This is a genomic window from Pseudonocardia sp. DSM 110487, assembly GCF_019468565.1.
Classification (GTDB): domain Bacteria; phylum Actinomycetota; class Actinomycetes; order Mycobacteriales; family Pseudonocardiaceae; genus Pseudonocardia.
Map to the genome: position 1 here is coordinate 2325216 of NZ_CP080521.1, position 230686 is coordinate 2555901.

The following is a 230686-nucleotide window of genomic DNA, read 5'->3' on the forward strand; positions in this document are numbered from 1 at the left end:
TCTTCCCGCACATGAGCGTCACCGAGAACGTGGCGTTCGGGCTGCGGATGCGGAAGGTCGCGCGGGCGGAGCGCGCCCGGCGCGTGCGGGAGGCGCTCGACCTGGTGGGGCTCGGCGACCTCGGCGATCGGCGGCCCGCGCAGCTGTCGGGCGGGCAGCAGCAGCGGGTGGCGCTGGCCCGCGCCGTGGTGCTGCGCCCCGACGTCCTGCTGCTCGACGAACCGCTGTCCAACCTGGACGCCCGGCTGCGGGTGCAGCTGCGCGACGAGCTCGCCCGCGTGCAGCGCGAGACCGGGCTCACCACCCTGCTCGTCACCCACGACCAGGAGGAGGCGCTCGCCGTCGCCGACCGGATCGTGCTGTTGCAGGGCGGCCGGATCGCCCAGGAGGGCAGCCCGCGCGCGGTATTCGAGCGGCCGCGGTCGCGGTTCGTGGCGGAGTTCCTCGGCTACGAGAACGTGTTCGAGCTGCCAGGGCGCGGGCTCGTCGCGGTCCGCCCCGAGCACGTCGAGGTCGTGCCCGCGGACGATCCGACGCCACCTCATGCCGAGGCGCTGGCCGGCACGCTCGTCGCCACCACGTACCGCGGCACCTACAGCACCGCCACCGCCGTCGTCCCCCTGCCCGGCGGCGACGTGCGGCTGCAGGGTGTCAGCGGGAGCCCGGAGCCGGCACCCGGCTCGGCGGTCCGGGTGGTCCTGCCCGAGGCCGCGATCGTCGCGCTCACCCCCGATCCCGAGGAGTCCGAATGATCAAGACGAGGGTCGCGCTCGCGGCCGCGGCGGCGCTGCTCGTCGCCGGCTGTGCAGGTGGCGGGGAAGGCGACACCGGCGGGTCCGGCGAGCTGGTCGTCTCCGGGTTCAGCTTCGGCGCCGAGGAGTTCGAGAAGACGGTGATCGCTCCGTTCGAGGAGCAGACCGGCATCCAGGTCACCTTCGACTCAGGGTCCAACTCCGACCGGTACAACCAGCTGCTGGTCAACCGCGCCCGCCCGGACGTCGACGTCATGCTGATCTCGGATCTGTTCGCCGCCGACGGCGAACGGGAAGGCCTGTTCTCCGAGATCGATCCGGCCGCCGTGCCGAACCGGGCCAACACGTTCGACTTCGTGCAGACCAGCGGCAGCTACGGCGTCCCGTACACGTTCACGCTGCTCGGCATGCTCTACAGCACGCAGGCGTTCCCGGACGCGCCCCCGACCGTCGAGTCGTTGTGGGACCCGCGGTTCGCGGGGAAGATCGCCGTACCGGACATCTCCGCCACCGCGGGAGTGCCGTTCCTGATGGCCGTGGCCGAGACGTTCGGCAGCGGGCCGCAGGACGTCGAGACCGCGTTCGCCAAGCTCGCCGAGCTCAAGCCCAACGTGCTGCAGTTCTACAGCAGCACCACCGAGCTGCTCAGTCTGCTCCAGCGGGGCGAGGTCGTCGCCGCGCCTGGGCTTGACCTGTTCGCCTACGACCCGGTCGAGGCGGGCAGCCCGCTCTCGTGGGCGCCGCTCGACCACGGCAAGCTGCTCTCCTACAACAAGGCCGAGGTCGTCGCCGGCAGCCCCAACCCGGAGGCCGCCGCGAAGTTCATCGACTACCTGCTCTCGCCGCAGGTGCAGACGGGCAACGCCACGGCGTTCTCGGACAAGCCGGTCAACCGCGACGCCACCCTGCCGCCGGTGATCGCGCAGGTGTCCGGGGGAGCGGCGAGCGACCCCGCTGCCGCCGGATTCGCCCCGCTCGACCTCGCGTTCGTCGGCGCCCACCGCGCGGCGTGGATCGACGAGTTCGCCCGGCGGGTGTCCGGATAATGCGAGAGCCGATCCCGGTCGTGATCGACTGCGATCCCGGGGTGGACGACGCGATCGCACTGCTGCTTGCGTTCCGCTCGCCCGAGCTGGAGGTCCTCGGCGTCACGACCGTGGCCGGCAACGCGGGCGTCGACGTGGTCACCGCCAACGCCGCAGCCGTCCTGGATCTCGCGGGCGCGCCCACCGATCTCCCGCTGGCCCGCGGTGCGGCCGGACCGCTGCGGGGCGGCCGGCGCGTGCCCGACGAGCCGATCCACGGGATCGGTGCGCTGGGCGGGGTCACGCTGCAGGCGAGCGCACGCCGCGTCGAGGCGGGTGCGCCGGAGCTGATCGCGCGGCTCGCCCTCGACCGACCGGGCGAGGTCGTGCTCGTCGCGATCGGCCCGCTGACGAACGTTGCGCGGCTGGTCACCGAACACCCGGACGCCGCGGCCGCGCTGCGCGGGATCGTGCACATGGGCGGCGCCGCGTTCGTGCCGGGCAACATCACTCCGGCCGCCGAGTTCAACACGTTCTGCGACCCCGAGGCCGCCCGGGCCGTGCTGACCTCAGGTCTGCCGGTCCGGGTGGTCCCGCTCGACGTCACGCGCCGCGCCGCGTTCCCCGGACGGCTGAGCGACCGGCTCGCTGCCTCGTCCGATGTGCGAACGGCCACGGCCGGGGCCATGCTGCGGGGCCTCACCGACCGGCACGAGGCGCGGCACGGGAAGCGGCTCTGCTACGTGCACGACGCCACCGCACTGGCCGCGGTGATCGATCCGGCGCCGTTCGGCTGGCACCGGCACGCGGTCGACGTCGAGTGCGCGGGTGAGCTCACCCGGGGTGCGCTCGTGGTGGACGTGTACGGCCGGACGCGCGGGCCGGCCACCGTCGACGTCGCGCTCGAACTGGAGCCCGCGGCGATCGAGGCGCTGCTGCTGGACGCGCTGGAGGGGAGTCGATGATCGAGGGCACGCTGCTGCTGGCAGGCGGCTCGGTGATCTCGGTGCACACGGGGGAGACCTTCCGGGCCGATGTGCTCCTCGCGGGTGACCGCATCAGGGCGGTCCTGGCTCCTGGCACGGCCGAGCTGGCGGCGCCGGAGACCGTGGACGTCACCGGCCGGCTCGTCGTACCCGGCTACATCGACGCGCACATGCATGTGGAGAGCTCGCTGGTCACGCCGGTGGAGTTCGAGGCGCTGACGCTCCCGCTCGGCACCACCACCGTGCTGGCCGACCCGCACGAGATCGTCAACGTTGCCGGCCGCGAGGCGATGGCGTGGATGATCGAGCAGGGCAGGGGGCTGCGGCAGGACATCCGGTGGGCGGTGCCGTCGTGCGTCCCGTCGCTGCACGGTTTCGAGACCGCGGGCGCCGACCTGGATGCCGCCGACATCGCGGAGATGCTCGGCTGGGAGGGCGTCACCACGCTGGGCGAGGTGATGGACTACCGGGCGGTGATCTCCCGCGATGCGCGCACCACCGCGATCATCGACGCCGCGAAGGATGCGGGCGTGCGCCTCGACGGGCACTGCCCGCACATCAGCGGCGCCGACCTGAACGAGTACCTCTGGGCCGGGATCGACTCCGACCACACCAAGAACTCGGCCGCGGTCACCGTCGAGAAGGCCCGGCTGGGCATGGTGATGATGCTGCAGGAGAAGTGCCTGAGCGATGAGCTCGTGTCGGCACTGCTCGCGCTGCCGGTGCTCCCGGACTTCTGCCTGGTCAGCGACGACGTCGCGCCCGACGCCGTGCTCGACCGCGGCCATCTCGACCACCTCGCGGCGGTCGCGCTGGCCTGCGGCATGCCGCCGCTGGTGGTGCTGCGTGCGCTCACCCTGCACCCCGCCCGGCGGCTCGGGCTCGACGACCGGGGCGTCGTCGCCCCCGGTCGCCGCGCCGACCTCGTGGTGCTGCGCGACCTGACCTCGTTCACGCCGGAGCTGGTGATCTGTCGCGGGCGTCCGGTCGAAGCGGGGGCAGAGCGTCCCCGCGTCGACAACCCGTTCGGCGAGTCGGTGCACGTCCCCGCCGACCTCACCGGTCTCGCCACCTGGCGGGCGGACCTGCCCGACGGCGACCACACGTTCCGCGCCCTGCGGGTCAACCCCACCGACACCTACACCGCGCCCGACGAGATCGTGCTGCCGGTGCGGGACGGGGTGGTCGGCTGGGAGGGGCGCTGCGCCGTGGTCACCGTCCTGGAGCGGCACAGCGGCGCGGGTACGGGGCAGACCGCGCCGGTGCTCGGATTCGACCTCGAGCCGGGGGCGTTCGCCACTACGTACGCCCACGACAGCCACAACCTCACTGTGATCGCCACATCGGCGGTCGCACTGGAGGAGGCGGCGACCCGGGTTGTCGCGCTCGGCGGGGGCATCAGCGTGGTGCGCGACGGTGCCCACCCGGTGGACCTGCCGCTGCCCGTCGGTGGCGTCATGTCGACCCGGCCCGGTGCCGACGTCGCCGCGGGCGCACGGGCGGTCCGGGCGGCGGTGCAGGAGTGGGGCTGGCGGCACGCGAACCCGTTCATGAGCCTGACGACCCTCGCGCTGCCGGTCTCGCCGCAGGTGAAGATCACCGACAGGGGCCTCGTCCGCGTGGTGCGGCGGGACTGGGAACCGGCGGTGCTGGACGCCGTATAGCTATCGCCACCAGGCCTCGACCGGCGCGATCGGGGCGGTGATGTCCATGTGGCGCTCCAGCAGCCGCAACGACCGTCGCGTGTCCGGATGATTCGGGCCCAGGACGGACAGCTGGTCGTCGATCACGAGCGCGAGGAGCGCCATCGCCCGCATCCGCTGCCCCCTGTGGAGCAGCACGTGGGCCAGGGTGGAGGTCCAGCGGAGCGTGAGCGGGTCGTTCGGCCCGGCCATCTTCTCCAGCTCCTCGACGTAGAGCTGCAGATCTATGGAGGCGTCGCGGAATCGGTGCGCCTTGATGGCCCTGCAGGCCCGCTTCATAATCCAGAAGTTCGTGACCCACTCCGACGCGGCGCCGACCAGGGCGAGCCCGACCACCACGGCGAGCCAGAACGCCGTCTCCCGCATCCACTCCGGGGTGGCATCGACACCCCCGACCAGGACCGCGATACCAACACCCGCCGTGTACAGCACCACCGCGGCAACGCCGATCACGACGGCTGGTGGCAGCGGCAAGGGCCTCCGGCGTCGAAACCGGTTCATGGTCTTCTGTCCTCCCGAGGATGCATCCGACACACCAGGTAGGACCGAAGAAGGAGCGCAACGGTTGGGGTGGTGCGGGCGCCGCCCCCCGGTGTCCAGCGTGGTCGAAGGGACCGACGGGTTCGGTCGCGCCGGTGCGCTTCGGCGGCGAGTTGTCCACCTCGGGGTTCGGCCATCCACAGGTTCGCGCGAACCCCGCTCGACGCACCGGATCGCTCGTAGCGTCGATCGCGTGACGCTCCCCGCTCGCTCGCCGATCCCTGATCTCGATCCGCCGCGGCCACCCGACCTGCGACTGGTGCCCGCCGCGCTCGCGGTGTGGGCCGTCGTGCTGCTGGGCATCGGGCTCGGGCCGATCGCAGGCGTGGCGATGCTGATCGGATGCGTGCTGCTCGTCGGGGTCACGGTGGTGCGGCGCCGTGGAGCACCCTGGGTCCTCGCCGCAGGTGGCTGTGCGGGGGCTGCCGCGCTCGTCGTCACCGCGCACGCGTTGCTGGTCGATCGGCACCCGCTGCGCGCTCCCGCGGAACGAGGCGCCGCCGCGGCCATGCGGGTGGTCGTCGCCGACGACCCGCGGCCGATCCGGACCGCCGGCTACGGGGCGCAGCCAGGGCGGGCGGGCCAGGTGGTCGTGCCGGCGGCGCTGGAACGGGCGGAGGTCGGCGCCGACGCGTGGGCCGTGGGCGGCCGGGTCCTGCTGATCGCGCCCGCCGACGAATGGTCGGTGCTGCTCCCCGGCCAGGCCGCCACCGCTCACGGGCTGCTCGCCCCGGCCGGGCGCAGCGACCTCACGGTCGCGGTGCTGCGGGTCCGCGGCCCGCCGGGGGAGGTCGAGCCGCCGCCGTGGTGGCAGCACGCGGCGGGCGGGCTGCGGGCCGGGCTGCGGGAAGCTGCGCAGGTGCTGCCGCCCGCGCAGGGTGGGCTGCTGCCGGGCCTGGCCGTGGGAGACACGAGCCTGCTCACCGCGGAAGTCGAGGCCGACTTCCGGGCGGCTGGGCTCAGCCACCTTCTCGCGGTGTCCGGGGCGAATCTCGCGATCGTGGCCGGTGCGGTCCTCGCGTTGCTACGCGTGCTGCGGGCCGATCCCCGGCTCTCCGCCGCCGTCAGCGCGGCCGCCGTGCTCGGGTTCGTGGTGCTCGCGCGGCCGTCGCCGAGCGTCGTGCGCGCCGCGGCGATGGCTGCCGTCGTGCTACTCGCGCTGGCGATCGGGCGGGGGCGGTCCGCGCTGCCCGCGTTGGCGGCGGCGGTGATGGTGTTGCTGCTGGCCGATCCGGCGCTCGCCGTCGATCCCGGATTCGCGCTCTCGGTGCTCGCCACCGCCGCGCTCGTGTTGCTCGCGCCGGGCTGGTCCGCCGCACTGCAGCGGCGCGGTGTGCCGCGGTGGGGCGCGGAGGCGCTCGCCGTGCCGGCGGCGGCGTTCCTCGCCACCGCTCCGTTGGTCGCGGGGCTGAACGCGCAGGTGAGCCCGGTCGCGGTGGTCGCCAACCTGCTCGCCGTGCCGGCCGTCGCACCGGCCACGGTGCTGGGCGTGCTTGCCGCGGTGCTCTCGCCACTCGCCGCGTTGCCGGCGCAGGTGTGCGCGTGGGCGGCCGGGCCGGCCCTCTGGTGGCTGGTGCTGGTGGCCGACCGGTCAGCGGCCGTGCCGGGTGCGGTGCTCGACTGGCCGGGTGGGCTACCGGGCGCCGCGCTGCTGGGCCTGCTGGTGCTGGGGCTGCTGTGGTTCGGCCGGTCGCCTCGGTGGCAGGCACTGCTCGTCGCCGTCGCGCTCGGGTTCGCGCTCGTGCTGGTGCCCACGCGCATCGTGCCACCGGGATGGCCGCCTCCTGGATGGGCGGTAGTCGCCTGCGACGTCGGCCAGGGCGACGCCGTCGTGCTCGCCACGGGCCGTCCCGGCTGGGTGGTGCTGGTCGACGCCGGCCCCGACCCCGGCCCGGTCGACGCCTGTCTCGACAGGCTCGGCGTGCAGGGGATCTCGCTGGTCGTGCTCAGCCACCTGCACGCCGACCACGTCGGTGGCCTCGCGGGCGCGCTGCGCGATCGCACGGCCGGGGTCGTCGGGGTCGGCCCGGTGCGTGAGCCGGGGTGGGCGCTGCGGGACGTCGCAGGCACGGCAGCAGACGCGGGCGTGCCCCTCGTGGCACTCGCCGCCGGCAACCGGCTGGAATGGCCTGCGCTCACCCTCGAGGTGATCGGCCCACAGCACCCCGCCGCGTTCGTCGACGGCGACGACGGCACGGCCGTCAACGACGGGTCGCTGGTGCTGCGCGCCCGCACCCCCGCGGGCTCCGTGCTGCTCACCGGCGACGTGGAGCTCGCCGCGCAGGCCGACCTCCTCGCGTCCGGCGCCGACCTGCGCGCCGACGTCCTGAAGATGCCGCACCACGGCAGCCGCTACACATCGGTGGCGTTCCTGAACGCGGTGGCCCCGCGGGCGGTGCTGGTGAGCGTCGGCGCCGGCAACCGCTACCGGCATCCCGATCCCGGTCTCGTCGGCGGTCTCGAGCGGGCCGGCGCCACGGTCCGCCGCACCGACCTCGCCGGCGACGTCGCTGTGGTCGGCGGCTCAGCCGACCTCGAGCTCGCGTCCCGCGGCTCACCGCTCCCAGCTCCGCGATGAGGACGGCCGGGGGCGGGTCCCTTGGCTGTTGAGGAAGCTGGCCGGCATGATTCACGGCGCCCCGATCGCCTCGAACCGGATGTGGGCGACGTCCTTCCGGGCGCGCCAGTAGCGCACGGTGTGGCCGAGACGGCCGGTCCCCATCTGCCGTGCACAAAATGAACAAAACGGTGACGTCAGTCACAGGCTCCGCAAAGGTTTGATCTGCACTGAGGCCGCACGAAGGACACCGCCGGTGAACCGGCCGGCGGGTACGCCGCAACGGCTCGGCGAAGTCGGCCCGATCGGGACGGATCGTCGACGTGCGAGGCGGACGCGGGCTGACGACCTTCGTCGGTACCGCCGTCAGCGCAACCCTACGAGTTGTAGGCCCACGGTTGGACACCTCCGCCCTGGGATCCTGCACCCATAGCCTGCAGGTTCCATTTGCGAAGCAGGAACATCAAGGAGCCGCATGTCCCTCTCTCCTCGTGGGCGCATCTCTGCCCTTGTGGCTGTCGCTGGCGTGGCTTTCGGATTGATGGCCACGCCGGCCTGCACTGCAGCAAACCCTGCACGCGTCGTGGAGACGGAGACCGGTGCCATCCGAGGGGCGTCCACACAGATCCCTGCAACGTCACTCGACGCCGAGGTCTTCCTCGGCATCCCCTATGCGGCGCCTCCGGAGGGCGCCTTGCGGTGGGAGCCTCCGACGCGGGCGGAATCCTGGCGGGAAGTGCGCGATGGCACCGTCGCGCCTCCCATCTGCCCGCAGGGCACCACTGGCACCGAAAACTGCCTGTACCTGAATCTGTATCGGCCTACCCACACCGCACGCGCCGCATCGCTGCCGGTCATGGTGTACGCCCATGGAGGCAACAACACGGGCGGGAGTGCCAACGGCTTCGATGGTGGGCGGATCGCCGCCGTCAACGGCGTCATCGTCGTCACCTTCAACTATCGGCTCGGCGCCCTTGGCTTCTTGGATCATCCGGCCATTGCCAAGGAATCCTCCACGGGGCAGGCAGGCAACTACGGCCTCATGGACTCCAAGGCGGCGCTCGAGTGGGTCCAGCGCAACATCACCGCGTTCGGCGGCGACCCGACCAAGGTGACGTTGGCCTCCCAGTCGTCCGGGGCGACGAACACCTGCCAATTGCTTGCCGACCCCACGACCAAAGGGCTGTACAGCGCCGCCATCTTGAGCAGCGATGACTGCCTCCACGACGTCGACACCCCGAGTCAGGCCCTTGCCCGCGCGGAGGATCTGGCCAAGAAGGTGGGATGCACCGAGTCGGCGAAGGTGGCGGAGTGCCTGCGGTCGAAGACGCCGGCCGAACTCACCGCGGCGGGAGGCAACTGGAGCCCTGTAGCCACACGGCCGGCCAACGAGAAGATCGCAGCGGGTGACTGGAACCGTGTCCCGATCATGCTCGGCAGCACCCGGAACGAGGGCCGGTCAGCCGGGACGGCCTTCACCACATTCACCGCTGCCGACTACAGGGCCTGGGTCACACGACTCGTTGGCCCCGACAACGCCGATGCCGTGTTGAAGGTCTACCCGGTCGACAAGTACAGCGGAGCGTATGCGATCCCCTACGTGATCGGCGACCTCATCACCGACAGCGGAATGCGAGGCCTGGGCGGCTGCACGAACGCTACTCTGGCAAAGAGCTTCGCGTCACAGACACCGACCTACTACTACCAGTTCGACGATCCGAACGTGCCGGCACCGAGCATTCTCGACGGCTACGAGTTCCTCGCATCGCACGGATACGACCTGGCGTACTGGTTCCCGGACAGCCGCGAGAATGTCTCTTCCCGCTTCACACCGGCGCAGTGGCAACTGTCCGACGAGGTGATCACGTATTGGGGCGAATTCACCAAGACCCACCACCCTTCTGGTCAGGGTCAGGCATCCTGGCCTCGGCTGACCGACACCATGATGACGCTCCAGCCGGGCGGCAGCCGTCTCAGTCCGATAGGCGACTTCATGGCGGAGCACGCATGTTCGTTCTGGTCGACCATGCCGCTCATTCTCGATCGCGGTGAAGTCTGAACCGCACACAATGGTTCAGCGGGGCACATAGGCCCGGGGCGATATGCCTTTCCAGCGTTTGAACGCGGTGGTGAAGGCCGGCGTGGCGGCATAGCCGAGGCGGCTGCCGATCTCTCCGACACTCAGCGCTCTGGTGGCCAGCAGTTCCTCGGCCAGGTGTTCGCGGACTTCATCGGCCAGCGCGCGGTAGGAGGTGCCTTCGGCGGTCAGGCGCCGCCGCAAGGAGCGGGAGCTCATGTGCAGCTCGGCGGCCACTGTCTCGATGTTGGGCATGGCCCCGGGCTGGGCCACCATGCGATCGCGCACTTTGCCGGCGATGCCGGCCCGGGCCCGCCGGTCTGCCAGCAGCCGGCGGCACTGGGCTTCGGTGACCGCTGCGGTGTGGGCATCGGCCTGCGGCAAGGCACGGTCGAGCAGCTCGGCGAGGACGATGGCGGCGTTGCCGGCGGCGTCGAAGGTCGGCCGCACGCCGAACGCCTTCACATACGGTGCGGTCGCAGCGGGTGCGGGGTGGCGGAAGTGCACCCCGATGACGGCGCTCGGGTCCGACAAGAGCTGGCGGGCCAGGTGGACGGCCGAGGCCAGTTCGCGTTCCACCAGGAAGCGGCGGACATCGGAGGGCAGGTGTGAGCCGTCGAGCACCAGTTTCATCCCGTTGTCCTGCTCGATGGCGGACATCCGGGTGAAAGCGAAGGTCAGGTTCACGAACCGCAGGCCGACGGCGATCGCGGTGCGCAGGGTGGGGCTGCTGGACAGCGCGAAGCCCCAGATGCCGTGCGTGGTCAGGTGGTAACGCATCCCTGCCTCGATGCCCAACGGCACGTCCTCGCCAACGGCTGTGAGCAGGTTGCGGATGATCTGCAGCTCCTGGTGGGCGGTCACGACGGTCCGGGGGTCACCGAGTGCGTCCGGGACCAGGCGGGTTCCACGCAAGCTGACATCCCGCGGCACTCCGTACTCCATGCCCAGTCCGGTCAGCACCAGTGCGCTGGCGGGTGGGCGAGGCAGATCCCAATCGGTCATCGACGCCTCCTTGAGCCTGTCCGGAAATGTTAAATCCTTGGCCACGGAGCGGCTCCCATGAACCGCCGGCGGTCTTTAGCGTCGAGGTCCTGGCAGCAGCCGACGGCCCCGTGGGTCCAAGGAGTGCAGCAATGAAGCGACACCGGATCTCCGGCAGTGGCGGGGTGAGGCTCCACGCCCGCGAATGGGGCGAGCCGGATGCGCCCACCGTGGTGCTCGTCCATGGCTACCCCGACACCTGCGAGGTCTGGAACCCACTGCTGCCGTACCTGACCGACCGCTACCACGTGGTGGCCTACGACGTGCGGGGGGCCGGTCGCTCCGAGCCGGGCTGGTCCTACGGCGGCTACGAACTCGGCCGGCTGGTCGGCGATCTCAAGGCCGTGCTGGACATCACCGCCCCGGGCAAGAAGGTGCACCTGGTCGGCCACGACTGGGGAGCCATCCAGGGCTGGGAAGCCGTCACCGGCACCCGCATCGCCCGCCGATTCGCTTCCTACACCGCCTTCGGCGCCCCGTGCCTGGACCATGCCTCCCGGTGGATCCGCAACAGCCTGAGCCGCCCCAACCCGCGCCGGCTGGCCACCCTGGCCGGCCAGGCGACCCGCTCCTGGTACATCTGCACCTTCCACCTGCCCGGGATCGTCCCGCTGGCGTGGCTGTCCAGGGCCGGACGGGCCTGGTTCGGCCTGATGCGCCGCCGCGAGGGCATCCGCCCCAGCCCCGAGTACGCCGGCCCGAATGCCGGAGACGCCAAGCGCGGTATGTGGATGTACCGGGCCAACTTCACTCACAAGCTGCTGCACCCCGGCGAGGGGCGTACCGAGGTCCCGGTGCAGATGATCATCGGCGGCCATGACCTGTGCGTGGCCCCGAGGATGTACGAGGAGACCGCCTCCCGGTTGCCCGACCTGTGGCGGCGGGACCTGCCCGAGGCCGGGCACTGGATCCAGCTGACCCACCCCGAGCGGCTGGCCGCCTGGATCACCGAGCTGGTCGAGGTCACCGAGGATCGCGCCCAGCGCGAGCAGGCCCATGCGCCGCCGAAGAAGCCGCGTCACGGCACGTTCCACCCGCTGCGCGTCGCGGAGATCGAGCGGTTGACCGCCGACAGTGTGGCGGTCACCTTCGCCGTGCCCGAGACGCTGCGTGCGGCCTACCGGTTCACCCAGGGCCAGCACATCACCGTCCAGACCGACCTGGGGGGCGAGGGCGTGCGCCGCAACTACTCGATCTGCGAACCGGTGAGCTCCGGTCGACTGCGCATCGGTATCAAGCTCCTGCCGGGCGGGACGTTCTCCACCTACGCGATGGAGCAGCTGCAGGTCGGGGACGTGCTGGAGATCATGACGCCCACCGGGCGGCTCTTCACCGAACTGGATCCGGCCAATGCCAAACACTACGTGGGCATCGCCGGCGGCTCGGGCATCACCCCGATCCTGTCCATCCTGGCCACGGTGCTCGAGGAGGAGGAAAAAAGCCGGTGCACGCTGATGTACGGCAACCGGACCTGGGATTCGATCATGTTCCGGGACGAGCTGGCCGCACTCCAGCGCCGCTACCCTGACCGGCTGCGTATCCGGCACTTCCTCAGCGACGAGCCGGCCGACAGCCCGATCCTCGCCGACCGGGAAGTGGCCGCCGGGCAGCTGACCCCCGAGCGCCTGGCCGGCTTGTTCGAGGAGTTCGTGCCGCCGAAGGACGCCGACGAGTGGTTCCTGTGCGGGCCGCAGCCGATGGCCCTGCCCGCCCGCGACACCCTGCTGGCCCACGGGGCCGATTCCACGCACGTGCACCTGGAGCTGTTCGTCGCCGGGTCCACCCGCCAGCCCGGGGTGGAAGAACCCACGGCCCCCGCAGGGGCGACGCCCAGCGAGGTCACCGTGATCCTCGACGAGGAGGAGACCGCGTTCCCGCTGGTGCCCGGTACGGAGACGATCCTGGATGCGGCGATGCGCATCCGCGGCGACATGCCGTACTCCTGCCTGGCCGCAGCATGCGCCACCTGCCGAGCCAAGGTCTGCAGCGGCAGCGTGGAGATGGCGGCCAACCACGCCCTGGACGACGACGAGATCGCCGAAGGCTACGTGCTGACCTGCCAAGCGCGGCCGACCACTCCCACCGTCGTCGTGAACTACGACCTGTGACATTCCCGCGTCGGTCGCTGACCCACCCCTGGAGACACTCCCATGAACCCGCCTGAAGACGCCCCGGTCCCCACCTCGCCGGCTGAGGACCACGCCGCGGTTGCCACCGTGCGCCAGGTCAGCTTCGACTGGTCGAACACCCCGCTGCACTGGGTCAAGGCCGACGATCCGTTCCCCGGCCACCTGATCAACGTGTTCCACATGCTGCTGCCCCCGCTGGAGCGCTGGTTCATCCACGACTTCCGGCAGATCCTGCCCCGGATCACCGACGAGCTGCTCCGCGAGCAGGTCCGCGCCTTCATGGGCCAAGAAGGCGTGCATGCCGTGGCCCACACCACCGCCTTGGACCACCTGCAGGCCCAAGGGATGGACTGCACGACCTACATGCAGCGCGCCGAGCACGTCTTCAGCCAGATCCTCAGCGACGACACCGCTCCGCGCGCCTTGCGCAACCGGTGGCTGGAGGCCCGGATCGCCGCCATCGCAGGTCTCGAGCACTTCACCGCGGTGCTGGGCCAATGGCTCCTGGATGCCGAGGAGCTGGATGCGGTCGGGGCCGATCCGGTCATGCTGGACCTGCTGCGCTGGCACGGCGCGGAAGAAGTCGAACACCGTGCGGTGGCCTTCGACACCTACCAGCACATCTCCGGCAACTACCCGCTCCGCCAGACCGTCATGATGACGCTGGTTTTCCCGAGCTTGATGAGGCTGCTGATCGACGGCGCGGCGTTCTTGATGCTGGCCGACCCCACCGTGGACGAGCCGACCAAACGCCGCTACCGCGGCAGGCTGCGTGACGTGCAGGTGCTGCGCGAGTGGCGCCGGATCGCCACCCAAGGGCTGCTGCCACGTCCGAAGTTGCTCTTCGGGGCCATCCCGGAGTTCCTCAACCCCAAGTACCACCCGATCGAGCACGGCTCCACCGCCCAGGCACTGGCGTATCTGGCGAGCTCGCCGGCGGCCCGGGCTATCAACGGCCCGCCGGTCGAGCCCAAGGAGATTCATGAGCCGTAAGGCCGTCTTCATCAGCGGGGCCGCCCGCGGCATCGGCCGCGCCACCGCCGAGCGCTTCGCCTCCGCCGGCTATTTCGTCGGCCTGTACGACATCGACGCCGATGGCGCCGCCCACGCCGCCAAGGAGATCGCCGCCACCGGCGAGGACACCACCACCTCCGGCGCACTGGACGTGGCCGACCCCGCCGCCTGGCGGGCCCGCCTCGAGCAGTTCTGGTCCGCATCCGGCGGGCGGCTCGACGTGCTGGTCAACAACGCCGGCATCCTCACCACCGGCGACTTCGCCGAGGTGCCCCTGGTCCGGCATACCGCCATCGTGGAGGTCAACTTCAGAGGCATGCTCAACGGCTGCCACACCGCCTTCCCGTACCTGAAGCGCACCCCGGGCGCGGTCGTGGTCAACGTGTGCTCGGCCAGCGCCATGTACGGCGTACCGGGCCTGGCCACCTATTCGGCAACCAAGGCTGCGGTCCGCTCCATGACCGAGGCCCTGGACCTGGAATGGTCCCGTCAGGGCATCCGGGTGTGCGATGTTCTGCCGACCTTCGTGGCCACCGACATGGGTGCGGTGTCCATGCCCGGCACCCGCATCAAACGGCTCTCGGGCAGCCTGACGGCCGAGCAGGTGGCCAAGGCCGTGTTCGCCGCGGCCGAGCATCGGCCCCGACTGCCTCACCCCCACCGCATCGTCGGCCGCCGAACCCAGGCCACCGCAGTGGTCAACCGGCTGGTCCCCTCCTGGGTGACCCGCGAGATGTTCAACAGACTCTCCCGCTGACCTGCATCCGCCCCCGAGTACCGGGCAACATCTCGATCAGGAGACCCTCGATGGCCGCGACCCCCACCGCCGCGCGCAAGCGGCTCAACCCCCTGCCCACTGCACCCCTCGTCGCCCCTCCGGCCCAGGCCCGCCCGCTGGCCATCCCCGTCCCGGATGTCGTCGAGCTGGGCGCGCCGATCACCACCTTGGAGCGCATCCACAACACCGAGGGCGGCCCCGGTGCGGCCCTGCGGATCGCCCGCACCGCCGCGGCCGACTTCAGACGTGAGTTCTCCGCCACCGGCACCCCCGCGCACGTGTCTACCCACGATCTGGTCACGCTGCCGTACCCGACCAAGTTCGGGCTGTGGCGCGCTCCGGCGTCCCCCTCGCCGTTCTTGTTCATCACCAACCGGTTGGTGATCGTGCGCTGGACCGACTCCGACGGCCGACGCCGGACCCTGTTGTGGGAGCCCAGCGACACCGAGCTGGATGGCAACACCCCCTACTTCGCCGCACTGGCGGCCCGCACCCCCAAACCGCTGCTGGGCACCATGGTCCACTTCAAGGCAACGGTGCTCGAGCGCCTCGCGGAGGTGGGCATCGATGCGGCCGAGGTGGACTATGTGGCCTTCGACCACCTGCACACCCAGGACGTGCGCCACTTGATCGGCACCACCGAGCCGCAGGCCGACATCTCGCCGGACGCGCCGGTGCCGGCCTGGCTGCCGAAGGCCAAGCTGGTGGTGCAGCGCACCGAACTGGAGGCCATGCGGGACCTGCACCCGCTGCAGCGGCCGTGGTATCAGCCGGAGACCTACGTCGATCTGGACCCCGAGCGGATCCTGGCCATTGACGGCGACCGGCTGCTGGCCCCCGGGGTGGCCATCATCCGCACCCCTGGGCACGCCACCGGCAACCAGACCCTGGTCCTCAACACCGACACCGGGGTGTGGGCGCTGTCGGAGAACATGATCGCCACCGAGTGCCTCACGCCGGAGCACAGCAAGATCCCCGGCGTGAAGGGCTGGGCCGGCACCTGGGGCCAAGAGGTGATCATCAACGCCAACGTGCTGGAGACCACAGCGGCGCAGTACAACTCCTGCGTGGTGGAGAAGACCCTGGTCGACCGCTCCGAGCGGGACAGCCGGTTCATGCAGTTCTTCCCCACCAGCGAGCTGACCGCCCGGCCGGTGCTCAGCCCTGGGACCAGCCCGACCTTCGTCCACGGCAGCCTGCGCCACGGCGCGTGATGCGCATCTTCATCTCCGGCAGGGGCGGGTCCACTTCGCATGTCGTCGAGTGCGACGCGCCGCGGGTGTTGGCGTGGGCGGTGGTGAACCCGGACGGAAGCGGCGTCGACACGCTGAGTTCTCTCAGGTCGGCCTGGCTCCGGGCCGGGTCAGGGGGACCACGCGATGGTCCCCGAAGGTGACCATCGCGTGCACCGGTGTGGCGCTGGCGCGCATGAGCGCCGCGACGCCCCGGCGGCCCTGCCGGCGGGCGAGCTCCGACCCCGCGCTGATCATCAGGGCGGTGAGGGCCGGCATCGGACGCCCGAAGAGCGTGATCTCCCTGATGTGTGCCTCGTCGTCGAGCCGCAGCAGTTGCGCCTCCTCGAACGGCTGGGATCCCACCCGCGCTCGGTAGACCAGCACGTACGTGTCGCCCTGGCCGGTCTCGGTGTGGAAGCGGATGTCCTCGACCGCGGTGAACGCCGAGGCCAGGAAGTCGCGCAGCTGGTCAGGTCCCTCGAAGCGGAACTGCTCGGTGAGCGGCGAGCTGAGCACGACGTCCTGGCTCAGGCACGCGACCGCGGCGTCGACGTCACCGCCTTCCCCGGCGGCGCGCCAGCGGGCGACGGTCGTGGCGGCGGAGTGTGAGGTGTCCAGCACGGGCTCTCCCGGTACGAACGGTGCGTTGGGGTTGTGGGTCGGGCGAGTGTCAGCCGGCGAGCTGGTTGAGCTTGCGGATCTGACTGTCGAAGGCCCAGGCGGGAACGAAGCGGCGCAGTGTGCTGGCGCGTCCGGCCAGGGTGCCGGCGGTGTAGCGCAGCTTCGGCTTCGGGGCCGTCGCCGCCGTGACGATCACCTTGGCGACGATGGCGGGGTCGTCGCCGTTCTTGATCGCGGCCGCCATCACGCGGCCGAAGATCTGGCGCTGCTGCGCGTACACCTGCAGCGGAGTGTCGGGCTGCGTGCTGTTGGCCTCGAAACCGGTCCTCGTGTAAGCGGGTTCGACGAGCAGTGCCCGGATGCCGTACTGGCGGACCTCGTGGTCCAGGGACTGGGAGTAGCCCTCGATCGCGTGTTTGGAGGCGCCGTAGACGGCCATGTAGGGCGCGGGGATGAATCCCTGTACGGACGAGAGGTTGATGATGCGCCCGCGTCCCCGGGCGCGCATGTGCGGCAGGACCTCCTTCACCATGCGCATGACTCCGAAGACGTTGATGTCGAAGACCGCTTGGGCCTGCGCGAGGGAGGTTTCCTCGGCCGCGCCGATCGAGCCGATGCCGGCGTTGTTGACCAGGACGTCGATCCGCCCGAACCGCTCGATCACCTGCTGGACTGCGGCGGTGGCCGAGGTGTCACTGGCCACGTCGAGGTCGAGGAACGTCACCTCGTCCAGCGGGGTGACGCGCGAGGTGTCGCGGCTGGTGCCGACCACGTCGAAACCGGCTTCGACCAGCGCGAGCGCGGCTTCCCTCCCGATGCCGGAAGACGCGCCTGTCACGAGTGCCACCGGGCGGGTCGTCGGCATCATGATCTCCAGAAGTGGTGTGTTGTGATTTCCTACTGACTGGCCGTACCGTAGACCAGTGAGTTGGAAATGACAACACACCGGGTTAGGGTGAGGTGATGACCGATCCCGACCCGCGCCCCGGCATCCGGATGGCCGAGCAGCCCCTGGGGGTTCGTCCCTGCTCACTCGCCGGCGCTCTGGAGGTCCTCGGCGAGCGGTGGTCGCTCCTGGCCCTGCGCGAGATCGGCTACGGCGTGCACCGCTTCGCCCGTATCGCCGGCTACACCGGGGTGTCCCGCGACATCCTCGCCGACCGGCTCCGCAAGCTGGAGGCTGCCGGCGTCGTCGAACGCCGGCTGTACAGCGAACACCCGCCCCGCCACGAGTACCACTTCACCGAGGCAGGCCGGGAACTGTTCCCGGTCATGCTCGCTCTGTCCCTGTGGGGCGACAGGTGGGCGGTGGACACCCCGGCCCTCACCCGCCGGCATTCCTGCGGCCAGCCGCTCCAAGTCGACCTGCTCTGCCACCACTGCGGCCGGCCGGTCACTCGCGACAGCGTCCACGCCGAACCTGCCGACGCCTGACCGGCGGCTCCGGCGGCCGGTTTGGAGCAGTTCCTGCCCCGAGCGAGAAGATGATGACCGAACGCAGACGGCGACGCAGGCCGCGGCGCAATGGCCCCGGTCGGGGTTGCCGGGGCGGGGCGGCGAGTACTCCGCGAGGGCCGAGAGCGCCACCGCCGAGAACGAGTCCAGCGGCGTCCGAACCGGGACCACCGCCGTCGTCGCCGCGGTCTGGCGTGAGCTTTTCGGGGTGCCACGGGTCGACCCCGACGACGACTTCTTCGCCCTGGGCGGGCATTCGATGCTCGCGGTCCGGATGTCGTCCCGATTGCGGACCGAGCTGGGGCTGCGTGTTCCGGTGCGCACGATCATGGAGAACCCGACGGTGGACGGCCTCTCCCAGCTGCTGGCCGAGGCCGTCGAGTCCGCCACCGATTCGGACAGCAGCTGAACTCACGAAGCAGTCCCGCCGTTCGGGAAGGCCGGCAACGCGAGGGCGGTGTGGGCCGGCCGTCCGGTTTCCGGTGGCAGGGTGGTGAGGCCGCGGAGCCGCTCGTTGCGTTGCGCGATGGCCTCGGCGGTGACCGGGAAGAGCGCCGCGCTGCCCTCGCCGATCTGCGCCTGGTTCAGCTCGACGAATCCGCGGGTGTCGCGTTCGTAATCGGATACTCGCCCCCGCGCACTCCGGGAGCTTTCTCCACCACCGTCACCGCGAACCCGTACCGGTGCAGCCAGTGCGCCAAGGCCGGGCCGGCGATGCTCGCGCCGGATACCAGGACCGTGCCCTTCGTCGCTGTTGCCATGTTCCTCCTCAACTCCTCGACTCCGAGCGGACCGACGGCGATCCGCGCACCAACTTGACGGCCAGCACCGCGGCGGCCGCGAACGCGACGGCGGCGATCACGATGCAGCCGAAGACGCCCGCGGCGGTGTTCACCGTGTCGCCGTCGACGACGGCGGTGGTGGACGTGAGTACCGCCGCACCCACGAAGTTCAGGACCACCGAACCGATCGCGATCACGACCATCACCAGGCCGGCCACGACGCCCTGCCGGTCGGGGCCCGCCAGGCTGCCCGCCATGTTGAAGCCGGCTGTCCCGAGCGCTCCGACCGTGAGACCCAGCAGGAACGCGGACCCGAGCGCGGCGGGCAGCTGGGAGGCCCCGAGGAACATCCCGAGGATGCCCGCCAGCCCGAGCAGCACGGCACCGGCCAGCGTCACGGCCGGCCCGATGCGCGCCGCGAGCAGACCGGACAGCGGGCCCCCGAGAGTGACGCCGATCGCGGGCAGGGCGAGCAACAGCGCCACCGATCCCTGGTCGGCGAGCCCGTAGCCGAGCTGCTGGCCCGCCGAGACGTCGGCGATGAGCGGGATGAGCTGCAGCACGCTCTGGTAGGAACCGGCGGCGAGGAAGAGGACGAGGAGCGTCAGCACCAGCGGTAGGCCGAGGTTCCGGACGTCGATCAGGGGTTCAGGTTTGCGGCTCGACACCAGGAACCACCGGGCCAGTGCCGCGGCGCCTGCGACGAGGAGCGCCAGCGGACCGACCGCGAGCCAGCCGAACTCCGACCCGAGGCTGATGTAGCTCAGCACCCCGGCCAGCCCGCTGCCGAGGAGCAGCGCGCCTGCGACATCGATCCGGCCCGGCGTCCTGACCCGGGATTCGGGGATGACGAGGACCACGCAGACCGCCATCGCGACCGCGACGACGGCCGCGACCACGAACAGGACCTGGAAGCCGAACTCCGCGGCCAGCCGCTCGACGAGGAACCTGGAAGCGATGTTGAGCACTGCGGAACCGGAGGTCACGACGCCCACGACGACCATCGCGGTGCGGTCCGCGAACACGTCACGCACGATCGCGACGGCGAGAAACATGGCGGCGACGGCCGCGCCCTGCAACAGGCGTCCCGGCACGAACACCCAGATGCTGGGGGCAACGGCGCACACGACGGCGCCCGCGCCGCTGACGAGCAACGTCAGCACGAGCACCTTGCGCTTGCCGTGGACGTCGGCGCTCTTTCCCAGCAGCGGTGCCCACATCACTCCCGCCAGCATCGCGCTGGCGTTGAGCCACGCCGCCTGATCGGTCGCGAAGTGGTCGAGCATCTCCGGGAGCACGAGCAGCGGGGCGGTGATCGCCGAGTCGACCATGAAGTTCACCAGGGCCAGGACGGCGACCAAGCCGACGAGACGCCCGTTCCATCCCGCGTGCAGTCCGGCACCGGTGCCGCCGGTTCTGCTCTCCTGCATGAAGGGCTCCTCACTGCGGCGGGCACTGAAATTGAAACTACACCGTGCAGTGTGGAAACACTGAGAATATGATGAGGGCGTGGCGACTCCGAGATCGGCCTGGCAGACACCGGGCCGGCGGCGGCGGGCCGAGACCAAGCGGGCAGCCATCCTCGACGCGGCCGAGGAGCTGTTCGTCTCCTCCGGATACGAGCTCACCAGCGTCGATGCCATCGCGGCGCGGGCCGCGGTGTCCAAACGCACCGTCTACGACCACTTCGGTGACAAGCAGTCCCTCTTTCGGAGCGTCGTCGAACGCGTCGACGACGCCTTGCTCGCGACCGTGCGCACAGCAACCCAGCAGGAGCTCACCGACGGGCGGGATCTGCGCGACGCCCTGCTCGCCTTCGTACAGCGGCTGACGACGGAAGCCGTCCCGTCGTCGACCTACGCGACCTTCCGGTGCCTGAATGCCCAAGCGGCGTCGGCGCCACGACTGCCGGACAGGTCGAGCGAGGAGCCCGAACGGATCCTGGAGGAGCGGTTCGCGCAGCTCGCGGCGGACGGCGAGCTCAAGGTGAGCGATCCGCGCCGTGCCGTGCAGCACTTCGTCGCCCTGACCATGCGCCTCGTCATCGATGCGATCGACCAGGATCCGGCGGGCGCTGTCAGCAGGTCGGAGATCCAGGAGATCATCACCGACGGCGTCGACGCGTTCCTCCGTGCCTACCGCTGAGCGATCAGGGCAGGCCCGGCTGCCGGCACGGTCACCACGTGAGAACGAGTTCCTCGACGCCGTGTACGGCAGTCAGGCGCCGGAAGGAGATGTCCTTCGGGTCGTTCGCCAGGCGAAGGTTCGGGAAGGATTCGAACAGCGCCGACAGGGCAACGCGCATCTCCATCCGGGCCAAGGGTGCGCCGATGCAGTGGTGGATCCCATGGCCGAAGGCGACGTGCGACGTCGGCTTGCGTTCGACGTCGAAGCTGTCGGGGGAGTCGACGAGCGATGGGTCCCGGTTGGCCATCGGCAAGGACGCCACGACCTGATCGCCGACGGCCATCGGCTGTCCGCCGACGATGGTGTCTTCCCGAACCGTTCGGGGGATACCTGAGTGCAGTGGCGTGAGGAAGCGGAGCAGCTCCTCGACGGTGCCGTCGATGCGATCGGGATCGTCGAGGAACTTCGCGAGCTGCGCCGGGTTCTCGAGCAGGAGCGCGGCGGCTGCGCCCAGTGTGTTCGCCGTCGTCTCGTGGCCGGCGATGAGCAGGAGCAGCGCGATGCCGACGAGCTCGTCGTTGCTGATGTCAGCATCGTGTTCCCGGATCAGCATCCCGATGAGGTTGTCGCCGGGCACCCGTCGGTGTTCTGCGATGAGGTCGGACATGTAGGAGCGCAGGTCGAGGAACGCCTCGTTCCGCTCCTCCGGGGACACGTTCACTTGCAGCTGAACCGCCGACAGGTGCTGGAACTTCTGCCGATCGGAGTACGGCACACCCAGCAACTCGCAGATCACCAGTGACGGTATCGGGAGCGCGAACTTCTGGACGAGGTCCACCGGCGGACCTTCCTCCTCCATGGCCTTGATCATCTCATCGACGATGGATCGCACCCGGGGCTCCAACGCGCGAATGCGGCGCAGGGTGAACTCCGGGGTCAGCATCCGACGGAGGCGAGTGTGTTCGGGCGGATCCTGGCCGACCATGAACGACGCCGCGTCCACGACTGGTGGCGCTGCTCTGCCGGCACCATCATTCGCCGACGGGGCTGCGGTCGATCTGCCTGCGCTGCTGAACCGGTGCGAGTCGCCGAGCACGAGGCGCACGTCCTCGTAGCGGGTCACCAGCCACGCGGGGTTGCCGGTCGCGGTCTGGATCCGCGTCGGTCGCTCTTCCGCTGCGTGTTCGACGAGGGTGCGGCCGGGGCCGTAGCGGTGTCGTTCCATGTTGACGGGCTCGGGTCGGTTCGTGGCTGCCACGGAACTCCAAATCATCGGGATCGACTTCGTCATGTGGTTCTTTTCACGCGGTAGATCATTGCTGCGGCAGTGAGTGCCAACACGGCGCAGACCAGGTAGTAGAACGTGTAGCCACCGAGTGGCGTCGCCGCTCCGAACGCGATGATCACGGGCGCGGTCGCGGGCGCGATCGACTGTGGCAGAGACGCGGCAGCGTTCAGCAGGCCGAGATCCTTCGCGGTTTCGTCGGTGTCCGGGAGCACGTCCGTCGCCAGTGCGAGTGCCACGGAGAAGAAGGACCCGGCACCGACACCGATGATCGCGTGGGAGATCAGCACCGTGGTGATGTTCGGGGCAGTTGCGAGCAATGCCAGGCCGATGGCGATGATGATTCCGGCCAGCGCGACGAACAGTCGGCGCTTGCGGAATCTGTCAGAGAGGAAACCCCCGGCCAGGCTGGAGACGATCATCGTGGCGAAAGTGATGGCGTTCGCGAGGAGGATCGTCGCGAGCGCAGCCTGCTCGTCGAAGCCGAACCGGTCTCTGAGGTAGTACGGGAGGTAGCTGGCGATGCTTCCGTAGCCGAACATGACGACAAAATGCGCCGCCCAGGTCCAGGCGAAGTCGGGATGCTTGGCCGGATTGAACACGAACGAGCCGAAGATCTGCCGAAGGCTCAGGCCGGTCGATGGCTTCTCGGGCAGAACGTGATCTTTGAGGGTGAAGACGAACCAGACGGTCAGTACGCTTCCGATGACCGCCGGCACGATGAAGCGCAACGCATCGTCATCGAGGAAGTTCACGATCGTGACACCGACGAGGACGCCGACAGGCGTCGCGGCGCCGATCATGCCGGACGCCAGGCCGCGATGGTGGCGAGGGACATGTTCGGGCAGGGTCGCGCTGGCGGCGGCCAAGGCTGCGTTGCTTGCACCCTGGACGACGCACCATGCGAGGAGGACGACCCATACCGATGTTGCGATGCCGACCACCCAGAGGCCGGCCAGTGTCACGACGGCTCCGCCGAGGATCCAGGGGCGGCGCATCCCCCAGGCCGAGGTCGTGCGATCGGACAGCCGTCCGGCGAGCGGGCTGACGATGAGGCCGACCATTGCTCCGACACTGATGACGAGCGCCAAATTCGCGGTCGCGTCCTCGGGGGAATCCGAGATGTGATCGATCTTGAATGCGAGGGTGACGACGAGCGGCGTCGTGGTCGCGAGGAAGACGCCGAGATTGGCAGCGGAGAGAGCTGCGATGAAACCGCGTGGACCCTTCTGGGTAGAGGTGCGAGATTCCGCGAACTCGGTCACGGTGGTGGACGGTGGCGATGCTGTCATGTCATCCTGTTGCTCGAATGCCGAATAGTCGTGAAGATGCGCCAGTGTGTGGCACTCGACTCAGGGAGCAGCGGGTCGAACCGGAGGGCTACTTTCGGGCAACTCCCATGCGCCGCCTCTGTCCTCCGACGCGAATCGCGCGGCGATATCGGGGATGTGCAGCGATGTGGCCAGGCCCGACACGGTGAGAAAGGCATTGATCGCCAGTCGGCTCTTGGGCAGGCCCAGTGCCAGCAGCCGTGGTTTCACCTCGGCCTGGATCTTGTCGACGAACGGCCGGAGAACGACGTCGTAGTTCTTGAACGCCGTCGGCAGGTCGTCGGGGTGCCTAGCGATCTCGCCGGCCAGGACGTACGCGCCGACCAGGCCACCGGAGACTCCCATGCCGCTGTAGGGGGAAGCGCAGTGCGCAGCGTCCCCGGCCAGGACCACCCGGCCCTTGGACCAGGTGTCGGTGCGGACCTGCAGGACCTCCTGGGAGTAGAAGCTGGCGGTCGTCTGCATCCCTTCGATGAACCGCTCGGTCTGCCAGCCCGCGTCCCGGAACTTCTCGGCCCAGAACATCTTCTGGGTCTCGACAGGCTCCCGGTGCACGGCTGAGGCCTCCGCGGAGGCCTCCCTCAGCACGAAGTACACCTGCGTCTCGGTCGGGTTGTGGCTCCTGCGCATGATCTGCCGGCCACCCGGGGCGAGATAGGTGTCCCGGATGTTGCTGTCCGACGCGATGCGCGGAACGAACCAGTACGACATGTGCATACCGACGCGCCAGTAGGGCTCGGGCGCGCCATCGGGCAGGACGGCGCGGCGGATGCGCGACCCTTGTCCGTCCGTCCCGACCAAGAGGTCGTACTCGTCGGACGAGCCGTCCGAGAGATGGGCGACGACCTTCTCCTCGTCCTGCTCGATGCGTTCCACGCTGACGCCGAAGACGTACTCGACGTCGTCCTTGGTCGCGTCGTTGAGGATGCGCACCAGATCTCCGCGCATGATCTCGTACTCGGAGGTGAGGGTCTGGCGGCCGCGGCCCGAGGTGTTGGCCATGATCGTCGCTCGCGGCTTGCCGCGCTCGTTGACGAAGGCGACTCCCGCCTCGTCGACGAGCTTGGCCCTGACCGCGTCGAGCAGTCCCATCCGCTTCAGCGCCTCGATGCCCTGACCGCGGAGGTCGACCTGGGCGCCCGTGGCGCGCAGCGCCGGGAAGCGTTCGACGACGAGCACGCGATGACCGCTCCGCGCGAGCCAGTAGGCCAGCGCCTGCCCTGCGATCCCGGCGCCGCAGACGAGGACCTTGACGGGGCGAGTTCTCGCTCCGGCTTTCATGACGAAGGCTCCAACCTATCGGTGATAGAGAACCCAAGAGTTGCCTATCGGTGATAGGCTGTCAAGGTGCCCAGACCTCCGAAACTCGACCGTGCGACCGTCGTCGGCGAAGCGCTCGATCTGCTCGACGAGGTCGGCCTCAGTGCCGTGAGCACGCGGGCACTGGCGAAGCGGCTCGGCGTCGAGCAGCCGTCGCTGTACTGGCACTTCCGCAAGAAGGAGGACCTGCTGGGCGCGATGGCCGAGGCCGCGATGGCCCCGCACTCGGAGGCACCGCTGCCCACCTCCGCCGACGACTGGCGCGCATGGTTCCTGGAGAACACGCGCAGCTTCCGGCGGACGCTGTTGCTGCGCCGCGATGGCGCACGGCTCCACGCCGGGTCGTTCCCCGGCGAGGCAGATCTCGCCAGGCTCGCCGCGAAGATGGCGTTCCTGACCGCGTCCGGTGTACCGGAGCGCGCCGCCCAGATGGCGATGCTGACCGCGAGCCGATTCACCGTCGGCAGCGTCCTGGAGGAGCAGAGCGATATGGGTCAGGCCCCCGGCGCCGACCGGATGCCCGACGTCCCACAGATCGACCACCAGTCGGCGTTCGAGGCCGGCATGGCGCTCATCCTGTCCGGGCTGGTGCAACAGGTCGAGCGGCAGCGGTGTGCCGTTCGACGGCTCGTGTGATTCCGACCGCGGTCGCGTGCAGCTGGGGCACCAGGCGTGCCACGTGCAGCCGGTTGATGGGGAGCGTTGCCGAGATCGCGGCGTAGACCTCGCTGTCCGACCCGCGGACGGGCACGGCGATGCTCCCGTAGCCGACCAGTGTCTCCTCCCGCTCGACCGAGTAGCCCTTCTTCCGGAACTCGGCCAACTGAACCTTCAGCTCACTCGGAGATGCCGCGCTTCGGGCGGTCGGGCGCGCAAGGCCGGTTTTCTCGAGCCGATCGAGCACCGCGGCGGATTCGGGGCGCACCGCGAGGAGGATCTTGCCCGTTGCCGTGCAGGTCGCCGGCAGCCGTCCGCCGACTTCCGAGTGGGTGCGCACGTTCGCTTCGCCGGCCACCTTCTCCACGTAGAGCACGTGGCCACCTTCGAGCACCGCGAGGTGGATGGCGGCCCGAGTGGCTGCGAAGAGGTCGACGAGCAAGGGGCGGGAGACCTTGCGCAGAACGGCCGAGACGGGCACGCGCTGCCCGAGCTCGAAGACCTTGATGCCGAGCTGGTACTGGTCGCCGACGCGCTCGAGCAGCCCCCACTGCACCAGCTCCTGTGCCAGCCGGTGGGCCGACGCCTTGGGTACGCCCGACCTGTGACTGAGCTCGGTCAGCCGAAGCCGGAACGCGCCGGCCCCGAAGGCACCGAGAAGGAGCTGGGCCTTGCCGAGGACGGACTTCGGGCAGCCGGGTTCGGGACTGTCGACGGCGAGCGAAGTCATGCGGGGACCTCTCGATGACTGTGGTGGGCTCACCGCATTGTGTGCTCGGGCCGGGTCAGCGCTGCGCGGGATTCCGTTAATCTCAGGGAACAGTTCGCGGTTCTGCTCAGCGGACCGAAGACTTCGGGCGCGGCCGGTCCGGGACCTAGCGTCGGAGCATGCCCGAACACACCTCGCCGCCGCCGCGGGTTCTCGACCTCACCGACGGACTCGCCTTCCAGGGGGCGCGCCTGCTGGTCGGCATCGGAGCCGATGTCGCGCGGGTCGACCCGGGTGAGGAGCTCGACGCCGCGGCCCGCATCCACTGGCACGCCGGCAAGCGGTGGGTGCGGCTGACGGGCGAGCGCGTGCTCGACGAGCTCGCGGCAGGGGCCGACGTCGTGCTGGAGAGCGGCCCGGTGGCCGCGCTGCGGGGCGTGCGCGCGGACGGCACGTCCCGCTGGCCCCACGCGGTGCACGTCGTCGTCACCCCGTTCGGGCTGACCGGACCGCACCGCGACTGGCTGGCCGACGACCTCGTCCTCGCCTCAGCCGGCGGGATGACGTGGCTCGGCGGACGCGCCGACGGTCCGCCGAAGCCGCCGCCGCGCGAGCAGGCCGTCCAGGTCGCGGGCACGCATGCGGCCATCGCCGCGCTGCTCGGTGTGGTCGCCCGCGACCGGAGAGGAGCGGGCCAACTCATCGACATCTCTGGCCAGGAGGCCGTGGCCGCCACCCTCGAGACGGGCGCGATCGCCTGGATCCACGCCGGCCGGTTCCCGGTCCGCAACGGTGGGGTCTTCGAGCACGTCGCGCACCGGATCTTCGCCGCGTCGGACGGGTTCGTGGCCGGCGGCTACTCCGGCAGCAACCGGATGTGGACCGACCTACTGGCGTGGATGGCCGAGGAGGGCGAGGCCGCCGACCTGGTCGACGAGAAGTGGAGCGATCCGGTCGTGCGCTGGCAGGGCCGGCCGTACGTCGACGAGGTCGTCACCCGGTTCGTCGCCAAGCGCGGCGCGGGGGCCGTCGCCGAGGAGGGCCGGGCGCGCGCCTTGCCGTGGGCCGAGGTCGTTCCACCGGCGCAGCTCACGGAGAACCCGCAGCTGCGCGACCGGCAGTTCTTCGTCTCGGTGGCGGGTGACGACCTGCCCGGTGTCGTCGAGGACGCCGGTTTCCCGTGGGAGGCGCCACGTGTGCCGCGTCCGGTGCGCTTGCACGCGCTGCACGAGACACCCGCCGGTCGGGCGTGGACGCACACCGAGCCGCGTGGGCGACGACCACGGCCGTCCGGTGCTCGCCCCCTCGACGGCGTCCGCGTGCTGGACCTGACCTGGGTGCTGGCCGGCCCGTACGTGACCAAGCAGCTCGCGGAGCACGGTGCGGAGATCGTCAAGATCGAGTCGAGGCACCGGCAGGACCCGACACGGTTCTCGCCGTCGATGCGGCTGCGGGAGAACGCGGGTCCGGACGACAGCGCGTACTTCCTCAACTTCAACCGCGGCAAGCGGAGCGTCGCGCTGAACCTGCGGACGGACGAGGGCGCGCGGCTGCTGCGCGAGCTCGTGCCGCACTGCGACGTGGTGGTCGAGAACTTCAGCCCGGGCGTGCTGGCGAAGTGGGGGATGGACTACGCGTCCCTGCGGGAGCTCAACCCGGACGTCGTCCTCGTGTCGATGGCGGGCGTCGGGCAGACCGGGCCGTGGCGGAACGCCGTGACGTTCGCGGACACGCTCGCGGCGATGTCCGGGCTCTCCAGCGAGACGCGAGACCCGGGCGGGTCGCCCCAGGGCCTCACGTTCGGGCTCGGCGACATGGTCGCGGGGAACGCCGCCGTCCTCGCGACGCTGACCCTGCTCGCCGACCAGCGCGGCGGGCACGTCGACCTCTCGCAGCTGGAGGCCATGGCCGCATCGATCGGGCCCGCCGTCGCCGAGGCGGCCTTCCCGCCCGTGGGGGCGGACCACCGCACGCCGGAGCACCCGAACCGCTCGGTCCGGGCCGTGCCGCACGGGGTGTACCCGGCCGCGGGCGAGGACCGATGGGTCGCGATCGCCGTCCTGGACGACGCCCAGTGGCGCGCGCTCGTCGGGGTCACCGGCGGACTCGGTGTCCCCGCCGCCGCAGACCTGGCCGCCCGCCGCGCGGCCGAGGACGCGATCGACGCCGCGCTCGCCGGGTGGACGGCGCAGCGCGACCCCGTCGCGGCGGCCGCTGCCCTGCAAGCGGCCGGCGTGCCGGCCGCGCTGGTCGCCACCGGCCAGGACCTGGTGGACCGGGACGAGCACCTCGCGGCGCGCGGCTTCTACCCGGTGCTCGAGCACCCGATCGCGGGCCCGGTGCGGCACGAGGGGATCGTCGCGCGGCTGGGCGCGACGCCCGGGGCGCTCACCTCTCCCGCGCCGCTGCTCGGCCAGGACACCACAGCCGTGCTGACCGAACTGTTGGGGCTCGACGAGACCGAGCTGGCCGCGCTCGCCGCCGCCGGTGTGACCGAATGAGGAAGCAATGAGGAAGCGATGACCGTACTTCGGATCACCCGTGACGGGAGCGTGGCCACGGTCCGGATCGACCGGCCCCCGGCCAACGCCGTGGATCCCGCGATGATCGAGGAGTTCCTCGTCGTGCTGCCGCCGCTGGCCGCCGACCCGGAGGTGCGCTGCATCGTGATCACCGGGACCGGCCGGTTCTTCGTGGCAGGCGCGGACATCGCCGTCATGCGCGACCTGTCCGAGGAGAACCAGGCCGCGATGCGCCGGTGGATCGAGGTGCAGCGGGCGATCGAGCTCGCGCCCAAGCCGGTGATCGCCGGAATGAACGGGCACGCGCTTGGCGGGGGCGCGGAGCTGTCGCTCGCCTGCGACCTGCGGATCCTGTCGAGCGCCGCGAGCTTCGGCTTCCCGGAGATCGCCCTGGGCCTCTTCCCCGGTGCGGGCGGCAGCCAGCGTCTTCCCCGGCTCGTCGGGCCTCACCTGGCGAAGCGCCTGATGATCGAGGGGGAGCGGCTCACGCCCCAGCGGGCCCTCGACCTCGGCCTCGTCGACCGGGTGGTCGACGCCGCCGAGTTCGACTCCGTGCTCGCCGCCGAGGCGCACCGCCTCGCCGCGAAGCCGACGGCCGCGATCGGCGTGCTCAAGCGGGTCGTCGACGAGGGGTGGGGGCTCCCGATCGAGGACGCGCTGCTCTGCGAGGAGAAGGGCGTGCAGGCGCTCACCCGCACCGCCGATGCGGCGGAGGGCCTGCAGGCGTTCCTCGACAGACGCGAGGCCCGTTTCATCGGTCACTGAGGAGCCCGCGCGTCGCCGGCGGCTAGGTCATCAGCCGTGGCTTGCGATGAGTTCGAGCTGCACGCCGTCCGGGTCGCAAAATGTCACCAGCGACACCGGAAATCCTTCCATGTCATACACGCCGGAGTTGCGGACGTCCTGGCTGTGCAGATGTGCCACCCACGCATGCAGTGCCTCAACGGATGCGACCGCGAAGGACAGGTGGTCGAGGCCCGTCCGGGTCGCGTCGAAACGGTCTCCGGGATTCGCGGGATGGTGATCGAGGCCCAGGGTGAACGACGAGTCGGGCGGGCCGAGCACGATCGTGTAGCCGCCCGCGTCGCTTCGGAAGTGCCGTACCTGGAACTGGCGTCGGATGCCGAGTACTCGCTCGTACCAGACGGCGCTCGTCTCCAGGTTGGTGACCGTGATGCCGACATGGTGAATCGCGGTGAGTGCCGGTTGCACTGCTGGATCTTCGGTCGGCCTTGCTTCGGCGGTCGTCATGTCGATCCTCCTCGGGCTCGTACCGGCGGGACTTCTCATGCGGCCGGGCTGAGCCCGGCGACGATCGCGTCGAACGCTGCCTGGTCGGGCGGGTCGAACGGCGCGCCGGCGGGAACCGACCCGATGATCTTGATGAACTGGTCGATCGACCGGCCCGATGCGGCCGGCAGGTGGGAGCTGAAGACGGCTGTGGGTCGGAGCCGGGCGACCTCGCCGACCGCCACCTGGAAGCGCTCGTGATCGACGAGGTGGGTCCATGGCGAATCGAAGGCCGCCCAGCCGGCCATTCCGCCGACGAGGTCCGCCTCGGGCACGTCCGCGCAGTCCTGCGGGACGGACGGCAGGATCGCGCCGAAGGCGTCGACCGTGAACAGCGCACCGGTTCTGTCGTCGAGCAGTCCGGTCGACATGGGATTGTCGTACAGCGGTGGCCGCAGACCACGAAGGTGCCTGTCACCCACATCGATTCGGTCGCCTGGTCGGAGCGCGGTCACCCGGTCCAACGGCACCGGCCACCAGGTGGCCATGCGCAGTGCACCGAGACCGTGCGTTGCCAGTCGTGCCGCCGGCGCCAGCGACATGATCCGCTCGAGGTTGCCCGTGTGGTCGGCGTCGTCATGCGTCAACCAGATCCATCGAATCTCGGCCGGGTCGATGATCGACCGCACCGCGTGCTCGAACTCCTCGGCGTCGATGGCGAGACCGGTGTCCACGAGGACCGGTTGGGCGGCCAAGATGAGGTACGTGTTGACGACGAGCTCACCCACGCCCGGGAGCGGCAGGGTCGTCGGCAGGACGTAGACGTCGTCGGTGGCCCGGTAGACAGGGTCCATGTCCGTTCCCTCCTCGTACGGCACTACCGGCGCCTCGCGTCGGTCGTCGTAGGCCGGTCGTCCTGGATGGCGGACGAGATCTCAAGCCCGTGGTGCTTGGCGCTGCAAGCCATGATCGGAGTGGTGCCCGGGCCCCGTCATCGGGCAGACCCCCATATTTAGGTCATCCCGTCCCCACATGGTGGCGGGCCGCATAGGCGACCAACTCGGATCGACCCCCGACGCCCACCTTTGCGGCCAGGTTGGCGATGTGGCGCTCGACGGTCTTCGGAGAGAGATAGAGGCGAGCCGCGATCTCCCTGGTGGAGCGGCCCTCGGCGAGGAATGCCAGCACCTCCGCCTCCCTCGGGGTCACCCCCACGGTCGCCATCGTCGCCGGCAGGTCCGGGGCCGGGCGGCGGCGCCGCGGCACCGGCGCACCGGCCTGGCGGAGCAGCGATCGGCACGCCGAGGCCACCGCGGGCGGCCCGGACGGATCGAAGAAGGCCAGCGCCTCGGCCAGCCATCGCGTCGGGTCTCCCCAGCCGTCGGTGATGGCCGCCTCGGCCACCAATCGGCGGGCGTGGTGGCGGTACCAGTCGCACGGGGCGAGGTCGGCGTCAGCCCGGATGAAGGCCCCCTCGGCCGCCGCTACCTGACCTTGCCGGCCGAGGGTCACGGCCCGGGCATGGCCCACCCATCCTCGGATCAGCCAGTACGTCGTCAGTCCCGACGCCTCGACCTCGGCCACCGCCGCCTCCCCATCGCCGGCATCCAGGGCGTGGACGAGGGCCCACAAGCCCCGGCATGGCGCGGTGACCGGCGTGCCCCGCAACAGCGCCATGCCGGCGTCCAGCTCGGCCAGCGCCCGGGCGCGGTCCTCGCGGACGATCCACAGCAGCGCCCGGGCCATGAGCAGAGCCACCCCTCGGACCTCGGGGTGGCCGCCCGAGGCGGCGACGGCCTTGTCGATGGCCGCCTCCATCTCGGCCCGCTGATCCATCAGGGCGTGACCCACCGCTTGCAGGACGAACCCCACTCCTTCGACGAGGGGAAGCCGCAGCCGCCCTGCCTCCGTGGCGCAGGACCGACCGGCGTCCAGGGCCCCTTCCGACTCGGCATGGTTGGTGAACCACGCGGCCATCTGGAGGCTGAGCGTGGCCGCGGTGGCCAGCGCACCCACGTCGAGCGCTGCCCTGCGGGCCTGGGCGAGCCGATCGAGCGGGCCGCCGCCCAGCAGGTCGATGGTGCCCAGCTCGTGGAGGGCCCGCACCCGCCACAGCGTCAGGCCGTGCTGCTCGGCCAGTGCCAAGGCAGCCGAGAAGGCCCGCGCCGCCGAGGTGAGGTCACGCAGGCGTTCCCGTTGGCCCAAGACCGCGAGGGCCTCGCAGGCCAGCTCGTAGCGCCGACCTGACTCGGACATGGTCAACGCCCTCTCGGCGAGCGCCGCGGCGTCGTCGAGGCGGCCCTCGCCGAGCGCCACCTGAGCGGCCAGGACCTCGAACTCGCCGGCGCCACCGCCTGCCGCGAGCTCTCGGGCGTGGTGAAGCCGATCCAGGGCGCCCGCCCAATCGGCCGACACGATGGCCGTGCGAGCCAGCCACAGGTGCACCTGCGCCCGGCGCGCCGGCGGGGCCGCCAGTGCCGCCAGCCGGGAAAGCAGGCGCCGGCCGACCTCGCCCACCCGCTCGGCGTTGCCGGCCTTGACGAGCACCTCGCAGAGCACCTCGTCGATCTCGACAGCCAGTTGCCGGTTGTCGCCGACCAGCCGCCCGGCCCGCTCCAGGTTCGCCTCGGCGCTGGCCAGCGCTCCGCGCGCGAACGCCCGCCGCCCGGACTCGAGGTGCAACCGGGCCGCCCGGGCCGGCTCGTCAGCCTGGTCAGCGAGATCGGCCGCCAGCTCGCACCACTCCCCGGGCAGGCCGGGATGAGCGGCCTCGACAGCACGAAGAGCGCGCGCGGCAATGGTTGCTCGCTCCGGCGGAACGAGCTCCGCGAGGATGGCGTCGCGAGTCAGCGCATGGCGGAACCGGAAGCGGTGCCCGGGATCGGCGGCCTCCACGGACAGCAGCTGGGCGTCGACGGCCCGGTGGAGGCGATCGACCACCGCGGCGTCGTCCTGGCCGCTCATGCCCGCCAGCAGGCGCCAGTCGAAGCTTCGGCCGAGCAGCGCCGCCGCACCGAGAAGGTCCCGCGTGTCCGACGATGCTCCGAGACGTCGCCGCACGGTCTCGGCAAACGTGGCAGGGATCGCCAGCCCTGGTGAGCGGTCGAGGACCCAGCCGTCGGCCGTCTCGTACAACTCGTGGGCCTGGACCATCGCTGCCAGCAGCTCCTCGACGAGGAAAGGCAGTCCATCGGCCCTCGCCACCACGACCTCGGCAACCTCGCGGGGGACGACCGAAGCCTGCAGGCAGCCCGCAGCCACCGACACGACCTCCTCGTCGCTGAGGCTCCGGAGCTCCACCATGGTTGCGGAGCGCCGGGCAACGAGGTCGCGGACGCGCGACAGAGCCCTGCTGGGTTCGTCGCTGCGAAGCGAGACCACGCAGAGGACCGGTTCCCCCGCGATGTTGTCGGCGAGATACTCGACGACCTCGACAGTCTCGGCGTCGGCCCATTGGAGATCCTCGAGCACGAGCACGCAGCCAGCACCGCGGCCCAGAGTGGCGAGCAGCCTGATCACGGCTTCCCCCAGCACCACGAGCGACTCCTCCCCGGGTGCCTCGCCATGCAGACGCCACTCCGGGATGAGTCGGCCGAGGATGGGCAGGAACGGTGCGAGCTCCGGAACGTGCGGCGGTCCCGACCTGCGAAGGTGTGAGAACAGTGCCTCCGCGACGGCCCGGAAGGGGATCGGGCTGTCGCGCTCGACCGCCCGGCCGGTCAGCACGCGCGCTCCCCGACGAACGCCCTCCTCGGCGACCTCCCGCAACAGCCGCGACTTTCCAACCCCGGCCTCGCCGGCGACCACCCGTGTCGCGCCAAGGCCGTCGGCCAGGCGATCGAGGGCGCGTCGTAGCTCCTGCCACTCCTGGTCGCGGCCGACAAGTACGGGGCACAGCAGCTCCCGCATCAGACCAGCATGCCACCAGGTGTAGAGCGCATCGCGACGGATCAGAGTGCGGTGACCAGCGGCGTGTCGACTCCCAGGTCGCCGACGGACGCCGCTCCACCCGGATCGCCGAGCGGCGCGTCCCGCCCCGGCAGCGGCGTGGCGAAGAAGTCGATCGAGTCGGCGATGAAGACCGCCTTCTGCTCGTCCTTGCGTCCGGTCCGGTCGACGAAGATCGCGTCGACCGGGCACTCCGGTTCGCAGGCTCCGCACTCGATGCACTCGTTGGCGTTGATGTAGCTCTTGCGCTCGCCGACGTAGATGCAGTCGACGGGGCAGACGTCGAGGCAGGCGCGGTCGGTGACGTCGACGCAGTTGGCGCCGATGACGTAGGACATGGTGCTAGCTCCTCTCCGTGGAGTGGCCGGGGAAGAGCGTCAGCTCCGGGTCCAGCTCCACTGCGGCGTTGTTGACGGCGGTTGCGACCTCGCCGAACCCGACGGACATAAGCCGGACCTTGCCCGGGTAGTCGGTGACATCGCCCGCGGCGAAGACCCGGTGCACCGTCGTGCGCATCCGGGTGTCGACGACGATGGAGCGGCGGTTCAGCTCCAGGCCCCACTCGGCCAGCGGTCCGAGGTTGCTGACGAAGCCCAGCGCCGCCACCACGCTGTCGACCTCCAGCACGCGGTGCTCGGCCTCGCCGCGCACGCGGACGTGCGCCTCGCGGAGCAGCTCGTCACCGAGCAGGGCCTCGACCTCGGCGTCGGTGATGACGGTGGCGCCGCACTCGTGAACGGCCCGGACGCTCGCCGCGTGGGCGCGGAAGCCACCGCGGCGGTGTACGAGGGTGACCGAGCGGGCGATCGGGTGCAGGGCGAGCGCCCAGTCGACGGCGCTGTCGCCGCCGCCCACGACGAGCACGTCCTGGCCGTCGTGGGCGGCCGGGTCCGGCACGAAGTAGGAGAGGCCGCGCCCGAGGAACTCCTCGCCCGCGGGGAGCGGGCGCGGCGTGAACGTGCCGGTGCCCGCGGTCAGGACGACCGCGCCGGCATCGACGACGGTGCCGTCCGCCAGCGACACCTGCGGGCGACCGTCCGGGGAGTGCGCGAGCGCGGTGGCCTGGCTGCCCAGCAGGTACCGCGGACCGAACGCGTCGGCCTGCTCCTTCAGCGCGGCGACGACGTCCCGGCCGCGTGACCCGGGGATGCCCGCGATGTCCCGGATCTCCTTCTCCGGGTAGAGCGCGGCGATCTGCCCGCCCGCCTGCGGCAGGGCATCGACGATCACGGTGCGCAGGCCGCGGAACCCCGCGCAGTAGGCGCCGTAGAGACCGGTGGGGCCGGCGCCGACGATCAGGATGTCCGTGTTCATGCTCGCGGGCACGGCCGACCTCCGGTGGATGGTGGGGAAGGGAAGAAGACGAGCTCCCCGGCGCCGGGGGCGTTCCGGACGGTAGGTGCGCCCCCAGGGTGTGTCCCGCCCGCCGGACCGCTCAGCGAAACCGGGACCGGATTCCCGGGCGCGGTTCGGTCAGCGGAACCGTGACCTTGGAGGGCCCGCCGGCCGGTGTTGGACTGGCTTCATGAATGCGAATGGCGGAGCGACCGACACGAAGGCAGCGGCCGCCCCACGCCGCCGGCCGCGGCGCGCCGGCAAGCTCCCCGGACGCCAGGACTGGTCGAGCTGGCCCCATTACCAGGCCGCTGCCGCCGGTTTCCGCGGCTACTGGTACCCGGTCTGCTACGGGTCACAGCTCACCGGGAAGCCGAAGCAGATCACGCTGCTCGGCGAGAAGATCGTGCTGATCCGCGACGGTGTCAAGAACATGGGCACGGCGTACGCGTTGAAGGACCGGTGCCCGCATCGCGGGGTGCCGTTGAGCGAGGGCAACCAGCAGTTCCCCGGCACGATCTCGTGCCCGTACCACGGCTGGACGTTCGACCTCGCGACGGGCGAGCTGAAGGCGGTCATCACCGACGGCCCCGAGAGCCCGATCTGCGGAAAGGTCACCCAGCCCACCTACGAGGTCGAGGAACGACTCGGCATGGTGTGGGTCTTCGTCGGCGACGGCGAGGACGCGCCGCCCATCGACGAGCAGCTCCCCGAGGAGCTGGTCGGCAACGCTGCGGTGGTCGGGTCGCGGATCCAGCCCCGCGTGGGGAACTGGCGGTTCGCCTGCGAGAACGGCTACGACGAGGGCCACGCCAAGTACCTGCACCGCACGTCGCTCTGGCGGGTGTTCAAGGCCATGCCCGTGTGGAACGAGACCCGCATTGTCCAGCGGGGGCGCTGGATCTACCGCGTGCAGGACAAGCAGTACTGGACCGCGGAGTTCCCCGGTCTCGGCAAGTGGGACAACCAGTCCTGGTTCAAGCTCAAGCCGCCGAAGCAGACCAGCAACATCGGCAACACCGGCAGCCACCGCGAGGTCAACCCGGTGATCGCCGCCCAGGAGTTCCCCGGGTTCGCGTCGGTGAGCATGCCGGGGATCCTGCGGATCGCGTACCCGACGTTCATCCACTACGAGTTCTACGTCCCGGTGGACGCCGAGAACCACCTGTACGTGGGTGTGATGGCGGATTTCCGGAAGGGGTTGCGGACCCTGCCCTTCTACCTGAAGTACCTCGGATTCGTCCGGTGGCTGTTCCACGGCCAGTTCTCCGCGCAGGACAAGTGGATGGTCGAGGTGACCGACGCCCCGCCGGAGCGGCTGTACCGGCCGGACGAGTCGCTGCTCAAATGGCGCAAGCTCGCCGAGGACGTCACCGAGGAACGGACCGAACGGCTCAAGGCCGACGGGTTCGAGCCCGCAGGCCCGCCCGTCGAGAGCTGAGGACACATGGCGCGCATCGTGCTCGGAGTGGGTGCCTCCCACTCCACCCTGATGAACACGCACTGGGACCACGTCGTGCACACCGACCGCGCGGAGCGGTTCCGGGACGCGCTGGCCGAAGCCCGCGACGCGGTCGCCGGCGCTCGGCCGGACGTGGCGATCATCGTCGGGTCCAACCACTTCCGCGGGTTCTGGCTGGACATGATCCCGGCGTTCACGCTCGGCGTCGGAGAGGTGATCGGGGCGGGCGAGGCGGGCACACCCAAAGGTCCGCAACGCAGCGATCCCGGCTTCGCGCAGGCGCTCGCGGGTGAGCTGATCGAGCGCGGAACCGAGGTGGCCATCTCGGCCCGGCTGCAGATCGACCACGGGCAGACCCACGCGATCCAGTACCTCCTGCGCGACCTCGACGTTCCCGTCGTCCCACTGGTGATCAACGTGTTCGCCGCCCCGCTGCCCAGGGTCGACCGCTGCCTGCAGCTGGGCCGCAACCTCGCCGCGGCCGTCGAGGCGATCCCCGAGGACCTCCGGGTCGTCGTGATCGCGTCGGGCGGGCTGTCGCACCAGCTGCCGTGGCCCGCCGACTGGCGGGACCCGCAGAACACGGACGAGGAGTTCCTCGTCGAGGCCTGGCTGAACGGTCGCGGCGAGTGGGAGCGCTACGACAAGCGGCGGCGGGAGATCATCACCGCGGCCCGCCCGACGATCTTCGAGGACTTCGACGAGGCGTTCCTGGCCGATCTCGAGGCGGGAAAGCTGGAGCGCTACGCGACCTACTCCTCCGACGACATCGAGGGGCTCGCCGGCAACGGCGGCCAGGAGCTGCGGACCTGGCTGACCATGGCCGCGGCCATGGGCTTCGCGCCCGGGCGCCGCCTGGCGTACGCGGCGATGCCGGAGTGGCTGACCGGCATGGGGGTCGGTTTGATCGAACCCGCGACGGAGCGCGAGCCGTGATCGCGCCGACCGGCACGGCCGTCGCCGAGGAGGCCGTCGTCGACCGGCTGCTCGCCGCGATCAGCGAGGACCGGCTGCGCGCCGCCGCCCGCGCCGTCACCGGGATCCCGAGCCCCACCGGACGGGAGGCGCCGCTGGCGCGCTTCCTGGCCGACCGGCTCGCCGCGGCCGGGTTCGCGGCGACCGCGCAGCACATCGACGAGTTCCAGGCCAACGCCGTGGGCAGGCTGCGCGGCAGCGGTGGCGGCGAGGACCTGATGCTCTACGCGCCGATCGACACCCTCACCACGGGCGAGGAGGCGATCGACGTGCCGTGGATCGGGGAGCGCCTCCGTCCCGACATGCTGCCGGTGGCGCGCGACGAGGGCGCGTTCGTCTCCGGGCTCGGCGCGAGCAACCCGAAGGGGCACGCGGCCTGCATCCTTGTGCTGGCGGAGGCGCTCGGTGAGGTCCGGCCGGAGCTCGCGGGCGACGTCGTCGTCGCGTTCGGGGCCGGCGGGATGCCGACCAACGCCGTCAACGCCCCCGGCTACCCGCAGCGGGCCAACACCGGCCAGGGCGTCGGCTGCTCGTTCCTGCTGGAGCGGGGCTGGTACACCGACCACGCCGTGATCGCGAAGCCAGGCGATCTCGTGGCGCACGAGGAGGTCGGACTGGCCTGGTTCGAGGTGACCGTCCTCGGCGTCCACACCTACGTCGGCAGCCGGCACCGGATGCCCTACCGCAACCCGATCGTCACGGCCGCCGAGGTCGTCACCCGGCTCGAGCGGTGGCTGGCCGACTACCCGGTCCGGCACCGCACGCCCACGGCAGCGCCGCAGGGTGTGATCGGGTCGATCGCGGGCGGCTGGGAGCGGATGCTCGCGGTGACCCCGGCGCTCTGCCGGCTGCGGCTCGACATCCGCGTCGCGCCCGGGACGACACCGCTGCAGGTCAAGCGGGAGCTCGCGGGCTTCGTCGAGGAGCTGGGCCGGGACCTGGACGTCGATCTCGGTGTCGAGATGGTGCTGGCCGTCCCGGCGACGCACACGCCGCCCGACGCCCCGATCGTGCAGCGGACGGTTGCGGCCTGGGAGCAGACCAACGGCCGCCCCCACGAGCCGATCCCCGACAACAGCGGCGCCACCGACGCGAACATCCTGCGGGCGCGCGGCATCCCGACCGCGCGGGTCGGGATGCCGAAGGTGACGTCGGAGAGGTTCGCCGTCGATTTCGCACGCGGGATGAACACCGTCGACGTGCGTGCAATGCGCCGCCTCTGCGAGGTGCTGGCGCGTACGACGATCGCCACCACACGAGAGGAATCCTGATGGCGCCCCCACCGGAGAGCCGCTACGCGGACGGCGGCGGCGTCCGCTACCACTACCACGATCTCGGGAGCGGTCCCGACACCGTTTTCCTGCACGGTGGCGGCCCCGGCTGCACGGCGTGGAGCGACTTCGGGCCGGTCGCCCCGCTCTTCGCGGCCGACCGCCGCTGCCTGCTCGTGGACATCCACCAGTACGGCAAGTCCGAGAAGTCGCGCATCGACGGTCCGATGTGGGACCACCACGCGGCCACGACCGTCGCGCTCATGGACACGCTCGGGGTGGAGCGCGCGGACTTCGTCTGCAACTCGTGGGGCGGCACGATCGCGCTCAACCTGGCGGCGAAGTACCCGGACCGCGCGCGTTCGTTGGTCGTCACCGGGAGCATGCCGGTCTTCTACGGTCCGCTCGCCCCGCTGCCAGAGGGCGGTCGCCGCGGCCGCAACGCCCGCGACGTCTACTACGGCGGCGAGGGCCCCACGCGCGAGAAGATGCGCGAGCTGATCACCCGGCTCGAGTGGTACGACACCGGCGCGCTGCCCGAGGAGACCCTGGACCTGCGTTACGAGCAGAGCCTCGACCCCGGTGAGCGCGCGCTGGCCGGGATGTCGGACTCGCCGCGGGGGGAGTGGCAGGACCTGACCGCGGAGCTGGGGCGCATCGAGGCCCCTGTCCTGTTCGTCTGGGGCATGCAGGACGCGTTCCTGACGCCCGACTACCCGCTGATGCTGGCCCGGATGGTCCCGCGCGGAAACCTGTACGTGATGGACCACGCCTCTCACCACCTGCAGGAGGAGCGCCCGCAGGCCTACTACTCGGTGGTCTCGGGCTTCCTGGACTCGCTGCCGGCAGGCGGCGTGCCGGCAGGCTCGCTCGCAGGGCTTGGAGCCCGATGAAGGTGCGCCCGATGAAGATCCGCAGGCCGCTGGTCGTGCTGGCACTGGTGGGCGCCGTGTTCGCGGTGCGCAAGCTCGCCGCGCACAGCAACACACAGGTCCACCGCATCAACCAGAAGTAAGGACTCCCCGTGAGCATCTGGACCGAACTCAGCCCGATTCCGTTCCGCGTCGAGTACGTCGACGCCGCAGGCGTCCCCACCCGGGCGCTGCGCGCAGGCAACCCCGACGCGGAGTCGGTGGTGTTCCTGCACGGCACGAGCGGACACCTGGAGGTGTTCACCCGCAACGTCGTGGCGCACGCCGAGTACGACGTGCACGCGATCGACATGCTCGGCCACGGCTACACCGGCAAGCCGGACCGCCCGTACGAGATCGCGGACTACGTCCAGCACCTGGTCGACTACTTCGACGCGGTCGGGATCGCGCGGGCGCACATCGTCGGCGAGTCGCTCGGCGGCTGGGTCGGCGCCCGGACCGCCGCCACACACCCCGAGCGCGTCCAGAGCCTGCAGCTGCTCTGCGCGGGCGGGACCGTGGCCAACCCCGCCGTCATGGAGCGGATCAAGACCAGCACCCGCAACGCTGTCACCACCGACGACGTCGAGCTGACCCGTCAGCGGCTGCGGCTGTTGATGGCCGACCCGGAGGACGCCACCGAGGAGCTGGTCGAGGTCCGGCACGCGATCTACCACGCCCCGGACTTCGTGGCCAATGTCGACAACCTGCTGTCGCTGCAGGACATGGAGCGCCGCACGCGCAACCTGCTCACGCCGGAGGAGCTCGCCCGGATCACGCAGCCGACGCTGATCGTGTGGGGTCGGGAGAACCCGTTCGGCGAGGTGCCGGAGGCGTCCGCGATGCACGAGAACATCCCCGGCTCGCAGCTGGAGCTGTTCGAGCGGTGCGGGCACTGGCCGCAGCACGAGCAGGCCGAGCTCTACAACCCGATCAGCCTGGAGTTCCTCCGGAAGGCCGGGCGCTGATGCGGGCCGCGCGCTTCCACGCGTGGGGTGGGGCGCCGGTCCTCGACGAGGTTCCGCCGCCGACTCGCGCCGACGGCGAGGTACTGGTGACGGTCGACGCCGCCGCCGTCGCCCACCTCGACCTGACCATCGCGGGCGGCGACTTCGGGATGAAGCCCCAGCTGCCCTACATCGGCGGCGTCGAGGGGGCAGGGGTCGTCGCGGAGGCCGCCGGTGGTCTGGAACCGGGTACGCAGGTCATGCTTCGCGGGGGTGGGCTCGGGATGCTGCGCGACGGGACGTGGACCGAGCGGGTGAGCGTGCCAGCGAAGGCGGTGACCCCGCTCGCCGAGCCGCTTCCTCCCGAGGTCGCCGCGACGTTCTTCGTCCCCGCCACCACCGCCTACGTCGCACTCCACGACGTCGCGCGGCTGCAGCCGGGGGAGGAGGTCGTGGTCGTCGGTGCCGCGGGCGCGGTCGGGGCGATGGTGGTGCAGCAAGCCCTCGCCGCCGGGGCGACCGTGATCGGCGTGGTCGGGCGCAGCGACCAGCTGGACCTGGTGCCGGCCGGGGTCGAGGCGGTGGACGGCTCCTCGGACGAGTCGGTCGCGCAGCTCGCCAAGGCGCGCTCCGCGACCTTGCTCGTCGACACGCTCGGCGGCGAAGGGCTGGTCGGGCGCAGCCGGTGGGTCCGGAAGGGTGGGCGGGCCGTGGTGATCGGCTACGTCACCGGCACGAGCGTGACGATCGACCTGCCCTCCTGGCTGCTCGACGACGTGGCCCTCCTGCCCGTCAACATGATCCGGCAGGAGCGCCGAGCCCGCGAGGTGGCAGGCGAGCTCGTGCGCCGGCTCGCGGCCGGCGAGCTGGAGGTCGCGGTCCAGCCCTACGACCTGGCCGACACGAGGACGGCGATCGAGGACCTGCGGGCGGGCCGGGTGGCGGGGCGCGCGGTCGTACTCCCGTGAACTGCGGTCCACTCAGCGGACCGTGTCCGTTCCCCGGACCGGGTCTACTGGGCGACCCTGATCCGATGACGATGACGTCTGCCGCCCGCCAGGACCAGCCCGACACCGAAGCGAAGAGCGTCCTGGCGAAAGTGCAGCGCATCCTCGAGGCGTTCGGGCCCGACGACGAGCACCTGAGCTTGACCGAGATCGCCCGCCGGACGGGGCTCGCCAAGGCATCGGTCCATCGCCTCGCGCAGGAGCTCTTGCAGTGGGGCCTGCTCGAACGGCGTGGCTCGAGCTACTGGCTCGGCATGCGCCTGTTCGAGATCGGCCAGCGCGTGCCGCGCCAGCGGATCCTGCGCGACGCCGCCCGCCCGTACATGGAGGACCTCCACCACGCCACCAACGAGACCGTCCACCTGGCCGTGCTCGACGGGCTGGAGGTGCTCTACCTCGAGAAGGTCTCCGGGCACGGGCGGGTGCCATCCCGCGTTGCCGGCCGGATGCCGCTGCACTGCACGGCGACCGGCAAGGTGCTGCTCGCCTTCGGACCGCAGCGGCTCGTCGACGAGGTGCTGGCGAGCCCGCTGCGACGGCTCACCCCGTACACGGTCGCGGCGCCCGGGCTCCTCCTGCAGGAGCTGGCGAGGGCCCGCGAGCTCGGCTACGCCGTGGAGAACGAGCAGACGCGGGCCGGCTTCATGAGCGTGGCGATTCCGCTGACCGGCACGACGGGCGTGGTCACCGGGGCACTGTCCGTCACGGCACCGGTGTACCGGGCGGAAGTGCAGCAGTTCGCGGGGCTGCTGAACATGGTCGGGCGGCGGATCATGAAGTCGGTGGCGGCGCTGAGCCAGGGGTAGATGATCGAAGTGTCGGCGCGTCTTCGGCGAGATGAGGGTGTTGCCGAATCCGGTTGGGCCGTGTTGTGGGCTCGGTGGTTGGAACGGTGGCGCCCTTGGACCAGGCCTTCGGTGGCGCCGCGCAGTGTGCGGGGCCGCTCCTCACGCCTCAAGGGCGCTTCGCGATCGCTTCGCGATCGCTGCGCGACCCTTGACCCGTGCACCGGTTCTCGGCCCACGCAGCCGGTCGACGGGTCGCGTGCCCCGACACGGGGTGCGCGAGCCGACACCGGGTGCGCCAGGACGTCACGGACCTTGTGAGACCGGCCTGCTGGCGACGCCGGCCCCGCTCCTTCAGGGATGACTCCGAGGGGCGGCCCCGCACAATGCGCGGCGCCTTCAGGAGGCCCCGGCCGACAGCCGTGGGGCGGGACGCCGGGGCCTGGTCAGCGGTCTGTGCCTCTTGATCGCTGCTGACCTTGCGGGACGGGCACCCACACGCCTGATTCGGCAACACCCTCAGATCTGGCCGGTTCGGCGCCGAATTTCTGATCATGTCGACGGATTTGCCGAAACGGCCACGCGGAGCGTCCCCGACGCGTGATCCTTCCCGACATGGCCCCTCACTCCGCCGTCCTCGCGCCGCTGGCCCGGCAGGACGGCCGGATCTCGCCGAAACGCACCAGAGGTTTGGTCATGCCTCAAGAACGGAGGAACTCGCCGACCGCGGCCGCGAACTGCTCCGGCCGGTGGTCCACGGCCGGCACCCCGGTGTCCGGCAGCACCGCGCTGCGGGCTCCGGGGATCGCCGCCGCGATCCGGGGCAGGTCGGGCAGGGAGAACGTGTCGAGCTCGCCGCAGAGCGCGAGTGTCGGGGCCCGCACGAGGCCGATGCGCTCCTCCATGCGGTAGCGGTTCACCGCGCGGTGGCCCTCCTCGACCCGGTCGAGCACGGCGAGGGCGTCGCGCACGAGGCGGTCGAGCAGGTCGGGCCGGTCGGGCGGGTAGAAGCCGGCGCGGTTGGCCCACAGCTGCGCGAGGTGCGAGCCGTCCTCGGCGGGCACCACGTGGTCGATCGGCGGCCGGGACGTGGCGACCCGCTGCCGGCGTACAGCGTCGACGAACGGGGTAGCGGAGAGCACCAGGCCGTGCACCCGCTCCGGCGCGGCGGCCGCGACCTCGACCGCGATCACGCCGCCGGTGTGGTGCCCCACGACGGCGACGCTGTCGAGGCCAAGCGCGTCGCACAGGTCGACGACCCCGGCGGCGAACAGCTCGATCGTCCACGCGTCGGTCGGCCGGGCGGACGCCCCGAAGCCGAGGGTGTCCATGGCGATGGCCCGGTGGTTCGTGCCGAGCAGCGGCAGGACGTCGCGGTACTCGTCCCACGACCGCGGCGTCTGGTGCAGCAGCACCACCGGATCACCGGTGCCGTGCTCGACGTAGTGGACCTGGCCGCGGCGGGTGTCGGCGAACCCGTGCCGCAGACTGCTCACCGGAAAGCCGGGACGGTGGGCGCCTGGCCCATGAGGACGGCGCCCGCGGCGTCGTAGATCGCCGGGCTGAGGATCGCGTGTTCCTGCGGTACGAGGGCGTCGTTCAGCAGGGCGGGCAACGGGTGGTCCTGGCGGATGGCCGCGGTGCCGGAGAGCGAGACGACCTGGTGGACCACCTGTGAGGCCGTCCGCGCGAGGTGGGCCGCGGAGAGCCGCAGGTGGGCGCTCTGCACATCGCGCACCTCGCCGCCGTCGACGAGCGCCTGCCAGGCCTCGTCGGTGACCTCGTAGAAGTAGGCGCGCGCCGACCGCAACGTGGCCTCGGCCTCGGCGATACCGGCGCGGTAGTAGGCACGGTCGGCGAGCTTCGGGGCGCCGGTGATGCTCGCCCGGCCGCTGCCGACCTCACGCGGTCGCCGTGCCGAGCGCGGTGGCCGGCTGGGCGGATTCACCCTCGGTGTCCCGGATGGGCATGAGGACGGCGGCGATGAACGACACGGCCGCCATCCCGGCCATGTACCAGGCGATGCCCGCCCAGCTACCCGTGCGGCCCAGGATCGAGGTGGCGATAGCGGGCGCGAAGGCGTTGCCGGCGATCGTGCCGATCGTGAACCCGAGGGACATGCCGCTGTACCGCAGGGCGGGTGGGAACACCTGCGAGAAGTAGGCGGGGAACATGGCGTAGTTGGCCGAGTACGGCAGGAACAGCAGCACGAAGCCGAGCAGCATCAGCCCGTACTGGCGGGTGTCGAGCAGCGCGAACCACGCGAAGGGGAGGACCACCATGCCGGCTGCGCCGGCGAGGAACACCGTGCGGACCCCGATCCGGTCGGCGATCGGCCCGAAGAGCGGCGGGAACACGAGGGTCGCCACGACCGCGGGGAGCAGCACCGCCAGCATGGCGCTGTTGGTCAGCTGCAGCGCCTCTCGGCCGTAGGCCAGCGAGAAGACGGTCGTCATCGTGACGACGACACCTGCGCCGACCGTGCCGAGTGCCACCAGGATCACCCGCTGCCAGTCCGAGCGGAGCACGTCGAGGATCGGCAGGCGGCGCACCTCGCCGCTGTCCTGCACGGCGACGAACGCCGGGCTCTCGGCGAGCGTGACACGGGCGGCGACGCCGACGACGACCAGCACCGCGCTGATCAGGAACGGGATCCGCCAGCCCCAGCTCAGCAGCGCGTCCTCGGGCAGCTGCAGCACCGCGAGGAACGCGAGGTTCGAGGTCAGCGTGCCGACGCCTGCGCCGGTGTTGAGCAACGAGCCGACGAGGCCGCGGCGCCGCTCCGGGGTGTGCTCGACGGTCATCAGCACGGCCCCGCCGTACTCACCGCCGAGCGAGAGGCCTTGCACGATCCGCAGTGTGACCAGCAGGACGGGCGCCAGCACCCCGACGGTCGCGTAGGTGGGAAGCAGGCCGATCGCGAACGTCGAGGCGCCCATCATCGTGAGCGTCACGACCAGCATCGACTTGCGCCCGAGCCGGTCGCCGAAGTGCCCGAAGACGATCGCCCCGAGCGGGCGGGCGACGTAGCCGACGCCGAACGTCGAGAGCGAGATGAGGGTGCCGACCAGCGGGTCGAAAGCGGGGAAGAAGAGCCGGGCGAAGATCAGTGACGATGCCAGCCCGTAGATGAAGAAGTCGTAGAACTCGATGACCGTGCCGAGCCAGCTGGCGAGCACGGCCTTGACGGGGGTGCGCTGTGGATGCGTGGTGGTCATGGTTCCTCCGGAACCGCTGTCCGAGACCGACGCCGGGTGGCCACCCGGCGTCGGAAGAGTGGCCGTACCGTGTACGGTCCGCCGCACGGGGTCAAGGAGTCCGGTCCGGTGGCCGGAACGAGCCGTCAGGCGCGGACGTGCTGCAGGGTGCGGAGGGTGCCGTCGATGTAGGCCTCGAGGCCCGCGTCGAACTGCTCGTCGGACGGCAGGTCGGAGATGTCCCCGGCGAGTTCCACGACGTGCGGGAACTCGTCGATGGGCAGGGCCGCATAGAAGTGCGTGCGCTGGCGGCGTTCCTCGGCGCTCGCCGCCCGGCCGCTGCGGCCCCAGGGGCGGGGCTTCTGGTAGCTCGCGAAGCCGATCGCGTACGTCAGGAGGAAGCCGTAGCACCGCGCCGCCTGCGGGCCCGGGATCCCGGCGTCCACGAGGCGCGCCAGTACGGCCTCCATCGCTCCGCGCAGCGCGGCGCGGCTGCTCGTGACACGGGTCGCGAAGAGCCGCATGACCGACGGGTGCTCGCGCATCAGCGCCAGGAAGGCGTGACCGACGGTCCGCAGCGCGTCGGCGGGCCCGGCGTCCGGCTCGGGTGGCAGCCGCATCCGGCCGAGCACGTGGTCGGCCATGCCGTCGAGGATCTCGTCCTTGCTGCGGAAGTAGCTGTAGAGCGACATCGTGCCGACGCCCAGGTCGGCCGCGAGCCGGCGCACCGTGAGCCGGTCGATGTCGCCCTCCGCATCGGAGATGCGCAGCGCGGCCTCGATGATCCGGTCGGCCGAGAGCGCGGTCTCGCGCCCCGACCGCCTCGACTCCCTGGCCATCGGACCCCCTTGTGTCAGACCGTACCGTACGTCGTACGAGGAAGTGCTGACTCGAGGCTCGGCCTGCGCATCCCGCCCTGCGCCCCGGTGCCGGAGGTCGCCGCCTTCGCCCGGGAGTTCTGTCTCTACGGCACGCCGGCCGAGATCGTCGACCGGCTGACGACCGTGCGCGCGGCCGGAGCCGATGCGGTGTTACTGCAGCACGTCGGGTCCTACGACCTGCCGCGTGCCCTGCTGACCGAGGTCTCCGAAAGCGTGCTCCCGCTGCTTCGCGTCTCCCGGTGACCCGAGCCCGCCAACACCGAGGGGTGCAGGCCGGCGCCTCGCCCTCGCTGGTGTCGGGAGCCGCGCACTATTGCTGCAGGATCGGCGGCGAACCCTGGGTGGCGCATTCCGGCGGGGCGCTTGTCGCGGGTCGCCGCCGGTTCAGGCGATGTCAACGGAGCGAAGTGCGCGGGATATGCCCAGCGCGGCGGTGCGCACCGCGGGGGCGAGGCGGTGGGTGTGGAGGCGGTTGGCCCATCCGGTGATGGACAGGGCTGCGATGGCGTGGCCGTCGGTGTCGAGCACGGGGGCGGCGACGCAGGCGATCCCGCGCGTGGATTCCTCATGCTCCTCGGCGATGCCGTGGCGGCGGATGGTGTCGAGCTCGGCGCGCAGCAGGCCGGGGGCAATCACGGTGCGGGGGGTGCGGCGTTCGAGGCCCGCGGCGACGACGGCGGCGAGGCGCTCGGGTGGGCCGAAGGCGAGCAGGGCCTTCCCGACGCCGGTGCAGTAGGCGGGCATGCGTCCGCCGAGGCGGGACGGGATGTCGGGGCTGCCGCTGACGGTGAGTTTCTGGACGTAGACGACGTCGGTGCCGTCGAGGACGGCGAGGTGGACGGTCTCGCGGGTGGCCTCGAACAGGTCGGCGAGGAACGGTGCGGCGACGTCGAGGAGGTCGCGCTGGCGGGGCACGAGCTGGCCGAGCTCGAACAGGCGCAGGCCCAGACGCCAGGTGCCGGTGTCCGTGCGCTCGACGACGCCCCACTCGGAGAGCTCGCCGAGGAGGCGGTGGGCGGTGGGCTTGGCGATCGCGGTGCGGCGGCACAGCTCGGCGAGGCTGAGCTCGCCGTCGCCTGGGCGGAACGCGGTGAGCAGTGTGAACGCCCGCCCGACCATCGACAGCGTCGCACCGTTCCGCTGTACGGAATGCACGGCTCCATCCTGGCGGGGTGGCGGTGCGAGAGTCCAGCCATGACATCGGGCATGACATCAGCGAGCACGATCGACGCCGGGGTGCGCGCGGCGGAGGAGCGGTTGCGGCAGGCCCAGCGCACGCGGGTGCCCTGCCCGCCGGTGCGCGGCCTGCTGCCGGACACCTCGGTGGGCACCGGGTACGCGGTGCAGGAGCTGCTCACCCGCGGCCGGGTCGCGGACGGCGGGCGGATCGCCGGTCGCAAGATCGGCCTCACATCGCCCGCGGTGCAGGCCCAGCTGGGGGTGGACCAGCCCGACTTCGGGGTGCTGTTCGCCGACATGGCCTGTCCGCAGGACCGGCCGATCGACCGCGACCGCCTGCTGCAGCCGCGGATCGAGGCCGAGATCGCGTTCGTCCTCGCCGCCGATCTCGACGGTGACGTGGATGCCGCGGGCGCGCGTGCGGCGGTGGGTGAGGTGGTGCCTGCGCTGGAGATCGTCGACAGCCGCATCGCGGGGTGGGACATCACGTTCGTCGACACGGTCGCGGACAACGCATCCAGCGGCCTCTACGTCCTCGGTGACAGCGCGGGGCCGCTGGGCGATCGGGACCTGACCGCGGTCGAGATGACCATGACCCGGGCAGACGGGAGCGTGGCGAGCACCGGGTCGGGCGCGGCGTGCCTCGGGGACCCGGTCAACGCGCTGGTGTGGCTGGCCCGCACCGCGGCCGAGCTGGGCGAGCCGCTGCGCGCGGGCGAGGTCGTGCTGTCCGGGGCGCTCGGCCCGATGGTGCCGGTCACGCCGGGTGACGCGTTCACCGCGGAGCTGTCCGGCCTGGGCACGGTCCGGGCGAGCTTCACGTGAGCCGGACCAAGGTGGCGATCATCGGGTCGGGCAACATCGGCTCGGACCTGATGCTGAAGGTGATCCGGTTGTCGCAGACCCTGGAGATGGGCGCGATGGTCGGTATCGACCCCGACTCGGACGGGCTGGCCCGGGCGCGCAGGCTGGGCATCCCGACCACCGCCGGGGGCGTCGACGGGCTGGTTGCGCTGCCGGGTTTCGGCGAGATCGGGATCGTGTTCGACGCGACCTCGGCGAAGGCGCACGTGGCCAACGCGGCGACGCTCGAGTCGTACGGGAAGGTCCTGGTGGACCTGACCCCGGCGGCGATCGGGCCGTTCGTGGTGCCGGCGGTGAACCTGGGCGCGCACGCCGGCGCGCGCAACGTGAACATGGTGACCTGCGGTGGGCAGGCCACCATCCCGGTGGTTGCGGCGGTGTCCCGGGTGGCGCGGGTGCGCTACGCGGAGATCGTCGCCTCGATCGCGTCGAGGTCGGCGGGCCCGGGGACGCGAGCGAACATCGACGAGTTCACCGAGACCACCGCGCGGGCCATCGAAGCCGTCGGGGGAGCGGATCGCGGCAAGGCGATCATCGTGCTGAACCCGGCCGAGCCGCCGATGATCATGCGGGACACGGTGCTGTGCCTGGTCGACGGCGGCGAGCCGGACGCGATTCGCGCGAGCGTGGAGGGCATGGTCGCCGAGGTCGCCCGCTACGTGCCCGGCTACCGGCTCAAGCAGGCAGTGCAGGTCACACCGATCCCGCCGGACGAGCCGCTCGACACCTTGATCGGCCCTGGCACACCGCGGCCGGCGTGGCAGGTGACGGTGTTCCTCGAGGTCGAGGGCGCCGCCCACTACCTGCCGGCCTACGCCGGGAACCTCGACATCATGACCTCGGCGGCGCTGCGCACCGGTGAGCTGCTCGCCGCCCGACCCGTGGAGGCAGTGCTGTGACGAGGCTCTACATCCAGGATGTGACCCTGCGGGACGGGATGCACGCCATCCGCCACCGCTTGCGGCCCGACCAGGTCCGCGCCATCGCATCGGCGCTGGACGCGGCCGGGGTGGATGCGATCGAGGTCTCCCACGGCGATGGGCTCGCCGGGGCGAGCTTGACCTACGGGCCGGGCAGTAACACCGACTGGGAATGGATCGCCGCGGCCGCCGAGGTGGTTCAGAAGGCGCGCCTGACCACGTTGCTGCTGCCGGGCGTCGGCACGGTCGCCGATCTGCGCCGGGCCCATGACCTCGGGGTGGGGTCGGTGCGGATCGCCACCCATTGCACCGAGGCGGACATCGCCGCGCAGCACATCGCGACCGCCCGCGAGTTGGGCATGGACGTGGCCGGGTTCCTCATGCTGTCGCACATGGCGCCGCCTGCCGAGCTGGCGAAGCAGGCCAAGGTGATGGAGGAGGCCGGGGCGCACTGCGTGTACGTCACCGACTCCGGTGGCCGGTTGACCATGGCCGATGTGCGGGACCGCGTGCGCGCCTACCGCGACGTGCTCGACCCCGGCACGCAGATCGGCATCCACGCCCACGAGAACCTGTCGCTGTCGGTGGCGAACTCCGTCGTGGCCGTCGAGGAGGGCGTCACCCGCGTCGACGCCTCGCTGGCCGGGCAGGGCGCCGGTGCGGGGAACTGCCCGATCGAGGCGTTCGTCGCGGTGGCGAACCTGCACGGCTGGGAGCACGGGAGCGATCTGTTCGCCCTGCAGGACGCCGCCGACGACCTCGCCCGGCCGCTGCAGGACCGTCCGGTCCGGGTCGACCGCGAGACCCTCACCCTCGGCTACGCCGGCGTCTACTCCAGCTTCCTGCGCCACGCCGAACGCGCCGCGGCCGAACACGGCCTCGACACCCGCGCCATCCTGCTCGAGGTCGGACGCCGCCGCCTCGTCGGCGGCCAGGAAGACATGATCGTCGACATTGCGCTCGACCTCGCCAAGCCGTGACCGCCGTTTGAGCGGTGCGAGCCCTGCGAAAGTGGGTCAGAGCCTCCCTACGAGGCTGCTTCGGCTTCGGTGTGCAGGATCCGCCAGCACAGATAGATGCAGACGCCCGCCGCCGGCGCGCCCAGCAGGGTGCTGGCGATGGCAAGTGCGGTCACCTGCTCGGCCAGGTACAGCGGCAGCAGCACTGCGGTCTCGATGAGGCCTTTCAGGAGGAGTATCGCCGTGCACACCTGGTAGCGCCGGCGCCGGGCCCTATCCCGTCGCCAACTCAGCCGTTCACCGCGTGCCGCCCCGACCGCCAACCCGACCATCGGCCATCGCACCAGAATGGACACGAGTGACACGGCCGACAAACCGACGGCGGTCACCACGTCCACGAAGTAGAAGTCGACCGCGTACCCCGTGTTGCCGGCCCACAGCGTGGACAGCCCGACGATGACGAGCCCGATCAGCGCCGACCAGTACTTCCGGTCGGTGCACACGCGGACCACCGCGAACACCGCCACCGCCCCGACCGCGATCAAGGCGGACGGCACCACCTGATCGGTCAGGAGGTAGCCGACGAGGAACACCGTTTTCGACGCAACCGCCTCAGCGACCGTGCGCCAGCCGCCCAGCGCCTCGAACCAGGACAGCGACCTCCGGGTCATGATGGTGAAGCTCATGCGCCCGCCTCCGCCGTGCCGATACCGACCGGTTCGGCCGCTGCGCCGTCGCGGGGCTCCCGCGGCATGACGCGGCCGCCGAGGTCGGCGTGCGGGTTGCTGTCCCGGCGCATCGCGTCCTCGGCGGCGCCGATCGCGGCGAGCAGGCTCTGCTCGCCCCGTTCCGCCCGAACCAGCGCGTCCCGAAGGCGGTGCGCGTCCTGCATCGCCAGGTTTCCGCCGAACCCCGGGGCCAGGTGGATGGCGTCGCCGATCACGGTCACCGGACCGACCGGCCATTTCGGCACTGGCGGGATCACCCCGACGCGGATGGCGACCGTGACGTCCGGCCAAGCCTGCTCGACGACCGTCCGCAACGTCGGGTGCAGGTCCGCGGCGAGCTCCGTGGCGAGGGACCACACGTTGGCCGGCGCTTCGACGGTCCCGAGCTGCTCCTGCGTCACCGCCATCGCCCACATCACGTAGTTCTCCGCGCTGTCGACCACGCCGGCCGGCATGGCGGGCAGCCACCGTCTTCGCGCCGCCGTCGGCGGCTCGGCGAACCGGTGTATTCCCATGGCGACGGTCGTGTCGCCGACCTGTGCGGCAGCAGGGCTGTGGCCGATCAGCTCCGGCAGCCCGGTAGCGGCCACGGCGCGTAGCGGTGTGGCACCCATCAGCATGGGCCGGCCCGAGTCGACCACCCGCGCGTGCGGTAGGTACTGGCGGCGAACCGTCGAACCGACCCCGTCGGCACCGACCAGCACGTCCGCGATGTCTGTGGTGCCGTCGGAGAACCAGGCCCGCACGGTTCCGTCTGAGCACAGCTCGAACCGGGTGAGCGCCGCGCCGAACCGCACGGTGTCCTCCAGCCCGGTCAGCAACACCGCACGCAGCAGCCTCCGGCTGGCCTGCCGACCGGGCCGGACCCGGGTGCCATCGGCCGGCCTCGAGCCGACGATCGCGAGCTCGCCGTCGACCTCGGACAGGAGAAGGGTTCGGTTCCGCGGCCCGCCCAAGGTCGCTTCGGCCATCGCCCTGTGGCCCGGCGGCAGGCACGCGCGCAGGGCTGCCGTCCCCCTCTCATCGAGGTGCAGGCTGACGCCCTGTGGGCGGCCGTGTGCGCCGTCGCGCTCGTACACCGCGACGTCGATTCCCGACCGGCGCAGCCCTTGGGCCAGCGTCAAACCGCCGAGCCCGGCGCCCGCCACGATCACTCGCATCCCGTACCTCTTTCTTCATCGCTGATGAAGTTCACGGTAGCGCGGGTTCGCGTGAATCTCCACCAGATGATGAAGAATGAGCGGATAGACTCCATCGACCATGACCGACACCAGACCAGCGGGTCGCCCTGGACGTTGGCGATCCGGCGCGGAGAGCAGGCAGCGAATCCTGGAAGCGGCCCGCGCGCTGTTCCGCGAGCACGGCTACGCCGGCACCACGGTGCGTGCGGTCGCCGCCGAGGCACGGGTCGACCCGGCGATGGTCTTCTACTTCTTCGGCAGCAAGCAGGGGCTGTTCGGTGCGGCGGTCGAGATGGCGCCCGCCCTCCCCGAGACCATCGAGTCGATCTTCGTTGGCGGCCTCGACGGGATCGGCGAGCGCATGGTCCGCACGCTCCTGGAGAAGATGGACAGGTCAGAGCACGCCTCGCTCGCGATCATCACCCGGTCGGCGCCCACCCACGACCAGTCGGAGGCGCTGGTGCGCGAGTACGTCCATCGGGAGATCATCGACCGGCTCGCGGAGATGCTCGACGCCCCGGACGCGGGGCTGCGGGCGGGCATGGTGGCCGTGCAGCTCCTCGGCCTCGCGGCGGCGCGGTACGTGGTGCGGATCGAGCCGATCGTCTCCGCGTCGGTCGACGAGCTGGCGAGCCGGTTCGGTCCGCTCGTGCAGCGGTGCCTGACCGGGTAGGTCGTCGGGTCGGCCCCCGTTGGTCGAGCAGCCCAGGCGCCCCGCGGAACGTGTCGAGCCCTGTCCGCGAGAGCCGGAGTCGGCCGGTCTCGACACCGGCTCGCCTGAGCTCGCCCTGCCCCGCGTAGATCACCTGGCGGAGGCTGGAGTGGTCACGGGTCCGTGCGTCGGGATGCTCGGTGAGGTTCTTGAGGATCGTCGGCACTGCGAAGAGGTTGGTCACCTGCTCGCGCTCGGCAACGTCGACGTGATCTCACCCGGGCTCCACTCCCGCGTGGCGTACGCGGCAGGAGTGAGGCCGGTGCGGCTGCGGAAGAAACGACCGAAGTTGGCGGCATCGGTGAAGCCCAGATGGGCTGCGACGGCATCGGCCGTCCAACCCGCGAGGCCGAGCAGGCGTCGGGCTTCGAGGAGCCGACGTTCGTCGATCATCTGCCGCGCTCCGGTGCCGGCGGCGGCTCGGGTGGCACGGGTGAGGGTGCGTACCGAGTAGCCGAGCAGCCGGGCGTAGTCCTCCACGTGGTGCAGCTCGCGGAAATGCAGTTCCAGCGCATCCAGGAACTTCCGGTGGACCTTGGTGCGCCGGTCGTCGCCCGATGGGGCGGCGGTGTCCAGGCTGTGGGCGAGGCGGAGCAGCAGGGCCTCCAGCAGGCTGCGCCGCAGGGCGTGGTGGAGGGCCAGGGGCCGACGCCCCAGTGCGCGGTGCTCGTCGAGGAGCTGGAAGGCGGTGCGTTCGGCCCAGGGGGAGTCGTCGGGGTGCGGGGTCAGGACGGCGGATGCGTTATGGGCGGTGACGCCGGCGAGCAGGCGGGCGGTGTCAGCCGGCAGGACATCCGGCTCGAACAGGATGAAGGGGCCGCGAGCGGTACCGGGCGGGTGCCAGCACTGCGTACGGCCGGGGCGCACCCACAGCCACTGACCGGGGGCGACGGTGCGGGTGACGTGGTCGACATCGTGGTACAGCACGCCGGACGTCACGAGAATCATGTAGTGGAAGGTGGCCCGGCCGGGGCGGGCAGGGTTCCACGGCCAATCGTCGTGGTGGGCGTGGAAGTGCGGCGGCACCTCCACCGTCGGCCTGTCCGCCGCCACCCTCGCCAAGGACATGGGTGCGACCGTCCTGTCGACCACCCGAAACCCGGCAAGAACCGACTGGCTGTGCGAACGCGGCGTCGACCACCCCATCGTCGACACGGGACACATCGCTGACACCGTCCGTACCGTCGTCCCCGACGGCGTCGACAGCGCGCTGGAACTGGTCGGGATGGCGACGCTACGAGACACCCTGGACTCGGTCCGCCGGCACGGCACCGGGTGCTTCGCCGGCGCACTCGGCGGGAAGTGGACCGTCAAGGACTTCTCACCCTTCGGATACATCCCCTTCGGTGTCCGCCTCACCACCTACGGCGGCGGCGCCGACGACCTTCCGGCCGAGGTATTCGCGAAACAACTCGACGCGATCTCGCAAGGACGCCTCACCGCAATCATCGGGGGCGTCTACCACGGGCTGGACCAGGTACGGCAGGCGCAGGCCAACCTGGAAGCCGGTGACGCCCCGGGCAAGCATGTGGTCATTCTCGATTGACCCTGGTCTCGATTGCGGTCTGCGCGGTCCTCGGGTCAGTGAGCGTTCCTTTGCCACGGCGCAAGCGCCACCGCTGGCGTCGGCGGTTGTCAGACCTTCTCGACACGGAACACGGCGATCCGGTCCGCCGCCGCGGCCACCGCATCAGGTGTGGGTGCCTCGGCCAGCCCGTTGGTCACGTAGCGCCGTGCCGCGCTGGCCGGCTGGGTTTCCACGACCTCGCGCAGCAGTGGGCGACGCTCGTCCACCGGCACTTCGGTCAAGCGCACGGTGGAGCTGCGCCGACCCCGCGTCAACGTGACCGTCTCGGCGGCTCGCGCGTTGGCAACCCACGCGGCGTTCGGGAACGCCTGGACGATGTAGCGGCCGCCTGCCAGTGGAAGTACGGCGATCGGGAAGGTGCGCGGTTGCCCGGTGCGTCGCCCGGCGACGGTGAGCAGCTGCATCGGGCCGAACGCGATGCCGATCCGCTGGAGGCCGGTGATCACCTTGTTGATCCTCTTGACCATCCGTCGGTAGTTCTGTGCCTTCTGGGTGTCCTGTGTCATGAGATCGAACGTATCACAGATAATATGGATCTCGTACTAGTTGATGCTTCTGGCCTGCGCGGTCAGCTGAGCTCTGTGGTGGCGTCCTCGCCTGCGCGGGTTGCGCGGGTCAGGAAGTCGGCGATCGTTTCCAGCTCGGCGTCGGTGTATCGGTCGCAGATCTCGTCCATCGCGGTGCTCATCCCGGAGTAGAGCCGAAACAGTTCGCCCATGCGGTCGCGCATGGCTCTGACGGTCACGGCGCGGCGATCGGTGGCCTCCGGATCGCGTTCGCGGATGATCCACCCCCCGCGTTGAAGCCGGTCCAGGATGCCGGTCATCGTTGCGGGGTGCAGTCCGGCCCGCCGGGCGAGCTCGGTGGGGCCGAGGGGACCGTCACGGGCGATGAGCTCGAGGCAGTCCAGGTCGATGTCCTTCAGTTCCAGGCGCGTGACGACCCGGTGATTGAGCAAGGACAGCTGGTTGCGTAGATCGCGGAGTGACGCCTTGATCTCCGTGGCTAGTCGCCTGTGCCGACGGATTGCGTCTCGGTCGCCCGGCGCCGCCATTCCCATATGATATGATCTCCGTAGCATCTGGACTGCGATGAGACTAACAGGCGGGTGCGTCGATGCGAGGACTCGCGGCTACTCACCCTCCATCTCACGCTTGAGCGTCTCCCGGTCAGCCGGCCGCGAGGTGGTCGAGCAGGTCGGCGACAAGGCCTGCAGCATCCGTGCCGCCCTTGCCCTCCGGTGCGAGGTGGCCCGCCGTCTCCAGGTCGGCTGCGCCGTGGGCGACGGCCTGCAACAGGGCGGCCAGGCGCTCCGGCGGGCCCGCGGGCAGGGCGCCGCGCTCCTGGGCGGCCCGGACGACGCCCAGTAGCTGGTCCATCGCCGCGTTCGCGGCCCGGGCGAGCTCGTCGGACCCGGTGCTCCACGGCCCGAAGATCAGCCTGAACCGCCGCGGGTAGGCGAGGGCCCACCGCGCGTATCCCCCGAACACCGCACGCAGCGCGACCTCTGGTGGCGTGTCGGGAGCGAGCCCGCCCACGAGGGTGTCCCGCATGCGCAGCAGTTCCCGCGCGGCGATGGCGGCGAGGAGCGCTTCTTTGCTGGCGAAGTGTTTGTAAGGCGCATTATGGGAGACGCCGGCGCGGCGCCCGACCTCGCGCAACGTCACGGCCTCGACCCCGCCGGAGTCGAGCAGCGCCTCGGCGGCGTCGAGCAGTGCGTCGCGCGTTCCTGGCGGCATTCGCGCACCCTACCGTCGGTTGACGGCGTCAATCAGAGGCTGCTTCGCAGCCTGGCGGAAGCCTGTCGCGGCCGCCGAACGCGGTTGGTCGTGGCGGCCGACTGTCGGCAAATGTCCGGTTGACACTGTCCACCTCCATGGCTAGGTTGACGACGTCAACCTCGGTTTGGTCCGGGGCGGCCCGCTCGACGCACCGGGTGGAGTCGTCGATTCAGAGCACGCCCTCGGATCCGTGCAACCAATTCAGGTGGTATATCCGTGTATTCGTGGTTGGGCCGCTTCGCCTATGTGCGCAGGCGCCTACTCCTCATTGCGGCCGCTCTGTTCGTGGTGCTCGCAGGCGCCTGGGGCAGCGGGGTCTTCGGCGCGATGATCACCGATGGGTTGGGCCCTCCGGACGCGGAGTCCGAGCGCGCAACCGCGCTGCTGGAGGACCACTTCGGGCATCAGCCCGGCGACCGGGACGCGGCGGCGGTCTACACCGACCCCACCGGCGAGCTGACGGTTGACGACCCGGCCTTCCAACAGGCGGTGACGGCGGCGCTCGCCCGGCTACCGGAGTCCGAGGTCCTCTCCTGGACCAGCTACTGGACCCCGGAGCTCACCGCGTCCGAGCGCGCCGAGTACGTCTCCGAGGACCGGTCCTCGACGATCGCCCTGATCACCCTGCAGGGTGCGGACAACCCCGAGCGCCTCGAGTCGTACCGCGAGATCGAGGACATGGCCCGCGCCGACGACGGCAGGCTGGATACCTACATCGCGGGCCAGTCCACCAGCGTCTACCACCTCCAGCAGGCGGCCCAGGAAAGCCTGGCCACCGCCCAGCTGATCTCGCTGCCGATCCTGCTGGTCCTGCTCCTGATCGTCTTCAGAAGCCTGGTGGCCGCCGCCATCCCCGTCGCCATGGGGATCCTGGCGATCCTCGGCTCGCTCGCGCTGCTGCGCTGCCTGACCTACGTCACCGACATCTCGATCTTCGCCCTGGAGATCACCACGCTGCTCGGCCTCGGCCTCGCCATCGACTACGGGCTTTTCACCGTCACCCGATTCCGCGACGAACTGGACCGCCGCCACGGCGACGTGAGCGGGGCGCTGGTGGCAACGATGAACACGGCAGGCCACACGGTCGCCTTCTCCGGCCTGGTCGTCATCATCGGACTCTGCGGGCTGCTGTTCTTCCCGCAGCCGATCTCCCACTCGTTCGGCTGGGCCGGCATCACGGTGGTCGGGTTCAACATTCTCGCCGCGCTCGTGGTGCTGCCCGCCACGCTGGCGGCGCTCGGCCCCCGGATCAACGCGGCGAGCCCTCGCTGGCTGCGTCGCCGGCCCGGCACCGTCACCCGGGAGGACCGCGCCTGGGCCGCGCTGGCCCGCTCCGTCACCCGGCGGCCCGTGCCGTGGCTGGCCGGCGGCCTGCTGACGCTCGTGGCCGCAGCGGCCCCGCTGCTCTCACTTGCGCCGGGCCAGACCAACCACCGTGTCCTGCCCGAGGACAACGAGGCCCAGGTCGTTCCCAGGATCCTGGACGAGGAGTTCGCCGCGGGCCACGCGGCCGAAAGCGGGTTCAACATCGCCATCTCCGGCCCGGTGCAGCAGCAGGCACTGGCGGACTACCTGCAAACCGTGGACGGCTTGGAAGGGGCGTACGATCCCGCCGTCCATCGCGCCGACGACGAGCTGACCTGGGTGATCGTTGACACCCGGGGTGAGGTCGACGACGCGGTCAACCTGGAGTTGGTGCGGGGCATCCGGGCACTCGACGCCCCGGCAGGCGCGGACGAGGTCCTCGTCGGAGGCGGCCCTGCGGTCGGCCTCGACAACAACGAGGCGACGACCGACTCACTGCCATGGGCACTCATCTTCGTCGGCCTGTCGACCCTGCTCCTGCTCTTCGTCTGCTTCCGGTCGGTGCTCGTGCCGCTCAAGGCCGTCGTCGTCGCCTTCCTCTCACTGGGAGCCTCGCTCGGCCTGATCATCTGGGGATTCCAGGAGGGCGGCTTCCAGGGCCTGCTGGACTTCCACCTGGTGGGAACGACCGACGTGTGGGGATTGGCGGTCATCGTCACCATCGCCTTCGGTCTGGTCACCGACTACGAGATGTTCCTGGTGAGCCGCATCCACGAGGAGTACCGGGCAACCGGCGACAACCGGCGCGCCATCCGCGTGGGCCTGCAGAGCACCGGTTCCGTCATCACCCGGGCCGGACTGCTCATGGTCGTCGTGCTCGCCGCGATGGGCTTCACCGCCACGTCGCTGTTCGTAATGACCATCGGAATCGGACTGACCCTGTCTGTGGTGATCGACGCCACCGTCGTCCGCTCGATCATCGTTCCTGCGGCAATGCAACTGCTCGGCCGAGCGAACTGGTGGCCGGGCCGGCCACGGACGTCGAGTCGACATCCGAGCCTCTCCGACGCGTTGCGGCCCGCCCCGCAGACCGAGGCCACGACCGAACCGCTCAGCCACTTCTGACGACGGGCCGGCACGGCCATAACGAGGGAAATCGCTCCGGGGACAAGGACCACCGAACTGCCCTTGCCGGCGGCTGAGATCGCAGGGATCTCGGTCGCCAGGCGAAACCTGGAGGTGCTGCGTCCGCTCCTGCGCCGTGCTCGCCGCGAGCGGCGTCACCAAGATGTCATTTTGGAGCAACGCACCTGCCACCCAGGAGGTGCTCGCCGTACGCCGGACGTAGGCACCCTCCACGTTGCCCTCGCTGGGATCGGCCGGTTGCTGACGACGTCGCAACGGGAGAGCGGCGGGGCGTGGTGTGGCTCGGGTCCGCCCGGCAGGTCGCTCGCCTCAGGCGCGACGTGTGTCGAGATTCGGTGCCTTGGATGTTCGCGTGCCCGTTCGTGGCCGTGCGTCCCTCTTGGTTCTGCAGTCCTCTTCCGCGCGCAGCGGCGAACTTCCTGGAGCTTTCGTCATGGGTCAGGTGTCAGTCCGTGAGGGTGAGGCCATCGCTCTCACCTTCCGCTCCGACGTCGATGCCGTGCGCCTCAGACTCTCACCGGTCGACTGGCTGTGGCAGGCGGTGCGCTGGGGGTGCACGCTCGCCGGCACTGTCGTGCTCCTCTGGATCGGGGCGGCCTTTCTGACGGCGGCCCCCGCGGCCGCGGCTCCGGCGGTGCATGTTGCGGCTGTCCAACAGGGCCTGGTGAAGGGAGGCAGCATCAGGCCGGCCGGCGGCGGAGACGGCGACTCGGGTTCGGACGGCGGGGAATCCGGCTCGGAGAAGTCCGACAAGGGCTCGGAGAAGTCCGACAAGAAGGAGTCGAGCAAGAAGGAGTCCGACAAGAAGGACTCGAGCAAGAAGGAGTCCAGCAAGAAGGAGTCCAGCAAGAAGGAGTCCAGTAAGAAGGAGTCCAGTAAGAAGGAATCCGAGGACAAGAAGGACTCGGACGACAAGAAGTCCAAGGACAAGAAGCCCGACAAGAAGTCGGACGATCGCAAGGATGATAAGTCCGGGTCCAAGAAGGAGTCCCGGGAGCGCGAGTCGGGCGACTCGGAGGAGAGCAAGGAGAAGAGCTCTCGGAACGCTCGAACCGCCTCGGAGGATGGCGACACTTCGGACGAGCGCCGGGAGGGTCGGCAGTCCGAGGACCGTTCTTCGGACGAGGACCGCGAGCATCGGAGTGAACGGGCAACGCGTCAGGAGAAGGACGGAGAGGAGTCCCGTCGAGAGGCAGGCGACCGCGACGCGGACCGGGAGTCGACCACCCGCACGAGCGCTCCTGAATCGGACGGCACCGAGGACGACGATGCCTCGAACCGGAGCGCCGAGAGCCGGGATTCGGCGGACCAGGACACTGCGAATCGGGACAAGGCTGAGCCGGAGAACACCAGCCAGGACCGTTCGCGGCGTACTGACGAAAAGAGCGACGGTGCGTCTGATCGGGCGCGGGACTCCGACGCGGAGGACTCCGAACGCGCCGAAGCGGGCGAGCGGGTCGCGGAGATCGTCCGGGATGTTCGCGACGGGATCGTGGACCGGGGCGACAGCGACGACCGTGACGAGAGCCGGGATCGTGAGCGTCGCGGCGACCGGTCGCCCGGAGCCGCTGACGAGGATGCCGACGAGACCGCGGATCCGAGCGTTGCCGAGGTGCGGCGCGGCGCCGGCGAGCGTGGGACTGCCCGCGATCCCGACGAGGACGACAGCGGTGCCGCCGAGGACGAGGTCGAGCTCAGACAGCGGGCCGGCGAGAGTTCGGTCGACGAAGACAGCGAGGAAGAGCGGCCACGCGCGGCGATCGCGGAACGCCGGCAGACCAGCGACCGCGAGGAGCGGGACGGGCGGGACTCCCGGGAGGAGTCGTGGGCGGACCTCGCCGAGGACCTGACGGGCGGGCGCTCCGAGCGTGACGGCCAGGGTTCGGCGCGGTCGCGGTTGCGCGACGACGACGAGTCCGAGGGCGCCGGCGCGGTACGGGAGGCCGTGCGGGAACGGATCAGCGAAGCCGTTGCGGAGCATGGCGAGGAGCGCGATCACGACTCGGACGCTGCCCGGGAGAAGGCGGACCGGGATGAACGGCGTGGCGACCGGGACGACGTGCGGCGCCTCGCTCGGCAGGCCGGCGATCTCATACGTGAGGTGGCGGACGGGGACGAGGACGTCGAGGGCGCCCTGACCGACCTGGTGGACGAAGCGTCCGACAGCGCAGGGCATGCCGTCGAACGTGCGGACGCGTCCGAGAAGAAGCCCCGCAGGACCGCGGATGCCCGCGGCCCTCCGGCCGACGACACCTCACTGAGCGTGCTGCGGTCGTCGAGGTCCGACGACGCGGACGAGGACTCCGATGAGGACGACGATCGGGAGCGCTCCGACGACGAGTACGAGGACTCGGAGGAGCAGACCGAGCGCGTGCTCGAAGGCCGGCTCGAGGTCGACAAGAGCGAGGAGCGGCTCGAGAAGACGGAGAAGGACGTCGCATCGGGCAAGGCGACGCGGGCGGACTACGACAAGCAGGCCGCTGAGCACGAGAAGCTGGAACAGGACTACGAGTCCGAGCGGGCGAAAGTGTCGACCGAGCGGGCGGAGCTGGTCGACGATGTCGTCGACGGACAGCGGGAGCTGTCGGAGCGCGAGCGGGAGCTCGAGGCCGAGGAGAAACAGGTCGCCTCGGGCGAGGTCACCGAGAAGGCGCACAAGAAGAACGTCGCGAAGCACGAGAAGCAGCGAGACGAGGTGTACGAGGCCACCGACGAGCTGATGGACGCCACCGGGCACGACCCGGACGCGGTGTCCGAGGACGACCTGGACGGGGAAGGCTCGGTCTCGGGCTGCGGGTCCAGCGGAGCGTTCGTCGAGTGTGGTGCCGCGACCGAGGACGCCGACGGCGACCGCGACTCGGATCGGTGCGTGGGGCTGTCCGCCTACGGGTGCGGTGCGTCGTCCAGATCAGGGGACAACGAAGCGTCGGCATCGTGTGACTCGTCCGGGAGCTGTGAGAGCGGAGCATCCAGCCGCGGCGAGGACGGCACCGCGACGCAGGCGTCGGCCCGCTGCAGCGGGGAGTGCGAACAGCGTTCGCGCGCGGCACCCGACCGATCATCGGCCGAATGTGAGAGCAGCGGGTCGTGCGAGAGCAACAGCTCCGGAAGCAGGCGTGACGAGAGCGCTGCCCGGATGGCGAGTACCAGCGGTGAAGACCGCACCACCGGCGGCGTGGGCAGCGGATCGGCGCGATGCGACGGCGGCTGTGCGGTGTCGAGTTCGGTGGAGCTGGACGAGGCCGATGACGTCCGGGCCGAGGCCGAGGTGGACTGCGGCGCGCCGTCGTGCTCCGGGAGCGGGACGACCGCGACGAGCGGGTCCGCGAGCGGCGTGTCCGCCGCGGCGAGCCGGGACAGCAGCGCCACGGCGTCGTGTGAGGTGCGCGGCGGCGCGTGCGGGGCGGAGAGCCGCACCGGGATCGAGTCCCCGATCGAGGAATCGGAGATCGAGGCCGGGTCGGAGCGGCTCGAGGTGCTGTCGGACGGCGATGCGCTGGTGACCAGCTCGGCGGCGACGAGCGTCGACTGCGCAGGCGGGGCCGGCTGCACGGGCCGGGGCACGACGAGCACGAGCGCAGAGGCGGCGAGCGGGACGGGCGTCCAGCGGCTCGGCGAGGGCTCGTCCAGCTGTGAGGTCACCGCCGGCAGCTGCGAGGCCGACAGCCACGCCGTCGCGGACAACGCCGCCGAGAACCTGGCGGACGGGCCGACCGCGACCGGCACCAACGCGACCGGTGCCCACTCGACCGGTACCGCGTCGGCGAGCGCCGTCGTCGACTGCGCCGGCGTCGTCGGGTGTGGCGGCAGCGGCTCCAGCGCCACCCGAGGCAAGGGCGTCGGGGCGACCGACGGCGCGCCTGCCCCGGTGCGTGAGACCACCGGTACGTCGAGCTGCAATGCCAACGCCACCGGCTGCGTGTCGGACTCCACCTCGCGGGTCAGCAACAACCACGAGCCGACGGCCGCCGACGGCTGGCTGGCCGCCCGCAACGCCGAGTCCTCCGCCCGCAGTGCGGCGGCCCGCGTCAACTCGGCTCAGAGCACCGATCCGCAGGCTCCGGCCCCCGCCGGGGAGACGGAGAAGACCACCACGACCGGTGACACCGGCCCGTTGATCGCGTGGAGCGAGGCGCACGCGCGGGTCGCCTGCCAGAGCGCCGACTGCTCCGGCCAGGCCAGCAGTGCCACGACCGGCTCCGCGTCCGGCGACGTTCCGTACCGCGACAGCGTGGGCACGACGTCCTGTGCAACCCACGGCGTCGGTGGTAGTTGCGCCGCGGACACGAACACGCTGGTGGAGAACCGGTCCGAGCCGGTGATGACCGCGCACGGGCCGGTGCAGGTCTCCGGGCCGGTCAGCGTCTCGCGTTCCAGTGCGCGTAGCAGCTGCCCTGTCGGCTCCATCTCGTGCGGCGGCAAGGCGGCCAGCGAGACGAACGCGATCGACCTCGGAGTGAGTGAGCGCCGGCGGGGCTCGAACAGCACGGCGGCCTGCACGGTCGCCGGCGGTGGTGGCTGCACCGGCGAGACGACCTCCCAGGCGTCCAGCGCTCCGGAGTTCGTCACCTACGACGCGGTCACGGAGCAGCCCGCTGCCGAGCAGCCGCGTAGCGGTCCGTCCGGCAACTCCCAGACCAGCGCGGTCCTCCTCGGATGCGGCATCGGGTGCACCGGCACGGTCAAGGAAGAGATGAACAACGGCGTCGGCAACGTCGGCGACGGCAACAACGGTGACTACAACGTCGGTCTTCTGAACCAGGGCGACCACAACGTCGGTGACCGCAACATCGGCAGCCACAACAAGGGTGACCTCAACCTCGGCGATCACAACACGGGTGATGAGAACGTCGGGACCCACAACGTCGGCAACCGCAACGTCGGCCACCGCAATCGGGGCGACCTGAACCGGGGCACCGGCAACAAGGGCGACCGCAACGTCGGAAGCGGGAACACCGGCACCGGCAACGTCGGCGATCGCAACAGAGGTGACCGAAATCGAGGAAGCGGTAACACCGGCAATGACAACACCGGCAGCGGGAACGTCGGCAACGCCAACCGGGGCAACAACAACAACGGCAACAACAACCAAGGTCACGGAAACCGTGGCAACAACAACCAGGGCAACCGCAACATCGGCGACAACAACCGCGGTAGCGGCAACCGCGGAAACAGCAACCGGGGCAACGGGAACACCGGGAGCCTGAATGTCGGCAACGGCAATATCGGCAGCCGGAACCGGGGCGACGGCAATCGGGGCAACGGCAACATCGGCAGCTTCAACGTCGGTGACGGGAACCTCGGGAGCTACAACCGCGGCAGCCACAACGTCGGCAACTCGAACACGGGGAGCCGCAACCGGGGTAACGGCAACGTCGGGAGCTACAACCGGGGCAACGGCAACGTCGGGAACTCGAACGTCGGCAGCTACAACCGGGGCAACGGCAACATCGGCAATTCGAACGTCGGCGACTACAACCGCGGCGACGGGAACGTCGGAAACCACAACCGCGGGAACTACAACGTCGGCAATTCGAACGTCGGCAACCACAACCGCGGCGACAACAACGTAGGCAACTATAACGTCGGTGACCGGAACATCGGCGATCGGAACATCGGGAACGACAACCGGGGCAGCGACAACCGCGGCAACGGCAACGTGGGTGACCGGAATGTTGGTGACCGGAACGTCGGGAATGACAACCGGGGTAACGACAACGTCGGTGATCGGAACGTCGGTGACCGGAACCGGGGTGACGACAACCGCGGTAACGACAACGTGGGTGACCGGAATATTGGTGACCGGAACGTCGGGAACGATAACCGGGGTAACGACAACGTCGGTGACCGGAACGTCGGTGACCGGAACCGGGGTAACGACAACCGGGGCAATGACAACGTCGGTGACCGGAATGTGGGTGATCGGAACCGGGGTGACGACAACCGCGGTAACGACAACGTGGGCGACCGGAATATTGGTGACCGGAACGTCGGGAACGATAACCGGGGTAACGACAACGTCGGTGACCGGAACGTCGGTGACCGGAACCGGGGCAACGACAACCGGGGCAATGACAACGTCGGTGACCGGAACGTCGGGGATCGGAACCGGGGTAACGACAACCGCGGTAACGACAACGTGGGCGACCGGAATATTGGTGACCGGAACGTCGGGAACGATAACCGGGGTAACGACAACGTCGGTGACCGGAACGTCGGTGACCGGAACCGGGGTAACGACAACCGGGGCAATGACAACGTCGGTGACCGGAACGTCGGTGACCGGAACCAGGGTAACGACAACCGGGGTAACGACAACGTCGGCGATCGCAACGTCGGCGATCGGAACCTCGGCAACGACAACCGCGGTAACGACAACACCGGCGACCGGAACGTCGGTGACCGGAACGTCGGGAACGACAATCAGGGCAACGACAACCTGGGTGATCGCAACGTCGGTGACCGGAACCAGGGCAACGACAACCGGGGCAACGACAACACCGGCGACCGGAACGTCGGCGACCGGAACGTCGGGAACGACAACCAGGGCAACGACAACGCCGGAAACGGGAACATCGGCGACCGGAACCAGGGCAACGGGCTGCGCGGCAACGACCAGCGGCAGGGCTGGGATCCCGGCGCCGCGCCGACCGTCACGGGTGTCGGCATCGACCTCGCCAACAACTACTACCGCGGGATCGGCACCTACAACGATGCGGCGACCCGGCACGAACGGGCCGCGGCGCGGGCGAGCACGCCGGAGGCCGCTGCCCGGCACCGGAGGCTCGCGGACTACTACCGGCAGGCGTCGAGCCAGCTGAGGGACATCACCCAGCGTCGGTTGCCGAGGGGCATCCACGGTCACATCCCCGAAGGCGCGCAGCGGTTCAGTGCGCGCACCGCCGCCGACGGGATCAACCGGGTGACCCAGCCGGACGGCAGCCGGGGGATGGGCGACAGCCGGTTCAAGGAGACCGTGCGTCGGGGGCTGACCAAGGTCACCGGAGCGAGCACGATCATCGGCGTGGGGATCGACGTCGCCTCGGGCATCTCGAGGGGTGAGGATCCGGCGTACGCGGTCGGCCGGGCCGGCTCGACTGCGATCGTCGGCGCGGCCGCGGGTGCCGCGACGCAGGCGGCGATCGTCGCGGCCGGGGCGGCGGCCACCGTCCCGGTCGCTGGATGGGCGGTAGCGGGCGGGATCATAGTGGGTGTCGGTGTCTCGATGCTGTTCGCCAACACCAACATCGACAACAAGATCGGGGAGGCTGCCGAGGGCGCGTGGAACGGGGTCAAGTCGGCGGGTCGCGCGGTCGGCGACTTCGTCGGCGGTTTGTTCTAGCGAGTGGAGGTGACGATGTCAGCCGGGCTGCTGCCCCCCGCACCGGACTCGTCCGGGCAACCGAGGCCGCCCACCGCACCTCGCGTCGACGGCCCGTGGCTGGGTGAGCGCTACCGGCTGAAGGTCGCTCACCACCAGGTCGGCGACCGGCTGTTCGTCTCCTCCACCGGGCAGGGGGCTCCGCTGCTGGAGAGCGTCGCGGCCCGCCCGCCGAGAGGTGGGCGGACTGCCGCGCTGGGCACGGTGTACGCCGTCCTGCCGGTCACCGTCGTGATCGCGGTCGTCGTGTGGATCACCGCAGAGGACCGGACGGCCGCGTACCTGATGTCGGCTGTCGTCGTCGCCGCTGTCGCCCTGCTCTTCTTCCTGCGCAACGCCTCCCGTTCCACCGTCGTGTTGCGGGCGGGCGCTCATGCTGTCGCCGAGGTGGACATCGACGGCGCCGGGACCGATCTACCGCTCTACGAGCTGCGCTCGATCAGCGTCGCTGACTCGCCGCGTGGGTTGGCGCTGCGGCTCGTCGGGCCGAACAAGCAGCGACTCACCCTCCCGTGCGGGCTGCTGGAGGCCAACCAGCAGCTCTGGGACCTGGTGTACAACGGCATCCGACACTCGGTGGTCGGTGGTGCCGAGATCGACGCTCGCACGAGGGAGCTACTTCGGTTGCCGTCCAGCGACCCCGGGTAGCGGTTTCGTGGCGCGTCGCGCCACGAGAACCGTCATGGTCGCAGCGACCCGTCTCCAGCGCGCGGGGGTCCACCAGGCCGGTGCGGGGTGCGCGCCGCCCCGTCGGCGACCGCAGCCAGCCCGGCCCGGTCCCGGATCCGGATCCGGCCCCGATGCAGCGATACCAGCCCGTGCTGGGCGAGCTCGCCGAGCACGGTCGTGGTGCGCTCGCGGGTCGCGCCGATCAACCCGGCCAGCTGGCCGTGGGTGAGCCGGACCGTTTCGGCGTCCGCCCCTGGAGGGACCGGGGCGGCCAGCACGCACAGCCGGTGCGCCACCCGCTCCAGGACCGACTTGCACGCCATATCGGCGAGCCGATCCTCCAGATCAGCGATCCGGGCGCCCAACTGCTCGGCGATCCGGGTGGCGATCCGTGCATCGGACAGCAGCATGTGACGCACGTCCGCCCGGCTCATCAGGCACAGGTCGCCGCCATCGAGCGCCTCCGCCCATGTGCCTCGCATCTTCAGGCCGAGCATGTCCATCTCGCCGAATATCGCGCCCGGTCCCGGCAGCGCGGTGGTCACGGCGTGGCCATCGGCGGCCGTCCGGAACAGCCGGAACCGGCCCCTCTTGACGATGAACAGCACGCTCACCGGCCGCGTCGGGTCGTAGACGATCTCGCCGGGCGGCACCGTGCGCATCGGCGCCGCCTCGGCCATTGCCGCCATCTCCCGGCGCGACAGGTCGCGGAACAGCGCCACCTCCGACAGGCAGAAATGGTCGTCGTCCATGTCGCCCACCCCGTCCGCTCGGCGGGCATACGCCCTCACAGCGCCGCCCCGTCCAGTGTGGCGGGCAAATCCTCCACCGTCGGGTTGCCCGGCGATACCACTGGCCGTTCAGGTCACGCCCGGACCGCGCGGCGGCGCAGCGGCGCCAGCACACCCGCGACGATCAGGCCGTAGAGGAGGTGGCCCAGCAGGCTCGTCATCGTTGCGCCCGAGAACATGAACAGCGGCATGCCCAGCATTGCCGGCATGATCAGCAGTGGGCCGATCAGCCACAACACGATCCCGTACACCGCGCCCGCGCCCACCAACGCGCCGGTCCCGAGGGTCGTGGGCACGATCAGCGCGAACAGCACGCCGTAGAACGCTGAGATGACCAGGTGCACCAGCCAGCCGACCGCGGTGCTGGACGAGCCGACCAGCATCGCGATCATCGGCATCATCCCCATCATCGCCATCAACGCGCCGAACACGATCCCGCCGGCCAGCCCGGACACGATCCCCTGCCAGATCCGAGTCACGAGTGCGCTCGACCCCACGCTCGTCGTCATGGCCGCCTCCGGATCCCGGCCCGCCCGTCGCGGGCCACCAGTCGTGAGGGTGACCCGGCCAGCGAGGGACATCGGTAATCCAGTTCACACAACGACGACCGCTCACCGATCCGGACGACGAGTACCGCGTCCGGCAGAAGGCATCCGGTGGGATTCAGTCCGGCCGGGGGCGCAGCCGGAGCTGGTCGCGGACGGAACGCTCAACCAGGATCCCGACGAAGTTCTGAACCGGCGCCCGCGCCAACGCCGCGGCCGCCTCCGTGACTGCCGAATGCACGAGCTGCTCGTCGATACCCGCGGAAACGGCGTCATGGACCAGCCGCTCCCGCACCTCGTGCAGCTGTCCTTCACCGGCGGCGGCTGGTTCCGGTTGCTGAGCAGGCGAAGCCGCTTGATCACCAGGGGCTGTCGTCGCGGCGTCTCGGGCTCTGCCTGCTTCGTCCATCTCCACCGTCCCGTGGTTGGGAACCGACGCAGCCACCGTAGGGGCTGATCCCTATCGCTGCTGGGGACGGCGCGGGGTGGTGGATCCTCGCGAGCAGGCTCCCGCCGTATGTGGGCCGCGGTCGGGTGCGTGCTGGTTCGCAGGCTGCGGCTCAGGCGACGGTCGCGGAAGCCATCGGTGCCTGCTGGGCGCGCGGACGGTCGGCACGCTGCCCTGTGCGCACGCAGAACTCGTTGCCCTCCGGGTCGGCCAGCACCACCCAGGGGCAGTCCGGGGCGTCGGCGACGATGCGGCCGCCGAGCTGCACGAGCCGTTCCACCTCCTCCTCGGGTGCCTTCCCGGCCGGGACGACGACATCGACGTGCATCCGGTTCCTCGCGGCCTCAGCCTCGTCCACCTGCCGGAAGAGCAGTTGTGGGCGGCCGAACGCCGGGATCGCACCGTCGAGCTCGACGCATTCCAGCCCGAGCGTGTCCCGCCATCGTCGGACGACCTGGTATTCGAGGGCGGCAGCCCAGAAGGCGCTCACCGTGTCAACGTCCTTGCAGCCCACCACGACTGCGAACACCCGACATGCCATTCGCTGCTCGTACCCCACACGGGTCGATTCATGCGGGGTAAGGGCTTCACCCGGAGGCGATGGTTCCCGGGTCCTCCAGATCACCCAGGCCGGAGTCGCCACGGTCGGCGGCCGGGCCTCGCGCCGCGTGGACGTCGTCCGGGTAGCCGGGCGGTGTCCGCTCCGCTCCGGTGCGGGGTCGCCGGTGTCGTCGGTCGGCCCGTCGACGCCGAGGTCACCGGTCGGAGCGCATGATCTGCAGTATCGGTTGTCCATGGTTGCGACAACGACCGTCTGCACCCGATACCGGCAGGTCAGCGTGGTGATCAAGGGCTGATGGTCGTGATCGGAGATCATCTAGCGACCATTTCGCCTTGATCGCCGAATTGTCCCTGGGATGGCGGCTTGATCAGTAGTTCGGCGCGTTCCCGGGTCATTTTCGCCCGTTCTCGCGCCGAAGCCTCGATCATGCCCGCCTGAACCGCCTCCGGTGGCGCCGCGCGCCCCGAGGGGCAGGCCCTTGGCCTGCCCGCGTCGTCTGCCTGAGGGGTCGCAGAGGCTCGCGAGTCAAGGGTTGCGAAGCGATCGCGAAGCGACGCGGAGCGCCCTTGAGTCGTGAGGGGCGGCCCCGCACACTGCGCGGCGCCACCGGAGGCCTTGCGGCCTGACGGCTTGCGGAGGGCCCGGCGCCATCGGAGGCCTGCGGCCTGGCGGCTTGATGAGGGCGGTGGTCACCGCACCAGTGGTGCGGCTCGACCCAGCCCTTCTAACGGCGGAGTTCGTACCCCCGATCGGAGCTGCTGAACCGTATCCGGCGCGGTCACGGTCTGTCGTGATGGATCCTTGGGCCTCGTGTCGCGGGAAGAGTTCCTCCACGATCCGGGCGCGCCGCGCGCGGAGCTGGTGTCACCATCGGTGTTCGCCGCCGTACGTGACGACCGCGGGTGGTTGTTGCTGGTGCGCCGGGTGGACAACGGAAACTGGGAGCTGCCCGGCGGTCAGGTGGATGTTGGCGACACGGTCGTCGGTGCGCTGCAGCGCGAAGTCGCCGAGGAGGCCGGCATCGTCATCGATGTTCTCGGTGTCTGCGGGGTCTACACCGACCCCGGTTACGTGATCCGGTCGGTGGCCGGACGGGTCCGCCAACCGTTCACGGTGTGCTTCCATGCCGCGCCCGCGTCCGGAACCACGGATCCCCGGCCGGACCATGTGGAGACCAGCGACGCGGCGTGGATCGATCCCGCCCGGCTCGACACCCTTCCGGTGCACTCCGCGATGCGGCTCTGGATCGACGACGCCCTTGCCCGGTGGTCGGGGCGCATCGGCGTCAAGTCCGAAGGTCTGTCCACGTAGGCGCGCTGTGCCGGAGCTGCGATCGCCGTGGGTGGTGGGTGGTCTCGATACGGGCCGGCGCTGGGGCGCCGGCCCTACTCGACAACCGGGAGACGCCGCCCGCCGCGTGGTTCAGACGCGGTGAAGGACACCTTCGCCAGTTCTTCTGAGACGCGCCAGATGCGCGCGGCGTCCTCCGTGCTGCGGAGCGGGCGGTAGAACTGCTGCTCGGCGGGAGCGCCGCTGAGATTCCCGAACCCGTCCGGCCCGTACAGCCGGCCGCCCCGGGCGTCGGGGGAGGTCGCGGCGTACAGGGCGGGAAGCAGCGCGGTCTCGACCGTCCCCATGACACCCCAGCGCGACAGCGTGCGGATCAGGCGGATCTGGGGGGCGGCCTGGGCGCGTCCCATCTCGGGTTGGGCGGCGAGCAGGTTCGTCGGGGCGACCCCGGGGTGGGAGAGGTTGCTGGTGATGCCCCAGCCGCCTGCCCGGCTGCGCCGGTCGAGTTCGAGGCCGAACAGCCCGAACGCGACCTTCGACTGGCCGTAGGCGCGGCGGGGACGGTACGAGCGTTCCCAGTTCAGGTCGTCCCAGTTGATGGTGCCCGCTCTCGCCGCGACGCTGATCTGCGAGGTCACGCGGGCGTGCCCGGCGCGGAGCATGGGCAGCAGGTGGGCGACGAGGGCGACGTGGCCGAGGTGGTTCGTGCCGAACTGCAGCTCGAACCCGTCGGCGGTGGTCTGTCGGTCCGGGGGGTCCATGACGCCGGCGTTGTTGATCAGGATGTGGATCGGCCTGCCCTCGTCGCGCAGGGTCTGGCCGAGCGCTGCGACCGAGGCGAGCGAGGACAGGTCGAGCTCGCGCAGCGACACCTGCGCTCCGGGGATCTGGTCGGCGATCCTGCCGATCGCGGCATGTCCCTTGCGCGGGTTGCGCACGGGCAGGACCAGTTCGGCTCCGGCGGCGGCAAGCCTGGTGGCGAGGCCGAGACCGACGCCGTCGCTGGCTCCGGTGACGACGACGCGCTTCCCTGACAGGTCGGGGACGGTGATGTCGGGTGGGGTGCGTGGCATGACGGTGCTCCAGGTGTCGTCGTCGGTGTGGTTACTCGGCAGGGGTGACCGCGGCCGACCGGCGGGCGGCGCGGCGGGCGGCGGCGACGGTGAAGGCGGCCAACGCGAAGGGCACCGGGATGACGGCGACCTCGACGACGGCCAGGGCTGCCAGCTGCTCCGTGACGTAGAGCACCACGCGGAGGACGAAGTTGACGAAGCAGATGCCGGCCGCGACCCATGTGGTGGTGGCGTAGACGCGCCGCAGCGGGGCGTGCTGACGCCAGTCGCGGGGCCCGCCGGCCAGGCGGTTGAGCACGATTCCCGTCAGCGGCCGGCCGATGAGCGCCGAGCCGGCGAAGAGCAGCGTCCACCCGGCGGGGAGCAGGGTGGGGACGAGGAAGAAGCCCCGGGCTTCCCCGGTGAGGGCGGCGACCAGCGCGCACACGGCGGCGATGACGAGGCCGATCAGTGCCGCCCTCGGGGATTCCCGGCGCGCGAGGCGCACCCCGAACGCCACCGGAGCGGACACCGCGAGGGCGATGAACGCCCACGTCAGCCCGCCGAGGGCGTTGGCGATGACGAACGCAACGGTGGGAGCGGCGGCGACGACGATCCCGGTCCAGCCCCCCGACCTCTCCAGGGCATGGCGGGCGGCCCCGGCGAGGCTCGCCGGCTCGTTCTCGACATAGAGCTCGCGCGAGGGCGAGGTGGCCGTCTCGTTCGTCATGTAGTGCTCCTCCGGTGAGTGGGCGGGTGCCATCGACGGTTCCTCGTCGCCGGGAGGACAACCAGGACCTCCCGATCCGTGGCTGACCGCGGCCACCGGCTGTAGTAAGGACGCAGCACCGATGACCAGGAGGCAGGCCATGATCGACCGGGCCGGACTGGGGGCCTTCCTGCGCCACCGCCGGGAGTCACTGCAGCCCGAGGACGTCGGCCTCCCACGTGGGCGGCGGCGCAGGACCAGCGGGCTGCGGCGCGAAGAAGTCGCCTCCCTCTGCCACATGTCGGCCGACTACTACGCGCGACTCGAGCGGGAACGCGGGCCCCAGCCCTCCGAGCAGATGATCGCCTCGATCGCCCAGGGCCTGCACCTCTCGCTCGACGAACGCGACCACCTGTTCCGCCTCGCCGGGCACCACCCACGCACACGGGGCGCGGACAGCGAGCACATCAGCCCCGGCCTGCTGCGCATCCTCGACCGCCTCGACGACACACCCGCGGAGATCGTCAGCGAACTCGGCGAGACGCTGCGCCAGAGCTCGCTGAGCGTCGCCCTCACCGGTGACACCACCGGACACACCGGACCCGCACGCAGCATCGGCTATCGCTGGTTCACCGACCCCGCCGCCCGGAAGCTGTACCCGCCCGAGGACCACCCGTTCCTCTCCCGGATGTACGCCGCGGGCTTGCGCGGGATCGTCACCTTGCGCGGGCCCGGTTCCCGCGCCGCGTATCTCGCCGACCTCCTCCTCGCGCAGAGCGAGGAGTTCCGGCGCGTGTGGGACGACCAGGAGATCGGCATCCGACCCAACGACACCAAACGCCTGATCCACCCCGAGGTCGGTGCGCTGGAACTGAACTGCCAGCGACTGCTCGACCCGCAGCAATCGCACGCCCTGCTCGTCTACACCGCTGTGCCGGGCAGCGAGAGCTATGACAAGTTGCGGCTGCTCTCGGTCATCGGGAGCCAGCCGGTCGGTTCGGACCTGCGGGACGAGGCGGCCCCGGGGCGGCCGGCGGGATGGTGATCCCGCGACCCGATCAGTCGCGCCGGTGGCACATGCCGTGCCAGAGCAGGTCGGTGAGCGCCTCGGCCTGCCCGCGCCAGTCGTCGTGGGGGTCGAGGTAGAACAGCCCGCCCAGCCCGCGCTGCACGGTCTCCGGTTCCAGATCGGCGCGGATGGTGCCCGCCTCGACGTTGGCCGCCAGCAAGGTGGCTACCGCGCCGGTGATGGCGTCGTAGGCCTTGCCGGTGACGTCCGCGTGGGAGCTCGGGGCGGCGCGCAGGGCTTCGGCGAGGCCGCGCTTGGTCATCATGTACCGGGCGAGGTGGTCGGTGATCCACACCCGGAACGCCTCCTCGGGGGACCGGTCGCGCAGCAGGGTGGGGACGACGTCGACGAGGTGCTGCACCTCGCGCCGGTAGACCGCCAGTATGAGCGCCTCCGGCGTGGGGAAGTGCCGATACACGGTGCCGACCCCGACCCCTGCGGCCTTGGCGATGGCGTTGAACGAGAGCTCGCCCGAGCCGGTCAGCGACTCGGCCGCCGCGATGAGGATGCGCTCGTTGTTGCGTCGCGTGTCCGCACGCCTCGGGCTTACCGATCCCGTCGTCACCGTCGTCACCTCCCGGCTGGTCCCGCTGAACGGTAATCCACGCACGGGTCGTGAGGACATTGCCGATCGGATAAATATCCGCTACGGTGCCTGGCATGGACCGGATTTTCATCCGGTTCCATCGTACGAGCTCGACGAGCCACCACCACAACGACGGGAAGAAGTCCCGTGGACATCTCACTCGAAGTCAATGGCAGGACCGAGACCCTCGACGTCGAACCCGGCGTCACGCTGCTCGACGCGCTGCGCGAGCGGCTGGACGTCACCGGTCCCAAGAAGGGCTGCGACCGCGGCCAGTGCGGCGCATGCACGGTGCACGTGGGCGGGCGGCCGGTGCTGTCGTGCCTGACACTCGCGGCAACCGTGCGGGAGCCGGTGACCACCGTGGACGGGCTCGCCACCGATGGCGAGCTGCACCCGGTGCAGCAGGCGTTCGTCGACCAGGACGCGCTGCAGTGCGGGTTCTGCACGTCCGGCCAGATCATGTCGGCCGTCGCAGCGGTCGAGCAGGACGTGGCGGACGTGCGGGAGTTCATGTCCGGCAACATCTGCCGGTGCGCCGCCTACCCGCACATCGTGGCGGCGATCGACCAGGTGAGGCGGGCCGATGCGTCCGTTTGAGCTGACCGCCCCCGCGACCGTCGAGGACGCACTCGCCGAACCGGGCACCTTCCTCGCAGGCGGCACCACCCTCGTCGACCTGATGAAGCTCAACGTGCTGACGCCGCAGCACGTGCTGGACATCAACGCGCTGCCCCTGCGTGGCATCGACACCAGCGACGGCCTGCGCCTCGGCGCGCTGGAGCGGATGAGCGACATCGCCCGGCACCCCGGGGTGTACCCCGCCGTGTCGCAGGCCCTGTTGCTGAGCGCGTCGCAGCAACTGCGCAACATGGCCAGCATCGGCGGGAACCTGCTGCAGCGCACCCGGTGCACCTACTTCCGCGACGTCGCGATGCCTTGCAACAGGAGGGAACCGGGCAGCGGCTGCCCGGCCCGCTCTGGCGCCAACCGGATGCACGCCGTACTGGGCACGAGCGACTCGTGCGTGGCGACGCACGCCAGCGACGTCGCGGTCGCCCTCGTCGCGCTGGACGCCCACGTCACCCTGGCCGGCGCCGACGGAACCCGGACGGTGAAGCTCGCCGACTTCTACCGGCTGCCCGGCGACACGCCGGAGGTGGAGAACGACCTGCGGCCCGGTGAGCTCATCACCGAGGTCGTCGTGCCGCGGCTCGACTTGGCGGCCAACTCCACCTACGTCAAGGTGCGCGACCGCCAGTCGTACGAGTTCGCGCTGTGCTCCGCCGCGGTCGCGCTGGACGTGCGCGACTCCCGCATCGTCGACGCGCGGATCGCCGTCGGCGGGGTGGCGACGGTGCCGTGGCGCCTGCACGGGGTGGAAGCGGCCTTGCGCGGCGCACTGGTGACCGAGGCGAACTTCGAAGCTGCCGCGGCCGTCGCGACCGAAGGGGCCACATCGCTGTCCGGGAATGCCTTCAAGCTGACGCTGCTGCGGCGGACGATCGTCAGGGCGCTGCTGGAGCTGACCGAAGGGAGTGCCGCATGACCAGCCGGATCGACGGTCCGCTGAAGGTCACCGGCCGCGCGCGGTACGGGCTGGACCACAACTTCCCAGGCATGCTCTACGGCTACGTCGTCACCAGCACGATCGCGAACGGCGAGGTCGTCGCGATGGACGTGACCGCAGCCAAGAGCGCTCCGGGCGTGGTGGCCGTCTACTCGCCGTACGACCCGCTGACGTTGCGCAGGCCGAACAGCCCGATGCTGGGCGAGACGTGGGTGCCGCTGCAGGACCGGGACGTCGCCTACTACGGACAGCCCATCGGCTTCGTCGTGGCGGAGACGTACGAGCAGGCCCGCGACGCGGCGATGCTCGTCGAGGTCTCCTACGACGAGCGACCCGCCCGCACGTCGCTGGCCGACAACCTCGACCTGGCGGAGGACGGGCCGCCCGCCATGGACGGCGCCCCGCCCACGCACACGGTGCTCGCCCCGGGTGTGGCATCCATCGAGGAGGCCCTGACCGCGAGCCCGGTCGTGGTCGAGGGCACCTACTCCACGGCCGCCCAGAACCACGCGGCGATGGAGCCGCACTCAGCGGTGGCGGTCTGGGACGAGGACGGCCTGCGGATCTACAGCGGCAACCAGGGGGCGAGCTTCCACCAGGAGGACATGGCGGCCGCGCTCGAGGTGGAGCGGTCGGCGGTGCACACGATCAACCCGTTCGTGGGCGGCGCGTTCGGCGGGAAGGGCAGCACGTCGGCCCCGGCGCTCTTGGCGGCTGCCGCGTCCCGGGTCCTCGGCCGGCCGGTCAAGGCGGCACTGAGCCGGGAGCAGGTCTTCACCGCGACCGCGAACCGCGCGGAGACGCTGCAGCAGATCGCGCTGGGCGCCGACCGGGACGGAACGCTGATCGCGGTGCGCCACGACTCGTGGTGCAGCGCGGCGACCGACCTGTCGTTCGTGGAGCAGACCTCGCACGCCACGTCCAAGGAGTGGTACCGCACGCCGAACCTGGCCATCACGCAGAAGGTGGTGCCGCTGAACATCCCGCGCACCACGTTCATGCGTGCGCCCGGCGAGGCGCCGGGGTCGTTCGCGCTGGAGAGCGCGATGGACGAGCTGGCCGTCGCGCTGGACATGGACCCGATCGAGCTGCGGCTGCGCAACGGCTCGATCGGACCGGTCGGCAGCGACCTGCAGTGGTCGAGCAAGTACCTCGAGGACTGCTACCGGATCGGCGCCGAGCGCTTCGGCTGGTCCCGCCGCTCTGCCATCGGCCGAGCGGAGGGCGACTGGCTGGTCGGGATGGGCATGGCGACGGCGGTCTTCCCGGCCCTGCGGTTCCCGGCCACGACCGAGATCACGCTGCGGTCCGACGACACGGCGGTGATCTCGGTCGGCGGCGCTGACCCGGGAACCGGGCTGCTGACCGTGATGGCGCTGATCGGTGGTGAGTCGCTGGACATCCCAACGGAGCGGATCACGCCCCGGCTGGGACTCTCGGCGTACCCGCCCGGCGGCCTGTCCGGCGGGTCCACCGCCACGGCCAGCGTGGGGTCGGCGATCATGATCGCCGCGTCAGCGGTGATCGGGGACCTGCAGGCGCTTGCGAGTGCGCCGGGCGCGCCGTTCGCGGGCCAGGACGTGACCTACGCCGACGGGCGGGTGCTGGGTGGCGGCCGGTCGATGACGTTCGGGGAGCTGCTGACCGCGCTCGGCCGCGGGTCGATCTCGGCCAGCGGCTCGTCGGCACCGGGGGAGGAGCTGACCAAGCACTCGTTCGCCTCGTTCGGCGCCCAGTTCTGCGAGGTCCGGGTGCACAGGTGGACGCGTGAGGCTCGCGTGTCCCGCATGCTCGGCGTGTTCGACGCCGGCCGGATCATCAACGAGAAGGCCGCCCGCAGCCAGCTGATGGGCGGCATGATCTGGGGCGTCTCCGCGGCGCTGCACGAGGGGCTGGAGATCGAGGAGAACGGCAGGCTCGCCAACGGTGACCTGGCCGGGTACCTCCTCCCGGTCAACGCCGACATCCCCGAGGTCGACGTGCACTTCGTGCAGCACCCGGACACGTTGCACAACCCGGTGGGCGCGAGGGGCGTCGGCGAGATCGGCACGGTCGGTATGGCCGCGGCCGTCGCCAACGCCATCCGCAACGCGACCGGTATCCGCGTCCGGCACATCCCGATCACGATCGAGGACCTGCTGGACTGACGCCGCGCCCCCGGTGGGCCTGGCCCACCGGGGACCGGCTCCGCGAGGAGACGCGGGGACGGCCTCAGAGTCCGCGCGCCGCCAGTGCCTCGCGCACCGCCTTGCTGGTGGACGGCACGGTGGCCGACGGGCCGATGTGGCCGGACACGGCGTCGAGGGTCTTGAGGCCGTCGCCGGTGATCAGGAGGACGGTCTCGGCGTCCGGGTCGAGCCTGCCCGACTCGATCAGCTTCTTGGCCGTGGCCACGGTGACCCCGCCCGCCGTCTCCGCGAACACGCCCTCGGTGCGGGCGAGCAGCCGGATGCCCTCCACGACCTCCTCGTCGCTGACGTGTGCCACCGCCCCGCCGGTGCGGCGCACGGTGTCGAGGACGTACGGGCCGTCGGCCGGATTGCCGATGGCCAGCGAGCGGGCGATCGTGTCGGGGCGCACCGGCTGCACGACGTCGTGGCCGTCCTCGAAGGCCTTCGCCACCGGCGAGCAGCCCGTGGCCTGGGCGCCGAACACCCGGTACGGGGTGGGCTCCACCAGGCCGAGCGTGCCGAGCTCCGTGAAGCCCTTGTCCACCTTGGTCAGCTGCGAGCCGGACGCCACGGGCACCACGATCTGCTCGGGCAGCCGCCAGCCGAGCTGCTCGGCCACCTCGTAGCCGAGGGTCTTCGAGCCCTCGGCGTAGTAGGGCCGCACGTTGACGTTGACGAACGCCCAGTCCTCGTGCTCGGCGGCGAGCTCCGTGGCGAGCCGGTTGACGTCGTCGTAGTTGCCGTCGACGGCGAGGAGGGTGCCGTCGTAGACGGCGGTGGTGAGCACCTTGGCCTGCTCGAGGGAGCTGGGGATCAGCACCACCGAGTCCCAACCGGCGCGGGCGGCCGCCGCGGCCACGGCGTTGGCCAGGTTCCCGGTGGACGGGCAGCACAGCACGGTGAAGCCGAGCTCACGGGCGGCGGCCAGCGCCACCGCCACCACCCGGTCCTTGAAGGAGTGGGTGGGGTTGCCGGTGTCGTCCTTGACCCACAGCGAGCGCACGCCCAGCGCGGCGGCGAGCCGGTCGGCCTTGATCAGCCGGGTGAGGCCGGGCTCGGTGTTGGGGTGGGACTGCACGTTCGTGGGCACGGGGAGCAGGTGGCGGTAGCGCCAGATGGACTTGGGACCCGCCGCGATCGACTCGCGGGTGACGGAACCGAACTCGTAGGCCACCTCGAGCGGGCCGAAGCATTCCGGGCAGGCGAACTCGGCGGCGAGGGGGATCTGGTGGCCGCATTCCCGACAGGACAGCGCGCGGGCGGGTCCGAGGTCGAAGGCGGTGGTGGTGGCGCTGCCAGCAGCCAGGGTCATGAGAGGACTCCTCATCTTTCCCGCACCGTGCGGGTCGGAATTGGCACCGTGTTCGAGCGCGAAGACTGCGCATCGCCGGTTGCCGGGGCTTCGTCGGGCCGTTCCCTCTGCCCCTCTGGATGAGCCATATGCGGTTGTGCCCAACACGTTACGACACGATCACCGCGGCCCCCAAGCTCGTCCCGTGATCTGGGAGCCGGGTCACGCGATGTCGGGGCCGTGCGCGAGCATGGACGCATGGCCGCGCCCGCCCCGATCCGCCTCGTCGTCGGCGAGGAGGAACTGCTCATCGAGCGGGCGATCGAGCAGGTGGTGGCCGAGGTCCGTGCGGGCGACCCCACGGCCGAGCTGCGCCGGGTGCGCGCCTCCGAACTCACCCCCGCCGACCTGGCCGAGAGCCTGAGCCCGTCGCTCTTCGCCGAGGGGAGGGTGCTCGTCCTGCTCGCGGCGCAGGAGGTCGGCAAGGAGCTGGCCACGGCGATCGTCGAGCAGTCGGCCGACCCCGCCGAGGGCATCGTCCTCGTGGTCGTCCACTCGGGCGGGGCGCGCAACAAGGCTCTCGTCGACGCCCTGCGGAAGGCCGGTGCCCCCGTCACCACCTGCAACAAGATCACGAGGATGGACGAGCGGTCTGACTTCGTGCGCGCCGAGGCCCGCCGCGTCGGCGGCAAGATCACGGGCGACGCGATCGGTGCGCTGCTCGAGGCGGTGGGGTCGGATCTGCGGGAGCTGGCCTCGGCCACCAGCCAGCTGGTGGCCGACACCGGCGGTTCGGTCGACGAGCGCGCGGTGCGTCGCTACCACCGCGGCCGGGCCGAGGCCACGGGGTTCGCGGTGGCCGACAAGGTCGTGGCGGGCGACCGCGCCGGGGCGATCGAGGCGCTGCGCTGGGCGCAGCTGCTCGGCACGCCGTCGGTGCTGATCGCCGACGCGCTGGCCGACGCGCTCCGCACGCTCGCGAAGGTCGGCTCGGCGGGCCGCGGCGATCCCAACCGGCTGGCCGGCACCCTCGGCATGCCACCCTGGAAGATCCGCAAGGCCCAGCAGGCGGTGCGCGGATGGGGCCCGGAGGCCATCGCGGAGGCGTTCGCGGCGGCGGCCGAGGTCAACGCCGACGTCAAGGGCGCGGCGGCCGACCCGGACTACGCGCTGGAACGAGCGGTCCTGCGCATCCTGGCAGCCCGGTCCCGCCGCTAGGGGAGCACTAGATACGCAGTTCGACCGTGGTGGCGCCGGCCGCGGTGCGGAACACCTCCAGGTCCGCCTCGGCCGCACGTAGCTGGGCTGCCGACAGTGGGACGAACGGCTCGACCCTCACTGTGAGCCGGTCATTGCGCGTTCTCGCCCGCCACACGCCGACGATCTCGCCATCCACCCAGACGATCCCGGGATTCGCGACGGCCTGCCAGATCTTGCGACGACGATCGGCGTCCGGCGCCAGCAGCTCGCGGTCGGCGAGCTCGGTGAGCGGGTCGTAGGGCGGCAGCAGCCGGATCCCACGGGCCGGCGGGGCGTCGGCGAGCCGGTCGACGTCGTCGGCGGGCACCCAGAGCTTTGCGTCCGCGACCCGCACCGGTCGCAGTTCGCCCGCCACGCGGTCCCACCACCGCCGGGCGGCGGCCGGGCGCAAGCCCAGCCAGGTGGCGAGGTGCGCCGGCTTCGCCGGGCCGAACGCCGCGAGGAACCGCCGCACCAGCTCGGCGCGGCTCTCGTCCGTGGCGGCCCGCGTTTCGTCGCCGGACCGGACGTAGCGGAACTGGCTCGCGAGCGCGAGGTCGACCTGCACCGTGAGGCCGGCGTGCAGCGTGGCGAGCCGGAAGAGCATGTCGTGTACGTGCGCCGCGCCGCAGCTCTCGCACCAGGGCGCCAGCCGGGGGTCGACGGCAGGGCTGATCGCCCCGCTCAGCTCGCCCTTGGTCCGCGGTGTGCCGTCGGCCATCACCGTGGCCATCGCGGCGGCGACCTCGTCGAGCGCCGCGGCGAACGTGATCCCGGCCTCGGCGAGCTCGTCGCCGAACGTCGCCATGGTCTGGCGTGCCCAGTCCCGTCCGTCGGCGACGTGCAGTGCTCCGCGGAGCAGGGCGAGATCGTCGGCCCGGTGCAGGTGCAGTGCGCCGCGCACACCGTGGACGAGCGCGAGACCGGTCTGCGGCCGGTGCGGTCCGGTCCTCAGGGTCAGCGAGGGGAGGGCGCTGCGGCCCGGTGGGTAGTCCTGCAAACCCACACCGAGGACGACGTCACCGGTGCCGGGCGCGACGAGGTCGTGGGCGACCGCGCGGTGAGCGAGCACGCGGTGCCGGTCGACGGCCGGTGCGGGCATGGACCGCAAGCTACGGCCCGTGCCCGACGTTCTCAGCCGTTACCGCTGGTGCGGCCCTTCTTGAACCAGGCACCGACCTTGTCGCCCAGGAGAGCGCCGCCGATACCGGCGAGGACAGCGGGGAGCAACGCGAGCAGGTCAACGAGCATCGGGGGAAATCTCCTCATGTCGGACGGGCGAGGGGAGCCACGTGCCCGCCGGCGAACCTCCACTCTCAGGGAGAGCCGCTGGGGCTGTCGACCGCGATGTAGGCCATCTCACGTTTGGGACGGCGCGGCGGTCGCAACCACGCGGTGAGCGGCGAGGGCGGTCGCGGCGAAGGATGACCGTGCACCCGCCGAGCGACGACACCACCCGGGCGACGCCGGCGACCCTGGTCGCCGGCACTGGGTAGCGTGCGGGTGCAGGTCCACTGACTCCGAGGGGAAGCGATGACCGTGCCAGAGGCGAAGAGCCGCATCGGTGTGACGGGACTGGCCGTGATGGGGGCGAACCTGGCCCGCAACATCGCGCGGCGGGGCACGCCAATCGCCGTCCACAACCGCACCGCGGCTCGCACGCGGGAGTTCATGGAGGCCTACGGCTCGGAGGGCGCGTTCACGGCGGCCGAGACCGTCGAGGACTTCGTCGCCGCGCTGGAGCGGCCGCGGCGGATCATCGTGATGGTGAAGGCGGGCGCTCCCGTCGATGCCGTGATCGAGGAGCTGGCGCCGTTGCTCGACGAGGGCGACATCATCATCGACGCCGGCAACTCGCATTTCCCCGACACCAAACGGCGCACCGATGAGTGCGCCGCGCGGGGCCTGCGCTTCATGGGCGTCGGCGTCTCCGGTGGCGAGGAGGGCGCGCTGCTCGGGCCGAGCATCATGCCCGGTGGCGACCCGGCCGCGTACGCCGAGGTCGAGGAGATCTTCAGGAGCATCGCCGCGCAGGTGGACGGCACGCCGTGCTGCGTGCACGTCGGACCGGACGGCGCGGGCCACTACGTCAAGATGGTCCACAACGGCATCGAGTACGCCGACATCCAGCTCATCGCCGAGGCGTACGACCTGCTCACGCACGTCGCGGGCCTCGACGCGCCGGCCATCGGCAACATCTTCGAGGAGTGGAACTCGGGCGACCTGGAGTCGTTCCTCATCGAGATCACGGCCGAGGTGCTGCAGAAGACGGACGCCGGCACCGGCCGCCCGCTCGTGGACGTCATCCTCGACGAGGCCGAGCAGAAGGGCACCGGGCGCTGGACGGCGATCGACGCGCTCGACCTCGGCGTCCCGCTCACCGGCATCACCGAGGCCGTGTTCGCGCGCACCCTCTCGTCGCTGAAGGGCGAGCGGAAGGCGGCCGCGGGCACCCTCGGCGGTCCGGTGCCCGGAGCGGGCGAGGACCGGGCCGACCTGGTCGACGACATCCGGCAGGCCCTCTACGCCAGCAAGGTGGTGGCGTACGCGCAGGGCTTCGCGCAGATGCGCGCGGCGTCGGCGGCCAACGACTGGAACCTCGACCTGGGCGCGATGGCCACCATCTGGCGGGGCGGCTGCATCATCCGCGCGCAGTTCCTCAACCGCATCCGGGACGCCTACGCCGAACACGGCGACGTCGAGAACCTGCTGATGGTGCCGTACTTCACCGACGCCGTGGCCAAGGCGCAGGACGCGTGGCGCCGCGTGGTGATCACGGCGACGCAGCAGGGCGTCGCGATCCCGGCGTTCGCGAGCTCGCTGTCCTACTACGACGGCTACCGGCGCGAGCGCGGCCCCGCCAACCTGATCCAGGGCCTGCGGGACTTCTTCGGCGCCCACACCTACCGGCGGATCGACACCGAGGGCGTGTTCCACACCCGCTGGGCCCAGGACGGCACCGAGGTTCGCACGGACGCCTGAACCACCCCCTGTCCGGTGGTCTCGATACGCGCCGGCCCTGGCGGGCCGGCGCTACTCGACCACCGGGCAGCTCTAGCCGCGGCGGCCTGCTTCGAGTGGGCCCGGCATCGTGATCCCGTACTCGCGGATCTTGCGGTAGATCGTGGCGCGGGACGAGCCGAGCAGGCGGGCGGCCTCGACCTTGTTGCCGTCGGTGTCGAGCAGCGCCTCGATGATGGCGTCGCACTCGATCGCCTCGAGCGGGGTGAGCACCCGCCGCGTGGTGATCCGGCACTCCGGCGGCAGGTCGCGCGCCTCCACCACACCGGAACGCCGCTTGGCCACGACCTTGCGCAACACCTGGTGCAGCTGCTCCACGTTGCCCGGCCACCGGCTGCGCATGAGCACGTGCATGGCCTCGGGGGAGCAGGTGAGCGCGCCGTGGGCGAGGCGGGTGAGCAGGTGCGGCACCAGCTCGGCCACGTCCTCGATGTGGTGGCGCAGCGGCGGCACCTCGACGGTGCGGGGGAAGCAGGTCAGCAGGCCCGCGAGGTCGGGGCCGCGTCCGCCGGGGTCGCGCGTGAGCGTGGCCACCACCCACGGCCGGTCGATCCCCGTGGCCTCGCGGTAGGGCTCGAGCGCGTCGGCGAGCGCGGCGACGCCGGCGGCCGGCAGCCGGTCGAGGTGGGCGATGACGAGGGTCCCGCCGTGCTCCAGCTCGCCCGCCACCTCGCCGATCCACTGCGGCCCGTATGCGTCGGCGTCGAGTACGCGGAGGTGGCCCGCGGGGGTGCGGTTCTGGTGCGTGGCGCGGGCGAGCGTGGCCTTGCCGACCCCCTGCTCGCCCTCCACGATGAGCCACTCCCTGGCCTGGAAGTGCCGGTCGACGGCTTGCCCACACTTCTTCCACGCGGTGCTGGACCCGACCGCGGTGGGTAGCGACACGGCGTACGACGATGCGGTGATGCTCCGCTCCGCCGGGCTCATCTGGGCGACGAGCTGCACCTGCAACACCCCGCCGGTCACGCCACCCTCGCTGAAACTCGGCCGGCAGTGCACCCGCGCCATGTGCCCGCTGGGGAGGTCGACCACCAGCCGGTGCTCGCGCCCGGCGCCGAGGGCCTCCACCGCCTCTGCGAGCAGCGCCGCCTGGTCCCGCGCGTCGAACAGCTCGCGCGCCCGGTCGTTCATCATCAACAGGTCCGCGCCGATCGCGAAGACGGCGCCTCGCCCGCGCCGGCAGGCCCTGAGGTAGTCCTGCAGCAGCAGGTGCTCCCGCCGCCCGGAGTGCTCGAGCACGGCCTCCTCGATCCGGCGCCCGATCGAGGCGACGGCGGCGGCCATCATCCCTCCGGCGTTGCGGCGCCAGCAGGTGAGGTCGATGACGCCCAGCACGCGACCGGTGTTGGGGTGCCGGACTGGGATGCCCGCGCATGCCAGGTCCTCGAGGTGCTCGACGTAGTGCTCGTGCCCGAACACCTGCGCAGGCCCGCCGCCCTCGAGTGCGCTGCCGATGCCGTTGGTGCCGACGTAGCGCTCCGCATAGCTGAAGCCGGGCCTCAGCAGCACCCGGTCGAGGTGCGACTCGAGGCTCGTGTCCGCGGTGCGCCGGTCGAGGACCACGCCGTCGGCGTCGCAGAGGATCACGCTCACCGGCTCGGTGGCGAACTGGTCGGAGACCTCGGACAGCACCGGCTTCGCGGCGCGGGCGAGCAGGCTCTCCGGGTCGACGTCGTCGTAGGGCAGCTCGATGTGGTCGGCGGGGACGTGCCACGCGACGGACCGGGTCCAGGACGCGAGGATCGGCTCCCGGACCACGCCGGACGTGACGGGCTCCTTCGAGAGGAACGACTCGCGGGCGCGCGCGAGCTCATCTGCCGCCGGCCCGGCCGGGGCCCGTGGTCCGTCTTCCGTTCGCGCGGCCAACAGGCCTCCTCGGAGCGTCGGCGATCCGTCAGCGGACCCAGCGTAGGTGGATGGACGCTGTGGCACACGTCTCATATTGAGACCGCGTACGGAGGCCGCACGGGGTGTGATCGGCGCCACGAGCTCCTCGACACCCGCGCCGTCGACGACTCGCCGCCAACCCACCACCCCAGGAGGAGATGACGTGAGTCGGCAGAGTCTGGCGAAGGCTCACCAGAAGATCCAGGAACTCGCCTGGGAGCCGCTGTACCACGAGCCGTACATGAAGTACGGCACGGACTACACGTTCCGGAAGGCCGCGAAGAAGGACCCGCTGAAGCAGATCCTGCGGTCCTACTTCCCCATGGAGGAGGAGAAGGACCACCGCGTTTACGGCGCACAGGACGGCGCGATCCGCGGCAACATGTTCCGCCAGGTGCAGGAGCGCTGGCTGGAGTGGCAGAAGCTGTTCCTGTCGATCATCCCGCTGCCGGAGATCTCCGCGGCGCGGTCGATGCCGATGCTGTTCCACACGGTGCCGAACCCGGAGCTGCACAACGGGCAGGCGATCCAGATGATCGACGAGGTCCGGCACTCGACGATCCAGCAGAACCTCAAGCGCCTGTACATGAACAACTACATCGACCCGGCCGGCTTCAACAACAGCCTGCGCGGATTCCAGGGCGACTACTGCGGCACCATCGGCCGCCAGTTCGCCGAGGGGTTCATCACGGGTGACGCGATCACCGCGGCGAGCATCTACCTGACGATCGTCGCCGAGACCGCCTTCACCAACACGTTGTTCGTCGCGATGCCGGCCGAGGCGGCCGCGAACGGCGACTACCTGCTGCCCACGGTGTTCCACTCGGTGCAGTCCGACGAGTCGCGCCACATCTCCAACGGCTACGCCACCCTGCTGATGGCGCTGTCCGACGAGGAGAACCACCAGCTGCTCGAGCGCGACCTGCGCTACGCGTGGTGGAACAACCACCGGGTGGTGGACGCCGCGATCGGCACGTTCATCGAGTACGGCACGAAGGACCGCCGCAAGGACCGCGAGTCCTACGCGGAGATGTGGCGCCGGTGGATCTACGACGACTACTACCGGTCCTACCTCGTGCCGCTGGAGAAGTACGGGCTCACGATCCCGCACGACCTCGTCGAGGAGTCCTGGAACCAGATCTGGAACAAGGGCTACGTCCACGAGGTGGCGCAGTTCTTCGCCACCGGGTGGCTCGCCAACTACTGGCGGATCGACGGCATGACCGACGAGGACTTCGAGTGGTTCGAGCACAAGTACCCGGGCTGGTACGACAGGTACGGGAAGTGGTGGGAGAACTACAGCCGGCTCGCCACCCCGAACGGGCACAACCCGATCGTGGCCGAGAACGTCGACTACGTGTACCCGCACCGGTGCTGGACCTGCATGGTGCCGTGCCTCGTCCGTGAGGACATGGTCATGGACCAGGTCGACGGCCAGTGGCGCACGTACTGCCACGAGATGTGCCACTGGACCGACAAGGTGGCGTTCCGGCCGACCTACGAGGGGCGCGAGACCCCGAACATGGGCCGGCTCGTCGGGCACCGCGAGTGGGAGACGCTCTACCACGGCTGGAACTGGGCCGACGTCGTCAAGGACATGGGCTTCGTGCGCGACGACGGGAAGACCATGACCGCGCAACCACATCTCGATCTCGACCCCAAGAAGATGTGGACGCTCGACCACATGCGTCGGCTGCCCAACCTGCAGAGCCCGAACGTGCTGCTCAACGAGATGAGCGACGCCGAGCGCCAGGCGTTCGCGGCCGACTACGTCCGCCAGGGACCCGCTGGGCGGCCCGCCCCAACCGACGCCTGAGCGCGGGTCAGGCGAAGGGGGAGGGCCGGCCGCACCGGCCTTCCCCCTGCCGAACCTGCCCTCTTCCCCGACCTTGGAGACACGTTGGGCGAGAAGCACGTCGTCCGGTTCGAGCCGGTCGGCATCGAGATCGAGGTCGACGAGGACCAGACCATCCTCCGCGCGGCCGCCGAGCAGGGCGTCCAGCTCATGCACGGCTGCAAGGAAGGGCAGTGCGCGGCGTGCAAGTCGTTCGTGCTCGAGGGCGAGGACATCGAGCTGGACCGCTACTCGACGTTCGCGTTGCCCGACTACGAGAAGGAGGAGGGGCAGACGCTGCTCTGCCGGGCGCACCCGTTCGAGGACCTGACCATCGAGCTCCTCAACTACGACGAGGAGATCATCCGTTCCGGGCTGCCGTTGCGGCGCGGCACGGTCGAGGTCGTGGCGATCGACGCCGTCACCCACGACATGCGGCACATGGTCGTCAGGCTCGTCGAGCCCGAGGAGATCAAGTTCTTCCCGGGCCAGTACATGGACTTCCAGGTGCCCGGCACGCGGGAGAGCCGGTCGTTCTCGATGGCGAACACGCCCAACCGGGACGGCCGCTTCGAGTTCGTCGTGAAGGTCTACCCGGACGGGCTGTTCTCCGAGCTGCTGGCCACCCGGCTGCAGGTGGGGGACCGGCTGGAGGTGGAGGCGCCGTTCGGCACCTTCACGCTGCGCGAGAGCCGCACGTCCGACCTGGTCTTCATCGGCGGCGGGGCCGGAATGGCCCCCATGCTCGGGCTCCTGCGTTCGATGGCAGAGCGCGGAATCGAGCGCAAGGTCGCCTTCTACTACGGAGCGCGGGGCGCACGCGACCTGTGCTTCGAGAAGGAGCTCGTCGGGTTGCAGGAGCAGCTGACCGGCCTCACCTACGTGCCGGCGCTGTCCGAACCGTCCGCCGACGACGAGTGGGCGGGGGAGACCGGTCTGATCACCGACGTCGTCGCTCGCCACGAGTCCGACATGGCAGGCAAGGACGCGTACGTCTGCGGCCCCCCGCCGATGGTCGACGCGGCGATCGCGGTGCTCACCCGGCTCGGCTGCACTGCCGAACACATCTTCTACGACAAGTTCACGACCACCGGTGATCCGGAGGACAGCAAATGACCACCACAGAACGCAGCGTTCCCAAACCCGTCTTCACCGACGCCGAGGCCGGGGCGCGCGAGTTCCCCGACTCATCGGCGAGCGCCCGGCGCTACAACTACTTCACACCCGCCAAGCGCAAGCAGACGCACTACGAGGACGTCACCGTCGAGGTGCAGCCTGACCCGCGCCACTACCTCACCCAGGGCTGGATCTACGGCTTCGCCGACGGCGAGACCGGCTACCCGCTGCACTGGACGAAGCTCAAGGCCTGGGGCGTCGACCGGCCGGAGCCGCAGCGCGGTCCCGGCACCGGCGGCCTGCCCGTCGAGAACTGGCCTGCCCATGGATGGCACGAGTTCCGCGACCCCAACGAGGAGTGGGAACAGACCATCTACCGGTACAACGCCAACGTCGTACGGCAGTTGAACCAGAACATCGAGAACGCGCGCAATGCGAAGTCGTTCGAGCAGTGGTCGACCAACTGGGTGCGGTTCGTCGAACGCCACGTCGGCGCCTGGATGCACATCGAGCACGTGCTGGGCCTCTACGTGTTCGCCGCCAACGAGCGTTCCGCGCCGACCAACATGCACAACACGGCGCTGGCCGTGAACAGCGCGCACAAGATCCGGTTCGCGCAGGACCTCGCGCTCTACAACCTCACGCTGACCGAGGAGATCGAGGGCTTCGACGGCACCGCGCACCTCGACGCGTGGAACTCCGACGCCGAGTGGCAGGGCGTCCGGAAGGTGTGCGAGGCGCTCACCGCGATCGAGGACGACTGGGGCGAGGCCCTCCTCGCGGCGAACATCGTGTTCGAGCCGCTGCTCGGGGAGCTCTTCCGCAGCCACCTGGTGATGCAGTCCGCGTCCGGCCACGGCGACTTCGTGACGCCGACCGTCATGGGGGCCGGCGAGTACGACTTCGCCCAGCGCGACCTGCGCTGGACCGTCGCCTGCCTCGCGCCGCTCACCCAGGACCGGGAGTTCGCCGAGCACAACAAGTCGCTCATGCAGGGCTGGCTGTCGCACTGGGTGCCGCAGGCCCTCGAAGCTGCCCGGCAGCTGCAGCCGCTGTGGTCGCAGCCCGACGCCAAGCCGCCGCGGTTCGAGGACAGCCTCGACCGGGCCAAGAACCGGTTCGCCGGGATCTGCCGCGATCTCGGTCTCGACACCCCCGAGGAGCTGAAGCAGTGACCACAACCGCCGCGAGCCGCTTCGAGTCCAACAGCACCGCCTCGAACATGTGCGGCTTCACGCTCATGAACAGCCAGGTCGGCGTGCTCATCGCCCACGTGCTCGAGCGGCTGGACAACGTCAAGGTCACGCACCTGCCCTCGATGATCCGCGTCGACGGCCATGGCCGGTTCGACGTCGTCTACGCCGACGTCGACGAGGAGGCAGGCGAGGAGGAGGGCTGGTTCAACGCGGCCGAGTTCGAGGAGGCGATGTCCACCCACTACGGCCGGATGGTCCACCTCGACGACCGCACGATCATGTTCGCCAATCCCGAAGACGCAGCTGAATATCTGGACTTCGATCTGAAGCCAGTCTCCTAGAGGTCGTGAGCGGATACGCGCGTCATAGCGCGCGTATCCACTCACAACCCTCGTTGATCCGCACCCGCGCGGCAGACCGACGTTTCCGCACATCCAGGAGGACCAGAACATGGCGAAGGAACTGCGATTCGGAGAGGAGGGCCGGCGGTTGCTCCAGGCCGGCGTCGACCAGTTGGCCGAGGCCGTCAAGAGCACGCTCGGGCCCAAGGGCCGCAACGTCATCCTGGAGAAGATCACGGGGTCGCCCGAGGTCACGAACGACGGCGTGACGATCGCGCGGGAGATCCACCTGCGCGACCCGTTCGAGAACATGGGCGCGCAGCTGGTGAAGGAAGCGGCGGTCAAGACGAACGACACCGTCGGCGACGGCACCACCACGGCGATCGTGCTCGCCCAGGCGATCGTCCGGCAGGGCATGACGGCGATCGCGGCGGGCGGCAACCCGGTGCTCGTCAAGCGCGGCATCGACATCGGAGTGCGGCGCATCGTCGAGCACCTGCAGCGGGTGACCCACCCGGTCTCCACCGAGCAGGACTACGCCCGGGTGGCGTCGATCTCCGCGAACGACGACGAGGAGATCGGCCGGATCGTCGGGCGGGCATTGCACACCGTCGGCGAGGACGGCGTCGTCACCGTGGAGGACGTCCCGCAGCACGGCGTGAGCGTCGGGTTCGTCGAGGACTTCGCGTTCGACAACGGCTACGTGACGCCGTACATGGTCACCGACCCCGGCCGGCTCGAGGCGATCGTCGACGACCCGTACCTGCTGTTCACGGCGGAGAAGGTCAAGGACGTCCAGTCCCTCATGCCGGTGCTCGACAAGATCATGCGTGGTGAGCGGCGCCCGCTCGTGCTCGTCGCCGAGACCGTCGAGGGCACGGCGCTGCAGATGCTCGTGCACAACCACGTGAACCGCACGTTCCAGGCGGTGGCGATCAGGGCGCCCGGCTTCGGCGAGAAGCGCATCCACCTGCTCGAGGACATGGCGGCGCTCTGCGGCGGCAAGGTGCACAGCAGGAGTTCCGCGTTCGCCCTCGAACAGATGACCACCGAGCACCTCGGGCGGGCCTCGCAGGTGCGAGTCACCAGCGACAGCACCACGATCATCGGCGGCGGCGGGGACCGGGCGGCCCTCGAACTACGGCTCACGCAGTTGCGGGCCGAGCTGGCCCGCGCGACGTTCGGCAGCGACGAGGACTTCCTGTCCGAGCGCATCGCGCGGCTGTCGGGCAAGGCCGCGGTGATCGGCGTGGGCGCGCCCACCAACGCCGAGGCCAAGGAGATCCGCCACCGCGTCGACGACTCCCTGCAGGCCACGCGCGCGGCCATCGCCGAGGGCATCGTCGCGGGCGGCGGCGTCGCGCTGCTGCATGCCGAGCCCGCGCTCGACGACCTGGACGTCGGCGGTGACTACCGGATCGGCGTCGAGATCGTGCGCGCAGCCCTGACCGAGCCGGTGCACCTCATCGCCTCCAACGCCGGCTACGACGGCGACGACGTCGTCAAGCAAGTCACCGCACTGGGTGTTGACGAAGGGTTCGACGCGTTGGAAGGTCGCTTCGGCGACCTGGTCGAGTTGGGTGTGATCGACCCGCTGCGGGTGGTGCGTTCCGCGCTGCAGAACGGCGCGTCCGTGGCCGGCCTGATCCTCACCACCAACTCGCTGGTGGCCGAGGAGGTGACCCCGTGGAACAAGTCGCTGATGACCGAGTTCGGGCCGCTCGACGAGGGGATCCCGCAGCCATCGCCGGACTCGAGCACCCCGCAGTCCCTTGGCCTCGGCCCGTCGATCGGTTGAGGAAGGGGACGAGATGAAAGCCGTACGTGTGCACGACTACCACACCGACCCGAAGATCGACGACATCGAGGAGCCGCGACTGCAGGGCCCGCTCGACGTGATCGTGAAGATCGGCGGGGCCGGCGTGTGCCGAACCGACCTGCACATCCTGGAAGGCCAGTGGGCCGCCGCGATGGCACCGCAGCTGCCGTACGTGATCGGGCACGAGAACGCAGGCTGGGTGCACGCCGTCGGCGACGGGGTGACCAACGTGGCGGTGGGGGACACGGTGATCCTGCACCCGCAGCCGAGCTGTGGGTTGTGCCTGGCCTGTCGGCGGGGCAACGACATGCACTGTTCGAACGCGTTCTTCCCCGGCCTGTCGGACAACGACGGGGGGATGGCCGAGTACCTGCGCACCACCGCCAGGGCCTGCGTGAAGCTGGACCCTGCGACCAACCCGGCCGACGTGGCGGCCCTGGCCGATGCCGGGATCACCGCCTATCACGCGGTGCGCAAGGCGGTGCCGGTGCTGTGGCCGGGCACCACCGCGGTGGTGCAGGGCGCGGGCGGCTTGGGGCACATCGGGATCCAGTGCCTGGCCGCGTTGACCGCCACCCGGATCGTGGTGGTCGACAAGAACCCGGCCGCACTCGAACTCGCCAAGGAGATCGGGGCGGACGAGACGGTGGTGGCCGACGGCTCCCACGTGGACGCGGTGAAGGACCTGACCGGCGGTGAGGGCGCGACGGTCGTGTTCGACTTCGTGGCCGAGCAGGGCGCGGAGAACCAGGCGTGGGCGATGGTCGCGCCGGACGGATTCCAGTACGTGATCGGTTACGGCGGACAGTTCTCGGCGCCGACGCTGGATTTCGTAGCCGGGGAGAAGAACGTGATCGGCAACATCGTCGGCACCTACACCGACCTGGCCGAGCTGATGGTGCTGGCGCAGGCCGGGAAGGTCACCCTGCACACGAAGCAGTACCCGCTGGATGCGGCGCTGGACGCGCTGCACGACCTCGACGCCGGCCGGGTCCGCGGCCGAGCCATTCTCGTTCCCTGACGCGAAAGGTCCCACCACGATGTACGAGAAGGACGGCGAGAAGTACTTCATCGTCGATTCACACAGCCATTTCTGGGACGCCAGCCGGGAGAACTGGAAGCCGGGCGCCGAGCAGTACGCGAAGGGCTGGATCGACTGCTTCTACGGCTACCACCAGCTCGGCCCGCCCGAGACCCACTGGGACTACGAGCACTACCTCAAGGTCACGCCCGATGACTTCGAGCGCGACATGTTCATCGAGGGCCACGTCGACCACGCGATCTTCCAGTCGACCTACCTCAAGGAGTGGTACACCGACGGCTTCAACACCATCGAGCGGAACGCGCAGCTGCTGGATCGCTTCGGCGACCGCCTGATCGTCAACGGCCGCTTCGACCCACGCGACGGCGACGCCGGGCTGAAGGAGCTGGAGGCGGACGCCGAGAAGTACGGGCTGAAGGGCGTCAAGCTCTACACCGCCGAATGGAACCACGGGTCACGCGGCTACAAGCTGTCCGACCCGGAGGCCTACCGGTTCCTCGCCCGCGCGCAGGAGCTGGGCATCAAGAACATCCACGTCCACAAGGGCCCGACGATCTGGCCGCTGGACAAGGACGCGTTCGACGTGGCCGACGTCGACCACGCGGCCACCGACTTCCCGGAGCTGAACTTCATCGTCGAGCACGTCGGGCTGCCGCGCATCGAGGACTTCTGCTTCATGGCGGTGCAGGAGCCCAACGTCTACGCGGGGCTGTCGGTCGTGATCGGTGGCCTGATGCACGCCCGGCCGAAGTTCTTCGCCAAGGTCATGGGCGAGCTGCTCTTCTGGGTCGGCGAGGACCGGATGACCTTCGGCGGCGACTACAACATCTGGGTGCCCAAGTGGCAGGTCGAGGGCTTCGTCGACTGGCAGATGCCCGACGACGACGCGTTCACCGACTACCCGCGGCTCACGACGGCCTCCAAGAAGAAGATTCTCGGGCTGAACGCCGCGAAGCTCTACGACATCCCGGTCCCACCCGAGTGCGAGCTGCAGACAACGGCCGGGGCACAGGACCGGCCGGGCGAGCAGCTGCTCACCGAGGCCGCGGCGGCCGGCACGCCGTGACCGCACTCGCCGCCGCGGTGTGGGCGGCGCTGGGCACGGTGCACGACCCCGAACTCGACGAGCCCATCACCGAGCTCGAGTTCGTGTCGTCGTGCACCGTGTCCGACGACGGGGTCGCGGCCGTCCGCCTGCGCCTGCCCACGTTCTTCTGCGCGCCCAACTTCGCGTGGCTCATGGTCGCCGACGCCCACGACGCCGTGACCGCCGTCCCTGGGGTCACCCGCGCCGACATCGTGCTGGACGATCACTTCACCGCAACCACCATCAACGAGGGCGTCGCCGCGAGGGCCGGGTTCGTCGCGGCGTTCCCGGGGGAGGCGCAGTCCGAGCTGGAGGAGTTGCGCGCGGTGTTCCTGCGCAAGGCCGCACTGGCCGGGCAGGACCGGATCGCCCGGCCCCTCGTCGACGCGGGCGCCGCGCCGGAGGACCTGGCCGCCACCCGGCTCGGCGACCTGCGGCCGTCACCGGACCTCGACCGGCTCCGGCAGCGGCGCGCCGCGGTCGGCCTGCCCCACGGCCCGGACGCTCCGCTGCTGCTGCATCCGGACGGCGCACCGGTGACCGCCGACCAGGTGCCATTGCACCTGCGCCGGGCCCGGCTCACCCGCGTCGGCATCGAGGCCAACGGCCACACCTGCCGCGACCTGCTGGCCGCTCGCTACCCCGAGGAGGTGGCCTCGTCGTGACCACCGCGAGCCGTGAGACCTACAACCCCTGGACGGTGGTGAACGTGGTGTTCGACCACCTCGCGGCGGCGGGCCTGCACCCGGTGCTCGGCGAGACGGGCGATCCCGCTGAGCCGGCGGCAGCGCTGCTGCGGGCACTGGGCGTCGAGCCGGGACGCGACGACGAGGGTCCCGCCGCGCCGGCGATGCAGGCCCACCTCGCCGAGCTCCGGGCCCGGATGTTCCCAGAGGTGCGACCGTGAGCGCGCCTCCCGCGTCCGTGCGCGAGCTCGACATGCCGAGCGCCACCGAGCTCGCCGGACTGGCCGCCGTGTTCGAGGACCTGCAGTACGCGCTGCGCTGCTGCGAGCACCTCGTGTCCCAGCTGGGCCGCCGCGACCCCGATTCCGTGCTGGTCGAGGCGCTGTGGACCGGTGCCCTGCTCGCCTACGTCCGCTGCTTCTCGCCACGCGGCGCCGTGCTCACCGCCGCCGACCTCGACGAGCTCGAGAACGGGGGCGAGTTCCGGCGGCTGCACGAGGTGCTGCTGCAGCTGCGCGACCACCTCGCGTCCCGGCACGTGAACCCGCGGGAAGCGTTCACCATCGGGGCGGCGCAGTCGAACGACGGCACCCCCACCGGGATCGCCGTCGTGTCCAGCCCACGCCCGCTGGTCGAGGAGCCGACGGTGCGCATGCTGGGGCGGCTCGCCTACCTCCTCGCGGGCCGGGTGGACGCGGGGATGCAGGAGCGGCAGCGCGAGGTACTGGGCGAAGCCGCGGCGCTGCCGCCTGCGAAGCTGGCCGCGTTGCCGCTGGTACACCTCACGGGCCACTGATGCGACTTGCGGCCCTTCGCTTCACACACCCAGCGCCCGCTTCACACAAGGCCCGCCCTGTGTGAAGAAGGGGCTGGGTGTGTGAAGTCCCCTCTAGCCTTGCAGGCATGGTGGGTGAGGGCGAACGGGTCGCTGCGCTGCTCGGGCTCGAGCCACTGCCCGACGAGGGCGGCCTGTTCCGGCGCACGCACATCGACGCGCACTCGTCGGCGATCTACTTCCTGCTGATCGCGCCCGACTTCTCGGCGATGCACCGGCTCACGGCCACCGAGACCTACCACTGGTACGCGGGCGCGCCGCTGCGGCTGTTGCTCCTCGGCGGTGACGGGCAGGTGTCCGAGCCGGTGCTCGGCCCGGACGTCGCTGCCGGTCAGCGGCCCCAGATCGTGGTGCCCGCCGGAACCTGGCAGGGATCCAGTTCCACGGGCGAGTGGACGCTCGTCGGCACGACCACGGCCCCACCTTTCGACTGGGAGGGGTTCGAGCTGGGCGAGCGGGCCGTGCTCACCACCGGCTACCCCGCCGCCGCGGAGCGGATCGCTGCTCTCACCCGCTAGCGGGCCACTGTTCGGGGATTGGCCGTGGCGGCCAGGCGCGCGGCCGGTGATCCTCCATGCATGACAAGCCGCCCGTTCGCCCAGGTCGACGTCTTCTCCGCGGTCCCGTACCGGGGCAACCCGGTCGCGGTCGTGCTCGACGGCGACGGCCTCACGACCGAGCAGATGCAGCGCGTGGCGAACTGGACGAACCTGTCGGAGACGACCTTCGTCGTCCCTCCGACCAGCCCGGCCGCCGACTACCGCGTCCGCATCTTCACTCCCTCGGAGGAGCTTCCGTTCGCGGGCCACCCGACGATCGGCACCTGCCACGCGTGGCTCGCTTCCACGTCCCACGGGAGCGACACGATCGTCCAGGAGTGCGAGGCCGGGCTGATCACGCTCCGGCGCACCGGCGACCGGCTCGCGTTCGCCGCCCCGCCCCTGCTGCGGGACGAGCCGGTCGACGACGAGCTGCAGGCGCGCATCGCGCGCATCCTGGGCATCGACCGGTCCGCTGTCCGGGACACCCGCTGGGTCGACAACGGCCCGGGCTGGGTCGCCGCCCTCCTCGACGACGCGAAGACCGTGCTCGCGGTCACCCCGGACGCCGAGGAGCTCAAGCTCGGGATCGTCGGCCCGTATCCGGCGGGGTCCCCGGAGGCCGTCGAGGTCAGGGCGTTCTTCCCGGCCGATCGCAGCAGTGTGGAGGACCCGGTGACCGGCAGCCTCAACGCGGGTCTCGCGCTGTGGCTGCTGCGGACCGGCCGCCTCCAGACTCCCTATGTCGCTTCCCAGGGCACGGCGCTGGGCCGGGCGGGCCGGGTGCACATCGACCAGGACGCCGACGGCACGGTCTGGGTCGGCGGCGACGCGGTGACGTGTGTGCGGGGCGAGATCGAGATCTGACCTCACCCCTCGCCCGCGGGCGCGAGGTGCGCTAAGAACGATCGTATGGTCCTCGCCTACGTCGTCGGGACGTTCGACACCAAGGGTGCCGAACTGGGTTACGCCGCCGAGCGCGTGCGTGCGGCGGGGGCTGAGGTCGTCACCGTCGACGTGTCCACCCAGGTGCGGGGCGCGCCTGCGGACGTATCCGCCGACGAGGTGGCTGGCCACCATCCCGACGGCGCGGCCGCGGTGTTCACCGGCGACCGCGGCACCGCCGTCGCCGCGATGGCGTTGGCCTTGGAGCGATTCCTGCTGAGCCGGTCCGACGTCGGCGGGGTGCTCGGGCTGGGCGGTTCCGGCGGCACCGCGCTGATCACGCCGGCGATGCGGGCGGTGCCGGTCGGCGTCGGAAAGATCATGGTGTCGACGGTGGCCTCCGGGAACGTCGCGCCCTACGTCGACGCGTCCGACATCGCGATGTGGTACTCGGTCACCGACGTCGCCGGCCTCAACCGCATCTCCCGCCGCGTGATCGGCAACGCCGCCCACGCGCTCGCGGGCATCGTCGCCCACGAGGTCCCCGCCGCCGCCGACCGGCCAGCGGTAGGGCTCACGATGTTCGGCGTCACCACCCCGTGCGTCACCGCCGTCACCAACCGGCTCGGCGGCACCGTCGACCCGCTGGTCTTCCACGCCACCGGCACCGGCGGCCGGGCGATGGAGAAGCTCGTCGACGACGGCCTCGTCGGCTCGGTCATGGACATCACCACCACGGAGGTCTGCGACCTGCTCGTCGGCGGGGTCTTCCCGGCCACCGACGACCGCCTCGGCGCGATCGCGCGCACCGGCGTGCCGTACGTCGGCACCTGCGGCGCTCTCGACATGGTGAACTTCGGCGCGAGCTCCACGGTGCCGCCGCGGTTCGCCGACCGCACGTTCTACGAGCACAATCCCCAGGTCACGCTGATGCGCACCACTCCGGAGGAGAACGTTGCGATCGCGCGGTTCCTCGCGGTCGGGCTGAACGCGTGCGAGGGGCCGGTGCGGTTCCTGCTGCCCACCGGCGGGGTGTCCGCGCTGGACGCGCCAGGCCAGGCGTTCTGGGACCCGGAGGCGGACGAGGCGCTCTTCGCCACGCTCGAAGCCGAGGTGCGACAGACCGACACGCGGCGGGTTGAGCGCGTGGCCCACCACATCAACGACCCCGAGTTCGCCGACGCGCTGGTGGACGCGTGGCGTGAGGTGCAGAAATGAAATTTGCTCGTGCCGAGCTCGTCGAGAAGTTCCAGGACATGGCCCGGCGCGGCGAGCCGATCGTCGGCGGTGGCGCGGGCACCGGCCTGTCGGCCAAGTGCGAGGAGGCCGGCGGCATCGACCTCATCGTCATCTACAACTCCGGCCGCTACCGGATGGCCGGCCGCGGCTCTCTCGCCGGCCTGCTCGCCTACGGCAACGCCAACGAGATCGTGGTGGAGATGGCCGCCGAGGTGCTGCCGGTCGTCCGCCACACCCCGGTGCTGGCCGGCGTCAACGGCACCGACCCGTTCATGATCACCGACCGGTTCCTGCGCGAGCTCGCCGACCTCGGCTTCGCCGGCATCCAGAACTTCCCGACCGTCGGCCTGATCGACGGGGTCTTCCGGGCCAACCTTGAGGAGACCGGCATGGGCTACGGACTGGAGGTCGACCTGGTCGCGGCCGCCCGCGAGGCCGACCTGCTCACCACGCCGTACGTCTTCTCAGCGGACGACGCCCGCGCCATGACCCGGGCCGGTGCCGACATCATCGTCTGCCACATGGGCCTGACGACCGGTGGTTCGATCGGCGCGGAGACCGCGAAGTCGCTCGACGACTGCGTGGCACTGGTCGACGAGTGGGCCGCCGCGGCCCGTGAGGTCCGCGACGACGTGCTGGTGCTCTGCCACGGCGGCCCGATCGCGATGCCCGACGACGCGGCCCACGTGCTGGAGCGCACGAAGAACTGCCACGGCTTCTACGGCGCCTCGTCGATGGAACGGCTGCCCACCGAGAAGGCCCTCACCGAACAGACCCGCGCCTTCAAGACCCGTCTCACCCGATAGGAGACCCATGCCCCGCGCCTACGCCAGTGGTGTCGTGCCCGCGTCTGCCGACGCCGTCTGGTCCCACATCCGTGACTTCAACAGCCTCCCCGCCTGGCACCCGGCGATCACGGCCAGCGAGCTGACCTCGGGTGCGGGGGCTGAGGTCGGTGCGCTGCGGAGGCTCACCCTCGGCGACGGCGGCATCGTCGTCGAACGGCTGCTGGTCCTGGACGACCCCGACCGAAGCGTCACCTACGAGTTCGTGGAGAACCCGTTCGGCGCCCGCCGCTACACCGCCACGCTGCGGGTGGCTCCGGTGACGGCCACCGGGGAGGCGTTCGTCGAGTGGTGGGCGGAGTTCGACGCGGAGGCGGCCGACGAGAAGGGGCTGACCGACTTCTTCGCCGATGCGGTCTACGGCGGCGGCATCGCGGCGCTGGGTGAGCTGTTCGCCGCGAAGGGCTGAGGTCGGCCGGACGGACCCCACATCCGAGCGGCGAGCGGCCACAGCGCGACCATCGCCGCGGCCGCCTGGACGTACCCCTGGACGACGAACAGCGGCACGAAGCGGCTGACCGCGAGTACGACGAGAGCGACGACGACCAGGCGGGTCACCCCCGGGCTCAGGATGCCGTGGCCGGTGATCCCCTTGGCGACGCCCAGCACCCCCACCGCGAACACGAGGGCCCCGATCGTCAGCACGGCGAGGAACCACGGCTGAAGGGCGCGCTGCGCCGCCTCAGGGTCACCGCCTGCGGCCACCGCGGCCAGCGGAGCGAACTCCATCCCGGGCAGCATCGTGTAGAGCATGCTGCCGATCACGATGAACGGCAGTCCGAGAGCGCTCCACCGGTCGTCGCAGCGCTCGCGGAGGAAACCGCGGACAGCGATGAAGGCGAGCACGACCGCACCGGAGGCGACTCCCGCCGCGAGATGTGCCAGGCCCCACCGCGTCGGGTCCTCGGCAACGGCCTCGGCGATGGCCGGGGCATTGGGCAGCCGACCGTGGAGGTGCGGGTGCCACACGAACGCGGCCAGCAACACCAGCGGCGCCAGCGCCGTGGCGACCGCTCGGGCGCGGGATGTCGTCGGTTCTGTCATGTTGATCAGTGCTCCTCCCACGCCCGCGTGTGCCGGGTAAGGGTCACCGTCCCGCGGCAGCGTCCGCATCGGCTGAATTGCCCATACCGACTGCTCTGCCCGGGTGGGTAGTTCCCTGCAGGAAGGGCCTACACGAGGTCGTGCTCGTAGGCGAAGGCGGTGGCCGCCGCCCGCGAGGAGACGCCGAGCTTGGCGAACATGTTGCTCACGTGCCGGGCGACCGTCCTGTCGCTGATCACGAGGTCGTCGGCGATGTCCCGGTTCGTCGCGCCCGTCGCGACCAGGCGAAGCACCTCGATCTCCCGGGGGGTCAAGCCGCATGCGCCGGAGGGCGCGGCACGACCCGTGAGCGCTCGCACCTGATCGAGCGCGGGCGCGGCGCCCAGCTGCTCGAAGATCCGGCGCGCGGCGTCCAGCTCCAGCTCGGCGGTGTCGTGGTCGCCCAGCTGGCGGCACGCCCGCGCCACCTGCAGCCGGACCCGTGCCGTCTCGTAGACCGCGTCGAGCTCGTGCCATGCGACCCACGCCCGGCGCAGGGCGCGGTTGGCGCGGCCCGCGTCACCGTCGGCGAGCAGCACGCATCCACGGGCGTATCCGACCACCGCGCGCAGGTACGGCGTGTCGAACGCCGCGACGACGTCGTCCAGCTCGGCCACCGCCATCCGGGCGTCCTCGTTGGCCCCGGCTGCGAGCGTGATCTCGACATACGCGGACAGCACCCTGGAACGCTCCACCACGCCCTCGGCCTCCAGCACGGTCCGCTGGATGGCGGCGACCGCGTCCTCGAGCCTGCCCTGCGCAAGCCGGAGCAGCGCCAGCCCCGGTTGCACGGGGTGTCCGCGGGTGCTGGCTTCGCGGTAGCACTCCTCGGCCCGGACGAACTCGCCGCGCAACCGCAGCAGCTCGGCCTGCTGGTACAGCGCCATGCCCAGCACCGGGTCGGGCGGGTCGGACAGGTGGGCGCACGCCTGCCGGACCTCCTCGAGGGCGTCGGCCCACTCGCCGCGCAGCGTCATGATCTCCGAGCGGTGCACGAGGCACTGGCCTCTGAAGGGCTTGAGGCCCTGCTGGGTGGCGCACCAGCGGCTCAGCGCCGCGGTCCACTCCTGCACGCGACGTACGTCGAACATCTGCCTGCAGGTGAGGATCATGGCGCAGTAGACGATCCCGGCGGCGACCGCCGACACCTCGCCGGTCGTCACCGCCACCATCGCCTCGTCCAGCATCGCCATGCCTTGCGCCGCTCGACCCTGCGCGACCAGCGACTGGCCCTGTCCCAGCCGGCCGAGCGCCTCGAGATCGGCGTCGCCGAACCGGTCGGCTGTCTCGGTGATCTCGACGAATGTGCGGTACGCGGACTCGGCGTCGCCGCCGCCCAGCGCCTGCAGCGCGGCGGGGAGGCGCAGGTATCCCTGTTCCACGCAGTCGAGCTCGCCGTCTTCCAGGATGTGCCGCGCCCGCGCCAGCCAGCCGCCACCCCGGGCGTGCTCACCGCGCAGGAGGAGCGTCAGCCCGAGCCAGAACGCACACCGGACGGCAGGTGCCTTCTCGCCTCGGTCCAGGAACGCGTGATGCGCTCGCTCCCATGTCGCGTCGGCCGTTTCGCGGTGACCGATGAGGTGGGCTGCCGTCGCCAGCCTGTCGAGGTCCTCCGCATCGAGTGCTTCGCGCCGGTCGGCGTCCGACAGGTGCTGGTACGCGTCTCGCCAGGCCCGCCGGAGGTGGGCTTCGCGGCCCCGCATCACGGCGTCATCGGCCGACGGCGCCTGCGCCATCTGCCGCAATCTACCGGTTGATCCCGTTCGGCACGAGCGCTGCGGTGCCGCCGAGGTCTGTGATCGAATAGCCGCGTGGACGCTGCTGCGGCGCGGATCGGGAAGCTGCTGCCCGGCCTGGCCGGCCGCGGCGTGCTGCTGGCCGCTCCGGCGGACGCCGAACACGTGCGGCGGATGCTGGTCGACGGCGGCTACGCGGTGGCGGAAGCGCAGGGGGACGCAACCGGGATGCGGGAGGCGCAGGCGGCGATCGCGCGGGCGTTGCGGCTGCCGCCGACGGCGGGGCGCAACCTCGACGCCCTGGTCGACTCGTTGCGGGACCTGGCCACCTGGTGGCCGGATGACGAGCGGGTCGCACTGCTCTGGCCGGGAGCGGAGCGGCTGGTGGAGGCGGATCTGCCCGGCTTCCTCACCTTGACCGAGATCCTCCGCGCCGCCACCGACGACCTGTGGCGCGGGGGAACGCCCGGCGACCGGCTGTTCGAGACGGTCGCCTTCGTGCGTCGCCACGGTGTGCGGGAGCTGGGGGAGGCGTCCGCATGATCAGGCGAGTGCTCGGCCTGCTGCTCGCCGCGTTCGCGCTGGCCGGCTGCCAGGCGGCGCCGAGCCCGGCGCCGCCCGCCAGCAGCCCGGCCGCCGCCGTGACGGACGCAGTCCCGGACTGCACCGAGGAACTGCCGCCCGAGGCGCACGAGGTGATCGCGGACATCGAGGCGGGCGGGCCGTACGAGTACCCGCGCAACGACGGCGTGACGTTCGGCAACCGCGAAGGCCTGCTGCCCGACGAGGAACGCGGCTACTACCGCGAGTTCACGGTCGAGACGCCCGGGCTGAACCACCGGGGCGCCCGCCGGATCGTCACCGGTGGGCCGGATGAGCGCGACCCCGAACACTGGTACTACACCGACGACCACTATGAGAGCTTCTGCGAGTTCCTCCCCGACGGCAGGTGAGACATGGATTCCCGACGGCTCGTGGTCGTCCGGCACGCGAAGTCGGCGTGGCCGGACGACGTTCCCGACGAGCAACGGCCGCTGAACCCGCGTGGCCGCCGCGACGCGCCGGTCGCGGGGCGTTGGATCCGCGAGCGCGTCGAACGGGTCGACGCCGTCGTCTGCTCGCCCGCCACGCGCACCCGCCAGACGTGGGCGCTGATCGCGCCTGAGCTGGGCGACGCGCCGGCTCCGGTCTTCGACGAGCGGGTGTACGCGGCGACGGTCGAGACGCTGCTCGCCGTGGTGCGCGGGATCTCCGCCGATGCCGGGTCGATGCTGCTGGTGGGGCACAACCCAGGGGTGTCCGACCTGGTCTTCTCCCTGACCGGTGAGCACGTGGAGCTGAAGACGTCCGCGATCGCGGTCCTCGACGTCACCGGCTCGTGGGCGGACGCGGCCCCGGGTCGTGTGAGACTGGTCGAGCACGCGACACCGCGTGGGTCCTGACCGCGAATTGGGCAGGGGCTACCGATGTCCGCGGAGGATGCGCCGACGAGAGTCTGGCCATGACCTCGACCAACACGCGGTACGCGCTCCGGCTCGATCCGGGAGAGCGAGATCGCTACCGGATGATGGCCGCCGCGGCACTCGAGGCGGAGGGCGCGGAGTGGGCCCGCGCGGGGATCGGACCCGGTGCGTCGGTGGCCGACATCGGGTGTGGGCCGGGTGCCGTCCTGCGGTTGCTCGCCGACGCGGTCGGTCCGGACGGGCAGGCGGTCGGTGTGGACGGCGCCACGGAGGCGGTCGAGGCGGCCCTCGCCGAGGTCGGGGAGCTGCCGCAGGCATCGGTGCGGCTCGGCGACGCCGCGGCGACCGGCCTGCCCGCCGCCGCGTTCGACGTCGTGATGTGCCGGCACGTGCTGGCCCACAACGGAGGCCGCGAAGCGCAGATCGTCGGGCACCTCGCCGAGCTGGCCCGGCCGGGTGGCGCGGTCTACCTCGTCGACGTCGACCACACCATGCTGTGGATGTCGCCACCGGATCCCGATGTGGCGGACCTGCACGGCAGGTACCTCGAATACCAGACCGGGCGTGGCAACGACCTGCAGGTAGGCCGGTCGCTCGGAGAGTTGCTCGAGGGTGCCGGTCTCACGGTCGATGCGTTCCGGGTGGCCGGACCGATCATCCGCGCACCAGCCGGTGTCCGCTCCCCGGCGTGGGCCGCGCGCGGTGAGCTGAGGGAATCCGGTCTCGCGACGGACGCGGACGTCACGCGCTGGGACGAGGCGTTCCGGCGGATGGACGCGCTCGCGCAGCGCCCGTGGGCATGCGTGACGACGGTGTCGGCCGTGGGGCGGAAGTCCTGATCCCCGAAGCCCCGCCGATACCTGCACGTCAGTCCGCGAGCCAGCCGTAGGCCGTCTGCCGCGAGATGCCGAGTGCCTTGGCCATGGCGCTGATCTCCAGCCCCTGCTGCTTACCTGCGGACAGGAGCTCCCGCTGGCGGCCGCGGAGCTCGTCGATGCGCTCCGCGACCTCTCGCATCTGCTCGAGCAGCGCTTCGGCCTCCGGGCCGGTGCCGGCCCGGCTGCGCCCGACACCCGGCCGCGGGTAACGCCGAACCTCGTCGGCGTCCCACTGTTTGCGGCCCTGCTCGTCGGGCTCGGGGAGCGGCTGTGGCGCCTGGCCGCGCGAGACGTAACCGAGCCACGTCCCCGCCTTCACGTCCCACGCGGCGGCGCACTCGGCGCTCGTCCAACGCTCCGTCACCAGATGCGCACCCGCTCATCCGGTGCGCGGTGGAGCGCGTCGCCCTCCCGCACGTCGAACGCCTCGTGGAAGGCGTCGAGGTTCGAGACGACGGCGTTGCAGCGCAAGTCGGGCGGTGAGTGCGGGTCGACGGCGAGCCGCCGGATCGCCTCGGCCTCGCGGGTGACGATCCGCCACACCTGCGCCCACCCGATGAGCACCCGCTGCAGCCCGGTGAAGCCGTCGATCACCGGCGCCTCCGCGCCGTCCAGCGCGATCTTGTAGGCCTTGATCGCGATCGTCAGCCCGCCGAGGTCGCCGATGTTCTCCCCGACGGTGAGCGCGCCGTTGACCTTGTGGTCCGGCAGCCCCGCGGGGGAGAGCGCGCTGAACTGGTCGATCAGCGCCTTGGCGCGGCGTTCGAACTCGGCGCGGTCGCCCGGCTCCCACCAGTCGATCATGTTGCCGTCGCCGTCGTACTTGGAGCCCTGGTCGTCGAAGCCGTGCCCGATCTCGTGGCCGATGACGGCGCCGATCCCGCCGTAGTTCGCCGCATCGTCGGCCGCCACGTCGAAGAACGGCGGCTGCAGGATCGCGGCCGGGAACACGACCTCGTTCATCCGGGGGTGGTAGTAGGCGTTGACGGTCTGCGGCGTCATCAGCCACTCGTCGCGGTCCACCGGCCGGCCGATCTTGGCGAGCTGGAAGTCGGTGAACCAGGCACCGGACCGCAGCGCGTTGCCGAGCAGGTCGTCGGCCCTGATCTCGAGGGTCGAGTAGTCCTTCCACTTCTCCGGATAGCCGATCTTCGAACCGAACTTCGCCAGCTTCGCGAGCGCCCGCTCGCGCGTGGCGGGGCTCATCCAGTCCAGCTCGCTGATGCTCTGCCGGTAGGCCTCGACGAGGTTCGCGACGAGCTCGACCATCCGCTCCTTCGCCGCGGCGGGGAAGTGCCGCTCGACGTAGAGCTTGCCGACCGCCTCCCCGAGCGCCCCCTGGACGACGCCGACGCCGCGCTTCCACCGCTCCCGCAGCTGCGGCGTGCCGGACAGGGTGCGGCCGTGGAAGTCGAAGTCCTCCTCGACGATCGCCTCGGTGAGGTAGTCGGCGCACGCGGATGCCGTGTGGATCGCGAGCCATTCCTGCCACTGCGACAGCGGCCGCTCCGCCCACAGCTTCGCGGCGGCGGCGACGAAGCTCGGCTGCCGGACGATGATCTCGTCGAAGGCGCCGTCCGGCGCCCCGAAGGCGGCGAGCCACGGCTCCCAGTCGAACTCCGGCGCGTTCTGCCGCAGCGCGGGCAGCGTCATGAGCGTGTAGGTCTTCTCGGCGTCGCGGTTGGTGACGCGGTCCCACGAGACGGCCGCGAGCGCGGTCTCGAGGTCCATCACGCGCTCCGCGAGCCCGGCCGGGTCGGGCAACCCGACGAGCTCGGCGAGGCGCGCGAGGTGCGCGACGTACGCCGCGCGGATCTCGGCGTAGGCGTCCTCGCGGTAGTAGGACTCGTCGGGCAGCCCCAGCCCGGACTGCTCGAGCTGCACCAGGTAGCGCGTGGCGTTCTTGGGGTCGGTGGCGACGAACGTGCCGAACAGCGCCGTGCGGGCCTCCCGCTGGCGGCGGCCCAGCACCGCGGCGAGCCCGGCGCTGTCCTCGGCGGCCGAGACCTCGTCGAGCAGCGGCTTCAGCGGTGCGGTCCCGAGCGCCTCGATCCGCTCGACGTCCATGAACGACGCGTACAGGTCCGCGATCTTCTTGGCGTCGGCGCCCGGCTCCCCGGCCGCTTCCTCGATGATCGCCCGCACGTCCTCCTCGGCCTTGTCGTACAGCGCGCGGAACGCGCCGTCCTGCGCGCGGTCGTCGGGGATGACGTGCGTGCGCAGCCACTGGCCGTTGACGTGGGAGAACAGGTCGTCCTGTGGACGGATGGCGGGATCGACCCAGCGCAGGTCGAGCCCCGAGCGGATTGCCGAGGTCGTCACGGCTCCCCATCATGCCCGTGTTCTGATGGGGAGGATGAACATCGATCGGGTCTCAGGCGTGTTGCTCGGCGTCGCGGTGGGCGACGCGCTGGGCGTTCCGTACGAGTACGGGAGCAGACCCCTTCCCGGGCCGGGCGAGCAGGCCCGCATGCTCGGTGGCGGGCTCGGCGGGTACGCGCCGGGGCAGTGGAGCGACGACACCGAGATGACGAGCGTGATCGCGCGGGTCGCGGCCCGGTTCACCGACCTGCGCGACGAGACCGCGCTCGACGCCGTCGCCGCAGGCTTCCTCGGCTGGCACGCCGCCGGCCCGGCGGACATCGGTGTGCAGACCAGCACCGTGCTCGGGGCGCTGCGGGGCATCCAGGAGTCGGGCGCGGCCTCCCGCATGCGCGTACAGGCCGCTGAGGTTCACGTCGTGACGGGCCGGAGCGCCGGCAACGGCTCGCTGATGCGTACCGCGCCCGTCGCGCTCGCGCACCTTGGCTCCCCGGCGGCGATCACTCGGGCTGCTCGCGCGGTGAGCAGCCTGACCCACCACGACCCTCAGGCAGGCGAGGCCTGCGCCCTCTGGTCCCTGGCGATCGACCATGCCGTCCGCACCGGTGAGATCGACGCGCGGGTCGGACTCGACCAGGTCGGTCCCGAGTGGGCGGGCCGGCTCGACGAGGCGGAGCAGGCTCCGCCCGAGAAGTTCTCGGGGGCGAACGGCTGGGTGGTCGCCGCGCTCCAAGGCGCCTGGTCGGCGATCGTGCACACGAGTGGCCTTGTGGACGGGCTGCAGGCCACGGTGAAGGCCGGTGGGGACACCGACACCGTCGCGGCGATCGCGGGCGGGCTGCTCGGCGCGGGGCACGGCGCGAGCGCGGTGCCCGACGAGTGGCGGGCGGCGGTGCACGGCTGGCCGGGGCTGCGGGGCGACGACCTCACGGCCCTGGCCATGGACATCGTGCACCGGCATGATCCCGGGAGTGATCACTGATCTCCGCGGCTACCTGCCGATCGTGGCGGTGGCGCTGGCCGTCGTGGGCGTGACGAGCTGCAGCGCCGCCCCTGGTCCCGCCCAGCAGGCCTTCGACCAGCGCTACCCGGGATTCGACGCCGTGACCTGGGAGCGGCAGCCCTACGGCTGGGAGGCCGCCTTCGGCGGCGACGACGGCGCGTACGAGGCGGAGTTCGACTTCTCAGGACAGTGGCTGGAGACGGAGGTCGAGGTCGTGGACGCGGCGGGCTTCCCAGCCGCCGTGCGCCAGGCGGTGCAGGCCACGACCCGCGGCGCCCACGTCGACAAGTGGGAGATCGAGATCACCCCGGCGGGAGAGTTCTACGAGGTCGAGGTCCTCGGTTCGGACGGCGAGTACTACTTCGACGCCGCCGGACGGCGGGCGGAGAACCGGTACGAGGACGCCTGAGCCCGCTATTGCGGCTGGTAGGCGTGGATCGTCGTCGAGCGTGATGGCGTATCCCGGAATGGGAGCAGGGTCCGCTCATGCATTGCCCACCCGTCCCTGCCGGACCGGATGGCGGTGCTGCCGGGTCGGTGCGTTGATCGTGCCGGTGTCCGCCCGGGACACGTGAGCAACCAGCTCCGTCCGCGAACGGAGGCCGAGCTTGCGGTAGACGGTGGAGAGGTGGCGTTCCACTGATTTGCGCGACAGGAAGAGCGCGGCCGCCACTTCGGGATTGCTCAGCCCTTTCACGACGGCGAGCGAGACCTGCAGCTCCTGGGCGGTGAGGTCGTCCAGCCCGGCCGTTCGGGGCGCATCGCCGGCCAGTACGGGCGTGCCGGCGATCGTCAGAGCCGCGCGCGCCTGCTCGACCCAGGGGGTAGCGCGCAGACGCTCGAAGGTGTCGAGCGCCTCGGTGATGTGCTCGCGCGCACGCCTGGGTTGCCGGCGGCGGCGGCGCAACAGACTGTTGCCCCAGCAGAGCTGGGTGCGGGCCCGGTCGAAGGCGATGTCGACTCGGTCGTGGTGGCGGATCGCTTCGGCGAAGTGCTCGTCCGCCGCATCCCCCGCTGTGAGGAGTGCCCGGCAGCGGTAGGCGACGGCGGCCGGCCAGGCCAGACCGGTGCCGGCGGCCTGGCGGTCGAGGTCGGCGAGCCTGCGCAGCGCCTCGTCGCGACGGTCGGTGCGGACGAGGGCCTCGATGTGGTCGGCCGCCCACGGCACCGTCAGCGGGTTCCCCAAGCCCGTTCCGTCGACCTGCTCGGCGACCCGGTCGAGCCAATGCACGGCAGCGTTGAAGTCCGACCTGCCGAGCTCGTAGCGGCCACGGATCGCATCGGCGTAGACGGGGATGCAGTCCACGCCACCGGGCCTGCCGAGATCTGTGGCCGTCGCTGCGGTCGCCGGTGCGGCCGGGTCGCCGCGGTTCGCCTGGATCCAGCCGAGCCGGGTCAGTGCGAAGGCCTCGGCGCCGGCTTGCTCGAGTTCCCGGCCGAGCCGGATGGACTCGGCTGCATCGGCCGCTGCGAGCGTCCACGAGCCGGTCCAGTAGCCGAGCTCGCTGCGATGAGCGAACACATTGGGCAGGGCTGCCGGCGCGCCCGCGGCCCGCGCGGCCTCCACGATCCGGTCGATCAGCTCGCCGGCCTGCTCGAACCGCTCCCCCCAGGTGTACGACTGCGCCGCGTGGCAGAGCGCCGGCAACCCCAACAGGTCCTCGTGTGGCATGAGGTCGAGGACGCCGTGGTCGAGGATGTCGAGGCCGGCGGCCACCTCCCCGCTGAGGATCATGACGTCCGGGACCACGGGCCATGGCAGCCGATGCGTACGCATCTCGTCGATGCTCACCAGCTGCACCGCCCGGGCGGCGGCCCGTGCCGCGTCGAGCGGACGTCCGCCCATGACCTCGAGCAGCGCCCGGTCCAGCAGAATCGCCGCGGCCCGAACCGGGTCGATGTCCTCGATGTGCGGCACGGCGTCGGCGAACACCGCACGAGCGTCGCCGAGACGCCCCGACCACATGGCCGCGCGGGCGTACTCGGCCCGCGCGTCGGCACGCAGGGCGGCACTGTCCGTCGCCGTGTACGCGGCACGGGCCCACGCTTCGCCCAGGTCCAGCCGGCCGGCGACGTGGGCGTCGGCGGCGGCCTCCAGCATGCGCCTCGCCCGCTGTTCGCCGGGCTCGGACAGCTCGGCGGCCCGCCACAGTGTGCGTGCGGCGGTCAGGTGGCCGCCGGCGCGCCGGGCTCGATCGGCCGCGTGGTGCAGGCCGGCGGCGACCGTCTCGTCCGGTGCCCGTGCCCCGGCAGCCCGGTAGAGGATCCTGACGTCCGGGGCCGCGGTGGCCGCGAGCGCGTCGAAGGCACCGGCCTTGGCGGTCGGCGATGCGGCGTCGACGATGGCGGAGCGCAGTAGTGGGTGGCTGAACTCCACGTATCCACCATCGAGGCGGACGAGGCCGGCGGCAGCGCCGTGCTCGAGGCCGTCGGGTGCACCGCCGGCAGCGATCACCGCGCGCTCGATCGTGGCCAGGTCGGCGTCGACGGAGATCGCGGCGACCAGCAGCGCGTGGCGGGTGGAGGGATCGAGGCGGGCGATCCTGCTGGACAGCAGCCCGAGGAGGGCGCGCCCCACAGCGCGTGGCTCGGGCAGCGGTGACCTGCCGCGCAGCTGGGCCGCCGACAGCTCCGACACCAGTTCCCGAACCGCGAGCGGATTGCCGTCGGCGGCGACCGTGAGCTCGGCCGCCACCCGCGGATCGATGCCCACCTCGCTGGTGAGCGCCATCAGCAGGACGCGGCTCTCCGCCGTGGACAACCGCTCCAGCTCCATGACCGGCAGCGCGGCGAAGCACTCCTCGACGCCCGGCTCGTGGGTGCGGACGGTCATCAGGAACAGCGCGGGATGCTCGGCGAGCCGCCGGGCGACGAAGGCGAACGCGTCGCGGGACGTCGGATCGAGCCAGTGTGCGTCGTCGACGGCGATGAGCAGTGGCTGCTCCTCCGCGACCAGCGTGATCAGGCTGTGCAGAGCGGTGCAGATCGAGTAGATGCCGGTCACCGGCGGCTGGTCCGCGAAGCCCAGCACCGCGCGCAGGGTCGCGGCCTGTGCCGCGGGCAGCAGCTCCACCGCATCGACGAACGCCCCGATCAGCTCACCCAGCCCCGAGCACGCGAGCTCGACCTCCGACTCCACGCCGCGGACGGCGACCACAAGGCACCCCTGCGCACGCTCGGTCGCGTCGAACACCAGCGCGGACTTCCCGATCCCCGGCTCCCCGCGCACCAGGAGCGCACCGCCGCGCCCCGCATGGGCCCGCCTGACCAGCTCGGCGATGCGGGCCCGCTCCACGGACCGCCCGACGAGAGTTCCGCTCCGGACGTCGAGTTCGGCGGCGAGGGTCAGATGCCGACGGCCGGGCCCGCGTTCGGTCATCGTTGTCGGCTCCTCGCAGGTCAGAGCACTTCGGCGAGCAGCGACGCCGCGCGGCCGGTGCCGTCGGTGGGCACCGGGAGGTAGGTGACGTCGCGGTCGATCTCGGTGGCGATGGCCGCGGCCAGCGACTCGGGTGAGACCTGTTCACGACGAGGACGATGCTAGGGAGCGCGGGCGCGGCCCACATCCGTAGTGACCACCTATTTCCCGCCGAGGACGCCGGCTCCAGCGCGATAGTGTCCCCCGCCGGAAGTCCGTCGACCGGCACACCCAGCGAGAACCTGGATCCACCGACCCACCCAACGGACTTCCAGCGGGGGACACTGGTGGCCCTGACGGCGGGCGGCTGTCCGCCGGCCGGTGGGCCCGCTGATCAGAGCCGAGCCTCGTAGACCATGTTGAACGGCGTCTGCGCGGCCATCCGGAAGCTGCGGAACCCCGCGTCGAGTGCCAGCTGCCTGATCGGCTCGGCGCCGGCCTGTGCGCCCAACGAGTACCCGCCGGTCTGGGAGAGAGCGTTCGGCACGCACAGGAACGTCGAGAACGAGTAGTACGCCCGGCCCACCGGATTCAGGTTCTCCGCCACGCTCTCGCCCGCACTCGGCTCGACGATCATCCACGTTCCCTGCGGCGTCAACGACTCCCGGATGTGCCGGGCGGCCAGCCGCGGATCGCCCATGTCGTGCAGGCAGTCGAACGTCGTCACCAGGTCGAACGGGCCGCCACCGAAGTTCTGCGCCGCCGCCACGTCGAACCGCACCCGGTCGCCCACCCCGGCGTCCTCGGCACGCGCGACAGCCTGGCCGACCGATCCGGCGTGATAGTCCGAGCCGACGAACACCGAGCGCGGGAACTCCCGCGCCATCAGGACGGTGGACGCGCCGTGACCGCAGCCGACGTCGGCGACCCGCGCCCCGGCATGCAGCCGGTCCACGACGCCCTCCAGCGCAGGCAGCCACTCCGTCAGCAGGTTGCCGACGTACCCCGGCCGGAAGAACTGCTCGCATCCGTCGAACACGTCGTCGTCGTGTTCGTGCCAGCCGAGCCCGGCTCCGCTGCGGAACGCCTCGGTGATCCGCGACTCCGCGCGCAACGCACCGAGCGCCATCAGGAATGCACCGGGGAGATACACCGGTCCGTCCGGGTTGGTGAGCGCGAACTCCTGCTCCTCGGACATCGAGTACGTCTCCGTCGCGAGGTCCACGGTGACGTACCCGCCCGCGGCCTGGCCGCGCAGCCATTCCGTGAGGTATCGCGGGTGGCAACCGGTCCGGTCGGCGAGCTCTCCTGCCGTCGCAGGCTTCTCGGCCAGCGCGCGGTACAGCCCGAGGCGGTGCCCCACCACGGCGCTGCCGGCGTGCATCGTCGCTCCCATATCGCCGACGAACGCGTTCAGCAACTCGGTCAACCGCGCGTCGTCCACAGCCATGTCTCTTCTCCTCGGTGTCCGAACTCGGGATCGTCGAGGGCACGGTTCAGCGCCATACGTGATCACGCCGGCACGATGTGCGGCCCCCTCGCCCAGCCATGACATCCCGCCCTGCCCGCGCGGGATAGCGAGAACTCCCTCGGGTTCGCTCGCGTCCGAGTGTCGGTGGCCGGGCGTACCGTCCGGGCGGTGGCGTACGACGAGGAGCTCGCGGAGCGGATCCGGGATGTTCTGTCCGGCGAGAGAGGTCTTGCCGAGCAGAGGATGTTCGGCGGGCTGGCGTTCCTGCTGGGTGGCAACATGGCGGTCTGTGCCAGCCGCGAGGGCGGGATCCTGGTGCGAATCGATCCCACGGAGCGCGATCACCTGCTGGCGTCCACCGCGGCGTTCCCGGCGGTGATGGGTGGCCGCACCATGAAGGGGTTCCTCCGGGTCGAGGCCGACGATGTCCGCACCGATGGTCAGCTCTCCACCTGGGTGCGGCGTGGCGCCGCCTACGCGCGCACGTTGCCCGCGAAGTAGCCGCAGGCCCGGGTGGCCTACGCCGCCGGGGGTACGTCAGCCTGCGGTGAGGTCGGCGAGTACGCGTTCCTCCTCGACGGCATGACCGGTGCTCCGCAGTTGTGGACATCGGTGTCCGGTGATCACCGGACACCGATGACGGGTTCTGCCTGCATACGATGCCGTCCTGGACATGAACCCGATCCACGCTGGCGCCACGCCGTCCCGGCGTCGGCTGCTGCTCGGCCTGGCTGCCGCGGCGGTGGTGGGGGCTGGAACGGCGGGCTGTGCACAGCACCGGCAGCGCTGGGTCCACGGCCTGGGAGGCCCGGTCGGTCTTGTGCCGGGCGACGGAGTCGTCTTCGCCTCGGGTGCGGACGATACCGGCAGGGTGTCGGCGATCGACGTCCGCAACGGCGAGACCCGGTGGACCTACGACCTGAGAGGGGCCCGGGGCCACCTCGTCACCGTCGACGACCTCGTGATCGTGGGCGACCGATACGGCGTCCACGCCCTGGACGCCGTCGACGGCACCCGGCGCTGGATGCGCGAGGAGGCGTGGGCGGTCGGGGCAGGCGAGGGGATCGCGCTATGCGGCCGGAGGCCCGCCCTCAACGCATTCGTGCTGACCGCCGTCGACGCCGCCAGCGGGGAAGAACGCTGGACAGTCCCGCTAGGCGGTAGCTCCTACACCCCCGTGGCCATCGCCGCCGGCCGGGTGCACCTCGGTGTGTACGACCTTCTGCGCACGCTAGACGCGGTCACCGGCGCGACAGTGTGGGAGCAGCCGCTGCGTGACTCGACGAGATCGGCGGGGATAACCGTCGGCGGCCCGGTCGTGTGCTGCGCCGAGGAGGCCCAGAGCGGGGTGTCCCTCGAAGATCGGGTGAAGTTCGGTTCCGTCTCCCAGGTCGGGTTCGACGCGGCCACCGGCCGGCAACTGTGGCGCCGCCCGGACGAGGGTGAATGGACCACCGCACATGCCGGCACCCACTACATCTGCGCGGGCTCCACGTCTGTGGTCGCATGGGATGCGGCCACCGGCGGGACGCGCTGGACGGCCTACTCGCTCGACATGACGCCGGACGCCGCTCCCGTCGTGACGGGCGATTCCTGCTACGTCGCCAGCTCCTGGGTCTCCAGGGACCGCATCTATCGCGACGTCCTCGAGATGCACCTCACCGTCGTCGCCCTCGCGGCCGACACAGGGAAACCACGCTGGTCCGCCGAAACGGACCTCGGCCCTTACCCCGGGAACGGCGACGAGGATGGTTCTCTGGCGCTCACGGTCGTCGGCGATACCGTGGTGGTCGGCGCGCCCACGGGAACAGTCGTGGGAATCGCCTGATGTTGCAGCGGTCAGGCGGGCACGAGGTCCGGCCGGGGTCTTCGTCTGGGTTGTCGGTCGGGGTCGATCCAGGCCGGTGGGATGAATTCCGGGAGCCCGTCGCGGAGGCGGACGATCCAGTCGCTGTGATGCACCAGGCGGTGGCAGGCCTTGCAGAGCATGACGCAGTTGCCGAGCTCGGTCTCCCCACCGATCTCCCACGGGATCACGTGGTGTACCTCGCACCAGGAGGGCGGCCGCAGCGGGCGCAGCCGCGGTCGCGGGCGGCCACGGCGCGGCGGAGCCCGTCGGGCACGGTGCGTTTCGCCCGGCCGACGTCGAGCGGTTGACCGGCGCCGTTCATCACGATCGGGACGACGGCGGCGTCGCAGGCCAGCAGGCGCAGCGACTCGGGCGAGAGGCGGCCGCCGAAATCGAGCATGGCGGCGCGGGCGCGACCTTCCAGGTCCTCGAGCCCGATGATCACGTTGAGGTGTGGGCGGCGGCCGCCCGACTCGGGGACCTCGCCGTGATCGAGCACGTATCCGCAGACCTCGGCGAGCGCTTCGGCCTGGCGTTGGGCGGCGCCGCGCTGGTCGTCACCGGTGCGGGGCGCGGCCATGGTGTCGATCAGGGTGGCGATGGCGTCGTGGAGGGCGTCGTCGTCGAACCGGCCCTTCAGCGATCCGCCCGGTCGGCCGCGGTGCGGCAGCAGGTGGAGCTCGTTGACCGGGGCCGGTGGGCGGTCGTCGGGTTCGGGGCCGTCGGCGTCGAGCTTGTCGATCAGGTCGGTGCCCCAGGACTGCAGCTGGGTCGGCGTGTACTGGGCGGTCTTCTCGGCGAGCACGGCCTCGGCGCCCGCCCACACCTCGGGGGACAGCCGGTGCGCGGCCGGGGAGTCGAGCAGCTTCGCGATCACCTCGACGTGCCGTAGGCGGGCGTGTCCGGAGGCGAACGCGGCCGCGGTGGCGGCGAGTCGGGGCGGGTGTTCGGTGCCGTCGAGCCCGATCCGCGGGCAGACGCTGTCGGCGGCGTGCACGCGGCGGCGGGCTTCGAACGTTTCCCAGCCGAGCAGATCGCTCAGCGCTGCCGCGGCGGACTTGTAGCCGCGTTCGGCGAACGCGCCGCGGCGCTGCAGCACCGACACGGTGGACGCGGTGAGGCGGTCCAGGCGCCGGGACAGGCCTTCGCAGACGGTGAGCACCGACAGCAACTCGGCGTCGGTGGCGCCGGTCCCGGCTGCCCGGGCCAGCGCGTCGACCGCCTCGGTGAGGAGGCGGTGCGCAGTGGCGACCGAGCCGACGGGCATGAAGCCGATTCTACTCGAACTAATGTTCGATCAGTGTCACTTGTCGCAGGTAGCGGACCTTTCGGCGCCGTGGTTCGCTACTCAGATGGACCTCGTCTATCGCGTCACCGAGATCGTCGGCAGCAGCTCGAACAGCGTGGACGAGGCGATCCGACACGGGATCGGCAGAGCCACCCAGACGCTGCGCAACGTCGACTGGTTCGAGGTCACCGAGATCCGAGGGGCGGTGCAGGACGACCAGCTGACCCATTTCCAGGTCGGCATGAAGGTCGGGTTCCGGCTCGAGGAGGGGTGAGCGGCGGGGGACGGCGGCTCAGCTCCCCGGACTCGGTTCCGACACGATGCCGACGCGGGGCGAGCGCGCCCAGAGCACCCCGACGGCGACCGCGAGCGTCACCACGGCGGCGAGCAGGCCGGCCACGCCGCTGCCGGTGACGCCGAGCAGGACGTAGCCCACGGCCGACGCGGCGGCTGCGACCAGCGCGAACGGTAGCTGCGTCGTCACGTGCTCGACGAGCTGGATGCCGGAGCCGATCGAGGACAGGATCGTCGTGTCCGACAGCGGCGACGTGTGGTCGCCGAAGATCGCGCCCGCGAGCACGGCACCGAACATCGGCAGGAGCAGCGCGGGGTCGAGGGCCACGGCGACCTCGCCTGCGATCGGCAGCAGCAGTCCGAACGTCCCGAACGTGCTGCCGATCGAGAACGAGATGAACGAGGCCAGTACGAACAGCAGGACCGGCAGCAGGGCGAGCGGCAGCGCGGCGTCGACGATCCCGGCCAGGTACTCCCCGATGCCGAGCTCGGAGATCACGCCTGCGGTGACCCAGGCGAGGAACAGCACCACGGCGGCCACCAGCATCGACCGCAGGCCCGCGACCGCGGCCCGGCCCACGAGGGCGGCCGGCGTCCTGCGCATCAGTAGCGTCGTGGTCGAGAGCAGGCACGCGGTGACCACGCCGACGAGCAGCGAGACGATGACGTCGGTGTTGGCGAGGACCTCCATGGGGGTGATCGGTCCCTCGGTGTTCGCGATGCCGAGCCACACGGCGCAGACCACGGTGACGCCGGTGAGCACCAGCACCGGCCAGAGCAGGTCGCCGACCCGGCCGTCGCCGCGCGCCTCCAGCGTGCGGTCGGTCTCGCCCGGCACCGGCCCGCGCGAGTGGTCGACGAGCAACCCGTCCTCGACGGCCGCGTTCTCGTGCCGCCGCATCGGCCCGAACGAGAGGCTGAGGACTGCGGTCGCGATCGCGAGGAGCAGCGCCGTGATCGCGTACAGGTTCATCGGTACCGACTGCAGGAACGCCTCGTAGCCGGTGATGCCGGTGATGCCGTTGGCGTCGAGGATCCCCGTCATCGTCGCGGCGATGAACGCCGCCCAGCCCGAGATCGGCACCAGGATGATGACGGGCGCCGCGGTGGAGTCGACGAGGTAGGACAGCTTGGCGCGGGAGATGCGGTGCTGGTCGGTGATCGGCCGGCTGATGTTGCCCCCGACCAGGCTGCTGAAGGCATCGTCGAAGAAGATCACGATTCCCAGTACGACCGGGACCAGCTGCGCCTGCACCCGCGTCCTGACCCTCGTGATCACCCACGCCGCGAAGGCCACGAGGCCGCCGGAGACGTAGATGAGCGACGTCAGTACGCCCAGGAGCAGCACGACGCCGAGGATGTAGACCTCCTCGGCCACCTCTCCGTCGTCGACGACGAGCCCACCCGCGACCTCGAGCACGAAGGCGCCCGCGGCGAGGACGTTCCCCTGGGCGTAGAGCAGGGCGCCGAGGACGATGCCGAGCGCCAGTGAGATCAGGATCCGGCGGGTGGCGATCGCGCACACGATCGTGACGAGCGGCGGGAGCAGGGAGAGCAGCGACGGTTCCACGGCGACTCCTCGTCGTTGGGGAGTGGTCCGATGGTTAGCCAGAAGACCTGCCGGGTCAAGGTTGGGGCGGTCGTCGGAGCGGGGTAGGCGCGTTCGGTACCCTCCCCGGCCGTGGTGCCGTGGCTGGACCGCGGGTCTCTGGGGAATCCCGCTGGTTCAACGATGGTCCTGCTGCCTGACAAAGGAGTCGGCTATGTCCATCGCCACCAGCTCCCGAATGGCAGTGGTTGCCACGGCAGCCGTGCTCGCGGCCGGGTGTTCCTCGGGCTCGGAACCGGCGGCCGGCGGGACGGGAACGTGCCCAGAGGTCGTCGCGGCGGCCGACGCCGCTGTCGCCAAGGCCCTCGACGTCGATGCTGCCTGGACCGGCCCCACGACGGGCCCGGCCGCCGCGGCCGACATGGCGATCATCTTCGTCGCTCAGACGATGGCAAACCCGGGCGTCGCGGGTGTGGCGGCGGGAGTCGAGGAAGCCGCGGGGGCGATCGGCTGGGACGTGCGGGTCATCGACGGCCATGGCGACTCGGCCGGCATCGCCGCTGCGATGGGGCAGGCGGTCGCGCTCGACCCCGACGGCATCGTCATCGGCGGATTCGACCCCGTGTCGGTGAGTGCCCAGGTGGACAACGCCGTTACGGCGGACATCCCGCTGGTCGGCTGGCATGCGACGGCCGATCCAGGACCGAGCGAGTGGCCGAAGCTGTTCACCAATGTCACAACCAGGGTCGAGGACGTCGCGATGATCAGCGCCCAGTACGTCATCGGCAAGTCAGGGGGCACTGCCGGTGTGGTCGTCTTCACCGACGACTCGATCACCTTCGCCGCCGACAAAGCGGACATGATCGAGCTCAACCTGGCGGAATGTTCCAGCGTCAAGGTCCTCGACATCCAGGACATACCGATCCCTGACGCCCGAGCCCGGACGCCAGAGGCGTTCTCCTCGCTGGTGTACAGGCTGGGTGACGAGTGGACCTACTCCATCGCGATCAACGACCTCTACTTCGACAACGCCGCGCCGGCGCTGCGCGCTGCGGGGAGGTCCGGTGATGGCGCCCCCTTCAACATCGGTGCCGGTGATGGTTCCCGTGCGGCGTTCCAGCGGATCGGCGCCGGCCAGTTCCAGTCCGCCACCGTTCCCGAACCCCTGCGCGAGCAGGGTTGGCAGATCGTTGACGAGTTCAACCGAGCCTTCAACGGTCAGCCGGCCAGCCGTTATGTCGCGCCGATCCACGTCACCGACCGCTCGAACATTGCGGGAATGACCGAGTGGGACCCGCAGAACGGCTACCGCGACGTCTACCGCCGAATGTGGGGTTCCGGCGGCTGAGCAGTCGATGCTCAGGCGGATACGGCGCGGCGTTCGACGTTCAGGTCGGCACGGTCGGCCGCCGCCCGACCCGCCTGCCAGCCCTCCCCGTTGCTGATCGACACCGATTTCCGCACAGTGCGGCTGTACATCTCCTGGAAGGTCTCGTCGACCACCCGTGAACGGTCGGTCAGCACGGGGAGCAGCCGATCGTTCGCCTGTGGGTCGACGGCGTGCGATGCGGCTTCTTCCAGCCGCTCCCCGATGCGGGTGGCGTACGAGACGAGGAACGCCTGCCGGAAGGACCGCGTGCGCGATGTGCCGGTGCGGCTGATCCGGCTGCCCTCGGCGACCATCGCCCGCGTGGCCTGTACCAGCAGCGACGTGGCCAGCAGTTCGGTGATGTCCAGGTCGAGCGGGTCGCCGACGAGGGCGACGAATCCGAGGTCGGCGTGAAACACCGACTTGCAGCGGTTGGCCGCGGCGATGGCGGCCACCAGGTGCGACTTCGCGTCGACGTAAGGGCTGTCGAGCCAGAGCCGGGTGGATGTGGCCGTCTGCGGCTGGTGCTCGTCGGCGTCCAGCAGCGCACGTTCGAAGGCGTGCCGGTTCATCAGCTCCTGCGCCTTGGCCGAGAGCGCCTCGGCCTCCGCCGGGAACTGGGTGGACTCGGCCTTGGCGAGCAGCGCGCGAACCCGCGAGAGGATCTTCTGGTCCACGCCTGCCGCCGCCGTGGTGGCGCGGCGGGCGGTGGTGCCGGGTGGCGGCAGGATCCGGGGCAGTCTCGGCAGCTCCACGAGCTGGGCGAGCAGGGTGATCGTCGCCAGGAGGGCCTGTTCGACGGTCAGTGCGTTGCGTCGCGCCCACTGCTGCAGGTGCGGCCGGTCCCGCTCCCACCAGATGTCGGCCTCGAGCTGCCGGACCTGCGCGGCCCAGCGCTCGTGGACCATCTGCTCCGCGTGCTGGGCGGTGTCGGCCGCGATCGTGTCGACGAGCAGGCTCGTGATCGTCGGGTCGGCGCGTCGTCGGGTGATCTCCCAGAGATCGGTGGGGAGCCAGCCGCCTTGCCACATGAACCCGAGCGTCCGGAGGAGCACCAAGCCCGCGGCCGCGCCGACCGCGTGCGGGTCGCGCGCGAAGTGGCCTCCGGCCAGCTCGGACGCGCAGGCCGATGCCTCGGCGGGGTCGCCGGTGCGAGCGGCGTCCAGCAGCGCGCGGCCGAGCAGTTCGACGGGCGGGACCGCGCCGGGATGGTCGCCGCACGTGCAGCCCGGTCCGTGCGGGCCGACGCCGAAGTCGGACCGCGGCGGGTTGGCGCCACGCTGCTGCCGGGCGCGCTTCTTCGCCGCACGCTTCTCGCGGTTCCGCTTGCCCATGTGTGCTCCCCCTCACCCGTCGGCGCGGCCGAGAGTAGGGGGCGGGTCCGACAGGACCGAACCGGCTCGCCGCGTTCGCGCGCATGAGCCGAGGTATCGGTTGGCCGTTGCTGTGGCGGAGGGTGTTGCCGAATCAGGTGTGGTTTGCAGCGGTCAAGGGGGCGATTTCTCGGAGAGGGCGCCGCGACCGCGCTCCGGGTTGTCGGTGGGACCTGCTGGCGGCGCCGCGCATCGTGCGGGGCCGCCCCTCTCGGGCCGATCACGGGAGCCCTCGCCCCGCCGATGGCCACTTCACACACCCAGTGGTTGCTTCACACAGGGCCGGCTTTGTGTGAAGTCCGTGCTGGGTGTGTGAAGTCGGCTGTGGCGGCGCCACGGGCTGGTGTGATCGGCAGTTCGGCGTGTTCCCGTGTCCTTTTCGCCCGTTTTTGTTCCGAGGCGTCGATCATGTGCGGTCGGACCGGCCTTCGGTGGCGCCGCGCGTCTGAAGGGCAGGCCCCGGCCTGCCCGCGTTGTGCCCCGCACGATGCGCGGCGCCACCGAAGGCCCTGGTCAAAGAGGAGACACCGAAGGCCCTGGCACGCGCGCGACCACACTTCCCGTTGCCCGGACACCTCACCGAAGGCGGCGTGACCGGATTCGGCAACAACCTCGGACGCAGCCATGGACACCCGGAAGTTCGGATCATGCCGGGCCCCGGTAGGCCCCGCGGAGCGGCTGCCGCGACGTCTACCGCCGGATCTGGGGACGCCGAGGAGTTCGCCGTAGCCTTGCGACCGTGAGTGGAGCCGCGGTCGGTGTGGCACCCCGCAGCAGCTCTGCACTGATGGTGGTGCTGACGGGACCGCCCGATGTCCGGCTGCTCGCCCGTACCCGCGCCGACCTCGTGGGCGGCGACCTGCCGGCGCAGGCCTACCACGCCGCCGCGGACCTTCCCTTGCCGGAGGCCGAGCAGCTCGTGCGGCGGTGGGCCGACGAGGCGACGGCTTCGGTCCGCACGTCCCTTGCGGAGGTCAGCGGGGTCGTGGCCGTCGGGATCGCAGCGGTCGTCCGGCAGGTGCCTTCCCTCGACGTCGTCCTGCGCTCGCACCCGCTTCTGCACATGGCGGAGGGCCAGCTCTCGCGCGAGGTGATCGCCGAGGCGGCCGCGCAGCTCGGGCTGCGGGTGCACTACCTCGATCCGAAGGGCAGGCACGACCCGGCGGCGGTGGAGCGGACGGTCGCGCTGGGTCGTGCCGCGGGCCCGCCGTGGCGCAAGGAGCACCGCATGGCCGCGCTCGCGGCGCTCGGTGCCCTCGGAGTCAGCTCACCTCGATGAAACGCCGCAACGCGTCGGCGGCCGCCGCCGTCTGCGGTCCCGGGGTGGCCGGGAGCGGCCTGCCGTCGATCGCGGACACCGGCTGGACCTCGCGCGTGGTCGACGCGAGGAACGCCTCCTCCACCTCGATGAGCTGGTCGCAGTGCAGCACCCGCTCCGTCGCCCCGGTGAGCGCGATGACGTGGCGCCGCGTGATCGAGTCGAGGATGTGCTCGGCCAGCGGCGGGGTGTGCAGGCCGCCGTCGAGCACGTAGAAGAACGCCGATGTCGGGGCCTCGAGCACGCGACCGTGCGGCGTCACGAGGAGCGCCTCGTCGGCACCTGCCTCGCGCGCGAGCCGGGACGCCAGCATGTTCGCGGCGTAGGACAGCGACTTGACCGCGTCCAGCACCCGCGTCGGCGCGAACCGGATCGTCGCGAGCGTCATGGCGGGCACCCGGTCCGGCAGTGGGCCGACCACGGCCACCCGCCGCCCGCCACGCGTGATCAGCAGCCGGAGCGCGCCGTCGACTGCTCCGACGCGCGCGAGCAGCGCGTCGACCTCGGCCAGCGCGGCGTCCAGGTCGAACTCCAGGCGGACGTTCGCCGCCGACCGCCTCAGGCGCGCGATGTGCTCGTCCCACGCGAACGGGCGCCCCGCGTAGAGCCGGGCGACCTCGAACACGCCGTCCCCGCGAAGGAGGCCGTCGTCGGTGACCGGGATCGTCATCTCGTCTGCCGGGCCGATGGTGCCGTCGACCGATGCCAGCTCGTCCACGGCGGGAAGCCTACGGATGATCGGCGATCACTTGCAGCTCAGCAGCAGCGCCCGGCTGCGGGCGCGCTCTTCGCTCGAGCCGAATGTGGCGCCCACGAACTCGTCGACGCCCGCGTTGCGCATCTCCTCGATCCGTTCCGCCACCTCGGACTCGGTGCCGATGAGCGCGGCGTTCTCCGGCCCTGCCCAGCCCTCGCGGTCGAGCATCGCGCGGTACGAGGGCAGCTTCCCGTAGATCGCGTAGTCGGCCGCGGCCTGCGCGCGGGCGGCCGCGGCGTCGTCGGTGACGCAGATCGGAAGTGCGCTGACGACCTCGACCACTCGCTCGCCTGCCGCCTCGCGCAGGGTCGGGCGGACGTGCTCGGCGACGGTGCGCGGCCCCGTCATCCACGTGACGGTGCCGGCCGTGCGCCTGCCCGCGAGCTTCAGCATCTGCGGGCCGAGAGCGGCGATGTAGACGGGTGGCGTCGGCGCGCCGGGGATCCGGAGGCCGCCGCGCGTGGACGTGAACTCGCCGGTGGCGTCGGCAGGCTCACCGGCGAGCAGCGGGAGCAGCCCGTCGAGGAACTCCGACATCCGCCGCACCGGTCGGTCCCAGGAGACGCCCCATGTGTTCTCGGCGACGACCTTGTGGCTCAGCCCGAGGCCGAGTAGAAGCCGCCCGCCGGAGATCAGGTTGACGGTCAGTGCGCGCTGCGCCAGCTGCATCGGGTGCTGCACCTGGATCGGCAGCACGCCGGTGGCGACCTCGATCCCGTCGACCTCGCGGGTGGCCACCGCCATGGCCGTGAGGAGATCGGGTTCGTGCGGCAGCTGCGCGGTCCACAGCCGCGTGAAGCCCTCGTCGCGTATGCGGCGGAGGTACTCGACGTACCCGTCCACAGGGGAGCGGCCACCCCCGTCGCCGATGAATCCGAACACGCTGATCCGCATGCCGCTCACTCTGCCACCCGGCTGGCCGCACCCGAGCAACCTCCCTCATAGGTGGCGCGGCGCCTCCTCCTTGCTCACGTGGGTGTCTCGTCCCGATTGGATGCTCGTCCCGCCTCGGACTGTCGCCCGCTGCGTGACGGAGCCGACGGCAAGCGAGGTCGGAGAGGGGTGCGCTGCGACGACGTGACCCACCGCCCGGACCAACTCCGGATCCGAGCGAAGAAGCGCCCGCAACGTCCCACGCCATTCGGCCTCGAGATCGTCCACACCCCGCCCCAGGTCGATCCGCCGCGTCGGCTCACGATGGCACAGCGGCGTGGCACCGCGGGGTCGTTCGAGAAGATCGCTGGCGGGTTGGAGGCCGCGGCACGGGCGCCGGAGCGGATGGCGGAGCTCGTGCCACCCTCGCCGTGAGCTGTCAGCGCGCCCCGAGCGCCGTCCACTGGTCGACGAGGGTGTCGAGCACGGAGTCGTATCCCTGGAACCCGTACGAGCCCACCGACTCCTGCGAGTTGATCTTCACGACGCGACCGGCGCGCACGGCAGGCAACGTCGGCCAGAGCGGTGAGCCCTCCAGCTCGGCGAGCGCGGTCTCGCCCGCGGGGCCGGTGTTGTGCATGACGACGATCGTGTCCCCGGTGACCTGGCCGAGGTTCTCCGGGCTGATCAGCACGTGCTCGTCCCCGTACGGCTCCCCGGTGGTCGACGCGATGTCCGGCACGAGCCGTCCGCCCGCTTCGGCCAGCCAGCGGGCAACGGACGACCCGGTCGGCTGGTAGACGCGGAACTGCTGGCCGCCGATGCCCAGCACCACCGACACGTTCCCGATCTCGCCGATCTCCCGCAGACGCGTGGCGCGGCGCTCGTCGAATGCCCTGATCACGGCTTCGGCCTCGGCATCGCGGCCGAGCGCCGCCGCGATCGCGCGGAGGCTGACCGCGGCGTCGGTGAAGTCGACGTCGACGGCCACCGTGGGCGCGATCGCCGACAGCGCCGCGTACTTCTCGTCGATGCCGCCGGTCCAGCCGATCACGAGGTCGGGCCGCATGGCGGCGACCGCTTCGAGGTTCGGGTCGTCGGCGTTGCCCGCGACCGGCAGGATCGCCACGTCCCGCGCCTGCTCGGCCACCAGCGGCGGGAACGGCGTGCCGATGATGCTCTCGTAGGTGAGGGCGGCCACCGGTGTGACACCGAGCGCGAGCAGGTGGGGGAGCGCGGCCCGGCGGTCGAGCGCCACCACCCGCGCCGGCGCCAGCGGCACCTCGGTCGTGCCGAGCGGGTGCTGGACGGTCCGGGTCGCCGGAGCGGCCGGCCGGTCCGCGGTGGTGCAGGCGGGCAGCAGGCCGGCCGCGGCCAGGATGGCGAGGAACTCCCGGCGGGTGGCATCGAGCACGGTCGAGGGCATGGCGGGAGATTAAGTAAGGCTGACCTTGCTTGTCGAGTCGGTCCGTCGTCGACCCCAGGCGACGAAGAGAGCGAGCGCCGCGAGCAGGACGTTGAACGGTGTGTCGGTGGCCTCTCCGCGGGAGAGGTGGAAGACGACGGCGCCCACCTGCAGCGCGGCGCACCCGAGCGCCGCGAGAAGGGTCAGCCCGGGCGCGATCCGAGTGACCGCGGGCAGGAGGATGCCGATACCGCCGAGGAGGTCGAGCACCGCCGTGGCGTGGAGGAACGGTGCGGGAACCTCACCCGCCCACGGGATCATGGCGGCGAGCTGCGGGATCGGAGTGAGCAGCTTCCACAGACCGGTTCCCGTGAAGACGAGGAACAGCAGGATCTGGACGGCCCACAGGACGACCCGCAAGGGTCGGGACGCGGTTTTCACACCGACCACTGCACCGCGGAGCGTCCGCCGCGCGCCAACACCTCTTCCGCTCATCCGATACCGCGCCGGTATCCTCGCTGGTGATGGACCTACGGCTGCTGCGCTACTTCGTGGCTGTCGTCGAGGAACGCCACATCGGGCGTGCCGCCGTCCGCCTCCACATGACCCAGCCGCCGTTGAGCAGGGCCGTCAAGCAACTGGAGACAGAACTCGGCACCCTGCTCCTGCATCGCTCGGCCGCCGGGGTCACCCCCACTGCCGCCGGCGCCGCGCTCTACGACGAAGCGCGCACGCTGCTCGCGCAGGCCGACCAGCTCCGCGTCCGCGTCGCCGCGGCCGGCGGCCCCGCGACCATCACGATCGGCACCCTCGCCGACAGCGCCGAGCAGGCCGGGACCCGCCTCGCCGCCGCGTTCCACGAACGCCACCCTGGCGTCGACGTTCGCATCCGGGAAGCAGGCTTCACCGACCCGACCACCGGCTTGCGGGCCGGCCTGGTCGAGGTCGCCCTCACCCGCGCCCCGTTCGACGACGCCGGGATCAGCACCGTCGTGTTGCGCACCGACCCCGTCGGGGTGGTCCTGCGCGCGGACGACCCGCTCGCCCGCCGGGACGCCGTGCGCCTGGGCGATCTCGCCGATCGCCGCTGGTTCCGGCTGCCGGACGGAACCGATCCCATCTGGCACACCTACTGGAACGGCGGCGAGCTCCGCGGCGATGGTCCCGTGGTGCGCACCGTCCACGAGTGCATGCAGGCCGTCCTCTGGAGCGGCACGGTCGGGCTGATGCCGCTCGGGCACACGCTGCCCGATGGGCTCACGGCCGTTCCGCTGCTCGACATGCCACCGAGCCGCCTCGTCGTCGCGTGGAACGAGGCGGACACCAGCCCGCTCGTCCGCTCGTTCGTCCAACTCGCCGCGACCCTCTACCGTCCCTGATCAGCGGTGCGGCGGGATGTTGTGGTTGCGGTGGAAGACGTTCTCCGGGTCGTAGGCCGTCTTGACCTCGGTGGAACCCGCGGGCGCAGGGCGTCGTCCATGCAGTCATGCCGAACCGTTCGATTGGATACCTGTCGCTCCTCGTCGGCGTCGCCGCTGCCGCGCTGACGCCGGCGGCCGCCGGCGGCGCGATGCCCTGCCCCGTGCCGACGGACGACCCCGCGAGATACGAGGGAGCGCACTCCCCGTTCCGCTGTCACTCCGCATTCACTGACGTGAACGGGCTGGTGGTCATCCTCCGGGAAGGGCGGCCCGCTGCCGCCGGCCCGGGTCCGTTCGGGCGCCAACACGCCGCGACCGACCGCGGTGTCGGCGCCGAAGTGATCGCGCGGGTGGTGAGCACCGCCCGGCCGACCGAGGGGCTGCAGCGCAGGCTGCACTACGTCGAGGAGATCCGGGAGGGCGCGGAGGCGGCGGAGGTTTGGGTGGTGGTCGATCGCGCGCCGTCGCGGCAGGCGCCGGATACGCGGCCGTTCGGGGTGATCACGGCGTTCTGCAGGAGCCCAGGAGGCGGCGTGCCGGAGATAGTGCCCCTCGTGGATGACCGACAGATCGGATTGACGTGCTTCCCCGATGGGCCCGCGTCGCGTCGGGGGAGCGGCAGGTGGGGCTACGAGCACGGGGACTGGTCCAACCGCATCCACTCGTTCGGGCTGACAACCTGCTCGCGGAAAAGCACACGATCCCCGGGTACACCTCGAACACAGCGTCACCCGCTGCTCGGTCGGCCTCGTAGTTGTCCTTGCCACCCAACCAGTAGTTGTGAACGCGGGCGGAATGGGGCACGTCAAAAATTGAGCCGTTCGGCAAGGTCGGGGTTCGGTCCTTGCTCTGCCTCAGCCACGCTGGTCCTCCCTGGGAGAATGTCGTCTGGCCCGCCCGAAGGCCGGCTGGACACCTAGGTTCTCACGCTGGCTGAACCCGCACGCCTGTTCGCCCGAACGCACGAATGGCACCCCGTCATGGACGAGAGCGCCGTTCGTGCGGTGCGCTGAGCGCGAGGTCAGGCCACGCTGACCTTGGCGCCGGCGTATGGACGTCCGAGGGCACCGCGTGCGCGCGCTCAACGGCGCAACAGACCAGGTGCTGGTGCTTCCGGTGTACGACCGCGACCCGGCCCAGCGGCTCAGGGGCCACGAGAGACGTGCTCGGAGGGAGTCAGCCGGGTTTCGCAACCACGCGATAGCCCTCATCAGCGAGCCACGCCCTGGCCCTGCCACGTTGGCGTTCGTCGGCGAAGACGTGCCACCTCCCGAACTCCTCCGGCGACCCGGAGAGGACGTCCTTGAACCGGCGGAAGGCACCGCGCCCCCGAATCGCGTCGCTCAAGCGCTCGGCGAGACGGGCATCGGACAGTGTGTCGATGAAACGCTCCATATCGCCGTAACCGCCCCTCGAACCTTCGCACCAGACGTGCAGCCACCGGTCCGGGTCCTGCTCCTCGTCGTCCGGCTCCTGACCGATCTCGACGAGGTACTCGAAGGTGAAGTCCGGAAGCACGTCACCATTGCGCAGATCGATCCGGCCGTCGCCCGACGTCGGGTCGCCTTCCAGCACCATGGCGAGCTCCTCGAGGTCGACGGCCAGCGGGCGCAGCATCGGTGTCGGAATCGTCCCGAGGCGGGATTCGAGCTGGTCGGCGAGTTCGTGGTCGCCCGTCCAGCCGCGGTCGCGCAGCCGGGCGGCCACGGCTGCGGCTACCTCGGCGGCGCCGTCCACCTTGTCGGTCAGGGCGGTGACCAGGCCGTCCCCGATCATCTGCAGAGGGTCGCCGTCGTCGAGGGCGCCTTCGGCCCGCACCAGTGCGACGAGCTGCGCGCCGTCGTGCTGGTGGATGGCGGCCCGCAGCTGAGCCATGTCGAACATCGGCGGAACCGTAGCCGCTCGGTGGGCACACGCCACAGAGGCTCGACGTTCGTGCCAGGCCGGCTCCCGGACGAATGGCGAGACGTGCTCGACAACTCGGCTCCGTGCAGTACCCGAACGGATGATCACGTGCTCCCGTCGAGCAGGTCCGACAGCACGGCCTCCTCGTGCACGGCGACACCGTGGTGGCGCATCGCCGCGCCCAGCTCAGGGTCCCAAGCCGGCTCCACCGGAGCACCGACGAGCGGGAGCGTGGCGCCTACGAGCCCGCGCTCGTAGTCGGCGGCCGACATCCGCCACGGTGCCACCCCGGCCTCGGCGATCAGACGGTTGGCGATCGCGATGCCCGGCCAGTCGAAGTCCCCGTGGTAGCGCAGCTCGGCGCCCCGCAGCGCGGCGAGCACGTCGACGACGACGAGCGCGGGCTGGCCGCTCGTGCACACGACGGGCATCTGGCCGCCCTGCTCGGCCACCGCCTCCAGGACGCGCGGGTTCTCGCAGACCAGGACGACTTCCGGTACCTGCAGCGTGCAGCGGCGGAGGTCCCACGCGGTGAGGTGCACCGGGTCGCCGGCATCGGCGGCGAGGTCGAGCCGGGCGGCGACGGATCCGCTGTGGCCGCGCAGGCCCAAGGTGAGGCAGGTGGCCGACACGAGGTCGACCCGGACACCGGAGCGCTCCCACAGGTCCCGGCGGGCGGACGTGGTGGTGGGCACCGGTTCCCCGGCCTGGACGGCCAGGGCGCGGAGCACCAGCGCGGCGGCCGTCGTACCGTCGTCCAGCGCGTGTGCGTGTCCGCCCGCGGCCACGGCCAGCTCGGTGCGCGACAGCCCGGGCCCGGGCAGGCGGGCCAGCGCCGCGGCCGCGGTGCGGACGGCGGCCGTCGCATCCGTCGCGCGGGCCAGCACCCCGGACCGGCGGACGTCCTGGATCCACACCTGGAGCCATGGCTCGCCCGCGAGCAGTGCGCGGGCCAGCTCGATGGGGGCCTCCCGCTGTGCGGCATTCCGGGCACGTTCGCCGGGCCGGTCCCGCAACGGGGTGCCGGTGGCGTGCTCGACAACCGCGACCAGCCCACCGACCCCGGACCGCGCCACGAGATCGGCGTCGAGTGCGGCGAGATCGACGCTGACCCGGTCGCGGGTGACGCCCCGCCCGAGCAGCCCGGCGACGGCGTGGCGCTCCTCGCGGCTGAGACCGCCCAGCACGACGCGCCCTTCGACGCGCAGGCCCCTTGCCTCGAGCCGCTCGCGCAACACCTCCCAGACCCGTCGCAGCCCGGGATCGTCGAGCCAGCCCGCACTCATCCGACCGCGTGCAGCCGCTGGCCGTCCCAGGTGTGGCGGTACTGGGCGATCCCGCGCTCGTTCGGGTCCCGCAGCGCCTCGTAGATGGCGAGCGAGGGCACGGTGTCGTGGTCGCCCCACAGCCGCTCGCTGGTGACGACGAAGTCCAGGTCGAGCTGCACGAGCAGGCCGAACAGCAGCGGGTGGGTGCGGATGTCGATCTTCGGAAAGGCGTCGTCGAGCAGTACGAACCGGGGCGAGTGCGGGGCGGCGCCGGCGAGCGAGCTGAAGTGCGCCGCCGCGGCGGCGAACAGTGGCAGGTAGCAGACGACCTTCTGCTCGCCCTGCGAGAGCGGCGAGCGCCGGTGGAGGTCGTGCCAGGTGCCGGCCGTCTCCGGGCGGGTGTAGCGGATGCGGAAGGCGAACCAGCGGCGGTAGTCCAGCGCGCGGGTGAGGTGCTCGGTGTAGGAGTCCTCGGGGGCGTCGGCGCGGGACGCCTCGATCAGCCGGTGCAGCGCATCGCGTAGCTCGCGGCGCTCGCCGGGCAGCAGCGCCCCGACCGGCCGGCCGAGCAGCTCGACGGCGCGGCGGGCGTCGGCGGACACGTCCTCGCGCAGGTTCCACCGCAGCTGTACCTGGATGCCCTGGCTGGTGCTGACCCCGCGCAGCTGGTTGTTCATCTCGGTGACCAGCTCCTCGGCCTCGAGTCTTCTGGAGCGCAACGACTCGCCGAGATCGCCGAGGATGTGCTCCTCGAACAGCCGCCGCTCCCGCTCCGTGAGCAGGTCGGCGTCGCGGGCGACGGCGGCGGCAAGGCGCTGCGCCAGCGCGCCGATGGGATGCTCGCCCGCGTCGTCGCGGCCGATCACGGCGAGCGCGACGCCCTCGTCGACCACCCGCGGATCGACGTCGCCTGCCGGCCCGCTGGCCGCCTCCTGCCAGGCCGCGAAGACGGCCGTGGTGGTGCCCGAGCGGGCGGGCGCGGGCAGCCCGGCGAAGCGGCGGGCAATGGCGAGGACCGACGCCGGGACCGGGCTGCCCGCGGTGAATCCGCGGGCGAGGCCGATGGCCGCGTCGGTGGGCTCGACAGCCCGCTCGTCGTCGGGCTGGTGGTCACCCGAGTCGAGCAGGCCGGGCACGTCGGCGAGGGCGGCGAATGCCGCGACCGCATCCGCCAGTACGGGTTCGTGCTCGGCGAGCCGATCCACCGCGTCACGGGACGCCTGCTCGGCCGCGCCGCCCGCGGTGAGCAGTTGGTCGATGCGCGCGCCGAGCTCGCCCTCGCGGCGCCGCAGCTCGGCGTCGCGCTTCTCGGCGAGCTCGATGCGGCGGCGGATCTCCCGCAGCGGAGCATCGACGGTGGCCTCCAGCTCGTCGGCCGCGGCTCGCGCCTCCGCGGCCCGACCGTCGGCCTCCTCCGCCTCGCGCGCCGTCTCCTCCGCCTCGCCGAGCAACGTCTCCCAGGCGGCCGCGTCGTCGGCCCAACGGCGCAACCGGGCGGCCAGTGCACCACCACGCTCCAGGTGAGCGGCGAGCGCGGTGTCGAGTGCCCGCAGTGCCTCCCGGCGGGAGGCGAGCGGCCCCGCCTCGGCGGGTAGGTCGTGTCGGACCGCGATCTCGTGCAGCTCACGACGCTTGCCGGTCTCGACCGAACGGGCGCGGGTGGCCGCGTCCTCGGCCTCGGTGGCGATCCGCTCGGCCCGCTCGGTGGTGCGCGTGCGCTCCTCCAGCAGGGTCCACGCCGCGATCAGCTCGTCGGTCGGCGGTGCGGCGGCGAGCCACTCCTCGACGGCGCGCGCCGAGTCGGCCGCCACCTGTTCGGCCGCCGCGGCCGTCTCCCGGGCCTCGGTGTGCACGGCGATCAGCGCGTCGAGCTCGGCGAGCCGCCGCGCCCGTTCGGCCGCTCGCGCGGTGGCGCCGATGTACTGGGCCACCGGTTTGGTCGCGCGGCCGGTGAGCGGCCCCAGCCGCCAGCTTCCGTCCAGCGCGACGGCCGCGGTCTCGGCCGGTTTCGGTGCGAGCGCGACCCGAGCCAGTACGCCCGCGACGACACCGGCGGTGACCGGACCGGACACGGGAGGGTCGGGGACCAGCACGTCCCCGAGCGACCGCCCGACGACCGCGGGCCCGGCGGGCAGCACCGTGTCGTTGCGGTCCGCGTCGAGCACGGCCCCGTCGGCCCGCACCCAGGCGTCGAGCAGGCCGGACGCCTCCAGCGCCGCCTCCACTCCGGCCCGCTGCGCGTCCTCGAGACCATCGACGAAGTCGATCAGGCGCCACAGCGGCGCTCCGTCGGCGCCGTCCCGCGGGGAGCGCGCCCATGTGGGCTCGGCCGGCGCGGGGTCGGCCTCGGCCAGGATCGCGGCGCGCCGGCGACCGGCCTCGTCGAGTGCGCGCTCGGCCGCCGTGCGGTTTGCGGCGGCGGTGGCCCGCTCCGCGCGCAGTCGTTCGAGGACCGGCTCGGCCGCCGCCCGTGCGATGGCCGGGACGGCGGCAACAGCTTCGGCCGTCAGCTCGCCGGGCAGCTCGAAGCCGACGGCCCTCGGTGCCGCCCGCCAGCCGTCAAGGGCGGCGGAGTAGGCCCACTCGGCACGCTCTGCGGTGCCGCGGGCGTCGGCGAGCCGTCCGCGCTCGGCCTCGGCCTGCTGCTCGGCCTTGGCCGCGTCCTCCTCGGCGCGTTCCCGGTCGGCGGCCGCCTTGTCGAACGCGGCGAGCGCCTCCTCGACGACCTGCACGGCGGCGCGCAGCTCGCCGAGCACCGGCCGCGCGGCGTCGACCGACGCCTTGTGCCGATCGACCGCCTCGACCACCGCGGCGGCGTCGGCCGCCGCGGAAAGCCGGGGCTCCTGGAGCCCTGGGGCGATCGCGAGCGCGGCGCGGGCGCCCACCCGGGACAGCTCGGTGGCGTGCCCGCCGGCGGTGCCCGAGAACCCCCGCAGGTCCTGGCCCAGCTGACCGGCGTCGGTGCGAACCCGGGTGCCCGCCTGCCCGGCGCGGCGCTGTGCCGAAGCCGCGGCCTCCGCGGCGCGCTGCGCGGCCTGCTGATGTTCCCCGGCGAGCGTCCGGCGGGCGGCCAGCTCGCGTTCGGTGCGCATCAGCGGGTCGGCGTGCAGCTCGGCGAGCCGGGCGCTGATCTCCGACCGCTCCCGCCCGGCTTCGGACCGCTCCCGCCTGGCCGACTCCCGCTCCGTGACGATCTCCGACAGCGCCGCGGCACACCGCTCGACCTCGCGGACCCGCCGGGTGCGCTCGGTGTGCGCGCCGGTGACCTCGGACCCGCGGGCCCGCAGTACCTCGCGGGCGTAGTCGGCGTACACCCTGGCGAACGCCGCTACCCCTTCCGCGCTGCGTCGCTGCCGGTCGAGCTGCTCGCCGAACGCCGCGAGCTCGTCGAACGTGTCGCCGGCCGAGCGGACGGCGTCGTCGTCGATCTGCGGGAGCGCCTGGACGAGCTGCTCGGCGAGGCGGGCCGGCTCGATGTCCTCGCCGACCTGCGGCTGGCGCAGCCAGTAGAGCAGCCGCAGCAGCTCGTCGTACTGCAACGGTTCGAGCCCGAACAGCGTGCGGCCGACGTGCTGCTTGTACGCCCGCGGCGAGTCGAAGAAGTGCCCACCGCGCTCCTCGACCGCCGCCCGCAGCCGCTCACGGGCCAGCGGGCCGGCGTCGTCCTCCAGCTCCAGGTCGACGCCGATCCGGCCGGGCAGGGTGAAGTACCAGGCCACCGCTTGGCGGGCGGACTGCGACGCCCGCACCCCGATGCCGCAGGTGAACGACTCGCTCGCGTTGGCGAACTCGACCCACAGGTACCCGGCCCGGTTCTGCCCGGAGTAGCCGTCGAGCATGAGCCACAGCAGGCTCGTGTGGTGGCGCCCGGACGCGGTCATGCGGGCCTTGTCGCCGTCGAGGACGAACGGCAGCAGCATCTCGAGCGTCTTCGACTTCCCGGCGCCGTTCGAGCCACGCAGCAGCAGCCTGCCGCCTGCGAACTCGAAGACCTGGTCGTCGTACTGCCACACGTTCAGCACGCCCGCGCGGGAGAGCCGGAACCGGTCGGTCATGCCTCCTCCTCGAACCGCGCCTGATCGGCCAGCGTCGCCGATACGGCGTAGCGGGCCGCGGCGGCGTGGACCAGCCACCCGCCGTCGGGCTCGACGCGCACCAGCCCGAAGTCGACCAGCACCTGCCGGGCCTCGGCGACGGCGGCCTCGGCGTTCTCCCGGTGCTCCCGCTTGAGCCCCGCACCCCAGTCGGCCATGACGTCCGCCGACGCCGACGCGACCAACTCCGGGCCGGCCCGACGCCACACCCGCTCGGGCGCGGCGACTTCGCGCGCGCTCGGCCGGAGCCGGGCGACCAGTGCGGCGAGCAGCAGCAACGCCAGGTGACGGCCGGAACCGCCGGCCGGGAACTCGACGTCGGTGAGCTCGCCGCTCGGGTCGATCGCGACCGCGCCCTCGGCGCGGAGCTCGACCTGCAGGCCGAGCCGGTCGGCGAACCACTCGCGCTCCCGGTTGCGGCCGCGCCGCCACCACTCGGCCTGCTCCTCGGTGAGCGTGTCGGCCGACAGGACCGGCGACTCGACGAGCCGGCGGCGCACCGCGACGCGGGCCCCACCGGCCGCGGACGGGAGCGCGGCGCGGTCGATCAGGTCGTCCGGCCCGTCGGCGCCGGCGAGGACGGCGGAGACGAGCAACCCGAGCCGGTCGCGGCGGACGTCGAGCAGCGAGGCGGTGCGCTGGTCGGCCCAGTGCTCCAGGTCGCCATCGCGCTCGTGCAGCACCCCGAGGTCGACCAGCGCCGACAGCGCCGCGTAGAGGGCGCGTCGGTCGGCGATGGCGTCGAGGTCGACGTCCAGGCCCGCGTCGACGGCCGCCGAACGCACCTGCGCCACCAGCTCGTCGACCAGCATCTGCGACTTCCCGCGGCCGAGCGCGGCCACCGTGAGGCAGAGCAGCGCGTACATGCGCGGCGTGAACGGCTTGCCACCGCGGCGGCGCAGCGGGCGGGTGGCGTCGCGCCCGAGGCCGGTCTTGAACAGCCGCGCAGCGCCCGGGTCGACGACGAGCCGATAGCCGAAGCCGTCGGCGAACAGCCGCTCCAGCTCCCCGCGGTGGCGGCGGACGAGCCGCAGGTCGTCTGCGCCCGGGCCGTCGGCGTGCAGCAGGGGAGTGCGCAGCAGGGCGCGAGCAGCGCGTTGGCGTTCTGCGACCGCCTGGACGTCCTCGGCCGGTGCCGGCCGTTCGATGCGACTCATACCAGCTCCTCGCTGGCGCTCGTCGCGGGCATTCGCCCAAGACGCTGTATCGATGATTCGCTCGCAAGCTCGCTCATCCCGTTTCCCGCTGCTGGTACTCGGCCTCTCGGACGGTGAGCGCGAGGTCGTGGAGCTCGAGCCGCCCGGCCGGGCTGACGATCGTGGTGCCCGCGCCGGGGGCGCGGCAGACCGTCAGCTCCCAGCCGCCCAGGTCGGCGCGCGCGACCTCGCCCGCGGCGAGTGGGCGGCCCCGTTCGACCAGCGCCCGGGAGTAGAGGCCGAGCAGCACGGCGCGGGCCTCGTCGGAGAGCCGGACGGTGCCGAGCTGCCCGGCGTGCGCCCGGATCTCGGCCAGCGCCGCGGCCCGGCGTTCCTCCGCGCGTTCCCGCTCGGCGATCCGGGCCGCCTTCGCCGCCGCGTAGTCCTCGCGTCGACCCGCCCGTCCGCGGACGGCGCGCGCGCCGGTGCGGCGGAGGGCGACCGGGACGTCGGCGACCGGGGTGCGCCACCAGGATGCCGTGGGCGGGATCGGGTCGGCGTCGTCGTCGGCGACGAAGGCGAGATGGCGGCACGAGTAGAGGCCGAAGGCGGCGGCCCACAGGGCGTGCGCCGTGTCGTCGTCGGCCTCGGCGAACCACCGGGCCAAGGTGAGGAGGTCGGCGTAGCGGCTCTGTTCCCGGCCGCCGGTGGCGATGCGGCGCAGGTTGACCAGCAGCGCCCGCATCGCGTCGGTGGCCAGGCGGCGGACGCCGGCGGCGTCGGAGTCGCGTCCGGCGCCCCCGATGAACCACGCGTGCAGGCTCGCCCAGTCGGCCGGGTCCAGCCCGGCGCTGCGCCGCGCCACCTCCCCGTCGACGCCGCGGAGCCGCTGCCCGGCGTTGGCCCGCGCGCACAGGGCCGGCACGTTCGACTCGACCCGCCCCAGCACGTCGGCGATCTGCGGCATGTGCCGGGCGATCTCGTCGACGAAGCGCTGCAGGTAGTCCAGCAACGCCGTCTTGAACACCGCGAACTCGGCCCGGTCGAGGTCGTAGCGGACCAGCACCTGCGACAGGTACGTGTAGAAGTCGCGGGTGGAGGAGACCAGGCGCTCGAACTGGGCGAACACGGTGCCGATGTCGCGGGCGAGCGTCTCCGGGTCGGCCGCCTCGATCGCCTCCCCGTCGAGCGCGGCCAGCGCGGTGAGCCCGTGCAGGATGCCGCCGAGCATCTCGGTGGACACCTCCCGGGCCGACTCGGTGTGCCCCAGCAGCTCCTCGACGAACCGGTGCACCAGCTCGCCGCGCTGGGTGAGCTGGTAGCGGGCCCGGTTCTGCAGGTACTCCCGCAGGCTCCGCGCTTCGGTCTCCCGCGGGCTGCGCGCGAGGTTGCCGTGCTCGACGAGGTAGGACAGCCGGTCGTCGACGGTCTCCCGGTCGACCTCGATGCCCAGCTCGGCGAGGCGCTCGGCGACCTCCGATGCGGACTGGTCGGACAACAGCCCGCTGATCTCCCCGGTGAACGTGCGCATGATCGCCACATACGTGGCCGACTCCTCGCCGGTGGCGTAGCGCAGCGCCTCGAGCCGGACCCGCTCGGCGTGCGTGAGGGAGGCACCCGGGGTCATGGCGGCGAGGTTAGCGAGGGGTGCCGACAGGATCGGGTTTGCACCTGCAACCGAGTTCCGCCGTTTCGCCGCGGGAAGCGCCTGGCTCCGCTGATCATGCGCGCATGGCGACCTACGCCTACGACCCCAGCACCCACCACCTCGTCGCCGTGTGGGACACCGGCATCGGAGCCACCGCCCGAACGGTCGCGCGCGTGAACCCCACGACGAACGAGACTGTCGGCCTGCACCTGGCCAGGGCCCTGACCCGGATGTCGGAGGCGGTCTGGCTGAGCTACGTCCGTCCGGAGATCTGCGACCTGCCGGTGGCCGACGCGCTCCAGGCGATGCGCCGCCCGCACCTGCCGGAGGCCGGACCTGCTGCGCGTGGAGCCGCACCCGGTGGTGGAGAGCGCGCACCGCATCGGGCGGGAGCTGCGTGAGGTGGGAAGCGCCGGCGTCAGCCGGGCTGTCATCGCAGATGTCGAGGAGGAGATCACCGCCGCCGGGAAAGCCGAACGCGGCGACCTCACGGGCCGCGCGCGGCAGGCCGTGATGCTCACCCGCGTCACGCCGTCACCGGCACAGATCGCCGTCGCCGACCGGCTGCCGCACGACGTGCCGATGGGCAGCCCCCGGCTCTACACGGAGGTCGAGCCGTCGGCCGCCGCCGTGGCCGCGATCCACTGGTTCCTGGCAGCGGTCACCGTGATGGAGCGCCTTGCCGAGACCACCGCCGAGGACGCCGTCGACCAGGCCGAGCAGGTCGAGTACTTCGATTCGGCGGTGGCACGCACCGTGCTGCGGATGGCGTCGTCCGAGCGGCCGGACCGGACGCCGCTGGGAATCGCGCAGGAGCTGCTGCAGATGGCGGTGCTGGCGTCGCGCGGGATGCTCCTCGCGGCGAGCGAGCCGGTGCCTGACGAGCCGTGCTTCACCGCCCTCGACCCGTCCCGTCCCGCGCGCTGCCTGCTCGACGGGCTCGTCGGCGGGATCCAGGCGCTGGCGGCGCTGCACGCCACGTACCTGGACCCCGAGCTCGACCCGTCGTGCGACGAGGTGGAGTGGATGGAGCTGGCCCGCAAGCACTTCGACGTGGCGGTCCGGGAGGAGGCGGCGGCGCGGGGGCCGGAGCGGATGGCCGAGCTCGTGGTGTCGTCGGCGTGAGCCGGGGCCCTGACCCGAATCAGGACGGCTCGGCCTCGAAGCTCGGCCAGTCGTACTCGATGTCCTTGACGTCCCGGTACGGCGGCCGACGCCCACCTCGCCGTGACGGGCAAGACGGCCGTCGAGGCGCTGCTCGCCGACCGGGACGAGGTGATCCGAACGCCTTCGGCTGAGGGTGGCACGCACTCAGGCGAGTTGCTGGAGGGCGCTCAATGTGCCTGCCGTCTCCCCAGCCGTGCCTTCGTCTCCTCGACGTCCATGCCGTGCAGCCGTAGCAGGTTCTCGCCGAGGATCTTGCGCTTGGCCTGGTCGGTGAGCTGCGGGTAGCCGTAGCCCTCGCACAGATCCTGCGGTATCTGGAAGTCCATGAACGCCCGCAGCGCCCACTGCGGCCGCCAGATCGGAGCCTCCGAGCCGTAGATGATCTTGTCCTCGCCGCACCAGAAGAGCAGCTTGCCGAGCGTCTCGGCGAATGCCCGCGGCGCCCGGTCGATGAAGTTGATCGTCGCGGCGATCGAGGCGTACAGGTTCGGGTGCCGGATGAGCTGCCAGCACACCTCGTCGATGAACGGCAGCCCGACGTGGAAGATCACGAAGTTGATGTCGGGGAAGTTCGCGGCGGCCCCGTCCATGTCCCAGGTCTGGGTCGCCTCGATCGGCTGTGGACCCAGCGGGAGGCCCTTGTGCACGCCGATCAGGTTGATCCCCAGCTCCTGTGCCTTCTCGAAGACGGGGAACGCGACGCGCGGGTCGTCCATCCGCCAGGGGAACGGCGAGCCGTAGTCGTAGCGCACGTTGTAGAACTTGAACGCCTTGGCATCGAACTCGCCGACCTGCCGCTCCATGAGGTCGAGCGCCCTGCGGCCCTCGAGCGGGTTCACCGAGCCCCAGAAGATGGTCCGGTCAGGGTCGCGGAAGGCGAGCTCCGCGCACTCCTCCCACGGCGACAGGCCGTCGCGGAACAGGTCGGTGAGAGGGAGTGGCATCGCGACGAGCATGTCGGTGTCGGAGCGGTCGAAGACCATGCGGTGGACGTCGCCCGGGGTCCAGGCCCTGAGGAAGTCGTCGGCGGCGAGCTTGGGCTCGTCATCCGGGGTCAGGGCCTGGTGGAAGGCGTAGACGTGGTTGGCGAACATCTCGCCCGCCCGGCCGATGGTGTTCTTGGCACTGAAGTTGAACAGGTGCGCGACCCCGTCGAAGACGAAAGCGTCGCCGATCATCTGCTGGCCTCCTGGGCGGCGATGTAGGCGTCCCGGTCCGGAACGGCGGTCGGGTCGGGCAGCAGGCGGAGCTTGCGGGCGGCGGATGCCGAGAGCCGGTCGGTCGTCCACGCCTCGTCCCAGACGACCTTTGCCTCAGCGCTCTCGACGCCGGAGTGCGCAACGATCGCGTCCTCGACGTCGCTGAGCACTCGGGACGCGAACGGGCACCATCCGGACGTGAGCACCAGCTCGATGCGGGCGTGCCGCTCGTTGACGGTGACCGCCCGGAGCAGCCCCATGTCGACCACCGAGATCCCCTTCTCCCGGCAGCAGGGGTCGTAGACGTCGGACAGCGCGCGGACGGCCCAGACCGGCGCATCCGGAGGGGTGGCCATCCCGTAATCCTGTGACCCGGGGCACAGCCCTCGAAAGGGGTCGGGTTTCAGATGGTGACGACGAAGGTCAGGCGACCCTCAGTTGCTGCCCACCAGGGCGAACGCGCGCGACACGCGGCCCGCCCCGGCCTGCAGGGCGCCCACCCAGTGTTCGCGGTCCGGGTACCGCGGCGGGACGACGATGCCCAGGGCGCCGGCGCCCGTGGCGGTGACGAACGGTACGGCGAGGCAGGCGACGCCGAGCGCGTACTCCTCGTCGTCGACGGCCACCGCACCGGGCGGTGGGAGCCGCAGCTTCCGGGGATCGACGACCGTGCGCGGGGTGAGGTCGTGCAGCGGATGGCGGGACAGGTAGTCGAGCCGCTCGGTCGCCGGCAGCTGGCCGAGGATGCACTTGCCCAGCGCGGTGGCGTGCGCCGCGTCGTGCAACCCGACCCACAGGTCGATCCGCGGGGACTTGGGGCTGTCCACGACATCGATGATGACGACCTCACCGTCGACGTGCCGGGCGACGTAGACCGCGCCGCCGATCTTGTCGCGCAGCCATTCCAACGCCGGGCGGGCCTGCGCCACGCCGCGCGCTGCCCGGCCCTGCCCGCGGATGACGTCGAGGCGGTGGCCGAGTACGTAGGTCCCGTCGTCGAGGCGCTGCAGCCAGCCCTCGTGGGTGCACGTGCGCAGCAGGTGGTAGGCCGTGGCGAGGGGGAGGCCCGCGGCCCGCGCGACCTCCTTCGCGGACGCCCGCCCCTCGCGCTCAGCAACGACCTCGATCACCCGCAGCGCACGCTGCACCGACTGGATGAGCGTCGGCCCGCCGCGCTGATGCTCCGAGTCGGAGATCGGCCCGGACCCTCGTCCAACCATCGGCTCTGCCATCCCCTCGCCCCATCGCGGTGGATTCCTCCAGCCTCCCAGAACGGGTTGGCAGGGGGAAGGCGTCGGCGTCGAGGTGCTTCGGCGGGTGCGGGGAGAGGAGTAACCAACGCGACGACTCGGCGCACGCCGAGGTCACGCAGCCGCCGTGCGCGTGCGGACACATCGGTGAGCAGCTGGACGACCGTCGCCGGCACCTCGTGTACGGCCCGTTCGTCAAGGAACGCCGCGCAAGGGGGGCGACGTCGACGACATCGCCCGCCTGACCTCCGGGACGTTCTACGCCGTGAGTGACCGGGGTGCGGTTCGACAAGGTCCGGATGCCGATGTGCCTGAGCCACCACCCGTCCAGCGCCCTGACCGAGGAGGAGGTGCTCCGGCGGGCGAAAGGGGAGTCGGACCGATGACTTTCGGCGGCGTGGCCGGTCTACACGGAGGACCCGTACGCGTAACCCGCCAGGAGGTCCGCTCATGAGCCTGCCCGAGATCGTGTCACGCAAGGAGTGGCTGGACGCCCGCAAGCAGCTACTGGTGAAGGAGAAGGAGGCCACGCGAGCCCGGGACGCGCTGAACACGGAGCGCCGGATGCTGCCGATGGTCGAGATCGACAAGGCGTACGCCTTCACCGGCCCGAGCGGCCCGGCCACGCTTCAGGACCTGTTCGAGGGGCGCCGTCAGCTCATCGTCCAGCACATGATGTTCGGCCCCGACTGGGAGGACGGGTGCCCCAGCTGCACCGCAGGGATCGACGAGATCGCGCCCGGGCTGCTCGCCCACCTGCACGTCCGGGACACCACGTTCGCGGTCGTCGCGCGAGCGCCGATCGAGAAGATCGAGCGGTACAAGGCCAAGCGTGGCTGGACGCTGCCGATGTACTCCTCGTACGGCAGCGACTTCAACTACGACTTCCACGTCACCTTGGACGAGTCGGTCGCACCGATGGAGTTCAACTACCGCACCCCCGAGGAGCACGCGCAAGCGGGCACCTCGTACTACGTGGAAGGTGATCAGCCGCTCGAACTGCCCGGCTTCAGCTGCTTCCTGCGCGACGACGACCGGGTGTTCCACACCTACTCGGTCTTCGCCCGCGGTGGCGAGATGCTCGGCGGCTCCTACGCCTTCCTGGACATGACGGCCCTGGGCCGGCAGGAGGAGTGGGAGGAGCCGAAAGGCAGGGCGGACCATGCCCGGGCCGCCATCCCGGACTTCGCCACCTGATCGACGTCACCGGCGAGCCGGCTCACGAGCGAGCGCCCGGCGTTCCTCCAGCCGTGCGGCGATGCTGGGCAGCAGTCCGCGCGGCATGAAGAGCAGGACCAGGACGAGCAGGAGTGCGTAGACCGCGTAGGAGAGCACGCTGGGGGCGTACGGCGGCATGCCCGGCATCGTTCCCAGCGCGTTCAGCGCCTGCACGAGGAGCGTGACGAGGGTGGCCCCCACGACCGGCCCCCACACCGTGCCGAGCCCGCCCACCACGGCCATGACGACGAACTCGATCGAGATCAGAACCGGGAACGAGCCCGGCGAGATGTAGCCGAGGTAGAAGGCGTAGATCCCGCCGGCGAGCCCGGCATAGGCGGCCGAGAGGCTGAAGGCGGCGAGCTTGTAGCGGCCCACCGGGACGCCGGCCGACTTGGCGGCGATCTCCGTGGAGGCGAGGGCGCGCAGCCCGCGCCCCGGCCGGGACCTGATGACGTTGCGGGCGAGGAGCAGCGCGAGCGCGGCGGCCACCCACGTGACGTAGGCGTAGGCGAGCGAGCTGGTGAGCGTCGCGTCGCCGACGCCGAGCTGTGGGATGCCGCGCAGGCCGATGTCCCCGCCAGTGAACTCGAACTGGCCGACCAGCGAGAGCAGGATGAGCTGCACGGCCAGGGTGGCGAAGGCGAGGTAGTGGCCGCGCAGCCGCAGCAGCGGTATGCCGACGGCGGCGGCCACCGCGGCGGCGAACACCGGCGCCGCGGCCAGACCGAGCAGCGGGGGGAGGCCACCCACGGCCATCAGGCCCGCGGTGTAGGCGCCGATGGCGTAGAAGGCGCCCTGGCCGAGGGAAACCTGCCCTGCATACCCCATCAGCAGCGACAGCCCCGTGGTGACGATGATCGCCAGCCCCAGCAGGATGTAGATGGTGAGCTGGGACCTGCTCATCAGGAGCGGTACGGCGCACGAGCCCGCCGCGACGGCGCCGGCCACGGTGTAGCCGAACTTCGGTCGGGTCACGCCTCCTCCAGAACGCTGCGGCGGCTGGCCTGCCAGACCATGAGCGCCAGCATGATGGTGAGCGCGACCTCGGTCTGGAACGCCGAGTTGATGTAGCCGGCGACGAAGGACTGGGCCACGCCGAGGACGAGCCCGCCAACGAGCGCCATCCCGGGCCGCATGAGCCCGCCGAAGATGGCCGCGGCGAACCCGTTGATCGCCAGCGAGACGTCGGAGTCGAAAGTGACTGCCTGCAGCGGGGTGACGAGGACGCCGGCCAGGCCACCCAGGACACCGCCGAGGGCGAAGGCGATCAGGCCCATCCGGGTGACGTCGATGCCGACGAGCCGGGCGGAGTGCGGGTTGCTCGCGCACGCGGCGAGCCCCTTGCCGAGGTAGGTGCGGCCGAAGAACAGCTCCAGCAACGCGAACGTGACGAGCGCGACGACGATGACGAGGAAGTACTGCTGCTGGATGCGGGCCCCCGCGATCGTCAACGCGCCGGGGAGGCCGGGGAACGACACCGGCTGGTCGCCCCAGATGACGATCTCGACCGCGTAGGCGAAGATCGCGACGCCAAGGGTGATGACGAGGGAGGCCAGCGGCGGTGTCCCCGGCTTGCCGATCGCGATGACACCGACCACGAGCCCGATGACTCCGGCGAGGGCGACGGCGGCGACCTCCGCAACGCCGTGCGGAAGGCCGCCGGTGAGCAGGGAGGCTGTCGTCAACCCCGCGACCACGGGGAAGGCACCCTGCGCGAAGTTCACCACCCGGGTGACGCGGTGGATGACGACGAACCCGCTCCCCACGAGGGCGAACGCGCAGCCGAGCGCGAGCCCGGAGATCAGGTACTGGACGAATGCGCTCACGTGGCCGGCTCACCGTTCTCGGTGACGGGGCCGCCGAGGTACGCGCGTTGGACCGCCGCGCTGTTCGCCAGGTCCGAGCAGCTGCCGTCGGCGACGATGCGCCCCGCCTCGATGATGTAGGCGCGCTCGCAGACGTCGAAGGCCAGCCGGGCGTTCTGCTCGACCAGCAGGACGGCCATGCCGCGCTCCTCGTTGAGCGTGCGCAGGTGCTCGACGAGGTCGGCCACGACGAGCGGCGCGAGGCCCAGCGAGAGCTCGTCGACGGCGAGGATGTCCGGATCCGACATCAGCGCCCGCCCGACGGCCACCATCTGCTGCTCTCCCCCGGACAGGGTGTCGGCGCGGCGGTGGCGCAACCGGTCCAGGTCGGGGAACAGCCGGTAGACCCGGCCCGGATCGCGGTCGCCGGAGCGCCAGGCCCCGAGCCGCACGTTGTCCTCGACGGTGAGGTCACCGAAGAGCTGCCGCCCCTCGGGTACTTGGGCCAGCCGTCCCTCGATGCGCATCCGACCGGCAGCGGGTCTCAGGATCCCGGACAGCGTGTTCAGCAGCGTGCTCTTGCCCGCGCCGTTCGGCCCGACCAGCGCCACCATCTCCCGCGGCCCGAGCCGCAGGCTCACCCCGTCCAGCGCGGTCGCCGCGCCGTAGCGGACGACGAGGTCGTCCACCTCAAGCATCGGCGGACGCCTCGCCGAGGTACGCGGCGATCACCCGCTCGTCACGGCGGATCTCCGCGGGCGGGCCGTTCGCGATGACCTCACCGAGATCGAGCACGGTGATCCGGTCGGCAAGCCCGGTGACGAACGCGACGTCGTGCTCCACGAGCATCATGGTGAGTCCCTCCCGGTGCAGCTGCCTGACGAGTGCGGCGAGCTGTCCACGCTCCTCGGCGCGCAGCCCCGAGGCCGGCTCGTCCAGCAGCAACAGCTTCGGCTGCGCGCACAGGGCGCGCGCGATCTGCAGCCGCCGCTGTTGCCCGAGCGGCAGCGACTCGGCGTAGCGGTCGGCCCACGGGGTGAGACCCACCCGATCGATCGCCTCTCCCGCCCGCGCCCGGATCCGGGGCTCCTCCCGCCAGTACGGGGGAAGTCGCAGCGCGCCCGAGAAGAAGCCGTGCCGCGTCCACGTGTGGGCGCCGACCATGGCGTTCTCGAGGACGGTCATCCCGTGGAAGGTGCGAGCTCCCTGGAAGACGATGGAGATCCCGAGTGTCGCCCGTCGGTGGGGTGGCATGCGGTCGATGCGCCGGCCGCGGTAGGCGATGCTGCCGTGGTCGGCGCGCAGATGCCCGGTGATCAGGTTGAACAGCGTCGACTTGCCGGCGCCGTTCGGCCCGATGACGCCGCGCAGCTCGCCCTCCCCGATCGACAGGCTGACGTCACGCACGGCGAACACGCCTCCGAACGAGCGGGAGACCTGGTCGGTTTCGAGCATCGAACCGGGATCAGCCGAAATTGGTCATCAACTCCTGCCGCGCCCACTCCGTCGGCACGAACTCGCCGTTCTGGACCGTGACCACCGAGATGTTCTCGGGTACCAGAGCGTGGTGCTTGTCCGGCCCGAACTCCACCCTGCCCGAGGGGGTGACCATCGTCAGACCCTCCATCGCCGACCGGATCGCGTCCGCCTCCGTGCTGCCCGCCTTCTCGATCGCCGCGGCGAGCGTCCGCATCGCGGTGTACGCGTCGAAGGCGAACTGCGGCGGGTAGTAGCCGTGCTGCTCCTGGAAGGGGACGGCCATCTCCAGCACGGTGTTCTTGAGTTCGGACTCGGGCAGGTGGGGCCCGATGGCGCCGGCGACGCAGTCGAGGATGACCCCGTTGGCCGCCGGGCCCGCAGGCTCCGTGTAGAGCGTGCTGCACTCGGCGCCGGTCATGACCAGCGACATGCCGAGGTCGGCCTCGGCGAACTGCTTGGTGATGACCACCGCGGGCGCCCCGGTGACCCACACCATGAGAGCGTCGGCGCCGGACTCGCGGACGTGGGTGAAGAGCGCACTGAAATCGCCCGTACCCGTCTCGAAGGTCTCGTCGGCCACGAACTCCACCCCGTAGGGCGCGGCCAGCTCCTTGATCTTGGTGTAGCCGGTGACCGCGTACGCGCTCTGCGTGTCGTGGGCGAGCGCGATCCTCGTCATGCCCTCCGCCCGGAAGTGCTGCAGGTGCCGCTCGGCGACCTGGCTGGCCAGCGGCGGCGTCATGAACGCGTACTCGCGGATGGGTTCCACCTGCTGATCCGAGGCCGACGTCGACACGAACGGCATCTGGTTGCGCTCGGCAAGGGGGATGACCGCCAGTGACGAGTTGGAGAAGACCGGCCCGATGACAGCGTCCACCTCCTGGCCCAGCAGGTCGTTGAACGCGATGACCGCCTGGTCGGGGTTGGTCTCGTCGTTCCTGACGACGACCTCGACCTGGCGTCCGTTGATGCCGCCGTTCTGGTTGATCTGCGCGACCGCGAGGTTCACGCCCTTCTCGTCGTTCGTGCCCAGCGGCGCGTAGTTACCCGTCAGCGAGGTGATCAGCCCGATCCTGATCGGCCCTTCCTCGGCGCCGCCCCCGCCCCCACCGCCACCGCAGGCAGCGGCGCCGAGGGCCAGGGCCAGCAATGCGGCTGCGAGCTTGCGCACGGTGACCTCCACGTTGAGGGGCGCTTCCGACACCAGCCGAACAGCTGAAACGTAGCGGGTGCGCAGGCGATCTTTTAACGCGTTGACGCATAACGTTCCGGCAACGTGTTCATCGACGCCGCCAGTCCATGATCATCTCAGTGGCCGGCTCGCGCATGGTGGCGGAACGATCGCGAGCCGGTCCAGGCCGCGGAGCTGCACCTGCTGTGCGACCTGGTGGTGGTGATGCGCGTCGGCGACGTCGTGGAGGACGGAGTGCGTCTGCGGGCGTTCCTTGCGCGGACCTGTACCGGGCGAGTGATCAGCGCAGGCCGAGCTTGCGCGAGCACGCAGGCCACGCACCCCAGCCCTGGCCGTCGAGAACCCGCTCGGCGACGGTGATCTGCTCCTCGCGGCTGGCGTGGTGCGCCTGACCCTTGCCACCGAAGGCCCTCCAGGTCTGCGGCGTGAACTGCAGGCCACCGGAGAAGCCGTTACCGGTATTGATCGACCAGTTGCCGGTGCTCTCACACATGGCGAGCTTGTCCCAGACGCTGCCCGGAGCGGCGTTCGCGGTGCCGGCCATCGCGAGCGGGCCACCGATCACAACGGCACCGGCGAGGGCGAGACGAACAAGATTCTTGGTTACGGACATGCGGGGGCGGGGAGCCATTCTTCAGGTTTCTCCATCAATGCGGGGAGGGCGATTCGGGGGATGGGGTCGGATGCCCTGAGACCGACGGCAGCGACCGTACGTGCTGGTCCACCGGGTGCGTCAAATTCACTGGGAGGTGAGCAGAATCACGAAACAGACTTCCCGGAGTCGCTGCCCGCCCGTTTGTACAGCGCACATGGTGAATCGATCAGGAAGTCGATCCGAAAAGAATCTTCGATATCTTCTCGTGATCAGAGGCCTTGCTCACTGCGTGACAGCACCGGCACGGCTCTGGGTCCGGGCAACCCGCTCGCCCCGGCACCGGCGAAGCAGGCCCGGGCCACAAGCCGACGATCGATATGGTGCGCCCCGTGCCGGGAGGGCGTGGGGCGTGAGCGAGTACCAGTACTACGAGTTCGTGGCCATCGATCGGCCGCTGGACGAGCGTCAGCTCGACGAGGTTCGTGCCCTGTCGACGCGAGCGCACATCACGCCGACGAGCTTCGTGAACACCTACGAGTGGGGCAACTTCCGAGGTGACCCGCGGGTGCTGATGGAGCGCTACTACGACGCGTTCCTCTACCTCACGAACTGGGGCACGCGGTGGCTGTCGTTCCGGGTGCCCTCGCGGCTGCTCGACCTTCCGACTGCCCAGCGCTACTGCGTGGGAGACGCGGCGAGCGCGCGCGTCAGCGGAGAGCACGTGGTGATCGATCTGGTCTCCGGGGACCAGGAGACCGACGACTTCGAATGGGGCGGCGAGGGCTGGCTGTCGGGCATCGTGCCGGCGCGCGCGGAGCTGGTCTTCGGCGATCTACGGCTGCTCTACCTCGCCTGGCTGCTGTGCGTGCAGACCCACGAGGTCCCGGACGAGGAGGAGCTGCCCGTGCCGGCGGGGCTCGGGAAACTGACGGGGTCGTTGAAGTCGGTCGCCGAGTTCCTGCGCATCGATCCGGACCTGCTGGCCGTGGCCCAGCGCGCCTCGATCGCGGCGGCACCGGCGGAGGACATGGCCGCCTGGGTGGCGAGCCTCCCGGCGGCCGAGAAGGACGCCGCGCTGCTCACACTGCTGCGCGGCGACGACCCGCATCTGCGTGCCGGGCTGCTGCGGCGGTTCCGCGGCGCGGCCCCGGCTCAGCCCGGAAATCGCACCGCGGGTGAGCTGCGGGCGGCTGCCGAGGCCCGGTGGAAGGACCGGGTCCGCGCCGAGGAGGAGCGGAAGCGGCGGGCCGCCGAGGATCGGGAGCGCGAGCGCGCCGCCAAGCGCGCCCGGCGGCTGGCGGCGCTCGCCGCCGATGGCGATCGGGCGTGGACGCGCGTCGACGCGATGATCGAAACGAAGAAGCCTGCCGAGTACGACCGGGCCGTGGACCTGCTGGAGGATCTTCGGGAGGTGGCAAAACCGGCTGAGTTCGCGCGCCGAGTCGGGGAGCTGCGGGTTCGGCACGTGCGGAAGTCGAGCTTGATGGATCGCTTCGATCGGGCCGGGCTGTAGCGCTGGTGCCTTCGGCACGCTGGCCTCGACACGACGAGCCAGCGCCCCGTAACGCAGCGTCCCGCGCCGCCGACTGCTGAGGCAGCACGGGTAGGGGGACGGCCGTCACATCCGGGCCGCCGTGCCTCCTCGACACTCCGGCGACCCCAGCCGCCGGTGGCAGACGGGATGCGATGACGAACGACGAGGCCGGTGTGCCGCCGGCCGCTCACACAGCCCTGCATGTCCGCGGCGCCGAATCCGAGGCCGGATAGTGGCGCGGCTGCACGTCCTCGGCGACTGGCACGGTCCCGGGGAGGAGAAGGCGGCGCGCCGGCTGGCCGAGAGCCTGCCCGAGCGTTGGGACGTCGTCGCCGGGCGGAACGTGCCGAGCGGGATGGGCACGGTCGACCTCGACCTCGTGGTGGTCGGCGAGCGCGCGGTGTTCGTGTGCGAGGAGAAGGCGTGGGGCAAGCACGTCGTCACCGGTGAGGTCTCCTGGTACGTCAACGGCTCGCCGCGGCACAGCCCGACGAACCAGGTCGCGCATGCGGCGCGGGTCCTCGCCGGCCGGCTCAAGATGAAGGTCGCGGGCTGGTCGAATGCGCTGGGCCAGCTGCCGAAGGGCGTGAAGCCGGTGTTCGCCCACGTCGTCCTGTCGCACGATCACCTCGTGCTCGAGGACAACGCCGACCTGGGCACGCACTCGGTGCTGCGCCTCGACGACGTCGCGCCGGTCCTGACCGCTCTCGACGCCGGCTTCCCCGCCTCGATGGCACCGCTGCGCCAGCAGCTGATGACGTTCCTGCTCGGGCTACCGCAGCGCAGTGCCGAGATGCCGCCGGTGCAGATCATGCAGTACGAGGTGCTCGCCGAGCTCCCGCCGCAGGAGAACGCCCGGGTCTACTCGGCCCGCACGCCGGCAGGGGAGCAGGCGCTGTTGACGTGCGTGCCGATCGAGGGAGTCGCCGATCCGGAGCAGGCCCACGCGCGCGCCACCCGAGACCATGACGCGCTCGTCGCACTCTCGCAGAGGGACCGCACGTGGCGTGTCCAGAGCTGGTTCGACTGGGACGGCTACCGCGTCACCCCGGTCATCGTCGAGGAGCGGGCCAGCCTCGGTCGCCTCGCCGCTGCCGCCCTGCCACGACATGACTCGAGCGGTCGGGTGCCGCTGAGCCAGGGCGTACCTGTGGTGCGGGACGCCTTCGCCGCGCTGGCCGACGTGCACGATCTGGAGATCACGCACCGGGCTCTGCAGCTGCGCAGCATCGAGGTGACGCCCGGGGGTCGCGTGCGGTTCCGCGACTTCGGGCGCGCCCACCTGCCCTCGGCGGCGACCATCGCACCCGCGCTCGACGAGGAGCACGCCTCGGCCGGCTTCCGGCCGCCCGGGGTGCCGCTCGCGTTCCACCAGCCGACCGACGACGTCTACAGCCTGGCGCTCTGCCTCGTGCAATGGCTGCACGGCGACGCGAGCGACCTGCCGGACCACGACATCGCCCGCGAACGGGCGGCGGCGTATCCCCAGGTCGGAGACGTGCTAGCGCGGTGCCTCTCGCTCGACGCGGGCGAGCGCCTGACCGCCGCGCAGGCGTCGACCGCGCTCGTGCCAACACCGGGCCCCGGGCCGCGGGAGGACCGGCCGACGAGCGAAGGCACGGTGGTCGCGGGCCGGTACCGGTTGGTGCGCCAGCTCGGCGAAGGCGCGTGGGCCACGACATGGCTTGCCTTCGACGAGAACCTGGACGAGCACCGCACGCTGAAGTTCCTGCGTCCCGAGCGGGTGAGCACGGAGCAGGTCAAGGCCGAGTTCGACAACGCGCGGCTGCTTCGCAGCTACCACTGCGCCCGGGTCGACGACCGGCTGCCGCACCCGGAGCCCGGCGTGCTGGTGCAGGAGTACGTCCGCGGCCAGACGCTCCACGATCTCGTGGCGGGCAGCCGGCTGCTCGAGCGCGAGGAGGCGCGGCGGATCGCCGTCGACGTCCTCAACGGGCTTGCGGATGCCCACGGCCAGTCGCTCTACCACCGCGACGTCAGCCCGAACAACATCATCGTCCGGGACGACGGCCGCGCGGTGCTGATCGACTTCGGGCTGGCGGCGAAGGCGGACGCGGCGCAGTCGGCCGTCGGGTCGCCGCCGTACACCGCGCCCGAGGTGTGGGCGCGCCGGCAGTGGTCGCCCGCGGCGGACATCTACAGCGCGGCGGCGTCGGTCCTGCAGGCCATGCTCGGCCGGCTCCCGTATGCGGGCGCCGGGCTGGACGAGCGGCGCACACTCGTCCCGCCCTCGGCCGAGCACGTCCAGCGCTACGGGCGGGCCCTGCTCGACGCCCTCTACTCCGCAGTGGCCTACGAGCCGGGGGAGCGACCGCGGGACGCTGCGGCCTTCGCTCAGGTCGTGCAGCGGGCGAGCGACACGGTCGTCGCACCCGGGCGCCGCGTCGTCAACCCGACGGTCGAGGCGCTGCGCGGGTTGTACCGGGACAGCTCGATCGGGAACGCGGGCAACCGGGGCCTGGACGACGCGTTCGCCCGCGACACCTACGCGGCCACCCGGCTCGACGCCGAGCTCCTGCCGGCCATCGTCGCCGGCCGGCTCGATGTCGTGGTGCTGTCGGGCAACCCCGGCGACGGGAAGACCTCGTTCCTGGTGCGGGTCGGCGCCGCCCTCGACGAGGCCGGCGCAACCTCCGTCCACGAGGACGCCGCCGGCTGGCGCAAGCGCCTCCGCGGCCGGACCTTCGCCGCGGTCTACGACGCCTCGGAGTCGCACGGCGAACTGTCCTCGGACGCTCTGATCCGCCAGGCCCTCGATCCCGGCGACGGTGACGATCCGGCCCAGCGCACCGTGCTGCTCGCCGCCAACGACGGCCGGATCGCGCAGTTCTGCGCCGAGCACCGCGAGCGCTATCCGGAGATCACCGCGGAGCTCGACCGGCAGCTGCGTGGCGGCGGATCGGCGGCATCGGACGCGCGCATCGTGCTCGTCGACCTCAAGCGCCGCGCGCTCGCCCTGCCTGACCTCGACGGGCCTGCGCTGGGCGCCAACATCCTCTCCTCGCTCACCGCGTTGCACCGCTGGGAGATCTGCAAGGGTTGCGAGGCCCGGGAGGTCTGCCCGATGCGGGCCAACGCCGAGCAACTGCGTGCCGGCCGGGCCCGCCGCGCGGTGTCGGAGCTGCTACTCACCAGCCACCTGCGCCGGCGGCGGCGGGCAACCGTCCGCGACGTCCGATCCGCGTTCGCCTGGCTGGTCACGGGGGACACCTCGTGCGACGCCGTGCACGACGACGTCGAGAACGGGCTCGACCCCGCTGCCGGCCGGCGTGCGTTCGACCTCGCCTTCGACGCCGGGAGCGGCGACTACCTGGTGCGTGAGTGGGCCGAGCTCGACCCCGCGGTGCTGCCTGCGCCTGGCGCGGCCCGAGCCGCCCGCGGCCGGCGGGACCTCGTGCCCGACCTCGCGTCGCTCGACACCACCGCGATGACCGGGCTCAAGCGGTCGCTGTACTTCGGCGCCTGGGACGGGGCCGGCGCGCGGCCCGAGGTGCGCAGCTACCGCTACCTGGACGACTACCTCCACGCGTTGAGCGATCCGGGCGCCGCGCTGCCTCGGATGCTGCTTGGGGTGTCGCGTGTGCTCGCGTTCGTCGGCTACCCGGACGAGGGCACGCTCGCCCTTCGGGACCGGGTGTTCGACGACCCGGCCGTCCGGTCGATCGTCGTCATCAAAGAGCTGCCGGCGTCCGAGTTCGAGCTGCGGGCCGCAACCGCGGCCGCCCCGTTCGTCGAGTCCTTCCCCGACCAGCTCGAGCTGCGGCACCGCTCCGGAGCCCGGCTGCGGATCACGCTGGACACCGCCGAGCTGCTCTTCCGGTCCGCCGACGGCGAGGTGCTGGGCGACTCAGCGTCCGCCGCGCTGCGCCAGGAGATCGAGGGCTTCGGCAACCGGCTGCGATTGGAGCCGGCGCGGAGAGTCCGGATCGTCGACGGCTCCGGCAGCTCGGTTGTCGCCGAGGTGGCCGCCGGAGGCACGATCGTGCGGAGGCAGTCGTGAGCATCTCGCTACCCACCCCGCTGCGGACCTACCAGTACCGACCGCTCACGGTGTTCTCCCTGCTGGACACCGACACCGACCGCGTGCTGCCGCAGCTGTTCGAGATGTGCGTCAAAGGCGGCCGGTCGAGCCGCTCGCGCACGGACGCCAACGACTTCGCCGGCTACCGGAACGCAATGCTGGACGGCGGGTTCGTCCGCGGCTTCAGCACCGACCGCGACCTCGCCCTGTTGGACGGCTGGCTGCGGTCGTGCGTGGTCGACATGGGCCGGTCCGGGCGCGGCAAGACCGGCGAGCAGATGCTGGCCGTCGCGCCGCTGACGCTGGCGGCCTACCGCGCCGGTCTGCCCACGAAAAGGGACCGTCACCGCGGCATCGACGACGTCGTCTACGGCCTCCTGCTTGCCGAGCTGGAGCGCCGGGGCGCCGACGTGTCAGGGGCGGCGTCGGCGCGCGCCCAGTTGCGCGAGCTCGTTACGCGCACCGTCGGCCGAGGGCTCACGATCGGGCCGGAGCCGCGGTGGGAGCCGCGGCTGACCGACCCCGAGCGGCTCGACATCGGGGCCTTGCTGGAGTTCCGGTTCGTCGAGGGTTTCGCGATGGCCGATGCGCGCGAGCTCGACCCGAGCTCCGGCGACAGTTCGCTGCCCGGCGTCGCCGCCGATCTCGGCGCGATGCTGCTGGCCCATCTGCGCGCCTACGGCGACCGGTTGCCCGTGCCGTCGCTGATGTCGAGCTTCGCCGCGCTGCTGGCGCTGGGCGTGTTCGCGTTCAGCCTGCGCGCGGACGCCGCGGCGCGGGAGCTGCTCCGCACCGGCGAGCGGCCCGCCGACATGGTGCCGGGACCCGCGCCGGCGTCGCCGGTCGAGCTGTACTGCGACTTCACCGGTGACCTCGGCTCCGAGTCCGATCGCATGTCGCGGCGCTGCGTGGAGCGCGACCTCGACCGAGTGCGGCTCGCGTTCCGGGACCGCATGGCGTTCGTCGTGATCGAGCAGGCGCTGCCGCGCATTCCCGGCGAGGCCGAGCGGCGGGCCGGCCTGAGCCGCGCCGACCAGCTCGTGCACCTGGCGTCGCTGCGGGGCCACCCGCGCGTCGAGACCTACGCGATGGGACGGATCGACGACATCGTCGCCGAGGCCGCGGCATCCGGGGAGGCGACCGAGCCGGAGCTCGAGTTCCTGCAGCGCGTGCAGGCCGGCGCGGACAGTGAGCTCGACAAGCTGCTCGACATCCTCGAGCAGGTCAACCAGGCGAGGGCCGTGAAGAACGCGGTCAACTGGTTCTGGTCGGTGGGCGGCCTGGAGAAGCCCTACGGCATTCTCCGCGGCTCCGCGCGCAGCCGACGTTCTTGGCGCTACGCCCCCACCGACGAGCAGCTCACTGCCCTGCTGCTTGGCGTGTTCGTCGAGCCCGACGGCGTCACCACCCGCACGACGATGCCACTGCGCGAGGTGCTCGACGTGCTGCGGCACCGCTTCGGCATCCTGGTCGACCGTCCACCCGCGTTCCTGGACGGCGCCGAGGCCCGGGCCGCGGCGACCGCGAATCTCGACGCGTTCACGCTGCGCCTTCAGCTGCTCGGCTGTTTCGACAGCCTCTCCGACGACTTCTCCGTGCAGGTCGTCCGCCACCCCCTCGGAGACTTCTGATGGCCGCGCCCACCCTGCTGCCGCCTGTGACGAACCAGCCGCGGCTGCCGGAGCAGGTCGTCACGGTGCTCGCCCGGCTGCTGGCCCAGCGCCTGGAGGACCAAGGCGTCGGGCACTGTCTGCGGGTCGACAGCGTCCGCCGCGGTGACGCGGGCCGGCTCGCCACCGCGCTCTACGAGCTGCTGCCGCCCGGCTCGACCGACGTGCACGTGCTGGCCGACCACGCCGATCAGGTCGACGGTGCCGTGACGATCCCCGCCGAGCGGGCGATCGAGCTGCGCAACCGCAAGCGGCGCCGGCTCGTCCTGATGGTGCCCGTCGGGAGTGGCTCGGCCGCCAGCTCGCTGGACAACAGCTTCGCCCGCGTCGACATCACCACCCTCCTCGGCGACGCGGGCGAGGAACTGCTCGGGGCACTGGCCGACAGCGAGGTGGCCGACGGCGTGCGCCGCGTCGCGGGCGAGCTCGGACGGAGCCGGCCGGTCGAGGCATGGGCCCGCTACCTCGCCACCGTCGCCGACGACCCGACCTGGACGACTGCCGGTGCGGCCCTCTGGATCGTCGGGCTCGTCCCGGACCTGGGCGGACCAGAGCTCGTCGGCCGCCTCCCGCGCAATGTCGCCTGTGTGCGGGCGATCTCTCGGCCGAGTCGTGCGGTGGCCTCGGTGGCCGACAGGCTGACCAACGCCGAGCTGCAGGAGGGCGAGGCTCGCGACCGGATCACGCGGTACCTCTCCCGCCCGGACGTCGACCTGTCGGACGCGGCCTCCTGGGCCGCCCCGCTCGTGGCGTCCCTGCCGGAACCGTTCGGTGCGCTGAGCTTCGAGCACTGGCCGCTCGTCGAGCCGGTGACCGTCGATATCAACAGCATCCGACTCGACCCGTTCCTCAAGGATGACGGCACCCTGCGACCAGGCACGCGCCTGCAGCAGGAGAGCGCGGGCGACCTGCCGTACGTCGAGACGGGGGAGGGGTCGCCGGGCTCGGTGACCCTGACGTGGCGCACCGACCCGGCGAAGACCGACGCCGTCGACCGGTGGCTGCTCGAGGCGCTGCCGCCGGAGGACCTGCGTGAGCCGGACACGGAGCCGCTCGCCAAGCAGATGGTCAAGGGCGACAAGCGCCGCGGCACCGTCCGACTCGACATCGCTGAGGAGGACCTGGCCGACGGCGCCCTGCTCGTCGTGCGCCTCACGGCGCTCAACGAAGACGGCCAGCCCGTCCTGCTGCGGCAGGGCGATGAGGCCGTCGACGAGAGCCAGCAGTTCGCCGTGCGCTGGGAGGACGACCCGGTCGACCCGTCGACTCGCCGCGCGTCCAGCCGATCGCTGGCGCAGGCCCGCCTCGACGCGGCCCTGGAAGGGCAGGACGACCACCGGGAGGGGGCGCCGAGCTGGGCGGGCGGGAGCTTCTCGCTTCGCCTCGGCGGGCGGCGCACCGTCCAGCTGGCGCTGAGTCCCGCGCTCACCGAGCTGCAGCGGCGGTCGCTCGCGGAGCGCGGGCGGGTGATGGCGTGGGAGGCGGACGGCCGGCTCGGCGAGGTGCTCGACTCCGCGGCCTTCATGCCGCTGAACGGGATCCTGCCGCCTACGTTCGCCGAGCGCCGCCGGCACCTGTTCGGTCGCCTCGCCGCCCGTAAGCCGCGCGACGTCGTCGAGACGCTCGCGTGGGACGACGAGCTGCGTCAGGAGGTGGTGGGCTACTGCCAGTCCTACCGGCGGGCGCTGGACTCGACCACCGACCCGGACATCCGCAGCGGCCTGCTCGCGCTCGATACGGTGCGGCTGTCCGTCGACACCGTTGGGCACCCGCCGATCGCGGCCACGCTCGTGCTGCCGCTCCACCCGATGCGGCTGGCGTGGGCAGCTGAGCTCGACGCCACCCTCACGAGGTGGGCCGGGGAGCTCGCCGACGTGGGCCGGTCCACCGTCCGGCGCCGGCAGTCGGTGGACGCGCGGCTCGTTCGCCGGGTCACGCCCGCCAACCTGCCGTTCGCCGTGCGCGGGGTCGACGGGCTGCCGTTCGTCTACGTTCGCGAGGCCACGCTCGGCACCGGCGTGTACCTCCATGCTGACGAGGCCGAGCCCGGCGCGGCGGTGCAGGCCGTCTTCGAGGTGCTCGGCTTGGACCGCCGCGATGTACCGGCCGATCTCCCGCCGTCCGCTGTGGCCGAGCGGGTGGCGGCGTACCGCGCCGCCAACCCCGGCCAGGACGCGTTGCGGGTGCTCGCGTACAACGCCGGTTCGGGGGAGCTGCTGGCCCGCGCGCTGGCCGAGTCCGTGCTCAGCGAGTCCGATGATGAGGACGGGCTGCCGATGGCGCCGGCCCGACTCGATCTGACCGCCTACAGCCGCCGACCGTCCTTCACCGACCCGGTGCCCGCCCTGACCGATCTCCAGCGGGCCGTGGCGTCCCAGGAGGTGCGCGGCGCGCGTTCGCACCTCACCCCGCCGCTCGGCGTCAGCGTCCGACCGCACGAGCGGCTGGCGTCCGACACCGGGGCCGCGCACCTCGGCGTCGTCTCCGACCTCGCGGTCACCGAGCTCCGGGTGGACGACGGGGCCGCGGTGGACGCCGCCACCTCGTTCCGCAACCTGCTGACCCCGGCACCGACCAGGCGGGCGACCGGCTCGCCGGTGTGGCGCACGGCGCCGGCGTTGCGCGCGCGGAACCGGGAGGGCGCCGCCGACGTGGTCGAGGCGCACCGGGCGTACCAGACCGCCCTCGCCGCGGCAATCGATCGGCGCGATGGCATGCCCGCGCTGGTCGCGCGCCTCGGCGCGGGCGAATTGGCGTCGCTGCGCGCCGCCCACGAGCGCGCCGACTGGGTGCTCACGCTCGACCGCAACCTCGGCCTGGACCTCTACACCAGCGGGCCGGAGTACATCCTGGACTACGCGCCGGACTTCCTGGACGGGTTGGGCCCGCGGCTTACCGTGACGACAGCGCACCGCGGTGAGGTCGAGCGGCTTCTCGCCGACGCGATGGGCGGGCTCGACTTAATGGCCGAGGAGAGCTCCGTCCGGTCGGTCCTCGACCACCTGCAGGTGGTGTCCGGCCGGCTCGCGCTGCGGCTCGTCGCCCGGTCCAGCCTGGCCACGGAGGCCGTGGGCCTGGCCGTGCTGATGGCGCACCTGCGCCGGCGCGGCGAGCTCGACGGCGCGATCGTCGTGCCGGTGGACGCCCACCAGGAGGTCTTCGGCGACAACCGGGCCGGCGACGCCGGCGTCCGGCGCTGCGACGTCCTGCTCGTCCGGACAACGGCGCGGACCGTGCGGATCGACTGCGTCGAGGTCAAGACCCGCCGCGCCACCGCCCTGCCGATGGCGCTCGTGGACGACATGGTCGACCAGCTCGACGCCACCGTCGACATGCTCCACACAACCTTCTTCCGCACCGATCCGCCGCGGATCGACGCGGAGCTGCAGCGCGCCCGGCTCGGTGGCATCCTGCGCCACCACGCCGACCGCGCCCTCGCCATGGGCCTGCTCGACGACCGGAGGCGGACCGATGTCGAGCGGCTCGTCGAGCGCATCGAGGACGGCGCGCTGGTGCCGGAGATCGCCCGCCGCGGGTACGTCGTGAACCTGGGAGACCGCGCCGGGTTGCCGAGCGAGCACCGGGGTGTCCCGATCCACGTTCTGTCCGCCGCCGACCTGGGGGCGGCCGGGTTCACGCCGAGTCGCAGGGAGGGGGTGCGGGTGGCTCCGTCGCCCCGGCCGCGCCCGGTCGAGCACGTTCGAACCCCATCGGTCGCTGCTGCCTCGGCGCCTTCGCCAGCACCTGCGCTCCCTTCTTCCGCAAGTGCCGTGGGGCAAGAGGCCGGCCGCGGTGCCCGCGAGACCGCTGGTCCACCGCAGCCGTCGCCGTCGTCCGGTGCCTCGGAGACTTCGCCGCTGCCGGTGGTGCCGCCTCGCCCTGCCGCATCGGCTGCTGGGAGGCAGCCCAGCGACCCAGGTGCGGAGCCACCGGTCGCACCGCTGGCCCCGGTCCGGCCGTCGCCGCACCCGCGAGTGCCGGCCGCTGGTTCGGAAAGGCCGCCTGGTCCAGTGGCCTCACCGAGCACTGGGACCGCGGGACCTACGGGCGATACGACCGTGGCGCCGCCCGGTCTCGACACCGGGCTGCCGGAAGCTGTCGACGTGCTGCTGGGGCAGGACGCCCACGCCGCCGACGTCCGCTGGCGGATCAGCACCGCCGGCAGCCCGCACCTGTTCGTGCTCGGCATCCCCGGCCAGGGCAAGTCGGTGACGACCCGACGGATCCTCAACTCCTTCGCCGAGCAGGGCCTGCCCGCACTTGTCCTGGACTTCCACGGCGACATGGCCGCCGCCCCCGCCGGCGGCGCAGCCGTCCTCGACGCCTCCCAGGGCCTGCCGATCTCCGCGTTCGAGCTCGACAACCCCCGCCGCTACCGAGAGGCGGCCTGGGAGCTGTCGGAGGTCATCGGCTACGTCTGTGGGCTTGGGGAGATCCAGCGCAACCTGGTCTACGAGGGCGTGCGCGCGGTGTACGAGAAGCACGGCTATGGCCGCCTCGCCGGCCCCACCGGCCAGCCGACGATGGACGAGCTCGCCGCGGCCGTCGCCGAAGCCGAGAGCACGGGCCGCAGCCGCAACGTCGTCGCCCGCCTGCGCCCGCTGAGCGACTTCGGCCTCTTCACCGACGACCTGGGCCAGGCCTTCGCCGACCTGCTGCGCCGAGGTGTCGTGCTCGACGTGCACGGGCTGATGGAGCAGGTCCAGCTCGCCGTTGGCGCGTTCGTGTTGAGGAAGGTCTATCGGGAGATGTTCCGGTGGGGACAGACCGGGCAGCTGCGCCTCGCTGTCGTGCTGGACGAGGCGCACCGGTTGGCCCGCGATGTGACCCTTCCGAAGATCATGAAGGAGGGGCGCAAGTACGGCGTCGCTGTTGTCGTCGCGAGCCAGGGGGTGGACGACTTCCACAAGGACGTGCTTAGCAACGCCGGGACCAAGGTCGCGTTCCGGTGCAACTACCCGCAGAGCCGGACAGTCGCTGGATTCCTACGGGGGAGGGACGGGCAGGACATGTCGGCGGCGCTGGAGCAGCTCGCGGTCGGGCAGGCCTACGTCTCGACGCCGGAGCAGGCGACGGCGCGCAAGGTGTTCATGGCGAGGGATTGATTTTGAACCGGCTGCCTCATTGCCCTGATCGGAGGATCTGATGGCCCGCACCTCCAGCCTCAGTAGCGATCTGCCCGAGTGGACCGCGGTCGATGGTGAGCTAGCGAGGAGCGTGTGGGACAGGCTGAGCGAGAACGCCCGATCGATCCTCGTGATCCTCATGGAACGCCCCGGTACTGAGCACATAGGCGCCGAGATTGCAAGGATACTTAAGTTGCCCTACGGCAACCAGAGTGTCCACTCAACACTCGGGAACCCTGGGCGGCTATGTCGGGAGGCTGGCCGCACCCAGCTATGGCGATACAGATACCCGACGCGAGACCGCGTTCACTACTCGGTGACGCCGATCGTGGCCGATCTGCTCAGAAGGGCCGCTGGCAGCGCCGTTTGATAGCAACGGCCTCTCGGCGCCCAGCCGCCTGGGCGCCGAGGTGAAGCGTGTCCACCCTGGTCACGGAGTGACTCCGACTACCTACCGGCGATCTTCCCCTTCGATGTCGTGGTGCTGGACCTCGTGCGAGAGGTGACCAGCGTTGTCGAGCCTCTGTTCGCGAGCATCCAAACTGATTATTCCGGCGGTAGTGGCCACCAGTGGGCGGTCGCCTTCCGCGGCGAGACCCGGCTGGCCGACCACCCGCATCGACCAACACGGCGCTCGCGGCGCCCTGGGTGCGGGCCAGCTCACCAAATGACGAGTTCGACACCATCGGGCTGGGGCGCTACCGGAGCAACCGCCTGTACCTCGACAGGTATTACGACCCGGCGTAACCCCGGCCAGTCAATACCCATTGTTGGGGAACCGGCAGGTAACGGTGACGTCCAACCACACGAGATTTCTAGCCATCCCTGACAACTTGAAGTCACGCGGGTCCTGGTCGTTCAAACGCGGCGCGCCTGGACCTGACCGCCGCCCTGGCCCTTGGCGAGTTCGACGGCGTCCAGGAACACCTCGCGTCGATCCTCGCTGCTCGCCCGACGAATGTGGCACCGGGTCAGCCAGGTCCGGACGCCGTCGGCGGGAACCTCTGTTCGTTTCGCACGATCTTGGCATGCGCTGCCGCAAGTAGGTCAATCGCGCATACGTCCGCGAAGCGGACGAGGTAGATCATCATATCGGCGACCTCATCCAAGACGCGCTCGCGCAACCCGTCGTCCCAGGCGGCGGGATCAGCTTGGACGTCGGAGTGCCATTGCAGCTCCGACACCAGTTCGCCGACCTCGCCAGAGAGTGCCATGAGCAGGTTCTTCGGCGTGTGGAATCGCTGCCAGTCGCGCGAGTCGGCGAAGGTGCGCAAGCGCTCAGCCAGGCCATCGACGTCGGACACGCGAACACGCTACGTCAGCTGCACATGCGCTCGAGAAACCGCTGCGTCTCCGGATCGGTGGAGTGCACCGCCGTGGCCTTCATCCCGCGGGTGAGCAGCACCTTGTAGGTGTTGCGCACCAGCGCGGGGAACTCCTCCTGCGACGCCCGCCTGACCTGGCCGTCATGCGATCGGTCGCGGCGAGCGAGCCACCCGTCGCCACGGCGGACGAAGTCGTCGCCGAAGATCACGCCCGACCAGTCGTACTCGAAACCCTGGGCCGTGTAGATGCAGCCGACCTGCCCGAAGCCGCGCGGGTCACTGGCCCAGAAGTGCGATGCTGGGACGTCCGGCACCGGCTTTTCGGGCTTGGCATTCCACGGTCGACGCCAGTTGCCGATGGCAACGTCGTCGACGAGAGCCTTGCCAGTGACCGTCCGGACGGGATCGCTCCACGGCCAGCAATAACCCGCCGCGATGCGCGCAGTGTCGCCTCCGCCCGGATTCTGCATAGTGAGCCAGGACTCGAGGGCTTCCGGTGATGGCAGCGCTGCGACGCGATACGTCTCGTCGGTGTCCGCGATCAGCGTCGACCACTGAACCGGTGGCAGGGAGGAGAGGCCGAGCAGTCGCAGCACCCACTGGTCGTAGTGCTCGGAACCGCCACAGCGGAACTGACCATGAACGACCCGCACCTGGCACCGGGCAGCCTCCGCGGCAGAGCGGATCTCCGCCTCGGTCCCCATCTCGCCCGGTCGTACGACCTGGTGCTCGTCGAGGAGGAAGACCGGCACTCGGGCGACATCGATCAGCTCCTCGACTTGGCGTTTCGCCGCTGCGCGCTTGTCCGCCCTCGTGAACCGGTTGACGCTGGTCTCGCGAATGCGGTGCGCCTCGTCGCAGATAAGGACATCGAGCGCGTTCTTCCGCTCTCCGATGAAGCTGTTGAAGTACTTGAACACCTCCTGGGCACGGGCGCTGCGCGACCCGACAACGATCTTGCGCAGGGTGTTCGTGAATGAGTTGGAGCCGGTCGCGTGGAGCACCCTGCGGCCCGACCGGGAGAGGTTGCCGAGGAGGCTCAGCGCCACGACGCTCTTCCCAGAGCCCGGACCGCCGAGGATGATCACCACGGTCTTGGTGTTCTCGTCCTCCGCGAGCTCGACAGCCTGCTCGACGATCTTGAACGCGACCTGTTGCTCGTCCAGGAGAACGAGCTGCTCCCGATGCTTGACCTCGTTGGCCACGTGGTCGAGAAGCTGCTTGGACGGCTCGGTGCGTGCGCGGAGCAGGTCGTCGGCCACTCGCCGCGCGTCCGATCGGGGTCCCCGCGTCCGTGCTGAGCAGCCGGACCAGCTCGTCGAGCAGCTCCTGGCGCTCGTCCCGGGTGTAGAGCCGGCCGTACTCGTCCAGCTGGTACCGGCGCATTCGCCAGCCCTCCGCGCTGGCGTTGTGCAGGTAGGCGATCCCGTATACGTCGTTGGAGCCTTTCGCGAGGGCGGGCGTGAAGTCCACGAGCTGCTGGCAGTAGCGGCGCACCTGCTCGGTTGGGTGGAGTACAGGCTGGCCGTAGTGGGGAACGTAGACGAGGTCGTCGCCAATCGACTCGGCATTCGTCCATTGCTTCAGCTCGACAAGGACATACGACGGCTTCTGCGTCTTCGGATGCACGCCGCAGAGCAGCGCGTCGACCCGCTTCGGTGAGTACGGCAGCTTGTGCTCCAGCAGCACCTCGACATGCCCGAGCCCGGCTTCCTGCAGATCGGTCAGGAACGCTGGGAGGCTCATCTCCCACGACCGAACCTCGCTGCGGCCGGTGGCGGCATCGAAGCGGATCCGGGCCTGCTGCTCGAGCAGTGTGTGCAGCTCCTTCGCCTCGGCCTTGGCCAATAACGCCTTGGCACTGTCACGGACCAGAGCCACCCGAGATCCCCCACCTGCGCACACGTCATCGACGTGCGGGTGGGGGCAGCTACAAACTCACGTTCGGTGCCCGTCGGGCCGCGGGGATCACTCTAGAGGTGCTCTCACCGATCCGGCAGCGGGCCGCAGTTCGACCGGCGAAGACCCTCGTCGGGCACGGCCTCGCCGGCGGTCATGACGACGTCGAGCGGCGGCTGTGGCTCAGGCCGCTGGGCTAAAAGATCAGCCGATGAGACTCTTCAGTCCGCGGAACGTGCAGCCCGAGGTGCAGGTCTCGCGAACAGTGACTGCTGAAAGCCCGGGCAGCGACGGTGTCAGGCGAGCCCAAATCCATTCGGCGAGAACTTCGCTCGTGGGGTTTTCGAGCCCCGGGACCTCGTTCAGATAGTAGTGGTCGAGTTGGGCGTCCAGTGGCTTCCATGCGGCCTTGAGATCACCGAAGTCCTGGACCCAGCCCAGCTCCGGGTCCAGTACCCCCTGGACGTACACGATCACGCGGTACGAGTGGCCGTGTAGCCGTGAGCACTTGTGGCCCGCCGGCAGGTTGGGCAGGCGGTGGGCGGCTTCGAACGTGAACTCTTTGAATATCTCGTGCACGTCACTCACGGAATCCCGAGGTACTTGTGGGTCTGAAGGCTCAACATCCAGCGGGGGTGTTTGAGGCAGTACTCGACCGCGGAGGTGGTGTTGTCCTGCACGTTGGGGCCGTCCATGGGTTGGAGGCGCATCGACTGGAAGTCGAGATGCTCGAACTGCGCTGGGTCGCCGCCGGCCTGGGGGTAGACGAGCTTAAGTTCGTCGCCTGCGGTGAGAACGAGGTCGGCGCCGATCTTGGGGCTCACACAGAGCCAATCAATCCCCGGCGGGGCGACGCGGGTTCCGTTCGTCTCGACGGCGACGTAGAAGCCGCGCCGTTGCAACTCAGCGACGAGCGCGGCGTCGACTTGCAGAAGCGGTTCCCCGCCCGTGAGCACAACCATGCGGTGCTCCTGCCCGGTGCCCGGCCAGGTGGCGGCGACGGCCTCGGCCAGTTCACCGGCGTCCGCGAACCGCCCGCCGCCAGGTCCGTCGGTGCCGACGAAATCCGTGTCGCAGAAGGTGCAGATGGCGCGGTGGCGATCCTCCTCGCGGCCCGTCCATAGATTGCAGAGGCTAAACCGGCAGAACACGGCCGGGCGTCCGGCGTGGGTGCCTTCGCCTTGCAGCGTGTAGAAGATCTCCTTGACTCGGTACATGGTCACCGGGTGCGGTAGGGCAGGGGGTCGTTTGCGCCGGCTTCGCTGAAACCCTTGAGACGGAGTAGGCAGGAGTCACACTCGCCGCAGGCGACCGGCACCTCGCCGCACGCGGTCGACTCCGCGGCAGGGTCGTAGCAGGACCAGGTCATGGAGTAGTCCACGCCCAGATCGAACCCGGCCTTGATGATGTCGGCCTTCGACATGCTGATCAGTGGTGTGTGGATCGTGGTGCGGGCACCTTCGACACCGGCCCGGGTGGCCAGGTTGGCGAGGTTCTCATAGGCGGCGATGTACTCGGGGCGGCAGTCGGGGTAGCCGGAGTAGTCGAGGGCATTGACCCCGATGAAGATGTCAGAGGCCTCGACGGTCTCGGCGTACGCCAACGCGAACGACAGAAAGATCGTGTTGCGGGCCGGCACGTATGTGACGGGGATGCCGTCGTCGGACAGGTCCCCAGCGGAGGAGTGCTTCGGCACCTCGATGTCGGCGGTGAGCGCCGACCCGCCGAAGGCGCGGAGATCGATATCGGCGACAACGTGGCGGGCGACGTCGTATGACGTAGCGACGCGCCGGGCGGCGTCGAGCTCGATGCTGTGGCGCTGCCCGTAGCGGAACGACAGGGCGTAGGGCTTGAAGCCCTGGGCCTGGGCGATGGCCAGCACGGTGGTGGAGTCCAGGCCGCCGGACAACAGTATGATCGCTGGCTTCGACATGCGGTCTCCCTGTGTCGGTGGGGTGAGCTAGCGTTCACCCTAGACCGAAACTACGATCCGACTGCGTCAGGGCGCGCTGCAGTTTCCGGCGGATGAGGGGGAGCAGTTTGACGAAACTGACCGTCGTCGTCACCTGCTCCGATCGGAAGTCAGAGACTCCGCAGGTCGGGCTGCGGGTCCGTGACTTGCCCAAGGCGGGTCTAGACGTGCGGTCGGCGATGTGGCGCTCGCGGCTTGGCGGTGCCGGCGGTGCCCGGCTACTCGCCGGGCTCTACCGCGGCGAGAGTTGGAGCCTTGTGCCGGACGTCATGGCTTCGGCGCAACAGGCAGGGTTCACGCCCCGACTGCTGGTGGCATCGGCCGGGCTTGGCCTTCGGGACGCGAACTCGCTTGCGCCGGCCTATGCCGCGACGTTCGCGTTGAGGCAGCAGGACAGTGTGGGCGAAACTGCCGCTGACCTGCGCGGATGGTGGCACACACTGCATGCGGCACCTGGTGCACTGGATCCGGACAGGGAGTTGCGTGGCCCGCTGCTCCTCGTGCTTTCGCACGCCTACGCCGCGGCGATGTCGGCGGACCTCGAGGCGCTCGGCCGCCGTAGTGACGATGTGCTGCTGGTCGGTGGAGCCGGCGACATCCCGGGAATTACGCGTCTGCCAGCCGATCGTGGACTGCGCGCGGCCTTGGGCGGTACTTCTACTGGTCTGACAACGCGGATGGCGCATCGTTGGCTCGCCGGGCTCACGCGTCCGTCTCTGACGTGTTCGGCGCGGATGGGGGAGTGGCGGACCTGGGCGGACGACGCTCGGCGTGACGAGTCCTGGGCCCGGCAGCCGCTCGACGACCTCGAGGTGCTGCAATTCATCCGTGAGGCGCGGGCGGGCGACCCCGGCATGTCGAGAACCCGGGCACTGCGGAAACTGCGTGACAGCGGCAAGGCCTGTGAGCAGAGCAGGTTCGCCGTGCTGTACCGGAGGGTCGTGAGCGAGTCGTGACGGGCCATCAACAGCGCAAGCCCCTGGAGCGCCGGGCACTGCGAGTCATGCAACACGAGAACGTGCCGCTCTACCTGTTCACCCTGGCGGCGGAGGAGATCGAGCAGGTGGCCGACATCGCGCGGATCTCCCGGGACGAGGCGGGCAAACTCATCGGCTACCAACGGAAGGAGAAGAGGCAGCACGTCCGTCAGATCCAGGACTACCTGGACTCCGCCAATGTCCTCTTCCCCAACGGATTGATCATGGCCTTGCCCGCTGAGGTGAAGTTCAAGTCCAGCCGCGGACCCACTACCTCCGACGCGCTCGGGACGACCGCCGGCATCCTGGAGATCCCGACTGCGGCCGGGCCGGACGAGCCGCGGCCGGCATGGATCGTGGACGGCCAGCAGCGCAGCCTCGCGCTTGCTCGCGCTGCCAATCGACGTTTCCCCGTTCCTGTGGCGGGTTTCGCCTCATCCGATCTTGAATTGCAGCGCGACCAGTTCATGCGTGTAAACAGCGTCCATCCACTGCCGACTAACCTGGTCACTGAACTGCTCCCCGAGGTGGTTGCGGCACCGTCCCCGCGCCTGTCGGCCCGCAAGTTGCCCTCCGAGTTGGTCGACATGCTCAATCAGGATCCGGCGTCGCCCTTCCACAACTTGATCAAGCGAGCCTCGACCGAACCGGAGGAGTCCCGCCAGCGCGTGGTGACTGACAACAGCTTGGTGGAAGGGCTTCGAGAGTCACTCAGGTCGTCGTCGGGCGCGCTGTACCTGTACCGGAACATCACCGCTGGGACGACGGACACCGCGGGCATCCGCCTGCTGCTGATCACGTACTGGACAGGCGTCCGCAATACCTTCCCCGACGCGTGGTGTCGCCCGCCGACGGAGTCGCGGCTGATGCACGGCGTCGGTATCCGCGCGATGTCCCGGCTGCTTGACCACGTGATGGTGCATGTGAACCTGCGTGGCAAAGACCCCGTTGCCGCGGTCGAACGCGAACTGGCCCACATTGCGCCCATATGCCGATGGACCGACGGCATATGGGAAGAACTCGGGCGACCCTGGAATGCGCTGCAGAACACAACGAAGGACATCGGTGAACTGGCGAACTACCTGATGCGGGCATACACGGACGCGCGACGATGAGATTCTATTTTCCGGACAGCCAGGATCTCATCTCGCCGACCTATGACTTCCTCCATGACGAGTACAGTCCGCTACGGGTGCGACAGCGCGATGACCTCTACGCCCACGAGGTTCTCACCCAGATTCCTTACGACGGGATCCTGGTATCCAAAGCGATAGTTGATGGTTCGGTCAACGGAGCCGGCAAGTACACCCAGTCCCAGCGGCAACGCCTGTACCGGCGCGGTGTGCGGAGCTTCTTCCGGCTGCCCGACAGCATCGCCACCATCGGTGACTGCGGCGCGTTCAACTATGTCAGCGAGCACGAACCGCCCTACACCGTCAACGAAGTCATTGACTTCTACGAAGGGTGCGGCTTTGACGCCGGTATCAGCGTCGACCACGTCATCCTCGGCTACGACGCCTCCGCGACGGACGAAACCGTCGACCCGGCCTGGAAGGATCGGCAGAACATCACGCTGCGCTTGGCGAATGACTTCCTCGAGGCCGTCGACAGCCGAAGGTGCACGTTCGAACCGGTGGCTTCGGCACAGGGGTGGTCACCGCAGAGCTATGCCGACTCCGTTCGCACACTGCAGGAGTTGGGCTACCAACGTATCGCGCTCGGCGGGATGGTGCCGCTGAAGACGCCAGACATCCTCGCCTGTCTGGAGCACATCGAAGGCGTCCGCCGCCCGGGGGTGGAGCTTCATCTACTCGGCATCACACGGGTCGCCTCGATGGAGCTCTTCGCGAAATATGGCGTGACCAGCTTCGACAGTACGAGCGCCTTTCGGCAGTCGTTCATGGACGATCGCGACAACTACCACACCGAAGTCGGGACCTACGTCGCGGTGCGGGTGCCACAGGTCGAAGGCAACGTGACATTGAAGCGTGCCATCTTAGCCGGCCATGTCTCTCAGCGTGACGCCTTGCTTACTGAGCGCGAATGCCTCAACCGGCTTCGCTGCCTGGACGAAGGACAAGCGACTGTCGATGAGGTCATTACTGTGCTCGCCGACTACGAGGCGATCATCGGTGTCAAGAAGTCCCGGATCGACGCGTACCGCCGGACGTTGGAAGACACGCCATGGCGCTATTGCCAATGCGGGCTGTGCGCCCAGCACGGGGTGGAGATGATCATTTTCCGCGGCACAGAACGGAACAAGCGCCGAGGATTTCACAACTTGTCGGTCCTCGCCGCGAAGATGCATGCACTTCCCGCGTTCGCGGTGAACCGGAAAGCGACGACCCAGGGGAGCGCCCGTGGCTGACCAGTATGTCCTGCGTGTGCCGGCGCTTCGCCTCACGCAAGGCCGGCACAGCATTTACGTGTTCGGAATCGACGGCAAGAAGCTGGCCGACTTTGCTACCGTCTCCCGGGCCCGACGTGACGGCGCCGACGACTTGCACGGCTATCAACGTCCAGAGGTCGTATCGCACATCCGCGCGATCCGCCGCTACCTCGAGTCCGAGGGCGCGATGCTACCGAACGCGATTGTGCTCGCCTTCACCGATCACGTGCGGTTCGAGGCGGTTCCACTGATGTCCGAGCGTGAGCCGGTTAGCTACTCTCAACCCGGCGAGCTGATCATTCCGGTCGACGAAACCCAGGAAGATTCAGAGAAGCCCGCCTGGCTCGTGGACGGTCAGCAGCGGACCGCGGCAATTCGCGACGCCGACGTCGCCGAGTTCCCTGTCGCTGCTGTCGGGTTCATCGCCTCAGGCGAGGAGGAGCAGCGCTCCCAGTTCATCCTCGTCAACAACACGAAGCCCCTGCCGAAGGGCCTGATCCACGAGCTGTTGCCGGAGACCACGGGGCACCTGCCGGCCCAGTATGCACGCCGCCGGCTGCCGGCGTCCCTGCTGACCAGGCTCAATACCCACCCGGACAGCCCATTCCGGGCGGCCATCGCGACCCCGACGACGCCAGGGGGCTACATCAAGGACAACAGCGTCCTGAAGATGATCGAGAACAGCCTCTACGAAGGATCCCTGTACCGGTACAGGGATCCTCGCACCGGCGAGGGCGACGAAGGCCAGATGCTGCTCCACCTCACGCGCTTCTGGAACCGAGTCCGCGAGCGCTGGCCGGCAGCCTGGGAGTTGCCGCCGCGCAAGTCCCGGTTGACGCACGGTGTCGGCGTCCAGTCCCTTGGCTACATCATGGACATGCTGACTTCGGAGCGCGAGGCATCGGAAGTTTCGGCTGATGAGATCGATGAGAGCCTCGCTGTATTGGATCCGGTCGTGGCCTGGACCGAAGGGACATGGTGCCTGTCGCCGGGAGACGAGCGGCGCTGGAACGGCCTGCAGAACACACCGAACGACGTTCGCAAGCTCACGAATCTGTTTGTACAGACCCTCAACGCCAAGGACGGCGCATTGCAATTGCCACTCCCGTCGACGTGAGTCCAGCGCGAACACCGCCCCATTTGGAAGGGCTGAGCGCCATGGTGTTGTTGACGTCCACTCTCTCTCGCCTTACCGCTTCGGAGCGGTTCACGCACGCGGGTTCGTTGTAGCGCTGATCTGCGACACCGGTCGCCCCGCCTCGAGCATTTCGCCGCTGCCGTGTCGCGCTCGCCGACATGCTCGATTCACACCGAGTCGCTCCGATGCGGGCCGTTGGGCCGATCGTCTCGCCGGCGGCCGTGTCAGCGGTTTTCAGTCCATCGTGTCGGGCTCGGGGCGATCTGCGCGGCGCGGTACGGGCGGTCAGTCGGTCTCGGCCGTGGCAGTGCCCGGATTCTGCGCCTGAACCGGTCGAGACACCTTCGCGCACGCTGCGAGAGCACTGCGGGTAGCCCGTGCCGGCAGGAAATGCCGGTCACGGGCTATCATGGGGTGTTGGCCTCCTCGTCTCAGGCCATGTGGTCACGGATCAGGTGGGACAGCACCACGATGACGGTCCCGAGGATCCTGCCGATGTCTACCAGGACGGACAGGATCCTCGGGCCGTCGCTGCGGACACCTCGGTTTGGCCGGCGACGCCGGCTTCTTCGACCCATGTGTTCACCTCCTCCCCCGCTCGAGGCACAAAAAAAGACGAGCGGGCACAAGTCGCCCGTCCGTCGATATCGAGAGTACTCGTCAGGTGATCGGGCACCTAACCGGGGGTGGTCCTAGTGGATCGGCGGGCTCACCCCAACGATCGTGACAAGCCGGCGATCGCCGCACGGAGCAGCGAGGCCGAACCGCTGCCATCGGCCTCGCTCACGATGGCGTGCGCGCTCGCGTTCTTGCGGATACACCCAGTCGCGGCGTGTGTAGCGCACCGGGTCGCGAGAACGATGACGTCGGCACCGCGGGCCTGCTGGCGCATCCGTGGACTGCCGTCGGTCTCCGAGTTGACCACGACGCGCACCTGCGGAGCGAGGTGGCCCAGGGTCGTGCGCGTCCGGTCAATGGCGCCCTCGTCCAGTGAGTACAACAGCACTGTCCCCGTCACCGAACGGAGGCGGTCCTCGCCGTCGTCGGCCTCGGCGATGGGGGGCCAGTCGACCGCTGCGTCCAGTTCGGTCGACAGCATCACGGCGAAGGCGAGTTGATCGGCGTCCAGCAGCCCGGTGTGCCGGCGCAGCGGATCGAGCAGCACCGTCACCAGGCCCAGCCGGGCATCGTGATCCGGGCACGCGTGCCGGGCGAGCAACTCCACCAGATCGAGCAGGACGGTTGCCCGGTTCGGTGCCATCCAGCGCGCCGCGTCGGCGCCCAGGTCGTTGAGCAGGTCGATGTAGTCGGTCCGAGTGGGAGCCACGCGCAGCACGATGTCTGTGAGCGCAACCATGGCCGCCAGATCGCCCGGTGAGTACCTGCCGTAGGTGATCGCGTTGGTGACGAACTCGCGAGCCGAGGCTGCGGCCGTGTTCTGGTATCCAACGGCGTCGATGAAGGCGCCGACGGCCCGCCAGGCGCGCTGGGCGCCCACGTCATCGAGGGTGGCGAGCGCGTCCGCCAACTCCCGGTCCTGGTCTGCAGGCCGGGGCCAGTCACGCCAGCGCTCCTCGGCGAGCGTGGTACGGGCCGCCTCGGCATCAACGGCCAGTCCGTCGATCAAGTCGACCCAATCACTGACCGCGGCCGGGGCTGGCACTTCGGGTACCACGGGCGGTGGGCCCGGCTCGCCGTCGGCCGCCGCCTGCTCCAGGTCGGCCACGACTGCCGGGGCCACCCCGGCGATGCCCGCGCGGACCGGATCGTCGCGCAGTAACCTGCGCAGGACCGGCAGGTCGTCGCGGATCCGTGCGGCAAGCGCGAGAACGGTCGCGGCCTGCGGGCTGAGCCGGGTGGCGTCGTTGTCCAACAACGCTGGCACTACCGCGCCGCGGTCCACGAGTGCGGCACGGGCGGCAGCGGGGTCATCGGCCGCGAGGGGATCGGCCAGTGCGACGGTGAACAGCGCGGTCAGCACGGCGTCGACGACCGGCAGCGGGGGACCGGTCACCATTGTGTCGGTGAGACCGGGCAGTCGCAGCAACTCCGCGTCGCGCCCGAGCCGTGCCAGGCGCTTGATCCGCAGGTGGGCGAGGTTGGTCGCGGATAGCCCGCTGTTGGTGGCCAACTGCTCCAGCAACTCCGCTGATGCCGTGCTTTCGCCCGCGGCCAGCGCCGCCTCGAACTCGCCGAGCAATCGTCCGACCGGCTTGGGCACGGTGGTCAGCCGGGCCGGGCGGTCCGCCACTGCGCGCTGCATGGTCGCTAGCACCGTCCACATCCGTCGGTCCCGAGCCGGGCCGGGTGCTGATAGGACGAATGCGAGCCCGTCACCGACCAGATCCAGCACCGCCCGGTCCACCGGGTCGTGCGGATCCAGATCGGCCGGTCGACCGATGAACGATGAGTAGCTAGGCCCGATGAACGCCGTCAGCAACTCGGCGACTTCGGTGGCGTGGCGCCGGTCCCTGGCCAGCACGTAGGCGGTGCGCCGCCCGTCGTCCTCGGGTCGCTTGCGCGGCAGGACCACTGGCACGTCTGACGGCGTGCGCAGGGCCTGCAGCGACGGCGCCAGCCAGGCGCCCACCGGGCTGGTCGGGTCGGGGTCGAACTCGACGTCGTTGCCTGCGCCGAAGAAGGCCAGCAGGAACGCGTCCACGGCCTCGGGGGTGCGCGTTCCGGCGTCGGTGACGTCCGCGGTTTTGATCACAACTGCCCCCAGCGCCGGGTGAACTCCAGCCGTGCCTGGGCGGCGGCGGTGGGATTCAGCTGGTAAGACATCGCCTCGTCGTTCACCTGCATGCCGCGCAGGGTGAAGTTCATCGAGCCGGTCAGCAGCCAGGTCTCCCCGCACAGTGTCTTCTCGTGCACGTCAGGGTCTTCGACGACTCGGATCGGACGGGTCGTCCGGCGCTCCAGCACGCTCCGGAAGCGTTTGTTGTGCGCGTCCGGGCGGGTCACGACTGTCACCACTGCGCCCGACTCCGCCAGCGCGGAGAGCATGTCGGATAGCCGGTACGTTCGGGCTGCGGCCTCGGGGACCAGGCTGTCATAGCCGCCACGGCTGTTGTCCAGCACCGCGACGTCGCTGATCCACGGCGAGACCAGCCACAGCCTCGGCCCGGGGGACAGCAACTCGGCCAGCAGCGCCGTGCTCAGCACCGGTTCGATCCGGACACCGGTGGCGCGGCCCGTCCGAACCGTCCGCTCCCGCGGGATCACTGGAGTACCTCCCGCATCTCGATCCGGACCCGCAGAACGGCGCCATCCTGCACCACGTGGCGGGCCTGTCCGTAGATACGCAGTACGTCGTGGTCCACCGCCAGCAGTGGGACCGCGCGGACGGCCTCGGCGAGGTCGCCGCGCCGCTCGGCGGGCGCGACCAGGTCCACCGCCCCGTGGCGCGCTAACTCTGTTCGGAACCTGTCGGTCCAGTCGGAGACCGTGACGTCGACCTCGGGCAGGTGCAGGTCGTGCGCCGCCTCGACCAACCGCCGGTCCAGCAGCGGCGGCGCGCCGTAGGGCTGGTAGTGGTATAGGTGCCGCACCTCGGCTCCCGCACCGCGCGGCCAGAGCAGGCTGAACACCTGATCCGCCGTAAGGGCGACTCCGGGTACCGCTAGCCGCCCGGAGCCCACAAGGTAGGCGATGACCTGGGCGTCGAGTTCCACTCCGAGCCGCCGTTCCAAGCCGTCCCACGCCCGCACGGTCTCCAGAGCGGCCTGGTCGGTGCCGGCGTCGCTGCCGGGGCGCAGCATCCTGGTCGCCAGCGCAGCTACAACTGCGTGCGGCGGGTGCCCGTCCAGGGCCGCCCACGCCCCGCGCAGGTCGTCCAGCGCGGCGGTGGCCGCCTCGTTGGTCCGGGCGGTTCGCAGCGCCGACATCGCCCCCGTGACGGCGCCCGCCGGCTCGGCCGCGATGTGCTCCAGCAGGCGCCGCAGTCGGATATCGACGTACTCGTAGGGCCCGGGCTGAAGGGCGCTGTCCACCAGGCCCCAGAACCGGCGCGGGTCTGCAGAGTAGAAGCGCACCAACTGCTCGATGACGCCAGTTCCGCCGATCGCGGTCTCGCCCAGCCACACCATGGTCAAACCGTCCGGATCGCGCCGCGACTCGACGTCGATCAGCAGGTCGGAGTCGCGGGCGTCGGGGCAGGCCCGCAGCGCGGCTACGCGGATCGCCGCGGCAAGTGTCTCGTCGTAGGCGCGCTGTGCCAGCCCGGTGGTGCGCGCGGCCACGTCGTCCGCCCACAGCAGCGTGGCGTGCTCGTCGAGGCGTGCGGTAATCGCGGGGTCGTCGCTCAGCGCCGTCAGGCCGCTGACCAGCCGGTCCTGGTTGACCGCCGGTCCGGCGCGATTGTCGCGGTACAGCGCGCGCAGCACGTCGCCGAGGTGGCTGCGCCATGCCCCGCCCGCCAGGGCGGCGTGTGCCTGCTGGCCGGATCTCCCGTCAAGCCCAAACAAGGCGAAGGAGGTCAGATAGACCTGGGCGAGCCAGCCGCGCTGGAACGTGGTTGCGGCCTCGGCCAGCACCGGGTCCTCCGCGACGGCGGTGCGGAAGGCGAGAGTGCGCCAGCCCGGCGAGGTCAGGTGCTTCGCGACCGCAGCCGTCGTCGCGTCGAGCCGGGTGACGCCGAAGAGCGCGGCGTCGGCGCTGAGCTGGAAGCCCATGGCGGCGGGCCGGTCGTCGATCCGGTAGCGCACGGTTCGTCGCTCGCGCTTGCCGCCGCTGCGCACGGTTTCGCACTCCGCGCCGACGGTCATCCGACGGATGGTCGTCGGGTTGCCGTTCGCGTGGGTGGCGAATCCGGCCGAGGCGATCCGCGGGCGCCACGGCGACGGGTTCGGGACGTCCGCTTCGGCGAGCCCGGCCACCGGGAGCACCAGGTGCGACATCCACATCGGGACACCCTGCGATTGGGTCTCAATGTCTGGCGGCGGCTGCTGCAGTCCCAGCCGCAGCGGGCGCAGCACCTCTAGTTCCGGTCCCTCGGCGGTGCGCCATCGACCCTGACGGCTGAAGTCCGCGTCCAGCGTCGCCAGGTCCAGTGCCGGCTCCTGCGCGGGGGGCAGGGGCAGCCAGGTTCGGTCCTCGCTGTGTTGATGGCCGAAGCGCATGCTGACGCGCCCCGGCACCGCCTCGCGCAGGGCGCGCTCGATCGGCATCCCCTCTGTGCGGTCGGGGTCGAAGGGCAGCCCGAGGGCGACCTCAGGCAGATTGAGCGGCTCGAACATCGAGCGGGTGAGGAACTCGGGCAGCAGGGCGGCGGCCCCAGGATCCGCCTCCGCCGGTCCCCCCAGTTCGCGGGCGCGGACCCGGAGCCTGCGCAGCGCCGTGGGTACCACCGCCAGCAGCAGGGAGCGCGGCTGCTCCCACAGCAGCGCGGTGGCTTCGTCGGCGCTGATCTGCAGCGCCCGGCGCAGGTGCCGGTGCAGGTCGTCCTGCCGGTCGGGGCGGTGTAGCAACTCCTCCAGCACGTCGACCACATCGCCGTCGTCGGAGTCGGACTCGTTGCGGGCCGGCCCCAGCACCTGGCGGGGGTCGATGTGTCGGCGGCGGGCCGCGAGCGCGGCGCCTAGCCAGTCCAGCAGCGCCTGGGTGCCCTGGATGCGCAGCACGTTGCGGTTGCCGACCGGCAGGCGCCGGGCCGCCAGTTCGGGCGAGAAGAGTTGGTCATAAGCCTGGTAGGTGAGCCGATCGCGGCCGTAGTCGGAGAGCGCGACGACGGTCCACGGCCGGGACCCGCGCTGGCGACCGGCCCTACCCCTGCGCTGCAGGAATCCGCCGGTGTCGTAGGGCGCCTTGTGCTGCAGCACCAGCCCGACCCGCGGATCGTCGAAGCCGACCTCCAGCGACGCCGTGGCGACGATGAGGTCCGCGTCCAGATCGACCCCGGCGTCCTGGGAGGTCGTCCGACCGATCCGCAACTCACCGGCATCCGCTCGGGACGGCAGCGTCCGTCCGATGCGCTGCACGACGTCCCACGACTGCCCGTCGCGGTACCGGTCGGCAGCGAAGTCCGCGTCCGGGGAGCGCAGGGCCGCCAGCACCCGACCCGGCCGGCCGGCGCTGCGACCGCGACGGTCCTGGGCCCCTTCGGCGTCGCGCAGGTCGTCGTAGAACCGGTTGGTGACGTCGAGGTCGTCGGTGAACAGGAAGCCCGTCGAGCCGTGCAGGTACTCGTTCTCCGGCGGGTCGAGCACCCGGCCGAAGAGCATTGCGGCCTGGATCGAGGTGGACAGCAGGCTGGCGCCGGAGATCGGGTCGCCGCGCAAGGCGAGCGCGTACTCGCGGCTCTCGGCTCGCATGTCCGCCTGTGCCGGCGTGACGTGGTCGACCGCGGCCACGTCCAGCCCGGTTAGTTGGGCGAAGAAGGTGTCCGCGGCGCGCAGTGTCGCGCTGAGGCCGACGAAGGTGACTGGATGGCGCACGGCGTCGCGCCAGCGCCGCAGCAGCAGCGCAACCTGCGCGCCGTGCGTGTCGGCGTAGGTGTGCACCTCGTCGAGCAGCACCAGCTCCGGTGGCGGTCCGCCGGCCCAGCCCATGATCCGACCTAGCGCTGCGGTGGCGGTGCGGTTGAGCATCTCCGTGGTGGTGAACAGCAGGTCGGGAGGCTGCTGGCGCAACGAGGACCTGGTGAGCACCAGGTCGTCCATGACGAGGTCGCAGGACCGGCAGCGCAGCCGCTCGCGACGCCCGTCCGTTGCTCGCCAGACCAACTCGCCCCGGCAACCCTTCTCGTCGGTGCCAGGGCAGGGCAGATACGGGCAGACCAGGTCGTTCCCGCGCCGCTGCCAGCCGCCCTTGGCCACGGGCCGCGCCGCAGTCCCGCGGTTCTCGGGTGTGTCGGCGTAGAGCACGCCTATCCGGACTGCCCGCCGCCGGGCGTTGCGCAGCGTCGGAGCCAGCGTCTGGGCCACCGACACCGCTTCACGTAGCTGGTCGCGCAGCAACTCCTTGCGCGGGTAGATCGCCATAGTGTGCACTCGACCGGGCCGCTCCGACTGCAGGTTCTCGGCCATGGCCAAGAACGCCGGCAGGTAGAACGACAGCGTCTTGCCGGTCCCGGTCCCGGCACCGACGATCACGCCGCGGCCCAGCCGGTCGGTCACCGAGGCCAGTACCGCGCGGGTGGTGTCGATCTGGAACCGGGCGAGTTCGCGCTCGCCGATGTAGGCACCGGCCAGATCCGACTGCAGCGGTCCCCAGCCGGGCACGTCGGCGAGTTCGGCGCGCACAGCGTCCAGGGGTTGGTCGCGGCACGGGTACCAGCGCGGGGCCACGTGCACCCGGTAGTCGGCGACCAGTCGGCGGCCCTGCTCCCACCACGTCGGAGGCGCCGGGGCGTCCATCCGCCCGCGCTGCCACCAGAACAGTTGCCGCAGCCGCGCGGCCAGTCGCAGGGCCTCGGCCATCCGGGTCCGGAACCGCGGCGGCGAGGAGGCGGGCTCGCGGACGAGCAGGGCGTGCTCCAGCAGGTGCCGCTGGGCCTGGACCGCGGTCACGCTGTGGGGGTTGCTGCGTTGCGCGAGCACCTCGGCGATGGTGGCGCGCACCTCGTCCTCGGTGAGCGCACCGCTGGTCACCCCCCACGACAGCAGCGGCAACTCGCGGTCCTCTAGCGCCGTGAGCAGCGCCGAAGTCAGCTCGGGGGAAAGCGTCACGTGCGTCGTCTCCGCACTTCGATCTGGTCGCCGACCTGGCGCAGCAGCGTGATCTCGCGGTCGTCGAGGCGACTCAGCGGGACCGGCCCCTGCTCCAGGAGTTCCAACAACAGTCGCAACTCGACGGGCGGTTCGGCGACGGCGTCGAGCGCGGCGGCCAGCACTGCGCGCGACTCGCCGAAGCGCTGCATCTGGGCGACGGTGGCGGTGGTGCGCTGGGCGAGGCCGCGCAGGGTCCGCTCCTCGTCGCCCGCCGCCGCGCGGGCCTCCGCGGGCAGCACGGCGAGCCGGTGCAGCGGCAGGTCGCGCATCGCCTGGTCGGTCCACCGCGTCCAGTTGTCGGCGACCGCCTCCCGGACCGCGCCCGTGGCCGCGCTGATCGCGTTCCTGGCCCGGTTGAACACCGTGTCCGGTGGTCGGCCCGTGGAGAGTTGGGCGAACGACTGCAGCCCGCGGGTGGCGCCCGAGGTGTCGATCGGGTTCCCGGACAGCGTCTCCAGCGACTCGGCCAACTGCACCGCATCGGTGAGGTCGTCGAGCGCCCGCTCCATCTCGCCGATGCGCTTGAGCACACGTTCGGCCTCGGCACGTTCCCGCTCGCCGGCCACCAGTCGGTTCGCCGCCGCGGTGAGCGCCAAAGCCCTGTCCACCAGCGATGGGGTATCCGGATCCGAGTCCGTGCCCGGGCCGGCCGGGTCCTCGGCTGCAATGGCTGCGCCCAGGGGCGCATCCGCGGTCATCGTGCCGTCCCGATCCGCTTCCAGCGATCCACGATCCCGGCCAGCGCGTGGTCGATGTCGTCGGCCGTGCGCGGGTCCTTCTCAGCCCGGCCGGCGGCGTAGCTAAGCCATTCATCCGCGTCCGCCAGCAGGCGGGTGATCCGCGGGAGGTCGGCACCCCGGTCGCGGATCGCGGCCCGTGCGACGGCCCGGTTGAGGGTCCCCTCCGCGGTGGCGCGCTGGGCGTCGGCGACATCGTCGTGCAGCAACCGCAGCGCGTCCCACCCCCAGTCGGTCGCGGTGTCGAGGGTGTCCTCGATCGCGGTGAGCTCGCCGACCAGCAGGCCGGCCGCGACCGCGGCCTCGAACGCCTCCCGCAACCGGGCCAACAGGGTGCGGTACGCGGTCCCGGCCGGCATCGCCCGCCGGATCGCCATCGCCGTCGACTCGACCTGCCGGAACTGGTCGGGAACCAGGGTGTCCCAGGTTGTGACGGTGGCCGCGATCGGGCGCACCCAGTCTGGGACGTCGGCCGCGGCCGGGGCGCCCCAGGGTTCGGCCGCGGCGAGGCGCAGCAGTCGGGTCGCCCGCACCGCGTCGATCATTCGAACGTCACCGCGCCCGCGGGAGATGCCGACCGCCCGCCGGATCCGGTCGACCAGTTCGGGTCGTTGGGCTCGGTGCCGCCCCCACGCCTCGCGCCAGGCTGGGGTGCGCAGTTCGGCGCCGCGGCATACCCAGCCCGCGCCGTCGTTCAGGGCCGCGGCGAGCAGGGTGGCCTCGTCGGCGCCGGGCCAGACGCGCCCGGCCAGCGCCGCGCCGAGCAGTGCTACCCGCAGCGTCGGGACCAACTCGGCATCGGTGGACCCGGTTTCCTCCTGAATACGCCGGATGAGCGCCGGGCGGTGCTTCTCGGCGAGGTCGGCCAGCCGACGGACAGCGGCGGGGTTGCCGCGCGCGTCACCTCGCGCGAGCGCTAGTAGCCCCTGCAGGAACTCGGCGTTGGCCGGGGTTCGGTCAAACCTGATCGGGGCCTGGGCGGTGCGCGGATCGTTCTCCGACTCCGCTTCCTCGATCGAGACCACGCTCGACCGCACCGGCCACACCCGGTCGAGGGTGGCACTGAGCGGCTCGGCCATCAGCGGGTCGAGCCATAGCGTGCGTTGAACCACCGCGGTGCGCACGATCCTCCGCAGATCACGGGCGACGTTCGTTGGGAGTTGCCGCTGGCGGGCACCCCAGTCCTCGATCTCGGAGGTCTTGACCGTAGTGGACGCGGTCCGGGCCGGGCGGCTGCCCGGTGCCCTGCTCGGGGAGGTCTTCGCGGGCGGTGTGGATTCCGGGGCATCGTCGAGGCGCAGCGGCGGGATGCCGAACGCGTCGTGAATCACCGGGTCGAGGTTTGTCACCTGGCCCGGTGCGTCGCCCCAGAACTCCAGCAGCGCGGCGCGGCGCGGCGCGTCGGCCGGCGAGAGCCGTTCGAGTTCGGCGCTGACCGCGACCGGCAGCACCGGCAGGTCGAGTTCCTGGGTCGGGAACCGCTCGGTGAAGCGCTCGTCGGGGAACGTCCCCTCGGTAATCGCCGATGCGTGCTCGAGCAGCACGCTCCGGATCACCTGGCCGATCACTGCGCGGGGGTTGAACGCGTCGGGGCGGCCCTCCGGTGCCCTGGCCAGGATCGCGCGGTGCAGCGCAGGGCGGTTGAACGGGTACAGGCCGTAGCCGGGTTCTTCGCCGCGCTCGACGGGGTCCGCGGTCGAGGCGCCGAAGCCGGCGTGGCACGGCGCGCGCAGTTGGCAGTCTTTGCAGGCGTTCGGCACCTTGGCATCCGGGTCGTCGCCTGCGGCGTCGAGCACGGTCCGTCCGAGGCGGGCGGCGTTGAGGTAGCGTCCGACGAAACCCTCGACCTCGTCGAGCCCCGCCGGGGAGCCGTCGAACTGGACGTCGAGGTCGTAGACGTACGGGGTGGCGGCCTGCGCTCTGGTGAGAGCAGTGTCGACGAGGTTGCGGTAGTAGCCGGTGGTGACCGCGAGCAGAGTGCGGATCGGCGCGTACTCGGTGCGCCCGCCTCGGATGCCGGCCTCGATGACGGCCTCAAGCAGTTCCCGTTGGACGCCCTGGATCAGCGCGAAGTCCTCGACCAGCAAGACGATCTCCCGGCCCTCCGCGGCCAGTTGGCGCCGGACCTGCAGCAGCGCATCGCTGAGCCGGCCGGATCCGAGGTTCGCCGCGTTGGCCACGGCGCTGCCGAGCGCCTGGTTGAGCAGCGCGACCGCCAGTTGCTGGGGCTTGTCGCCGGTGCGCAGGTAGACCAGCATCCGCTGGGTCGCAGCCGCCGCTTGCCGGACGTCGGATAGGTCCAGCGGTAGGTCGTCGACGGTGAACTCGAGCGGCCGGTCGTGGGCCTCCGCGGCGCCGTCAGTGAGTTGGCTGGCGGCCATCCGCGCGATCAGGCCGTCGGGCTGCAGCATGTGCTCGCGCACGTACGGGTCGAGCAGCAGGGTCTCCAGCCGGCCGGGACCGGCGAGCCGGCGCATCTCCGGCGAGGTGGGCTCCGCGGCCACCACGGCCTCCTGGAGGCCGTTGAGCAGTCGCTGCTGCAGCGCCGCCCGGTCCATGCCGGAGGTCATCGAGGCGACCTGGTCGCGCAGCGCGGCCAGCGGACCATCGGTCCGGTCGGCGAGCAGGTTGGTTAGCAGGCTCTTCAGGCTGGTGCCCGACTTCGGCAGATAGATCACGTGTCGCCGGTCGGATTCGGGCATCCGCTCCTTGACCCAGCGAACCAGATGCGACTTCCCGGTGCCGGACTGGCCGATCACCGGCATCAGCAGCGCGCCGTTCACCGGGTCGCGGGTCAGGAAATCCCTGGCGACCTCCGCCTCGTCGACGGTCGGGCCCGGGGTGTCCGACCGGACGCCGTCCTTGCCGGTGCGCTGGATGCGCAAGGGGGTGTGGGTGGCGAAGAAGACTGGTTTAGACGGGCTCACCGCCTCGGTGGCGATCGTCGCCGTCACCTGCTGCCGGTCCCAGCAGACGACCCGGCGCAACTCGCGCGCGTCACCGACTGGCGAGCGGAGCAGGGCGGTCACCGGGTCAGCCATCCTGCGGCCCCCAGACCGTGATCTCGGAGAACCGTCGCACTCCGTCGGCGCGCCCCGGGTCGGTCAGCAGGACGGTGCGGGGGGCGTCCGCGGGGTTGTCGAGGCGCCACCAGGCGGCTTCGCCCCCGCGTAGCAGCGCGAACGACAGGCTGGGGGCGAGCACGTCGGCGACCGGGAGCCCCAACTCCCGGCTGTAGCGCCCGCCGGGGAGCACGGGGAGGTCCTGCCAGATCGCCTCCAGCACCTCGCTGAGGTCGCGGGTCTGCCGATCGGCGTAGCGGGACAACATGCACTGGCGGACCGCCTCGGTGCAGTCCGGGACCAGCTTCGTCCGCTGCTCGCTGGGCACCAACTCCGTCGCGGCGAGCCCGAGCGCGGGGGCCCAATAGGTGAACCGGTTCCACCGGGTCTCGTTGACCAGCGCGCGGCCGACGTCATCGGCGAAGGCGCCGCGCTGCCGCTGTTCGATCTCCACCGTTCCCAGCGCCGGTTCGAGGGGGTCGAGGGCGAGGAACCAGGCCAGCGCCCGGACCAGATCGCGTGGGCCGGACTGCGACTTGGAGGTGCCCAGGTCGGTGTTGCGGGCGGGGTCGAGCACGGCTCGGCGCAACTCGCGCCGGAAGCCGTCGAGGTCGTCCGGGGCGGCCCCGGCTAGCGCCGGTCCCAGGCTCAGGTGATCGTCGTCGTCCTCGACCAAGCCGAGCCCGGTCAGCGTGGCGATGGTGTTGTCGAACGTGGGATCCAGCCTGGCCGCGTCCGGGGCCCGCAGCGGTTCCGGGCAGAGCAAAGCGCGTGCCGTGATCGCTGGGACCGGCCGGTCCGCGTCGGCGAGGTAGCGGACTACGCCCCACATGTAGGCCGGGATCGAGGCCGGCTCGTTAATCAGCACCATCAGAGGATCTCCAGGGCAGTCGTCACTGGGAGGACAGCGGAATGGATCTCGCTCAGGGCAATACCGGGCCGGTTGTGATCGCCGAGTGTAGCCGGATGCACCAAGTAGGTGACGTCGGGGGAATCGAGGCGTTGCACAACCGCGGGGTCGGGCGGGTCGCCTTCGAGCAGCCAGACGACGGTACCCCGGTAGCCGTCGACGAGGTCGTGGTCGCGGTCGACGACGATCGGTGCCGGTCGCGCCGCCGCCTGCAGCGCGGTCGCGGTCGCGGCGTCCAGGCCGGGGCCGCCGAACACTGCGACGCCGCGCCGGGCCAGCCGCTCCAGCAAGTCGGGGACGAGATCGGCGCGCTCCCGCTCGTCGCGCCAGTGCAGGCTCAGCCACGACGACGCCCCCCGTGCCCCGGCGAGCGGATCGGGTGCCTTCGTCATGGCCGGCAGCGGGGGGTTGGGCGCGGGGGCCACGCGGTAGAGCGGTGGCAGGTCCGGCTCGCCGTGCGGTCTGCGGGTCGCCCGGCAGTCCGGGCAGCCGCGGCAGGTGACCCCGGTGCCCAACCGATCGTCCTCCCACTCGGAGGTGTAATAGCCGGCGAGAACCTCGCCGATGCAGCGCCCCCCGTCGAGCACGTCGAGCATCTCAACGATGGCGGCGTCCTGCGCGCCGCGCTTCTCGTCGCGGCGGATGCCCATCGCCGTGCCCCACGCCTCCTCGTCGTTGGCCTCGGCCTTGACGATCTTCACGACGACCATGTCCCGGCCGTGCTGCGCGTCGTCCCCGGCGCGGTCGGCGGACGCACCGGAGGGATTGTTCGAGCGCAGTTCGATCAGCCCGGCCTGGGCCATCAGGTGCAGGGTCCGGCGGTTCCACGCTCTGTTGTGCTGGGTGTCGAGCGAGTAGTCCGCCTGCGTGGCGGTTAGCGGTACGACGCCGACCCGTCCGTCCCATGTGCCGGCTCGGAACATGCTGCGCCAGCGCTTCCAGCCGCGCTCGTCGCCGATGAGGGTCTGCCTGTTGAGGCCGTAGGCGACGGCCCGGTCGTCCGGGCCCTCGGCGAGGTAGGACAGGCACGGCCGGCCGTCCCGGCCGCCCCGGCCCACCTCCTGGTAGTACCGGTCGATCGTCTCCGGGACGCAGGCGTGCAGCACGGTACGCACGTCGGGTACGTCCAACCCGAGACCGAAGGCCGACGTGGCCACGACCACGTCGTAGCGGGTCGCGCCGCTGGCGCCGGGGTAGCCCCGCCAGCCCTCGAGGACCTCGGCGCGCCGGGCAAGGCCGTCGTCCCCAGTGATCTCCGCGACCCGGCGATAGTTCCGGCCGCGCAGCCGGTGCGCCCACAGCGCAACGTCTGCCCTGGTCGACGCGTAGAGCACCATCGGCCGGGGCAGCAGGGCCGCTGCGGTGAGCACAGCGTCGACGCGGTCGTCATCACAGGGGAAGGACGCCAGGTAGTAGCTGGTCTCGGGGCGCAGGTTGGACGCCCAGACGAGTTCGGTCGGCTCGCCGGGGAACATGCCGGCCAGCGTGTGCACCTGGTGGCCGGTCAACGTGGCGCTCATTGCCACCGTCACCACCCGCTGCCCCGCAGGGGCCTGCTCCAGCCAGGTGCGCCGGTACCCGGCGAGGTCCTGGTAATGCGGGCGGAAGACCCCCCACTGCTCGACGAGGTGAGCCTCGTCGATGATCAGGTGACCCAACCGGCCGGCGCGCGCGGCGTGCTGCAGAGCGGTGCTCAGACCGGTCGCGACCGCCTCCGGCGAGGTGACCAGGATCCGCTGACGGCCCTCGGCGACGGCCTGGCGGATAGCCGCCTTGGCCGACTCGTCCATCTCACCGACATAGGCCAGTCGTCGCCCGATCGTGCGGTGCCCGCGGGTCGCCAGCAACTCCTCCACCCGGCGCTCCACGTCCAGCGCCAGCGCCACGGTCGGCACGACGATCACCGTGACCGCCCTGCGCGACCAGTCCAGCAGGGTCGGGGCGAAGGCCACCCACGTCTTGCCCTGGCCAGTCGGCAGGCTGACGATCACGGTGCCACCCGGGGGAGCGGTGACGACCGCGCGGGCAGCCTGGCGCTGGCCCGTCGACCGGTACCCCCGCAGGCCGGAGGCGGTGGACCAGAACGGGTCCGCCGGGATCGGGGCGGCAACGGCCCGGTCGGGCCGTGCGGCGAGGATCTGCCGCAGGTCCTCGGCCGCCGCACTCCGTTGAGCGGTGGGGGTCGGGGGGTGCCACGGGCGCGCCGCGACCGAGAACCCGCGGGCCGTTGAGATCACGTCGCACCGCGCGGCGGCCCAGTCCTGGCGCCGGGGTAGCCCCGCGCCGTCCGGGACGGCGAGCCGCCCGGTCTGCCCAGTGGCCGCGTCGGTCTGCAGCAGCACCTGCCGGACCAGCGCCGTGATGTCGCCGCGCCCCGATCCGTCCGCAGGCAGGCCGGCGAGGGCGTCGGCCAGGCGGCGGACGACGGGGTCGTGCGGGACGGCGCCCACCGGCGGGTCGGGCCATTTGTCGAGCAAGAGTTGTGCTTCGTCGTCAGTTCTCGGCACGTGGCATCCCACTTGGTCCGCTGCGCACGATGCACGTTGCGCCGACCGGTCGTATCGTCGGTGTGCCGAGATCGGTCAGGAACGCCTCGGTCAACTCGACGTCCAACGTGTAGGCGTCGGCGTCGCCGACCAGGTCCCCGGCCGCGCGGCGGGCCAGCGCCTGCGCCCGCAGCACCTCAATCTGCCCTCGGCCCCGCTCCGCGGCCGCCGCACTGCGCTCGGCCAGGTCGGTGACGCGCACCAGGTCGCGGCGGGCGATGCCATCGGAGTCGCGGGCGGCCTGCGCGAAGCGTTCGCGGGTGCCGAACAAGTTGATCAGGGCGGGGATGCGTGTCGGGTTGAGGTTCAGGTCGTTGCGCGACCTGTCGAAGGGCTGGTCCAGCCAGTCGATGCTGTGCTGGTCCGAGACGGCGGTGCCCGCGCCCGCGCGGACCCAGGCGCGACCGACGAACGGCGGGAAGAGGCCGTCGGCCTGCCGGCGCAGGGCGTGCAGCGCACCGGGGTGGGCCTGGTCGACCAGTTCGGCCGCCGAGCGGAAGGAGGCTTCAACCAGGAAGTCGACGGCGAAGTAGACCTCCGGGTCACCGGTGTGCGTGCGGTCGATCCGCCAGAACGCGGCGGCCTGCCCACGGTCGTCGACCTCCATGACGGTCGCCAGTAGGTCGACGAACGGGTGCCCGATCCGGAACACCCGGGTGCTGGGCATGCGCAGCGCGACACTGCGGTTGAACGCGCCCTCGCGCAGCGCGTCGGCGGTGACCACGTGCCCACCGCGAGCCAGTAACCGGGGCGGCATCAGCGGCTCGTGGCCACCCAGTCGGAAGCGGACGACCCGCGTGCCGTCCACCTCCGTGCGGGCCAAGCGCAGCCCGTCATCGGCGTAGGTGACGACGGTGGACTCCACTGTGCGCCAGTCGACTTCGAGGGCGTCCACCGCGGCGGTCGTCGCGTCGGCCTCGGCGGTGGTCCCGAACACCGACTCGATCAGATCGGCCGCCTCCACGGCCTTCCGCTCCCCGTCCAGCCGGTCGGCCACGGCTTGGGCCTGGACGGTGAGACCTGCCGGTCCGCGTTCCAACCCGGCCGCCCACACGTCGTCGAGACCCACCTCGACTGCGTCCTGCAGCGACGACAACGAGCTGTCGAAGATCCGGTAGCCGTCGCCGAGCAGTTCCACCCACGCCCCGGAGATGGTGGAGAGGCCGTCGGCCTGGGCGAGCACGAACTGCACGGCCGGCCCGGTCGGCGCGCCCGGACGCACGCTGACGTAGCGATCCACCCGGCCCAGTCGCTGCTCGAGCACGTTGGGCGAGCGCGGCAGTCGGCAGTGCACGACGACGTCGGCGATCTGCAGGTTCAAGCCATCCTCGCCGGTGCCGTCCAGCACGAGCACGCCGCGTCCGGTCGTCCAGTCCTGGACAGCCTGCTCGGCGGCCGCACCGCCCACCTCCGCGGTGTGCTCGCGGACCCGCCGGTCCACCGGCAGGTGCCGGTGTAACTCGCGGGCCAGCGATCGGGCGAGGCCGCCGGGGCCACAGAAGACGACCGCGCGCTGCGACCTGCGCAGCAGAGGGACGAGGGACGCGGCGAGTTCGGTCGGGCCGTCGCCGCGGGCGTCAACGAGCGCGGCGAGCGCCTGGTGCTCGACCGCAGCCACGGCCGGCGCCCGCAACTCGGCCCGCTCGGTCGCGGTCAACCCCGCGCGATCGGCCGCTTCCGCGTCGTGTTGGATCCGCCAGGACAGCGCGGCGACGAGGTCATCGACGGGTCCGCCGGCGCGCGCGGCCAGTACCGCGAGGATCTTCCCGTAGGCGGGGCGCTCGTCCGTTCGACCTTCGTCGAGCAGCACGTCAGCGATTCCGCCCTGCCAATCGAGCAGCACTTCTTGGGCCGCGTCGTGCTCGCGGGACCGGACGGGGATTGACTGGGCGCGGCTCCGGCCGCGGATCTCGTAATGGTTCGACTCGTCGCTGCTGGTGAGCGCGGCTGACCGGCGATGCCGGATCATCCGGCGGTGCAGTCGGTAGGTCTCGCCGACGTGGGCGCGCAGCGCGGCGATGGCGTCGTTGAGGCCACCGCGGGTGTCGGCGTCGGCCAGTTCGCCATCCTCGTCCAGCAGTCCGAGGATGTCCGCGGTCCGCGCCTTGAGGAGCGGGTCGTCGGGGACGATTTCGCCGATCTGCTGCAGGGTGGGCTCCAGCAGGAAGGTGAACTCGCCGTCAAGCGCGAAGAGGGCGTCGGCCAGTTGCTGGCGGGTCTTCAGGCGCCGGGCGAAGGCCGCGCGGTCGTCCCAGCGGTAGATGCTCGGCGCGAGGAGGTGTAGCAGACCCAGGTGGGTGTCAGGGTGCGCGGTCGCCGGGGTCGCGGACAGCAGCAGGATCCGCGGGACGGAGTGCGCCAACGCGGCCAAATCCCGGTATGGCGACGTCCCCGGGTCCCCGCCCTGGACGATCCGATGCGCTTCGTCGATTACCACCAAGTCGAACCCGTGGTAGTCCGACCACTTCGCCGGCATCTCGTGGGCACCGATCCGGAGGGTGGCGCGGGGGAAGTCGTCAATGAAGAACTTCTCACGCAGTTCGCGCTGCCACTGGCGGCGCAGTAGGTCCGGTGCGATCACCGCGATGCGGGTGTCCGGGCGGTCCAGCATCGTCTGACGGACGATCAGCCCGGCCTCGATGGTCTTGCCGAGTCCGACCTCGTCGGCGAGGAGGTAGCGCTGGACGGGGTCCTGCAGGACCTTCATGACGGTGTGGAGTTGGTGCGGGTAGATCTCCACCGCCGCCGACAGCACCGCCGTCATGCCCGCGCACGCCGCGCGCTGGCGGACCAGGTCCCGCAGCAGCGGGATGCGGGCATCGCGCAGTACCGGGGTCTCGTTGGCGGTCGAGGCGAGCACGTCCACCGGGTTGCGGATCGGGCGGTCCCAGCGAACCCGGAGTTCGGCCTCGTCGATCGGGAGATCCACATCAGAGTTGGGGAACCTGACGAAGTAGCGCGGCGACTGGCCACCGGCGATCCGGCCTGGCGTCCATTCGCCCGTCTGACCGTTCAAACGGAAGACCCGGGTCTGCCGCTCCAGGCGCGCCGGACGGCACTCGGCGAGGGGGAGCAACGCGGCGTCGGCGACGGGTTCGGCGACCGACTCGAAGTGCTCCACTCTGATTCGGTCGCCGTCGATGCGGGCGACCCGTCCAATTCCGGGCGAGTTGACGTACTCGACCAGCGATCCCAACCGAAGTGTCATCCGAGCGACCAAGGGGCTGTCACGGAGGCCGCCCTGATGTCCGCGGTGCCGCCGGTTAGCTGCTCAACTGCTCGGCGGGCTGTCGAGGTGAAACGGTGTGCGTCGCGCGGCAGAGGTGCCACCCGACACCAGCGCTGCAAGCACCGAAGTAGCCTGCTGTCGCGGGTGGCGACGAACGACCGTTGGTGGGCGGCGTCGAACCGAACATAGTCCATTTCGAGCAGCGTTTCTCGGGTTGCCATAGCTGCCGCGCCAAGCCCTAGTGGACCGACGGTGCAGGACTGCTCGTCCAAGGACCACAACGCCGTCACGAGCCTACCGTAGCGCGAGGGACCGACACTGAGGCGGCGGTGCCAGCTACTCCCGGGGCCCGCCGAGGACGCCGGGATGATCAACGAGGAGCGGAACGCCGGTAGGAGTAGCGGGCAGCGGCTGATGGTCGTGCCGAGGATCCGGGCGGAGCGGCCAGACCGCGATCTGCTGGACGAGCGCTACACCGCCTTCCGGTCAGCGGGCTGAGTGGCGCCTTGTTCCCGGACCCGAACCTGGGAGTTCTTGGGAACTTTGCGTCCGTTCGTCTTGCGCCTTTGCCCGCTTAGTGCGAGTTCAGCTGTGAGTGCCTGCTTTCTCATTCTTGAGCCTGTGCACGATGCGAAGGAGGTTTCCGTTGTCCTTCTCGAGGTTTGCGATTCTGTTTCTCTGGCGAGAGACTGTTTCCTGAAGCTCTCGAACGGTGCTGGCCGGATCAGTCTTCGGAGTCTTGATCGAGGCGAACAGTCGGCTGAGCTTTGACATCTTGTGAGCTCTCTTCCGGGGTGGACGCCGCCCGGCGTGGGCATGAGGAGCAGACCCGGCCGGTACGGCTGGGCGACTTTCAAGGGTATGGCGGTTGTCGTTGTGTCGGTCGTTCACATCCTCGGAGTACGAGGCCCAGCCCATGTGCCCACCCCTCGGTTCGGCCTCTGATCGACTGTGGCCAGTTGGTCGAGTGAAGATCTGGCAACTGACCGTCCGGGCGCAGTTCGTTGCAGCCCGCCAATCCGTTGCGGTCTGCGCAACGTGACAACGTGGTGGCGCCGTCAGAGTGGTAGAAGCGATGAAGGTGTCGCGGGTCCATCTCGCTCAGCGAGTGGCGTCGCCGCTGTGCCGAGGCGTGATCAAGTCCGATATCAACCATGTTCGAAGGGCCCGGCAAGGTCTGCAGGTGCTCGACGACGACGCGGTGCTGATGGCGCAGCGAGTGCTGGTGGGGAGCCACACCGGCTGCCGCTGGTGGCGCATCGCCGGGAGGCTGGGTGCTACGGCGAGGACAATGCCGACAGCTTCGGATCTAGGGGCGCGCTCCCGTTGTGCCACGATCGATCCGTGCCCGAACCAATCGGCCGCCGCATCGCCCTCCACCGCCGTCGCCGTGGCCTGAGCCAGGTCGCCGTGGCCGGGCTCGTCGGTCGCTCGGAGTCGTGGCTGTCGCAGGTGGAGCGTGGTCTTCGCGACGTCGACAGCTACACAGCCCTCCGCGACCTCGCCCGTGTCCTCCGAGTCGACATCGCCACCCTCACCGCGACCGGTGAGGCCAGCCAGCCAGAGCGATCCGTACGCGATGTTGACGTAGCCGCGATCGAGCGGGCGCTGCTGATTGGCACCGCGCCCGAGGAGATGCCCGACGTCGTGGCGGCCGTTCCAGAGCTGCACGCCGCCTACCAAGCTGCCCGCTACGACGAGGTACTCGCGGCCCTCCCGAGCCTGATTGCAGCCCTCGAGGGCCAGCACTCGGGGTTGACCGCAGCCGGCTACACCGTCGCAGCCAAGATGCTGACGAAGATCGGTTCGCACGACCTCGCGCTGATCGGGGCGGACCGTGCCTGGTACGCGGCGCGCCGGAGCGGTGAACAGGCCGATGTCGGCATGGCCGTCAACCAGGTCGTGTGCGCGCTGCTTCCGACCGCTCGGGCAGTGCTCGCGGAGGAGCTCGCTGTCGAGATGGCGACGAGACTCGATGGCGAGGACCCAGCCGTGCTCAGCGTCGCCGGCGCGCTCTGGCTCATCGCGGCGGTTGCGGCAGCTCGTCGAATTGATGCTGCAGCAGCCGAGGAACGCCTGGACCACGCCCGGCAGCTCGCGGACCGGCTGGGCGAGGACGCCAACCACCGCTGGACCGCCTTCGGCCCGACCAACGTCGCCATCCACCGGGTCTCGGTCGCGGTCGAGGTCGGCGATGCTCCCGCCGCGTTGGCTGCCGCCGCAGCCGTCGACCTCGATCGGCTCCCGGAGGGCCTGCACAGCCGCCACGTGCAGGTGCAGTTGGACATCGCCTGGGCGCAGGCACAGCGGCGACGTGACGCGGAGGCGTTGGTGGCGTTACTCGAGATCGAGCGGGCGGCGCCGCAGGTCGCCCGACGCAACGTGGTCGCCCGCGACACCATCCGGCAGCTCCTCGCCCGGGCCCGCGGCACGAACGGGGCCGCCGTGCGCGGCTTGGCGCACCGGGCCGGGGTCGCCGTCTGATGGGGGAGCGGCACCTGACGCTCGTCGTGTGCGGCGCCCCCCTCGCCGCCCGGGCCAGAGACGTCGCGGACGCGTTGAGTACACGGTGGAGCGTCTCGATTGTGGCCACAGACGCGGCGAGTCAGTGGTTCGACGAACGCTCGGAGCACGACCGGCCGCGGCCCGACGCCGTTGTCGCCTGCCCGCTCACGTTCAACACGGCCAACAAGGTCGCGACGGGGATCATGGACACCAGCGCGGCCGGCGCGCTCTGCGATGCGCTCGGAGCGGGAGTGCCGGTCGTGGCGGTGCCGATGGTCAACAACCGGCTATGGGGCCACCCGGTGTGGTTGCCGACCCTCCAGACTCTCTCCGGCGCGGGCGTCAGGTTCGTCGATCCGCAGTCGGGGCGGATCGGTGACCCCGCGCCCGTGCAGTCGGGGACAGGACCAGAGGTCGTGGCCGCGTTCGATCCGGCGTGGGTGGTCGCCGCGGTCGGCTGAACCCGCACGATTGTGCGGGTCGCATGGGCGGACCGGGCTGCAGCCCTGATTCCCGGTGTGCTTGCGCAGTGATCAGTCGTGTTCTCGCTGAAGGAGATCCGCTCGTCTGGCAACGACTGCTGCGCGAGCACGTGCCCCGGGCGGACGGCCGATGCGCCCTGTGCTCGCTCGGGGGAGAGCACGGGCGGCCGCATTGGTCGTGTCGGCTGCACGACGTCGCGGCGGCCGCCGCCGAGCTCGTTCGGATCCGGGCCTCAGCCCGCAAGTGACACGAGCACTCCCGAAGAGAACATCGAATCGTGCAGCTCGATGTAGGTCGGTGCGACGCCTTCCGGAACGTCGAAGACGAGCAGGCCGTTGACGCTGTTGCCCGGGTTGATCGTGGTCAGGAACGACTCGCTGTCGGGCACACTCATCATCGCCGCCGCCGTGTCGGCATCGAACTCCCGGCCCTGCGCGTCGAAGAGCGTCTGGTTGGAGCCGGTGAAGAGTTGCGATTCGGTGCCGATGTTCCGCACGGTCACGTGGACGAGCACGTAGCTGCCCTGTGCCTCGGTACGGAGGTAGCTCTGGCCGAGGGACTGCACGCCGGTGTCGACCTTCGTGACGGTGAATGCGAACGCCCCGTCCTGCACTTCGGTGCCGATGCCGACCTGTTCGGCAGAAGCGGTGGGGGCGGTTGCAGTGGCAGTCGGCGTGCTCGAGACCGCTGCGCTGAAGGCCGCCGCGTAAACGATGCAGATCAGCAGGCCGAACGCGGCACAGGCGAGGCCGGCGATCGCCAGGCCACGGTTGGTCGCTCGGCCGCTGCCCGCCTTGGCGAGGCCGATGCCGCCGAACACCAGCGCCAGCAGCACCAGCGGCCAGGCGATGACGCCAATGATCGGGATGAACGAGAACAACAGGCCGAGCAGCCCCAACACGAATGCCGCGGTCCCAAAGCCGTTCTGCGGCGGCGAAGGCGGCGGGTAGTGCGGTGGGTACTGCGGCATGTACTGGGTCACGGGATGCCTTCCGGATGGAGGAGTCGCGCACCCACTCGCTGACCGGCGACCGCCCGTTAGCACTCGCCCATTCGTGTGGTCCGCTCGGCAGGTCGTGACGCTCGCGCCGTCGTTGCCGATCAATGAACGGCGGGAGGGGGACCGGATGCCGACAGCTGCCAAGGCCACGATCGGCGCCGTCCGCGACTTCGCCAAACGCGCCACGGCCCTGCTCAGCGCACCGCAGGCCCTCCGCGACAGCGCCCGCCAGCAGATCGAGATCCTCAACGGCGACCAGGTCGTTGCGCGGCTGCGTGAGATGCCGCTCGCGGCGTTGAAGGAGGTCGCTGGGCGGGGCGTGCGGCTCGGGGCGCTGGAGCAGTACGGCTTCCGGACCGTCGCCGACATCCTGAACACGCCCGACCATCGGCTTCAGCAGGTGCCTGGGGTCGGGGCGACGACGGTGCAGGAGGTCAGGCGGACCGCGCGCACGGTCGCGGTGCGGGTGCACGGCGACGTCCGGTTCCGCTTCGACCCCGACCGTCGCGACCCCGCCCAGACCCAGCTGCTCGCCACCCTCGCCGCGACGCGGGCCGCCGACGCCGCCGCGACGACGCTGCACGGGCCACTCCAGGCGTTCCGCATGCAGGTCGCGCCTCTGATCGAGGACGCGGACCGTGCCGGGTCGCGCTGGAAGATGGCCTTCTCCCGCCGGTCCAAGAAGGACGCGGCGCTCGACGCGCTCGCCCGGCTGGACGCGATCCTCGCCGACCCGCAGGTCCGCGCACTGCAGCAAACCGTGCACGCCCGCGAGCAGGCCGTCGACCCGCGCAGCTACGAGCCGCCGCAGCTCTGGCGGGACTACCTGTCCGATGCGGCGTCAGTCAACGCCGTTCTCTCGACGGTCGGTGGCGCGGCGGAGGATGAGGAGGCGGCGGGCGGGTTCGTCCCGGACGAGCTGCGGCAGCGGATCAGCGCCGTCCCGCTGGACACGTCGAAGCTGACCTCCACGCTGCGCGGCTACCAGGTCTTCGGTGCGCAGTACGCGATCCACCAGGAGCGCTCGATCCTCGGAGACGAGATGGGCCTCGGGAAGACGATCCAGGCGCTCGCCGTGCTCGCCCACCTCGCGGCGAAGGGGCAGCGGCGGTTTCTCGTCGTCTGCCCGGCCAGCGTGCAGATCAATTGGCTGAACGAGACCGCCAAGCACAGCGAGCTGGCCGCGCACAGCCTGCACGGCGCCGACCGCGACGGGGCCGGTCGCCGGTGGCTGCGCGAGGGTGGGGTGGCCGTCACGACCTTCGGCACGCTGGCACGGCTGCCGGACGAGGTTCGCGAGGCCGATGTCGCGATGCTCGTCGTCGACGAGGCGCACTTCGTGAAGAACCCGGACACGACTCGGTCGCGGGTGGTGCGGGACGCCGTGCAGCGGTCCCAGCGGACGCTCTTCCTCACCGGTACGCCGATGGAGAACCGCGTGGAGGAGTTCCGGACGCTCGTCGGGTACCTGCAGCCGCGGGTTGCGCGGAACGTGAACGCGACAGACGCGGTTGCCGGCGCCAAGGCGTTCCGCCGGGCCGTGGCTCCGGTCTACTTGCGGCGCAACCAGGTCGACGTGCTCACCGAACTGCCCGACCGGATCGAGACCGAGTCCTGGGTGCAGCTCGGCACCGCCGAGGAGGCGGCGTACGAGGCGGCGGTGTCGAAGCGGAACCTGATGGCGATGCGGCAGGCGCCGTTCGGGGCGAAGCTCGAACGGCTGGTGGAGCTTGTCGAGGAGGCCGCCGAGGACGGGATGAAAGTCGTGGTCTTCTCCTACTTCCTCGGCACGCTCGAGCGGATCCACGAGAAGCTCGGGGACGCGGTGGTCGGGACGATCACCGGTGCCGTGCCGCCGCCGATTCGCCAGCGGATCGTCGACGAGTTCACGGCGCGGTCCGGGCACGCCGTGCTGCTCGGGCAGATCGAGGCCGGTGGGGTCGGGATCAACATTCAGGCGGCGTCGGTCGTGATCCTCACCGAGCCGCAGTGGAAGCCCAGCACCGAGGAGCAGGCAATCGCGCGAGCGCACCGGATGGGGCAGGTGCGCACGGTGCAGGTGCACCGGCTGCTGGCCAAGGACTGCATCGACGAGCGGATCTGCGAGATCCAGCAGGGGAAGCGTCTGTTGTTCGACGAGTTCGCACGCAAGAGCGAGGCGAAGGACGCCGATCGGAGGGCGGTGGACACCTCCGACCACCGGCCTGAGGTGCTCGACGACGAGTCGGTGCCGGTGGGGCAGCGGGTACTGGCGGCGGAGCGGCACCGGCTCGGCCTCGACGGGACGCCCGGCCAGTGACCGATCCGTTTCCCGAAGGCGTGTACGAGACCCTGCGGACCCGGCGCCTCGACGCCGCCCTCGATCGGCTCGTGGACCTCACGCCGCGCTTCCTGCCGGTCGAGAACGCCGACCAGCCCCACGTGCTCGCCCGGCACGTGGCAGCCGCCGTGGAGCGGGCGCTGATCAACGAATCCGATCCGGACCGGCGGCTCGAGCTCGTCAACGACCTGCTGGATCGGGTTGCTGCCCAGGACGATCAGCTCGCCGCGGCGGTGCAGCACCTCGTGGTGCTCACCCGCGAGGCGGCGCCCGGAGTGCACCGGCTGGAGCCGCCGGTCACGCCGCTGTCGTCCGCCGCCCTGCTGACGAACGCTCCGGAGGAGCCGTCGTTGGGCGCGGAGCTGCGTGCGGAGCTCGTGTCGGCCGACCGTGTCGATCTGCTCTGCGCGTTCATCCGATGGCACGGTGTCCGAGTGCTGGAGCAGCAGCTCGACGTGCTGCACAGTCGTGGCGTGCCGTTTCGGGTGATCACCACGACGTACGTCGGGGCGACCGAGCAGCGGGCGGTGGACGCGCTGGTGCGGAAGTTCGGCGCGCACGTCAAGATCAGCTACGAGACGCGCACGACCCGGTTGCACGCCAAGGCGTGGCTCTTCCACCGCGCATCAGGCTTCGACACCGCGTTCGTCGGCAGCAGCAACCTCTCCCGGTCCGCCCTGCTGGACGGGCTGGAGTGGAACGTGCGGTTGTCGTCGGTGGCCACCCCGGACTTGCTGCGCAAGTTCGCGGGGACGTTCGACAGCTATTGGGCCAGCCCAGACTTCGTGGACTACGACCCGGACGACCCCGACGACGTCGAGCGGCTGCGGCAGGCGCTGGGTCGCGACCGCATCGCGACGGCGGGACAGTTCGTCTCCGGCCTCGAGGTTCGTCCGCGTTCGTATCAGGACGCGATCCTCGAGGCGCTCGAGACCGAACGGACCGTGCACGACCGGCACCGCAACCTCGTCGTCGCGGCCACCGGGACCGGCAAGACCGTCGTTGCGGCGCTGGACTACGCGCGGCTGCGCACGAGCCTGCCGCGCCACCGACTGCTGTTCGTGGCGCACCGCAAGGAGATCCTGGAGCAGTCTCGGCGCACCTACCGCGAGGTGCTGGCCGACGGTGCGTTCGGCGAGGTGTACGTCGCCGGAGAACGCCCGGAGCGCTGGGAGCACGTGTTCGCCAGCGTGCAGTCGCTCGCTGCGTACGGGGTACAGCGGCTGCCGGCGGACCACTTCGACGTCGTGGTCGTCGACGAGTTCCACCACGCGGAAGCCCCGACGTACCGGAGGCTGCTCGAGCACCTGCAGCCGCGGGAGCTGCTCGGGCTGACCGCAACGCCCGAGCGGGCCGACGGCATCGACGTGCGGCAGTTCTTCGACGGGCGCAGCGCCTACGAGCTGCGCCTCTGGGACGCCCTGAGCGCTGACCTCCTGGTCCCGTTCCACTACTTCGGCGTCGCAGACGACGTGGACCTGCAGGGCATCGAGTGGAAGCGCGGTGCATACGACGTCAGCGCGCTCGACGCGGTCTACACCGGAAACGACGCCCGGGCGGCCAAGGTCATCCGCGAGACGCGGGACAAGGTCACGGACGTGCTCGCCATGCGCGCTCTCGGCTTCTGCGTGTCGGTGGCGCACGCGCGGTACATGGCCGAGGTGTTCTCTCGCGCCGGGATCCCCAGCCTCGCCGTCGCCGGCGAATCCCGTCGTGACGAGCGGGCCGAGGCGCTGCAGCGGCTGCGCGCTGGGGACGTCAACTGCCTGTTCGCGGTCGACCTGTTCAACGAGGGCCTCGATGTCCCCGAGGTCGACACGGTGCTGTTCTTGCGTCCGACGCAGAGCGCGACGGTGTTCCTGCAGCAGCTCGGGCGCGGTCTGCGTCGCGCGCCGGGGAAGGCGGTCCTGACCGTCCTCGACTTCATCGGCCAGCACCGCCGCGAGTTCCGCTTCGACGTCCGGTACCGCGCGCTGACCGGCAGCACGCGCAAGCGGCTCGAGGCCGATCTCCGCCACGGGTTCCCGTTCCTCCCGTCCGGGTCCCAGCTGATCCTCGACCCCGTTGCGCGGGACATCGTTCTCGACAACGTGCGGCACCAGCTGCGGCTCTCCCGCCGCGAGCTCGTCGCCGACGTCCGTTCGCATGGTGACCTCCCGCTGGCGCGCTACCTCGATGAGGCAGGGCGTGATCTGCCGGACGTCTACAAGCAGAAGGGCTCGTGGACGGCGCTGCGTCGCGAGGCCGGGCTCCCGACGGCGCCGGCCGGGCCTCACGACGAGGCACTCTTCCGGCGAGTCGTGATGTTCGCTCACGTCGATGATCCCGAGCGGGCGGCGGCGTACGCCCAGCTCGCCAACCCGGCTGGTCCCCCCTACGCGGCATTGACCGAACGCGACCAGCGCCTCGCGCGGATGCTGTTCTTCCTGCTCTGGCCGGACCGCGGTGGACACGTCTCCTACCAAGCCGGCCTCGACGAGCTGCGCCGCCATCCGGCCGTCTGCGCCGAGATCCGGGAGCTGGTGGCGCTCGGGCTCGACCGGGCACGACACGTTCCGCACGGTCTCGGGGAAGGCGTGCAGCACGTGCCGCTGCAGAGCCACGCCCACTACCGGCGCGAGGAGATCTTGGCCGCGTTCGGCTGGGCGTCGTTCGACCGGAAGGCGTACGGGCACGCGCAGGGCGTGGCGTGGGCGCCGGACGTGCGCACGGACGCGCTGCTGGTGAATCTCCGCAAGACCGAGCGCGACTTCTCGCCCACGACGATGTACCGCGACTTCGCCATCAGCCCGGAGCTCTTCCACTGGGAGTCGCAGAACAGCACATCGGTCGCCTCGGAGCCGGGGCATCGGTACCTCCACCACCGCGAGCGGGGTACGCACATCGCGCTGTTCGTGCGCGAGGCGCCGACGGACGACCTCGGGTCCGCTCCGTTTCTGTGCCTCGGACTGTGCGACTACGTCGAGCACAAGGGTGAACGGCCCATCGCGGTGACGTGGCGGCTACGGCGGCGGATGCCGGGGGAGACGTTCCGGGCCGCGAGCGTGGTGGCGTCCTGAGCAGCCTGTTGGGCTGATCGGGTGTGGAGCTCGTACCGCGCGCCGTCGACATCGTGCTCGAGGGAGGTATGGGCCCGTGGCCTCGAAGCCGGTCTCACTCCGAAAGATCTCTTCGGGAGAGCTCTACAAATGGCAGCGCCGCTGCCTCCAGCGTAGCTGGATGCGTCCCTGGGCTCCACGCAGCAAAATCACACGGTGATCCGGCGGCCTGATCAGATACTAAAATGTTCGGGAGTCAATCCGCGACGATCGGCCAGGGGGCGCGGGCGAGGAAGTCCGAGAGCACCGACCGCACCTCAATGGCCGTTGTCTCCCATGAAGGAGGGTAATCCTCATAACGTTCCGCGAGCGCGGTCATCGGCGCGATGAGGCCGAATGGATCGTCGGGTTCGTGGAACGCCTCGGTTGCGATGTGCCGGGCGGCGCGGTACGGCGTCTGAACTCCTTCGGCGAGGGAGTTCGCCTCGTTCCAGCACAGCAGGTGGAACGGCCAACCAGGACTCGCTTCGCCAAGGATCGCCATCGGCGGGATCCACAACAGTGGATCGCGTGCACGCTCCTGTTGCTCGAACGGCACCTCGGCGGCGTCGCGCTCGGCCACGTCGCCGATGAGGGGGCGGAGTTGCTCGACGCACGCGAGGGAGCGTGTTTCGAAGTCGCTGCCGGTGCGTAGCTGCTGGGGATCGTCCAGGAGTGCCAAGACCTCCCGGTATCGGCGCAGCACGGTGGTCATCGGGTGGTCGTGATGCCATTGCCGGGCGCACAGGTTCACGAAACTGGTGAGATGCACTCGCAAGGCCCGGTCGGACCACGAGTGCACCAGGTCCCACTCCCTCTCCTGGAGCTCCCGTACGCGCTGGCGCACACCCGGTGGTCGCATACCCGGAACTATAGGGCGTTCGCACACCCGGTCCAATCGTTGCTCACCGAGGTGTAGATCGTGGCGACGTCACCTGTCGTATCGTTGACCACGACTTCAGCTCGGTTGCTCGTACCGTTGTACTGGTAGATGAGTCGGGTGTTCCCCGGGTCTCCCTTGCGGGGGAACCCGTAGCTCACGACCTTGTCGACGCATCGCATGAAGTCCGGGATGTTCTCGTACGGATCGTGTGCTGGTCTGTCTTCGTCGTCGAGGAGCATGTGTCTCAGGGAGCTGCACCTCCATTGTCGTTGATCGCCCGTCCGTACGTTCAGCCATCCCATCAGGATCTCACCCGGCCCGATCCGATACTCCATGCACGAATCCATGCGAGCCTGGAGCTTTGCCGGGTCGAAGGCGAAGCCCGGCATCGGATCGGCTGTCGCCGTGGGTGCCGTGGCGACTGCGGTGAGCATGATGGCGCCGAGAGTGAGCAAGACGCGTTGGAGTCGCGTGCGCATACAGGGCTCCCCTTGAAAGGGCCCTCCGCATCCGTACGCGGAGGGCGGATGCGCCCGATCATGCAGAGCCCGCTGTCGAAGGAAGGCCATTTGCCCCGAATCGTTCGCACTTGTAAACGCGGTCGCATGGTCCGGACCTGCTCGTCGTTTCTGCCACCGAGCAGGTGTGGGCAAGGCGCGACGAGTCCGCACCGCAGTCCGCGAGTCAGGGGAGACGAGTCGGCACCCGAGTGCAACTCCGACGTCGGACGCATCCGTGGATTCCCACAGATTGATCCGAGCCCTATCGCTGTCATTCAGCGGTCGTATACGTCAGGGTTGACGTCCGGATCCCCGGTTCGGCTCCGCCTGGACCGAGCTTGCCGTTCAACCTCGCGGGACGTCGAACAGCCGCCATGCCGGGTACCGCAGTGCGGCGCTACCGTGATCGCCGCCGTCCAGCAGTTCGCGGCGGCGCAGCATCAAGCGGAGGTGACGTGCCGCATCGGTGCCCTGATTCGGAGCTCGGTCGAGCAGGACCGCGAGGGTGGCGCCGTCGGCGTTGCGCACCACCGCGTCGGCCGGGTGGCCGTTGACCTGCTCGCCGAGCGCCACCGTGTGGCCCGGCTGCCAGGACAATGTCTGATAGAGACGCTGCAGCAGACCGTCGCCGTTAGCCTGTGGGGCTTGGGATCCGCCGCCGCCGCCGGCGGCCTCGAGCAGCGTGGCCGCTACCCCTCCCCGTGCACGCCACAGCCCTGCGTCGCCTACCACGATGAGATGCGTGCGAGCCCGCGTGATGGCGACGTTCCAGAGGTTCAGCTGGCGGTCGACCCAGCTGATCGCTCCCTTGTGCATTCCGGTCCCGGCCACGAGCGAGAACACCATGACGTCGCGTTCGCCGCCCTGGAAGGTGTGGACGGTGCCGATGCGGACCCGGTTCTCGTCGTGTCGGCGGAGGCGGTGACCGAGCGCCTCGGATTGGCCCTTGAAAGGGGTGACCACCCCGATGGTGGCTTCGGCCGGCAGGCGCCTCACCAAGCTCTCCACGATGCCGTCCACCCGGCTGATCTCGTCCTCATTGACCCATGATCCGCCGGATCTGGGGCGGATGGCCCGCCCCGCGACGTTGCTCCAGGAGATCGGACGCAGCGGGAGGGAGGGTCGGTTGCGGACGTCGGTGAGGACCGTGAGCCCGCCGTCGTAGAAGAGCTCGTTGGAGACGGCGGCGATCGTGGGGTGGCAACGGAAGTGCTCGTCGAGGAGGAGGGTTCCGCCGGTGGAGCGCTCGGCGGCGTGGAATGCCGAATGCCGCCGGAAGGCGAGGCGATATTTCTCCAGCCAGTCGGCGTGCAGTCCGGTCTTACGCCGGATCGCGGCCTCCTTCGCCGGGCTGATCTCCGCGATGTGCGGCAGCTGCATGGCGTCGCCGATGATCAGTGCACGCCGGGACCGGAAGAGCAACGGCAGGACGTGCGGGATCGCGCATTGGCTCGCCTCGTCGACGATCACGAGATCGAAGAGGGCCGGCTCGGGCGGGAAACGCCGCGCCGAGTGGCAGGTGACGGCCCAGCCCGCGACCGCGGGCACAGTGCTCGCCCCGCGGCCCCGTCCCAGGACTTCCTTCACCGCAAACCAATCGCTGCGGTCGCCGTCCCGTGCGCTCAGCAGACCGAGGATGCGCTGCCGTCCGCTACGAGCGTTCGTCCGGACCACGCTTTCCAGGAGATCGCGCGAGGTCCCCTGGACGTGGATCTGCGCGCTTGCGAGTGCGGCGGCGAGTTCGCGGTCCCGGTCATGTCCCGCGTGCTCGTGTGCTGCTCGCCAGGTGGATTCCGCGGCCGCGAAGTCGGCGAGCGCACGGCATACCTGGGTAAGGTCGCCCTCGTACCGGGGAAGCCCGAGCGAACCCAGGAACCATCTGCGCCGCAGTCCTCCGAGGACGCGGGCTCGGACCAGGCGCCTCGCCTTGTGGGCCACCCGATCCGGGTCGGTCAGGTGACGGATGAGCTCGGGCACGGGCATGTGGAGCGCCGCCGCGTGCATCTCCCGTGCTTCGCCAGTCTGGCGCAGAACCCGCTCAGCGGCGGCGACGCGGGCGAAATCCTGGTGAATGCGTTGTAGCTGGCCACGAGTCGTATCCACGCGCGCGACGGCCGTGGGCCCGTTGTGGGTGGGCGCTGGTGCCGCGCGTAGTGCCCGGAGGCCGGCGCCTTCGGTCTCGGTGTAGTCCCTCTTGCCCCCGGCGGAGCCGGTGCGTACCACGCTGCCGGGGACGAGCTTCTCGCACCGTTCCCAGACCTCGTCCACCGCTGCGTTGTTGGTGGAGGCCACGAGCACGGTCTGCCCGTTCGCAACCGCGGTGGCGACGATGTTCGCCACGAGTTGGCTCTTGCCGGTGCCGGGCGGGCCGGTTGCCACGGTGAGGCGGCGGGTCATGGCCGAGAAGATGACCTCGTTCTGCGCCTCGTTGCTGGCGAGCGGGGTGACGGGACGTGCGGGCGGCGGATCGGTGTGCGCGAGGGCCTGGGTCCGTTCTGCCGGATCGGGGGAGAGCACGGATAGCGCTGTCGACCGGATGTGTGCGGCCTGCCTCCCGATGTCGCCGAAGTCGTCGATGAGCTTCTTGGTCGCCCTGTTGTTGCGAGGCGCCAGGAAGAGCACCGCGACATTGCGAGCGCCGTGACCGGGCGTGCGGACGTCGATGTGGTCATCGAGGTTGTCGGGGCGAAGCTCCTGTACGCAGGGCAGTTCGAACTCGTGCATGAGGAGGTTGCGCGCTTCGACCGCCATGCGGTCGTGCTGGCCGCCGTACCAACTCGACTGGTACGTCTCGGTCAGCTGCGCGGCTTCCTCCTCTCCCAACCAGATCTCGGCCAGACGTGGATGGGGATGGACCGGGCCGTAGGGCTGCAGTCGGATCTCGCCGCCCGTGTCGGCGACCTCGACGCGGCGCACGAGGAGTGGCGCGAACTTCGGGTGGCGCCACGGCTGCCCGCCGCGCGGCCCGGTGAGGACCACCGCCGGGTACCCCGCCCAGAGCTCCGCGTCCTGCGCGGCCGCCGTTTCGACGAGCGGAACTGCCCCCGCGGGCAGGGCGGTGCAGTCGTCCTCGTCCACCTCGCCGCTCAGGAGGCGCTCGGAGCCCCCGAGGCAGACGTAAGCCGTGCCGCGGGCTGCCACGGGCATCAGCGGTGTCTCGGTGCCGTCGGCGAGCAGGCAGTCCCGGTAGTAGTCCAGCAGGCCGGCCCAGGACGGTTGCCTGTCAGGGGAGTGTGCTGCTGGCTTCGGCTCGGCCGCAGGCCTGTGGCTCAGCGGAGCGAGGATCGGGGCGCTGCCGAGCGGACAGCTGGCGATGATGATGCGGTCATCGACACCGAGCGTCGAATGAACCGGGACCTGGCGTGCTCCGCGGTTTCGCATGCGTCGGTTGACGTAGTCGAACAGGTCGCTCATCGACACGTCGCCGCTGCCGTCCTTGCCGACCTTCCCGGTGCGCAGGGCTTCGACCAGCTCACCCGTGAAGTCGGACGGCTTGAGGTCCTCGGCGCTCGCCACCGCGGCGTACGAGGGCTCGCCCGCGCGGGACGAGGACAGCACGAAGACGCCGCGGCTGGTGAGCGGGGATTCCTCACCGGACTTCGCCACCGATCGGGGCTGACTGTCGGACGTGCGCAGGCCCACGGCGAAACCGCCGCTCTGACAGCAGTCGATCATGACAACCTTCTGCGACGCCCACGACTGCTCGAGCAATTCGTTGACGAAGCCGGCGCCCACTCCGGTGTCAGCGACGCGGTCGAAGTCGGTGTCCGTGGCGACGAAGAAGAACTCGCCCCCCATGTGGCTCACCCGATCGCCGTGCCCGGACACGTACAGGACAGCCAGTTCATCCTGCGCGCAGCCTCCGAGGAACTCGGTGATGGCCTGCCGCATCTCGTCGGCGGTCAGATCAGCCAGGGTCGTTGCGGAGACGAAGTTGCCGATGTTGCGGTGCAGCAGGACCTGGTTCAGCGCCCAGATGTCCGCCTGGGTCGACGGCAGTGGCGGGAAGCGGCCGTCGTCGTAGCGTGCGTTGCCGATCAGCAAGGCCTTGCGCCGGATCAGCCGCGTCATTCGGCCTTGCCTTCCGTGCCGGCGCTCACCTGGTTCAGGAAATCGCGGACCATCCGCCTGCGCTGCGTCCGGCCGACCCGTGATCGTGATGGAGTGCTCCCCGTGCACGACGTTCACCGTGCGATGCCGATCCTTGGCGCACCATTCCTTGATCAAAGTGATCAGCACGGGGGAGGCCGGAAGCGCTGCCGCGGCCCACAGCACCACATCAGTGACACCCGCGCCCTTGTGGCCGGATTCGACTGCCTCCTTGTCGGTCTCGAACCCGACTGTGATGCCGCCTGCCCCGTGCAGTGCCTCGTAGAGGTCGCGGGTCAGTCGTTCCTGCCGCAGCGTGTCGCCGCCGGTGGGCACGACAAGCCGCCACCGGTTTCCCCCGTCATGCATCGACCACTCCCCGGAATCGGACGCGATCCGACCGTAGGGATGCGGTCTGGCGTGCGGTCCCGATCGGGATCAGGTCACCTGATCGGACGATCGCCACCGCGTGGACAACTCCGAGGCTCAGGCGTGGCGGTCGTCTCCGCGAAGTCGGGGCGTCCTCATGACGTTCGGCAAGTTCCCGTCATCAGCGGGACGAGGCCGAATGGATCGTGGGGTTCGTGGAACGCCTCGGTCGGGGCACGCGCGGTGCGGCCCGTCCGGGAAGGTGGTCGGCGCCTCGTTGTCGGGCACTGGCAGGTTCGCCGGCGTCTGGGCCGGGCCGCTCATGGTCGACTCCTGGTGCGGACGGACGCGTCCGCCGGGGCGGCGGCCGAGAGAGCGAGGCGCCGCAAGGGCGGCAGCGCGAGCAGGACGGCGACCGCGGCGGTCACGACCGCTAGACCGGTGAGCGGGACGGCGAGGCCGGCATCTCCGCCGATCGCCGACAGCAGCAGCGGCACGCCGAACCCGAGGTAGGCGCACGCGTAGAAGGTGCCCGTGAGAGCGCCGCGCTCCGCAGGGTGCAAGCAGTCGAAGATCATCTTGCCCATGTCGGGGTTCCCTTCGTGCGGACCGTGACGCGCAGGACGCCGATGAACGCCCGATCGCGATCGCATGACGGCTGCGGCGGCCAATGCCCGGTAGCAGAGCGACTGCGGTGGAGGTAGCGGAGCTGCTCGCGATGGACTCGTGGCGGCAACGAGACTTCGCGGCGCTTGATCTCATCGCCGACATGCCATGGCCGCGGGTACGCCGCAGACGTTCGCGCGACCGGCGCTTCAGGGCGACCGCGTGGAGCTGACGTCGATGGTGGCGCGCCTTCGACGACGGTGCGGACGTGACGTCTGATGCCACCACCGCTCCCCGAAAGTGCGGTACACCTGATCCGTTCGACGGATCGGAGCGGTGGATTGACCGGGCGCTGGTGGACGTACATAGAGAACGACGGGCTGCTCCTGCGCACCCTGCTACCGGCGGACGCGGAAGGCGTGCTCGCCGTCCATGGCGATCCGCGCGTCTACACCTTCGACCCGCACGAGCGGCACCCCGACCTGGCGCACTCGCAGAAGTTCATCGCGCCGATGGTCGCGCACTGGGCGACGCATGGCTTCGGCTACTGGACGGTGCTCGTGCCGCGCACCTGGTGGCCGTCCGGCGTCCCCGGTCCGGAGCCGCGCGACGGCGAGCGCGTGCACGCCGGGCTCGGTGGCATCCAGCACCACGCGATCGGCGGCGAGCCGGTGCTCAACGTGTACTTCCGGCTGGCGCCCGGCGTGCAAGGTCGCGGGATCGCCGGGCGGATCCTCGCCGACTGCGTCCGGGTGGCGCCGAATGTGGCGAGCGGCGTCGACATCGTCGTCCGCACGCGCCCTGCGAACACCGCCGCGCGCCGCGTGGCCGCGCGGGGCGGGTTCGTCGACGAAGGGCTGGAGCCGGGGACGACGGACATGCAGCTGCTCCGCATGCGCGCGCCCGACCCCATGTAGATCAGTCGAAACGCCGAGCTGATCCCGCACCCCGTCGACGAGGTCGGTCCTGGGCATGGTGCGATCGGGCGCGTGTCGCTAGCCACCTACCTCGCGACCCTCGACGTCGACCGGCTGGAAGCGCTGCTCCGCCGCCGGCCCGACGTGCTGATCGACCCGGCTCCACGCACCGTCGACGAGCTCGCGATGCGGTTGAACGGCATCGAATCGCTGACGCGCGCGCTGGAGCTGCTGAACCGGGACGAGATGATCGTTGCGCGGGCGGTTGCGCTGATCGGCGAGCCGACACCGGCCACCCTCGCAGGCCGGCTCGGCGTGCCGGAGGACCAGGTCCAGCACCTGATCGACGGCTTGTGCGCGTACGGGCTCGCCTGGCATGTCGACGGCCGCGTCGGGCTGCCGGCCCGGTGGGCCGAGCAGCTCGCGGAGAGCGTCGCACGTTTCCGGCCGCTCGCGGTCATCGCGCGGCAGGCCAATGTCGAGCACCTCCGAGCGGCGGTGGCCGGCCTCGGCGGTGAGCCGGACGGGCTGCGCAAGCCTGACCTCGGCGTGCGGCTCGAGGAGCTGATCGATGATCCTGCGGTGATCGCGCGGGCCGTCGCCGGTCTGTCGGGGCGGGGGCGGCGCTATCTCGATCAGGTGTGCCGCGGTTCCTTCGTCTACCTCGGGTTCCGGTCGGAGAATCGCGGCTCGATCGCGGACCTAACACGCGCGGGGCTGCTCGTCGACGGGCCGTCCCGCGTGCCGGAGCTGCCCCGGGAAACGGCCGTGATGCTCCTGCTGCTCGGCGAGGATGGCGGCCTGACCGGCGCGCCGCAGCTGCCGGCGGCGACATCGGAGCTCGACGACGGCCGGGCCGGCGCCGAGGGGGCGTTGCGCGCGGTCACCACGTTGCTCGACGAGGCCAGGATCCGTCCGCTCGCCGCCTTGAAGAAGGGTGGGGTCGGCACGCGGGAACGCGCGCGGATCGCCCGGCTGGGGCTCGCCGAGCCTGCCCTCTGGATCGACATCGCGGCGGCGGCCGGGTTGCTTGCCCTCACACCGGAGGGCTACCCGGCGACGAGCGCGTTCGACGAGTGGCGGGACGAAGACCCGGGCGTCCGCTGGGCCCGGATCGCACTCGCCTGGTTCGGGCTCGCGCTCGCGCCGACCAGCCGAGAGATCGACGACGGCGAGGTGCCGCCCCCGCTGCCGCTCGAGTCGTTCGGAGGGCTCATCCGGCGTGCCCTGTTCCGCGCCGCCGCGGGAGGCCGCTCGATACGCGCCGTTGGCGAACAGATCGACTGGCTCTGCCCGCTGCACCACTACGACGCGGCAGGTCGGGCGCGCAAGGTGGCGGCGGCGGTCCAGGAGGCGACGCAGCTCGGGCTGGTGGCCGGCGATCGGCTCACAGCGCTCGGGGAACAGCTCGCCGCCGACGCCGATGGCCCGGATGCCGAGGAAGAGCTGGCTCGGCGCGCCACCGAACTACTGCCGGCGACCGCAGGTTCGCTCGTGCTGCAGTCCGACCTCACCGCCGTTGCGTCCGGGCAGCTCAGCGCCGCAGCGAGTAAGTTGCTCGCCGGCACGGCCGTCGCGGAGAGCCGTGGCACGGCGGCCATCTGGCGGTTCACCCCGGACAGCGTCCGCGGTGCGCTCGACGACGGCTGGAGCGCCGACGAGTTGCGGGCCGCGCTCGCGGCCGCGTCCGACCGCCCGTTGCCGCAACCGCTGGACTACCTGATCGGCGACGTCGCCCGCCGGCACGGCAGCGTGCGGGTGCGCGTCGTCCGGTCGTGCGTCACGGGGGAGGAACCGGAGATCAGCGAGATCCTGCACACCCGCTCCCTGCGTCGCCTCCAACTGACCCGGCTCGCCCCGACGGTGCTCGCCAGCCCGCTCGAAGCCGGCGACCTGCTGCCCAAGCTGCGTGCGGCCGGATTCGCTCCGATGCCGGAGGACGCCGAGGGCGTCGTGACGGTGCCGCAGAAGGAGAACAGGTCGGCGCCCTCACCCCGTACGGCGCGGGCTCGGGCGCGGGTGGACCCCTGCGACCTCGCCGCCAGGCTGCTCGCTGCCCGAACCGTCACGGCACCTGCGTCCAAGACGGAGGCCGAACTCGCGAGCCTGGCACCAGGGCTCGATGTGGCGGAGGTTGCCCTGCTGGCGGACGCGCTCGAACGCGGCCGCGACGTGAAGATCGTCTACCGCAACAAGGAGGGCAACCGCACGGCCCGCGACATCCGCCCGGAGCAGCTGTACGGGCGATGGCTGAACGCGTGGTGCCATCTGCGGTCGGCGGAGCGGGAGTTCACGGTCGCGGGGATCGAGTCGGTCGGGCCGGTGGGCTGAGCGCTCGACCGGGCCCTCTGCCCGCCCTGACCGGTCTACCAGGATTGCCGGACACCCCGGCGCCACACGTCGACGATCGAGCGGGTGGCGGTGATGTCTCTGGTCGGGTCGCCGTCAACCAGTACGAGATCGGCACGCAGGCCGGGGGCAACCCGGCCGCGGTCGGTCAGCCCGAAACAGCGGGCCGGCACGCTGGTGGCGGCGGCGAGGGCCTCCTCGGCGGTGAGCCCGACCCGGGTCAGCAGCGCCAGCTCGTGATGCATGCTCGCGCCGTGGCCAGGCGTGAAGGCTGTCGCGTCGGTGCCGGCCAGCAACGGCACACCGGCACGGTGGAGCGCGTCCGCGGCACCTGCCGCGTTCGTGGCGCCGTTCGGATGTGCTGAGGCTCCGGTCGCGTTTCCACTGAGCCTGGCCCTCGCCTGTTCGGACAGCCGTGACGCGATGCGTTCGTCCTGGATGAGCTCGGCGCCGCCGCGTTCCCCGGCGAGCACCTCGATGTAGCTGAGCGTGCTGGTCACGAACACGTTCCGTTCGGCGATCTTGGCCGCAAGCTCCTCGGCTGCCGGATCGTTCGGGCCGACATCGGAGAACACGTGCGCCAAGCCGTCGATGCCCGCGTCCAACGCGATTGCCGTGGTCTTCGTCGTGGCCACGTGAGCGATCGTCTTCAGCCCGGCGGCGTGCGCGGCCTCCACCAGCGCGGCGACGGTCTCGGGGGAGAGCGTGGGTAGTGAGTTCCCGGACAACGCGCCGTCGTCGATCACGATCTTCAGGTAGTCGATGCCTTCGGCACGCCGGGCGTCGACGAACGCCTGGGCCTGACCCGGAGCGGCGACGGTGTCGAACGGGCCGACCGCGTCACCCAGCACCGCGGCCAGAGCCGGTGTGATGATGTGGCTGGGGTGCCCGTTCGGGGCGGTGGCCAGGGTGCCCGCGCTGCGGATGTCCGCCACGTCGTCGCGCTCGGCGGCCAGCCTGCGCTGTCGCTGCAGGTTCGCCGGCAGGCAGAACATGTCCAGTTCGGTGGTCACGCCGAACCGCAGTGCCTGCGCGAGGTCGCCGTCGAACGCGTGGGTGTGCGCGTCGATCAGGCCCGGTAGGAGGGTCTTCCCGGTGCCTTCCAACTCGACGTCCACCCGCCGTCCGTCGTACTCGGCGATCCGGTCGTCGGAGATCAGGACGTCGGCGCGGGGGATCGTCCGGACGCCGTCGAAGACGCGTACGTTTCTGATCAGGGTCCGCATCCGGGCCGGCTCGTCGGGTTGGGAACAGCCGGCCACACCCGTGGCCGTGGCTGCCGCCGCCAGGCCGGCCAGACCGAGGACGTGTCGTCGGGAGACCGTCACCGCGTCGTCACCTCGGTGCGGCCGCCCTGCCAGAGCGGGTGCTCGATGAAGTGATTGTCGAAGCGCTCCTGCGAGTTCAGGATCTCCTCGGGGCCGGCTTCCCCTTTGAGGACGCGCACACCGAGCCGGAAGTATTCGAACCGCTCCTCGATCCCCGGTGCAAAGACGACAAGCAGGTCGGCGCCAACCTCCGGTGGCGTGGCGAAAGCGTGCGGGACGTTCCGGGGAACCATCAGGAAGTCGCCCTCGTCGAGGGTGACGACTCGGTCGCCTGCGAGCACCCGCAACGAGCCACCGAGCACGAAGAAGATCTCGGCGGATCCGGTGTGATAGTGCGGCGGCGGTCCGTCGGTGCCCGGCTCGAGGATCGCCCGGTTGGCGTTCACCGCGCCGCCCGTGGCGTCGGCGTCCGCGAGCAACCACATCTTGGTTGCGCCGACGTTCAGTACCTCGGCCTCGTCGGCCCTGGTGAGTAGCGCGGCTGGCTTGATCAAGGACATGTTCAACCTCTCGTGTTGGAAGCTTGCGGAAACCAAGAGGTCGTCGTCCGGACCGAGTGTGATGCGGCGTGATGTGCCTCACGTGCGGTCACGTTCGGGGGCGGGGGAGGACTCATGGCTGACGTGGACGAGCCGACCCAAGTGTTTGTCGAGCACCGTGAACTGCTGTTCGCCTGCGTCTACAACATCCTCGGCAGCGTCGCTGACACCGAAGATGTGCTGCAGGAGACCTGGCTGGCCTGGGCTGCGCGGAACAGGAACCCGGAGGCGGAGCCGGTCGAGAACAACCGCGCCTACCTGGTGCGGGTCGCGGTGCACCAGGCCCTCGCCCGCCGCGCGGCGATCAGCCGCAGGCGGGAGACCTACGTCGGGGAGTGGCTGCCCGAGCCGCTTGTCGGTCCCGCCTACTCAGACGGCGACGCGGCGGAAGCAGCGGATCGCGTCGAGTCGTTCTCGATGGCTCTGCTCGTGGTGCTGGAGTCGCTCACGCCGCTCGAGCGCGCGGTCTTCGTGCTGCACGAGGTATTCGGCTATCCGCACACGGAGATCGCCGACATCCTCGGTCGGAATCCGTCCGCGATCCGCCAACTCGCTCACCGCGCCCGCGAGCATGTGCACGCCCGGCGTCCGCGCTACCGACCAGACCCCCGGGAGCAGCGGGAGGTGACCGAGCGTTTCCTGGCCGCCGCGCTCGGCGGCGATCTGGAGGCGCTGCTGCGCATCCTCGCCCCGGACGTCACGCTCTGGACCGATGGCGGGGGCAAGGGGCCAGCGTGGAGTCCACGACCTGTACACGGGCGCGACCGGGTGGCCCGGCTCTTCGTTCGTCACGTCCGGGACGCTCGGAAACTGGGTGTCGACTACCGAAGGATCAACGGTGAGCCGGCCGCGGTGCTGTTCCTGGACAGGTCCCCGTTTGCCGTCTTTGTGCTCGACCTGACACCCGCTGGTCAGGTTTGTGGGATCTACTCCGTGACCAATCCCGACAAACTCACCCGGGCCCGCTGACGAGCAGTGTCCCGACCGCGTACTCGGCAACGGCGCGTCTGGCCGTTCCGTTCATGGTGCGGAGGGGCGCGTCCGCGGGCCGGCGGCGGAGAGAGCAAAGCGCCGCGAGGGCGGCAGCGCGAGCAGGCACGCAACTACGGCGGTCACGACCGCCAGACCGGCGAGCGGGGTACCGAGGCCGCCGTCCCCGCCGACCGCGGACAACAGCAGCGGCACGCCGAACCCGAGGTAGGCGCAGGCGTAGAAGGTGCCGGTGAGCGCGCCGCGCTCCGCGGGTAGCGCCAGCTGCGCCACCATCGTGAGGCCCGCCGCGAGGCACAGCCCATACCCCGCGCCGAGCAGCACAGCGGCTGGCAGGAGGACCGGCCAGGCGTCCAGCCCCGCGGCGACCAGGCTCAGTGCCAGCCCGGCCGCGCCGGCCGCCAGCCCGATCGGGCCGGAACGTCCGGCTGCGAGCCGACGATGCAGGGGCTGGGTGAGCACCCCGGTCAACAGGGTCACCGCCGCAACCAGCCCGGTGACCACGACGGCGATCCCCGGCAGGGCCGGGATCAGCAGCAGCGGAAGCACGGTCACAGCGGTCGACGGGAACGTGAACACGCCGACCGCGACCGGCAGAACCACCAGCGTGAACGGCCATCGGGCCGATCTCGGCACGCCCAGGTTCAGTACCGGGCCGTCCCGGCGCCTGCGCGAAGGCGGCAGGGTCTCAGGCACGCCGGGCAGCAACAGGAGAGCGAGACCCATCATCCCGACGTGCACGAGGTAGGGCAGCACGGTGGGCGCGGGAAACCACTGGCCGAGAATCCCCGCGGTCAACGGGCCGAGTCCCCACCCAGCGCTCAATGCCGCTGTGGTGAGCCGCGCCGCACGCTCGGGCGCACCGATCAGCTCGCCGAGCCACGCCGTGCCGACGCTGAAGACCACGCCGGACACCGCACCCTGCAGGAACCGCCCGGCGAAGAGCGCGACGACCGACGATCCCGCGAGGAGGAACAGCAGCGAGGTCAGCACGGCGAGCAGGCTGGCCGGAACGACGAGACGGCGCCGACCGAACCGGTCGGACGCCGGACCGGCCAGCAGCAGCGCCGGCACCAGACCCGCGGCGTACATGCCGAACGCACCGGTGAGCGCGTTGGCGGACAGGTCGAGCGTGTCCCGGTAGACCAGCAGCAGCGGGGTGGGCACGTTCGTGCCGAACGCGACGACGAACAGCAACACCCAGAGCGCGGTGGGGCCGGAAAGGTGCCGGCGCATCATCTGTTCCCTACTCCCGGCCGTTGCGGATCACGGGTCGTTCCGGAGGCGGTGGACCCCGCGATGGTGGTTACGCGCTCGAGGACTCCGAATCCGGTGGCCTCCAGCATGCACTCGGCAACGCCGGGAGTGGCAATGTCCTTCAGTAAGTGCGAGGTGGTGCGTGCCAGGCGACGGCCACCCGGAACGCCAGACACCGCCGTTCCGGGTGGTCCGTGCCGGTCACGACTCCGACGGCGCCGTCTCGAGATAAGGCGTCAGGCGAAGGTGATGTTCTGCGCGCCGTTGGCGAGCGCCTCGAAGAGCGAGTTGTAGCCCTCGAGCTGGGGGAGCACCCACTGCCGCGGGCCCTCCATCTCCAGGATCGGCCGGTGGTCGGGGTTGTCCCAGTCCATGGCGAGCAACTGCTCGACCCATGGCCCGCCTGATCGGTCGCGGATGCGTGAACTCGGTCCGCGCCCCGAGGCACACGCTCAGCGGCGTGGACGTCGTCGGCCCGGGCCCTTCGCCCCGCGCGTTCGCGCGAACTCGCTGCGCTCCCCCGACCTGCGCGGGCTGTGGGTCATGGATCCCGAACTGCAATCGAAGGGTTGCACATAGGCAAGTGATGTGCAATCGTCTAGTTGCACACCACCTGGAGGGAACGTCATGAACGACACCACGTACACCGAGGCGGAGCTGGCCGAGCTCGACAGCATCGCTCGCCGGATCGACATCGACGCTCCGGCCGATCGAGTGTGGGAACTCATCGCGAGGCCCGGTTGGTACGTCAACGACGGCACTGTCGGAGCCGAGCCCGACCTGCGGTACGAGGGCGACGTCGCGGTCGTGACGCAGCCGGGACTCGGGGAGTTCCGGTTCCGGACGGTGCAGCTGGACAAGCCGCGCTATGCCGCGTTCCGTTGGCTGGGCACACCGTTCCGCGCCGTCTCCGAGGGGACGCTCGTCGAGTTCTGGATCGACGATCGCGCCGGCGGCGGGGTGACGCTGCGCGTCCTCGAGAGCGGGTTCTCCACCCTCTCCGACGACCCGGCGACCTGGTTGAAGGAGCGCGAGGGCAACGACCGCGGCTGGATGGAGGAGCTGGCCGCCGCGAAGGCGTTCGTCGAGTCAGGGGCGGCGCCCGCAGACACGGGGTCATGAGCGCGCCGGACCTCCCGACCATGTGCGCCGCGCTGAGTGACCCGACCCGCTGGGAGATCCTCACGCGGCTCGGGCAGGGCGCGATGTCGGCCTCCGCCCTGGCCCGGGTCCTCCCGGTGAGCAGGCAGGCGATCGGCAAGCACCTCGAGGTGCTGCGTGAGGTCGGGCTCGTCGAGTCGGAGCAGCGCGGACGCGAGGTCGTCTATCTCGTCGTCGGCGCCCGGCTGAGCTCGCTCGCCCGGGAGCTGGACCGGATCGGCCGGTCCTGGGACAGCCGCCTGCTGCGGATCAAGCAACTGGCCGAGCAGCCCGACCAGGACCCGCCGCCTCGGCCCTGATCGCCACACCCACCTACGACAACGGGCGTCGCTGCGTCGAAGCCGCATGCGCTTCGACGCACGACTCCGCATGCCGCAAATTCCTTCCACGACAACGAGATCGGCAGGTACCAGACACGTTTATCCAGGCGGTCGAGACGAACATCGACCCCCCACGGAACCACCGGAAATGGACAGCCTCACCGGACGCAGGAAGGGACTGCGGCATCATGACGACGACGATGGACGCGCAGGCAAAGATGACCAGCCGGCAACGGCTGATTGTGTTCTTACTGCTCGGCACACAGTTCATGCTCTCGGTCGACTACTCGATTCTGAACGTCGCGCTGCCCCACGTCGGTGCGGGCGTCGGCCTCGGGTTCTCCGGCATGGCATGGGTAATCACGGCGTACGCGCTGCCCGCTGCCGGATTCACATTGCTGTTCGGACGGATCGCGGACCTGCTCGGCCGGCGACGAATGTTCCTCATCGGCCTCACGCTGCTGGTCGTGGCGTCCCTCATGGGTGGGCTCGCGACGAACGCCACGGTGCTGCTGACCGCCCGCACACTGCAGGGTCTCGCCACCGCGATCGCCACCCCCGCCGCGCTGTCGTTGCTGATCACGTCGGTCAGCGACGAGAAGCAGCGGGCGCGGGTGCTCGGGCTCAACGGCGCATTGTTGTCCGCTGGGTTCACCGCCGGCGCACTGGTCGGCGGCACCCTTGTGGGCACACTGGGCTGGCGCTGGGCATTCCTGATCAACGTGCCGGTCGCGTTGCTCATCCTCGTGGTCACGCCGCTCCTGGTGCAGGCGAGCAGCGCCGCCGCGAAGGTCAAGCTGGACGTGCCGGGCGCGATCACGGTGACCCTTGGCCTGCTGGCGTTCGCGTTCGGTGTCACCAACCGGAACCTGTACGCCCTTGTTGGCGGCCTGGCGTTGCTGGTTGTGTTCTGGCGGATCGAGAAGCGGGCGAAAGACCCGCTGGCGGCCGTGAGCATCCTGTCCCGGCGCACCGTGAAGTGGGGCAACATCGCCGGTCTGGTCGTGTTCTCTATGGAGAGCGCGCTGATCTTCCTGATGACGCTGTACCTGCAGGACATCCTGGGCTTCACGCCGATAACCACTGGTCTGATCTTCGGCGTGCCCGGCCTGGCCTCGGTAGCCGCCGGCATCATCGCCGGTCGCCTCATCGGTCGGCACGGCCAGCGCAGGGTGCTCACCGTTGGCCTGCTGGTGCAGGCCGGCTGCACCCTCCCGCTGGTCCTGCTCGGCACCAGCGCCGCGTGGCTGTGGCTACTGCTTCCCGCACTCTTCATCGGGTTCTTCGGGCACGTGGCGGCGATCGTGGCCTTCATGGTGACCGCGACCTCGGGCTCGGGCCTGCCCGACTCCGAGCAAGGTTTGGCCACCGGCCTCGCCACGCTCACCCAACAGGTCGCCGTCGCCATCGGCGTCCCCATCCTCAGCGGGGTCGCGGCTACCCAGGTCGGTCTGCTCAGCGGTATCCGCGTGGCGATCATCTTCGACGTTCTGTTGACGGTGACCGTCATCGCACTCGTCTGGAACGGACTGCGGACCCGGCCGCAACCCGCGCCCAGCGAGGTGGATGACGCGGACGTCGCAGCAACTGGATTCGCACGGTCCGCCGTGCGGGAAGGAGAGATGTCATGAACGGGGAGTCCTGCTGCGGTGGTTCGGCACGCGTCAGCTCGTCCGGGACCGGCAGCGGCGGCGAGGCGGCGAGCGCACTGCCCGAGCCGGCGGTCGTCGACCGCGCCACCTTCCAGACCGAACTCGACGAACTGCGGGCTCGGGAGAAAGCACACACCCGGGAAGGCGACGCGATCGCCGCGGCCCGACGGCGCCTCCCCATGGTCGAGGTCGATCCCAACCTCGAGCTGATCGGGCCAAACGGGCCGCTCACCCTGCTCGATGCGTTCGAAGGGCGCCGGCAGCTCATCGCCTACTACGCAATGTGGTGGCCCGGCCGGCCCGCGCCCGAGCAGTGCGAAGGCTGCACGTTCTTCCTCAATCAGGTCACCGAGCTGTCCGCCCTGCACTCCCGTGACATCACCTACGCGGTCTTCAGCCAGGGCCGCAACACCGCGTTCGGCCCCGCCGACCCACAGGTGTCGTACGCCGAGAGCCTCCGTTACCGCGACTTCATGGGCTGGGACATGCCCTGGTATTCGGCCCAGCCCTCCCTCGACGCGCTCCTCGTCGGTCGCGAGAAGGGCTTGTTCCACCTCGTGTGCTACCTACGGGACGGCGACCGCGTGTTCGAGACCTACTGGACGAACCGCCGCGGCGTGGAGGCCATGGACTACAGCTATTCGCTCATGGACCGCACCGTCTACGGACGCCAGGAACCCTGGGAGGACTCACCCACCGGCTGGCCACAACACTGCTCCATGAGGTGTGACGGCGGCCCGCCCACGTGGCCGCCGGCATCTGAGGAGTGGGGCGGACGCCCCATCGCGCAGTGGGCACGTTTGGAAGCGGGTCATTCCGACGACCTCACCGCTAGGCGGCCCTGATCGGCGGGGTCGAGCTGATCGCCGACATGCCGTGGCCATCGGGATCCCCCCGGGTCCCTGCTCCCGGTGCCCGAACGTGGAAGTATCGGGCCGGCGCTGATGGCCGAGCGGCTGCCGTCGATGAGGTCCCGCGCGTTCCGCTGAACGCGACGTTCTCCAGAACGATGACCATAGGGTGACCGGACGGCTACGGTGCTCCTCGTGCGACGGCTGCTCGGTGCGGTACTGGCGGTTCTGCTGACCTCTGCGTGTGCCGTCCAAGGGGCGGCGAGCCCCGTAACCCCATCGACCTCGGCGGCCGCCCGGCCGGGCGGCGCGATCGAGCTGCCATCGCGACCGCGGGAGGTCCGGCTGGACCGGGTCGACCCGTGCTCGCTGCTGACGGAGGAACAGCGGGCGGAGCTGGGGTTGGACGGTCGGCCGGTGTTCTCGGAGGCCCCCGTGGGTCTGTACGGGGGAGCCGACGTGCCGCTGTGCACCATCGGCGGGTTCGAACCGCGGGCGGTGACGGCCGGGCTGAGCCTGGTGACGAGCATGGGGATCGAGCGGTACACCTCCGGGGAGCTCGCGGCGGAACTCCGCCCGATCACCGTGCGGGGTTTTCCGGCCCTTGTGGCGGTGCCGACCCGGTTCACGGATTACTGCACCGTGGTCGTGGACGTCGCACCGGGCCAGTTGCTGGACGTGCAGTTCGCGTCCGGGGGGCGGCGGCCGCCGATCCCGCAGCCACAGCTGTGCCAAGACGCGCAGAGCGTGGCGGCCGAGGTGATGGCGACACTTCTGAACGGCTGAGGCGCCACCGAGGCGTTCACGATCGCACACGATCTTCGCTCGTCGGCCCGCTGATGTGCCGCGGCGGGTCTACCGTCAGATCAATCCAGTGCTGATCCGAGGAGGGCACATGTCCGGCCCGCTATCGCCCGCAGCCCTGCGAATCGAGCCTTCTGCGATCCCAGCAGTTCGGGCCGCTTTCGACGCGTCGATCGCGGAGCTCAAATCACACCTCGTCAGGCTTCGCCAGGAGGGCTACATCTCCCAGCCCTGGCTCGGCGACCCCGTGAGCGCCGAGGCCGCAACCGCGTACAACGACCGCGTGATGGACGCGGCGAACGGGTCGTACGCGGCGATGGTGGCGTACGAGGCGGAGCTGCTCAGGGTCCGCGACTCGCTGCAGGCCATGGAGGACCATTACCGGCGCACGGAGGGCGAGAATGCGGCCCTGTGGGGGCGGGCCTGAGCGACGCGAGAGGCCGGTCGGGATTGCTCCGGTAGCGATTGCGCGTGCCGCGCCGAGGATGGTCGGGCCGGGGCGGCCTGGGCAGTGGAACAGCGCGGGACACCACCCGGGCCACAGGCGCGGCCACCAGCCCGTCCGCGGCCGGCCGCAGGTGCAGTCACCGACGTCCAGCGCCCGACATCCTCGCTGACCGGTACCACAGGTCGCCTCCGTGGCCGGGACGGGCAATCGCTGCCGAGTGACACGACTGCCGCGCGAGGACGCACGGGAACCCTGTTGGCGGATGGTCGCGTAGAGCTCCGTTGCGGATCCCGCGAAGGAGCCGGACTACGCCAGGTCGAACTCGCCGTCCTTGGCCCCTTCGATGAAGGCCAGCCATTCGTCGCGGGTGAAGACGTGCGCCGGCCCCGCGCCCTTGTCCTTGCTATCGCGCAGCCCGACGCGCCCGCCCCCGAGGAAGGCGACCTCCACGCAGTTGGCCTGGCCGTTGCTCCGGCTGCTCTTGAACCACCTGGCCGTGGCCAGCTCGTCGCTGCTCATTGGTTGAACTCCTCTACTGTCTTCAGGATCAGGTCCCGTGATGCCGCCTCGTCGACGGCAGCGGTCCAGATGTCGGCGAATGCGGTGCGGTAGCGCGCGATCTCTCCGGCCTTGTCCAGGAAGAGTGAGCCGGTGAAGCCGTCCACGTAGACCGTCGGGGGCTCGCTGGCGCGCCCATTGCCGCTCACCGGGAACTCCAGCACGACGAACGGCCCGGACATGATTCCGGCGTGCATGCCGATGTCGAAGGGCAGCACCTTGAGTGCGACGTTGGGCAGGTCGCTGACCTCGACGAGCCGCGCGAGCTGCGCGCGTATGACGGCCGTGCCGCCCACGGGGCGGCGCAGGATCGACTCGTTGAGCACGACCCGCAACTCCGGTGCGGCGGTGACCCGCGTGATGAGCGACTGGCGCGCGATGCGCAGCTGGACCCGACGCTCGATCTCGTCGTCATCCACTCCGGGATTGTCGGCGCGGATCAGTGTGCGGGCGTAGTCCGCGGTCTGGAGCAGCCCAGGCACCAGCTCGGCCTCGTACCACAACAGGCGGGAGGCGGCCTCCTCCAGGCCGATGTAGACGTCGAAACCCTCGGGGATCACATCGCCGCCATAGCTGAGCCACCAGCCTTTGGCCTTGGTCTCCTTGGCGAGCGCCATCAGCCCCTCGGTGAGGTCGGCCGGTGCGTCGTAGATGCGGCACATCTGCTCGACGTCCAGGGAACGCATCGAGGTCTGCCCCGTCTCGATCCGCCAGATCTTCGCCTCCGACCACTCCAGCGCCTCGGCCGCCGCCCTGACCGTCAACCGGGCCTGTCCGCGCAGGTCGCGTAGGTAGCGCCCGAGCTGCCGCCTCGGCACGGTCGAACCCGTCGTGCCCTCGGTCATCCCCCGCTGCCTCCTCGCTGTGAAGGGATCCTATCACTCGATTTGAAAGACTCCGAGCGCTCGATATGAAAGGAATTCGCGCGACCGGATGTCGTATTTCGAGTGTCTCAGGTGAGATCTTGCATTGCGAGTCTTGGGGGTATTCACTCGGGGCATGCAGCGAGTTGGGCAGCGATCCCCGATTGATGCGGCAATCGAGTTCGTGGCGATGCGGCCCGACGTCGGGGCGCGGATCCTCGCGCGGCACTACGCGCTCGGGAATGGAATATGCGCCGGATGCGCCGCCTCCGCGACCCGGCACCCGTGCCTGGTCCAACGCATCGCGGTGTTGGCGGGCAGGCGCCCGACTCCGCCACCTCGTGAGGGGGCGGAGTGAACTACTCGGCTTACGCCACCCTCGTCACCAGCCAGTTCGGGGAGCGGGCGGCCCATCAGGTCCTCGACTGGCACGCCGGTGACAGGACCGGTCTGCTCCGCACCGTCTGCGGTCGATTGATCGTCCCCGCCCCCATGGTGGCGCCGATCGGGACGCCGTGCACCGCCTGCACGGCGCTGGCTCCGGGCCGGCCGCCGGCTCGCGGTCGGGGACGCCGATGGCGGATCCTGCGCCGTGGCTGACGCATTCATATCCTTCCAGGGGGAAGGGCCGATGATCGGTCACCGCGCCGCATTCGTGCGGATTTCCGGGCATCGGGGGAGCGATATCGCGGCGTGGCTGGAATGCCAACGGGTCGACCTTCTCGTCCTCACCGGCGATGAACCACTGCGACAGCAGCAAGCGTTGGTGGAGCTGGCCCGGTCGGTGGGGACGTCCGTGCGGCTACTCGTCGAGACGCAGGGCACGATCACGCCCGCTCGGGAGGTCGCCGAGCTGGTGGACGTGTTCGTGGTCAACGTGAAGCTCGCGCATTCGGGTGTCGCGCGCACGGCGCGGATCGTGCCCGAGGCGATCGCGGCGTTGGCGGTCACCGGGAAGGCGCACTGGAAGTTCGTGGCCAGGACGATCAGCGACCTCGGCGAGATCGCGGATCTGGTCGAGGAGTTCGCGCTGCGGCCGGTGTGGGTCGTGCCGTACGGGACGACGCCCGCCGCCGTGCTCGACGGTCAGCGGCGCCTGGCCGACGCGGTCCTCGGCCGAGGCTGGAACCTGAGCACCCGGCTGCACATCCTGCTGTGACCGGTCAGCGGTTCCGGTGCTTCATCAACGCCTTCCGCGCCGCCTTCGACACGGCCTTCGCCGGGTGGCGCGCACCGATCACCTCGAGCACCTTGCCGACCCGGGGATGATCCATCCGCCAGAGGGTCTCCATCGGCTCGGGGAGCATGTCCTCCTCGTCCTGCAGGATGTCGAGGACGTCCTCCGGTTCGCCGAGGTCCAAGGTGGCGGCGAGAACGTCGACCAGCCCGCCGAGCAGCCGGGCCGGTTCCACCGACTGGGGGTCGAACTCCGCGTTGTCCGACAGCCAGTGCAGGACCAGGCCGTCGTGCGGGCCGCCCATCTGACGCCGGACCGCGGGCACCGCGTGCTGCCCGACCACGTCCGCCACCGCCTGCAGGCCGAGCAGCACGGGTGGCCGGCTCCCGGTGTTCGGCGGTGATCTCGGTGACGAGCGCGTCCGCCGCCTTCGCCCGGTCGGGCTGGGCGGCGAACCAAACCTCCGCGTCGGCCTCCCACTCGGACGGCGGGATCTCTCCGATCAGGCCGGCGATGTAGGCCGCGTCGGCACCGGCGAGGTCGGCGCGGACCGCCACCGGAATGCCGGCCTCCCGGACCAGCTCGACCGCGACCGGAATGCCGGCGGCGGTGAGCGTCGCGATCCGGTGCCGCTCCTCGCAGCCGGGGCACTCCTCCTCGGCGTCGGCGAGGGTGAGGACGCCCAGCTGCTCGAGCCGATCCAGCTGGGCGTCCAGCCAGATGCGGACCGCGCGACGGCTGCTCGGACCTGACGCGCGATGGCACCCTGGAAGACGATCTTGGCCGGCCTGCCCGATGGGGAGGGGCACGCGACGCCCGGGGAGTTGCATTCCCCTCGACAAAGGGGATAACGCCAGGCCGGCTTGTCGCGTTGATCAAGGTATGGGCATGACGAGTACCTGGTGTGTGGCCGCGCTCGCGGTCGTCACTGGCGTGCTGTCGGTGCCGGCGCCCCAGGCCGCTGAGCCGGTAGTGCTCAGCGGAACGATCTGGCGGGACGCGAACGCCAACGGCCTGCGCGACCCTGGGGAGCCGGGGATGCCCGAGGTCGGGATGGGTGTGCTCAAACCGGACGGATCGCTGGCCGACTCCGGGTACACCGCATCGGACGGTCGTTACCGGTTCGAGGGCATGCCGCCGGACACCTACCGAGTGGCCATGCTCGTTCCTGTCGGCGAGACCCTGGTCCGCCCGAACGCGGGTGACGACGCCGCGGACTCCGACCTGGGCTGGACCGACGCGACCGGTGAGCCGCTGTCCTGCACGGGCGGCGACTGTGCGGTCGTCGATGCGGGGCTGGTCCCGAAGGCGACGGACCTCGTCCTGTCGGCGGAACCGCGCGAGATCCGGCTACCCCAGGGCAGTCGCGCCGAGGTCACGATCGTGGTGCGCAACTCCGGCAACGAGCCCACGCCAACCCGCATCACGATCCGGGAGACCGAGGCGGGCCCGGTCGACCTGGGCACAAGTCCCGTTTGGGGCTGCGTGGGGAAGGGATCCGCCTTCTTCTGCACCCACGAGGGTCTGCTGGAGCCGGGCCAGTCCACCCCCGAGCTGAGGATCCCGGTGACGGTTCCCGCGCAGCCCGACACCCTGAACCTCAACGCGCCGGCGTCCGAGGACGTCAATCCCGCCGACAACGAGATCGATATCACCATCACCCCATGAGAGCAGCGATGATCCGCACGAGGGCCCTGGTCGCGGTGGCGCCGCTGGTCTTGCTTCCGGCGCTCGGCCCGGTGGCCGATGCCCCGGAACCGGTCAGCATCAGCGGCACGACTTGGTTCGACGCGAACTTCGACGGGATCCGGCAGGACACCGAGGGCGAGCTGTGGAAGTTGCCGGTCCGGGTCGAGCGCGCCGACAGCCCCGACGTCGTCGCCACGGGCGAGACCGGCGTCGGCGGGCGGTACGAGTTCACCGACCTCCCGCCCGGCCGGTACAAGGTGATCATCAGGGGTGCCTCGGAGCGCGGGCCGACCCGCCAGGACGTCGGCGACGACCGCACCGACTCCGACATCGACCAGCTCTACGGCCAGTCGAACGCGCTCGACTGCACCGGCGGTCCCTGCACGGTGGTAGACGGCGGGTTCGCCGAGTCCCACCTCGATGTGGGCATCGAGGTCGACCCGGCCACGGTGAAGCTTCCCCCGCAGGGCAGGGCCAGCGTGAAGGTGACCGTGACCAACACTGGCACCCGGCCCTGGTGGGCATCGGTCTACCTTCCGCCGCAGGGTGTCGCGGTGGAGAACCCGGGCGGCGAGGGCTGGGTCTGCAACACCGTCGACCCCCGCCGCCCGAACTGCTCGCGCTTTGGCGAGTTTTTGATGCCCGACGAGACACGGCATCTGTGGTTCGACGTCGTTACCGTTGGGGCGCCCTCGGGCACCGTCGACGTGTCGGTCCTGCCGGGCAACGACGACAACCCGGCCAACAACCACGGACTGGTCCACGTCACCGCGAGATAGATGTGGTGCTGACCGTGCGCCGTTGCTGCCGGGTGGCGGGTCGTCTGCGGGCGATTCGTCGGGTGATGGTGTTGATCGCGGCCCAGCGGATCATGGCCTCGGACACGGCGGGGTCGCGTTCGTAGTCGCGGGCCAGGTGCGGAGGGCGGCGCGCGCGAAGGTGATCCCGTGGGGTGTCGGACGCTCGTCTCGCCGGTACGAGTCGCCGGTCAGCGCGTCCAGCCGCCGGAGCATGCTCCTGGTGGCCCATGCAGCGTGGCCGGCGTCGCTACCGGTGATCGGGCTGCCATCACCCCTCATCCAGCCGATGGCGTGCAGCGACCGGGCGATGATGGCGTTGACGTCCTCCGTCAAACCGGCCGCGACGCCGATCAGCAGGATCATGCCCGCCTGGGTTTCGCAGCGATCGCGGGACTCGGGGGGAGTCCGTTCTGCGACGTGCCACCACAACTCGACGGGGTCGGTGCGCAGCCGGCGTCCGCGGGTGGTGAGCAGCAACTTCCCGCGGTGCTTGCGGAGGAGCCCCATCTTCTGCGCGGACTCCCGCAGGTCGAGCACCGGCATCGTGTGGCTCTCGCGGTTGTGCTTGCCGATCCACTCGTCCGCCAGCCCGAGCTCGGCCGCCGCGGCTTCCACGTGCACCGGTGGGAGGTAGCCCGCCCCGGTGAGTGTGATGCCCTCGTCGCCGACCCGGTCGAGCAGCCACGTGTACGGGCGAACCATGCGTGCGGCGGTGTCCGCGTCGATCTCCGTGGGTTGGTCGAGCGTGGCGTCGCTAATGAGCTTGCGCAGCCGGATCTGCTCCCCGGTGTCCCGCAGCGTGCGTACGAGCTCCGCGAGCGGCTCGGGCAGGCCGCCCACCGACTGCGGTGGGAGACCCGCCAGCTCTTTGTTAATCTCGTCGATGGCGAAGGGTGTCGGTGCGACACCGTCGGGTTCGACCTCGGGTCCGTAGATGCGGGCGATCTCGGCCCGCGCATCGGATTGGTCCGGGCGGGTCGGGTCGGTCGCCGCGCTGAACAGCTCGTAGCCGGTGACGCCACCGCAGTCCTCCGGCGGGCCGGGTCGTCGCCCGCCGCTGCAGATCGCCCGCGGTGCGCCGTCGGCACGGGGCAGTACGGCTTCGAGCCGCAGGGTGTGCTCCCAGTCGTCCCCGAAGTCGTAGACGTAGAAGAGCTCGTCGTCGACGTCGGCGAGCACCTCGTCGAGGCGGACCTCGCTCTCGGGGATGCCCTCCTCGCCTTCCTCGACCTCGAACGGGCAGAGGTAGAGCTCGCCCGCGCTGAACCGGTGCAGGTGGCTGTCCGTCCAGCCGAATGCGATCTGCAGGACGTCGTGCAGCTCGTCGAGGCGCATGTCGGAGGCGAGCTCGAGGCGGCGCCACAGCGGCGGCGTGGTGCCGGTCAGTTCGACGCGGACGCGGTAGGTGACGACATCAGCACGGGGCTCACGCCGGCGGGATGGGCCCGTCCGCTCGAGGGCGTCGGCCCCACCGAAGCCGCCGGCCAGGCGGTTCAGGAGCGCTTGCATGTCGGCCGGCCCCATGCCGGCGAGCTGGGCCTCGAACTGCGTCAGTTGCTCAGCCCCCGCGGGCTCGTCCATGGGCGATCCAGGTCGGGACATCGCACAACGCTACGAGGCGGTTCGCCGTCGGTGTACCGCGCGGGTGCACATGTCGCACCTACGCGTCACCACTCCGCCCGCCGCACGATCTGTTCGAACGCCGCCTGGTCGGGCACCGCCTGCGCCGGATCGTCGGGCCACTGCTCGACCTGGCCGGCCGCCCACTCGGCCCACTGCGCCACCATTCGGTAGAACTCCGTGAGAAATGCCCCCGCGAGCATGTTCTGCGCCGCCCGGTACTGGAACGGCCCGCGGCCCTCGAGGTAGGCCCGGCCGGTGGCGAGGTTCTCCTCGTTGCGCTCCTTGGCCCATTCGTTCGCGGCCGCGATCGTGGCGAGTGCGTCGGCCTTCGTCCCGTGCTCCGCGAAGGAGATCTTGAGCAGCTGCTCGAACTCGAGCACCGGCCCGGCGCCCGGTGACCGCAGCCATTCCGCCAGTGCCTGCCTCCCGGCCGGCGTGATCGAGTAGACGGTCCGCGGCCGCCTGCCGACGCGTTCGGTCGTCGCCTCCGCCAGCCCGTGGTCGACCAGCTTCTTCGGCTCTTCGTAGAGCTTGCTCTGCGCACGCGGCCAGAGCCGGCCAAGGCTGCGGTCCATCTGCCGGGTCAGCTCGTAGGTGCTCCACGGTTGCACCGCGAGCAACCCGAGGATCGCGAAGGACGTCGTCGTGAGCGGGCCCCTTGACACATCATCCCCTTGGGAGTATCTACGGATCGTCCCATTGGGAGTATAGGGAGGCGTGTCATGGTCAGCACGCGCCAGGTCGACCCCGCGAACGCCGAGCAACTGCGGGCGTGGGACGGGTCCGAGGGGGCCTACTGGGCGGCCCACGCCGAGCGGTTCGAGCAGGCGCTCAGGGATTACGACGGGCCGTTCTTCGAGGCCGCGGCCATCGCGCCCACGGATCACGTCCTGGACATCGGATGCGGCACCGGTGGGAGCACCCGCGCAGCCGCCCGCCGTGCGAGCGCCGGTTCGGTGCTCGGCGTCGACCTGTCCTCGGCGATGCTGGAGGTCGCGCGCAGAGCGGCGGAGCGCGAGGGGTCGACGAACGTGTCGTTCGAGCAGGCCGACGCGCAGATCCACCCCTTCGGTGAGGTTGCGTTCGACGTCGCGATCAGCCGGACGGGGGCGATGTTCTTCGGCGACCCGCACGCCGCGTTCACGAATATCGCGCGGGCATTGCGTCCCGGCGGACGGCTCGTGCTGCTCGTCTGGCAATCGTTCCCGCGCAACGAGTGGGTCGTCGAGATCATGGGCGCGCTCGCCGCCGGCCGGGAACTTCCGGCGCCCCCACCCGGCGCGCCGGGCCCGTTCTCGATGGCCGACCCCGACCGCGTGCACGCCCTCCTGTCGTCGGCGGGGTTCGACGACGTGTGGGTGTCCGGGTTGGAGGAACAGATGTGCTTCGGGCTCGACCCCGACGACGCCCACCGGTTCGTCTCCGGCCTCATGCACTGGATGCTCGACGGGCTCGACGACGTGGCCCGGGCCAGCGCGGTGGACGCCCTCCACCGCACCATGCGCGCACACCACGCGGCGCAGGGCGTCACCTTCGGATCCGCCGCTTGGCTCGTCACCGCACGGGTGCGCCAGGCTCCGCCGTAGATCAGCCGCCTACTGTTGCTGTCCATGGAGTGGACCTTCACCGCAGACGTCTTCGCCTGGGACGAGGACGGGCCGTCGTGGCGCTTCCTGCGGCTGCCCGTTGAGGTCGCCGACGAGGTCCGGGACGTCGCGGGCGAGCCAGCGGGGTTCGGCTCGGTGCGGGTGCACGTCCGTATTGGCGAGACGGTGTGGGCGACGTCGGTGTTCCCGGAGAAGGCCAGCGGCAGCTACCTGCTGCCGGTCAAGAAGTCGGTGCGGGAAAGGGAAGGCTTCGACGCAGGCGACAAGGTCACGGTCCGGCTCGACCTGACGATCTGACGGCCCAGCTCGCCGCCCGGACCGGCCCACTTCCGCCACGACGACAGGGAGCCCCGTGCCGGAGTACCGCGCCTCCTTCGACGCCGTCATCACCTTCAGCAACGGCGGTGACCTGACGGTTCACGGCTTTCGGGTCGACGTCCCGTCGGCCGATGTCGACGAGGCCGAGATCGCCGCGCTGTTCGTCGCTTCACTCGGCTTGCTGATGACGGAGTCCGTCCGGCTCAGCCAGGTCACGATCTTCGCTGAACCGCACAAGGGGACGTGGCGGGCAGCTCCGTCGAGGCGCCTTTCCACCGCTACGCCGACCTCACCGCCATCCCGCTGGCCCGGACCGTCGACCTACCGGCGGTGGTCGCACGGCTGACCGGTCTCGACCAACTGCGCCCACCGGCGTCCGCTTCACCGCCGTCCCCCTCCGCATCGAAGGGATGGGCACCATCCCCGTTCGCGCCTTCGCCAGGTTGCCCACGGGCGCACAGCCCACCTGAGCACAGCGGCCCGGAGCCGGACCCGGCCGGCTACAGGGGCAGGCAGATCGCCGTCGGGTCGCCGATCTGGTCCTTGAAGTCGCCGACGGCGTTGCCGCCCTCGTTGGCGGTCATCACGTTGCCGCAGATCTTCCCGTGCGGCCCGAACTCCTGGACCTTGATGCCGCCGCGGGCGTTGTCGGTGATCACGTTGTTGTGGATGTCGTTGTCCACCGCGTCGCCGGGCAGGTCGCCGCCGATGCGGATGCCGGCCGCGGCGTTGTGGTGGATGTGGTTGAACCGGAAGGTGTTGGACGGCCCGCGGGACTCCATCGCTCCCGAGTTCCCGTTGCGGGGGAGCTGGCCGGTGCAGGTGTTGAACTCCACCACGTTGTCGCGCGCGGCTTCCTTGATGTCGACGCACTCCGCGCCATTGGTGTCGATCACGTTGCGCGCGATCCGGTTGTCGTTGGACAGGTCCGGTTCCGGAGAAGGGTTGTTGGCGAGTTGCTCCGGCGCCGTGCCGATGTAGATGCCCTCACCGTTCTGGCCGGTGGTGGTGTTCGGGACGGCGAAGTCGTGCACCCCGCACGGGCCGATCTGGTTGCCCTCGATGGCACTGCGGGTGGCGAAGTACTTCATCCGGATGCACTCGCCGCCGAGGTTCGACAGGCGCATGCCGGTGATCTTCGTCCCGCTGACCCCGTCATTCGCAACCGTGCTGACGACGTAGATCCCCTTGTCGCGATAGCACGCCTCGACGAGGTCCGCGCAGACCTTGCCGTCGATCGTGAAGCCTCGCAGCGTCGTGTCGTCGTGGTGGACCTGGAACACCCGGGCGGCGCCGGCCCCCTGGAGGACGGCACTGCGCGGGCCGGACACCGTCACACCGGGACGCACGGTCTTCACGTCCTCGGCGTACGTGCCCGGGCGCAGGAGGACGGACTCACCCGTCTGGGCGAGCGCCAACGCCTTGTTGATGGTTCGGAACGGGCGTCCGGCCGAGCCGGTCCCCGCGACGTCGTCACCGCGGGCCGGATCCACCTCGTAACGGCCTGCCACCTGGGGTTCGGCGGCCGCGGCCGGCGAGGCGATCAACCCGCAGAGCGTGACGGCGACTGCGATGACCCCGGTCCTGATCTTCACTCGATCAGGCTATCCATGATCCTGAGACATCCCTCAGTCGGGGTATGCCATGACGACTTGTGGACAACTCCGGTCCGCTCGCCCGGCACCGTCGGTGCGCCGGGGCACCGTCGGCGCCATGACGAACCTCTTCGACGACCTGCCATGGCACGAGAACGACGACCTGGACGACCTCGAGCCGGACGGCCCGGAGCTGAGCCTCTCGCTGGACCAGCAGGCCGCGCTGGCCGATGCGGTCCAGGAGCGGCGGCGTTCTTGTGACGGCACGCTGAGCGCCGCCCGGGAATGGGCCCAGCGTGCCGGGGTCGACTGGCCGCCGTTGCGACGCGAGCTGGAGGAGAACGGCGGCTACTGCGACTGCGAGGTCGTGCTGAACGTGTTCGGCGGCGATTTCGACCGGATCTTCGACCTCGGAGACGCCGAGCCGGACTGACCGGCCCGGCGTCGGCTACCACCGTCCTCGAACGGCTACCCGCCCCCGAGCAGCGCGAGCGAGATCGCCGGGACGTAGGTCACCAGGAACAGCGCGGCAAGCAGCACGATGGCCGTCGGTATCGCCGCCCGCGCGACCTGCAGCACGGTCATTCCCGACATCCCGCTGGCCACGAACAGGTTCAGGCCCAATGGCGGCGTGACCATGCCGATCTCCAGGTTCATCACCATGATGATCCCGAGGTGGATCGGGTCGACGCCGAGCTCGAGAGCGATCGGCAGCAGGATCGGGGCGATGATGAGGATCGCGCTGGACGTCTCCATGAAGCACCCGGCCACCAGCAGGATGACGTTGACGAGCAGCAGGAACGTCCACTTGTCGAGCTCGTAGCCCAGCAGCAGCTCGGTGATCTCACCCGGGATCCGCTCCGAGGTGAGCACGAACGAGAACAGGATCCCGTTGGCGATGATGAACATGATCATCGCGGAGGTGCGGGACGACGAGAGGAGGATCCCGCCGAGGTCCTTGAGGTCCAGCTCCTTGTAGACGAAGACGGACACGATGACCGCGTAGAACACGGCCATGGCGGCCGCCTCGGTCGGGGTGAACACGCCGCCGTAGATCCCGCCGAGCACGAGTGCCGGAAGGGCGAGGCTCAGCACCGCGTCCCGGAGGGCACGGAGCTTCTCGGCCGTCGTCATGTCGATGGCGTGTTCGCCGGTGCCGTAGCCCTGTCGGCGGGAGATCACGAACACCAGGCCGAGCAGCATGAAGCCGGCGAGGAGGCCGGGGAGGATGCCGGCGACGAACAGGTCGCCGATCGACTCCTCCGTCGCGATCCCGTAGACGATCATCGGGATCGACGGCGGGATGAGGATGCCGAGCGAGCCGGACGTCGCGATCAGGCCGGTCGAGAACCGCTTCGGGTAACCGCTCGCGATCATCGCCGGGATGATCAGCGTGCCGACGGCGACCACCGTGGCCGGGCTGGACCCGGAGATGGCGGCGAAGAACATGCACGCCAGCACGCCGGTCATCGCCAGGCCGCCGCGGAAGTGGCCGACCACCGCGTTGCACGCGGTGATGAGCCGCCTGCTGATCCCGCCGCGGCTCATGATGCTCGCGGCGAGCACGAAGAAGGGGATCGCCATCAGCGGGAACGTGTTCAGGGAGTTGAACAGGCGCTCCGGCACCTGGGTGAGGGGGATCGTCGTGAAGTAGAAGAAGTAGGCGAACGACGTCAGGCCCAGCGCCACTGCGATCGGGGTGGAGGAGAACAGCAGCGCGAAGAGGATGACGACCAGCGCGATCGAGGCCTCCGTCACCGGTCGTTCTCCTCGGGGTCGTCGCCGATCTCGCGGCGGGTCCGCTCGACGTCACGGACGTCGGTGCCCGAGGCCTCCGCCTCGATCTCGAGGAGCGAGCGGCGCGCCTCGGCGAAGGCGTCGACACCGCGCGCGTTGCGCACGAGGATCTCCAGCGCGCGCAGGAGCATCAGCGTCAGGCCGATGGGCACCGCCGCCTCCACCACCCACAGCGGCAGCTTGAGCGATGGCGTGATCGTCGAGGTGGAGAACGGCTCGAACAGCAGCAGCCACGCGAAGAAGCCGATGCACACGAGGTACACGACGGTGATGGCGGCGGCGAGGACGGCGAAAGCGCGCTTGCCGCGCGCCTTCAGGAAGGCGCCGAAGACGTCGACGTTGACGTGCTCGTTGTGCCGCAGCGTGATGACGGCACCGAGGAAGGTCGAGTAGATGATCAAATAGATGATCGCCTCCTCGGACCAGAACAGGAAGATCCCGAAGAGGTACCGGAGCAGGACGGCGACGATGGCGATGATCGTCGCCAGGCCGAGGGCCGACGCGGCGAGGACGTTCTCGATCCGCGTCAGCACCCGGTCGAATCGCTGCACCGAAGGGCGCTGCACTACTGGGCGTTCTGCTGGGCGAGCAGGTCGTTGACGAGCTCGGGCCCGATGACGTCCGCGTACTGCTGCCAGACCGACGGCACCACGCGGTCCTTGAACGCCTTGCGCTCCTCCGCGGTCAGTTCGGTGATCGTCGTGGTGCCCGCCTGCTCGATGGTGGTGCGGGCGTCCTCGTTCAGCTTCGCGGCGACCTCACGGTTGTAGGTGCTGGCCTCGTCGGCCGACTCCTGGACGACGGTCTGGAGATCGGCGGGCAGGCTCTCGAAGAACTGGTTGTTGATCACCAGCACGTACCCGATGTAGCCGTGGTTCGAGGCGGTGATGTGGCGCTGCACCGTGTGCATGTTCTGCGACTCGATGTTCGAGTACGGGTTCTCCTGGCCGTCGACCACGCCCTGCTGGAGTGCGTTGTAGACCTCGGAGAACGCCATCGGGGTGGAGCTGGCGCCCCAGCTCTCGAACTGGCTGCGCAGCACGTCGGACGGCTGGATGCGGAAGCTCAGGCCGGCCAGCGACTCGGGCGTGCGCATCTCGGTGTTCGACGAGAGCTGCTTGAGGCCGTTGTCCCAGAGACCCATCACCTTGATGTTGTTGGCGGCGAGGGCCTCGTTCTCGTAGATCGCCTTGCCCGCCGCAGAGTCGGGGGAGACCACATTGGGGATGTCGTCAACCGTGTCGAACAGGAACGGCAGGTCGAGCACCTGCAGCGCCGGCGCGATCGTCGTGAACTTGGCGCTGGCGGGCGCCAGCATCTGGACGCTGTTCGACTGCAGGGCCTGCAGCTCGTCCTTGTCGCCGTAGAGCTCGGAGTTCGGGTAGACCTCGACGGTGATGCGGCCGCCCGAGCGCTGCTCGACGATCTCCTTGAACTTCACCGCGGCCTGGCCCTTCGGGGTCGCCGGGGTGACGACGTGCGAGAACTTGATCGTGAAGGTCTCGCCGCCCGCCGCATCGCCGCCACCCGCGCCCGCTCCGCGCATCCCGCACGCGGCCATGGCGACCGCCCCGATGAGCAGCAGCACCGCGAACTGAGCACGACGTCCTTGTCGTCCCATGATGTCGTCCTTCCCCACGCCGGGCGGATCGAATGATCCGGATACTCGTGCAGGACATCCGGCTTGGGAAGGTCCCGTCGCTAACGGTCCGATCCCAGCTTCCCCGCCCGGTGGGCGCCAACTCACCTCGATTGCTCCATGTGACGCACGATCGCTGGTTCAATCGATCAGGGGAGCACGAACGGGGGACGGATGGCTGCGGATTGGTCGACGGACGTCGTCGCGGCGGTCGAGCGATGGGCCGCCGTCGAGGGCGGGCCGGGCCGCACCGCCACGTGGGTCGACCTCGGCACGGCGGTAGCGCACGGCGACGGCGACGGCCGGCTCGTGGTGGACGCGCGTGACCGGCGGGTCGCCGTCCTCGACGCATGGCTCGCCGGCGCGCAGGGGCCCGAGCGCGAGCGGGTCCACCCGGTCGACGAGCTGCGCGACGAGGCCGGGGTGCTCGTCGTGCGTCCGTCGGTGGACGGCGTGCCGGAGCAGGGCACACACCTGTGGGGGCAGGCAGTACCCGTCGTCGGTTCGCTCCTCGACGGGCTGCGCGCCGCCGGGCCTGCGCCACTGGCGCAGGCACTCGCCGAGAAGCGGCCGGCCGGGAAGCCCACCTCGGAGGCGAAGGCACAGGGGCTCGACGACGAGCAGGTCGAGGCGTTCCGCGCGTGCCTGAGTCCCGGTCTCCGGCTGGTCTGGGCTCCGCCGGGCACCGGAAGGACCCGGGTGCTGGCGCGCGCGATCGAGGCGCTGGTGCACGACGGCAAGCGGGTGCTGCTCGTCTCGACGGTCGACGAGCTGCTGGATGCCGTCACCGAGCAAATGTCACTGGAGCAGGGGGCCGCTGTCCGGATCGGGTGGGGGCCCGTTGCCGCCGAGGCGTCCCGAGAGGTGGACGAGGAGTGCGCCGCCGTCGCCACCGAGCTGCGGACGATCGAGGCGCTCGCCCCCGAGGCCGAGCGGCTCCGTGCCGATCTCGGCGACTTCGACGAGCCCGCCTACCGCGTCGCCGTCGCCCGCATCGTCGCCGGTCGCGCCCTCGAGGAGCTCCGACTACGGCTGCGGGACGCCGAGGCCGCGGCCGACGTGGCGCGGCGGGGGGTCGTCGTCGCGGCCACCGAGCTGCGGGAGGCGCTCGACGCGCAAGCCGCGATGGCCCCGGTGCGGGATGCGCTGGAACACCACCGGCTCGCGGTCGAGGGCCTCGCCGCGCTCGCGCAGCGGCAGCGAGCCCTCGAGGAGGAGCGCGACACGGTCACCGCGCCGGAGACGCCGGGCCGGCGCGCGCGCCGGGAGCACCGCCGCCTCGTCGAGGTCGCCGAGGCGGAGCTGCGACGCTTCACCGGCGCGGCGGCGGAGGGGCGGCGGCGCTGGCTGGACGTGCTGTTGCGGGCGCGCGACGTGATCGGTGAGCACACCCAGTCCGAGGTCGACGACGCCGACCAGCGTGCCGCGAACGCCGAGGACCTGGTGGCAGCCGCCCACGAGGGGTTCCGGGAGGTCCGTGAGCTCCTTCTCAGGATCCGCGGCGAGATCGACGCCGCCGAGGCGCGCGGGCAGCCCACCGAGGACGATCACCGGCTCGTCGTCGACACCGAGGCGCGCGGGCTGCCCGGCCTGCATGCCCGCCTGCAGGAGTTGGTGGGCCGGCTGAACGGGGTGGCGGCGCTCGACGCGCGCTACCGCGAGCTGGTCGACCGGGCCCGGGAGCTGCGCGCCGACGCCGAGGCGCGGCTCGTCCGCGAGGCGCGGGTCGTCGCGACGACGCTCACCCGGTCCCGCGTCCACCCCGCGCTCGCCGACGCCACGTTCGACGCCGTCCTCGTCGACGAGGCCGGTGCCACGCCGCTGGCCGAGGTCCTGCTCGCGCTGTGCCGGGCCACGACCACGGCCGTGGTGTTCGGCGACTTCCTGCAGTCCGGGCCCGCGGTGCCGGACGACCCGGACACGGGCTTCCAGCGGTGGGTCCGGGCCACCTGCTTCTCGCACCTGGGGATCGAGGCTCCGGCCGACCTCGACGCCCGCGAGGGCTGCATGGCGCTCACGCACCAGTCCCGGTTCGGCGCCGGCCTGCGCACGCTGGCCGACGAGACGCTCTACGAGCGGCTGCGCAGCGCCCCTGATGCCGCCGAGCCGCACACCGACATCGTGTTGATCGATGTCTCCACGATCCCGGAACTCGCCGCGGCCCGCCCCGGGGCTGTTGACGGGAGGTGGTCGGCGGCCGGTGCCGTGCTGGCCCGTGCGCTCGCGGAACGGCATCTGCGTGACGGACCGGTCGGCATCGTCGCCCCTGACGTCGTGCAGGCGGACGTCACGCTGGCCGCGCTCCGGGATCGCGGCCTGGTCGGTGGCGTCGCGATCGGCCCCCTGCCGGCGTTGCACGGCCGCGAGTTCTCGACGGTCGTCTTCGATCTCGCAGCGGGAGATCACGGGCCACGCACGCTCGGCGCAGGCATCACCATGGCCCGGGACCGGCTGTACCTCATAGCCGACGGGGTGGACGGCCCGCTCCGGGCGGCCGTCGAGCGCGGTGACGTCCGGACGTGGAGTGCCGCCGCGTTGCTGGGCACCGCGGAGCCGCCCGCCGACGATCGGACGTTCACCGAGGTGCGCGAGCTGCTCCGGACCGATGTTGACGACGGGCGAGACCTGGAAGGGTGCCTCACCGCGGCACAGCGGTCGGTGTGGATGTGGGCGCCGTGGCCGGGGGAGGTCGACGCGCCGCTGCGGCACGCCGCCGATCGCGGGGTGCGGGTGCGCGTGTTCGCCCGAACCCGCGAGGACGCCGCGGCGGGCACCGTCATCAGATCCGACCACGGTCACGGCGGGATCGTCGTCGTCGACGAGCAGGTGGTG

Annotated in this window: 199 protein-coding genes, 1 pseudogene and 1 riboswitch (2 of these 201 only partly in view); of the genes and pseudogenes, 103 read left to right on the top strand and 97 right to left on the bottom strand. The window is 70.8% G+C overall.

Going from position 1 to position 230686, the window contains the following annotated elements; genetic code table 11:
* The 4 genes in view from K1T35_RS10660 to K1T35_RS10675 are tightly spaced (each overlapping or abutting the next) and all read left to right on the top strand, a layout consistent with a single transcriptional unit that may run on beyond the window.
* On the top strand, positions 1 to 752 hold the 3' portion of the coding sequence (locus K1T35_RS10660; protein WP_220260000.1) for an ABC transporter ATP-binding protein. The gene continues 301 nt to the left of window position 1, outside the view; the window shows 752 of its 1053 coding nt (coding positions 302–1053); the start codon falls outside the window, past its left edge; it ends in the stop codon at positions 750 to 752.
* Entirely contained in the window at positions 749 to 1798 is a 1050-nt protein-coding gene (locus tag K1T35_RS10665; RefSeq protein WP_220260001.1) for an ABC transporter substrate-binding protein, read from the top strand. The genes K1T35_RS10660 and K1T35_RS10665 overlap by 4 nt, the downstream gene beginning before the upstream one ends.
* A complete protein-coding gene (locus K1T35_RS10670) occupies positions 1798 to 2742 on the top strand; it encodes a nucleoside hydrolase (RefSeq protein WP_220260002.1) in 945 nt (314 codons plus the stop codon). The genes K1T35_RS10665 and K1T35_RS10670 overlap by 1 nt, the downstream gene beginning before the upstream one ends.
* Positions 2739 to 4427 carry an adenine deaminase C-terminal domain-containing protein gene (locus K1T35_RS10675; RefSeq protein WP_220260003.1) on the top strand — a complete coding sequence of 563 codons (1689 nt, stop codon included), beginning with the start codon at positions 2739 to 2741 and terminating at the stop codon, positions 4425 to 4427. Before K1T35_RS10670 ends, K1T35_RS10675 begins: the two co-directional genes overlap by 4 nt.
* Here the strand turns inward: K1T35_RS10675 and K1T35_RS10680 are convergent, their stop codons facing one another.
* Positions 4428 to 4940 carry a tetratricopeptide repeat protein gene (locus tag K1T35_RS10680; protein WP_220260004.1) on the bottom strand — a complete coding sequence of 171 codons (513 nt, stop codon included), beginning with the start codon at positions 4938 to 4940 and terminating at the stop codon, positions 4428 to 4430. It abuts the gene before it with no gap.
* Positions 4941 to 5199: 259 nt separating this feature from the next.
* On the opposite strand from K1T35_RS10680, the gene K1T35_RS10685 reads away from it, so the two are divergent.
* Positions 5200 to 7584: a ComEC/Rec2 family competence protein gene (locus tag K1T35_RS10685; protein ID WP_255621757.1), complete on the top strand. Its 2385-nt coding sequence runs from the start codon at positions 5200 to 5202 to the stop codon at positions 7582 to 7584.
* A gap of 562 nt (positions 7585 to 8146) precedes the next feature.
* On the top strand, positions 8147 to 9622 hold the full coding sequence (locus K1T35_RS10690) for a carboxylesterase/lipase family protein (protein WP_220260006.1): 1476 nt from the start codon (positions 8147 to 8149) through the stop codon (positions 9620 to 9622).
* A gap of 15 nt (positions 9623 to 9637) precedes the next feature.
* On the opposite strand, the gene K1T35_RS10695 is transcribed toward K1T35_RS10690, so the two are convergent.
* A complete protein-coding gene (locus K1T35_RS10695) occupies positions 9638 to 10690 on the bottom strand; it encodes an AraC family transcriptional regulator (RefSeq protein WP_255621758.1) in 1053 nt (350 codons plus the stop codon).
* A gap of 86 nt (positions 10691 to 10776) precedes the next feature.
* On the opposite strand from K1T35_RS10695, the gene K1T35_RS10700 reads away from it, so the two are divergent.
* The 4 genes from K1T35_RS10700 to K1T35_RS10715 are packed head-to-tail and all read left to right on the top strand — an operon-like array spanning position 10777 to position 15819.
* On the top strand, positions 10777 to 12792 hold the full coding sequence (locus tag K1T35_RS10700; RefSeq protein ID WP_220260007.1) for an alpha/beta fold hydrolase: 2016 nt from the start codon (positions 10777 to 10779) through the stop codon (positions 12790 to 12792).
* Between the two features lie 42 nt (positions 12793 to 12834).
* Complete coding sequence (locus K1T35_RS10705) at positions 12835 to 13806, top strand: metal-dependent hydrolase (RefSeq protein WP_220260008.1); 972 nt, start codon at positions 12835 to 12837, stop codon at positions 13804 to 13806.
* Positions 13796 to 14584: an SDR family oxidoreductase gene (locus tag K1T35_RS10710; protein ID WP_220260009.1), complete on the top strand. Its 789-nt coding sequence runs from the start codon at positions 13796 to 13798 to the stop codon at positions 14582 to 14584. Before K1T35_RS10705 ends, K1T35_RS10710 begins: the two co-directional genes overlap by 11 nt.
* 50 nt (positions 14585 to 14634) lie before the next feature.
* Positions 14635 to 15819 carry a hypothetical protein gene (locus tag K1T35_RS10715; RefSeq protein WP_220260010.1) on the top strand — a complete coding sequence of 395 codons (1185 nt, stop codon included), beginning with the start codon at positions 14635 to 14637 and terminating at the stop codon, positions 15817 to 15819.
* A gap of 123 nt (positions 15820 to 15942) precedes the next feature.
* On the opposite strand, the gene K1T35_RS10720 is transcribed toward K1T35_RS10715, so the two are convergent.
* Both K1T35_RS10720 and K1T35_RS10725 read right to left on the bottom strand, forming a co-directional pair.
* Complete coding sequence (locus K1T35_RS10720) at positions 15943 to 16461, bottom strand: nuclear transport factor 2 family protein (protein ID WP_220260011.1); 519 nt, start codon at positions 16459 to 16461, stop codon at positions 15943 to 15945.
* A 49-nt stretch (positions 16462 to 16510) separates the two neighbouring features.
* Positions 16511 to 17329 (bottom strand): oxidoreductase, encoded by an 819-nt coding sequence (locus K1T35_RS10725; RefSeq protein WP_370645341.1) that lies wholly within the window; start codon positions 17327 to 17329, stop codon positions 16511 to 16513.
* A 95-nt stretch (positions 17330 to 17424) separates the two neighbouring features.
* Here K1T35_RS10725 and K1T35_RS10730 point away from each other — a divergent pair, with 95 nt between their 5' ends.
* The gene (locus K1T35_RS10730; protein WP_255621759.1) at positions 17425 to 17895 is read left to right on the top strand and encodes a helix-turn-helix domain-containing protein; all 471 of its coding nucleotides are present in this window, start codon (positions 17425 to 17427) and stop codon (positions 17893 to 17895) included.
* Between the two features lie 106 nt (positions 17896 to 18001).
* Positions 18002 to 18325 (top strand): phosphopantetheine-binding protein, encoded by a 324-nt coding sequence (locus K1T35_RS10735; protein WP_220260013.1) that lies wholly within the window; start codon positions 18002 to 18004, stop codon positions 18323 to 18325.
* 208 nt (positions 18326 to 18533) lie between these two features.
* Here the strand turns inward: K1T35_RS10735 and K1T35_RS49735 are convergent.
* Positions 18534 to 18677 (bottom strand): annotated as a pseudogene (locus K1T35_RS49735) (FAD-dependent oxidoreductase); the annotation flags it as partial.
* An 8-nt stretch (positions 18678 to 18685) separates the two neighbouring features.
* The gene (locus tag K1T35_RS10740) at positions 18686 to 20128 is read right to left on the bottom strand and encodes an MFS transporter (RefSeq protein WP_220260014.1); all 1443 of its coding nucleotides are present in this window, start codon (positions 20126 to 20128) and stop codon (positions 18686 to 18688) included.
* 79 nt (positions 20129 to 20207) lie between these two features.
* Here K1T35_RS10740 and K1T35_RS10745 point away from each other — a divergent pair, with 79 nt between their 5' ends.
* On the top strand, positions 20208 to 20843 hold the full coding sequence (locus K1T35_RS10745; RefSeq protein WP_220260015.1) for a TetR/AcrR family transcriptional regulator: 636 nt from the start codon (positions 20208 to 20210) through the stop codon (positions 20841 to 20843).
* Positions 20844 to 20874: 31 nt separating this feature from the next.
* On the opposite strand, the gene K1T35_RS10750 is transcribed toward K1T35_RS10745, so the two are convergent.
* From K1T35_RS10750 to K1T35_RS10760, 3 genes are all read right to left on the bottom strand, one after another.
* A complete protein-coding gene (locus K1T35_RS10750; protein ID WP_255621760.1) occupies positions 20875 to 22083 on the bottom strand; it encodes a cytochrome P450 in 1209 nt (402 codons plus the stop codon).
* A gap of 29 nt (positions 22084 to 22112) precedes the next feature.
* Positions 22113 to 23375, bottom strand: coding sequence for an MFS transporter (locus tag K1T35_RS10755; RefSeq protein ID WP_255621761.1), 1263 nt, complete (start codon positions 23373 to 23375; stop codon positions 22113 to 22115).
* Between the two features lie 87 nt (positions 23376 to 23462).
* Positions 23463 to 24722, bottom strand: coding sequence for an FAD-dependent oxidoreductase (locus K1T35_RS10760; RefSeq protein ID WP_220260017.1), 1260 nt, complete (start codon positions 24720 to 24722; stop codon positions 23463 to 23465).
* 66 nt (positions 24723 to 24788) lie between these two features.
* On the opposite strand from K1T35_RS10760, the gene K1T35_RS10765 reads away from it, so the two are divergent.
* Entirely contained in the window at positions 24789 to 25397 is a 609-nt protein-coding gene (locus tag K1T35_RS10765) for a TetR/AcrR family transcriptional regulator C-terminal domain-containing protein (protein WP_220260018.1), read from the top strand.
* On the opposite strand, the gene K1T35_RS10770 is transcribed toward K1T35_RS10765, so the two are convergent.
* Entirely contained in the window at positions 25333 to 26148 is an 816-nt protein-coding gene (locus K1T35_RS10770; protein ID WP_220260019.1) for an IclR family transcriptional regulator, read from the bottom strand. The genes K1T35_RS10765 and K1T35_RS10770 overlap by 65 nt on opposite strands.
* A 158-nt stretch (positions 26149 to 26306) precedes the next feature.
* Between K1T35_RS10770 and K1T35_RS10775 the strand changes: the two genes are divergently transcribed.
* Both K1T35_RS10775 and K1T35_RS10780 read left to right on the top strand, forming a co-directional pair.
* Positions 26307 to 28628 carry a CoA transferase gene (locus K1T35_RS10775; protein WP_220260020.1) on the top strand — a complete coding sequence of 774 codons (2322 nt, stop codon included), beginning with the start codon at positions 26307 to 26309 and terminating at the stop codon, positions 28626 to 28628.
* 18 nt (positions 28629 to 28646) lie between these two features.
* Entirely contained in the window at positions 28647 to 29414 is a 768-nt protein-coding gene (locus K1T35_RS10780; RefSeq protein WP_220260021.1) for an enoyl-CoA hydratase/isomerase family protein, read from the top strand.
* 30 nt (positions 29415 to 29444) lie between these two features.
* Here K1T35_RS10780 and K1T35_RS10785 read toward each other — a convergent pair whose 3' ends face one another.
* The 5 genes from K1T35_RS10785 to K1T35_RS10805 form a co-directional block, all read right to left on the bottom strand.
* Positions 29445 to 29900 (bottom strand): VOC family protein, encoded by a 456-nt coding sequence (locus K1T35_RS10785; protein ID WP_220260022.1) that lies wholly within the window; start codon positions 29898 to 29900, stop codon positions 29445 to 29447.
* Positions 29901 to 29935: 35 nt separating this feature from the next.
* Complete coding sequence (locus tag K1T35_RS10790; protein ID WP_220260023.1) at positions 29936 to 30733, bottom strand: MBL fold metallo-hydrolase; 798 nt, start codon at positions 30731 to 30733, stop codon at positions 29936 to 29938.
* Positions 30734 to 30896: 163 nt separating this feature from the next.
* The gene (locus K1T35_RS10795) at positions 30897 to 33788 is read right to left on the bottom strand and encodes a LuxR family transcriptional regulator (RefSeq protein WP_220260024.1); all 2892 of its coding nucleotides are present in this window, start codon (positions 33786 to 33788) and stop codon (positions 30897 to 30899) included.
* A 41-nt stretch (positions 33789 to 33829) separates the two neighbouring features.
* Positions 33830 to 34165, bottom strand: coding sequence for a ferredoxin family protein (locus K1T35_RS10800; protein WP_220260025.1), 336 nt, complete (start codon positions 34163 to 34165; stop codon positions 33830 to 33832).
* A gap of 4 nt (positions 34166 to 34169) precedes the next feature.
* Complete coding sequence (locus tag K1T35_RS10805) at positions 34170 to 35141, bottom strand: NAD(P)/FAD-dependent oxidoreductase (protein ID WP_220260026.1); 972 nt, start codon at positions 35139 to 35141, stop codon at positions 34170 to 34172.
* A gap of 211 nt (positions 35142 to 35352) precedes the next feature.
* Here K1T35_RS10805 and K1T35_RS10810 point away from each other — a divergent pair, with 211 nt between their 5' ends.
* The 7 genes from K1T35_RS10810 to K1T35_RS10840 all read left to right on the top strand — a co-directional run bounded on the left by K1T35_RS10810 (position 35353) and on the right by K1T35_RS10840 (position 42541).
* Complete coding sequence (locus tag K1T35_RS10810; protein WP_220260027.1) at positions 35353 to 36603, top strand: Rieske 2Fe-2S domain-containing protein; 1251 nt, start codon at positions 35353 to 35355, stop codon at positions 36601 to 36603.
* 6 nt (positions 36604 to 36609) lie between these two features.
* Complete coding sequence (locus K1T35_RS10815; protein WP_220260028.1) at positions 36610 to 37560, top strand: hypothetical protein; 951 nt, start codon at positions 36610 to 36612, stop codon at positions 37558 to 37560.
* Positions 37557 to 38870: a M20 family metallopeptidase gene (locus tag K1T35_RS10820; protein WP_220260029.1), complete on the top strand. Its 1314-nt coding sequence runs from the start codon at positions 37557 to 37559 to the stop codon at positions 38868 to 38870. The genes K1T35_RS10815 and K1T35_RS10820 overlap by 4 nt, the downstream gene beginning before the upstream one ends.
* A complete protein-coding gene (locus K1T35_RS10825) occupies positions 38870 to 39763 on the top strand; it encodes an alpha/beta fold hydrolase (RefSeq protein ID WP_220260030.1) in 894 nt (297 codons plus the stop codon). Before K1T35_RS10820 ends, K1T35_RS10825 begins: the two co-directional genes overlap by 1 nt.
* 131 nt (positions 39764 to 39894) lie before the next feature.
* Positions 39895 to 40749 carry an alpha/beta fold hydrolase gene (locus K1T35_RS10830; protein ID WP_220260031.1) on the top strand — a complete coding sequence of 285 codons (855 nt, stop codon included), beginning with the start codon at positions 39895 to 39897 and terminating at the stop codon, positions 40747 to 40749.
* Positions 40749 to 41696, top strand: coding sequence for a zinc-binding dehydrogenase (locus K1T35_RS10835; RefSeq protein WP_220260032.1), 948 nt, complete (start codon positions 40749 to 40751; stop codon positions 41694 to 41696). The genes K1T35_RS10830 and K1T35_RS10835 overlap by 1 nt, the downstream gene beginning before the upstream one ends.
* Before the next feature lie 65 nt (positions 41697 to 41761).
* Positions 41762 to 42541, top strand: a complete 780-nt coding sequence (locus K1T35_RS10840; protein ID WP_255621764.1) for an IclR family transcriptional regulator — start codon at positions 41762 to 41764, stop codon at positions 42539 to 42541.
* Positions 42542 to 43221: 680 nt separating this feature from the next.
* Here K1T35_RS10840 and K1T35_RS10845 read toward each other — a convergent pair.
* The 4 genes from K1T35_RS10845 to K1T35_RS10860 all read right to left on the bottom strand — a co-directional run bounded on the left by K1T35_RS10845 (position 43222) and on the right by K1T35_RS10860 (position 46556).
* Positions 43222 to 44016: an alpha/beta fold hydrolase gene (locus tag K1T35_RS10845; RefSeq protein WP_220260033.1), complete on the bottom strand. Its 795-nt coding sequence runs from the start codon at positions 44014 to 44016 to the stop codon at positions 43222 to 43224.
* Complete coding sequence (locus K1T35_RS10850; protein WP_220260034.1) at positions 44013 to 44468, bottom strand: hypothetical protein; 456 nt, start codon at positions 44466 to 44468, stop codon at positions 44013 to 44015. Before K1T35_RS10850 ends, K1T35_RS10845 begins: the two co-directional genes overlap by 4 nt.
* Entirely contained in the window at positions 44422 to 45738 is a 1317-nt protein-coding gene (locus K1T35_RS10855; protein WP_220260035.1) for an MFS transporter, read from the bottom strand. Before K1T35_RS10855 ends, K1T35_RS10850 begins: the two co-directional genes overlap by 47 nt.
* 125 nt (positions 45739 to 45863) lie before the next feature.
* Positions 45864 to 46556, bottom strand: coding sequence for a TetR/AcrR family transcriptional regulator (locus tag K1T35_RS10860; protein ID WP_220260036.1), 693 nt, complete (start codon positions 46554 to 46556; stop codon positions 45864 to 45866).
* A gap of 87 nt (positions 46557 to 46643) precedes the next feature.
* Between K1T35_RS10860 and K1T35_RS10865 the strand changes: the two genes are divergently transcribed.
* Positions 46644 to 46841 carry a hypothetical protein gene (locus K1T35_RS10865; RefSeq protein WP_220260037.1) on the top strand — a complete coding sequence of 66 codons (198 nt, stop codon included), beginning with the start codon at positions 46644 to 46646 and terminating at the stop codon, positions 46839 to 46841.
* 141 nt (positions 46842 to 46982) lie between these two features.
* Here the strand turns inward: K1T35_RS10865 and K1T35_RS10870 are convergent, their stop codons facing one another.
* Complete coding sequence (locus K1T35_RS10870) at positions 46983 to 47717, bottom strand: IclR family transcriptional regulator (protein WP_220262519.1); 735 nt, start codon at positions 47715 to 47717, stop codon at positions 46983 to 46985.
* A gap of 87 nt (positions 47718 to 47804) precedes the next feature.
* Here K1T35_RS10870 and K1T35_RS10875 point away from each other — a divergent pair, with 87 nt between their 5' ends.
* From K1T35_RS10875 to dmpG, 3 genes are read left to right on the top strand one after another with little or no spacing between them, the layout of a single operon-like run.
* Positions 47805 to 48602: a 2-keto-4-pentenoate hydratase gene (locus K1T35_RS10875; protein ID WP_255621766.1), complete on the top strand. Its 798-nt coding sequence runs from the start codon at positions 47805 to 47807 to the stop codon at positions 48600 to 48602.
* A complete protein-coding gene (locus K1T35_RS10880) occupies positions 48599 to 49540 on the top strand; it encodes an acetaldehyde dehydrogenase (acetylating) (RefSeq protein ID WP_220260039.1) in 942 nt (313 codons plus the stop codon). The genes K1T35_RS10875 and K1T35_RS10880 overlap by 4 nt, the downstream gene beginning before the upstream one ends.
* Entirely contained in the window at positions 49537 to 50541 is a 1005-nt protein-coding gene (dmpG, locus tag K1T35_RS10885; RefSeq protein ID WP_220260040.1) for a 4-hydroxy-2-oxovalerate aldolase, read from the top strand. The genes K1T35_RS10880 and dmpG overlap by 4 nt, the downstream gene beginning before the upstream one ends.
* Before the next feature lie 47 nt (positions 50542 to 50588).
* Here dmpG and K1T35_RS10890 read toward each other — a convergent pair whose 3' ends face one another.
* Together K1T35_RS10890 and K1T35_RS10895 are read right to left on the bottom strand one after the other, a co-directional pair.
* Positions 50589 to 51206 carry a DUF3159 domain-containing protein gene (locus K1T35_RS10890; RefSeq protein WP_220260041.1) on the bottom strand — a complete coding sequence of 206 codons (618 nt, stop codon included), beginning with the start codon at positions 51204 to 51206 and terminating at the stop codon, positions 50589 to 50591.
* Positions 51203 to 52408 carry an NAD(P)/FAD-dependent oxidoreductase gene (locus tag K1T35_RS10895; RefSeq protein ID WP_255621768.1) on the bottom strand — a complete coding sequence of 402 codons (1206 nt, stop codon included), beginning with the start codon at positions 52406 to 52408 and terminating at the stop codon, positions 51203 to 51205. The genes K1T35_RS10890 and K1T35_RS10895 overlap by 4 nt, the downstream gene beginning before the upstream one ends.
* A 100-nt stretch (positions 52409 to 52508) precedes the next feature.
* Here K1T35_RS10895 and K1T35_RS10900 point away from each other — a divergent pair, with 100 nt between their 5' ends.
* Positions 52509 to 53102, top strand: a complete 594-nt coding sequence (locus K1T35_RS10900; RefSeq protein ID WP_220260042.1) for a TetR family transcriptional regulator — start codon at positions 52509 to 52511, stop codon at positions 53100 to 53102.
* A 219-nt stretch (positions 53103 to 53321) separates the two neighbouring features.
* On the opposite strand, the gene K1T35_RS10905 is transcribed toward K1T35_RS10900, so the two are convergent.
* Complete coding sequence (locus tag K1T35_RS10905; RefSeq protein WP_220260043.1) at positions 53322 to 54209, bottom strand: AraC family transcriptional regulator; 888 nt, start codon at positions 54207 to 54209, stop codon at positions 53322 to 53324.
* Here K1T35_RS10905 and K1T35_RS10910 point away from each other — a divergent pair.
* Entirely contained in the window at positions 54208 to 54687 is a 480-nt protein-coding gene (locus tag K1T35_RS10910) for a zinc-binding dehydrogenase (protein WP_220260044.1), read from the top strand. The genes K1T35_RS10905 and K1T35_RS10910 overlap by 2 nt on opposite strands.
* An 89-nt stretch (positions 54688 to 54776) precedes the next feature.
* Here the strand turns inward: K1T35_RS10910 and K1T35_RS10915 are convergent, their stop codons facing one another.
* The 3 genes from K1T35_RS10915 to K1T35_RS10925 all read right to left on the bottom strand — a co-directional run bounded on the left by K1T35_RS10915 (position 54777) and on the right by K1T35_RS10925 (position 56468).
* Positions 54777 to 55235: a nitroreductase family deazaflavin-dependent oxidoreductase gene (locus tag K1T35_RS10915; RefSeq protein ID WP_255621770.1), complete on the bottom strand. Its 459-nt coding sequence runs from the start codon at positions 55233 to 55235 to the stop codon at positions 54777 to 54779.
* 62 nt (positions 55236 to 55297) lie between these two features.
* Positions 55298 to 55783 (bottom strand): MarR family transcriptional regulator, encoded by a 486-nt coding sequence (locus tag K1T35_RS10920; protein WP_220260045.1) that lies wholly within the window; start codon positions 55781 to 55783, stop codon positions 55298 to 55300.
* Between the two features lie 115 nt (positions 55784 to 55898).
* Positions 55899 to 56468, bottom strand: coding sequence for a TetR/AcrR family transcriptional regulator (locus K1T35_RS10925; RefSeq protein ID WP_220260046.1), 570 nt, complete (start codon positions 56466 to 56468; stop codon positions 55899 to 55901).
* Between the two features lie 258 nt (positions 56469 to 56726).
* Between K1T35_RS10925 and K1T35_RS10930 the strand changes: the two genes are divergently transcribed.
* From K1T35_RS10930 to K1T35_RS10940, 3 genes are all read left to right on the top strand, one after another.
* On the top strand, positions 56727 to 58940 hold the full coding sequence (locus tag K1T35_RS10930) for an MMPL family transporter (protein ID WP_220260047.1): 2214 nt from the start codon (positions 56727 to 56729) through the stop codon (positions 58938 to 58940).
* A 454-nt stretch (positions 58941 to 59394) separates the two neighbouring features.
* Positions 59395 to 66303, top strand: coding sequence for a hypothetical protein (locus K1T35_RS10935; protein ID WP_220260048.1), 6909 nt, complete (start codon positions 59395 to 59397; stop codon positions 66301 to 66303).
* A gap of 15 nt (positions 66304 to 66318) precedes the next feature.
* Complete coding sequence (locus tag K1T35_RS10940) at positions 66319 to 66990, top strand: hypothetical protein (RefSeq protein ID WP_220260049.1); 672 nt, start codon at positions 66319 to 66321, stop codon at positions 66988 to 66990.
* Between the two features lie 32 nt (positions 66991 to 67022).
* Here K1T35_RS10940 and K1T35_RS10945 read toward each other — a convergent pair whose 3' ends face one another.
* From K1T35_RS10945 to K1T35_RS10960, 4 genes are all read right to left on the bottom strand, one after another.
* On the bottom strand, positions 67023 to 67763 hold the full coding sequence (locus K1T35_RS10945) for a Crp/Fnr family transcriptional regulator (RefSeq protein ID WP_220260050.1): 741 nt from the start codon (positions 67761 to 67763) through the stop codon (positions 67023 to 67025).
* A gap of 113 nt (positions 67764 to 67876) precedes the next feature.
* A complete protein-coding gene (locus tag K1T35_RS10950; RefSeq protein WP_220260051.1) occupies positions 67877 to 68311 on the bottom strand; it encodes a DUF1440 domain-containing protein in 435 nt (144 codons plus the stop codon).
* Between the two features lie 154 nt (positions 68312 to 68465).
* Positions 68466 to 68642, bottom strand: a complete 177-nt coding sequence (locus tag K1T35_RS10955; RefSeq protein WP_220260052.1) for a three-helix bundle dimerization domain-containing protein — start codon at positions 68640 to 68642, stop codon at positions 68466 to 68468.
* 265 nt (positions 68643 to 68907) lie between these two features.
* Positions 68908 to 69336, bottom strand: coding sequence for a VOC family protein (locus K1T35_RS10960; protein ID WP_220260053.1), 429 nt, complete (start codon positions 69334 to 69336; stop codon positions 68908 to 68910).
* An 831-nt stretch (positions 69337 to 70167) separates the two neighbouring features.
* Here K1T35_RS10960 and K1T35_RS10965 point away from each other — a divergent pair.
* Positions 70168 to 70668: an NUDIX hydrolase gene (locus tag K1T35_RS10965; RefSeq protein WP_220260054.1), complete on the top strand. Its 501-nt coding sequence runs from the start codon at positions 70168 to 70170 to the stop codon at positions 70666 to 70668.
* A 74-nt stretch (positions 70669 to 70742) separates the two neighbouring features.
* Here the strand turns inward: K1T35_RS10965 and K1T35_RS10970 are convergent, their stop codons facing one another.
* Together K1T35_RS10970 and K1T35_RS10975 are read right to left on the bottom strand one after the other, a co-directional pair.
* Positions 70743 to 71720, bottom strand: coding sequence for an SDR family oxidoreductase (locus K1T35_RS10970; RefSeq protein ID WP_220260055.1), 978 nt, complete (start codon positions 71718 to 71720; stop codon positions 70743 to 70745).
* Between the two features lie 31 nt (positions 71721 to 71751).
* Complete coding sequence (locus tag K1T35_RS10975; protein WP_220260056.1) at positions 71752 to 72429, bottom strand: DUF3159 domain-containing protein; 678 nt, start codon at positions 72427 to 72429, stop codon at positions 71752 to 71754.
* Positions 72430 to 72568: 139 nt separating this feature from the next.
* On the opposite strand from K1T35_RS10975, the gene K1T35_RS10980 reads away from it, so the two are divergent.
* Positions 72569 to 73453 carry a helix-turn-helix transcriptional regulator gene (locus K1T35_RS10980; protein ID WP_220262522.1) on the top strand — a complete coding sequence of 295 codons (885 nt, stop codon included), beginning with the start codon at positions 72569 to 72571 and terminating at the stop codon, positions 73451 to 73453.
* A 13-nt stretch (positions 73454 to 73466) separates the two neighbouring features.
* On the opposite strand, the gene K1T35_RS10985 is transcribed toward K1T35_RS10980, so the two are convergent.
* Positions 73467 to 74042 carry a TetR/AcrR family transcriptional regulator gene (locus tag K1T35_RS10985; RefSeq protein WP_220260057.1) on the bottom strand — a complete coding sequence of 192 codons (576 nt, stop codon included), beginning with the start codon at positions 74040 to 74042 and terminating at the stop codon, positions 73467 to 73469.
* Between the two features lie 168 nt (positions 74043 to 74210).
* Here K1T35_RS10985 and K1T35_RS10990 point away from each other — a divergent pair, with 168 nt between their 5' ends.
* Genes K1T35_RS10990 through K1T35_RS11000 form a run of 3 tightly spaced genes read left to right on the top strand, consistent with a single transcriptional unit; the run spans position 74211 to position 77780 of the window.
* Entirely contained in the window at positions 74211 to 74663 is a 453-nt protein-coding gene (locus K1T35_RS10990) for a (2Fe-2S)-binding protein (RefSeq protein ID WP_220260058.1), read from the top strand.
* Entirely contained in the window at positions 74650 to 75612 is a 963-nt protein-coding gene (locus K1T35_RS10995) for a xanthine dehydrogenase family protein subunit M (RefSeq protein ID WP_220260059.1), read from the top strand. The genes K1T35_RS10990 and K1T35_RS10995 overlap by 14 nt, the downstream gene beginning before the upstream one ends.
* The gene (locus K1T35_RS11000; RefSeq protein ID WP_220260060.1) at positions 75609 to 77780 is read left to right on the top strand and encodes a xanthine dehydrogenase family protein molybdopterin-binding subunit; all 2172 of its coding nucleotides are present in this window, start codon (positions 75609 to 75611) and stop codon (positions 77778 to 77780) included. The genes K1T35_RS10995 and K1T35_RS11000 overlap by 4 nt, the downstream gene beginning before the upstream one ends.
* 64 nt (positions 77781 to 77844) lie before the next feature.
* Here K1T35_RS11000 and thrC read toward each other — a convergent pair whose 3' ends face one another.
* The gene (gene thrC / locus K1T35_RS11005) at positions 77845 to 79116 is read right to left on the bottom strand and encodes a threonine synthase (RefSeq protein ID WP_220260061.1); all 1272 of its coding nucleotides are present in this window, start codon (positions 79114 to 79116) and stop codon (positions 77845 to 77847) included.
* Between the two features lie 8 nt (positions 79117 to 79124).
* Positions 79125 to 79242: riboswitch (SAM riboswitch) on the bottom strand.
* A gap of 111 nt (positions 79243 to 79353) precedes the next feature.
* Between thrC and holA the strand changes: the two genes are divergently transcribed.
* Positions 79354 to 80313 carry a DNA polymerase III subunit delta gene (holA, locus tag K1T35_RS11010; RefSeq protein WP_220260062.1) on the top strand — a complete coding sequence of 320 codons (960 nt, stop codon included), beginning with the start codon at positions 79354 to 79356 and terminating at the stop codon, positions 80311 to 80313.
* Positions 80314 to 80320: 7 nt separating this feature from the next.
* Here holA and K1T35_RS11015 read toward each other — a convergent pair whose 3' ends face one another.
* The gene (locus K1T35_RS11015; RefSeq protein WP_220260063.1) at positions 80321 to 81436 is read right to left on the bottom strand and encodes a winged helix DNA-binding domain-containing protein; all 1116 of its coding nucleotides are present in this window, start codon (positions 81434 to 81436) and stop codon (positions 80321 to 80323) included.
* Positions 81437 to 81867: 431 nt separating this feature from the next.
* Here K1T35_RS11015 and gndA point away from each other — a divergent pair, with 431 nt between their 5' ends.
* Positions 81868 to 83316: an NADP-dependent phosphogluconate dehydrogenase gene (gene gndA, locus K1T35_RS11020; protein ID WP_220260064.1), complete on the top strand. Its 1449-nt coding sequence runs from the start codon at positions 81868 to 81870 to the stop codon at positions 83314 to 83316.
* A 72-nt stretch (positions 83317 to 83388) separates the two neighbouring features.
* Here the strand turns inward: gndA and K1T35_RS11025 are convergent, their stop codons facing one another.
* On the bottom strand, positions 83389 to 85221 hold the full coding sequence (locus tag K1T35_RS11025; RefSeq protein WP_255621771.1) for a sigma-54-dependent Fis family transcriptional regulator: 1833 nt from the start codon (positions 85219 to 85221) through the stop codon (positions 83389 to 83391).
* 199 nt (positions 85222 to 85420) lie between these two features.
* On the opposite strand from K1T35_RS11025, the gene K1T35_RS11030 reads away from it, so the two are divergent.
* The 15 genes from K1T35_RS11030 to K1T35_RS11100 all read left to right on the top strand — a co-directional run bounded on the left by K1T35_RS11030 (position 85421) and on the right by K1T35_RS11100 (position 99115).
* On the top strand, positions 85421 to 87058 hold the full coding sequence (locus K1T35_RS11030) for a methane monooxygenase (protein WP_220262523.1): 1638 nt from the start codon (positions 85421 to 85423) through the stop codon (positions 87056 to 87058).
* Positions 87059 to 87142: 84 nt separating this feature from the next.
* Positions 87143 to 88192: an FAD-binding oxidoreductase gene (locus tag K1T35_RS11035; protein ID WP_220260066.1), complete on the top strand. Its 1050-nt coding sequence runs from the start codon at positions 87143 to 87145 to the stop codon at positions 88190 to 88192.
* Positions 88189 to 89367 carry a toluene hydroxylase gene (locus K1T35_RS11040; protein ID WP_220260067.1) on the top strand — a complete coding sequence of 393 codons (1179 nt, stop codon included), beginning with the start codon at positions 88189 to 88191 and terminating at the stop codon, positions 89365 to 89367. The genes K1T35_RS11035 and K1T35_RS11040 overlap by 4 nt, the downstream gene beginning before the upstream one ends.
* Positions 89364 to 89729 carry a propane 2-monooxygenase effector subunit MimD gene (gene mimD, locus K1T35_RS11045; RefSeq protein ID WP_370645345.1) on the top strand — a complete coding sequence of 122 codons (366 nt, stop codon included), beginning with the start codon at positions 89364 to 89366 and terminating at the stop codon, positions 89727 to 89729. Before K1T35_RS11040 ends, mimD begins: the two co-directional genes overlap by 4 nt.
* Before the next feature lie 109 nt (positions 89730 to 89838).
* A complete protein-coding gene (gene groL / locus K1T35_RS11050; RefSeq protein WP_220260068.1) occupies positions 89839 to 91527 on the top strand; it encodes a chaperonin GroEL in 1689 nt (562 codons plus the stop codon).
* Positions 91528 to 91540: 13 nt separating this feature from the next.
* Positions 91541 to 92569 (top strand): NAD(P)-dependent alcohol dehydrogenase, encoded by a 1029-nt coding sequence (locus K1T35_RS11055; RefSeq protein ID WP_220260069.1) that lies wholly within the window; start codon positions 91541 to 91543, stop codon positions 92567 to 92569.
* Positions 92570 to 92588: 19 nt separating this feature from the next.
* The gene (locus K1T35_RS11060) at positions 92589 to 93656 is read left to right on the top strand and encodes an amidohydrolase family protein (protein ID WP_220260070.1); all 1068 of its coding nucleotides are present in this window, start codon (positions 92589 to 92591) and stop codon (positions 93654 to 93656) included.
* The gene (locus K1T35_RS11065) at positions 93653 to 94342 is read left to right on the top strand and encodes an iron-sulfur cluster assembly protein (protein WP_220260071.1); all 690 of its coding nucleotides are present in this window, start codon (positions 93653 to 93655) and stop codon (positions 94340 to 94342) included. The genes K1T35_RS11060 and K1T35_RS11065 overlap by 4 nt, the downstream gene beginning before the upstream one ends.
* A complete protein-coding gene (locus K1T35_RS11070) occupies positions 94339 to 94584 on the top strand; it encodes a hypothetical protein (RefSeq protein ID WP_220260072.1) in 246 nt (81 codons plus the stop codon). Before K1T35_RS11065 ends, K1T35_RS11070 begins: the two co-directional genes overlap by 4 nt.
* Positions 94581 to 95159, top strand: coding sequence for a hypothetical protein (locus tag K1T35_RS11075; RefSeq protein WP_220260073.1), 579 nt, complete (start codon positions 94581 to 94583; stop codon positions 95157 to 95159). The genes K1T35_RS11070 and K1T35_RS11075 overlap by 4 nt, the downstream gene beginning before the upstream one ends.
* Before the next feature lie 107 nt (positions 95160 to 95266).
* Positions 95267 to 95716: a cupin domain-containing protein gene (locus tag K1T35_RS11080; protein WP_220260074.1), complete on the top strand. Its 450-nt coding sequence runs from the start codon at positions 95267 to 95269 to the stop codon at positions 95714 to 95716.
* A 60-nt stretch (positions 95717 to 95776) separates the two neighbouring features.
* Positions 95777 to 96604: a PhzF family phenazine biosynthesis protein gene (locus tag K1T35_RS11085; protein ID WP_220260075.1), complete on the top strand. Its 828-nt coding sequence runs from the start codon at positions 95777 to 95779 to the stop codon at positions 96602 to 96604.
* A gap of 45 nt (positions 96605 to 96649) precedes the next feature.
* Entirely contained in the window at positions 96650 to 97840 is a 1191-nt protein-coding gene (locus tag K1T35_RS11090) for a Tm-1-like ATP-binding domain-containing protein (protein WP_220260076.1), read from the top strand.
* Positions 97837 to 98667, top strand: a complete 831-nt coding sequence (locus tag K1T35_RS11095; protein ID WP_220260077.1) for a phosphoenolpyruvate hydrolase family protein — start codon at positions 97837 to 97839, stop codon at positions 98665 to 98667. Before K1T35_RS11090 ends, K1T35_RS11095 begins: the two co-directional genes overlap by 4 nt.
* A gap of 7 nt (positions 98668 to 98674) precedes the next feature.
* A complete protein-coding gene (locus K1T35_RS11100; RefSeq protein ID WP_220260078.1) occupies positions 98675 to 99115 on the top strand; it encodes an SRPBCC family protein in 441 nt (146 codons plus the stop codon).
* Here the strand turns inward: K1T35_RS11100 and K1T35_RS11105 are convergent.
* Entirely contained in the window at positions 99064 to 99750 is a 687-nt protein-coding gene (locus K1T35_RS11105) for a hypothetical protein (protein WP_220260079.1), read from the bottom strand. The two genes, K1T35_RS11100 and K1T35_RS11105, sit on opposite strands and share 52 nt — an antisense overlap.
* A 128-nt stretch (positions 99751 to 99878) precedes the next feature.
* Positions 99879 to 101525, bottom strand: coding sequence for a LuxR family transcriptional regulator (locus tag K1T35_RS11110; RefSeq protein ID WP_220260080.1), 1647 nt, complete (start codon positions 101523 to 101525; stop codon positions 99879 to 99881).
* A gap of 75 nt (positions 101526 to 101600) precedes the next feature.
* Here K1T35_RS11110 and K1T35_RS11115 point away from each other — a divergent pair, with 75 nt between their 5' ends.
* From K1T35_RS11115 to K1T35_RS11130, 4 genes are read left to right on the top strand one after another with little or no spacing between them, the layout of a single operon-like run.
* A complete protein-coding gene (locus K1T35_RS11115) occupies positions 101601 to 102068 on the top strand; it encodes a barstar family protein (RefSeq protein WP_220260081.1) in 468 nt (155 codons plus the stop codon).
* Positions 102065 to 102478, top strand: a complete 414-nt coding sequence (locus tag K1T35_RS11120) for a ribonuclease domain-containing protein (protein WP_220260082.1) — start codon at positions 102065 to 102067, stop codon at positions 102476 to 102478. The genes K1T35_RS11115 and K1T35_RS11120 overlap by 4 nt, the downstream gene beginning before the upstream one ends.
* Positions 102479 to 102481: 3 nt before the next feature.
* Positions 102482 to 102967: a histidine phosphatase family protein gene (locus tag K1T35_RS11125; protein WP_220260083.1), complete on the top strand. Its 486-nt coding sequence runs from the start codon at positions 102482 to 102484 to the stop codon at positions 102965 to 102967.
* A 59-nt stretch (positions 102968 to 103026) separates the two neighbouring features.
* Positions 103027 to 103827: a methyltransferase domain-containing protein gene (locus K1T35_RS11130; protein WP_220260084.1), complete on the top strand. Its 801-nt coding sequence runs from the start codon at positions 103027 to 103029 to the stop codon at positions 103825 to 103827.
* A gap of 28 nt (positions 103828 to 103855) precedes the next feature.
* On the opposite strand, the gene K1T35_RS11135 is transcribed toward K1T35_RS11130, so the two are convergent.
* Positions 103856 to 104230 (bottom strand): hypothetical protein, encoded by a 375-nt coding sequence (locus tag K1T35_RS11135; protein WP_255621773.1) that lies wholly within the window; start codon positions 104228 to 104230, stop codon positions 103856 to 103858.
* A complete protein-coding gene (locus tag K1T35_RS11140; protein WP_220260085.1) occupies positions 104227 to 106188 on the bottom strand; it encodes a M13 family metallopeptidase in 1962 nt (653 codons plus the stop codon). The genes K1T35_RS11135 and K1T35_RS11140 overlap by 4 nt, the downstream gene beginning before the upstream one ends.
* 34 nt (positions 106189 to 106222) lie before the next feature.
* Here K1T35_RS11140 and K1T35_RS11145 point away from each other — a divergent pair, with 34 nt between their 5' ends.
* Together K1T35_RS11145 and K1T35_RS11150 are read left to right on the top strand one after the other, a co-directional pair.
* Positions 106223 to 107170: an ADP-ribosylglycohydrolase family protein gene (locus K1T35_RS11145; protein ID WP_255621774.1), complete on the top strand. Its 948-nt coding sequence runs from the start codon at positions 106223 to 106225 to the stop codon at positions 107168 to 107170.
* The gene (locus K1T35_RS11150) at positions 107160 to 107600 is read left to right on the top strand and encodes a PepSY-like domain-containing protein (RefSeq protein ID WP_220260087.1); all 441 of its coding nucleotides are present in this window, start codon (positions 107160 to 107162) and stop codon (positions 107598 to 107600) included. Before K1T35_RS11145 ends, K1T35_RS11150 begins: the two co-directional genes overlap by 11 nt.
* Positions 107601 to 107675: 75 nt before the next feature.
* On the opposite strand, the gene K1T35_RS11155 is transcribed toward K1T35_RS11150, so the two are convergent.
* Positions 107676 to 110570 (bottom strand): AAA family ATPase, encoded by a 2895-nt coding sequence (locus K1T35_RS11155; RefSeq protein WP_220260088.1) that lies wholly within the window; start codon positions 110568 to 110570, stop codon positions 107676 to 107678.
* A 373-nt stretch (positions 110571 to 110943) separates the two neighbouring features.
* Positions 110944 to 111999 carry a class I SAM-dependent methyltransferase gene (locus K1T35_RS11160; RefSeq protein ID WP_370645346.1) on the bottom strand — a complete coding sequence of 352 codons (1056 nt, stop codon included), beginning with the start codon at positions 111997 to 111999 and terminating at the stop codon, positions 110944 to 110946.
* Between the two features lie 189 nt (positions 112000 to 112188).
* Between K1T35_RS11160 and K1T35_RS11165 the strand changes: the two genes are divergently transcribed.
* Positions 112189 to 112521: a TfoX/Sxy family protein gene (locus K1T35_RS11165; protein ID WP_220260089.1), complete on the top strand. Its 333-nt coding sequence runs from the start codon at positions 112189 to 112191 to the stop codon at positions 112519 to 112521.
* Positions 112522 to 112693: 172 nt separating this feature from the next.
* On the top strand, positions 112694 to 113848 hold the full coding sequence (locus tag K1T35_RS11170; protein ID WP_220260090.1) for a PQQ-binding-like beta-propeller repeat protein: 1155 nt from the start codon (positions 112694 to 112696) through the stop codon (positions 113846 to 113848).
* An 11-nt stretch (positions 113849 to 113859) separates the two neighbouring features.
* Here K1T35_RS11170 and K1T35_RS49740 read toward each other — a convergent pair whose 3' ends face one another.
* Both K1T35_RS49740 and K1T35_RS11180 read right to left on the bottom strand, forming a co-directional pair.
* Positions 113860 to 114057 (bottom strand): HNH endonuclease, encoded by a 198-nt coding sequence (locus tag K1T35_RS49740; RefSeq protein WP_220260091.1) that lies wholly within the window; start codon positions 114055 to 114057, stop codon positions 113860 to 113862.
* Entirely contained in the window at positions 114054 to 115136 is a 1083-nt protein-coding gene (locus K1T35_RS11180; protein WP_220260092.1) for a DUF222 domain-containing protein, read from the bottom strand. The genes K1T35_RS49740 and K1T35_RS11180 overlap by 4 nt, the downstream gene beginning before the upstream one ends.
* Positions 115137 to 115221: 85 nt before the next feature.
* Here K1T35_RS11180 and K1T35_RS11185 point away from each other — a divergent pair, with 85 nt between their 5' ends.
* Entirely contained in the window at positions 115222 to 115431 is a 210-nt protein-coding gene (locus K1T35_RS11185) for a dodecin (protein ID WP_220260093.1), read from the top strand.
* A gap of 18 nt (positions 115432 to 115449) precedes the next feature.
* On the opposite strand, the gene K1T35_RS11190 is transcribed toward K1T35_RS11185, so the two are convergent.
* Positions 115450 to 117021 carry a Na+/H+ antiporter NhaC family protein gene (locus K1T35_RS11190; protein ID WP_220260094.1) on the bottom strand — a complete coding sequence of 524 codons (1572 nt, stop codon included), beginning with the start codon at positions 117019 to 117021 and terminating at the stop codon, positions 115450 to 115452.
* A gap of 193 nt (positions 117022 to 117214) precedes the next feature.
* Between K1T35_RS11190 and K1T35_RS11195 the strand changes: the two genes are divergently transcribed.
* The gene (locus tag K1T35_RS11195; protein WP_220260095.1) at positions 117215 to 118348 is read left to right on the top strand and encodes a substrate-binding domain-containing protein; all 1134 of its coding nucleotides are present in this window, start codon (positions 117215 to 117217) and stop codon (positions 118346 to 118348) included.
* Positions 118349 to 118359: 11 nt separating this feature from the next.
* On the opposite strand, the gene K1T35_RS11200 is transcribed toward K1T35_RS11195, so the two are convergent.
* A complete protein-coding gene (locus K1T35_RS11200; protein WP_220260096.1) occupies positions 118360 to 119703 on the bottom strand; it encodes a DUF2786 domain-containing protein in 1344 nt (447 codons plus the stop codon).
* 778 nt (positions 119704 to 120481) lie between these two features.
* Between K1T35_RS11200 and K1T35_RS11205 the strand changes: the two genes are divergently transcribed.
* Complete coding sequence (locus K1T35_RS11205; protein ID WP_220260097.1) at positions 120482 to 121021, top strand: NAD(P)H-dependent oxidoreductase subunit E; 540 nt, start codon at positions 120482 to 120484, stop codon at positions 121019 to 121021.
* On the opposite strand, the gene K1T35_RS11210 is transcribed toward K1T35_RS11205, so the two are convergent.
* Together K1T35_RS11210 and K1T35_RS11215 are read right to left on the bottom strand one after the other, a co-directional pair.
* Positions 121005 to 121778, bottom strand: coding sequence for an aminotransferase class IV (locus tag K1T35_RS11210; RefSeq protein ID WP_220260098.1), 774 nt, complete (start codon positions 121776 to 121778; stop codon positions 121005 to 121007). The genes K1T35_RS11205 and K1T35_RS11210 overlap by 17 nt on opposite strands.
* A gap of 27 nt (positions 121779 to 121805) precedes the next feature.
* Positions 121806 to 122711 carry a TIGR03564 family F420-dependent LLM class oxidoreductase gene (locus K1T35_RS11215; RefSeq protein ID WP_220260099.1) on the bottom strand — a complete coding sequence of 302 codons (906 nt, stop codon included), beginning with the start codon at positions 122709 to 122711 and terminating at the stop codon, positions 121806 to 121808.
* Between the two features lie 183 nt (positions 122712 to 122894).
* Between K1T35_RS11215 and K1T35_RS11220 the strand changes: the two genes are divergently transcribed.
* The gene (locus tag K1T35_RS11220) at positions 122895 to 123125 is read left to right on the top strand and encodes a hypothetical protein (protein ID WP_220260100.1); all 231 of its coding nucleotides are present in this window, start codon (positions 122895 to 122897) and stop codon (positions 123123 to 123125) included.
* Positions 123126 to 123129: 4 nt separating this feature from the next.
* Here the strand turns inward: K1T35_RS11220 and K1T35_RS11225 are convergent, their stop codons facing one another.
* Both K1T35_RS11225 and K1T35_RS11230 read right to left on the bottom strand, forming a co-directional pair.
* On the bottom strand, positions 123130 to 124116 hold the full coding sequence (locus K1T35_RS11225; protein ID WP_220260101.1) for an ABC transporter substrate-binding protein: 987 nt from the start codon (positions 124114 to 124116) through the stop codon (positions 123130 to 123132).
* A gap of 9 nt (positions 124117 to 124125) precedes the next feature.
* Positions 124126 to 124536 (bottom strand): DoxX family protein, encoded by a 411-nt coding sequence (locus K1T35_RS11230; RefSeq protein ID WP_220260102.1) that lies wholly within the window; start codon positions 124534 to 124536, stop codon positions 124126 to 124128.
* Between the two features lie 83 nt (positions 124537 to 124619).
* Between K1T35_RS11230 and K1T35_RS11235 the strand changes: the two genes are divergently transcribed.
* Positions 124620 to 125474: a LysR family transcriptional regulator gene (locus tag K1T35_RS11235; RefSeq protein WP_220260103.1), complete on the top strand. Its 855-nt coding sequence runs from the start codon at positions 124620 to 124622 to the stop codon at positions 125472 to 125474.
* Here the strand turns inward: K1T35_RS11235 and K1T35_RS49745 are convergent, their stop codons facing one another.
* The 7 genes from K1T35_RS49745 to K1T35_RS11270 all read right to left on the bottom strand — a co-directional run bounded on the left by K1T35_RS49745 (position 125475) and on the right by K1T35_RS11270 (position 135546).
* A complete protein-coding gene (locus tag K1T35_RS49745) occupies positions 125475 to 125579 on the bottom strand; it encodes a BBE domain-containing protein (RefSeq protein WP_220262527.1) in 105 nt (34 codons plus the stop codon).
* A gap of 438 nt (positions 125580 to 126017) precedes the next feature.
* Complete coding sequence (locus tag K1T35_RS11245) at positions 126018 to 126320, bottom strand: SAM-dependent methyltransferase (RefSeq protein WP_255622579.1); 303 nt, start codon at positions 126318 to 126320, stop codon at positions 126018 to 126020.
* A gap of 372 nt (positions 126321 to 126692) precedes the next feature.
* A complete protein-coding gene (locus K1T35_RS11250; protein ID WP_220260104.1) occupies positions 126693 to 127400 on the bottom strand; it encodes a UPF0158 family protein in 708 nt (235 codons plus the stop codon).
* A gap of 125 nt (positions 127401 to 127525) precedes the next feature.
* Positions 127526 to 128707 carry a TIGR02679 family protein gene (locus K1T35_RS11255; RefSeq protein ID WP_220260105.1) on the bottom strand — a complete coding sequence of 394 codons (1182 nt, stop codon included), beginning with the start codon at positions 128705 to 128707 and terminating at the stop codon, positions 127526 to 127528.
* On the bottom strand, positions 128704 to 132744 hold the full coding sequence (locus K1T35_RS11260; protein WP_220260106.1) for a TIGR02680 family protein: 4041 nt from the start codon (positions 132742 to 132744) through the stop codon (positions 128704 to 128706). Before K1T35_RS11260 ends, K1T35_RS11255 begins: the two co-directional genes overlap by 4 nt.
* Positions 132741 to 133940 (bottom strand): TIGR02678 family protein, encoded by a 1200-nt coding sequence (locus K1T35_RS11265; RefSeq protein ID WP_220260107.1) that lies wholly within the window; start codon positions 133938 to 133940, stop codon positions 132741 to 132743. Before K1T35_RS11265 ends, K1T35_RS11260 begins: the two co-directional genes overlap by 4 nt.
* Before the next feature lie 73 nt (positions 133941 to 134013).
* The gene (locus tag K1T35_RS11270; protein ID WP_220260108.1) at positions 134014 to 135546 is read right to left on the bottom strand and encodes a TIGR02677 family protein; all 1533 of its coding nucleotides are present in this window, start codon (positions 135544 to 135546) and stop codon (positions 134014 to 134016) included.
* A gap of 104 nt (positions 135547 to 135650) precedes the next feature.
* Between K1T35_RS11270 and K1T35_RS11275 the strand changes: the two genes are divergently transcribed.
* Together K1T35_RS11275 and K1T35_RS11280 are read left to right on the top strand one after the other, a co-directional pair.
* Positions 135651 to 135968 carry a hypothetical protein gene (locus K1T35_RS11275; RefSeq protein WP_220260109.1) on the top strand — a complete coding sequence of 106 codons (318 nt, stop codon included), beginning with the start codon at positions 135651 to 135653 and terminating at the stop codon, positions 135966 to 135968.
* Complete coding sequence (locus tag K1T35_RS11280; protein WP_220260110.1) at positions 135913 to 136692, top strand: hypothetical protein; 780 nt, start codon at positions 135913 to 135915, stop codon at positions 136690 to 136692. The genes K1T35_RS11275 and K1T35_RS11280 overlap by 56 nt, the downstream gene beginning before the upstream one ends.
* 209 nt (positions 136693 to 136901) lie before the next feature.
* Here K1T35_RS11280 and K1T35_RS11285 read toward each other — a convergent pair whose 3' ends face one another.
* From K1T35_RS11285 to K1T35_RS11295, 3 genes are all read right to left on the bottom strand, one after another.
* A complete protein-coding gene (locus tag K1T35_RS11285) occupies positions 136902 to 137912 on the bottom strand; it encodes an amidohydrolase family protein (protein WP_220260111.1) in 1011 nt (336 codons plus the stop codon).
* Entirely contained in the window at positions 137909 to 138289 is a 381-nt protein-coding gene (locus K1T35_RS11290; protein WP_220260112.1) for a metal-sulfur cluster assembly factor, read from the bottom strand. The genes K1T35_RS11285 and K1T35_RS11290 overlap by 4 nt, the downstream gene beginning before the upstream one ends.
* Positions 138290 to 138367: 78 nt before the next feature.
* On the bottom strand, positions 138368 to 139153 hold the full coding sequence (locus tag K1T35_RS11295) for an IclR family transcriptional regulator (RefSeq protein ID WP_220260113.1): 786 nt from the start codon (positions 139151 to 139153) through the stop codon (positions 138368 to 138370).
* A gap of 480 nt (positions 139154 to 139633) precedes the next feature.
* Here K1T35_RS11295 and K1T35_RS11300 point away from each other — a divergent pair, with 480 nt between their 5' ends.
* The gene (locus K1T35_RS11300) at positions 139634 to 140380 is read left to right on the top strand and encodes a DUF899 domain-containing protein (protein WP_220260114.1); all 747 of its coding nucleotides are present in this window, start codon (positions 139634 to 139636) and stop codon (positions 140378 to 140380) included.
* A 6-nt stretch (positions 140381 to 140386) separates the two neighbouring features.
* Here the strand turns inward: K1T35_RS11300 and K1T35_RS11305 are convergent, their stop codons facing one another.
* The 6 genes from K1T35_RS11305 to K1T35_RS11330 all read right to left on the bottom strand — a co-directional run bounded on the left by K1T35_RS11305 (position 140387) and on the right by K1T35_RS11330 (position 145511).
* Positions 140387 to 141379 (bottom strand): branched-chain amino acid ABC transporter permease, encoded by a 993-nt coding sequence (locus K1T35_RS11305; protein ID WP_220260115.1) that lies wholly within the window; start codon positions 141377 to 141379, stop codon positions 140387 to 140389.
* A complete protein-coding gene (locus K1T35_RS11310; protein WP_220260116.1) occupies positions 141376 to 142230 on the bottom strand; it encodes a branched-chain amino acid ABC transporter permease in 855 nt (284 codons plus the stop codon). Before K1T35_RS11310 ends, K1T35_RS11305 begins: the two co-directional genes overlap by 4 nt.
* The gene (locus tag K1T35_RS11315) at positions 142227 to 142907 is read right to left on the bottom strand and encodes an ABC transporter ATP-binding protein (protein WP_220260117.1); all 681 of its coding nucleotides are present in this window, start codon (positions 142905 to 142907) and stop codon (positions 142227 to 142229) included. The genes K1T35_RS11310 and K1T35_RS11315 overlap by 4 nt, the downstream gene beginning before the upstream one ends.
* A complete protein-coding gene (locus tag K1T35_RS11320) occupies positions 142900 to 143664 on the bottom strand; it encodes an ABC transporter ATP-binding protein (RefSeq protein WP_220260118.1) in 765 nt (254 codons plus the stop codon). The genes K1T35_RS11315 and K1T35_RS11320 overlap by 8 nt, the downstream gene beginning before the upstream one ends.
* Before the next feature lie 10 nt (positions 143665 to 143674).
* The gene (locus K1T35_RS11325; protein WP_220260119.1) at positions 143675 to 144892 is read right to left on the bottom strand and encodes an ABC transporter substrate-binding protein; all 1218 of its coding nucleotides are present in this window, start codon (positions 144890 to 144892) and stop codon (positions 143675 to 143677) included.
* Positions 144893 to 145160: 268 nt separating this feature from the next.
* On the bottom strand, positions 145161 to 145511 hold the full coding sequence (locus K1T35_RS11330) for a transglycosylase family protein (RefSeq protein WP_304940851.1): 351 nt from the start codon (positions 145509 to 145511) through the stop codon (positions 145161 to 145163).
* A 373-nt stretch (positions 145512 to 145884) separates the two neighbouring features.
* Here K1T35_RS11330 and K1T35_RS11335 point away from each other — a divergent pair, with 373 nt between their 5' ends.
* From K1T35_RS11335 to K1T35_RS11355, 5 genes are all read left to right on the top strand, one after another.
* A complete protein-coding gene (locus tag K1T35_RS11335; protein ID WP_220260120.1) occupies positions 145885 to 146988 on the top strand; it encodes a hypothetical protein in 1104 nt (367 codons plus the stop codon).
* Between the two features lie 253 nt (positions 146989 to 147241).
* Positions 147242 to 151030 (top strand): protein kinase, encoded by a 3789-nt coding sequence (locus tag K1T35_RS11340; RefSeq protein WP_220260121.1) that lies wholly within the window; start codon positions 147242 to 147244, stop codon positions 151028 to 151030.
* On the top strand, positions 151027 to 152682 hold the full coding sequence (locus K1T35_RS11345) for a hypothetical protein (protein WP_220260122.1): 1656 nt from the start codon (positions 151027 to 151029) through the stop codon (positions 152680 to 152682). Before K1T35_RS11340 ends, K1T35_RS11345 begins: the two co-directional genes overlap by 4 nt.
* A complete protein-coding gene (locus K1T35_RS11350; RefSeq protein ID WP_220260123.1) occupies positions 152682 to 157826 on the top strand; it encodes a helicase HerA domain-containing protein in 5145 nt (1714 codons plus the stop codon). Before K1T35_RS11345 ends, K1T35_RS11350 begins: the two co-directional genes overlap by 1 nt.
* 40 nt (positions 157827 to 157866) lie before the next feature.
* Entirely contained in the window at positions 157867 to 158217 is a 351-nt protein-coding gene (locus tag K1T35_RS11355) for a DUF6416 domain-containing protein (protein ID WP_220260124.1), read from the top strand.
* 601 nt (positions 158218 to 158818) lie between these two features.
* On the opposite strand, the gene K1T35_RS11360 is transcribed toward K1T35_RS11355, so the two are convergent.
* From K1T35_RS11360 to queC, 5 genes are all read right to left on the bottom strand, one after another.
* Positions 158819 to 159151, bottom strand: coding sequence for a nucleotide pyrophosphohydrolase (locus K1T35_RS11360; RefSeq protein ID WP_220260125.1), 333 nt, complete (start codon positions 159149 to 159151; stop codon positions 158819 to 158821).
* A gap of 14 nt (positions 159152 to 159165) precedes the next feature.
* Positions 159166 to 160263, bottom strand: a complete 1098-nt coding sequence (locus K1T35_RS48785; RefSeq protein WP_255621776.1) for a DUF2075 domain-containing protein — start codon at positions 160261 to 160263, stop codon at positions 159166 to 159168.
* A gap of 1012 nt (positions 160264 to 161275) precedes the next feature.
* Complete coding sequence (gene queD / locus K1T35_RS11370) at positions 161276 to 161650, bottom strand: 6-carboxytetrahydropterin synthase QueD (protein ID WP_220262530.1); 375 nt, start codon at positions 161648 to 161650, stop codon at positions 161276 to 161278.
* Between the two features lie 5 nt (positions 161651 to 161655).
* Positions 161656 to 162288: a 7-carboxy-7-deazaguanine synthase gene (queE, locus tag K1T35_RS11375; protein ID WP_220260126.1), complete on the bottom strand. Its 633-nt coding sequence runs from the start codon at positions 162286 to 162288 to the stop codon at positions 161656 to 161658.
* A gap of 2 nt (positions 162289 to 162290) precedes the next feature.
* A complete protein-coding gene (gene queC, locus K1T35_RS11380; RefSeq protein WP_220260127.1) occupies positions 162291 to 163004 on the bottom strand; it encodes a 7-cyano-7-deazaguanine synthase QueC in 714 nt (237 codons plus the stop codon).
* Between the two features lie 107 nt (positions 163005 to 163111).
* On the opposite strand from queC, the gene K1T35_RS11385 reads away from it, so the two are divergent.
* The 4 genes from K1T35_RS11385 to dbpB (K1T35_RS11400) are packed head-to-tail and all read left to right on the top strand — an operon-like array spanning position 163112 to position 167526.
* The gene (locus K1T35_RS11385; protein ID WP_220260128.1) at positions 163112 to 163999 is read left to right on the top strand and encodes a hypothetical protein; all 888 of its coding nucleotides are present in this window, start codon (positions 163112 to 163114) and stop codon (positions 163997 to 163999) included.
* Entirely contained in the window at positions 163996 to 165135 is a 1140-nt protein-coding gene (gene dbpB, locus K1T35_RS11390) for a DGQHR domain-containing protein DpdB (protein ID WP_304940852.1), read from the top strand. The genes K1T35_RS11385 and dbpB (K1T35_RS11390) overlap by 4 nt, the downstream gene beginning before the upstream one ends.
* On the top strand, positions 165132 to 166388 hold the full coding sequence (gene dpdA, locus K1T35_RS11395; protein ID WP_220260130.1) for a tRNA-guanine transglycosylase DpdA: 1257 nt from the start codon (positions 165132 to 165134) through the stop codon (positions 166386 to 166388). Before dbpB (K1T35_RS11390) ends, dpdA begins: the two co-directional genes overlap by 4 nt.
* Positions 166381 to 167526 carry a DGQHR domain-containing protein DpdB gene (gene dbpB, locus K1T35_RS11400; RefSeq protein ID WP_220260131.1) on the top strand — a complete coding sequence of 382 codons (1146 nt, stop codon included), beginning with the start codon at positions 166381 to 166383 and terminating at the stop codon, positions 167524 to 167526. Before dpdA ends, dbpB (K1T35_RS11400) begins: the two co-directional genes overlap by 8 nt.
* A 730-nt stretch (positions 167527 to 168256) precedes the next feature.
* Here the strand turns inward: dbpB (K1T35_RS11400) and K1T35_RS11405 are convergent.
* The 8 genes from K1T35_RS11405 to dpdE form a co-directional block, all read right to left on the bottom strand.
* Positions 168257 to 170260, bottom strand: a complete 2004-nt coding sequence (locus K1T35_RS11405) for a hypothetical protein (protein ID WP_220260132.1) — start codon at positions 170258 to 170260, stop codon at positions 168257 to 168259.
* Positions 170257 to 170772: a phospholipase D-like domain-containing protein DpdK gene (gene dpdK / locus K1T35_RS11410; RefSeq protein WP_304940853.1), complete on the bottom strand. Its 516-nt coding sequence runs from the start codon at positions 170770 to 170772 to the stop codon at positions 170257 to 170259. The genes K1T35_RS11405 and dpdK overlap by 4 nt, the downstream gene beginning before the upstream one ends.
* The gene (dpdJ, locus tag K1T35_RS11415) at positions 170769 to 175214 is read right to left on the bottom strand and encodes a protein DpdJ (RefSeq protein WP_220260134.1); all 4446 of its coding nucleotides are present in this window, start codon (positions 175212 to 175214) and stop codon (positions 170769 to 170771) included. Before dpdJ ends, dpdK begins: the two co-directional genes overlap by 4 nt.
* Positions 175211 to 175864, bottom strand: coding sequence for a hypothetical protein (locus K1T35_RS11420; protein WP_220260135.1), 654 nt, complete (start codon positions 175862 to 175864; stop codon positions 175211 to 175213). Before K1T35_RS11420 ends, dpdJ begins: the two co-directional genes overlap by 4 nt.
* Before the next feature lie 86 nt (positions 175865 to 175950).
* A complete protein-coding gene (gene dpdH, locus K1T35_RS11425) occupies positions 175951 to 179022 on the bottom strand; it encodes a protein DpdH (RefSeq protein WP_220260136.1) in 3072 nt (1023 codons plus the stop codon).
* Positions 179023 to 179026: 4 nt separating this feature from the next.
* A complete protein-coding gene (gene dpdG, locus K1T35_RS11430) occupies positions 179027 to 179926 on the bottom strand; it encodes a protein DpdG (RefSeq protein ID WP_220260137.1) in 900 nt (299 codons plus the stop codon).
* Positions 179926 to 182472 (bottom strand): protein DpdF, encoded by a 2547-nt coding sequence (gene dpdF, locus K1T35_RS11435; RefSeq protein ID WP_220260138.1) that lies wholly within the window; start codon positions 182470 to 182472, stop codon positions 179926 to 179928. The genes dpdG and dpdF overlap by 1 nt, the downstream gene beginning before the upstream one ends.
* On the bottom strand, positions 182459 to 185719 hold the full coding sequence (gene dpdE / locus K1T35_RS11440) for a protein DpdE (protein WP_220260139.1): 3261 nt from the start codon (positions 185717 to 185719) through the stop codon (positions 182459 to 182461). Before dpdE ends, dpdF begins: the two co-directional genes overlap by 14 nt.
* Before the next feature lie 387 nt (positions 185720 to 186106).
* On the opposite strand from dpdE, the gene K1T35_RS48790 reads away from it, so the two are divergent.
* From K1T35_RS48790 to K1T35_RS11450, 3 genes are all read left to right on the top strand, one after another.
* A complete protein-coding gene (locus K1T35_RS48790; RefSeq protein WP_255621778.1) occupies positions 186107 to 186238 on the top strand; it encodes a hypothetical protein in 132 nt (43 codons plus the stop codon).
* Positions 186239 to 186991: 753 nt separating this feature from the next.
* Positions 186992 to 188224: a helix-turn-helix domain-containing protein gene (locus K1T35_RS11445; RefSeq protein WP_220260140.1), complete on the top strand. Its 1233-nt coding sequence runs from the start codon at positions 186992 to 186994 to the stop codon at positions 188222 to 188224.
* Complete coding sequence (locus K1T35_RS11450) at positions 188224 to 188706, top strand: flavoprotein (protein WP_220260141.1); 483 nt, start codon at positions 188224 to 188226, stop codon at positions 188704 to 188706. Before K1T35_RS11445 ends, K1T35_RS11450 begins: the two co-directional genes overlap by 1 nt.
* A gap of 254 nt (positions 188707 to 188960) precedes the next feature.
* Here K1T35_RS11450 and K1T35_RS11455 read toward each other — a convergent pair whose 3' ends face one another.
* Complete coding sequence (locus tag K1T35_RS11455) at positions 188961 to 189710, bottom strand: DUF4352 domain-containing protein (RefSeq protein ID WP_220260142.1); 750 nt, start codon at positions 189708 to 189710, stop codon at positions 188961 to 188963.
* Between the two features lie 145 nt (positions 189711 to 189855).
* Between K1T35_RS11455 and K1T35_RS11460 the strand changes: the two genes are divergently transcribed.
* Positions 189856 to 192027 (top strand): DEAD/DEAH box helicase, encoded by a 2172-nt coding sequence (locus K1T35_RS11460; RefSeq protein ID WP_220260143.1) that lies wholly within the window; start codon positions 189856 to 189858, stop codon positions 192025 to 192027.
* Positions 192024 to 195107 carry a DUF3427 domain-containing protein gene (locus K1T35_RS11465; protein WP_220260144.1) on the top strand — a complete coding sequence of 1028 codons (3084 nt, stop codon included), beginning with the start codon at positions 192024 to 192026 and terminating at the stop codon, positions 195105 to 195107. Before K1T35_RS11460 ends, K1T35_RS11465 begins: the two co-directional genes overlap by 4 nt.
* Positions 195108 to 195342: 235 nt before the next feature.
* Here K1T35_RS11465 and K1T35_RS11470 read toward each other — a convergent pair whose 3' ends face one another.
* From K1T35_RS11470 to K1T35_RS11485, 4 genes are all read right to left on the bottom strand, one after another.
* Positions 195343 to 195840 carry a hypothetical protein gene (locus tag K1T35_RS11470; protein WP_220260145.1) on the bottom strand — a complete coding sequence of 166 codons (498 nt, stop codon included), beginning with the start codon at positions 195838 to 195840 and terminating at the stop codon, positions 195343 to 195345.
* Positions 195841 to 195995: 155 nt separating this feature from the next.
* Complete coding sequence (locus K1T35_RS11475; RefSeq protein WP_220260146.1) at positions 195996 to 196487, bottom strand: hypothetical protein; 492 nt, start codon at positions 196485 to 196487, stop codon at positions 195996 to 195998.
* Positions 196488 to 196853: 366 nt separating this feature from the next.
* A complete protein-coding gene (locus K1T35_RS11480) occupies positions 196854 to 200966 on the bottom strand; it encodes an AAA domain-containing protein (RefSeq protein WP_255621779.1) in 4113 nt (1370 codons plus the stop codon).
* Positions 200967 to 201286: 320 nt separating this feature from the next.
* Positions 201287 to 201553: a hypothetical protein gene (locus K1T35_RS11485; RefSeq protein WP_220260147.1), complete on the bottom strand. Its 267-nt coding sequence runs from the start codon at positions 201551 to 201553 to the stop codon at positions 201287 to 201289.
* Between the two features lie 360 nt (positions 201554 to 201913).
* Between K1T35_RS11485 and K1T35_RS11490 the strand changes: the two genes are divergently transcribed.
* Both K1T35_RS11490 and K1T35_RS11495 read left to right on the top strand, forming a co-directional pair.
* The gene (locus K1T35_RS11490) at positions 201914 to 202489 is read left to right on the top strand and encodes a GNAT family N-acetyltransferase (RefSeq protein WP_220260148.1); all 576 of its coding nucleotides are present in this window, start codon (positions 201914 to 201916) and stop codon (positions 202487 to 202489) included.
* Between the two features lie 72 nt (positions 202490 to 202561).
* On the top strand, positions 202562 to 204820 hold the full coding sequence (locus K1T35_RS11495) for a helicase-associated domain-containing protein (protein ID WP_220260149.1): 2259 nt from the start codon (positions 202562 to 202564) through the stop codon (positions 204818 to 204820).
* Between the two features lie 35 nt (positions 204821 to 204855).
* On the opposite strand, the gene K1T35_RS11500 is transcribed toward K1T35_RS11495, so the two are convergent.
* The gene (locus K1T35_RS11500) at positions 204856 to 206166 is read right to left on the bottom strand and encodes an amidohydrolase family protein (protein WP_255621780.1); all 1311 of its coding nucleotides are present in this window, start codon (positions 206164 to 206166) and stop codon (positions 204856 to 204858) included.
* Positions 206163 to 206666 carry a cupin domain-containing protein gene (locus K1T35_RS11505; RefSeq protein ID WP_220260150.1) on the bottom strand — a complete coding sequence of 168 codons (504 nt, stop codon included), beginning with the start codon at positions 206664 to 206666 and terminating at the stop codon, positions 206163 to 206165. The genes K1T35_RS11500 and K1T35_RS11505 overlap by 4 nt, the downstream gene beginning before the upstream one ends.
* Positions 206667 to 206780: 114 nt before the next feature.
* Here K1T35_RS11505 and sigJ point away from each other — a divergent pair, with 114 nt between their 5' ends.
* On the top strand, positions 206781 to 207674 hold the full coding sequence (sigJ, locus tag K1T35_RS11510) for an RNA polymerase sigma factor SigJ (RefSeq protein WP_220260151.1): 894 nt from the start codon (positions 206781 to 206783) through the stop codon (positions 207672 to 207674).
* Between the two features lie 51 nt (positions 207675 to 207725).
* On the opposite strand, the gene K1T35_RS11515 is transcribed toward sigJ, so the two are convergent.
* The gene (locus tag K1T35_RS11515) at positions 207726 to 208934 is read right to left on the bottom strand and encodes an MFS transporter (protein ID WP_220260152.1); all 1209 of its coding nucleotides are present in this window, start codon (positions 208932 to 208934) and stop codon (positions 207726 to 207728) included.
* A 254-nt stretch (positions 208935 to 209188) separates the two neighbouring features.
* A complete protein-coding gene (locus K1T35_RS11520) occupies positions 209189 to 209326 on the bottom strand; it encodes a hypothetical protein (RefSeq protein WP_220260153.1) in 138 nt (45 codons plus the stop codon).
* A 253-nt stretch (positions 209327 to 209579) separates the two neighbouring features.
* On the opposite strand from K1T35_RS11520, the gene K1T35_RS11525 reads away from it, so the two are divergent.
* The 6 genes from K1T35_RS11525 to K1T35_RS11550 all read left to right on the top strand — a co-directional run bounded on the left by K1T35_RS11525 (position 209580) and on the right by K1T35_RS11550 (position 214167).
* Positions 209580 to 210074, top strand: a complete 495-nt coding sequence (locus K1T35_RS11525; protein WP_220260154.1) for a hypothetical protein — start codon at positions 209580 to 209582, stop codon at positions 210072 to 210074.
* Positions 210071 to 210412, top strand: a complete 342-nt coding sequence (locus K1T35_RS11530; protein WP_220260155.1) for a helix-turn-helix transcriptional regulator — start codon at positions 210071 to 210073, stop codon at positions 210410 to 210412. The genes K1T35_RS11525 and K1T35_RS11530 overlap by 4 nt, the downstream gene beginning before the upstream one ends.
* Positions 210413 to 210621: 209 nt before the next feature.
* Positions 210622 to 212064: an MFS transporter gene (locus K1T35_RS11535; protein ID WP_220260156.1), complete on the top strand. Its 1443-nt coding sequence runs from the start codon at positions 210622 to 210624 to the stop codon at positions 212062 to 212064.
* On the top strand, positions 212061 to 212930 hold the full coding sequence (locus K1T35_RS11540) for a DUF899 family protein (protein WP_220260157.1): 870 nt from the start codon (positions 212061 to 212063) through the stop codon (positions 212928 to 212930). Before K1T35_RS11535 ends, K1T35_RS11540 begins: the two co-directional genes overlap by 4 nt.
* 201 nt (positions 212931 to 213131) lie before the next feature.
* Complete coding sequence (locus K1T35_RS11545) at positions 213132 to 213722, top strand: DUF3558 domain-containing protein (RefSeq protein WP_220260158.1); 591 nt, start codon at positions 213132 to 213134, stop codon at positions 213720 to 213722.
* Positions 213723 to 213831: 109 nt separating this feature from the next.
* Positions 213832 to 214167, top strand: coding sequence for a hypothetical protein (locus K1T35_RS11550; protein WP_220260159.1), 336 nt, complete (start codon positions 213832 to 213834; stop codon positions 214165 to 214167).
* Between the two features lie 327 nt (positions 214168 to 214494).
* Here K1T35_RS11550 and K1T35_RS11555 read toward each other — a convergent pair whose 3' ends face one another.
* Positions 214495 to 214707: a DUF397 domain-containing protein gene (locus K1T35_RS11555; RefSeq protein WP_220260160.1), complete on the bottom strand. Its 213-nt coding sequence runs from the start codon at positions 214705 to 214707 to the stop codon at positions 214495 to 214497.
* A complete protein-coding gene (locus K1T35_RS11560; RefSeq protein ID WP_220260161.1) occupies positions 214704 to 215591 on the bottom strand; it encodes a helix-turn-helix transcriptional regulator in 888 nt (295 codons plus the stop codon). The genes K1T35_RS11555 and K1T35_RS11560 overlap by 4 nt, the downstream gene beginning before the upstream one ends.
* A gap of 372 nt (positions 215592 to 215963) precedes the next feature.
* On the opposite strand from K1T35_RS11560, the gene K1T35_RS11565 reads away from it, so the two are divergent.
* Together K1T35_RS11565 and K1T35_RS11570 are read left to right on the top strand one after the other, a co-directional pair.
* A complete protein-coding gene (locus tag K1T35_RS11565) occupies positions 215964 to 216209 on the top strand; it encodes a hypothetical protein (RefSeq protein WP_220260162.1) in 246 nt (81 codons plus the stop codon).
* On the top strand, positions 216202 to 216768 hold the full coding sequence (locus K1T35_RS11570) for a 7-carboxy-7-deazaguanine synthase QueE (protein ID WP_220260163.1): 567 nt from the start codon (positions 216202 to 216204) through the stop codon (positions 216766 to 216768). Before K1T35_RS11565 ends, K1T35_RS11570 begins: the two co-directional genes overlap by 8 nt.
* Before the next feature lie 4 nt (positions 216769 to 216772).
* Here K1T35_RS11570 and K1T35_RS11575 read toward each other — a convergent pair whose 3' ends face one another.
* Complete coding sequence (locus K1T35_RS11575; RefSeq protein ID WP_220260164.1) at positions 216773 to 217159, bottom strand: hypothetical protein; 387 nt, start codon at positions 217157 to 217159, stop codon at positions 216773 to 216775.
* A gap of 16 nt (positions 217160 to 217175) precedes the next feature.
* On the opposite strand from K1T35_RS11575, the gene K1T35_RS11580 reads away from it, so the two are divergent.
* From K1T35_RS11580 to K1T35_RS11590, 3 genes are all read left to right on the top strand, one after another.
* Entirely contained in the window at positions 217176 to 217538 is a 363-nt protein-coding gene (locus K1T35_RS11580; protein WP_220260165.1) for a hypothetical protein, read from the top strand.
* A gap of 136 nt (positions 217539 to 217674) precedes the next feature.
* The gene (locus K1T35_RS11585; RefSeq protein WP_220260166.1) at positions 217675 to 218454 is read left to right on the top strand and encodes an SdrD B-like domain-containing protein; all 780 of its coding nucleotides are present in this window, start codon (positions 217675 to 217677) and stop codon (positions 218452 to 218454) included.
* Positions 218451 to 219254: an SdrD B-like domain-containing protein gene (locus K1T35_RS11590; protein WP_220260167.1), complete on the top strand. Its 804-nt coding sequence runs from the start codon at positions 218451 to 218453 to the stop codon at positions 219252 to 219254. The genes K1T35_RS11585 and K1T35_RS11590 overlap by 4 nt, the downstream gene beginning before the upstream one ends.
* Before the next feature lie 90 nt (positions 219255 to 219344).
* Here K1T35_RS11590 and K1T35_RS11595 read toward each other — a convergent pair whose 3' ends face one another.
* Complete coding sequence (locus K1T35_RS11595; protein WP_220260168.1) at positions 219345 to 220877, bottom strand: plasmid pRiA4b ORF-3 family protein; 1533 nt, start codon at positions 220875 to 220877, stop codon at positions 219345 to 219347.
* A gap of 65 nt (positions 220878 to 220942) precedes the next feature.
* The gene (locus tag K1T35_RS11600; RefSeq protein ID WP_220260169.1) at positions 220943 to 221563 is read right to left on the bottom strand and encodes a PadR family transcriptional regulator; all 621 of its coding nucleotides are present in this window, start codon (positions 221561 to 221563) and stop codon (positions 220943 to 220945) included.
* Between the two features lie 57 nt (positions 221564 to 221620).
* Here K1T35_RS11600 and K1T35_RS11605 point away from each other — a divergent pair, with 57 nt between their 5' ends.
* The 3 genes from K1T35_RS11605 to K1T35_RS11615 are packed head-to-tail and all read left to right on the top strand — an operon-like array spanning position 221621 to position 223169.
* Positions 221621 to 222484, top strand: coding sequence for a class I SAM-dependent methyltransferase (locus K1T35_RS11605; protein ID WP_220260170.1), 864 nt, complete (start codon positions 221621 to 221623; stop codon positions 222482 to 222484).
* Positions 222485 to 222508: 24 nt separating this feature from the next.
* A complete protein-coding gene (locus K1T35_RS11610; RefSeq protein ID WP_220260171.1) occupies positions 222509 to 222802 on the top strand; it encodes a DUF1905 domain-containing protein in 294 nt (97 codons plus the stop codon).
* A gap of 55 nt (positions 222803 to 222857) precedes the next feature.
* The gene (locus K1T35_RS11615) at positions 222858 to 223169 is read left to right on the top strand and encodes a hypothetical protein (protein WP_220260172.1); all 312 of its coding nucleotides are present in this window, start codon (positions 222858 to 222860) and stop codon (positions 223167 to 223169) included.
* A gap of 154 nt (positions 223170 to 223323) precedes the next feature.
* Here K1T35_RS11615 and K1T35_RS11620 read toward each other — a convergent pair whose 3' ends face one another.
* Complete coding sequence (locus K1T35_RS11620; protein WP_220260173.1) at positions 223324 to 224418, bottom strand: right-handed parallel beta-helix repeat-containing protein; 1095 nt, start codon at positions 224416 to 224418, stop codon at positions 223324 to 223326.
* Between the two features lie 118 nt (positions 224419 to 224536).
* Here K1T35_RS11620 and K1T35_RS11625 point away from each other — a divergent pair, with 118 nt between their 5' ends.
* Entirely contained in the window at positions 224537 to 224851 is a 315-nt protein-coding gene (locus K1T35_RS11625) for a DUF2695 domain-containing protein (protein ID WP_220260174.1), read from the top strand.
* Between the two features lie 35 nt (positions 224852 to 224886).
* On the opposite strand, the gene K1T35_RS11630 is transcribed toward K1T35_RS11625, so the two are convergent.
* Genes K1T35_RS11630 through K1T35_RS11640 form a run of 3 tightly spaced genes read right to left on the bottom strand, consistent with a single transcriptional unit; the run spans position 224887 to position 227836 of the window.
* A complete protein-coding gene (locus K1T35_RS11630; RefSeq protein WP_255621783.1) occupies positions 224887 to 226176 on the bottom strand; it encodes a TRAP transporter large permease in 1290 nt (429 codons plus the stop codon).
* Entirely contained in the window at positions 226173 to 226766 is a 594-nt protein-coding gene (locus K1T35_RS11635) for a TRAP transporter small permease (protein WP_220260175.1), read from the bottom strand. The genes K1T35_RS11630 and K1T35_RS11635 overlap by 4 nt, the downstream gene beginning before the upstream one ends.
* 14 nt (positions 226767 to 226780) lie before the next feature.
* Positions 226781 to 227836, bottom strand: a complete 1056-nt coding sequence (locus K1T35_RS11640; protein WP_220260176.1) for a DctP family TRAP transporter solute-binding subunit — start codon at positions 227834 to 227836, stop codon at positions 226781 to 226783.
* Positions 227837 to 228028: 192 nt separating this feature from the next.
* Here K1T35_RS11640 and K1T35_RS11645 point away from each other — a divergent pair, with 192 nt between their 5' ends.
* Positions 228029 to 230686: the 5' portion of an AAA domain-containing protein gene (locus K1T35_RS11645; RefSeq protein ID WP_220260177.1), read on the top strand. Its footprint extends 234 nt past the window's final position; only the first 2658 of its 2892 coding nucleotides appear in the window; it begins with the start codon at positions 228029 to 228031; its stop codon lies beyond the right edge, outside the window.

Bases quoted from the DNA above. Each gene is read 5' to 3' on its own strand.
- K1T35_RS10915 (WP_255621770.1), bottom strand. From the start codon at position 55,235: ATGACACAGGACACCCAGAAGGCACAGAACTACCGACGGATGGTCAAG.
- K1T35_RS11250 (WP_220260104.1), bottom strand. From the start codon at position 127,400: ATGTTCGACATGGCTCAGCTGCGGGCCGCCATCCACCAGCACGACGGC.
- K1T35_RS11485 (WP_220260147.1), bottom strand. From the start codon at position 201,553: ATGGGCAAGATGATCTTCGACTGCTTGCACCCTGCGGAGCGCGGCGCT.
- queC (WP_220260127.1), bottom strand. From the start codon at position 163,004: ATGTCGAAGCCAGCGATCATACTGTTGTCCGGCGGCCTGGACTCCACC.
- K1T35_RS11095 (WP_220260077.1), top strand. From the start codon at position 97,837: ATGAAATTTGCTCGTGCCGAGCTCGTCGAGAAGTTCCAGGACATGGCC.
- K1T35_RS11275 (WP_220260109.1), top strand. From the start codon at position 135,651: ATGGCGACCTACGCCTACGACCCCAGCACCCACCACCTCGTCGCCGTG.
- holA (WP_220260062.1), top strand. From the start codon at position 79,354: ATGGCCGCGCCCGCCCCGATCCGCCTCGTCGTCGGCGAGGAGGAACTG.
- K1T35_RS11450 (WP_220260141.1), top strand. From the start codon at position 188,224: ATGGGGGAGCGGCACCTGACGCTCGTCGTGTGCGGCGCCCCCCTCGCC.
- K1T35_RS10935 (WP_220260048.1), top strand. From the start codon at position 59,395: ATGGGTCAGGTGTCAGTCCGTGAGGGTGAGGCCATCGCTCTCACCTTC.
- K1T35_RS11000 (WP_220260060.1), top strand. From the start codon at position 75,609: ATGACCAGCCGGATCGACGGTCCGCTGAAGGTCACCGGCCGCGCGCGG.
- K1T35_RS11170 (WP_220260090.1), top strand. From the start codon at position 112,694: ATGAACCCGATCCACGCTGGCGCCACGCCGTCCCGGCGTCGGCTGCTG.
- K1T35_RS11515 (WP_220260152.1), bottom strand. From the start codon at position 208,934: ATGATGCGCCGGCACCTTTCCGGCCCCACCGCGCTCTGGGTGTTGCTG.
- K1T35_RS10665 (WP_220260001.1), top strand. From the start codon at position 749: ATGATCAAGACGAGGGTCGCGCTCGCGGCCGCGGCGGCGCTGCTCGTC.
- K1T35_RS11475 (WP_220260146.1), bottom strand. From the start codon at position 196,487: ATGCGCACGCGACTCCAACGCGTCTTGCTCACTCTCGGCGCCATCATG.
- K1T35_RS10975 (WP_220260056.1), bottom strand. From the start codon at position 72,429: ATGACGAACGAGACGGCCACCTCGCCCTCGCGCGAGCTCTATGTCGAG.
- thrC (WP_220260061.1), bottom strand. From the start codon at position 79,116: ATGACCCTGGCTGCTGGCAGCGCCACCACCACCGCCTTCGACCTCGGA.
- K1T35_RS10855 (WP_220260035.1), bottom strand. From the start codon at position 45,738: ATGACCACCACGCATCCACAGCGCACCCCCGTCAAGGCCGTGCTCGCC.
- K1T35_RS11605 (WP_220260170.1), top strand. From the start codon at position 221,621: ATGGTCAGCACGCGCCAGGTCGACCCCGCGAACGCCGAGCAACTGCGG.
- K1T35_RS11265 (WP_220260107.1), bottom strand. From the start codon at position 133,940: ATGAGTCGCATCGAACGGCCGGCACCGGCCGAGGACGTCCAGGCGGTC.
- dpdE (WP_220260139.1), bottom strand. From the start codon at position 185,719: ATGACACTTCGGTTGGGATCGCTGGTCGAGTACGTCAACTCGCCCGGA.
- K1T35_RS11055 (WP_220260069.1), top strand. From the start codon at position 91,541: ATGAAAGCCGTACGTGTGCACGACTACCACACCGACCCGAAGATCGAC.
- K1T35_RS10705 (WP_220260008.1), top strand. From the start codon at position 12,835: ATGAACCCGCCTGAAGACGCCCCGGTCCCCACCTCGCCGGCTGAGGAC.
- K1T35_RS10670 (WP_220260002.1), top strand. From the start codon at position 1,798: ATGCGAGAGCCGATCCCGGTCGTGATCGACTGCGATCCCGGGGTGGAC.
- K1T35_RS11235 (WP_220260103.1), top strand. From the start codon at position 124,620: ATGGACCTACGGCTGCTGCGCTACTTCGTGGCTGTCGTCGAGGAACGC.
- K1T35_RS10760 (WP_220260017.1), bottom strand. From the start codon at position 24,722: ATGAAAGCCGGAGCGAGAACTCGCCCCGTCAAGGTCCTCGTCTGCGGC.
- K1T35_RS10815 (WP_220260028.1), top strand. From the start codon at position 36,610: ATGGCGCGCATCGTGCTCGGAGTGGGTGCCTCCCACTCCACCCTGATG.
- K1T35_RS11225 (WP_220260101.1), bottom strand. From the start codon at position 124,116: ATGCCCTCGACCGTGCTCGATGCCACCCGCCGGGAGTTCCTCGCCATC.
- K1T35_RS11555 (WP_220260160.1), bottom strand. From the start codon at position 214,707: ATGAGCAGCGACGAGCTGGCCACGGCCAGGTGGTTCAAGAGCAGCCGG.
- gndA (WP_220260064.1), top strand. From the start codon at position 81,868: ATGACCGTGCCAGAGGCGAAGAGCCGCATCGGTGTGACGGGACTGGCC.
- K1T35_RS11200 (WP_220260096.1), bottom strand. From the start codon at position 119,703: ATGGGCAAGCGGAACCGCGAGAAGCGTGCGGCGAAGAAGCGCGCCCGG.
- K1T35_RS11560 (WP_220260161.1), bottom strand. From the start codon at position 215,591: ATGACCGAGGGCACGACGGGTTCGACCGTGCCGAGGCGGCAGCTCGGG.
- K1T35_RS10995 (WP_220260059.1), top strand. From the start codon at position 74,650: ATGCGTCCGTTTGAGCTGACCGCCCCCGCGACCGTCGAGGACGCACTC.
- K1T35_RS11255 (WP_220260105.1), bottom strand. From the start codon at position 128,707: ATGAGTGCGGGCTGGCTCGACGATCCCGGGCTGCGACGGGTCTGGGAG.
- K1T35_RS11015 (WP_220260063.1), bottom strand. From the start codon at position 81,436: ATGCCCGCACCGGCCGTCGACCGGCACCGCGTGCTCGCTCACCGCGCG.
- K1T35_RS11460 (WP_220260143.1), top strand. From the start codon at position 189,856: ATGCCGACAGCTGCCAAGGCCACGATCGGCGCCGTCCGCGACTTCGCC.
- K1T35_RS11160 (WP_370645346.1), bottom strand. From the start codon at position 111,999: ATGGCTGTGGACGACGCGCGGTTGACCGAGTTGCTGAACGCGTTCGTC.
- K1T35_RS11090 (WP_220260076.1), top strand. From the start codon at position 96,650: ATGGTCCTCGCCTACGTCGTCGGGACGTTCGACACCAAGGGTGCCGAA.
- K1T35_RS11085 (WP_220260075.1), top strand. From the start codon at position 95,777: ATGACAAGCCGCCCGTTCGCCCAGGTCGACGTCTTCTCCGCGGTCCCG.
- K1T35_RS11110 (WP_220260080.1), bottom strand. From the start codon at position 101,525: ATGGCGCAGGCGCCGTCGGCCGATGACGCCGTGATGCGGGGCCGCGAA.
- K1T35_RS10715 (WP_220260010.1), top strand. From the start codon at position 14,635: ATGGCCGCGACCCCCACCGCCGCGCGCAAGCGGCTCAACCCCCTGCCC.
- K1T35_RS10950 (WP_220260051.1), bottom strand. From the start codon at position 68,311: ATGACGACGAGCGTGGGGTCGAGCGCACTCGTGACTCGGATCTGGCAG.
- K1T35_RS10900 (WP_220260042.1), top strand. From the start codon at position 52,509: ATGACCGACACCAGACCAGCGGGTCGCCCTGGACGTTGGCGATCCGGC.
- K1T35_RS11595 (WP_220260168.1), bottom strand. From the start codon at position 220,877: ATGTCCCGACCTGGATCGCCCATGGACGAGCCCGCGGGGGCTGAGCAA.
- K1T35_RS11505 (WP_220260150.1), bottom strand. From the start codon at position 206,666: ATGTCCTTGATCAAGCCAGCCGCGCTACTCACCAGGGCCGACGAGGCC.
- K1T35_RS10790 (WP_220260023.1), bottom strand. From the start codon at position 30,733: ATGGACCCTGTCTACCGGGCCACCGACGACGTCTACGTCCTGCCGACG.
- K1T35_RS10910 (WP_220260044.1), top strand. From the start codon at position 54,208: ATGGGTGCGACCGTCCTGTCGACCACCCGAAACCCGGCAAGAACCGAC.
- K1T35_RS10875 (WP_255621766.1), top strand. From the start codon at position 47,805: ATGACATCAGCGAGCACGATCGACGCCGGGGTGCGCGCGGCGGAGGAG.
- K1T35_RS11320 (WP_220260118.1), bottom strand. From the start codon at position 143,664: ATGCTCGAAACCGACCAGGTCTCCCGCTCGTTCGGAGGCGTGTTCGCC.
- K1T35_RS11040 (WP_220260067.1), top strand. From the start codon at position 88,189: ATGACCACCACAGAACGCAGCGTTCCCAAACCCGTCTTCACCGACGCC.
- K1T35_RS11195 (WP_220260095.1), top strand. From the start codon at position 117,215: ATGTCCATCGCCACCAGCTCCCGAATGGCAGTGGTTGCCACGGCAGCC.
- K1T35_RS10895 (WP_255621768.1), bottom strand. From the start codon at position 52,408: ATGCGAGTGATCGTGGCGGGCGCCGGGCTCGGCGGTTTGACGCTGGCC.
- K1T35_RS11080 (WP_220260074.1), top strand. From the start codon at position 95,267: ATGGTGGGTGAGGGCGAACGGGTCGCTGCGCTGCTCGGGCTCGAGCCA.
- K1T35_RS11105 (WP_220260079.1), bottom strand. From the start codon at position 99,750: ATGACAGAACCGACGACATCCCGCGCCCGAGCGGTCGCCACGGCGCTG.
- K1T35_RS10810 (WP_220260027.1), top strand. From the start codon at position 35,353: ATGAATGCGAATGGCGGAGCGACCGACACGAAGGCAGCGGCCGCCCCA.
- K1T35_RS11120 (WP_220260082.1), top strand. From the start codon at position 102,065: ATGATCAGGCGAGTGCTCGGCCTGCTGCTCGCCGCGTTCGCGCTGGCC.
- K1T35_RS10925 (WP_220260046.1), bottom strand. From the start codon at position 56,468: ATGCCGCCAGGAACGCGCGACGCACTGCTCGACGCCGCCGAGGCGCTG.
- K1T35_RS10740 (WP_220260014.1), bottom strand. From the start codon at position 20,128: ATGCAGGAGAGCAGAACCGGCGGCACCGGTGCCGGACTGCACGCGGGA.
- K1T35_RS11185 (WP_220260093.1), top strand. From the start codon at position 115,222: ATGGACCTCGTCTATCGCGTCACCGAGATCGTCGGCAGCAGCTCGAAC.
- K1T35_RS11145 (WP_255621774.1), top strand. From the start codon at position 106,223: ATGAACATCGATCGGGTCTCAGGCGTGTTGCTCGGCGTCGCGGTGGGC.
- dpdA (WP_220260130.1), top strand. From the start codon at position 165,132: ATGAGATTCTATTTTCCGGACAGCCAGGATCTCATCTCGCCGACCTAT.
- K1T35_RS10835 (WP_220260032.1), top strand. From the start codon at position 40,749: ATGCGGGCCGCGCGCTTCCACGCGTGGGGTGGGGCGCCGGTCCTCGAC.
- K1T35_RS11155 (WP_220260088.1), bottom strand. From the start codon at position 110,570: ATGACCGAACGCGGGCCCGGCCGTCGGCATCTGACCCTCGCCGCCGAA.
- K1T35_RS10980 (WP_220262522.1), top strand. From the start codon at position 72,569: ATGATCGACCGGGCCGGACTGGGGGCCTTCCTGCGCCACCGCCGGGAG.
- K1T35_RS11590 (WP_220260167.1), top strand. From the start codon at position 218,451: ATGAGAGCAGCGATGATCCGCACGAGGGCCCTGGTCGCGGTGGCGCCG.
- K1T35_RS10795 (WP_220260024.1), bottom strand. From the start codon at position 33,788: ATGCGGGAGCTGCTGTGCCCCGTACTTGTCGGCCGCGACCAGGAGTGG.
- K1T35_RS11355 (WP_220260124.1), top strand. From the start codon at position 157,867: ATGGCCCGCACCTCCAGCCTCAGTAGCGATCTGCCCGAGTGGACCGCG.
- K1T35_RS10805 (WP_220260026.1), bottom strand. From the start codon at position 35,141: ATGAACACGGACATCCTGATCGTCGGCGCCGGCCCCACCGGTCTCTAC.
- dpdG (WP_220260137.1), bottom strand. From the start codon at position 179,926: ATGGTGCTGATTAACGAGCCGGCCTCGATCCCGGCCTACATGTGGGGC.
- K1T35_RS11290 (WP_220260112.1), bottom strand. From the start codon at position 138,289: ATGGCCACCCCTCCGGATGCGCCGGTCTGGGCCGTCCGCGCGCTGTCC.
- K1T35_RS10960 (WP_220260053.1), bottom strand. From the start codon at position 69,336: ATGGCATGTCGGGTGTTCGCAGTCGTGGTGGGCTGCAAGGACGTTGAC.
- K1T35_RS11330 (WP_304940851.1), bottom strand. From the start codon at position 145,511: ATGGCTCCCCGCCCCCGCATGTCCGTAACCAAGAATCTTGTTCGTCTC.
- K1T35_RS10840 (WP_255621764.1), top strand. From the start codon at position 41,762: ATGACGATGACGTCTGCCGCCCGCCAGGACCAGCCCGACACCGAAGCG.
- K1T35_RS11625 (WP_220260174.1), top strand. From the start codon at position 224,537: ATGACGAACCTCTTCGACGACCTGCCATGGCACGAGAACGACGACCTG.
- K1T35_RS10940 (WP_220260049.1), top strand. From the start codon at position 66,319: ATGTCAGCCGGGCTGCTGCCCCCCGCACCGGACTCGTCCGGGCAACCG.
- K1T35_RS11585 (WP_220260166.1), top strand. From the start codon at position 217,675: ATGACGAGTACCTGGTGTGTGGCCGCGCTCGCGGTCGTCACTGGCGTG.
- queE (WP_220260126.1), bottom strand. From the start codon at position 162,288: ATGTACCGAGTCAAGGAGATCTTCTACACGCTGCAAGGCGAAGGCACC.
- K1T35_RS11125 (WP_220260083.1), top strand. From the start codon at position 102,482: ATGGATTCCCGACGGCTCGTGGTCGTCCGGCACGCGAAGTCGGCGTGG.
- K1T35_RS11180 (WP_220260092.1), bottom strand. From the start codon at position 115,136: ATGCCCGTCGGCTCGGTCGCCACTGCGCACCGCCTCCTCACCGAGGCG.
- K1T35_RS11525 (WP_220260154.1), top strand. From the start codon at position 209,580: ATGAACGACACCACGTACACCGAGGCGGAGCTGGCCGAGCTCGACAGC.
- K1T35_RS11060 (WP_220260070.1), top strand. From the start codon at position 92,589: ATGTACGAGAAGGACGGCGAGAAGTACTTCATCGTCGATTCACACAGC.
- K1T35_RS11520 (WP_220260153.1), bottom strand. From the start codon at position 209,326: ATGGACTGGGACAACCCCGACCACCGGCCGATCCTGGAGATGGAGGGC.
- K1T35_RS10860 (WP_220260036.1), bottom strand. From the start codon at position 46,556: ATGGCCAGGGAGTCGAGGCGGTCGGGGCGCGAGACCGCGCTCTCGGCC.
- K1T35_RS10775 (WP_220260020.1), top strand. From the start codon at position 26,307: ATGCCCGAACACACCTCGCCGCCGCCGCGGGTTCTCGACCTCACCGAC.
- K1T35_RS11315 (WP_220260117.1), bottom strand. From the start codon at position 142,907: ATGCTTGAGGTGGACGACCTCGTCGTCCGCTACGGCGCGGCGACCGCG.
- sigJ (WP_220260151.1), top strand. From the start codon at position 206,781: ATGGCTGACGTGGACGAGCCGACCCAAGTGTTTGTCGAGCACCGTGAA.
- K1T35_RS10780 (WP_220260021.1), top strand. From the start codon at position 28,647: ATGACCGTACTTCGGATCACCCGTGACGGGAGCGTGGCCACGGTCCGG.
- K1T35_RS10725 (WP_370645341.1), bottom strand. From the start codon at position 17,329: ATGATGCCGACGACCCGCCCGGTGGCACTCGTGACAGGCGCGTCTTCC.
- groL (WP_220260068.1), top strand. From the start codon at position 89,839: ATGGCGAAGGAACTGCGATTCGGAGAGGAGGGCCGGCGGTTGCTCCAG.
- K1T35_RS10890 (WP_220260041.1), bottom strand. From the start codon at position 51,206: ATGAGCTTCACCATCATGACCCGGAGGTCGCTGTCCTGGTTCGAGGCG.
- K1T35_RS11300 (WP_220260114.1), top strand. From the start codon at position 139,634: ATGAGCCTGCCCGAGATCGTGTCACGCAAGGAGTGGCTGGACGCCCGC.
- K1T35_RS10920 (WP_220260045.1), bottom strand. From the start codon at position 55,783: ATGGCGGCGCCGGGCGACCGAGACGCAATCCGTCGGCACAGGCGACTA.
- K1T35_RS11530 (WP_220260155.1), top strand. From the start codon at position 210,071: ATGAGCGCGCCGGACCTCCCGACCATGTGCGCCGCGCTGAGTGACCCG.
- K1T35_RS10905 (WP_220260043.1), bottom strand. From the start codon at position 54,209: ATGTCCTTGGCGAGGGTGGCGGCGGACAGGCCGACGGTGGAGGTGCCG.
- K1T35_RS11640 (WP_220260176.1), bottom strand. From the start codon at position 227,836: ATGGGACGACAAGGACGTCGTGCTCAGTTCGCGGTGCTGCTGCTCATC.
- K1T35_RS11550 (WP_220260159.1), top strand. From the start codon at position 213,832: ATGTCCGGCCCGCTATCGCCCGCAGCCCTGCGAATCGAGCCTTCTGCG.
- K1T35_RS10825 (WP_220260030.1), top strand. From the start codon at position 38,870: ATGGCGCCCCCACCGGAGAGCCGCTACGCGGACGGCGGCGGCGTCCGC.
- K1T35_RS10785 (WP_220260022.1), bottom strand. From the start codon at position 29,900: ATGACGACCGCCGAAGCAAGGCCGACCGAAGATCCAGCAGTGCAACCG.
- K1T35_RS10700 (WP_220260007.1), top strand. From the start codon at position 10,777: ATGAAGCGACACCGGATCTCCGGCAGTGGCGGGGTGAGGCTCCACGCC.
- K1T35_RS11540 (WP_220260157.1), top strand. From the start codon at position 212,061: ATGAACGGGGAGTCCTGCTGCGGTGGTTCGGCACGCGTCAGCTCGTCC.
- K1T35_RS10800 (WP_220260025.1), bottom strand. From the start codon at position 34,165: ATGTCCTACGTCATCGGCGCCAACTGCGTCGACGTCACCGACCGCGCC.
- K1T35_RS10710 (WP_220260009.1), top strand. From the start codon at position 13,796: ATGAGCCGTAAGGCCGTCTTCATCAGCGGGGCCGCCCGCGGCATCGGC.
- K1T35_RS11535 (WP_220260156.1), top strand. From the start codon at position 210,622: ATGACGACGACGATGGACGCGCAGGCAAAGATGACCAGCCGGCAACGG.
- K1T35_RS11295 (WP_220260113.1), bottom strand. From the start codon at position 139,153: ATGGTTGGACGAGGGTCCGGGCCGATCTCCGACTCGGAGCATCAGCGC.
- K1T35_RS11610 (WP_220260171.1), top strand. From the start codon at position 222,509: ATGGAGTGGACCTTCACCGCAGACGTCTTCGCCTGGGACGAGGACGGG.
- K1T35_RS11100 (WP_220260078.1), top strand. From the start codon at position 98,675: ATGCCCCGCGCCTACGCCAGTGGTGTCGTGCCCGCGTCTGCCGACGCC.
- K1T35_RS10675 (WP_220260003.1), top strand. From the start codon at position 2,739: ATGATCGAGGGCACGCTGCTGCTGGCAGGCGGCTCGGTGATCTCGGTG.
- K1T35_RS48790 (WP_255621778.1), top strand. From the start codon at position 186,107: ATGATCAACGAGGAGCGGAACGCCGGTAGGAGTAGCGGGCAGCGGCTG.
- K1T35_RS11270 (WP_220260108.1), bottom strand. From the start codon at position 135,546: ATGACCCCGGGTGCCTCCCTCACGCACGCCGAGCGGGTCCGGCTCGAG.
- K1T35_RS11350 (WP_220260123.1), top strand. From the start codon at position 152,682: ATGGCCGCGCCCACCCTGCTGCCGCCTGTGACGAACCAGCCGCGGCTG.
- K1T35_RS11285 (WP_220260111.1), bottom strand. From the start codon at position 137,912: ATGATCGGCGACGCTTTCGTCTTCGACGGGGTCGCGCACCTGTTCAAC.
- K1T35_RS10770 (WP_220260019.1), bottom strand. From the start codon at position 26,148: ATGACTTCGCTCGCCGTCGACAGTCCCGAACCCGGCTGCCCGAAGTCC.
- K1T35_RS11470 (WP_220260145.1), bottom strand. From the start codon at position 195,840: ATGACCACCGTGCTGCGCCGATACCGGGAGGTCTTGGCACTCCTGGAC.
- K1T35_RS11130 (WP_220260084.1), top strand. From the start codon at position 103,027: ATGACCTCGACCAACACGCGGTACGCGCTCCGGCTCGATCCGGGAGAG.
- K1T35_RS10945 (WP_220260050.1), bottom strand. From the start codon at position 67,763: ATGGACGACGACCATTTCTGCCTGTCGGAGGTGGCGCTGTTCCGCGAC.
- K1T35_RS10730 (WP_255621759.1), top strand. From the start codon at position 17,425: ATGACCGATCCCGACCCGCGCCCCGGCATCCGGATGGCCGAGCAGCCC.
- K1T35_RS11215 (WP_220260099.1), bottom strand. From the start codon at position 122,711: ATGCGGATCAGCGTGTTCGGATTCATCGGCGACGGGGGTGGCCGCTCC.
- K1T35_RS11260 (WP_220260106.1), bottom strand. From the start codon at position 132,744: ATGACCGACCGGTTCCGGCTCTCCCGCGCGGGCGTGCTGAACGTGTGG.
- K1T35_RS10970 (WP_220260055.1), bottom strand. From the start codon at position 71,720: ATGCCACGCACCCCACCCGACATCACCGTCCCCGACCTGTCAGGGAAG.
- K1T35_RS10870 (WP_220262519.1), bottom strand. From the start codon at position 47,717: ATGGTCGGGCGGGCGTTCACACTGCTCACCGCGTTCCGCCCAGGCGAC.
- K1T35_RS11480 (WP_255621779.1), bottom strand. From the start codon at position 200,966: ATGCATGACGGGGGAAACCGGTGGCGGCTTGTCGTGCCCACCGGCGGC.